This window comes from Streptomyces sp. NPDC020379 (assembly GCF_044387105.1).
GTDB lineage: Bacteria > Actinomycetota > Actinomycetes > Streptomycetales > Streptomycetaceae > Streptomyces.
The window spans coordinates 111,360-342,045 of the sequence record NZ_JBIRVR010000004.1; the positions used below are offsets into that span (position 1 = coordinate 111,360).

Sequence of the window (230,686 nt, forward strand, 5' to 3'; positions counted from 1 at the left end):
GCATCGCGCGGGCCCACTCCTCCCACGTGAGGAGCGCGGGCAGCCGCTGGGCCGTGCCGGGTGCGGCGAAGAGCAGCAGGCGGCCACGCTGGACGGCGACCGGCCCGGACCCGGGGCCGTTCGCCCATAACCGGTCCAGGACCTTGCGGCCGAAGAGAGCCGGGAGCCCGACCACGTCGAACGCCGTGCCGCACGGCAGCACCATGGGGGCGCCCGGATTCTCCGCCCACAGGGCGTGCACATGATGCGGCGCGGCGCCGGCGGAGGCGAGCCAGTCGGCCCCCGCGAGGGTGACGTGGGAGGCGGCGGGGCGGTACGTGGCGTGCGGCGGCGCGGCGCGCCGGGGGCGGGCGGGCGCGGTCCGCCGGAAACGGATGGAGTGCGGGTCGTTCGGCCGGGAGCTCATGTCCTATGGTCTGCGCCACCACCCCGCCCGCTCGCGGTAGTTACGGGAAATCGGGACAGCGGGGCGGACGGTGCGCTATCTTGCGCCCCGCATATGCCAACGGCCCATGGTCGCGGACCACGGGCCGTGCGGGTCAGTCGACGGTGCTGCTGCCCCGCAGCAGGTCACGGCCGAACTCGACCATCTTCTTCGCGTAGTCCTCGCTCCACTCGGCGCGCGCCGCGATCACCGCGGTCGGCAGCCGGTCGAAGCGCCGGGGGTCGGCGAGCTGGGCCGCGGCGACGGCCTGGAACTCGATCGCTCTGTCGGCCGCCGCGCGGAAGGCCAGCGCCAGCTCGGTGGAACGGGCCAGCAGCTCGCGCGGGTCCTCGATCGACTCCAGGTCGAAGAAGTGCTCCGGGTCGGCGAGGGCCTCGGGCGGCTCGAAGAGCAGCTGCGCGGGCTTCAAACGGCGCGGCCCACTGTCGCGCGCGCCGGGAGCCGGCTTCGGCTCGCACATGTACATACCTCCAGGATCGTCTGCACCGCCATCCATTGTCCTGCGCCGCGCAAGGGGGCCCGATGGGCGGGCCGTGCCCCTCTGCGGTGGCGCGTTGCAGTGGCGCGGGTCAAGGGGTTCGGGGGACGCGCGACCAGCCGAACGCGACCCGCGGCCGCGTACCGGGCCGACGAGGCACCCGGTGGGCGCGACCGGGGCCCGGGACGTGACCATTGGCCGCCCCCGGCGGTTGAGCGGCGTGGTGCCTGCCGCCGGGCGGGCGGGGACCGGAGCGCCGGTCACGGCCGCCAGGCCACCCGGTGCTCCAGTAGGTGTGCCCACACCGCGTGGTTCGCCTCCCACCCGTCCGGGAACTTCACCGTCACTCCCAGGCGTACCGGATCCGTCGACGGGTGTTCGTCCAGGAGCTGGTCGACGCCCGCCCGGCCCACCACCACGCACGCGTGCCGGTGGCGTGACGCCAGCACGCACAGGCGGCCCGTCTCCAGGTGGAAGGCGGTCGCGTCCGGGCGGCCGGACAGCGGGTGCAGCACCACCGTGACGTCGAACTCCCGGCCCTGGAGCCGGTTCGCCGTGTCCACGGTCACCCCGCGCACCCCCAGCCCGGCCAGCGCCGCCCGCACGGCGGCCGCCTGGTCGCGGTGCGCGGTGCCCACCGCGATCCGGTCCGCCGTGAGCGGCACCGGGTCGGGGGAGAGCTCGCTCGTGGCCGCGCCGCCGCGGTCCAGCAGCCGCCGGACGACGCGGGCCACCGCGCCCACCGCCTCCGGGTCCGTGCGCGGCGTCCGGCGGGCGGGCAGCTCCAGCAGGCCCCAGCCCGTCTCGGCGGCCTCGTCGAGCACCCGGTCCGGCGCCGAGCCGTCCGAGGGCACCCCGAAGGCCAGCCGCCGGTCGCCGTGCCCGGTGCCGCTGCGGAAGGGGGTGTACGGATAGAAGGCCGCCGAGACCAGCGGCGCGGCCGAGGCGGGCAGCCGCCAGGAGACGGGCAGCCGGTGCTGGGGCAGGCCCGGATTGTGGGCGAGCAGGGTGGACACCGCGCTCGCCGAAGGGTCGTACGACAGCCCGGCCCACTGCGCCGCCCCCTCCGCGCCCACCACGCTGAAGGGGTCCAACTGCCCCGGGTCGCCGACGAACAGCGCCCGCTCGAAGAGCCCGGCCACCGCCAGCAGCGCGTCGGAGCGCATCTGGTACGCCTCGTCGACGATCGCGTGCCCCCAGGGCTCGGCGACCTTGGTGTGCGCCCACTTCGCGGCCGTGGAGACCACCACGTCGAGCCCCGCGAGGTCGGCCGCCCGCGCCGACTTCACCACCGACGGGAGCGCGTCCAGCGCAAGGTCGTACGGCTGGGCCTCGTTGCTGTGCAGCCGGCCGACCGGCAGCTCCGGGTCCTTCGCGGCCAGGCGCAGCACCAGGTCGTCGACCTGGGCGTTGGTCTGCGCGACGATCATCAGCGGGCGGCCCGCGGCCGCCAGTTCCCGCGCCGCCCGCACGACCAGCGTCGACTTGCCCGCGCCCGGCGGGGAGTCGACGACGACGCCGCGGTGCGTGCCGTGCAGGGTGTCGCGCAGGATCGCGTCGGTCGCGGCGCCGGCCGCCGCGGACGGGTCGAATCCGGGGGCGGGGCGGGACCGCGCCGCCGGGACGGCGTGCGCCGCGTCGGTCGGGTTCACAGCCGGTCCTCCGTCACGTTCACAGGTGGTCCTCCGGAGTCACCGGATCGGGGGCTTCCACGGCCTCGCCCGGCGGGCCGCCGTGGGTCCAGGGCGTCCGCTCGGGGCCGGGCAGCTCGGGCCCGCCGCGCGGGGCGTGCTCGAAGAGGGTCCAGCAGACGCGGTCGCCCTTCTCCGGCACCGAACCCGCGTCGGGAACCTTGCCCCGGCCCATGCCACCGGTCAGCCGCACCGTCAGCACGCCGGGCTCGCCCGGCACCGGGCCGACGAACTCCGCCGTCTGCGACGTCGCGCCGTGCGCCCGGTGGACCTTCGCGCCCTCGGCGAGCAGCGGGGTGTCGTCCGTGCGCACCGTCACCAGGGGCCGCGGCCGCGGCACCTTCGCCGTCGAATACTCCATCACCACCTCGATGACCTCGCCCGCGAACGCCTCCCCGGACAGCCGCCGCGCGGCCATCACCAGCGGGTCGTCCAGCGCCTCCTGGGCGTCGAGCTGCGCGAGCGCCGTCTCCCGCGCGGCCAGCTTCCGGGCGGCCGTCACCGCGTCGTCCCGCCGGGGCTGCGGCGGCTCCCCGGCCCGTACGCGATCGCGGTGCGCTGTGTAGGACCACCGGTCCCGCTTCCACCGGTCGGCCACCCGCTCGCCCGCGGGCAGGCCGCGCAGCAGGTCGACGCCCTGCCAGACGGCGTCCCACGTGGGCCGCAGCTGTGACTCCAGCAGCGCGCGGATCTCCCGCTCGGCGCTCTCCAGGGCGGCCGCGGCGGCGCGCTGCCGGGCCCGGGCCATGGCCGCGCCCGCCGGCCCGGCCGCCGCCTCCGCCGCCTCCGCGCGAGCCCGGTCGAAGCGGGCCGTGGCGGGCGCCAGCCGTTTGTTGTCGAACGCCGGGTCCGTCGCGGGACCCGCCGGGGGATGGAGCAGCAGCCCGTCAGCGTCCCGGGCCAGCTCCGCGCGCAGCGCCGCCGCCGCGCCCGTCGAGCCCGGCGGCGGGGCGATCCAGGCGAGCAGCGCGCCCAGGTGCTGGTCCTCCAGATTGCTCTGCCCCGTCGCCCAGTGCCTGCTCAGCAGCTGTGTCATCGGCAGCAGCAGCGACGAGCCGGGCACCCGCGCCCGCTCCCCGAAGTGCGTCAGCCAGCGGCCGAGCAGCGGCACGCGCGGGGGCGCGGGATACGCCGCCTCCGGATCCTGCTCGGCGGTGCGCCGGAACCGCATGGAGCGGCCCAGCAGCCGTACGTACTCCACCGCCGCGGTGGACGGCACCAGCAGCTGCGGAGCCTGTGCGCACAGCTCGACCTCGACCGGCACCTTCCTGCCGGTCTCCGGGTCGGTCTCCTTGCGCTCCTCCGTCTCCACGACGTCGGCGAATCCCTCGACGTAGGGCAGCACCGCGTCGGCCAGCTCGGCGAGGAACGCGAACCGCAGGTCCCTGTCGCGCGGCTGCGGCACCACCAGCAGCCGGGGCGCGTCCCGGTCGGTGCCCACCAGCGCGCCCAGCGGGGCGCCCGCCTCACCGGCCGTGGTGAGGGGCACGAACACGAGCGGCCGCTCCGCGAGATGCCGGTGCCGCACGGTCGCGAGGGGCCGGGCCCTGCCGTCCCGCACGGCCTCCATGCGCGCGAGCGAGGTGATCAGCGACATGCGGGCCCTTTCCGTCCGCCGGCGGGGGAGGAGCGATGGAGAGTCGTCATACGGCGGCCTCCGTGCCCGCGCCCGCCAGGGCCAGCGCCTCGGCGCGGAGGGCGGCCGCGCGGCGCAGGGCGGCGACGGCGGGGTCCTCGGGGTCGCCGGACTCGCCCAGGGCGGCGGACAGCACCGACTCCACCGTGGTCAGCCCGCCGAGCTCCCCGCGCAGGCCGCGCCCCAGGGTCTCCACCGCGCCCGCCCGCCGGGCCCGCGCCCGGCAGTGGAAGGCCAGCTCGCACGCGGCCAGGCACTCCGGGGCGTACGCCGCGTCGACGCACTCGACGGCGTCCAGCAGCTCCTCCGCGGGGCGCGTCGCCGTGCGGCCGTCCTCGGCGAGGCGCAGGTCGAAGGTGGTGCCCTCGGGCAGGTCGGCCGCGATGTCCTCGACGCGGGACAGCCGGCCGAGCTGCCGCCGGGTGGTGGCCAGTTGCTTGCGTACGTCGACGAGCTCGGCGGCCGGGAGGTTGGAGAAGTCCTTGGGACAGACGAGCAGCACGCGCGCGTGCACGCGCGGGGCGGCGGCCAGCCGCGCCGCGACATCCTCCAGGGCGAGGACGTAGACCGCGGCCTGCCGGGCCGCCGCGCCCACCTTCGTGGCGTCCGCCGCGCCGTCGACCATCGCGAAGGACTTGATCTCCACGACGGTCCAGCTCCCGTCGGGGTGGACGACCACGGCGTCCGGCTCCAGATAGGCGGGCGTGCCCGCGACGCCCAGGGCGAGCAGAGGGTGGTCCAGGAGCGCCCAGCGCCCCGCGGCGGTGGCCTCGCGCAGGGCCAGCGCCGTACGCGCGGTGCGGCCCTCGGGACCGGCGGCGGAGAGGCCGGGGGTGTCGACGGCGCCCGGCTCCGGCGCGGGGGTGCCGTCGGCCAGCCGCTCGTGCAGCAGGCGGATCAGGGCGGCCCCGCCGTCGGCCTTGACGCGCTGCTCGAAGGAGTGGCCGCGCACCAGGGCGAACTGCGACTGCCCGAAGGTCGCCGGGGCCCCCAGGGCTCGTGCCAGCGCACCCTTGTCGACCCCCGCGCCGTCCAGCAGCGCCCGGCGCCGGCAGCCGGGGTTGGCCGCCAGGGCCGCCAGGGCGCGGGCGTCCAGCGGGCGGGCAGCGGTGCCCGGCCCGCGCAGCTCAGCGAGCCGCTGCCGCAGCGCCGCCGGCGCGGCTGTCTCCGGCCTCGCCGGTGGCCGGCTGTCGAGGGATCTGGTCACTGGCGTCCGCCTCGCGAAGTCTCTCCGGCGCGCCCCGGGAGCCGTCTCCGGCCGGGGAGCCGGAGGCCGCGCCCCGGGGAAGCGCTGTACCTGCCGAAGTCTCGCATCCGGCACCGACATTCGCGGGCGTACCGGCAGTTTCCTTGCCTGTCGACCGGGAGAAACGGTCCGTGATCCGGTCGACGAACCGCAGCGCGGGCTTGGCCAGCAGGAAGCCCACACCCATGACGGCCGCCCCCGCGACGGCGTCCAGGAAGTAGTGGTTGGCGGTGCCCATCACCACGAAGGCGATCGACAGCGGGTAGACGACACCGGCGATCTTCGCCAACGGGGTGCGGCCGTAGCGGTACATCACGACGCCGCACCACAGGGCCCAGCCGACGTGCAGGCTCGGCATCGCGGCGTACTGATTGGTCATCCCGCCCAGGCCCCGCGGGGCACTGGCGTCGCCGCCCCACCAGCCGTACTCGGCGTACATCCGCATCGTGTCGACGAAGCCCTCGGCCGGGTCCAGCAGCCGGGGCGGGCAGGTGGGCAGCAGGGTGAAGCCGATGAGGCCGATGAGGGTGGAGATCATCAGCCAGCTGCGCAGGAGGCGGTAGTCGGCCGGGCGGCGGCGGAAGGCCCAGACCAGGAGTGCCGGGGTGAGGATGTAGTGCAGGGACGCGTAGGCGAAGTCGGCGGGTATGCCGAGGGCCGGGTGGTCCGTGAGCAGCCGGTTGAGCGGGTGCTCGAAATTTATTCGGAAGGTCTTCTCGAGGTCGAGGATCGACAGCCCGTGGTCGACGGCCGTCTGCACGTCCTGCCTGACCAGCAGGCGGCCCGCGGAGTACAGCGCGTACACCACGGCGATCAGCGGCAGCTCGGTCCACCAGCGCGGCCGCTTCCCCAGTGGTGCGGTGCGGTACATCCGGACGCTCTCCATGTGTTCAGGCGGCCAACAAGCGCGCATGCCACCGTACGGTGTACGCCGCATCGTTCGCACACCGCCCCGCGACTTATCGGAGACGCCCAGTTCGCCCGCCGTTCGGCGAGGGTGGGCGGAGTGCGAGAGGGGAGACGCCGGAAGCCACTGGAGGGTTGCCCGAGGCGGGTGTGAGCGATGATGGAGAACGAGAGGATGGGTTCTGGCAGGGCTTGTAATTATCTGCCGCCATCTGTAGCGAAAATCACCGAAATCTTCTGAAGGGTCCCTCGTCATGGCACCGCGCATCCTGCTGGCCCGGCACGGACAGACGGAGTGGTCGCTGTCCGCCAAGCACACCGGCCGTACGGACATCCCGCTCCTCGACGAGGGCCGACGCGGCGCGAAGCTCCTCGGCGAGCGCCTGCACCGCGCTCCCTGGGACGGACTGCCGGACGTCGAGATCCGTACGAGCCCCCTGGTGCGCGCCAAGGAGACCTGCGAGCTGGCCGGCTTCGGCGACCGGGCCACCGACTGGGACGCGCTGATGGAGTGGGACTACGGCGCGTACGAGGGGATGACCCCCGCCGAGATCAAGGCGCGGCGCCCCGGCTGGCTGATCTGGCGCGACGGCGTGCCGGAGGGCGAGACCCTGGCGGATCTCAGCGCCCGCGCCGACGAGGTCGTCCGGTGGGCGCGCTCGGCCGACCGCGATGTGCTGATCTTCGCGCACGGCCACATCCTGCGGACGATCGGGGCGCGCTGGCTGGGCCTCGACGCGTCCTTCGCGGCGCGCATCCGCCTGGACCCCACGTCGCTGTCGATCCTGGGCTGGGCGTACGACGCGCCGGCGATCGAGCGGTGGAACGACACGGGGCACTTGGCGTGAGCGGCGGGTTCCGCGGGCCGGGCCGAGTCGTTGTCCGCGGGGTGAGCCGTCCCGCACCACCGCTGCGCGGCGGTGTCCTCAAGCGCCGGACGGGCTGGATCGCCTGACTGTGGCCTCTTCGCCTGCGGGTCACGGATTGTGGAGTGCCGTGGGCCGTGGCTCCTTCGCCTGCCGGCCACGGACTGTGGATTGCCACGGGCCGCGGTTCCTTCGCCTGCGGGCGTGGGGTGCGGACTAGGTCCGCGTGATCCGGTCCGCCCGGTGCTGCCGCGCACGGCTAGCCGCCGCTCGCCACCGCGTGCCGGTACCGGCTCAGGAAACCTTCCGCCTCGTGCGGGTGGTGGCGGAGGCGGCGGGCCGTCGTGGCCAGCATGGTTTTGATGCGCGTCGAGTGGACCTCCGCCAGCAGGTCCAGCGCGCGGTCACCCGCGGCGGCCGCCGCGTCCGGCTCGCCGCCGTGGGCCAGGTCGCTCGCGAGCTGGGTGGTGAACAGCGCGATGTTGCGGGCGAAGTGCGGGCTCTGCAGGCCGACCGCGCGCCGCGCGTGGTCCGCCGCGCGCGACCAGTCGCCGAGCGCCGACCAGCACTGCGCCTCCAGCCCCTCCAGCTCCGCCTCGCCGAAGAAGGACATCCACTCCGGATCCGCGTCGGCGGCCCCGCGCTCGAAGAGCGTGCGCGCCCGCGTCAGCGCCTCCTCGCACGCCCCGCGGTCCTCGAGCCCGGCCCAGCCGCCCGCCTCCCGCAGGGCCAGCAGCGACATCAGCCGCGGCGACGCCAGCCGGCGGCCGGCCCGCTGTGCCGCCTGCGCCGCCCGGACCGCCTCCCGCGGGCGCCCCGCGTCGCGCGCGAGGAAGGAGGTGTTGCAGAAGGCGTGTGCCTCCAGCGCGGGGTCCCCGGCGACCCGTGCGGTGGCGAGCGCCTCCGCGTAGTGCGAGCGGGCGTCCGCGAAGCGGCCCGAGTCGTGGGCCAGCCAGCCGACGGAGATGGCCAGTTCGCCCGCCCCCGCGTGCAGCCGGTCCGCGACCGACTGCCGCCGGGTGTCCGCGTCCAGCAGTTCGTACGCCACCCGCAGCGGCCGCGCGGCGCGCCGGTAGAGGCCGTCCGCGCCGTGCCGGTCGTCCAGCAGCCGGATGCGGCGTACGGCCTGTTCGACGGCCACCGCCTCGGGCTCGCCCGCGTGGCGCGGGGAGCGGGGGGCCGGGACGACGGCACCCAGGGAGACCGCCGCCATCGCCGCGGTGCCGCTGGTCATGAACGCGCGACGCAACACGTCGCTCTCCTTGTGGCTGTCGAAGGGGATGCCGGGAGCGGCCGGGGCGCGCTCGGTGAGCGGCTCCCCGGACTCCCGTGGCGACGCCTCGGCGGATCCGCGCGCCCTCTTTCCGCGTACCACGTTCCGCGGCGTGAAACCCATGTCCGCCGGTTCCCTGCCGGGGAACATATGCCGGAACACGCGCTCGTAGGCATAGTTGGGGCAGCGGATCTCGCCGGACTCCACGCGCCCGATGTAGCGCGCGTCGCACGAGACCTGCTCGCCGATCTCCCGGGCCGCGCGCCGTACGGCCGCCGCGAACTCGGCCGGTGAGCGGCCGCCCCGCAGTTGCCGGAACGCCTCGTTCGGGCGGGGTGGAGGTGACGCGTGGGACGACGCCATGGCCGGCCCCTCTTCCTGGCGAGTACCGCCCCGCGGGATGCGAACGGGGGCGTGGGCTGTTGCTGCCCGTCGGGCTGCCGGAGCGGCGGAGCTGCCGTTCGGCGGAGAAGACCGTACCGGCAACGAGAGGGCCACTACCCCGTGTTTGGCTACAAAACGGATATCTCACTTGCGATCCGCCATGAAGTGCCATCCTTTGTGACGGCATGGCACCGTTGCCGTTGACGTGGTTCGCGCGTTGTACCCATGAGCGCGCTCGACGCGGAGTGGCACGGCGGAGGAGGGGTTTCCCTTGGTGGAGGCCGGAGTGGACATCAGCAGCTCGCGTACGACGGCCCTGCATCTGCCGTGTGAGGACCACAGCCCGTCGCCGTCCCCGTGCGCGGCCCAGGCTGCCGTCGACGCCGGGCAGTGCGACCTCGTCACCGTGCCCGCCAGGCAGGGCCTGGAGGCGGTCGACATCCTGCGGCTGCGTGACGGCGTCGGCCCCGTGCTGCACGACGGCGAGTGCGACACCCTCGGCTTCCTGGTGCCGCCCGGCACGGCGGACGCCTGGGACGTCCCGGGCAGCGCCTGCACCCAGCCGCGCGGCCGCGGCTTCCAGACGGACCCGGCGGAGCCGCCGCCGCTCACCGGCACCGGCTGGCTCGTCGCGCCGGAGGCCGCGTTCTCCGAGGCGACGGATCCCGCCGTGCTGCGGGCGGCGCTCGGCGAGGCGGCGCGCACCATCGAGGCCGTCGACCGCTGCCGCTAGGCGGCCCGCCGCCGGTGGCCGGGCGGCCCGGGGGCGGCACGGGCGATAATTGCCCGATGGGCAAGAGCAGGCAGAAGCAAGGGCGTGGGCGGGCGGCGGAGCCGGTCACCGAGCAGGTGGCGGGCGGGACCGCCGCCCTCGTGCCGGACCGGGACCGGCCACGCGGCTTCACCCTGACGATAGACGGGGCGCCGCAGTCCCACGTCGACCTCGACGACCCCACGTATCTCGAATTCGCCTATCAGCGCAGGCTCGGCCACATCGCCGACCTGGTGGCCCCGCCCGGCAAGCCGGTCCAGGCGCTCCACCTGGGCGGCGGCGCCTTCACCCTCGCCCGCTACGTCGCCGCGACCCGGCCCCGCTCCACCCAGCAGATCGTGGAGATCGACGCCCCGCTCGTCCAGCTGGTCCGCCGCGAGCTGCCCCTGGATCCCTCCTGGCGGGTCCGGGTGCGCGGCGGTGACGCCCGCGAGGGCCTGGCCAAGGTGCCGGACGGCTGGGCGGATCTGATCATCGCCGATGTCTTCAGCGGCGCCCGCACCCCCGCGCACCTGACCAGCGCGGAGTTCGCCGCCGAGGTGCGGCGCGCGCTGCGGCCGGGCGGCTTCTACGCCGCGAACCTCGCGGACGGGCCGCCCCTGCCCTACGTCAAGGCGCAGATCGCCACCGTGCGCACGGTCTTCCCCGAGCTGTGCCTGACCGCCGACCCGGCGGTCCTGCGCGGGCGCCGCTTCGGCAACGCCGTGCTGCTGGCCTCCGATCACGAGCTGCCGGTCTCCGAGCTGACCCGGCGCGCCGCCACCGATCCGCACCAGGGCAGGGTCGAACACGGCCGCGCCCTGGCCGACTTCACGGGCGGCGCGGCCCCCGTCACCGACGCGAGCGCCAAGCCGTCACCGGCCCCGCCGCCCTCCGTCTTCGAGTAGCGGCCCGGCAGTTCGCCGGGCTGCGGGCCGACAGCCGTCAGTACGGCGGGAGTTGTCCCGTACGCACCACCTGGGCGTACCAGCGGGCGCTCGACTTGGGGGTGCGCGCCTGGGTCGCGTAGTCGACGTACACCGCGCCGAAGCGCTTGCTGTAGCCGTACGCCCACTCGAAGTTGTCGAGCAGCGACCAGAGGAAGTAGCCGCGCACGTCCGCGCCGTCGGTCAGCGCCCGCCGGACGGCGTCGAGATGGGCGTGCAGATACGCGATGCGCTCCGGGTCGTGCACCACGCCGTCGCCGTCGGGCTTGTCGTCGTACGCGGCGCCGTTCTCGGTGACCATGAGCGGCAGGCCCGGGAACTCGCGGGCGAAGCGCGTCAGCAGCTCGTGCAGGCCCGTGGGGTCGACGGACCAGTCCATCGCCGTCCGCTTGCCGGGCGGCCGGTGGAAGGTGACGCGCTCGGCCCCGGGCCAGGGGGAGTGGTCGGCGGAGCCGTGGCCGCCCTCGCGGGCCGGGGCGTTGTCAGTGGCGGCTGATACCACTGTAGGCGCGTAGTAGTTGATGCCCAGCGAGTCGAGGGGGTGCCGGATGACGTGCGGATCGCCGTCGTGCACGAAGGACCAGTCGGTGAGCCCCGCGGTGTCGGCGAGCAGATCCGCGGGGTATGCGCCGCGGAGCATGGGCTCGGTGAAGATACGGGTGGCGAGCGCGTCGATCCGCCGCTGGGCGTCCCGGTCCTCGGGGGAGTCCGTGCGGGCCCTGACGGCCGCCGGGTTGAGTGTCACGGAGACCTGGGCCCGTGAGGGCAGGGCCGCGCGCAGCGCCTGGGCACCCAGGCCGTGGGCCAGGTTGAGGTGGTGGGCGGCGCGCAGGGCGGCCACGGGGTTCGTGCGGCCCGGGGCGTGCACTCCCGAGCCGTAGCCCAGGAAGGCGCTGCACCAGGGCTCGTTGAGGGTCGTCCACAGCTCCACCCGGTCGCCCAGCGCCTCGGCGACCAGGTGCGCGTAGTCGGCGAAGCGGTGCGCCGTCCCGCGCTCGGGCCAGCCGCCCGCCGACTCCAGCTCCTGCGGCAGGTCCCAGTGGTAGAGGGTCAGCACGGGGCGGATGCCCCGGTCGAGCAGATCGTCGACGAGCGCGCGGTAGAAGTCGAGGCCCGGCTGGGAGGCGTGGCCGCGGCCGGTGGGCTGCACGCGGGGCCAGGAGACGGAGAAGCGATAGGCGCCCAGGCCGAGTTCGGCCATCAGCCGGACGTCCTCCGCGCGGCGGTGGTAGTGGTCGGTGGCCACATCGCCGGTGTCGCCGCCGAGGGTCCTGCCGGGCGTGCGGGAGAAGGTGTCCCAGATGGAGGGGGTGCGGCCGTCCTCCTGTGCCGCGCCCTCGATCTGGTACGCGGCGGTCGCGGCGCCCCAGAGGAAGCCGGGCGGGAAGTTCACGGTCATGGAAGCGCTCCCGGGTGGGGGAAGTCGGAAGGGGGAGGAGATGACGAAGGGGTCAGCCCTTGACGGCGCCCTGCATGATGCCGCCGACGATCTGTCTGCCGAAGAGGGTGAAGGCGAGCAGCAGCGGCAGGGTGCCCAGCAGCGCACCGGCCATCACCACCGCCTGGTCGGGTACGTAACCGCGGCCGAGCCCGGTGAGCGCGACCTGCACGGTGGGGTTCTCCTGCGTGAGCGCGATGATCGGCCAGAAGAAGTCGTTCCACGCCTGCACGAAGGAGAGCATCCCGAGCACGGCCATCGCGGGCCGCGCGACGGGCAGGACGATGTGCCACACCACCCGCAGGCTGTTCGCGCCGTCCACGCGGGCCGCCTCGATCAGCTCGGTGGGCAGCACCTCCACCAGATACTGCCGCATGAAGAAGACCCCGAAGGCGCTGACCAGCGTGGGCAGCACCACCGACTGGAGCTGGTCGGTCCAGCCCAGCTCGGCGACGACCATGAAGAGGGGCACGACGCTCAGCTGCGGCGGGACCATCATCGTCCCGACCGTCAGCAGCAGCAGCGTGTCCCTGAACCGGAAGCGCAGCTTGGCGAAGGCGAAGCCGGCCACGGTGCTGAACAGCACCGTGCCCAGGGCGATCGTGCCCGCCACCAGCGTGGTGTTGAGGAGCGCGAGGCCCATGTGGGCGTCGCCCCACGCCGTGCCGAGGTTCTTCGCCAGCCTGCCGCCGAACCAGAAGGGCGGCGGCGTCCGCGCCAGCCGCGTGTTGTCGCGCGACGCGGCGATCGCCGTCCACACCAGGGGGAAGAGCGAGCCCACGGTGAACAGCGTCAGCACGGCGTAGGTGACCGGCCCGCCGTGCAGCTGCCGTCCGGCGCGCCCGGTCGAAGTGATCGTCACATCAGCCCCTCACCGGGTCTTCCCCAGCCGTCGCGCGATCATGATATTGACCGCGCCGATCAGCAGCAGGATGAGGAACATCGTCCAGGCGACGGCGCAGGCGCGCCCGAGATGGAAGTCGAACCAGCCCTGTTCGTAGAGATAGAGCCCCAGTGTCTGGAACTGGTGCGCGGCGCCGCCCTTCTGCCCGCCCGCCCCGCCGAACAGCAGCGGCTCGCCGAAGAGCTGGGTCGCCCCGATCGTGGAGACGACCACGGTGAAGAGGATCGTCGGCCGCAGCGCGGGCACGGTGACATGGCGGAACGCTTGCGTCCGCGACGCGCCGTCCAGCGCCGCCGACTCGTAGAGCTCGTCCGGCACGGCCTGCATCGCCGCCAGATAGATCAGCGCGTTGTAGCCCGTCCACCGCCAGATCACGATCGAGGCGACCGCCAGCTGGGAGGTCCACCGGCCGCTCTGCCAGTCGACCGGCCCCATCCCGGCCGCGCCCAGCGCCCAGTTGACCATCCCGTAGTCCCGCCCGTAGAGCAGCACGAAAACGAGCGTCGCGGCGGCGACCGAGGTGGCGTACGGGGTCAGCAGCGCGACCCGCCAGAAGGAGGCGGCGCGCAGCCGGAAGTGGAGCAGGTGGGCCAGGCCGAGGGCCATCAGCAGCTGGGGGACCGTGGAGAGGACCCCGATGGTGAAGGTGTTGCGCAGCGCGTTCCAGAAGAAGGCGTCGTCCAGCAGCCGGAGGTAGTTGTGCGCGCCCGCCCACTCCATGTGGTCCGGCGACGCGAGGTCCACCCGGTGCAGCGAGGCCCAGCCGGTGTAGAGGAGGGGGAAGACCCCGAAGGCGGAGAAGAAGAGGAAGAAGGGCGCGACGAAGGCGTACGGGCTGTAGCGCACGTCCCACCGGCAGAGCCGGCTGCGCCAGGGCCGTGGCCCGCTCCGCCCCTTCTCCGTGCCCCCGGGCGGCGGGACGTCCGTGTCCTGGAGGGCCTCGGCCGTCGCCGTCATTCGTCCACCGCGTTGTCGATCTCCTTCTGCGCCGCCTTCCAGGCCGCGCGGGGCGCCCTGCCCTGCTGCTCGACCTGGGGGATCGCCACATCGGTGAAGGCCGTCCCGATCTGCTGCTCCTTGGGGCCGATCACCAGGGTCGGGATGTTCCGGGCGGCCTCCGCGAAGATCCGCCCGGTCGGCGCGCCCCCGAAGTAGGGGTTGCGCGCGTCCCGGACCAGCGGCATGGCGTACGAGGCGGGGGTGGAGGGGATGCTCGCCTGCCGGTCGAAGAGCTTGGCCTGCTGCTCGGGCGCCGTCAGCCAGACCGCGAGCGCGATCGCCGCCGCCCGGTGGCGGGCGCCCTTGGGCACGGTGACGAAGGAGCCGCCCCAGTTGGCGGGCCTCGGGGCGGGGGCCACGTCCCATTTGCCCTTGCCCGCCGCGCCCGCCTTCTCCTTGATGTAGCCGAGCATCCACGGCGGACAGGCCACGGTCGCGAAGCGGCCGTTGGCGAACGCCTGGTCCCAGGGCTTCTCGAACTGCTTGAGCCTGGCCGTCAGCCCGCCGCGCGCCGCCTGCACGGCCAGCCGCCAGGAGGCCCTGACCGCTGGGCTCCGGCGGTAGACCGCCCTGCCGCGCCGGTTGTAGTAGCGCTCGGCGTAGCCGTGGATGGACGCGTTGTAGATCCCGGCCGCGGAGTCGGTGAAGACCGTGCCGGCCGGTGCCTTGCTCCGGTACGCCCGGCCGACGTCGAGGTACTTCCGCCAGTCACCGGCCCATAGCCTGCCGACGCGCTCGCGGTCCGTGGGCAGCCCGGCCTTCTCGAAGAGGTCCTTGCGATAGCAGACGGCGATGGGCCCGATGTCCGTGCCGAGGCCGACCGTCCTGCCGTCGGCGGATGTGGCCTGCGCCCACTTCCAGTCCAGCCAGTCGCCCTTGCGCACGCCCGGGACCCGGGAGAAGTCCTCGAAGCGGTCGGCCTGGGTGGTGGCCACGTCGTGGATGTTGCCCACCTCCACGGCCTGGATGTCGGAGAGGCCGCTGCCCGCCGCGAGGTGCGTCAGCAGCTGGGGGTAGTAGGTGTCGTTCCGCTCGATCACGCTCTCCTTGATCGTGACGTCCGGGTGCAGCCGCTCGTACTCCGCGTAGAGGCCCGCCTGCTTGTAGCCGAAGACCCCGAAGGTGCCGACGGTGACGGTGGTCCGGCCGCCGGCCGGCTTCGCGTCCTCGTCGTCCCTGGCGCAGCTGCCGAGCAGGGCCACGGCGAGCGCGATGGCGGTGGCGAGCGCCACGGGCGCCGGTCCCGGGCGGCGCGGGCCGCCCACCGGGGCGCTCACGGTCGTCCGGGGCGGGACCCCTCGCCGGGCCTGCGGGCTTCCACCGGGTCACGGGCCATCGGTCACGACCTTCCGTCAGATGCCACGGCGCGGCGCCGGCCGCAGCGCGCACTGCGACACCTGAGCCTTCCCCCGGGCGGGCGGTGAACTCTCCCCGCCCGGGCCCCGGCTCACTCCTAGGGGCTACAGGCGCACGCCCCGGGGGAGCAGCCGCCAACGCCGAAGGCCCCGGTCCGCTTTCGCGGACCGGGGCCTTCGATCAGGGTGAGTAACGGGACTTGAACCCGCGACATCCTGGACCACAACCAGGTGCTCTGCCAGCTGAGCTATACCCACCATGTCCGGTGTGTTTCCCACCGGCTGAGAAAAAGTGTACAGGGTCTTCGGGGGTGCTCGCTCCCAGGTGGCGCCGGTTCCGGGAGCGAGCTGCGTCACTCCCCCTGAGCGGGCAGCACGTGCCGGGCCGCGATGGCCTTCGCGGTGTCCGAGTCCGGGCCGGGCTGCGGCACGAAGATCGCCTCGCGGTAGTAGCGGAGCTCGGCGATCGACTCGCGGATGTCCGCGAGCGCCCGGTGGTTGCCGCTCTTCTTCGGACTGCTGAAGTAGGCCCGCGGATACCAGCGGCGGGCCAGCTCCTTCACCGACGACACATCGACGATCCGGTAGTGCAGGTGGTCCTCCAGCGCCGGCATGTCCCGCGCGAGGAAGCCGCGGTCGGTGCCGACCGAGTTTCCGCACAGCGGGGCCTTGCCCGGCTCCGGGCAGTGCTCGCGGATGTACGCGAGGACCTGCCGCTCCGCGTCCTCGAGCGTCGTCCCGTTGTCCAGCTCCGCGAGCAGCCCGGAGGCCGTGTGCATCTGGCGCACCACCTCGGGCATGGTGGTCAGGGCCTCGGCGGGCGGGCGGACGACGATGTCCACGCCGTCGCCGAGGATGTTCAGCTCCGAGTCGGTGACCAGGGCGGCCACCTCGATGAGCGCGTCCTGCGACAGTGAGAGCCCGGTCATCTCACAGTCGATCCACACCATGCGATCGTTCATGCGTCTCACCCTACGGGGCGTTCCCGCTGGCCGGGCAGGCGTGGGGTGTAGAGGTCCGACTCCGGCTTGCCCGGATCCGGACCGCCCCCGCCGCCGAGATGGCCGCCACCGTGTCCACCGTGGGAAGCGGACTGAGTGATATGTCCGCCATGCCCGCTATGTGGTGGTGGAGTGGCCATGATCGGGCCCGCGACGGCATGGGCGCCGGCCAGGGCCGACCGCCGCATCGCCATCACCGCCGGCTCCCCGCTGCGCTGCTCGCCCAGCTCCGCGCGCTCGAACCGGTCGGAGCGCTCCGGCCGGTCCGGCCGCTCGCCCCGTTCGGGCCGGTCGGCCACGCCGCTCTGCGGGCGGCGCGCCCGGTAGGCGGCGCGGTAGGCGGCCGGGGAGGACCCCAGCTGCCTGCGGAAGTGACCCCGCAGGGCCACGGGCGAGCGGAAGCCGCAGCGCCCGGCGACCTCGTCCACGGAATAGTCCGAGGTCTCCAGGAGCCGCTGCGCCTGGAGCACCCGCTGAGTGATCAGCCACTGCAACGGGGCACTCCCGGTGAGCGAGCGGAACCGCCGGTCGAAGGTGCGGCGGCTCATATAGGCGCGGGCCGCCAGCGTCTCCACGTCGAACTGCTCGTGGAGATGCTCCAGCGCCCAGGCGACGACCTCGGCGAGCGGGTCGGCGCCGATCTCCTCCGGTAAAGACCGGTCGAGATAGCGCTCCTGTCCGCCGCTGCGGCGGGGCGGCACGACGAGACGGCGGGCCAGGGCCCCCGCCGCGTCGGCGCCGTGGTCGGTGCGGACGATGTGCAGGCACAGGTCGATGCCTGCCGCGGTGCCCGCGGAAGTCAGTACGTCACCGTCGTCGACGAAGAGCTCCCGCGGGTCCACATGGACCGACGGATAGCGCTTGGCGAGCGTGGGCGCGTACATCCAATGGGTGGTGGCGGGCCTGCCGTCGAGCAGGCCCGCGGCGGCCAGTACAAAGGCACCGGTGCACAGCCCCACGATGCGGGCACCCTCTTCATGGGCGCGGCGCAGTGCGTCGAGTGCGGCGGTGGGCGGCGGCTGAGTGATCGACCGCCAGGCCGGTACGACGACGGTGCCGGCCCGGGAGAGTGCCTCCAGGCCGTACGGTGCGGTCAATTCCAGGCCGCCGGTTGTTCGCAATGGCACATCTTCGCCCGCGCATACCAGCAGTCGGTAGCGGGGTACCCCAGCGTCCTGTCGGTCGATCCCGAACACTGAGAGCGGAATGGAGCTTTCGAAGATGGGGCCGCCGCTGAAAAGCAGCACTGCGACGATCTCCCGGCGGCGGCGTCCGGAGAGCTTGCGCGTGGTCTCCGGTACGGTCGTGGAGTCCTGGCTCATGGCGCTAAGCCCCCCTCGGCGGTCGAGTCCTCTCGGTCCTGCACGTTTCCCCTCGGTCCTGAACGGTTCCCCCGCCGGTCATGGCCAAGATCGAATCTACTGCGTCACACGGAGTCGCGGTGACCAGTTCACCACCCGGCTCTATGTCGACATGACAACTTGGCGCGAAGCGTTCGATCACGAAGCGTTGCACTTGCAGGGCTCGGTGAAAAGTACGCCTCTCGCCCATGCCCAATCCCCGTAGGGTGCAACCGCCCTCCGCGGTCCTTTCCTTGCTGGTCGACCGGCTGTTGGGGGCTGCTCAGGCCAAGGTGAGGGGTTCGGCGTGAAGTTGGCCGAAAACCAACGGGTGCATCCGTACGAAGGTGTCATTCACCGGGCGTACTACCCGGCGTATCCCCCCGGGGCGCGCCCCGCGTGCCGCCCGGCGTGGACGCCCCCGGCCGACTGCTGCCGCGATGGCTGCCGACGCCCGTGCGGCCGTGGCGGCCGCGATGCGGAAGGCTGGATTCCGGTGCCGGCGGCGCCGGGTGGGGCTTGGGCGGCGCCTGCGCGGCGGTGCGTTCGGAGCGGCGCAGCAGCGCGCGGCAGACGCAGGTGAGGGCCACCAGACCGGCCGCGGTGCCGGCGGCCCCGCCGAAGGACTGACCGCACATCAGCAGGACGACAGGGACGAGCACACAGCTGAAGGCCGCCCAGCGGACCACATCGCTCACCGGATCGGGGGACTCCGCCCCGGAGTCGTCGGCGCGGGTGTGATCACGGGTTCCGGGCACGGAGCGGCTCCCTGCTGGCGGCGGCTGACGGTGGTACAACGCCCGGCCGGGCGCCTGGGTCACTGCGCCGCGTGCATCAGGAGTACGGCCGCGTTGCTGCGGGGGCATTGCGCTGCGGGCCGCCCTCGTGCATGCTCCGGGGAACGCCCGGCGTCCTCGTGTCCCCGGGCCCGGGGACGGGGCCGCCGTCCCGGCCGCTCCGGGCCGTCCCGCCGGGCGGCCTCTGGGCAGGCGGCGGGTGTCGCCGTACCCTTGAAGGCAAGTGCTTGAAAAGATGAATCCCGGACGGATTTCTCGTCCATGATCCTGTGGGACGCTCCGGGCCGCGTCTTTCCCGGCGCTTGCTTCTGTTCCTCCTCTGACAACTGCAACCAGTCCACCGCTGATCCCTCCGCACGAGGACATCCTTCGCCGAGACACCGATGGCCGGTCACGAATTCCCCGAACCCGCGGACCGCAAGCGGGTCGCCGATCACGCGGCGCACCCCGAAGCGGCGGAAGAATCACGCCATTCCTGCGATCCGGCGTTCCAGCACGGTGTCGTGGTGGGCTTCGACGGTTCCATGTCGAGCGAGCGAGCGCTTGCGTATGCAATCGGGATGGCCCGGCGCTCCGGCTCGGGCCTGATCATCGTCCATGTGGCCAACCGGCTGCCGACGACCGTGTGGGCGGGCTGTGAGCCGCCGGTCTTCGTGGACGTCCCGGACCACCGCACCGAGGTCCTGGGCCTCGAACTGGCCTGTGCGGACCATCTGTCCGAGGTGCCGTGGATCCTCGTCGAGCGCGGTGGCGACATCTGTCACGAACTGGAGGAGGTCGGCCGGGAGTACGCGGCGGACGCGATCGTCGTCGGCTCCACCCACGGTCTGGTCGGCCGCATCTTCGGCTCGGTCGCGGGGCGGCTGGCGCGGCGCGCGCAGCGGCCGGTCGTCGTCATCCCCTGACCCTGACCCTGGCCACGTCAACTCCCGTCGCCCGTCCGGGGCATGATCCCGTACCGCGCGTTTGACGGCTCATGAATCTACCCGCGCGTAGGGGTGGCTACGGCCCCGGTGGCGGGTAGGAATCGGGGCGGTGACGTGCTGCCGGACGGGAGGTGACGGTTCCCGGAACCGGCGGCGTCCGCCGGCGGGAGAGTGCCGCCGGCAAGGGGAGACAGCCCTCCCCGCGCGGACGGGTGGCACGCGTGGGGAGGGCTGTCCCGGACCCGCCGCAGGACAGGTGCGGCAGGACCGGTCTGAAGGGGCCCGAGGGCCCCGGGGGTCACTACTCGACGGTGACGGACTTCGCCAGGTTGCGCGGCTTGTCGATGTCGCGGCCCATGGCCTTCGCCGTGTAGTAGGCCAGCAGCTGGAGCGGGATGCCCATGAGGATCGGGTCCAGCTCGTCCTCGTTCTTCGGCACCACGATCGTGTGGTCGGCCTTCTCCTGCACCTGGTGCGCGACGGCGAGGATGCGGCCGCTGCGGGCCTTGATCTCCTCCAGCGCGGCGCGGTTCTTCTCCAGCAGCTCGTCGTCCGGCACGATCGCCACGGTCGGCATCGCGGGCTCGATCAGCGCCAGCGGGCCGTGCTTCAGCTCGGAGGCGGGGTACGCCTCGGCGTGGATGTACGAGACCTCCTTGAGCTTCAGCGACGCCTCACGGGCGACGGGGTAGCCGCGCACCCGGCCGATGAACATCATCGACTTGGCGTCCGCGTACTCCCCGGCCAGCTTCTCGATCTCCGCCTCGTTCGCCAGGATCTCGGCGATCTGGGCGGGCAGCTTGCGCAGGCCCTCGATGATCCGCTTGCCGTCGGCGACGGACAGGTCGCGGATGCGGCCCAGGTGCAGGGCGAGCAGCCCGAAGGAGACCACCATGTTGGTGAAGCACTTGGTGGAGACGACGCAGACCTCGGGGCCGGCGTGGACGTAGATGCCGCCGTCGGTCTCGCGGGCGATCGCCGAGCCGACCACGTTCACCAGGCCCAGGACGCGGGCGCCCTTGCGCTTGAGCTCCTGCACGGCGGCGAGGACGTCGTAGGTCTCACCGGACTGGGACACCGCGATGTAGAGGGTGTCGGGGTCCACGACCGGGTTGCGGTAGCGGAACTCCGAGGCGGGCTCGGCGTCGGAGGGGATCCGCGCGAGCTCCTCGATCATCTGGGCGCCGATCTGGCCCGCGTGGTAGGAGGTGCCGCAGCCGAGGATCTTCACCCGGCGCACGGCGCGCGCGTCCCGGGCGTCGAGGTTGAGGCCGCCCAGGTGCACGGTGGAGAAGCGGTCGTCGATGCGGCCGCGCAGCGCGCGGTCCACGGCGTCGGCCTGCTCGTGGATCTCCTTGTGCATGTACGTGTCGTGGCCGCCCATGTCGTACGACTCGGCCTCCCACTCCACGGTGGTCGGCTGGGCCGAGGTGGCCGAGCCCTCGGTGGTGTACGTGCGGTACTCGTCGGCCTTCAGGGTGGCCATCTCGCCGTCGTCGAGGGTGACGACCTGGCGGGTGTGGCTCACCAGTGCGGCGACGTCGGAGGAGACGAACATCTCCTTCTCGCCTATGCCCAGCACGACGGGCGAGCCGTTGCGGGCGACGACGATGCGGTCCGGGAAGTCGGCGTGCAGCACGGCGATGCCGTACGTGCCCTCGATGTGCCGCAGCGCCTCGCGGACCTTCTCCTCCAGCGTCGCGGCCTGGGAGCGGGCGACGAGGTGGGCGAGGACCTCGGTGTCGGTGTCGGAGAGGAAGACGACGCCGTCGGCGGTCAGCCGGGCACGCAGGTCCGAGGCGTTGTCGATGATGCCGTTGTGGACGACGGCGACCTTCTCCTCGGCGTCCACGTGCGGGTGGGCGTTGACGTCGTTCGGGGCGCCGTGGGTGGCCCAGCGGGTGTGGGCGATGCCCGTGCTGCCCGCGAAGCGCTTGGGCAGGCGCGCCTCCAGCTCGCGGACGCGGCCCTTGGCCTTGGCGGTCTTCAGGCCGCCGGCCTTGCCGCCGGCGTGCAGGGCGATGCCGGCGGAGTCGTAACCGCGGTACTCCAGGCGCTGGAGGCCCTCCAGCAGCAGCGGAGCGACATCGCGCTTACCGATATATCCGACGATTCCGCACATAGTGAGCCCTCCCAGGCGAAGTTCGGTGATGCTCGACGACGGCAGGAGCCGCCGTGATCAGCCGTAGACGATGCGGCGCAGCTGCCGCAGCGAGAGTTCGGGTGGCGCCACCGCGCGGTGCGGCAGCTCCGCCGAGATCCGCTCGAAGATCTCCGCGTTGCGCAGCCCGCCGGACTGCAGCTCGCGGTGGCGGCGGCGGACGAACGCCTCGGTCGTCTCGTCGAAGTACGCCAGGACGTCCAGGACCACCCGGGCGGCCTCGCCGCGCTGAAGCGGCGTGCTGCGCACCAGGTGATCCACCAGGTCGTCATGGGAAGTACGGCGTTCGAGCACCCGTCGATACTGCGGGGTGCCGCGACGTTTCGCAAGAATTCTGCCCGATATCGGGCAAGGAGGAGGGTGGAAGCGGCCAAGCGGTGGAAAGCGCTCTTTGGGGACAGATCGGTGATCTTGACAGAGATCCGCCCCGGAGCCGGGCCGCCGGGGGCCGGATCCGGGGCGGAACGGTGTTCCGGTTCTTCTCCGGGGGCCGCTTACAGACCCAGCTCCCGGGCGATCAGCATGCGCTGGACCTCGCTCGTGCCCTCGCCGATCTCCAGGATCTTGGAGTCGCGCCACATGCGGGCCACCGGGTATTCGTTCATGAAGCCGTAGCCGCCGTGGATCTGGGTGGCCTCGCGCGCGTTGGTCACCGCGATCTCCGAGGAGTACAGCTTCGCGAGCGCCGCCTCCTTCTTGAAAGGCTCGCCGTGCACCAGCCGCGACGCCGCGTCCCGCCAGGCGATCCGGGCCGTGTGCGCCCGCATCTCCATATCGGCGATCTTGAACTGGATCGCCTGGTTCGCGCCGATCGGGCGGCCGAACGCCTCGCGCTCCCTGGCGTACTTCACCGACTCGTCCACACAGCCCTGCGCCAGGCCGGTCGCCAGCGCGGAGATCGCGATCCGGCCCTCGTCCAGGATCCGCAGGAACTGGGCGTAGCCGCGCCCCTCCTCGCCCAGCAGGTTCGCCCTCGGCACGCGTACGTCGGAGAACGACAGCTCCCGGGTGTCCGAGGCGTTCCAGCCGACCTTGGAGTACGGGGCGGCGACGGTGAAGCCGGGCGTCCCGGACGGCACGATGATCGAGGAGATCAGCGGCTTGCCGTCGGGCTTGCGGCCGGTGACGGCGGTGACGGTGACCAGGCCGGTGATGTCGGTGCCGGAGTTGGTGATGAAGCACTTGGTGCCGTTGATCACCCACTCGTCCGTGGCCTCGTCCAGCCGCGCGGTGGTGCGGGTGCCGCCCGCGTCCGAGCCGGCGCCCGGCTCCGTCAGCCCGAAGGCGCCCAGCATCTCGCCGGAGCACAGCTTGGGCAGCCACTCCCGCTTCTGCTCCTCCGTGCCGAAGCGGAAGACCGGCATCGCGCCCAGCGACACCCCGGCCTCCAGGGTGATCGCCACCGAGGAGTCGACCCGGGCCAGCTCCTCCAGGACGAGCCCGAGCGCCAGATAGTCACCGCCCATCCCGCCGTACTCCTCGGGGAAGGGCAGTCCGAACAGGCCCATGCGGCCCATCTCCCGCACGATCTCGTACGGGAACTCGTGGCGCTCGTAGAAGTCGCCGATCTTCGGCGCGATGACGTCGTGCGCGAACTCCTCGACGGTGCGGCGGAGTTCCTCGTGCTCGGGGGAGAGGCGGTGGTCCAGCGACATGGCTCAGGGCTCCTGGTGGGAGAGGGCGCGGACGGTGCGGGACGGACTGGGCCGGCCCAGCCGGCCGGCCATCCACACGCTGGTGGCGGTGAGCAGGCCGAGATCGACCCCGGTGTCGACACCGAGGCCGTCGAGCATCCAGACGAGATCCTCGGTGGCGAGATTGCCCGTCGCGCTCTTGGCGTACGGGCAGCCGCCGAGGCCGCCCGCGGAGGCGTCGACCGTGGTCACGCCGTGCCGGAGCGCCGCGAGGGTGTTCGCGAGCGCCTGGCCGTACGTGTCGTGGAAGTGCACGGCGAGCCGGTCGGTCGGCAGCCCGGCGCCGTTCAACGCGGTCAGCAGCGCGGTGACGTGGCCCGGCGTCGCCACGCCGATCGTGTCGCCGAGGCTCAGCTCGTCACAGCCGAGGTCCAGCAGGCGGCGGGCGACCCGCACCACCTGCCCGACGGGGACGGCCCCTTCCCAGGGGTCGCCGAAGCACATGGACAGATAGCCGCGCACCCGCGCGCCCGCCTCGCGGGCCGTGGCGACGACCGGGGCGAACATCTCCAGGGACTCGTCCACCGTGCGGTTGAGATTGGCCTTCGCGAACGACTCGGTGGCGCTGCCGAAGACGGCGATCTCCCGGACGCCCAGGGCGAGCGCGCGGTCCAGGCCGCGCGCGTTGGGCACCAGGACGGGCAGGCGGGCCGGCACGCCGTCCAGCATCGGCACCAGCTGCTCGGAGTCGGCCAGCTGGGGCACCCACTTGGGGTGCACGAAGCTCGTCGCCTCCACGGTGCCGAGCCCGGCCGCGGCGAGGCGGCGGATGAACTCCGCCTTCACCTCGACCGGCACGACCGCCTTCTCGTTCTGCAGGCCGTCGCGCGGGCCCACCTCGTGGATCCGCACGCGCGCCGGGAGACCGGGCTCCGGCACGGTCATCGGCAGTCCCTCGATCATGACTCCTCCGCGGGGGTGACGACGGCCGGGGTGACGACGGCCAGGACCTGGTCCATGGCGACGGTGGCGCCGGCCTGGACGTCCAGCTCGGTGACGGTGCCGTCGTGCGGGGCGGCGATGACGTGCTCCATCTTCATCGCCTCGACGACGAGGAGGCTCTGCCCGGCGGAGACCTCGTCCCCCACGGCGGCCTTCACGACGGTGACGGTGCCGGGCATGGGGGCGGTGAGGGTGTCGGCGCCGGCCGCGCTCGCGCCGCCGCGCGCGTCCACGGGGTCGTGCTTGCGCACGAGCCAGGCGTCGCCGTCGCGCCCGAGCCAGGTGCCCTCCGGGGCGGGGGCGTGGGTGAAGCGGTGGGTCAGGGCGTCCAGTTCGAGCGTGAGGACGGCGTCGCCGAGCCGGACCAGCCGGGCCGGGGTACTCGTACCGCCTTCCGGAGCCGCGCCCTCCAGGGCGATCTCCGTCGCCGTTCCCATGCCGCGGACCCGGGCCGTGACCGGCTCCTGGCCCGGCACCCGGAAGTGGTGGACCGTCCAGGCCGGTTCGCCGCCCAGCCGCCAGCCGGTCGGCAGGGAGAAGGGGTCCGTCCAGGCCCCGGCGGCCGCGTCGCCCGGCTCCAGCGCCGCCTGCCGCAGCAGCGCGCCCGCCGCGTACACCTCCTCGGGCACCGCGGACCGTACGAGCGCCGCCGCGTCCCGGTCGACCAGGCCCGTGTCCAGCGTGCCCGCGACCACCGCCGGGTGCGCCAGCAGCCGCCGCAGGAAGCCCGCGTTGGTGTCGACGCCCAGCACCACCGTCTCCGCCAGGGCCGCGCGCAGCCGTCGCAGCGCCGTCGCCCGGTCGGGGCCGTAGGCGATGACCTTGGCGAGCATCGGGTCGTAGGAGGTGCCGACCTCCGTGCCCTCGGAGAGGCCCGAGTCGACCCGCACGCCCTCGCCCGCGGGCTCGCGCAGCAGCCGCACCGTGCCCGCCGACGGCAGGAAGTCGACGCGGTCACCACTGACCCGCGCGGTCTCCGCGCAGATGCGGGCCTCGACCGCGTGTCCGGTCAGGGTCACGTCCTCCTGGGTGATGCCCAGCCGCTCGCCCGCGGCGACCCGCACCTGCCACTCCACCAGGTCCAGCCCGGTGATCAGCTCGGTGACGGGGTGCTCGACCTGGAGGCGGGTGTTCATCTCCATGAAGTAGTACGAGGCGGGGTCGTCGCCCGGCACGATGAACTCCACCGTGCCCGCGCCCGTATAGCCGCACGAGCGCGCGGCCTGGACGGCCGCCTCGCCCATCGCCGCGCGTGTGGCCGGATCCAGCAGCGGGGACGGCGCCTCCTCGATGATCTTCTGGTGGCGGCGCTGGAGCGAGCACTCGCGCTCCCCGAGGTGGATGACATTGCCGTGGCCGTCAGCGAGCACCTGGATCTCGATGTGCCGGGGGCGGTCGACCCAGCGCTCGACCAGCAGCGTGTCGTCACCGAAGGAGCCGCGCGCCTCGCGCCGCGCGGCGGCGATCTCCTCGCCCAGCAGCGCCGCGTCGCGCACGAGCCGCATGCCCTTGCCGCCGCCGCCCGCGGAGGGCTTCAGCAGGACCGGCATGCCGATCTCGTGTGCCGCGGCGGCCAGTTCGGCATCGCTCAGCCCGCTGCCCGAGGAACCGGGGACGACGGGCACGCCCGCCGCCTCGACCGTCTCCTTCGCGCGGATCTTGTCGCCCATGAGCGAGATCGCCTCGGCGGGCGGGCCGATGAAGGCCAGGCCCGCGTCCGCGCAGGCCCGCGCGAAGGCCGCGTTCTCGGCGAGGAAGCCGTAGCCGGGGTGGACGGCCTGCGCGCCCGTCCTGCGGGCCGCTTCCAGCAGCCGCTCGATCGACAGATAGCTCTCGGCGGCGGCCGCCGGGCCGATCCGCACGGCCGTGTCGGCCTCCCGTACGTGCCGGGCGTCGGCGTCCGCGTCGCTGAAGACGGCGACGGAGCGGATGCCGAGCGCGCGCAGCGTACGGATGACCCGTACGGCGATCTCGCCTCGGTTGGCGACAAGGACAGTGTCGAACATGCTCCGCCTCACATCCGGAAGACGCCGTAGCCGGGCTCACCCAGCGGGGCGTTGGCACAGGCCGTCAGCGCCAGGCCCAGCACCTGACGGGTCTCCAGCGGGTCGATGACGCCGTCGTCCCACAGCCGCGCGGTGGCGTAATAGGCGCTGCCCTGCGTCTCGTACTGCTCGCGGATCGGGGCGCGGAAGGCGTCCTCCTCCTCGGCGCTCCACTCCTCGCCGCGCGCTTCCAGCTGATCGCGCTTGACGGTGGCGAGGACGGACGCGGCCTGCTCGCCGCCCATCACGGAGATCTTGGCGTTGGGCCACATCCACAGGAAGCGCGGCGAATAGGCGCGCCCGCACATCGAGTAGTTGCCCGCGCCGTACGACCCGCCGATGACGACCGTCAGCTTGGGGACACGGGCGCAGGCGACCGCCGTCACCATCTTCGCGCCGTGCTTGGCGATGCCGCCCGCCTCGTACTGCCGGCCGACCATGAAGCCCGAGATGTTCTGGAGGAAGACCAGGGGGATGCCGCGCTGGTCGCACAGCTCGATGAAGTGCGCGCCCTTCTGGGCGGACTCCGAGAAGAGGATGCCGTTGTTGGCGACGATGCCCACCGGGTGGCCGTGGATCCGGGCAAAGCCGGTCACCAGGGTCTGCCCGAACTCGGCCTTGAACTCCGCGAACCGCGAGCCGTCCACCACGCGCGCGATGACCTCCCGCACGTCATAGGGCGTGCGGGAGTCGACCGGGACCGCGCCGTAGAGCCCCGCGGGGTCGGCCTTGGGCTCCTCCACCGGCTCCACCGGCCAGGGCGGCGCCCCACGCTCCGGCAGCGTGGAGACGATCGTCCGCACGATCCGCAGGGCGTGCGCGTCGTCCTCGGCGAGGTGGTCGGTGACGCCGGAGACCTTGGAGTGGACCTCGCCGCCGCCCAGCTCCTCCGCCGTGACGACCTCACCGGTGGCGGCCTTCACCAGCGGCGGACCGCCGAGGAAGATCGTGCCCTGGCCGCGCACGATGACCGCCTCGTCGCTCATCGCGGGCACGTAGGCGCCGCCGGCCGTGCACGAGCCCAGGACCGCGGCGATCTGCGGGATGCCCGCGCCGGACATCCGCGCCTGGTTGTAGAAGATCCGGCCGAAGTGGTCGCGGTCGGGGAAGACCTCGTCCTGCATGGGCAGGAAGGCGCCGCCGGAATCCACCAGATACAGGCACGGCAGCCGGTTCTCCAGGGCGATCTCCTGGGCGCGCAGGTGCTTCTTCACCGTCATCGGGTAATACGTGCCGCCCTTGACGGTGGCGTCGTTGGCGACGATCATCGTCTCGCGCCCGGACACCCGGCCGATCCCCGCGATCACGCCCGCCGCCGGGGCGGCCCCGCCGTACATCCCCTCGGCCGCCAGCGGCGCGAGCTCCAGGAACGGCGACCCCGGGTCCAGCAGGGCGTCGACCCGGTCGCGCGGCAGCAGCTTGCCGCGCGCGGTGTGCCGCGCCCGGGCCTTCTCGCCGCCGCCCAGCCGCGCCGCGGCGAGCCGCTCCCGCAGCCCCGCGGACAGCTCGCGGTGCGCCGCCTCGTTGGTCCGCCAGGAATCGGACGCGGGGTCCGCGGTGCTCCCCAGCACCGGTGCCTGCTGCATGTGCTCGAGCTCCCTTGCTCGGTTAATGAGCGTTAACACACTGTCTCCAGGTTAACGACCACTAACGCCGCTGTCTAGAATCGATTTTGTGAACAACGCACCGACCCGCACCCCGGCCGCCTCCAACCGCCGGGCGCAGATCCTCCAGGAGGCCGCCCGCCTCTTCGCCGAGCGCGGCTTCCACGGCGTCGGCGTCGACGAGATAGGGGCGGCCGTCGGCATCAGCGGGCCCGGTCTCTACCGCCACTTCGCGGGCAAGGACGCGATGCTCGCCGAGCTGCTGGTGGGCATCAGCGAGCGGCTCTTCGCGGGCGGCCGCGAGCGGGTGGCCGAGGCCGTCGCGGCGGGCGCCGGGGCTGCCGCCGTGCTGGACTCGCTCATCGACGGCCACATCGACTTCGCCCTCGACGACCGCGCGCTGATCACCCTCCACGACCGTGAGCTGGGCCAGCTGCGCGACGCCGACCGCAAGCAGGTGCGCTCCCTCCAGCGGCAGTACGTGGAGCTGTGGGTCGACGTCGTCCGCGGGCTGCACCCGCACGCCCAGGAGGCCGAGGCCCGCGCCGCCGTCCACGCCGTCTTCGGCCTGCTCAACTCCACACCCCACCTCGGCCGCCCCGGCGCGCTCCCCGGCCGCGCGGCCACCGCCGCCCTGCTGCGCCGCCTGGCGCTGGGCGCTCTCGCCGCCCTCTCGGAGGGCTCGCCCGCCCGCGAGAACGGGAAGCCGACCCCTGGACAGTCCCGATGACCGCCGGGTAACTTCGCCCCTGAGCAAGCGCTTAGTGACACGCAGACTGGGGGATGGCCATGCGTCGGACCGTGTACGGCGAGGACCACGAGGCGTTCCGGGAGACGATCCGCGACTTCATCGCCGCGGAGGTCGTGCCGTACTACGAGCAGTGGCGTGAAGCCGGTGCGGCGCCGCGCGAGTTCTACAAGAAGCTCGGCGAGCTGGGCGTCTTCGGCATCGAGGTGCCCGAGGAATACGGCGGCGCCGGTGAGCACAGCTTCAAGTTCCACGCCGTCGTCACCGAGGAGTGCGCCCGCGCCGGCGTCAGCTTCGGCGGCAGCAGCGTGCACACCGCGCTGTGCCTGCCCTACATCCTGAAGTACGCGACCGAGGAGCAGAAGCGGCGCTGGCTGCCGTCCTTCGTCTCCGGCGACATGATGACCGCCATCGCCATGACCGAGCCGGGCACCGGCTCCGACCTGGCCGGCATGAAGACCACCGCGAAGCTCTCCGAGGACGGCACGCACTACGTCCTCAACGGCGCGAAGACCTTCATCACCGGCGGCGTGCTCGCCGACCGGGTGCTCGTCTGCGCCCGCACCGCGCCGCCCACCCCCGAGGACCGCCGCGCGGGCATCTCCATCCTCGTCGTCGACACGAACTCCGAGGGCTACGCCGTCGGCCGCAAGCTGGAGAAGCTCGGCCTGCACGCCTCCGACACCGCCGAACTCTCCTTCACCGACGTCAAGGTGCCCGTGGAGGATCTCCTCGGCGAGGAGGGCAAGGCGTTCGGCTACCTCGGCCACAACCTCCCGCAGGAGCGTCTCTACATCGCCGTCGGCGCGTACGCCCAGTCCGCCGCGGCCGTCGGGTTCGCCAAGGCGTACGTGAAGGACCGCACCGTCTTCGGACAGTCCGTCGCGGCCTTCCAGAACACCAAGTTCGTGCTCGCCGACTGCAAGGCCGAGGTCGACGCCATGGAGGCGGTCGTGGACCGCGCCCTGGAGGCCCACGACGCGGGCGAGCTGACCGCCGCCGACGCCGCCTCCGCGAAGCTCTTCACCACCGAGCGCGCCGCCGTCGTCATCGACAAGTGCCTCCAACTGCACGGCGGCTACGGCTACATGATGGAGTACCCCATCGCCCGCCTGTACGCGGACACCCGCGTCAGCCGGATCTACGGCGGTACGAGCGAGGTCATGCGCTCCATCATCGCCAAGTCCATGGGCCTGTAGGGCCGGTAAGCCCCAGACGCCCATGAACGAGCCCCTTACACCCCTGGACGACCTGCTCTCCGTCCTCGACCCCGAGCAGATCGAGCGGGACATCTTCCGCGGCACCAGCCGCCCCTCGCTGGTGCCGCGCGTCTTCGGCGGGCAGGTCGCCGCCCAGGCCCTGGTCGCCGCCGGGCGGACGGTCCCCGGGGACCGGCTCCCGCACTCCCTGCACTCCTACTTCCTGCGCCCCGGCGACCCCGAGGTGCCCATCGTCTACAGCGTCGACCGCATCCGCGACGGGCGGTCCTTCACCACCCGCCGGGTCGTCGCGGTCCAGCACGGCCAGCCGATCTTCCACCTCTCCGCGTCCTTCCAGGCGCACGAGGAGGGGCTGGAGCACCAGGAGCCGATGCCGGCCGCGCCGGACCCGCTCTCCCTGCCCACCGCGGCCGAGATGCTGCCCCGCCACGCGCACCGCTTCGCCGACCCGCGGCTGCTCGACCGGCTGCTGGACGCCCGCGCGGCGGTCGACCTGCGCTACGCGGAGGAGCCGCCGTTCGGCAAGGTGGGGGAGCCCCGCGAACCGAAGTCGCAGGTTTGGTTCCGGACGAACGGCAAACTGGCGGACGATCCGCTGCTGCACATCTGCCTGGCGACCTACGTCTCCGACATGACGCTCCTGGACTCCGTGCTGCTCGCGCACGGGCGCGGCGGCTGGGCCGTCGGAGACGTCGTCGGGGCGAGCCTGGACCACGCGATGTGGTTCCACCGGCCGTTCCGGGCGGACGAGTGGCTGCTCTACGACCAGGAGAGCCCGACCTCCTCCGGCGGGCGCGGCCTGGCGCGCGGCCGCATCTTCACGGAGACCGGCGCGCTGGCGGTGTCGGTGATCCAGGAGGGCCTGGTGCGGGTGCCGCGTCCGCCGCGGGGCGGCGGGGCGGGGCAGGCTTAGCCTCCGCCCGGGGCAGGCCCCGGGCCCCCTGACGCGGCTGCGCCGCGTGTCCTCAAGCGCCGGACGGGCTTGTTCCGGCTGACGCGGGGTGCGCCCGCGGGCTCCGGCCGACGGAGGCTCCGCCGACTTCGGGCTCCGGCCGGCCCCAGGCTCCGGCCGACGGAGGCTTCGACCGGCCTCGGGCTCGGACCGGCCTCAGGCTCCGGGTGACGGAGGCTCCGGCTGGCCCCTGGCCCCTGGCCCCTGGTGACGGAGGCTTCGACCGGCCTCAGGTCCCGGTCGGCGGAAGCTCCGCCGACTTCGGGCTCCGGCCGGCCTCGGGCGGCGGGCGACAGAGGCTGTGGCCGGCCCCCGGCCCCGGGCGGCGGAAGCTCCGAGGCTCCGGCCGGCCTACGCCGGCACCGGCAGCCCCGCCGCGTTCAGCAGATACGCCGTCATCGGCTCGTAGAACCGCGGATCCACCACGTGGTCGTCCATCGGCACGGCCACCCTCAGCGTCCCCTCCGCCTCCGCCAGGAAGAGCGCCGGGTCGTTGCTGTCCGCGTAGCCCACCGCGTCGATGCCGCGCTGCGCCGCGCAGCCCGCCCAGCCGTGGTCGGCGACGACCAGATCGGGCAGCGGGCGGCCCTCCCGGGCGAGGGCGTCGAGGACCGTGGCCATCGGCGCGGGGGAGTGCGTGTGCCACAGCGTCGCGCCGCCCTCGAAGAGGGCGACGTCCGCGAACTGGCAGACCACGCCCTCGTCCGCCCGCAGCCCGCCCGGGATCCGGACGATCTCGCAGCCCGCCGCGCGCAGCGCCTTCGCCGTCGTGTGGTGCACGTCCAGCAGGCCGCCCGGGTGGCCGGTCGCCAGCAGCACCCGCTGCCGCCCCTCGGCCGCCTTGCGCAGCAGCGCCGCCATCCGCTCCAGCCCGTCGACCGTCAGCTCCGGGTCGATCGTGTCCTGGCCCGAGCGGTGGCCGAGGTCGTCGCTGACGCCGCAGCGCTCCGCCATCACGGCCAGCACGTCCTGCTCGTCCGTCCAGCGGTCGCCCAGCTCCAGGCCCAGCCAGTGGCGCCGGTCGCCGGCCGCGAGCTTGCGGTAGTGGTCGAGGTTGTTCTCGCGCGGGGTCGCCACGGAGCCCGCGACGCGCGTACGGACAAGGTGGTCGATCAGTTCGGCACGGCTCGGTATCGGCATACGGCTCATTCTCTCCCCCGACGGCCTCGCGATGGACGTGATGTCCATATGGCGGTGCCGGATCCTTCAGTACGTACATGTGCGGAACCCGCCGCCCTGCCTACCCTCGGGTACGTCCGCAGCCGCCGCCCCGACGTTGGTCCGACCGTGACGCGTCCGTGATTTCGAGAGGCTCCCGTATGAGCACCCCCGCCACCCGTGAACCGCGCGGCCCCGTCGACTCCTCCCGGATCCCGCGCTACGCGGGCCCGGCGACCTTCGCCCGCCTGCCGCGCCTGGACGAGGTCGGCACCGCCGACGTCGCCGTGGTGGGCGTGCCCTTCGACACCGGCGTCTCCTACCGGCCGGGCGCCCGCTTCGGCGGCAACGCCATCCGTGAGGCGTCCCGCCTCCTGCGCCCGTACAACCCGGCCCAGGACGCCTCCCCCTTCGCGCTCGCGCAGGTCGCCGACGCCGGTGACATCGCCGCGAACCCGTTCGACATCAACGAGGCCGTCGAGACCATCGAGGCCGCGGCCGACGACCTGCTCGGCACCGGTGCCCGGATGATGACCCTGGGCGGCGACCACACCATCGCGCTGCCGCTGCTGCGCTCGGTCGCCAAGAAGCACGGCCCGGTGGCGCTGCTGCACTTCGACGCGCATCTGGACACCTGGGACACCTACTTCGGCGCCGAGTACACCCACGGCACGCCGTTCCGCCGCGCCGTCGAGGAGGGCATCCTCGACACCGAGGCGCTGTCCCACGTCGGCACGCGCGGCCCGCTGTACGGCAAGAAGGACCTCACCGACGACGAGAAGATGGGCTTCGGCATCGTCACCTCCGCCGACGTGATGCGCCGCGGGGTCGACGAGATCGCCGACCAGCTGCGCCAGCGCGTCGGCGACCGCCCGCTGTACATCTCCATCGACATCGACGTCCTGGACCCGGCCCACGCCCCCGGCACCGGCACCCCGGAGGCGGGCGGCCTGACCTCCCGCGAGCTGCTGGAGATCATCCGCGGCCTGTCCTCCTGCAACCTCGTCTCCGCGGACCTGGTCGAGGTGGCCCCCGCCTACGACCACGCGGAGATCACCTCCGTGGCGGCGTCCCACACGGCGTACGAGCTGACGACGATCATGTCCCGGCAGATCGCGGCCGCCCGGGGCTGACGCGACGCGCCGGGGGCGGCCGCGTCAAGGCCCCGTCAGGCCCGTGCCCTTCGGCGACAAGGGCCCGTCAGGGCGTCGGCGCGGCCCCCGCCCGGCCGGTTGGGTGAGGTGATCGTTCACCTCACCCGAAGGCCCCTGATGCTGCACCTGGCCCCTCAGCAGGACACCACCCCGCCCACCGTCGTCGGGCAGCGGCGCAGGCACCGGGCCGTCGCGGGCGGTGCCGTCGACCTCAAGCAGCTGATCGCGTCCCTGCCGGACGCCGTCCGGAAGCTGCACCCGCGGGTGATGGTCAGGAACCCCGTGATGTTCGTGGTCGAGGTCGGCTCGGTCCTCACCACGCTCTCCGCCGTGCTTGACCCCTCCGTCTTCACCTGGCTGATCAGCGGCTGGCTCTGGCTCACCGTCGTCTTCGCCAACCTCGCCGAGGCCGTCGCGGAGGGCCGTGGCAAGGCACAGGCGGAGTCGCTGCGCCGGACGCGGTCGACGATCGTGGCCCGCCGGCTGAACAGATGGCACGTGGGCCTGGATCACCGTGACTGGGAGGAGCGGGACGTCCCCGCGACCGACCTGCGCCCGCAGGACGTCGTGGTCGTCGAGGCGGGCGGCACCGTGCCGGGCGACGGCGAGATCGTCGACGGGGTCGCCGCCGTGGACGAGTCGGCGATCACGGGCGAGTCCGCGCCGGTCATCCGGGAGGCGGGCGGCGACCGTTCGGGCGTGACGGGCGGTACGACGGTGCTGTCGGACCGGATCGTCGTACGGATCACCTCCCGCCCCGGCCACACCTTCCTCGACCGCATGATCGCCCTGGTCGAGGGCACCAGCAGGCAGAAGACCCCCAACGAGCTGGCGCTGAACATCCTGCTCGCCTCGCTCACCGTGATCTTCATCCTGGCCGTGGTCTCGCTCCAGCCCATGGCCGACTGGGCGGGCGCCCCGCAGACGATCACCGTGCTGGTCGCGCTGCTGGTGACGCTGATCCCCACCACGATCGGCGCGCTGCTCTCCGCGATCGGCATCGCGGGCATGGACCGGCTGGTGCAGCGCAACGTCCTCGCCCTCTCGGGCCGTGCCGTCGAGGCCGCGGGCGACGTCAACACCCTGCTGCTGGACAAGACGGGCACCATCACCTTCGGCAACCGGCAGGCGACCGCCTTCGTGCCCGTCCAGGGGATGGCGCACGAACTCCTCGCGGACGCGGCCCAGTTGTCCTCGCTCTCCGACGAGACGCCCGAGGGCCGCTCCATCGTCGCGCTCGCCGAGCAGTACGGCATCCACCACCACAGCGGGGACTTCACCCACGGCCGCTTCGTGCCGTTCTCCGCGCAGACCCGGATGAGCGGTGTCGACTTCGCCTTCGAGGGCGACTTCCTGCGTATCCGCAAGGGGGCGGGCAACGCGGTCGTCCAGTGGGTGACCCGCCGTGGCGGCCACGTGCCCGAGGACACCCGCCGGATCGTCGACTCCATCGCGGCGGGCGGCGGCACGCCCCTGCTCGTCGCCGTCGAGGACCGCGACGGCGCCCGCGTCCTGGGCGCCGTCCACCTCAAGGACATCGTCAAGCCCGGCATCGCCGAGCGCTTCGCCGCCCTGCGCAGCATGGGCATCAAGACCGTCATGATCACCGGTGACAACCCGCTGACCGCCAGGGCCATCGCCGCCGAGGCGGGGGTCGACGACTTCCTGGCCGAGGCCACGCCCGAGCAGAAGCTGGCCCGCATCCGGGAGGAACAGGCGGGCGGCAACCTCGTCGCCATGACCGGCGACGGCACCAACGACGCCCCGGCCCTCGCCCAGGCGGACGTCGGCGTCGCCATGAACACCGGCACCTCCGCCGCCAAGGAGGCCGGGAACATGGTCGACCTGGACTCCAGCCCCACCAAGCTGATCGACATCGTCGAGGTGGGCAAGCAGCTGCTCATCACCCGCGGCGCGCTCACCACCTTCTCCATCTGCAACGACGTGGCGAAGTACTTCGCGATCGTCCCGGCGATGTTCGGCGGGGTCGCCGGCTACGAGGGCCTGGAGAAGCTCAACGTCATGGGCCTGCACAGCTCCACCTCGGCCATCGCCTCGGCGATCATCTTCAACGCGCTCGTCATCGTCGCCCTGATCCCGCTCGCCCTGCGCGGCGTCCGCTACGTCCCCTCCACCGCGCACGCGCTGCTGCGGCGCAACCTGAGCGTGTACGGACTGGGCGGCCTCGTCGCGCCGTTCGTCGGCATCAAGCTCATCGACCTGCTGCTGGAGCTCGTCCCCGGGATGTGAACCGGACGTTCACCGCGAGTTCCGGCAACCCGCCTCCCGCCCCGCACCAGGGCCTCTACCGTCGACAGCAGCCGAAGCCTGTTCGAGTCCCAGGAGGCCCGCCCGTGCGCGTCCGACCCGTCTTCGCCGCCGCCACCGCCGTGCTGACGGTGGCCGCCGGCCTGACCGTCGCCGGGCCGGCGCAGGCGCGGTCGCAGGCGGACGGCGCGTCGCGCGCCTGCTCGCCGTACGCCCGGATCGACGGGTTCTCCGACGGACTCGACAAGACGACATTCCAGGGCACGGCAGTGGGCAACCTCTCGGCGCTCGCCGTCGACCGGGACGGCACGGTCGCCGCCCTCTCCGACCGGTCGCGGCTGTTCTCCCTGGACGTACGGAAAGGGCCTACGGCCAAGCCGGTGCGGGTCGTGCCGCTGGCGGACGAGAGGGGCGCCGAGCTCGACTCCGAGGCGCTCGTCGTCGACCGCGACGGCAGCCGCCTGATCACCTCCGAGACCGAACCGTCGGTCCGCCGCTACGCCCCCTCCGGCAAGCTCCTCGGCCGGCTGCCCGTCCCCGGCGCCCTGCGGGTCGCCCCGGCCGGGCGCGGCCGGCCCAACCTCACCTTCGAGGGCCTCGCCCTCCAGCCCGGCGGCCGCACCCTCGTGGCGTCCATGGAGGCCCCGCTCACCGGCGACGGCCCGGACGCCGCCGGCCACCCGCTCGTACGCTTCCAGAGCTGGCAGCGGCACGGTGGCGGGGAATTCCGCCTCTCCCGGCAGTTCGCCTACCCCGTCGACGCGGGACTCGGCGTCTCCGAGGCGACCGCCGCGGGCGACGGCCGCCTGCTCGTTCTGGAACGCGGCTTCACGCCGGGCGCCGGCAATACGGTGCGGCTGTATGTGGCGGATCTCCGGGGCGCGAGCGATGTGAGCGCCGTCCCCGCACTGCCGGGACCGGGCCCGGGTGCGCGGCCGGTGCGCAAGACGCTGGTCGCGGACATCGGGGCGTGCCCTTCGCTGGGCGCCACGGCGAAGCAGCCGCAGCGGAATCCGCTGCTGGACAACATCGAGGGGCTGGCGGTTGTGGGGCGGGCGCCGGGCGGGCGGCTGCGCCTGCTGCTTGTCAGCGACGACAACGAGAATCCGAAGCAGGTCACTCGGCTGTACGGGGTGACGGTGCGGCTGCCGGGGGCGTAGGCGGTTTTCCTTCCCCGGCCCCGCCCCTTCCCGCTGCGTCTGATGTGCGGCTCCGCCGTGTGAGGGGCGCGTGCCCCAGGCCCCCGGCTGCGGGCCGGTTCGCCGCGTCGCGGGGGTCTGGGGGCTTGCCCCCGGTTTCGGGAAGGGGCGGGGCCGGGGAAAAAGCCCGCCGCAGGCGGCAACCGGCGACAACCCCCGCCCCCCGCCCACCCAAATGTTGCCGCGGGATGAAATCCGCAGCCCAGCGCGTTGGGCCCTCCGGAACGAGAAACGTGGGGACAGCGGGAGGTCTCGGGTGGGAACGACGGAAGTGACCGGACAAGGATGGGCCAGGCGCCTGGCAGGACACTGCTGGCGCTACCGCCGCACCGTGCTGCTCGCGCTCGGGTCCTCCCTCGTCGGCATGGCCGTCATGGCCCTCGTCCCCCTCATACCCAAGCTGATCATCGACGACGTCATAGGCGCCCAGGACCGCCCGCTGGCGCCCTGGGCCACGCTGCTGATCGTCGCCGCGGTCGTCGTCTACGGCCTCACCTACCTCCGCCGCTACTACGGCGGGCGCCTCGCCCTCGACGTCCAGCACGACCTGCGGACCGAGATGTACGCGTCGATAGCCCGGCTCGACGGCAGACGCCAGGACGAGCTCTCCACCGGGCAGGTCGTCGGCCGCGGCACCAGTGATCTCCAGCTGGTGCAGAGCCTGCTGTTCATGCTGCCGATGATGATCGGCAACATCCTGCTGTTCCTGATCTCGCTGGCCGTCATGGTCTTCCTCTCGCCGCTGCTCACGGTCATCGCCCTGGCCGTCGCGCCGGCGCTGTGGTTCCTGGCGAAGCGCAGCCGCGTCAAGCTCTTCCCGGCCACCTGGTACGCCCAGGGCCAGGCCGCCGCGGTCGCGGGCGTCGTGGACGGCGCCGTCACCGGCGTACGCGTCGTCAAGGGCTTCGGCCAGGAGGCGCAGGAGGCGGGGAAGCTGCGCGAGGTCAGCCGCAGGCTGTTCGCCGGGCGGCTGCGCACCGTGCGGCTCAACTCCCGCTACACCCCGGCCCTCCAGGCCGTACCGGCCCTCGGGCAGGTCGCCATGCTGGCCGTCGGCGGCTGGATGGCCACGCGCGGCCAGATCACCCTCGGCACCTTCGTGGCCTTCTCGACCTACCTCTCGCAGCTCGTCGGGCCCGTCCGGATGCTCACCATGATGCTGACGGTCGGTCAGCAGGCCCGCGCCGGAGTGGAGCGCGTCTTCGAGCTCATCGACACCGAGCCGGTCGTCGAGGAGCGCCCCGGCGCCCACACGCTGCCCGAGGACGCCCCGGCCACCGTCGAGTTCGACGGCGTCACCTTCGGCTACGACCCCGACCGGCCTGTCCTCGCGGACTTCTCCCTGCGCATCGAGCCCGGCGAGACCGTCGCCGTCGTCGGCGCCTCCGGCAGCGGCAAGTCCACCGTCTCGCTGCTCCTGCCGCGCTTCTACGACGTCACCGCCGGCGCGGTCCGGGTCGGCGGGCACGATGTGCGCGATCTGACGCTGCCCTCGCTCCGGGCGGCCATCGGGCTCGTGCCGGAGGACAGCTTCCTCTTCTCCGCCTCCATCCGCGACAACATCGCCTACGGGCACCCCGACGCCACCGACGAGGAGATACGGGCCGCCGCGCGCGCCGCGCAGGCCGACGGCTTCATATCCGCGCTGCCCGACGGCTACGCCACGGAGGTCGGCGAACAGGGCCTCACCCTCTCCGGCGGCCAGCGTCAGCGCATGGCCCTCGCCCGCGCCATCCTCACCGACCCCCGCCTGCTGCTCCTGGACGACGCGACCTCCGCGGTCGACGCCCGCGTGGAGCACGAGATCCACGAGGCTCTGCGCGGCGTCATGGCGGGCCGTACGACCCTCCTCATCGCCCACCGCGCCTCCACCCTGGCGCTCGCCGACCGCATCGCCGTCCTCGACGGCGGCCGCCTCGCCGACATCGGCACGGCGGAGGAGCTGGAGAGCCGCTGCGCGCTCTACCGCGAGCTGCTCACCGACCCCGAGGAACTGGCGGGCGTGCCGAAGGACCCCGCGGGCCTCGCCCCGGCCGACGGACCCCTGGCCCTCGCGGGCGCCTTCGGCGGGGAGGCGGCGGCCACCGGCCTCGCGGATCCCGTGGCGACCGCGCCCCGTGCCGGGCGCCGGGTCGTCGACGGCGTCACGCCGTCCCTGTGGGTCCGCAAGGACACCGGTGAGAGCCCCGACATCGCCGGGATGCCCGCCACCCCGGAGCTGCTCGCCAAGGTGGCCGCGCTGCCGCCCGCGGACGACACCCCCGACGTCGACGAGGAGCGCGCGGCCCGGCCCGAGGAGTCGTACGGCCTGCGGCAGTTGCTGCGGGGCTTCGGGGCGCCGCTCGCGCTGGGCCTGCTGCTGGTGGTCGTGGACGCGGTGGCGGGCCTGCTGCTGCCCATCCTGATCCGGCACGGCATCGACCAGGGCGTCCAGCGCATGGCCCTCGGCGCCGTCTGGGCCGCCTCCGGTCTCGCGCTGCTCGTCGTGACCGGACAGTGGGCCGCGCAGGTCGCCGAGACCCGGCTGACCGGCCGCACGGGCGAACGCGTGCTCTACGCCCTGCGCGTGAAGATCTTCGCCCAGCTCCAGCGGCTCGGGCTCGACTACTACGAGCGCGAGCTCACCGGCAAGATCATGACCCGGATGACGACGGACGTGGACGCCCTGTCGTCCTTCCTCCAGACCGGCCTGATCACCGCCGTCGTCTCCGTCCTCACCTTCTTCGGCATCCTCGTCGCCCTCCTCGTCCTCGACGTCGAGCTGGCCCTGGTCGTCTTCGCGACCCTGCCGCTGCTGGTCGCCGGCACGGTGATCTTCCGCAGGAAGAGCGTCAAGGCGTACGAGCTCGCCCGCGAGCGCGTGGGCTTCGTCAACGCCGACCTCCAGGAGAGCGTCGCCGGGCTGCGCGTCGTGCAGGCGTTCCGCCGCGAGGAGACCGGCGCCCGGCGGTTCGCCGAGCGCAGCGACGGCTACCGGCAGGCGCGGGTGCGCGGCCAGTGGCTGATCTCGGTCTACTTCCCGTTCGTCCAGCTGCTGTCGTCCGTCGCGTCCGCGGCGGTGCTGATCGTGGGCGCGGGCCGGGTGAGCGACGGCACCCTGACAGCGGGCGCGCTGGTGGCGTACCTGCTCTACATCGACCTGTTCTTCGCGCCCGTGCAGCAGCTGTCGCAGGTCTTCGACGGCTACCAGCAGGCGACGGTCTCCCTCGGCCGCGTGCAGGGGCTGCTGCGCGAGCCCACCACGACCCCGGTGGCCGCCGAGCCGCGCGAGGTGCGGGAGCTGAGCGGCGCGATCGCCTTCGACGGCGTGCACTTCCACTACGGCGACGGGGAACCGGCGCTGACCGGCATCGACCTGACCATCCCCGCCGGGCAGACGGTCGCGTTCGTCGGCGAGACGGGCGCGGGCAAGTCCACGCTCGTCAAGCTGGTGGCGCGGTTCTACGACCCGTCCTCCGGCGCCGTCCGGGTCGACGGCCACGACCTGCGCGAGCTCGACCCCACCGGCTACCGGCACCGCCTCGGCGTCGTCCCCCAGGAGCCCTATCTCTTCCCCGGCACGGTGCGCGACGCCATCGCGTACGGACGCCCCGATGCCAGTGACGCCGAGGTCGAGGCCGCGGCCCGCGCCGTGGGCGCGCACGGGATGATCGCCGGGCTGGAGGACGGCTATCTGCACCGGGTCACCGAGCGCGGCCGCAATCTCTCCGCCGGACAGCGGCAGTTGATCGCCCTGGCCCGCGCGGAGCTGGTCGACCCGGACATCCTGCTCCTGGACGAGGCCACCGCCGCGCTCGACCTGGCGACGGAGGCACTGGTCAACCAGGCCACGGAACGGCTGGCGGGCACGCGCACGACCCTGGTCGTCGCCCACCGCCTGACCACCGCGGCCCGCGCCGACCGCGTGATCGTCCTCTCCCGCGGCCGCGTGGCGGAGGACGGCACGCACGACGAACTCCTCGCGCTGGACGGGCACTACGCCCAGCTGTGGCGCACGTTCACGGGGGCGACGATCGCGGCGTGAACGGCGGCGGCCACGGCGGGCCTGGCGGTCCGCCGTGGCCGCCGCCGTCGGAAGAGGCTGTCGGAAGAGGCTCAAGACAAACACCTGTCCACCCCGGTAAGTTCGCCGCGACCTATGCGAACCCAAGGGGAGGGCGAATGCGCAAGGTACTCAGATGGCTGTTGGCGCTGACGGTGCTCATGAGCACCGTCAGCCTCGGGGCGGCGGCCACGGCCACCGCCGCGAGTCCGGATCCGGACATCAAGCAACGCATCCTCGGCATCCCGGGGATGCACTTCCTGGAGGAGCGGCCTTACCAGGACTACCGCTATCTCGTCCTGAGCTACGACCAGCCGGTCGACCACCGGGACCCGTCGAAGGGCACGTTCCAGCAGCGCTTCACCCTGTTGCACAAGTCCGTCGACCGCCCGACGGTGTTCTTCACCTCCGGCTACAACGTCAGCACCACCCCCGGCCGCAGCGAGCCCACCCGCATTGTCGACGGCAACCAGGTGTCGCTGGAGTACCGGTTCTTCACGCCGTCCCGCCCGCAGCCCGCGGACTGGTCCAAACTCGACATCCGGCAGGCGGCCGAGGACCAGCACCGCCTCTTCGCGGCGCTCAAGCCCGTCTACACCAAGAACTGGCTGGCCACCGGCGGCAGCAAGGGCGGCATGACGGCGACCTACTACCGCCGTTTCTTCCCGCACGACATGGACGGCACCGTCGCCTACGTCGCGCCCAACGACGTCAACAACGACGAGGATTCGGCGTACGACCGCTTCTTCGCGAACGTCGGCGACAAGGCGTGCCGCGCGCAGCTCGGCTCCGTGCAGAAGCAGGCGCTCGTCCGTCGCGACGAGATCGTCGCCCGCTATCAGAAGTGGGCCGACGCCAACGGCAGGACGTTCAAGGTCGTCGGCAGCGCCGACAAGGCGTACGAGAACGTCGTGCTCGACCTGGTGTGGTCGTTCTGGCAGTACCACCTGCAGAGCGACTGCGCGTCCGTGCCCGCGACCGATGCCTCCACGGACGACCTCTACACGTTCGTCGACACCATCTCGGGCTTCGACTCCTACACCGACCAGGGCCTGGAGAAGTTCACGCCGTACTACTACCAGGCGGGCACCGAGCTGGGCTGGCCCACGGTCAAGACCCCGCAGCTCAAGGGCCTGTTGCGGTACCCCGGCGTCAACGTCCCCCGGGCGTACGTCCCGCGGGACATCCCGATGCGCTTCCACCGCGGTGTGATGGCCGACGTCGACCGCTGGGTCCGCAAGGACAGCGAGCGGATGCTCTTCGTCTACGGCCAGAACGACCCGTGGAGCGGTGAGCCCTTCACCCTCGGCAGGAACGCGGCGGAGCGCCACGACTTCCGCTTCTACGCCCCCGGCGGCAACCACGGCTCGAACATCGCCCAACTCGTCGCCGACGAGCGGGCGAAGGCCACGGCCGAGGTCCTCCAGTGGGCGGGCGTCGCGCCCAAGGCCGTCCAGCAGGACCCGTCCCACGCCAGGCCCCTCGCGCCGTACGACGCGAAGCTCGACCGCCCGGTCGTCGACCGGCAGCAGAGCCTGCGCCCGTAGCGGCGCCCCTCAGGGCAGGCGGCGGGCGCACCCGACGGGTGTCCCGCCGCCCACCCGCACATAGAGTTCCGTCGCCGGCGGGCACGCGTCGCGCGTGGTGACCTCGTCGGTCACCCGGTACTCCGGCGCGTGCGCCCCCGAGCCGTCGCACGCGGTCTCCTTCACCACCCCGTCCCGCTGGGCGTAGACGCAGTCGCCGGTCACCGTCAGCGGGCCGCCGCCCTGCCCCGGGTCGCCCGGGTGCGGTGGCCGGAGGCCGCGCATGCAGGCGTAGCCCTCCGGCGAGCTGTCCTCCTCCGAGTCGCCGTGGTCGACCGCCGCGACGCGCAGGACGAAGTCCGTCGCGGCCGGGCAGCGCGGGCCGTTCGCCTGCGGGCCGTTGTAGCGGGCGAGGACCCGTGCGGTCGCGCGCCGGTCCGCGCAGTCGACCTCCGTGAACGACTGCCCGCTCCCGCCCGCGCACGCGTCCTCGGCCAGGAACGCCGGCCTCTCGCCGGAGGAGGACGGCGAGGGCGTGACGACCGCGCCGGTCCGCTGCGGCGCGTGGCAGCCGGACAGCGCCGCCTGCCCCGCGAGTCCCATGAGTGCGAGCAGCGCGCCCGGCAGAGCGCGATGGCGCATGTCGTCCCCCGTCCGTCCTCCTGTGCGCTCCAGCGTGCTCCCCAAAACCGGCGCGCGCCAGCCGCGCGGGGCGCGTACGGAAGGAGGGAACGGAGCGTGTGCGGGGCGCGCTGTACGGGCCGTACGCGGGCGTGTGCGGCCCTCGTCCGCGCTGTCAGGGCCGGTCGTTGGCGCCGCCGGCGCGTTGACAGGGGGGTGCGCCGGCGGCGGTGCTGTCGGGACGCAGGCGGCGGAGAGGGTGAGTCAGCGACGCGGTCTGCGGCGTACGCCGATACCGCACTGCGATGCCCCGACGGCAGCACGCCCCTTGGACGGACCGGGCCTCCGGGCGGTTCCGTACGGGGCGGATGTCAGCCGTGCGCGCGCCGTCTGCCGCCGAGCCGTGTCGGGAGCCGCCGGGTGAGCAGCCGCGCGCGGGGGGCGAGCCGCCGGGCCATCGCGAACACCGACTCCGTGCGCGAGCGGTCGGAGTCGAGCACGGTGAAGAGGTTGACCCCGAGATAGAACGTGATCGCCGCGTTGGCCAGGTCGCGCGGCGGCGTCAGCCGGGCCAGCGGTGTCCCCCCGATGACCCGCTCCAGGGTCTCCTCGACGAAGGAGATCCACGGCTCCGCCCGCACCTTGATCTCGTCCCGCAGCTCCGGCTTGGCGACGGCGGCGGCGACGAGCTCGGAGAAGAGCGTGAGGTGTCCGGCCTCGACGTCGTGCCGGTAGACGCGGGTGCCGGCCTCCACGAGGTCCTCAAGGGTGCGGCAGTCGGTGACGGCGTCGGAGAGGACGTCCATCCGCTCGGCGGAGGACCGGTCGAGCGCGGCGAACAGCAGCGGGTCGACACCGCCGAAGTGATAGAAGATCAGCGCCGAGTTGACCCCGGCCTCCTTGGCGATCGTCCGGGCGCTGGACCTGCCGTAGCCCTGCGTCCTCAGCACGGTGCCCGCCGCGCCGATCAGCCGTTCCTTGGTGTCCTCCACCGCCATGTGCAGCCCTCTCGCCAGGGCTGATCATACGGTTCGGGCGGTGGCCGGGGCCGGGCGCGCCCGGCCTGGGGGCTCATGGCGCGGCGGCGGCCAGCAGGCCCTCCAGATAGGCCCGCCCCGGGCCCATCAGCTGGACGAAGTCCGTGGCCTCCGGGTGCCACCGGCGCTCGTACTCCCAGCACAGCCACCCGTCCCAGCCCGCCCGGCCGAGGACGTCCACGCAGGCGCCCAGCGGCAGCGAGCCCGTGCCCAGGGGCAGCGGGGCGGTGTCGTCGGCCGAGGCTACGTCCTTGAGCTGGACGTAGCCCAGGTGCGGGGCGAGCGCCGGGAAGCTGACGGCCGGGCTCTCGCCGCCCAGCCAGGTGTGGAGGACGTCCCAGAGCGCGCCGACGTTGGGGTGGCCCACGGGGCCCAGGACGCGTGCGGTGTCCTGGGCCCGGCGATGGGAGTCGTGGGTCTCCAGCAGGACGTGGACGCCGAGGTCCGCCGCGAGGGGCGCGACCGCGCCGAGGCGCCGCGCGGCGTCCGCGTCCGCCTCCTCGACGGGACGGTCGCCGCCGCCCGGGAAGACGCGGACGTACCGCGCGCCGACGTCGCCCGCGAGCCGGATCAGCCCGTTCAGGCCGTCGAACACGGCATCGTCCGGCTCCTGGCCGGCCACCCGTACGTAACCGGCGACGCCCAGGATCTCCACCCCCTCGCCGGCGAACAGCGCCGCCGTCGCGGCCCGCTCGCGCGGACCCGTGGCCGGGTGCAGGGGTTCCTCCGGGTGGGCCCGCAGTTCGACACCGTCGTAGCCGTGCGCGCGGGCGAGACCGGCCACCTCCGGGAGGGGCGTTCCGGGCACTCCGAGTGTGGAGAAAGCGAGTTTCATGGGGAGCGGGTTCCCCGGCGGCGTCCGGGAAATGCTTCCCGTACGGCAGAAGGGGGTGACCGGAACGGACACCAGAGCCTTACGGATAGCCATGAACGGTGTCACCGGACGCATGGGACACCACCAGCACCTCGTCCGCTCGATCCTCGCCCTGCGCGAGGAAGGCGGCATCGAGGCGGGCGACGGCACCCGGCTGTGGCCGGAACCCGTCCTCGTCGGCCGCAGCGAACACAAGCTCAGAGCACTCGCCGGGCGCTACGGACTGGACGCGTGGACGACCGATCTCGACACCGTCCTCGGCGACCCGGCGATCGACATCTACTTCGACGCGCAGGCCACCACCGCCCGCGAAGGCGCTGTGCACAAGGCCATCGACGCGGGCAAGCACGTCTACTGCGAGAAGCCGACCGCACTCGACCACAGCGGAGCCCTCGTCCTCCACCACCGGGCCGTCCGGGCGGGCGTCAAGCACGGCGTCGTGCAGGACAAGCTCTTCCTCCCGGGCATCCGCAAGCTGAAGCGGCTGCTCGACAGCGGCTTCTTCGGCCGGGTGCTCTCGGTGCGCGGGGAGTTCGGCTACTGGGTCTTCGAGGGCGACTGGCAGCCCGCCCAGCGCCCCTCCTGGAACTACCGCGACCCGGACGCCGGCATCACCGCCGACATGTTCCCGCACTGGGAGTACGTCCTGCGCGAGCTGTTCGGCCCCATCCGGTCCGTACAGGCGCACATGGCCACGCACATTTCGCGCCGCTGGGACGAGCGGGGCCTGCCGTACGAGGCGGCCGCCGACGACGCGGTCTACGCGATCCTGGAACTGGAGGGCGGGATCGTGGCCCAGCTCAACTCCTCCTGGGCGGTGCGGGTGCACCGCGAGGAGCTGCTGGAGTTCCAGGTCGACGGCACCGAGGGCTCGGCCGTCGCGGGCCTGCGCAACTGCCGCGCGCAGCACCGCTCCGCCACCCCGCGGCCGGTGTGGAACCCCGACCTCCCGGTGACCGAGGACTTCCGCGCGCAGTGGCAGGAGGTCCCGGACAACGGCAACGCGGGCGAGGACACCAACGCCTTCAAGGCGCAGTGGGAGCTCTTCCTGCGCCACGTCGCCCTGGACGAGCCCTGGCACTTCGGGCTCGACGCGGGCGCGCGCGGCGTACGGCTCGGGCTGCTCGCCCGGAGCTCCGCCCGGGACGGCCGCAGGCGGGTGCTCGCGGTGTCCGGTCCCGAGGAGCGGGAGGGGGCGGCCCCGTGATCCGGCTCCCCGACGCGTCCGGCGCGCTGCGCCCGTACGAGCCCCGCAAGCCCCCCGCGCAGCCGGTGGCGCCGGGCGGCCCACCGGTCTCCCGCACGTTCTTCGCCGCCGCCCACGTCGTCGCCGACCCCTGCGGCAACACCACGCCGTACGGCCCCGCCGACCTCGACTGGGACGCCACCCTCGCCTTCCGCCGCCACCTGTGGGCGCACGGGCTGGCCGTCGCCGAGGCGATGGACACCGCGCAGCGGGGCGCGGGCCTGGACTGGCCGCGGGCGGCGGAGCTGATCCGGCGCTCCACGGCCGAGGCGCGGGCCGTGGGCGGCCGGATCGCGTGCGGGGCGGGCACCGACCACCTCACGCCGCCGTACGGCACGCTGGAGGACGTCACGGCGGCCTACGAGGAGCAGCTGGACGTGGTGGAGGCGCACGGCGCCCAGGCCGTCGTCCTGGCCTCCCGGGCGCTCGCGGCCGTCGCCACGGGACCGGACGACTACCGGGAGACGTACGGGCGGCTGCTGAGCCAGACGTCGGGGCCGGTGATACTGCACTGGCTGGGCCCGGTGTTCGATCCCGCCCTGGAGGGTTACTGGGGCAGCGACGACCTCGACGGTGCCGCGCGGACGCTCCTCGACATCGTCTCCGCCCACCGGGAGAAGGTCGAAGGGGTGAAGGTCTCGCTGCTGGACGCGGGCCGCGAACGGGCCCTGCGCAGGCGGCTGCCCGCCGGGGTGCGCTGCTTCACCGGCGACGATCTGCACTATCCCGAGCTGATCGAGGGGGACGCGCACGGCCACAGCGACGCGCTCCTCGGGGTGTTCGACCCGCTGGGGCCGCTCGCCGTGGACGCCGCGCGCAGGCTCGACTCCGGTGACCGGCGGGGCTTCCGGGAGCGGCTGGACCCGGCGCTCGCTCTGTCCCGGCACCTCTTCGAGCCGCCCACGCGCGCGTACAAGACCGGAGTCGTCCTGCTGGCCTGGCTCGCGGGCCACCAGGAGCACTTCACGATGGCCGCCGGCCAGCACGCCGCGCGCTCCCTGCCGCACCTCGCGCGGGCCTACGAACTGGCCGACGGACTCGGCCTGTTCCCCGACCCGGAGCGCGCGGAGGCCCGGATGGCGCGGCTGCTCGCGCTGCACGGGGTGGGCCCGTGACGGGGCGGGCGCGGTGCGGCCTCGAGCGGTTCAGCCTCAACCAGCAGACCGTACGCCAGTGGTCCCTGCCCGAGCTCGCGGCGGGCTGCGCGGCGGCCGGGGTGCGTCAGGTGGGGCTGTGGCGCGGGCCCGTGCGGGAGTACGGCGTGGCGGCGGCCGCCCGGCTGGTGCGGGACGCCGGACTGGCCGTCAGCAGCCTGTGCCGGGGCGGCTTCCTGACCGCCGCCGACCCGGCCGGCCGGACCGCCGCGCTGGCCGACAACAGGGCGGCCGTCGAGGAGGCGGCCGCCCTGGGCACCGGCACGCTCGTGCTGGTGGCGGGCGGCCTGCCGCCCGGGTCCCGGGACCTGCCGGGGGCGCGCGAGCGGGTCGGCGCCGCGCTGGCCGAGCTCGGGCCGTACGCGGCCGGGCTCGGGGTCCGGCTCGCGATCGAGCCGCTGCACCCGATGTTCGCCTCCGACCGGTGCGTCGTGTCGACCCTGCGTCAGGCGCTCGACCTGGCCGAGCGGTTCCCGGCCGGCCAGGTGGGCGTGGTGGTCGACACCTACCACCTGTGGTGGGACGACGCCGTGGCCGGGCAGCTCGCGCGGGCCGGGGAGGGCGGCCGGATCGCGGCCTTCCAGCTGGCCGACTGGGTCACCCCGCTGCCGGAGGGCGCGCTGCTGGGCCGGGGGCAGCTGGGCGACGGCTGCGTGGACCTGCGGTGGTTCCACGAGCGGGTCGGCGCGGCCGGCTACCGGGGGCCGGTGGAGGTGGAGATCTTCCATCGGGGGCTGTGGGCGCGGGACGGCGGGGAGGTCCTGGCGGAGGTGCTGGACCGCTACGAGCGGCACGTGCTGGGGGTACCGACGGTAACGGGCGGCTGATCGTTCCCTGTTCGCGTAACGGAACGATAACTCCTTGAAGCCGGTGCAACCCTTTGGCCGCCGGCGGGGTCGTATCTTGCATCGGGCTTCCTGGGGAGGGATCCGGGGGGATTTCGGAGGAAGCCGGTTGTGGGGGGCGCCCGAGGGGCCCGGTCGTCGGACCGGGCCCCTCGGCTTGTCTCCGCTCGTCCCTTCTCGCTCCCGCGGAGTTATCCACAGCCCCGAACGCCTGTCGCACCCCGGCGGTACCGTCGGGTCATGGTGAACATGGCAGTGGTCGAAGGGGTCCTGGAGCGGATCACCTACGCCAATGAGGAGAGCGGCTATACGGTCGCCCGCGTCGACACCGGCCGCGGCAGCGGCGATCTCCTCACGGTCGTCGGCTCCCTGCTCGGCGCGCAGCCGGGGGAGTCGCTGCGGATGGAGGGCCGCTGGGGCTCCCACCCGCAGTACGGCCGCCAGTTCACCGTCGAGAACTACACCACGCTGCTCCCCGCCACCATCCAGGGCATCCGCCGCTATCTGGGCTCCGGCCTCATCAAGGGCATCGGCCCGCGCATCGCGGACCGCATCACCGAGCACTTCGGCACCGACACCCTGGACGTCATCGAGCAGGACCCCAAGCGGCTGATCGAGGTCCCCGGCCTCGGCCCCAAGCGGACGAAGATGATCGGCGCCGCCTGGGAGGAGCAGAAGGCCATCAAGGAGGTCATGGTCTTCCTCCAGGGCGTCGGCGTCTCCACCTCCATCGCCGTGCGGATCTACAAGAAATACGGCGACGCCTCCATCTCCGTGACCCGCCATCAGCCCTACCGGCTGGCCGCCGACGTCTGGGGCATCGGCTTCCTGACCGCCGACCGCATCGCCCAGGCCGTCGGCATCCCCCACGACAGCCCCGAGCGCGTCAAGGCCGGTCTGCAGTACGCCCTTTCCCAGTCCACCGACCAGGGGCACTGCTATCTCCCCGAGGAGAAGCTGATCGCCGACGCCGTCAAGCTCCTCCAGGTCGACACCGGGCTCGTCATCGACTGCCTCGCCGAGCTCGCCGGCGACGAGGAGGGCGTGGTCCGCGAGCGCGTGCCCGGCCCGGACGGCCGGCCCGTGACCGCCGTCTATCTCATCCCCTTCCACCGCGCCGAGCTCTCCCTCGCCGGCCGGCTGACGCGGCTGCTGCGGGCCGAGGACGACCGGCTGGCGGCCTTCCGCACCGTGGAGTGGGACAAGGCGTTGGCCTGGCTCGCCGACCGCACCGGCGCCGAACTGGCCCCCGAGCAGGAGCAGGCGGTGCGGCTCGCGCTCTCCAGCAAGGTCGCCGTCCTCACCGGCGGCCCCGGCTGCGGCAAGTCCTTCACCGTGCGGTCGGTGGTCGAGCTGGCCCGCGCCAAGAAGGCCAAGGTCGTCCTCGCCGCGCCCACGGGGCGGGCCGCCAAGCGGCTCTCCGAGCTCACCGGCGCCGACGCGTCCACGGTGCACCGGCTGCTGGAGCTCAAGCCCGGCGGTGACGCCGCGTACGACGCCGACCGGCCGCTGGACGCCGATCTGGTGGTGGTCGACGAGGCGTCCATGCTCGACCTGCTGCTGGCCAACAAGCTCGTCAAGGCCGTGGCCCCGGGCGCCCACCTGCTGCTCGTCGGCGACGTCGACCAGTTGCCGTCCGTGGGCGCCGGAGAGGTGCTGCGCGACCTCCTCGCGCCCGGCAGCCCCGTCCCGGCCGTGCGGCTGACCCGCATCTTCCGGCAGGCGCAGCAGTCCGGCGTGGTGACCAACGCCCACCGCATCAACTCCGGCGTGCGGCCCATCACTCAGGGGCTGGCCGACTTCTTCCTCTTTCCCGAGGAGGACACCGAGGAGGCGGGCCGGCTCACCGTGGAGGTGGCGGCGCGCCGCATCCCCGCGAAGTTCGGCCTCGACCCGCGCCGCGACATCCAGGTGCTGGCCCCCATGCACCGCGGCCCGGCCGGCGCGGGCAACCTCAACGCCCTGCTCCAGCAGGCGATCACCCCCGCCCGGCCCGACCTGCCGGAGCGCCGCTTCGGCGGCCGCGTCTTCCGCGTGGGCGACAAGGTCACCCAGATCCGGAACAACTACGAGAAGGGCGAGAACGGCGTCTTCAACGGCACGGTGGGCGTGGTCACCGCCCTGGACACCGTCGAGCAGCGCCTGACGGTGCGCACCGACGAGGACGAGGAGGTCGGCTACGACTTCGACGAGCTCGACGAGCTCGCCCACGCCTACGCGGTGACCATCCATCGGTCGCAGGGCAGCGAGTATCCGGCGGTGGTGATCCCGGTCACCACGGGCGCGTGGATGATGCTCCAGCGCAATCTCCTCTACACCGCCGTGACCCGGGCGAAGCGCCTGGTGGTCCTGGTGGGCTCCCGCAAGGCCCTCGGCCAGGCCGTCCGCACCGTTTCCGCAGGCCGCAGATGTACGGCCCTGGACCACCGGCTCGGCGCCGGCCCCGGCGGACGTGATGCGGACGGCATTCCTTCCCAGACGGTTTACCAACCGGGGCGAACGGGGCAGTATGGCCAGGCTGGGCGGCACTGAGTGCCGTCTTTAGGCCCTATGGCCGACCCCGAGTGCACGTGCATCGTCCAAATGGGGGAAGGTAGGGGTAGTCAGGGCACCTCGAAGAAGAGGCACAACGTCGGTGAGGGATGACGTGAGCGACAACTCTGTAGTACTGCGGTACGGGGACGGCGAATACACCTACCCGGTGGTCGACAGCACCGTCGGCGACAAGGGCTTCGACATCGGCAAGCTCCGCGCCGAGACCGGGCTGGTGACCCTGGACTCCGGTTACGGCAACACCGCCGCGTACAAGTCCGCTATCACCTACCTCGATGGCGAGCAGGGCATCCTCCGCTACCGCGGTTACCCGATCGAGCAGATCGCCGAGCGCAGCACGTTCCTGGAGACGGCGTTCCTGCTGATCAACGGCGAGCTGCCGTCCGCCGACGAGCTCGCCACCTTCAAGGGCGAGATCACTCAGCACACGCTGCTGCACGAGGACGTCAAGCGCTTCTTCGACGGCTTCCCGCGTGACGCCCACCCGATGGCCATGCTGTCGTCCGTGGTCAGCGCGCTGTCCACCTTCTACCAGGACAGCCACAACCCGTTCGACGAGAAGCAGCGCCACCTCTCGACGATCCGTCTGCTGGCCAAGCTGCCGACGATCGCCGCGTACGCCTACAAGAAGTCGATCGGCCACCCGTTCGTCTACCCGCGCAACGACCTCGGCTACGTCGAGAACTTCCTGCGGATGACGTTCTCGGTGCCGGCCCAGGAGTACGACCTCGACCCGGTCGTCGTCGCGGCCCTCGAGAAGCTGCTGATCCTGCACGCGGACCACGAGCAGAACTGCTCGACCTCCACCGTGCGCCTGGTCGGCTCCTCGCAGGCGAACATGTTCGCCTCGATCTCCGCCGGCATCAGCGCCCTGTGGGGCCCGCTGCACGGTGGCGCCAACCAGTCGGTCCTGGAGATGCTGGAAGGCATCCAGGCCAACGGCGGCGACGTGGACTCCTTCATCCGCAAGGTGAAGAACAAGGAGGACGGCGTCCGCCTGATGGGCTTCGGCCACCGCGTCTACAAGAGCTTCGACCCCCGGGCGAAGATCATCAAGGCGGCGGCCCACGATGTCCTCTCGGCGCTCGGCAAGTCCGACGAGCTGCTGGACATCGCGCTCAAGCTGGAGGAGCACGCGCTCTCCGACGAGTACTTCGTCTCGCGCAACCTCTACCCCAACGTGGACTTCTACACCGGTCTCATCTACCGGGCCATGGGCTTCCCGACCGAGATGTTCACCGTGCTCTTCGCGCTCGGCCGCCTCCCCGGCTGGATCGCCCAGTGGCACGAGATGATCAAGGAGCCCGGCTCCCGCATCGGCCGCCCGCGCCAGATCTACACCGGCGTCGTGGAGCGCGAGCTGCCGCTCGACCGCGGCTGATCCGCTCTGCGGCGCAGGCCGCGGAGCAGAGGTGACAGGCAGAGAAAAGCGCCCCGCTACCGATCCCCCCACGGGTCGGAGCGGGGCGCTTTCCATTCCCCGGTACGGATTCCCCCCACGGGATCCGGCCGGGAGCCGCGGTGCGCGGTGCCGACGCGATCTGCCGGGACGCGTACGCACGGGAGGGCCGCTCAAAGCTCCCCGGTGTACGTGCCCCGGCCACGCGTGGCCGGTACCGTCCCCCAAGACGATCCAGCACTGCCTGGTTAGACCCACGACCCCCCGCAATGGTTACGTCGGAATCGCTGTGATCTAGGTCTCCTGCCATAACTGGACGTAAAAGGGCAAGGGGGTGAATGTGTGGGTGTTGTGTCGCTTTTATGGGTTACGTGAATACGGGCCCCGCTCGGCCCGGCACTCAGCGGAAAGAGCGCAGCCGCAGGCTGTTGGTCACGACGAAGACGGAGGAGAAGGCCATCGCCGCTCCGGCGATCATGGGGTTGAGCAGTCCGGCGGCGGCCAGGGGGAGCGCGGCGACGTTGTAGCCGAACGCCCAGCAGAGGTTGCCCTTGATGGTCGCGAGGGTGCGCCGGGCCAGTCGGATCGCGTCCGCCGCGACCCGCAGGTCACCGCGGACGAGCGTGAGGTCGCCCGCCTCGATCGCCGCGTCCGTGCCGGTGCCCATCGCGAGCCCCAGGTCGGCCGTGGCCAGGGCGGCGGCGTCGTTGACCCCGTCACCGACCATCGCGACCGTACGGCCCTCCTCCTGAAGCCGCCGGACGACGTCGGCCTTGTCCTGCGGCATGACCTCGGCGATCACCTCGTCGATGCCGACCTCGGCGGCCACGGCCTCGGCCACGGCGCGGTTGTCGCCGGTCAGCAGCACCGGGCGCAGCCCCAGGGCCTTGAGCTCGGCCACCGCTTGCGCGCTGGTCTCCTTCACCGTGTCGGCGACGGACAGGACGCCCCGCGCCTTACCGCCCCAGGCCACCGCCACGGCGGTGCGGCCCTCGGCCCGCGCCGCTGCCGCCGCGTCCGCGAGGCGGCCGGACAGCTCGATCCCGGCCCCGGTCAGCAGGGACTCCCGGCCCACGAGCACCTCGTGCCCCTCGACCGTGCCCCGCACGCCCAGCCCGGCCACGCTCCCGAAGTGCTCGACGGGCGGCAGCTCACCGGCCCGCTCCGCGGCCCCGGCGGCGACGGCCCGCGCGACCGGGTGCTCGGAGAAGTGCTCCAGCGCTCCGGCCAGCCGCAGCAGTTCGCGCTCGTCCTCGCCCGGCGCGGTGACGACGTCGTGCAGCCCCATCCGGCCGGTGGTCACCGTGCCCGTCTTGTCCAGCACGACCGTGTCCGCCCGCCGGGTCGACTCCAGCACCTCCGGCCCCTTGATCAGGATGCCGAGCTGCGCGCCCCGGCCCGTACCGGCCATCAGCGCGGTCGGCGTCGCCAGGCCCAGGGCGCAGGGGCAGGCGATGATCAGCACGGCGACGGCGGCGGTGAACGCGGCCGTGGTGTCCCCGGTCGCCAGCAGCCGGCCGGCCAGGGTGCCGAGCGCGATCAGCAGCACCACGGGCACGAAGACGCCGGAGACGCGGTCGGCGAGGCGCTGCACCTCGGCCTTGCCGTTCTGGGCGTCCGCCACCAGCCGGGCCATCCGCGCGAGCCGGGTGTCCGCGCCGACCCGCGTGGCCTCGACCACCAGCCGCCCGGCGGCGTTGACGGTCGCGCCCGCCACCGTGTCGCCCACGGCCACGTCCACCGGCAGCGACTCCCCGGTCAGCGTCGACGCATCCACCGCGGACGCGCCCTCGACGACCGTGCCGTCCGTCGCGATCTTCTCCCCGGGCCGTACGACGAAGCGGTCGCCGACCGTCAGCCGGGACACCGGGATCCGCTCCTCGCGCCCGCCCCGCAGCACGGTCACGTCCTTGGCGCCCAGCTCCAGCAGCGCCCGCAGCGCGGCCCCCGCCTTCCGCTTGGACCGCGCCTCCAGCCAGCGCCCGGCCAGGAGGAACGTCGTCACCCCGGCCGCCGCCTCCAGATAGATCGCCGACGACCCGTCCGTACGGGACACGGTCAGCGAGAAGGCGTGCCGCATGTGCGGCATCCCGGCCGTGCCGAGGAACAGCGCCCACAGCGACCAGCCGAACGCGGCCAGCGTGCCGATCGAGACCAGGGTGTCCATGCTCGCCGCGCCGTGCCGGGCGTTGGTCCACGCGGCCCGGTGGAAGGGGAACGCGCCCCAGACCACGACGGGCGCGGCGAGCGTCAGGGACAGCCACTGCCAGTTGTCGAACTGGAGCGACGGGACCATCGACAGCAGCACGACCGGCGCGGACAGCACGGCGGAGACGGTCAGCCGCCGCCGGAGCGCCCCCGCCTCCCCGCCGCCGTCGGCCTCGCCGGCCGCCGCGGGCCCGGGCGCCCGCGGCGGCTCGGCCGTATAGCCCGTCCGCTCCACCATGGCGATGACGTCCGCCACCGCGACCCCTGCGCCGAGGGCGACGCGCGCCTTCTCCGTGGCGAAGTTGACGGAGGCCCGGACGCCGTCCATCCGGTTGAGCTTGCGCTCCACGCGGGCGGCGCACGACGCGCACGTCATCCCGCCGATGGCGAGTTCGACCTCGGCGGGAGCGGGTGCCTTCGGGGCGGGGGCCGTGCTGTTCATCGGGGGCCCTGGTGCTCAGGCGCGGCCGGTGAGCTCGTAGCCGGCCTCGTCGACGGCGGCGCGGACCGCATCGTCGTCCAGCGGCGCGGTGGCGGTCACGGTGACCTGGCCGGTCGCGGCGACGGCCTTCACCGAGGTGACACCGGCGAGTGCGGAGATCTCCTCGGTGACCGCGGACTCGCAGTGGCCGCAGGTCATGCCGGTCACCTGGTAGACGGTGGTGGAGTCGCTCATGGTGGTTCCCCTCGGTGAGGTCGTGCGTCGTCGGACAACAGCGGCAACAGCTTACCCCCTGGGGGTATTCCCAGGGGGGTCTTCCGCCGGTCCCGCGGGGGCGAGCACGGCCAGGGGCCCCGGGCCGGAAATCCGGCCCGGGGCCCCTGTGAGGGCGATTTCCGGTCAGTCCTCGGCCGTGCGCCGGGAACGGTTGCCGGGGCGGGCGGCCACCCAGTCGCGGATGGTGTCCGCGAACCAGTAAGGCTTGCCGCCCTCGACGAGATCCGGCGTGGGCAGCATGCCGTGCTTGCGGTAGGTCCGGACGGTGTCGGTCTGTACGCCGATGTGTGCCGCGATCTCTTTGTAGGACCAGAGTCGACGGTCGGTCATCTCTCGCGCCTCTCCGCTGCGCCGCGGCGACGGAGGGGGGTCCGTCGGGGAAGCCGTGACGCGGCCTTCTTGATCACTGAGCCTGTGCCCGGTGAACGACCCCGAGTGGCGGACGACGAGGGGTTGTTGGCCCTCTGTGACCGAAGCTCTGCGAAAGCGTGACGGTCGTAACGGGAGGATGACGGGCCAATCAGGCACAGGGCCCTGACGGCGGGCGCTCACCGGCCCAGGGGGTCCACCCGCACGGGACGGTTCTCCCGCCGTGAGACCTCGCACGCCTCGGCGACGAGCAGCGCCGCCAGCCCCTCCCGGCCGGAGCAGGGGTTGGCCGCCTCGCCGCGCGCGGCCCGCAGGAAATGAGCCAGTTCGGCGCGGTACGCGATCTCGAACCGCTCCAGGAAGTCCGCCCAGGGCCGCTCGGGCGCCCCGGGCCCGCCGGGCTCGGCCGAGGTCGTGGGCGTACGCTCGCCGAGCCCGGCCACCCACTGGTCGCGCTCGCCGGACAGCTCCATCCGTACGTCGTAGCCGGCGCCGTTGTAACGGGTGGCCGTCGCGGTGACGAGCGTGCCGTCGTCCAGGGTGAGCAGGGCGGCCGCGGTGTCCATGTCGCCCGCCTCCCGGAAGAACGCCGCGCCGCCGGCCGAACCCCGCGCGTAGACCTCCGTCACCTCGCGTCCCGTCAGCCACCGCACGGTGTCGAAGTCGTGGACCAGGCAGTCGCGGATCAGACCCCCCGAGAGCGGCAGGAAGTCCGCGGGCGGGGGAGCGGCGTCGGAGGTGACGGCCCGGATGGTGTGCACCCGCCCCAGCCGCCCCGCCCGCACCGCCTCACGCGCCGCCCGGAACCCGGGGTCGAACCTCCGCTGGAACCCCAGCTGCAACAAGGTGCCCGCCTCCTCGACCGCGCGCAGCGCCTCCCGCGTGCGGCGGGGGCCGAGCGCTACGGGCTTCTCGCAGAAGGCGGGCAGACCGGCTGCCGCGGCGCGTGTGATCAGCTCCGCGTGGGTGGCGGTGGGGGTGGTGATGACGACGGCGTCGGCGGTGCGGAGGAGGGTGTCGAGGGTGGTGGTGCGGGCGCTCAGGCGCGTGGCGAGCCCGGCGGCGCGGGGTGGGTCGGTGTCGGTGATGAGGAGGTCGTCGACGCTGTCGTCGGCGGCGAGGGCGGTGGCGTGGAACGATCCGATGCGGCCTGCGCCGATGAGTCCGATGCGCATGTGGGTGCCCCTTTCTTTTTCCCGGTCCCGCCCCTTCCCGGCTGCGTCTGATGTGCGGCTCCGTCGCGTGGGGGCGCGCCCCGGCCCCCGCGACACGGCTTCGCCGCGCTGTCCTCGAACTCCCCCGGCTACCTCCCCCGGACTCCGTCCGGGGGTGCCCCCCCCAGAGGTGCCCCCACGGGCTGGATTCGGCTGATGTGGGTGCGCGATTTCAGCCCGTCCGGCGATTGAGGACGCGACCGAAGGCCGCTCCCGCCGCAGGCGGCGAACCGGCCCGCACACACCCCCCGGCCGACATCAGGCGTACAGCGCCGGCCGCGGAGCCAAGGAGACCACTTCGCGGGCACCCGACCCCTGTGACCGGGTGCCCGCTTCGCAGGCCGCCGCCGCCGCGTAGCCGTCCCACGCCGACGGGCCCTCCACGCGGCCCGACCGCGTCGCCGTCACCCAGCGCCGCACCTGCTCGTCGTACGCGGAGCGGAAGCGGGTCACGAAGTCCTGGGCGATCTCGCCGCCCCAGCGGCCCGCCGTGTGCACGAGCGGGCCGTACGTCTCGCCGATGCGCGCGCTGCCGCGTTCGCCGACGGCCTCGCACTGGACCTGGTAGCCGAAGCCGCAGTTGACGAAGATCTCGACGTCCGCGAGGGCGCCGCCGGAGGTCTCCAGGAGGACGAGCTGAGGGTCGCTCAGGCCCTCGGGCGCGGCGGCGGAGCGGGCCGGCTTGAGGACGGTGACGGCGGCGATCTCCTGGCCGAGCAGCCAGCGGGTGGCGTCGATCTCGTGGACCACCGAGTCGTTGATCATCATCTCCTCGGTGAAGCCGGGCGGCGTGGTGACGTTGCGGTGCCGGCAGTGCAGCATCAGCGGCCGGCCGATCCCGCCGCCGTCCAGCAGGGCCTTGAGCTGGAGATACTCCGCGTCGTACCGCCGCATGAAGCCCACCTGGACGCGCCGGTGCCCGAGCCGGGCCTCGGCCTCCACCACGCGCAGCGCGGACGCGGCGTCCGGCGTCAGCGGCTTCTCGCAGAGCACCGGCAGGTCGCGCGCGAACGCCGCCAGCAGCGCGGCCTCGTGCGCGGGGCCGGGGGAGGCGATGAGCACGGCGTCCACGCCGGGGTCGGACAGGGCGGCTGCCGTGTCGGTGTGGGCCGCGCAGCCGTCGATGCCCGCGGCGGCCCGTTTCGCGCGGTCGCCGTCGACGTCGACGACCGCCGCGACCCGCGCCCCGCTGATGACCTCGTCGAGCCGCCGGACGTGGTCGGCGCCCATCCGCCCCGTGCCGATGACGGCGACGCCCAGCGTGCCTTGCTGCGTCATGGTGGGTGTCTCCTCGTTTCCGTGCGTTTCCGTGCGTGCGGGGACGCCGTCAGACGCCGCAGCCCCGCAGATAGCGCCGGGTGCGCCGGGCGACGGGCAGCGGGCGGTCGGGCGGGCAGGGGTACATGTCCTGCTCCACGATGGCGAAGAGATCGGCGTCGAGCTTCGCGGCGGCCGCGAGCACGGGCTCCAGCGCCGGTACGCCGAGCGGCGGTTCGCACATCACGCCCTGCCGCACGGCGGGCCCGAACGGCGTGCCCTTCGCGACCACGTCCGCCAGCACCGCCGGGTCGACCTGCTTGAGGTGGAGATAGCCGATCCGCTCGCCGTAGGTCTCGATGAGCTTGACGCTGTCACCGCCGCAGTACGCGTAATGGCCGGTGTCCAGGCACAGGTTGACCAGCGCGGGATCCGTCGCGTCGAGGAAGCGCTCGACGTGCGCCTCGGTGTCGATGTGGGTGTCGGCGTGCGGGTGGACGACGATCTCCAGGCCGAAGCGCTCGCGGACCTCGCGGGCCAGCCGCTCCGTGCCCGTGGTCAGATGGCGCCACTGCCCGGCCGTCAGCTCGGGGCTCTCGATGGCCTCGGCGGTGCGGTCGTCGCGCCAGAAGGCCGGGATGACGACCAGGTGCCGCGCGCCCGTCGCCCGCGCCAGCCCGGCGACGGCGGCCACCTGCTCCCACGTCGCGTCCCAGACGGCGGGGCCGCGGTGGAGGGCGGTGAAGACGGTGCCCGCGGAGACGGAGAGGCCGCGCCGGCCGGTCTCCTCGCGCAGCCGGGCGGGGTCGGTGGGGAGATAGCCGTACGGCCCGAGCTCGATCCAGGAGTAGCCCGCGTCGGCGACCTCGTCCAGAAAGCGCTGCCAGGGGACCTGGGCCGGGTCGTCGGCGAACCACACGCCCCAGGAGTCCGGGGCGGAACCCACCCGGATGCGGGGCGCGGGCGACGGAGCGGGGCTGGGGGGCATCTGCGGCTCTCCTCGGGTCGCCTCGGACGAGGGGCGGGGCTCCTCCGTAGCTTCCCCGCCGCGCGGACGGGGTGTCAAGGTTACGTCCGGACATTCGGACGTCACGTCAAGTCCGGCCCGAGTACGTCAATATGTAAGGACAATTCCTTGACAGGGTCGTGAGGCCCCGGCTAGACCTGACCCCATGAGCGAGACGGGACCGTACGACCTGATCACGATGGGCCGGGTCGGGGTGGACCTCTATCCCCTCCAGCCCGGAGTGCCGTTGGCGGAGGTCGAGACCTTCGGGAAGTTCCTCGGCGGGTCGCCGGCCAATGTCGCGGTCGCCGCCGCCCGGCTCGGCCGCCGCACCGCGCTGATCAGCCGCACCGGCGCGGACCCCTTCGGCGACTACGTCCACCGGGCGCTGCGCGACTTCGGCGTGGACGACCGGTGGGTGACGGCCGTGCCGGCCCACCCCACGCCCCTGACCTTCTGCGAGATCTTCCCGCCGGACGACTTCCCGCTCTACTTCTACCGCCGCCCCAAGGCCCCCGACCTCGACATCCACACCACCGAGCTGGACCTGGACGCCGTGCGCGCCGCCCGGATCTTCTGGGTGACGGGCACGGGGCTGTGCGAGGAGCCGAGCCGCTCCGCGACCCTGGCCGCGCTGGCGGCCCGCGCCAAGCGGGGCACCACGGTCTTCGACCTCGACTGGCGCCCGCTCTTCTGGGGCGGCGAGGGCGGCGCCTCCGGCGACGGCGGGCGTACGGGCGCCGCCGCGATGGCCACCGCCCGGCCGTACTACGCGGCCGCCCTCGCCCACGCCACCGTCGCCGTCGGCAACGCCGACGAGTGCGAGGTCGCCACCGGTGAACGCGAACCCCTCGCCGCGGCCTGGGCGCTCCTCGACGCCGGCGTCGAACTGGCCGTCGTCAAACAGGGCCCCAAAGGCGTGCTCGCCGTCCACCGGGACGGCACGACGGCCGAGGTCCCGCCGGTGGAGATCGAGGTCCTGAACGGCTTGGGCGCGGGCGACGCCTTCGGAGGTGCGCTGTGTGACGGCTTGTTGGCCGGGCGCTCCTTGGAGGCGGCCCTGCGGTACGCGAACGCCGCCGGGGCGATCGTGGCTTCGCGGCTGTCGTGTTCGGCGGCGATGCCGGCGCCTGCGGAGATCGAGGGTCTCCTCGGCGGATCGGGTGGGTAAGGGGTGCGCTTTTATCGCCTGCGGCGCTTTGTTCCCCACCCCGCCCCTTCCCGAAACCGGGGGCAAGCCCCCAGACCCCCGCGACACGCTTCGCGCGTTGTCCTCAAACGCCGGACGGGCTGAATCGGGCACCCACATCAGCCCAATCAGCCCGTCCGGCGTTTGAGGACGCGCCCGAAGGGCGCTCTCCGCCGCAGGCAGCGACGGACCCGCACTCGGGGGTTCTGGGGCACGCGCCCCCACGCGGCGGAGCCGGACATCAAACGCAGCCGGGAAGGGGTGGGACCGGGGAAGGAAACCCGCCGCAGGCGCAAGCGACCGCACCCTCCAAAACCACCCGCCCGAGCCAGAGGCCACCGTGAGAATCGACATCGCCGACCTCGCCAGAACAAGAAGCCGGCACCCCGAAGCCATCGCCGAGGCCGCGCGGCGAAGAGCGCGGCGGCCGCTCGTCGGTGACACCGGCCGGCTGATGATCATCGCCGCCGATCACCCCGCCCGCGGCGCCCTCGCCGTCGGCGGGCGGCCGTTCGCCATGGCGGACAGGGCCGGGCTGCTGGAGCGGCTCTGCCTCGCGCTGTCGCGGCCCGGCGTCGACGGAGTGCTCGGTTCCGCCGACGTACTCGACGACCTGCTGCTGCTCGGCGCGCTGGAGGGCAAGGTCGTCATCGGGTCCATGAACCGCGGCGGGCTGGCGGGCGCCGCGTTCGAGATGGACGACCGGTTCACCGGTCACCGCCCCGAGGACCTGGCCGGGCTCGGCTTCGACGCGGGCAAGCTCCTGCTGCGCATCGACCACGAGGACCCCGGCTCGCTGCGGACGCTGCACTCCGCGGCCCGCGTCATCGACGAGATGGCCGCGCGCCGGCTGCCGGTCTTCGTCGAGCCGTTCCTCTCCCGGCGGGTGGCCGGGCGGGTGCACAACGACCTGAGCGCCGAGGCCGTCACCACCTCCATCGCCGTCGCCTCGGGGCTCGCCGGGACCTCCGCGTACACCTGGCTCAAGGTGCCCGTCACCGACGACCCCGCCGACATGGCCCGGGTGCTGGAGACCACGACGCTCCCCACCGTGCTGCTGGGCGGCGACGTCGCCGACGGCACGTACGAGAAGTGGCGGGCCGCCCTGCGGCTGCCCACCGTGCAGGGGCTCGTCGTCGGCCGCTCCCTGCTCTATCCGGCCGACGGTGACGTGGCCGGTGCCGTCGACACGGCGGTAGGACTGCTGTGACGCTTGAGTCCCCGCACGGCGTCAGGAGAGACGAGAACTCATGACCTTCGCCACCCACCACCTCCCGGCCGGCAGCGCGGCCGACGGCCCGTACGCCCTGGACATCCGGCCCGAGCGGGCCGGGTGGAGCCACTCCTCGCTGCGCGTCCTCGCCCTCTCGCCCGGCTCCACGCACACCTTCACGGCCGGTGACAGCGAGTGGATCGTGCTGCCGCTGGCCGGGGGGTGCACGGTCACGGCCGACGGGCAGGTCTTCGAACTGGGCGGCAGGAAGAGCGTGTTCGAGGGGGTGAGCGACTTCGCGTACGCGCCGAGAGACGCGCGGGTGACGCTTCACTCCGGCGCGGGCGGCCGGTTCGCGCTCGCCGGGGCACGCTGCGAGCGGCGGCTGCCCGCCCGCTACGGCCCCGCCGCCGACGTCCCCGTGGAGCTGCGAGGCACCGGCAACTGCTCGCGGCAGGTCAACAACTTCGCCGCCGCCGGGGCCTTCGCCTGCGACCGGCTCATCGCCGTCGAGGTGCTGACCCCCGGCGGCAACTGGTCCTCCTATCCGCCGCACAAGCACGACGAGCACCACCCCGGCGAGGAGTCCCTGCTGGAGGAGATCTACTACTTCGAGATCGAGGGCGGCACCGGGCTCGGCTATCAGCGGGTCTCGCCCTCGCGGTCCGGCGGCACGGACGTGCTCGCGGAGGTCCGCAGCGGTGACGCCGTGCTGATCCCCGACGGCTGGCACGGCCCGTCCATCGCCGCCCCCGGCCACACGATGTACTACCTCAACGTCATGGCCGGGCCCGCCCCCGAGCGGGAGTGGCTCATCCGCGACCACCCCGGCCACGCCTGGATCCGGTCCACCTGGCCCGGCCTGCCCGTCGACCCCAGGCTGCCGCTGTACACCGCAGGAGAGGACCGATGACCGCACCCACCCGGCGACTGACCGTCGCCCAGGCCCTGGTGGAGTTCCTCGCCCACCAGTACACCGAGCGCGACGGCACCCGGCAGCGGCTGATCACCGCCTGCTGGGGCATCTTCGGCCACGGCAACGTCGCCGGGATCGGCCAGGCGCTGCTGGAGTCCGGGGACGCCATGCCCTACCACCAGGGCCGCAACGAACAGGCCATGGTGCACGCCGCCGTCGGCTACGCCCGGCACCGCGACCGGCTCTCCGCCCACGCCGTCACCACCTCGATCGGCCCCGGCGCCACCAACCTCGTCACCGGCGCCGCCCTCGCCACGATCAACCACATCCCCGTCCTCCTGCTGCCCGGCGACACCTTCGCGACCCGGCCCGCCGACCCCGTGCTCCAGCAGCTCGAACACCCCGGCGCCGGCGACATCTCCGTCAACGACTGCCTGCGGCCCGTCTCGCGCCACTTCGACCGCGTCACCCGCCCCGAGGCGCTGATCCCCGCCGCCCTGGAGGCCGCGCGGGTGCTCGCCGACCCCGTCGAGACCGGTGCCGTCACCCTCGCCCTGCCGCAGGACGTGCAGACCGAGGCATACGACTGGCCGGAGGCGTTCTTCGCCGACCGCGTCTGGCGCGTGCGCCGCCCCGTGCCCGACGCCGAGGCCCTCGCCGAGGCCGCCGAGGCCGTACGGGCGGCACGCCGGCCGCTGCTGATCGCCGGCGGCGGCGTCGCGCACAGCGAGGCGTACGACGCGCTCGCCTCCTTCGCTGACGCCACCGGCATCCCCGTCGCCTGCACCCAGGCGGGCAAGGGCGCGCTCACCCATGGCCACCCGTGCGACGTCGGCGGGCTCGGCCACACCGGCACCGCCGTCGCCGACGGACTCGCCCGCACCGCCGACCTCGTGATCGGCGTCGGCACCCGCTACAGCGACTTCACCACGGCCTCCTCGACCCTCTTCGCCGCGCCCGGGGTGCGCTTCGTCAACCTCAACATCGCCTCCTTCGACGCCCACAAGCTCGCCGGGCTGCCCCTGGTCGGCGACGCGCGGGCCGGGCTGGAGGCGCTGGCCGGGGCGCTGCCGGGCCACCGCGTGCCCGAGGAGTACGCGCGGGAGTACGCCCGTGGGAAGGCCGCCTGGGACGAGGCCACGACCCGCGCCTTCGCCGCCCCCGACGGTGACGCCCGCCCCACCCAGGCCCAGGTGCTCGGCGCGCTCGACCGCGTCGTGACCCCCGCGGACGTGATCGTCAACGCCGCCGGCTCGCTCCCCGGCGACCTCCACAAGCTCTGGCGCGCCCGCGGCCGCCGCGGCTACCACCTCGAATACGGCTACTCCTGCATGGGCTACGAGATCCCCGCCGCGATCGGCGTCCGGATGGCGAGCCCCGACCGCCCGGTGTGGGCGCTCGTCGGCGACGGCACGTATCTGATGATGCCGACCGAGCTGGTCACGGCCGTGCAGGAGGGGATCGCGATCAAGGTGGTGCTGCTCCAGAACCATGGCTACGCCTCCATCGGCGGGCTCTCGGACGCCGTCGGCGCCGAGCGGTTCGGCACGGCCTACCGCTTCCGGGCCCCCGACGGCACGTACACCGGCGACCCGCTGCCCGTCGACCTCGCCGCCAACGCCGCCTCCCTGGGGATGTCCGTGCTGCGCGCCCGGACGGTCCGCGAGCTGGCGGACGCGCTGGCCCGGGCGCGCGCCGCGACCGTCCCCACATGTGTCTATGTGGAGACCGAAATGGCCGACACAGTGCCGGGCGCGCCCCCTGCCCAGGCGTGGTGGGATGTGCCTGTCGCCGAGACCGCGACCCGTCCCGCGGCGGTCAGGGCCCGTCAGGAGTACGAGCGGCGGGCGGCCGCCCGCCGCCGTCATCTCTGAGGCACCGCCGCGCCGTTCCCGGCCGCCACGTCATCGCGGCCGCGTCACCGCAGCAAGTCATCGCAGCCATCCGCCAGAAGGGCTCCCGAAGATGAAGACCGTGCACCACTGGATCGGCGGCAAGGCCGTCGAGGGCGCCTCCGGCACGTTCGGGCCGGTCACCGACCCCGCGACCGGGGAGCGGACGACGCGCGTCGCCTTCGCCTCCGTCGAGGAGGTCGACGCCGCCGTGGCCGCCGCGAAGGAGGCGTTCCTCTCCTGGGCCACCTCCTCGCTCGCCGCCCGCACCACCGTCCTCTTCCGCTACCGCGCGCTCCTGGACAGCCACCGCGAGGAGCTCGCCCGGCTGATCACCGCCGAGCACGGCAAGGTCCACTCCGACGCGCTCGGCGAGGTCGCCCGCGGGCTGGAGATCGTCGAGCTGGCCTGCGGGATCACCACACAGCTCAAGGGCGAGCTGTCGTCCCAGGTGTCCAGCGGCGTCGATGTCGCCTCGATCCGGCAGCCGCTCGGCGTCGTCGCGGGCATCACGCCCTTCAACTTCCCGGCCATGGTGCCGATGTGGATGTTCCCCCTGGCCATCGCCTGCGGGAACACGTTCGTGCTCAAGCCGAGCGAGAAGGACCCGTCGGCGGCCTTCCTGCTCGCGGAGCTGGCCGCGGAGGCGGGCCTGCCCGCCGGTGTCCTCAATGTGGTCAACGGCGACAAGGTGGCCGTCGACCGCCTCCTGGAGCACCCCGACATCGCGGCCGTCTCCTTCGTCGGCTCCACCCCGGTCGCCCGGCACATCCACGCCGTGGCGACCGCCCACGGCAAGCGCGTCCAGGCGCTCGGCGGCGCGAAGAACCACATGCTGGTGCTGCCCGACGCCGACCTCGACGCCGCCGCCGACGCCGCGGTCTCCGCCGCGTACGGCTCCGCGGGCGAGCGCTGCATGGCCATCTCCGCCGTCGTGGCGGTCGGCGCCACCGGCGACGAGCTCGTACAGAAGATCGTCGACCGCGCCGCGAAGATCAAGATCGGCCCGGGCGACGACCCCGCCTCCGAGATGGGCCCCCTCATCACCAAGGCTCACCGCGACAAGGTCGCCTCCTATGTGGAGGGCGCCGCGGGACAGGGCGCGCGGGTCGTGCTGGACGGCACGGGCTTCACCGTCGAGGGCCACGAGAAGGGCCACTGGATCGGCCTGTCCCTCCTCGACCACGTGGGCACGGACATGGACGCCTACCGCGACGAGATCTTCGGCCCGGTGCTGTGCGTGCTGCGCGCCGACACCTACGAGGACGGGCTGGCCCTGATCAACAGCTCGCCCTGGGGCAACGGCACCGCCATCTTCACCCGGGACGGCGGCGCGGCGCGCCGCTTCCAGCTGGAGGTCCACGCGGGGATGGTCGGCGTGAACGTGCCGATCCCGGTGCCGGTGGGCTACCACTCCTTCGGCGGCTGGAAGGACTCCCTCTTCGGGGACCTGCACATCTACGGCAACGACGGCGTGCGGTTCTACACCCGCGGCAAGGTGGTGACGACCCGCTGGCCCGACCCGTCGGAGGGCGGGGTCGACCTGGGCTTCCCGAGCCACAAGTAGCAAGCCCCCGCGCGCCGCGCGCCGGTGACGGCGCGCGGCGCCGCCGGTCCGGGGGCCACCCCCGGTTCGTCCGGGCATGATCGTAAGCTCGGGGTATGACCTGGTCGAGTGCCCTGAGAGAGACCGCACGGGCCGGGCTGACCGTGGAGCGCACCAAGCTCACGCCGCTCGTCGCCGTGCGCGGCGCCGCGGGTGTCGCGATCGTCATCGGGCTGATGCTGTGGCTGGGGAACCCCACCCTCGCCGTGTCCTCCGCGTTCGGGGCGTTCGCCTCGGGCCTGGCGACGTTCCAGCGGAGCTGGCGGCCGCGGCCCGTGCTGGCCCTCGCGGTGGCGGTGGGCCTGGCGGTCAGCACGTTCCTGGGGTACGTCGCGGCCGCCGACCACGTGCTGTTCGCCACGCTGCTGACGGTGTGGACCCTGTGCGCCGGCATGGCCTGGGCGGCCGGGCCGGTGTCCGGGCTGGTCGCGACGCAGACCATCGCGGTCATGCTGGTCACGGTCACCCTGCCCACGTCGCTGCTCGGCGCCCTGGAGCACGCCGGGCTCATCGCCTTCGGCGGTCTGGTGCAGGCCGCGCTGATCGTGCTGCTGCCCATCCGGCCCTGGGGCGAGCAGCGGGACGCGCTCGCGGACGCGCTGGCCGCCGAGGCGGACTACGCGCGCAGACTCCGCCACGACCCCATGGCCCGCTTCGACCCGCAGCCGCTGATGGACGCGCGCGAGGCCGCCGAGCTGACCCCGCGTCAGGCCAGAAACCGGCCGCGCCAGCTCGGCGGGCCGCGCGGTGTGGCCGAGAGCATCCGGCCCGTGCTCGCCTCGCTCGCCGACCCCGTGCTGGGCGCCCCCGCGGAGGGCCCCGAGCGCGACCGGGCCCGCGACCTGCTGGCCGCCGCCGGGGCGGTCCTGGACGCCGTCGCCCGCGCCATCCGCTGGGGCAGGCCGGTGCGGCTGCCGGCCGAGGCGATGGCGGTGCTGGAGGTGCCCGCGTCGGGGCCGATGCTCAAGGGGCCGGCGCGGCGGTCGGCGTACCGCCTGATCTCGCTGCTCGGCGACGCCGTCGACGCCACCGACGAGCCGGTCCGCACGGAGCCCCCGCGGGCGCGGGCCGGGCAGGAGCACCGGCATCTGCCGCGGCCCTCCGTGCCCCGCCTCGCGCCGCTCGTGCTGAGCGCCGTGCGCCGCGAGGCACGCTGGTCGTCGCCGGTCGGCCGGCACGCGGTCCGCACGGCGGTGGTCGTGCTGGCCGGCTATGCGCTGGGCACCGCGCTGCCGCTCGGGCACGGCTACTGGGCGCCGATGACCTCGGTGATGGTGATGCGGCCGGACTTCGGCCAGACCTACTCCCGGGGAGTCGCCCGCTTCGCGGGGACCGTCGTCGGGGTCCTGCTCGCCGGCGCGCTGGTCGCCGTGGCCCACCCGGGGGAGTGGGTGAACGCCGGGCTCGCCGTGCTGTGCATCGGCCTGATGTATCTGCTGATGCGCACCGGCTACAGCGTGGCGTCGGCGTGCATCGCCGCCTACGTCGTCTTCCTCCTGGGCATCGCGGGCGGGAGCTGGTCGCAGACCGTCCAGGCGCGGGTGGCCCTCACCCTGCTCGGCGGGCTGCTCGCGATGGCCGCGTACGCGCTCTTCCCCACCTGGGAGACGCCCCGGCTGCGCGACCGCCTCGCCGACTGGCTGACCGCCAACGGCCGCTACGGCCTGGCCGTGCTCAAGGCGTTCGGCAGCCCGGCCGAGCGCCGCCCGCGCCGGGTGCGCGAGGCGCTGCTGGCCTCGCGCTCGGCCCGTACGGCGTGGGACGAGGCGGCGGCCCGCGCCCTGACCGAGCCCGTGCGGCACCGGGGCCTGTCCCGCACCAAGGAGCGCGCGGCGGACGCGGCGCTCGCCACCATGGGCCGGGCCACCATGCTGATGGAGGCTCACCTCCCGGACCGCGACGCCGAACCCGCCAAGGGCGCCGAAGCCTTCGCCGCCGCCCTCGAGGAGGCCCTCCCCGCCGCCGCCACGGCCGTACGCGAACGCGGCCACCTCGACTGGACGGGCCCCCGCGCCGCCCTCGCGGCCTGGCAGGCGGAGGTCGGCGACGAGGGCGTCGCCGTCCGCGGCGCGGATCTCCTCATGGACGCCCTGGACGATCTCGCGGCAGCCCTCTCCCCGGGCCCGGGCGGCCGCAACAGGGCGGCGCGAAGGCCGTGAGGGGCCTCCCCTTGACGGTCGGTGGCAGCACCACCCCGTCCGCGACGGAGGACACCGTGAGCGCGCGGCCCGACGGTCCGTACGGCCCGCTGATCCCCATGCCGGAGCTCACACCGGATGCCCTGCGGGCAGCAGTGGCCCGGATCGCCCCGAGCAGGATCCCCGACCTGACCCAGCATCTGTTTGAAGCGACGACGAACGCACAACAGACACAGAGCCTCGCCCCGCTCCGGACCTTCGTGCACCACTGGGCCGTGTTCATCGCGATCGAGCGCCACCCCGAGCGCGCGGCGCGTCTGCGCGAACCGGAGAACGCCGCGCGGACCACGGAGAGCAAGGACGCGCTCCGTCCGGTGCTCGCCGAGATCCGCCGGATCCGCCGGACGGCGGAGACGGAGGCGGGGCTGCGCTCCGGGACAGGAGGCCGTCCCTGCCCGCTACCGCGTGAACAGCCGCTCCAGATGCGCGTCGAGCAGCCGCAGCGCCTCTTCCGGGGAACAGACGTCCAGGAGGGTGTGGCTGGTGAGGCCGTCCGCCAGGGCGATCAGGAGCATCGCCTCCGCGTCCGGGTCGCGGTCCGCGGCGATCTCGCCCCGGGCCATGCCCTCGCGCACCTGGCCGGCGAAGAAGGCCCGTAGTGCCGGGATGCCCTCCTTGGCGTGGGCGCGCAGCCGTTCGTCGTGGAGGGCGCGGACGAAGTAGGCGATCTGCACCAGGTTGCCCGTGCGGCTCGCCTCGTCCAGGGGCAGGATCTCCGCGACCGTCTCCCGCAGCACCTCGCGCGGCGCGGGCGCCGCGGGCAGCGCCCGCAGCCGCTCGGTCACCCGCCGCGTCGCGAGCTCGCTGATGTGGCCGAGGGCGAAGACGAGCATCTCGTCCTTGCTCGCGAAGTAGTGCTGCAACTGCCCGAGCGAGATGCCCGCCTCCGCCGCGACGTCGCGCAGGCTCGCACCGTCGAGACCGCGCTCGCACGCGATCCGCCAGAGGGCCTCCGCGATGGTTCCGCGGCGCTCCTCGTGGTCCACGCGCTTGGGCACGGCCGCCACCTCTCATTTTTACGGGTCGGTTGTATTGCTATAGCTTAGCGCTTGCCAGTACAACTGACTTGGAAAGAATCGGGGGACGCAGCGATGACCGCACACCGGCACCATCCACAGGTCAGGCTCCGGCCGCCGCGGCACGGCGTCGACCCGCGGGCCCGGCGCTGGTGGGCCGCGCAGGCGCTGCTCACCGTCAGCGGGCCGCTGCTGCTCGCCGCCCTCGCACTGCTCGTGCTGTCCCTGCTCTTCTTCCCCGGCGCCCTGCCGTGGCTCGCGCCCCTCGTGACCGGCGTGCTCGTGCTGCCCGCCGCCGGCTATCTCCTGGTGATGCCCCGGCTGCGTTACCGCGTCCACGCCTGGGAGCTGGGGGAGCACGCGGTCTACGCCGCCCGCGGCTGGCTGTGGCAGCAGCGGCGGATCGCCCCGCTGTCGCGGGTGCAGACCGTCGACACCGTACGCGGGCCCCTGCAACGGTCGTTCGGGCTCGCCACGGTCACCGTCACCACCGCCTCCACGGCCGGCGATGTGAAGATCGCCGGCCTGTCCGACGCCGACGCCCGGCACCTGGCCGAGCGCATCACGGACGCGGCGCGGCTGATACCGGGGGACGCCGCGTGACCGCCCCCGGCTGGCGCACCCTCGACGCCCGTACGCTCGTCCTGCACTGCACCTGGATGGGCGCGCCGCTCGGCTCGCTCGCCCTCACCGTGCTCGCCACCGGCGGCCGGCCGGGCACCCGCGCGTGGATCACCCTCGCCGTCATCGGCGCCGTCTTCGCCGTGCTCACCACGGCCGGGCTCGTCACTTGGCGGCGCACCCGCTTCCGCGTCACCGCGGACTCCTTCGAGCTGCGGACCGGCCTGTTCACCCAGAGCCTCCGCGCGATACCGCTGAGCCGGATCCGTACGGTCGACGTCACCGCCAGCCTCGCGCAGCGCGCCCTCGGCCTCGCCGTGCTGCGCGCCGGCACCGGCGGCCGAAGCGGGCGGCTGGCCCTGGAGGCGCTCGCCCGCCCGGAGGCCGAGCGGCTGCGCGCCGAGCTCCTCGCCCGCGCCGGGGCGCGCGACGCCGACGACCCCGTGCTCGCCGTCGCCGACCCCCGCTGGCTGCGCTACGCGCCGCTGACGTTCTGGGTGTTCGGCGGGGTCTTCGTCGCGGGTGGCACGGTGTGGCGGGTGCTCGACGGGATCGGCGTCGAGCCCTGGCGCATCGGCTTCGTGCGCCACGCCTTCCAGGAGTTCGGCAACAGCGCCCTGTGGATCACCGTGCCGCTGGCCCTGCTCGCCGTGACCGCGCTCGGCGTCGTGGGCGCGGTGGTGCTGTACGCCGAGAACTGGTGGAAGTACCGCCTGGAATGGGACGGTTCGCGCACCCTCCGGGTCCGGCGCGGCCTCTTCACGACCCGCTCCGTCTCCATCGAACGCGCCCGCCTGCGCGGCGTGACCCTCTGCGAACCCCTGCTGCTGCGGGCCGGCGGCGGGGCGAGCGTGCGGGCCGTGGCGGGCGGCCTCGGCAACCGCGAGGAGAACCGCAAGCGCAGCGTCATCATGCCGCCCGCGCCCCGCGCCGAGGCGCTGCGCGTGTGTGCCGGCCTGCTGGGCGAGGACGAGGCGCCCACCGGCGGCGCGGGGCTCACCCCGCACCCGCGCGCCGCCCTGCGCAGGCGGATCGTGCGCGGCCTCCTCTGGTACGTCCTGCCCCCGGCCGTGGCGCTGGCCGTGCTCGGGTGGCTGCTCACCCCCGTACTGCTCTGCTGCGCGGCCGGCTATGTCCTGCTCGCCGCCCCCGTCGCGTGCGCGCTCGCGCGCAGCGCCTACCGCGGGCTGGGGCACGCCGTGCGCGGGCGCCATCTGGTCGTGCGGTCCGGCACGTTGGGGCGGCAGACGGCGGTGCTCGACCGGCGGGCCGTCCTGGCCTGGACGTTCACGGACAATCCGTTCTCGCGCCGGGCCGGAGTCGTCACGCTCACGGCCGCCGTCGCGGCGGGCGAGGAGGGCTACCGCGTCCGGGACATGGCGGCGGCGGACGCGGCGGGCTTCGCGGAGTCGGCCGCCCCCGGCATCGTGGCCGAGTTCCTCGCGTAGTTCCCCGCCGGTCCCTCGCGTAAAAAATTTCTCTCCCTTTTCTGTTATCCCGTGCGTCGCCCCACGTCTCCTATGTGTCGGACCGAACGGAAAAGCGAGAAGGGGTGGCGCGGCGTGAACAGTGACAGCGTGGCCGTGGTCGAGGCGGCGCGGGCCGGGGACCAGGCGGCACAGGACGAGCTCGTCGCCGCCTGCCTGCCACTCGTCTACAACATCGTCGGACGGGCCCTCAACGGCCACGCCGACGTCGACGACGTGGTCCAGGAGACGATGCTGCGGGTCATCAACGGCCTGGACGAGCTCCGGGACCCCGCCCGCTTCCGCTCCTGGCTCGTGGCCATCACGACCAATCAGATACGCGGCCACTGGCGGGCCCGCCCCGAGGCACCCGTCAGTGGCCTCCAAGAGGTCGCCGAAGTCCCCGACCCGCGCGCCGACTTCGTCGACCTCACCATCGTGCGGCTGGGCCTCGCGGGCCAGCGCCGGGAGGTCGCCGAGGCGACCCGCTGGCTCGACGAGGACGAGCAGACCGTGCTGTCCCTGTGGTGGCTGGAGGCGGCGGGCGAGCTGACCCGCGCCGAGGTCGCCGCCGCGCTGGAGCTCTCACCCGCGCACACCGCCGTCCGCGTCCAGCGCACCAAGGAGCAGCTGGACACGGCCCGCGGTGTCGTACGCGCCCTCGGCGCCGCGCCGCGCTGCCGCGAGCTCGCCGGCCTCGTCGCCCCCTGGGACGGCGCCCCCTCCGCGCTCTGGCGCAAGCGCGTCGCCCGGCACGCGCGCGCCTGCGGGGCCTGCGGAGGATCGTGGTCCGCGCTGGTCCCCGCCGAGCGGCTGCTCGTCGGCCTCGGCCTGGTGCCGGTGGCGGGCGCGCTGCTCGGCTGGTGGAGCGGCGGGGCGGTGCTCCACACGCAGCCGGCCGCGGCAGCGGCCCCGGCCACCGCCTCCGTGCCCGGCGCCTCCCGAGCCGCCCGCCGCCGCGCAGGCGGCAGCCGTACGCACGGCCACCGCGCCGCCTCCCGGCCCCGCACCGCGAAGCGGGCCGCCGCCGGAGCCGCCGCCCTGGCCGTCGTCGCGGGCGGGGTGCTGGGCGGTGTCTATCTCTTCACCGACTCCACGGACCGCCCGGACCGGCAGGTCTCGGCCGGGGACGAGATACCCACCCAGGTGAAGGCGCTCGACGCCTCCACCGGCGCACTGCCCCCGAGCGCCTCGCCGTCGCCCTCCGCGAGCGCCTCACCCAGGGCGAGCGCGTCCGCCTCCGCCTCGGCCTCCGCCCCGGCGAGCACCCCCACCAGCGAATCGCCCGAGCCGCGGAAGGCGGACCCCACCACCGCCCGCCCCGCCCCGAAGGCACCTCCGGCGCCCAAGCCGGCCGGCGGCTCCGGCGGCGGCTCGCTCGGGCAGCAGGTCACCGACCTCGTCAACGCCGAGCGCGCGAAGGCCGGCTGCTCGCCCGTCACCGAGAACGGCACCCTGGACCGGGCCGCGCAGGGCCACTCCGACGACATGGCCGCCCGCGACTTCTTCGACCACACCAACCCCGACGGCGCGGGCCCCGGCGACCGCATCACCGCCGCCGGGTACCACTGGAGCACGTACGGCGAGAACATCGCCTACGGGCAGCAGGACCCCGCCGCCGTCATGGACTCCTGGATGCACAGCGACGGGCACCGGCGGAACATCCTCAACTGCTCCTTCAAGGAGATCGGCGTCGGCGTCAACCACGCGCCGGGCGGGCCGCGGTGGACGCAGGTGTTCGGGGCCCGCTGACGCTGCGGGGGCCGTCGATGCCGGAGCCTGTCCCGATAGGTTCCGGCTATATACGATGCGCGGGTGCAGTTCCAGCAGCTCCGCTACTTCACCACGCTCGCCGAGATCCGCCACTTCACGCGGGCGGCGGACGCGCTGCACGTCGCCCAGCCGTCGCTCTCCCAGCAGATCCGCGCCCTCGAACGCGAGCTGGGGGCCGAGCTCTTCCACCGGGCCCGGGGCAACATCACGCTCACCGACGCGGGCGAGGTGCTGCTGCCGCTGGCCCGGCAGATCCTCGCGGACACCGAGATGGCGCGCCGAGAGGTCCAGGAGGTCGTCCAGCTGCGGCGCGGCCGGGTGCGGCTCGGGGCGCCGCCCAGCCTCTGCGCGAGCCTGGTCCCCGACGTGCTGCACGCCTACCACGCGCGCTACCCCGGCATCGAGCTCGTGGTGGACGAGGGCGGCTCCCAGGACCTCGTCCGCACCCTCGCCGCCGGTGAGCTCGACCTCGCGCTGATCATCACCCCGCTGCCCGTCGGCGGCCCCGCCCTGGCCACCACCGAGCTCCTGCGCGAGGACCTCGTCGTCGTCACCGCCCCCTCGGCGCCCCCGCCGACCCGGCGCCGCGCCATCCGGGTCGCCGAGCTCGCCGACCGGCCCATGGTGATGTTCCGGCGCGGCTACGACCTCCGGGAGATCACCACGGCGGCGTGCCGGGCGGCCGGTTTCGAACCGTCCTTCACCGTCGAGGGCGGTGAGATGGACGCCGTCCTCGGCTTCGTCCGCGCGGGCCTCGGCCTCGCGGTGGTCCCCGGCATGGTCGCCGCCCGCTCGGGCCTGCGGGTCACTCCCTTCGAGGGGACGCGGATGCGGCGGACGATCGCGGTGGCTCACCGCAAGGATGTGGCTCCGCCGCGGGCCGCGCGCGAGCTTCGGGGGGTTTTGCTGGAGCACCTGGGCGGGGCGGCGGGGTAGGAGTGCGGGCCGGTTCGCCGCCTGCGGCGGGAGCGCCCTCAAGCGCCGGACGGGCTGATTGTGCTGGCTACGGTCCGCACCTCCAGCCCGTCCGGCGCTTGAGGACAACGTGCGAAGCGTGTTGCGGGGTCCGGGGCACGCGCCCCGGTTTCGGGAAGGGGCGGGTAGGGGAGAGAGCCCGCCGCAGGCGCCACCGGCACCGTGCGGCGGCCCGTCAACCGCCCAGCCATCCCCCCAACGCCACTCCCGCCCACGCCGCCCCCAGCCCGCACACCACGCTCGCCCCCGCGTTCGCCACCGCGTAGACCGAAGCCCCCTCCTCCGACAGCCGCAGCGTCTCGTAGGAGAACGTCGAGTACGTCGTGAGCGCACCGCACAGCCCCGTGCCGAGCAGGAGCCACAGACGGGCGGGGACCGCCGCGCCGGCCAGGGTGCCGAGGATCAGGCAGCCCACGACGTTGACGGTGAACGTGCCCCAGGGGAAGACCGAGTCGTGGCGGGACTGCACGGCGCGGTCCGTGAGATAGCGCAGGGGGGCGCCGGCCATGGCCCCGGCGACGACGAGCAGCCAGTTCACTCGGCGGCCCCCGGCTCCCCGCCGCGGCCGGTGCGGCGCACGACCTCCACCTCGTCGAGCAACACGAGCCCTCCGCCGATCAGTTCGTCCAGCTCGGGCACGAAGGCCCGTACGCGCTCCTCGGAGTCGACGATCACCACGGACACCGGCAGGTCCTCGCCCAGGGACAGCAGCCGCGACGTGTGGACGACGGAGGACGCGCCGAAGCCCTCGATGCCCCGGAAGACGCTCGCGCCCGCCAGCCCGGCGGCGCGGGCGCGGTGCACGACCTCGGAGTACAGCGGCCGGTGGTGCCAGGTGTCGGACTCACCGATGACGACCGTCAGCCGCAGCGCGTTGCCGTGGAGTCTCATCGGGCCCTCCCGCGCAGGAACATCCGGGTGAGGCCGGCCGCCGCCCACACCGCCGCCATCGCGGCGAGCAGGGTGCCCGCGAGATAGGCGAGGGCGGTCGCCACGTGGCCGCCGGCCACCAGGTCGCGGATGTCCACGGTGTATGTGGAGAACGTGGTGAAGCCGCCCAGCACCCCCGTGCCGAGGAAGGGCCGCAGCAGCCGGTGCGGCGCGGCGAGGTCGGCGATCATCACGAGCAGCACGCCGATCAGGGCGCAGCCGACGATGTTGATCAGGAACGTGGTCCAGGGGAACGCGCCCTGCGCGGTCGGCCACAGCAGCCCCGCGCCGTAGCGGGCGGCCGCGCCGGTGCCGCCGCCCAGCGACACGGCGCAGACGATCGGCCACTGCCCGCGCGCGGCCGGGCGCCCGGGGGACGCGGTGGTCACCGGAGGAGAGTCCGCGACGGCTCGTGACGGGCTCATGATCAGCCTCCTACTCGCAGAGTGCCAGCAAGTAGGGACCGTTGGCGGCGCCTGTGCCGCGGTTGGGGTACGGCGGGCCCCACCGCCGCGTGGCGGCCGGCGGCCGTCACCGGCAACCAGGCTACCGTCACCGCCCGGGCACCGCTCAGGCGTCGGCCACCGGCCGGCCGGTCACCGCAGCGAGATAGGCGTCGGCGCGGTCCGCGTCCAGCAGCCAGTCCTGGAAACCGGCCGGGTCGGCGTAGCCGTTGGCATAGCGGCGGGCGACCTCCGGGTACTCCCGCGCCGCGGCCAGCACCCGGCGCACGTGCGGCGGCGGGGACGGCAGCAGCAGATGGGTGAGGGCCACCGTGTGCCGGGCGTGTTCCCAGAACGCCGCGAACGTCCGCAGCATCCACGTCCGGTCGAAGGGCTTGTCGCCGTGGGCGAGGATCGCCCGGAGGTAGGTGTCGGCGCAGCGGGCCGCGGAGTTGGCGCCCTGGCCGGTCAGGGGATCGTTGACGACGACCGCGTCGGCCATGCCGAGGACGTGACGGTCGTCGCCGACCCGCGCCACCGGGTGCCGGACCACCGGGGTGACGGCGCCGGTGAGCGCGGCGCCCGCGTCCGTCGGCTCCATGGCCGCGCACAGCTCGTACTCCCAGGGCAGGTGGTCCCGCAGCAGGCCGAGCGTCCGCTCGACCACGGCGTCCGGGCCCGGCCGGTCCTGCCAGCGGTCGAAGGGCCCGCCGGGCATGGCCTCCCACAGCAGCATCCCGCACGGCCCGCCCGCCGCCGTGCCCTCCATGGCGAGGAACTCCCCGGCACCCTCCACCGGACTGCATCGCAACTGCGGCCAGGCGGTGTCCGGACCGGTCCGCAGGCCGTGCACATAGACGGCGGCCAGGGTGCGCTGGGGGCGGTCGTACGGGCTGTGCCGCTCGTCCCGGCCGAAGAGCTCCGACAGCGGGCCGCGGCCGGTCGCGACGAGCGTCAGGTCGTGCGCCCCGGCGATCCGCTCCAGCCCCTCCGGCTCCACCGTGCCGTACTCGACCCGGCCGCCCCGCTCCTCGAACAGCTCCAGCCAGCGCGCCGTCTTCACGCGCTGGTCGACGCACTGCGCGGGCTCGTCGAACGGCCCGGTGAGGTCGCCGTCCGCGGTGGTGACGCGCAGCGAGCCCAGCCGCGGGGTCCCCGCCTCCCACAGGTGCAGGCCCGCCGCGCGCTCCAGGGCGAGGGCGGGACCGTACATCAGCTGCGTGGACAGGATCGGGCCGGACCGGACCTCGCCCGCGGTCCGCGCCGCGTACACGGTCACCTCGTGGTCCCGGCCGGAGACCAGCCCGAGGGCCAGGTGCAGCCCTCCCTGGCCCGCGCCGACAATCGCGATCCTGCGCATCGTCGCCTCCCGCTCGCCCGTCCCGGGCTCCCGTTTGTAGCCGCGCCGCGGGCGCGCTGTACAGACGGCCTGTCGGAATCCGGCGCCCGCCGGACGCCCCCGCCGATCCGGGGGCGCTCGCGCAACAGCCCAATATGAGCCATGCGCGCAGACCCTCGTTCGGCCGACCGGCCGTGTGCTCCGGACCCCCGGAGCCCCTGATTCCGCGGCGGACGGCGAGTGCGTGGCTCGATCCGGTATGGCAGGAAACCACCGCTTCCGGCGCGCTGCGCTGGGAAGCCTTCTGGCCGGTCAGGCTCCGCCGGCGCGGCGGAGCACCCGACGGCCCGGCCGGTCGCGGGCCGGAGCCGATCCAGGGAGGCACACGATGACAGCGCAACCAAGGTTGCCGCGCTCGCCGGCGCCCCAGGAGGTGGCCCCCCAACTCCAGCGCGCGGGCATGCTCGACCGCGTGGAGGAGCGCCTGCGCGGCCTCCTCAACGACGAACACCGGCGCTGGCGCACCGCCGACACCCGGGGCGCCGGGCTGATCGAGTCCCTCGCCGAGCTCGTCGCGGTGGGCATCGACCGGGTGCGCCCGGTCATCCTGCTCACCGGCTATCTCGCGGCGGGCGGCGACCCCGAGGGCCCCGACTCCGCCGAGGCGGTCGACGCCGCGGCCGCCCTCGAACTCCTCGACACCTGCACCCTCATCCGCAGCGACGTCCGCGACAACGCCGCTCTGCGCCGTGGCATCCCCACCCTCCACGTCAGCCGCGCCGCCGAGCACGAGCGCAACGGCTGGGCGGGCGACGCCGGGCGCTTCGGCGAGTCCACCGCGAACCTCGCGGGCGACCTCTCCCTCACCCTCGCCGACCGGCTCGCGGCCCGGCTGCCCGTCGCCGCCTGGCGGACCTGGGACGAGCTGCGCCTGGAGCGGGTGGTCGGCACCTATGCCCACGAGGCGATGGCCGCCGAGTATCTCGACGACCCGTGGCCCGGGCGGTGCATATCGGGATGCGACCGGGGCTGCACCGCCGGCTGGTACGCCGTGCGGCACCCGCTGCGCCTGGGCGGTGCCCTGGCCGGCCGCCCCGATCTCGACGTCACCTACGACGCCTACGCCCGGGCCCTGCACGCCGCGTGGCGGCTGCGCGGCTTCCTCGACGGCGGCCCGGAGTACGACTGGGACGCGGAGCTGCTGCGGGAGATCCTCCTGGAGCGCGAGGAGCGCGGCATCGCCGAGCGCCACATCCGCGAACTGGTCGACCGGGCCACCCGTATCGCCACGTCCTCGCGGCTGGCGACGGGCTGGTCCGAGGAGCTCACCGCCTTCGCCGCGCGGATGGCGGCGGAGCAGGGCTGAAGCCCGGTGCCGGTGGCGGGCTCCGGCCGCCACCGGCCCTGTGGGGGACACCGGATCAGCCGTCCGGTCCAATGCCGCAAATGAGCGGTCAGAAGGGGTGAAGTCCCGAATCACCCGTCCGCTCCATGTACGAAACCTTTGTGACTATCAGGCGTTGAGCCACACCCCGGCTGTCACCGGTCGGGTGCCTCCCAGAACGACTGAGCAAAGGTGTCTCCGCATGTCTCGAATCGCCAAAACCGTCGTACTGACCGCCACCGTCGGCGCCGCGCTCGCGGGCTTCACCGGAGGGGCCGTCGCCGACTCCGGGGCCCGTGGTGTCGCCGCCGGCTCGCCGGGCATCGTCTCGGGCAACGTCATCCAGGTGCCGCTGCACGTCCCGATCAACCTGTGCGGCAACAGCATCGACATCATCGGCCTGCTGAACGCGGCGTCCGGCAACACCTGCATCAACAAGTCGTGACTCCGCCCCCCATGGCCTGACCGGGGCCCTCGCCCCGGACCGTGCGTGGCGCCCCTGCCCCGTCCTGGGCGCCACGCCGGCCGCGGCCCCGCCCCCTCGGCCGGAAGCCGTCCATCGGCGCGATCTTCCCGATAGCGTGGGCGGATCGCGACTCCGGGGAGGGCAGACGTGGATCCGTTCACGACGGCGGCGGTGCTTTCGGCCGTGAACACGGCGACGTCGGGCGCGCTGTCGGGCGCCGCGGGAGAAGTGGGCCGGCGCACCACGGAACGCCTCGCCGCACTCGCCCGCCGCATCCGCGGACGGGACACCGATGACGCACACTCGCCGACCGTCCCCACGGACCCGGCCGCCCGCCGCGACCTCGCCGAGCAGCTCTTCGAACAGGCCCGCCGCGAACCGGCCTTCGCCCGCGACCTCCTCGCCTGGCTCCGCGAGACCGACCTGCTGCGCGACACCACGGGGCCCGTCCGCGCCACCGTCGCCCGCCCCCGGCTGCTCCCGCCCGGCACGGCCGCCTTCACCGACCGCGAGCCCGTACGGCAGGCCATCGCCGCCCTCCTCGACGACCCCGCCGCGAGCGGCGCGGGCGCCCCGCGCATCGTCGTCCTCACCGGCCCCGGCGGTGTCGGGAAGACCGCCACCGCCGTGCACTTCGCCCGCGCCTTCGCCGACCGCTTCCCCGACGGCCAGCTCTACGCCGACCTCCGCGGCGCCTCCGCGGCCACCGCCGTCGCCCCCTCGGCGACCCTCGTACGGTTCCTGCACGGCCTCGGCGTGGCGGCCGACCGGGTGCCCGCGGCCGAGCAGGAACAGGCCGACCTCTACCGCGACCGCACCGCGGACCGGCGGCTCGTCGTCCTCCTCGACAACGCCCGCTCGGTCGCCCAGGTCGCCCCGCTGCTCACCGCCGCGCCCGGTTCGCTGACCCTCGTCACCAGCCGCCACGGACTGCCCGGGCTCGTACGCGACCACGGCGCCCGCGTCCTGCGCCTCGGCCCGCTGGCCGGGGACGACGCGGTGCTGCTGCTCACCCGGATCGCCGGCCTGGAACCGGCCGGCGCGCAGCGCGCGCACGCCGAGGCGGTGGCGGCGCGCTGTGGGGGCATGCCGCTGGCGCTGTGCGAGACGGGCGCGCTCGCGGCCGGGCGGGACGAGGTCGACTGGGCGCGTCTGGAACGCGAATTCGCCTCCCTCGGCCCCGGGCCGGCCGTCCCGGCCCCCGCCGACCCCACCCGCCTCGCCACCGACGTCGCCTACCGCGCCCTCGCCCCCGCGGCCGCCCGCCTCTACCGGCTCCTCGGTCCGTGCCCCTGGCCCACCGTCCCCCTCGGCGCGGCGGCCGCCGCCGCGGGCCTCGGCCCCGCCGAGGCGCGCGGCCCGCTCGGCGAGCTCGTCGGCGCCCGTCTCCTGGAGGAGGCCGCCGACGGGCGCTACCGCTTCCACGACGTCGTACGCCGGCACGCCGAGTCGCGGGCCCACGAGGAGGACGGCCGCGCGGCGGCCAGGGACGCGGTCGAGCGCGTGATCCGCTGGTACCTGGACCTCGCGGTGGCCGCCGACTACCGCGTCATACCCGCCCGTTGGCACCTCGGGCCCCGCTATGACAGGCTGCCCCGGCCCGCCGCGTCACCCGGCACCGCCCGCGCCGCCCTGGAGGAGCTCACCCGCGAACGCGAGAACCTCGCCGAGGCCGTACGGGCCGCGGAGGAATACGGATTCGACGAGCTCACCTGGCAGTTGTGCGAGGCGATGTGGGCACTGCACCTGCGCCTCGGCTTCCACGAGCAGTGGGTGGCCACCCATGTGGCAGGTGTGGCCGCCGCCCGGCGCTGTGCGACGCGTGAACCCCGGGCCGAGGGGCGGATGCGCTCCCAACTCGCCTTCGCCTACATGGGACTCGGCCGCCTGGCCGACGCCGAACGCGAACTGAACGCCGCCGCGGCCGCGGACCGCGCGGCCGGGCACCACCGGGGCCACGCCAGCGCCGTGGAGTCCCTGGGCCTGCTCTGCCTGCGGCAGTGGCGGTACGAGGACGCCGAGGAACGCTTCCGCCGGGCGCGGACGATCTGGGACGAGGCCGGCCCGGGCGACGACGGCGAGGAGGACGCCCCACGCGCCCTCGCCCTCCTGGAACACCACCTCGGCCGCGCCCTGACCGGCCAGGGCCGCTTCCCCGAGGCCGCGGACCAGCTGCGCCGTGCGCTCACCTGCTTCCGCGCTCTGGAGCGGCGCGATGCCTACAACGAGGCGCGCGTGCGGATGAGCCTGGGCGAGACGCTGCTCGCCGGCGGCGATGTGGCGGGGGCGCGGGTGTCGCTGGACGAGGCGATCTCGGTGATGACGGCGGAGGGGGCGACGCTTCAGCTGGCGGACGCGCTCGAAGTGCGGGCGGGCTGCGGGGAGGATCCGGCGGGGTTTCTGCGGCGGGCGGGGGAGTTGTACGGAGTGGTGGGCGATGCGGGTGGGGTGGCGCGGGTGGAGGCGCGACTTCGGGGCGTGGGTTGATTTTTCCCCAGCCCCGCCCCTCCCCTCCCCGACGGGGGCTCGTGCCCCAGACCCCCGGCTACCGGTCCGTTGCCGCCTGCGGCGAAGCCGTGTCGCGGAGGTCTGGGGGCTTGCCCCCGGTTTCGGGAAGGGGCGGGCAGGGGAAAATCGCCGCAGGCCAACGCGCGCACCCGGAAGCCGGGTCACCCCGCCACTTCCACGCGCACCGAAACCACCCTCCTCACCCCGCCCGTAACCACCCGCACCCCCGAAGCCGCGGCCTCCGCAAGCGACTTCCCCGCCACCAGCCACGCGTACAACGCGGAGCCGTAAGCCGCCGGATCGCACAGATCAGGCCGCCCGTCAGGCCCCGCCCCCGCCGCCAGCCGCACCGTCTCACCGCTGCGCGGACGCACCGTGCAGGAGTCCACCCCTGTCACGTACACCGCGAGCCCGCACCCCGGATGCCGGGCCAGGACCTCCGCCGTCCATGCCGACGGCGGGCCGACGCGAGGGTCGTCGGCGGAGCCGTACCGCACGATGACGTCCGCGAGGCGCAGGCGTGACGCGTCCCGGGTGTCCTCGTGGACGACGGTGTGGGTGTCCCAGCCGATGCCGTCGTCGTCCTCCGGTTCGTACGGGCCCTCCGTGTGGCGGGTGACGGCGATCTCCGGCGGGGCCGCGCCGAGCAGGCGGGTGAGGGCCCGTACAGGGGCGGTGCGTTCGGCCGGTTCGAAGGCGGGCAGGGGCAGCCGGTCGAGCAGGGCGGGCCGGTCGGCGGGCTCGGGGATGCCGATGAGGTCGTGGAAGACCCGGCGCAGCAGCCGCGCCGACCCGCCCGGGGCCGAGCTCGCCTGGTCGGCGAACTCGCGGTAGCGGCCGGGCTCGTGATGGTCGACGGCCTGGTCGAGCTGGGCGCGCAGCCCCTCGTACGGGCACAGCCTGGGCGCGGTCCGGCCGAGGGCGGCGACCGGCGAGTCCGGGTCCAGGGCCGTGTCCGGGAAGGCGCCCAGCAGCACGGGCGTGCCGATGGCGGCGGCGTAGTAGGTGACGGACCCGTGGTCGCCCAGCACACAGTCGGCGGCGATCAGCGCCTGCCGCCAGCCCTCCAGGGGCGGTACGAGCACCAGCCCCGCCCTGCGCGCCCGGTCCAGCCAGGCGCGCACCTGGCCGGGGCCGTGCCCGTGCCAGATGTTGGGGTGGAGGACGGCGGCCAGGCGGTACTCGTCGGCGGGCAGCTCGGCCGTCAGCCGGGGGAGCAGGGACGGCAGCAGGTCCCCGTCGCCGTCGCCGAAGAGGGAGCCGGGCGACCAGGTCGAGTTGACGACGATCAGCCGTTGCCCGTCCGCCACCCCGAGCGCGCGCCGGAACCTGCCCCGGTGGGGGAGGGCGTCGAGGATGCGGTCGTAGCAGGGATCCCCGGCGAGCACGGCGGTGGCCGCAGCCTCGGGACAGGCGGCACGGAGCCGGTCGAGCTGCTCGGGATGGGAGAGCACGGTGGCGTCGGCTATGGGACGGCCGTCATGGAGCAGCCAGTCGGGATCCATCCCGAAGACAGGGGCGGAGCCCCGGGAAACGGTGGGTACGACGGCAGCGGCGGACGCGTCCCGCGCACGGTGTCCGGTGTCCGGTGTCCGGTGTCCGGTGTCCGGTGTCCGGTGTCCGGTGTCCGGTGTCGCCAATCTCTTATTGTAGCCAACGCCGTGTGACAGTATCGCCAACTTGCCCTGAATGAGCGGGAGTTCGCCGCCATAACTCGCCGAGACCGCCAGGTTCACCGGCGTCGCCTTCGCCTGCTCCCACGGCAGTACGGGCAGGCCCGCCGCCGCCAGCAGTTCCGGCACGCCGGCCAGGAACGGCGACGAGCCCGTGCAGGTCGCCAGCAGTTGCAGGCGCGTGTCGTCGGCGAAGAGCGGCAGCACGTCGAGCAGGCGGGTCGCCGAGGTGACGTTGTGCACCACGAAGAGCACCTTCCGGGCCCGCCCGCGCGTCCTCCACCGCTCCGCGTCCTCGCCGACCGGCACCCTCAGCCAGTCCTCACCCGTCACCCGCACCACACGCGCACCCCCAATAAGGCGAACATAACAGTGCGGTGCGGGCGGTGGATCAGCGCTTTCCGGCCTTGCGGGTGGCGCGCAGCCACTCCTTGTTCATGGCGGCGATGGACGGCAGCGGGATGCCCTTGGGGCAGGCGGTGGCGCACTCGCCGGTGAGGGTGCAGCCGCCGAAGCCCTCGGCGTCCATGGTGGCGACCATGTCGAGCACGCGGGACTCCCGCTCGGGCGCGCCCTGCGGCAGCACATTGAGGTGGTTGATCTTCGCGGAGGTGAAGAGCATCGCGGAGCCGTTGGGGCAGGCCGCCACGCACGCGCCGCAGCCGATGCACTCGGCGTGCTCGAAGGCGTAGTCGGCGTCCGGCTTGGGCACGGGCGTCGCGTGCGCCTCGGGCGCGGAGCCGGTGGGGGCGCTGATGTAGCCGCCCGCCCCGATGATCCGGTCGAACGCCGACCGGTCCACGACCAGGTCCCTGACCACCGGGAAGGCCGTGGCGCGCCACGGCTCGATGTCGATGGTGTCCCCGTCGGAGAAGGACCGCATGTGCAGCTGGCAGGTCGTGGTGCGCTCGGGGCCGTGCGCGTCACCGTTGATGACCAGGCTGCACGCGCCGCAGATGCCCTCGCGGCAGTCGTGGTCGAAGGCGACCGGGTCCTCGCCCTCCAGGATGAGCTTCTCGTTGAGGGTGTCGAGCATCTCCAGGAAGGACATGTCCTTCGAGATGCCGTCGACCTCGTAGGTGGCCATGGCGCCGGGGGCGTCGGCGTTCTTCTGCCGCCAGACGCGCAATGTGAGCCTCATGCGTAGCTCCGCTGAGTGGGGTGGACGTACTCGAAGACGAGGTCTTCCTTGTGCAGGACGGGGGCGTCGCCGGTGGCCGCGAACTCCCAGGCGGCGACGTACGAGAACTCCTCGTCCCTGCGGGCCGCCTCACCGCCCTCGGTCTGCGACTCCTCGCGGAAGTGGCCGCCGCAGGACTCGGACCGGTGCAGCGCGTCGAGGCACATCAGCTCGGCGAGCTCCAGATAGTCGACGACGCGGTTGGCCTTCTCCAGCGACTGGTTGAACTCCTCGCCGGTGCCCGGCACCTTGATCCTGCGCCAGAACTCCTCGCGGATCTGCGGGATCATCTCGAGGGCCTTGCGCAGGCCCTCCTCGGTGCGGGCCATCCCGCAGTACTCCCACATCAGTTCGCCGATCTCCTTGTGGAAGGAGTCGGGCGTGCGGTCGCCGTCGACGGCCAGCAGCCGCTCCAGACGCTGTGTCGTCTCGGCGACCGCGGCGACGGCCGCCGGGTGGGTGGCGTCGACCTCGTCGTGGTGCGGGTGGCGGGCGAGGTAGTCGTTGATGGTCGACGGCAGGACGAAGTAGCCGTCGGCCAGGCCCTGCATCAGCGCGGAGGCGCCGAGCCGGTTGGCGCCGTGGTCGGAGAAGTTGGCCTCACCGATCGCGAACAGGCCCGGGACCGTCGTCTGGAGGTCGTAGTCGACCCACAGCCCGCCCATCGTGTAGTGGATCGCGGGGTAGATGCGCATCGGCACCTCGTACGGGTTCTCCGCGGTGATGCGCTCGTACATGTCGAAGAGGTTGCCGTACTTCGCCTCGACGGCCGCGCGGCCCATCCGCTGGATGGCGTCGGCGAAGTCGAGGTAGACGCCCTGCCCGCCGGGGCCCACGCCGCGGCCCTCGTCGCAGACGTTCTTCGCGGCGCGGGAGGCGATGTCACGCGGCACGAGGTTGCCGAAGGAGGGGTAGATCCGCTCCAGGTAGTAGTCGCGCTCGTCCTCGGGGATCCGGCCCGGCGGCCGGTCGTCGCCCTTCGCCTTGGGCACCCAGATGCGGCCGTCGTTGCGCAGCGACTCGCTCATCAGCGTCAGCTTCGACTGGTGGTCGCCGGAGCGCGGGATGCAGGTGGGGTGGATCTGGGTGAAGCAGGGGTTGGCGAAGTACGCGCCGCGCCGGTGGGCCCGCCAGGCGGCGGTGGCGTTGGAGTTCTTCGCGTTGGTGGAGAGGTAGAAGACGTTGCCGTAGCCGCCGGAGGCCAGCACCACCGCGTCGGCGAAGTACGTGTCGATGCGGCCGGTGATCAGATCGCGGGCGACGATGCCGCGGGCCCTGCCGTCGACGACGATCAGGTCGAGCATCTCGGTGCGCGGGTGGAGTTCGACGTTTCCCGCGGCGACCTGGCGGCTGAGCGCCTGGTAGGCGCCGAGCAGCAGCTGCTGGCCCGTCTGGCCGCGGGCGTAGAAGGTGCGGGAGACCTGCACGCCGCCGAAGGAGCGGGTGTCGAGGAGGCCGCCGTACTCCCGGGCGAACGGCACGCCCTGTGCCACGCACTGGTCGATGATCTCGACCGAGACCTGGGCGAGGCGGTGGACGTTGGACTCGCGCGCCCGGAAGTCGCCGCCCTTGACGGTGTCGTAGAAGAGACGGTGGATCGAGTCGCCGTCGTTGCGGTAGTTCTTGGCGGCGTTGATGCCGCCCTGCGCGGCGATCGAGTGGGCGCGGCGCGGTGAGTCCTGGTAGCAGAACTGCACGACGCGGTAGCCCTGTTCGGCCAGCGTCGCGCCGGCCGCGCCGCCCGCGAGCCCGGTGCCCACGACGATCACGGTCTGCTTGCGCCGGTTGGCGGGGTTGACCAGCTTCGCCTCGAAGCGGCGGCGGTCCCAGCGCTCGGCTATGGGGCCTTCCGGCGCCTTGGCGTCGACGAGCGGTTCGCCGGTCGTGTAGTCGGTGTAGGTCATGTCAGCTCACCACTCCGGTCATGACGCCCACGGGGACGGAGATGAAGGCCGCGGTCAGCAGCACCGCCAGCACGTTGGCCACGGCCTTGAGGATCCGGTCGCGCGTCGCGTTGCCCACGCCCAGCGTCTGGGCCGCGCTCCAGAAGCCGTGCCGGATGTGCAGGCCCAGGGCGAGCATCGCGACGATGTAGATGACGTTGCCGTACCAGGTGGAGAAGGTGTCCACCACGTTCTGGTACGGGTGCCCCTCCTGGAAGCCGGGGTGCACGGTGCCCGTCGTCAGGTCGAGGATGTGCCAGACGATGAACAGCGCGAGGATGATCCCGCCCCACCGCATCGTGCGCGTGGCATAGCTCGCGCGCTGCCGCTTGTGCACATAGCGCGTGGTGCGGGCCTTGATGTCACGGCGGCTCAGCTGGTACGCGGAGACCCCGTGCAGGATCACGGACGCCGACAGCACCACGCGGGCGATCCACAGCCCCCACTCGCGGTGCAGGACCGGGGCGCCCATGACGCGCAGCCAGTGGCCGTAGTCGTTGAAGTCGCCGGCGCCGAAGTAGATCTTGGCGTTGCCCAACGCGTGGACGGCCAGATACGCGACCATGATCAGTCCGGTCGCGGCCATCACGGTCTTCTTGCCGACGGTCGATCCCCAGAAGGTGCGCGCGATGGACGGCCGTCGGTCCGTCCGCGTTGCCAATGCCATGAACACGACCTTAGGTCGCTGTCACCCGAGAGGGCCAAGACATAGTCCGACTCATATCGATAGGCATCGGCTATGAATCCAGGCGCACCTGTGATGATCCCGACGACGGCTCCGACCGGGGGGTGACGCGGGCCGCGCGGGGTACGAGCCGGGGGCGGGGGCGCGCGTAAGCTGACGCACGCCACTCCGCCGACCTCCTTGTGCAACCGGACCCTGGGCGTGAAACGTGCTGAAAATCCTCGACGCGAAGACCATCGACAGCCTGCTGTCCGTACCCGAACTCGCGGCGGGGATCGGCGCGGCCTTCACCTCGGGCGGCGGCGCGGCCCCCGCGTTCGCCCGGACGTCCGTGCCCGTCGGTGACGGTGAGCTCCTCCTCATGCCCGCGGCCCACGCGACGACACTGTCGGTCAAGCTGCTCACCCTCTTCGACGCGTCCCCCCAACTGCCCGCCGTCCAGGGGCTCGTGCCCCTCTTCGACGCCGTCACCGGCCGCCCGCTCGCTGTCCTGGACGCCACCGCCGTGACCCGCCTGCGCACGGCCGCGGTCAGCGCCCTCGCCACCGACCTGCTCGCGCCCCGGGACGCGCGGGTGCTGACCGTCATCGGCGCCGGCGTGCAGGGCAGAGGCCACCTCGAAGGACTCGCCGGGCTGCGGCCCTGGTCCTCCGTCCGGCTGCACAGCCGCGACCCGCGCACGGCCCGCGGCCTCGCGGAGTGGGCACGCGGGCAAGGCATCGACGCCGAGGTCCACGAGGACATCACCACCGCCGTCCGCGACGCGGACGTGATCTGCACCGCCACCTCCGCGTCCCGCCCTCTCTTCGAGGACTCCGCGCTGCCGCGCGAGGGCCTGCACGTCAACGCCGTGGGGGCGTACGGCCCGACGCGCCGCGAGCTGCCCACCGAACTGGTCACCCGCGCCCGGCTGTTCGTGGAATCGGAGGAAGCGGTGCTGCGCGAGGCGGGTGACGTCCTGATCCCTGTCTCCGAGGGTGCGCTGCCGGAGCGGCCGGTGATGACGGAGCTGGGGGATGTGCTTTCCGGCCGGCGTCCGGGGCGTCGCTCCGAGACGGAGGTGACGGTGTTCGAGTCGGTGGGGGTGCCGGTGGAGGACGCGGTGGCGTGTGACGTGCTCTACCAGTGCGCCGTGGCGCGGGGGGCGGGGGTGGATGTGGGGTTCGATTGAGGGCGCGGTCGCTTGCGCCTGCGGCGGGAGCGGCCCGCGGCCGCGTCCTCAGTCGCCGGACGGGCTGACTTGGCTGATCCGAGATGCGCAATCCAGCCAGTCCGGCGATTGAGGACAACACGGCGAAGCCGTGTCGCGGGGTCCGGGGCGCAGCCCCAGTTTCGGGAAGGGGCGGGGCTGGGGAAAAAGCCCGCCGCAGGCGCGACCGAGCCGTACCGACTACGCGTGGCAGTCCGGGATCCCGCCGTGGAACTCGATCATCTCCCCGAACAGCGCCGTCATATCGACATGACTACCCGGCAGAGCCCCCCGCTCCTCCGCCACAGCCCGATGCAGATTAGGCACGAGCCGCTCCGAGTCGAGCCACTCGCCGAACGGACCCAGATCCGTCGCCCGGGCGATCTCTACCGGGGAGAGACCCGCCGCCATCCCCTCGCGGGCGAGCGCGCGGACGTACAAGAGGTAGCGCTCGGCGTCGTCCAGGAGCCCCGGCCCCGACACCGGCCCGTGCCCCGGCACGATGACGCGGGGGTCCAGTTCGCGGAGGGAGGCGAGGGCGGCGAGCGAGCCGCTGACCGAGCCCATGGGGACGAAGGGGGTGGCGCCGTTCATCACGAGGTCGCCCGCGAAGAGCACGCGCTGTTCCGGCAGCCAGACGACGGTGTCGTTGCTGGTGTGGGCGGGTCCCAGGTGCAGGAGTTCGGCGCGGACGTCGCCCACGTGCAGCGTCAGCCGGTCGGTGAAGGTGAGGGCGGGCGGCACCAGTTCGATGTCGCCCCAGCAGACGTCGGGCCACAGCCCGGTCAGGTGCAGCCCGGCGGAGAGCATCTCCGTACGGGCCCGCTCGTGGCCGACGACGAGGGCCTCGGGGAAGACGAAGTTGCCGAAGGCGTGGTCCCCGTGGAAGTGCGTGTTGACCAGCGTCCGCGGGGCGGCCGGGGCGACCGCGAGGACGGCGGCGCGCAGCGCTCGCGCGCGGGCCTCCGTCGCGGCGGTGTCCACGAGCACGGCCTGCCCGTCGCCGCCGACGATCAGCCCGGCGTTGTTCAGGCACCAGCCGCCGTCGGGCTGGACATAGCCGAACACCCCGTCGGCGACCTCCTCCAGCCGCCCTTCCGTCCCCTGTACCGCACCACTCATTCGGGCCTCCTCCAGCACGTCGTCGATCCGGCCCATCGTCGGACGGGCGGATGGAGGCGTGCTGGAGTCACCCCCGCGGCGGCCCCCGGCGCGCGGCGCCGGGTATCCGCAGGGAGATGGGAACAGCACACCGCCACCGCCGGAAGCCGCCGGCACACGGAAAAGCCCCCGTCGACGGGGGCTTCACCTTTCCCGTGTCGTCTTCCCATGTCGTCAGCCGACGACGATGGCGACCTTTCCGCGCACATGACGGGTCTCGACTTCACGGTGCGCGTCGGCGGCGCGTTCCAGCGGAAACGTCCGGGCGACCTCGATGCGCAACTCGCCTCGCACATAGCGGTCGACGAGGTCCCGCAGCCTCTTCGTGGAGCGCTGGGAGAAGATGCCGAGCACCCCGAGCTCCTCCAGCCGGTCGAACCCGACCAGCGTGCCGATCCGGTCCCTGTCCTTCAGCAGACCGACCGAGACGTCGAGCGCCTCGCCGCCCGCCCCGTCGAGAACAGCCGTGATCCCGCCGGGTGCCAGTGCGCGGACCCGGTCGGCCAGCCCGTCGCCGTAGGCCACCGGAACGGCGCCCAGGGAGCGCAGGTAGTCGTGGTTGCGGGGGCTGGCGGTCCCGATGACCTTCGCGCCGTACGCCGTGGCGAGCTGGACGGCCACGGTCCCCACACCGCCGGCCGCGGCGTGGATCAGCAGGGTGTCCCCGGCCCCGACCTTCAGCTTCTCCAGTGCGGTATGGGCGGTCTGCCCGGAGGCGGAGAGCACCCCGGCCACCTCCCAGGGCATGGAGGCGGGCTTCTCCACGATCTGGTCGGCGGACACCACCAGGTATTCGGCGTGGCAGGCGAGCACGCACCAGCCGAGCACCTCACTGCCGGCCGGGAATCCCTCGACACCCTCACCGACCTGGTCGACCACCCCGGCGAACTCGTTGCCGATCTTCTGCGGGAAGGACAGGGTCTGCCCGGGGGGTGTCCAGCCGCCCCGCACCGCGCAGTCGGCGGCCTGGATGCCGGCGGCCTTGACCTTGACCCGGACCTGTCCCGGCCCCGCTGTGGGGGTCTCGACATCGAGCAGCTCGACGACCTCCGGCCCGCCGAACGCATTGACAGCTGCTGCCTTCATGAATCGCCTTTCTCCGGGAGCGGAGGCACGGAGGTGTACCGCGTCCAGTGCCTGGATGCGTTCATGCTGAAAGATCAACTGCACTTGAGGTCAAGCCGGCGCCCGCGTCAAGCGGTCCTCAGCGGCGACCTGCCGCTCGCGGGGCGGGCGGAGGGTGCCGCGGCCCGCCCGCTCTCCACGGGCTGAGCCACCGCCACACTCAGCAGATACGGTTCCGGGAGGGCGGATCGCACCAGGCGGGTGGCGAATGACCACTGCCGGTACGGGTCCGGCTCTCCCTCGCCCTCGTCCAGGAGCACGGGCCCACGCGCGCCGGGCGCGAAGCCGAAGCCGCGCGGGGAGCGCCGCAGGCCCACGCCCAGGGCCTTGGTGTACGCCTCCTTCAGCGTCCACAGCCGCAGCAGCTCCGCCGCGCGCTCGTCGTCCCTGAGCCCCGCCAGCCGCTCCGCCTCCTCGGCGGTGCAGACATGCGCGGGGGACAAGGACGTCCCCCGCCCCGCCCGCTCGGTGTCCACCCCGACCGGCCCGTGCCCGCTCACGGCCGCGGCCAGCACCGGCCCGCTGTGGCTGAGGCTGACCCGCAGCCCCGGCAGGCCCCGGACGTACGGGCGGCCCGTCGTCGTACGCGCCGGGCGCACTCCCCGCCAGCCCGTACCCGTCACCGCGCCCACCAGGCTGCGCAGCAGGAAGCGCGAGGCGAGGAACCGGGTCCGCAGCCCCTCGCCGCGCAGCCCCGCCCAGCGGCAGGGCTCGTCCGCCGCGAGCCGCTCCGCCGCGGCATCGGACGGCGGCGCCCAGTCGGCGACCACGCCGTAGGCGAGCACCGTGCCCTCGCGCGCCCAGTCGTCCGCCACCGCCTCCCAGGGCCCGGACGGGGTGAGGAGCCGCACGGGCAGCAGCACGGCCGGCGAAGGAACGGACACGGGAACCCCCTCGGTCAGGAGCCGCCACCGTGCCGCACCCGGCTGGAACGCCGGTCGAGCCGCGCATCGTCCACGCACCCTCCAGTGCAGCTCAAGGCGGCCTCGCGACGCTCACGGCGGATCGGCCGCACTCTCGACAACGGAGGTCACATGTCCACCACCCCTGCCCCCGTCGCCCTGGTCACAGGAGCGACCAGCGGCATCGGCCTGGAGATCACCAGGCGGCTGGCCGGGCTCGGCGCCCGCACCTTCATCTGCGCCCGTGACAAGGCCCGGCTGGAGGGTGTGCTCAAGGAGCTCCGGGACGAGGGCCTGGACGTCGACGGCACCGTGTGCGACGTCGCCGACGCGGGCCGGATCCGCTCCTGCGTGCGCTCCGCCGTCGAGCGCTACGGCCCCATCGGCATCCTGGTCAACAACGCGGGCCGCAGCGGCGGCGGTGTCACCGCCGAGATCCCCGACGAGCTGTGGCTCGACGTCATCAACACCAACCTCACCAGCGTCTTCCTGATGACCAAGGAGGTGCTGAACACCGGCCGGATGCGGGAGCGGGGCCGCGGCCGCATCATCAACATCGCCTCCACCGGCGGCAAGCAGGGCGTCGTGCACGCCGTCCCGTACTCCGCCTCCAAGCACGGCGTCGTCGGCCTGACCAAGGCCCTCGGCCTGGAACTGGCCCGCACGGGCATCACGGTCAACGCCGTCTGCCCCGGATTCGTCGAGACCCCCATGGCGGAGAAGGTCCGTGAGCACTACGCGGGCATCTGGGGCGTGAGCGAGGAGGAGACCTTCGACCGCATCACGAACCGCGTCCCGATGGGCCGTTACGTGGAGACGCGCGAGGTGGCGGCGATGGTGGAGTACCTGGTGAGTGACGACGCCGCCGCGGTGACGGCGCAGGCGCTGAATGTCTGTGGTGGCCTGGGCAATTACTGATCGACCCGGGTCGCGAGCGCCGGCCGGGCCGGACGGCACCCTCCGTGCCGCCGCCCGCGCCCTGGTCGTCCGGACGCGGTCCGGTGAGCGGCCCGGGGCCCGGCCCGGCCGCGTCGCACACGACGTGATCGCGGCCGGTGAAGAGACCGTCCTCCTCGAGTCCCGTCATGTGTCCTACGACTGACCTTCCTCACCAAGGAGTTCACCACCATGCACAGCACCGCAGGAACCACCCCGTGACCCGGCGCGTGGTGATCACCGGGATCGGGGTCCGCGCACCGGGCGGGTCCGGGACGAAGGAGTTCTGGAGCCTCCTCAGCGAGGGCCGCACGGCCACCCGGGAGATCAGCTTCTTCGACGCCGCGCCGTTCCGCTCCCGCGTCGCCGGCGAGGTCGACTTCGACCCACGGGCCGAGGGCCTCGGTCCGCGGCAGATCCGCCGGATGGACCGGGCCACCCAGTTCGCCGTGGCCTGCACCCGGGAGGCGCTGGCCGACAGCGGCCTGGAGACCGGCGGCCTCGACCCGCACCGGATCGGCGTCACCCTGGGCAGCGCGGTCGCCTCCGCGACCAGCCTGGAGAACGAGTACCTGGTGATGTCCGACTCCGGCCGGGACTGGCTCGTCGACCCCGCCCACCTCTCGCCGTACATGTTCGACTACCTCTCGCCCGGCGTCATGCCCGCCGAAGTGGCCTGGGAGGTCGGCGCCGAGGGCCCGGTGGCCATGGTCTCCGACGGCTGCACCTCCGGCCTGGACGCGGTCGGGCATGCCGTCGCGCTGATTCGCGAGGGCTCCGCCGACGTGGTCCTCGCCGGCGCCACCGACACCCCCATCTCGCCGATCGTCGTGGCCTGTTTCGACGCGATCAAGGCGACGACCTCGTACAACGATGATCCGGCGCATGCTTCCCGCCCGTTCGACGGCAGCCGCAACGGCTTTGTCCTGGCGGAGGGGGCGGCGATGTTCGTGCTGGAGGAGTACGAGGCCGCCAAGGCCCGTGGGGCGCACATCTACGCGGAGATCGGCGGTTACGCGACGCGCTGCAACGCGTACCACATGACCGGTCTGAAGAAGGACGGCCGTGAGATGGCCGAGGCCATCCGGGTCGCGCTCGGCGAGGCCCGCCTGGACCGTACGGCGATCGACTATGTCAACGCGCACGGTTCCGGCACCAAGCAGAACGACCGGCACGAGACGGCCGCCTTCAAGCGCAGCCTCGGGCAGCACGCCTATGAGGTGCCGGTCAGCTCGATCAAGTCGATGGTGGGTCACTCGCTGGGTGCGATCGGTTCCGTCGAGATCGCGGCGTCCTTGCTGGCGATCGAGCACGGGGTCATCCCGCCCACGGCCAACCTGCACACTCCCGATCCCGAATGCGACCTGGACTACGTGCCGTTGACCGCGCGCGAGCAGCGCGTGGACACCGTCCTGACGGTGGGCAGCGGCTTCGGCGGTTTCCAGAGCGCGATGGTCCTGCACCGCCCGGAGGCAGCGGCATGAGCGCCCCCGTCCGCACCGTCGTCACCGGCATCGGCGTCGCCGCCCCCAACGGCCTGGGCCGCGAGGAGTTCTGGAAGGCCCTGCTCGCGGACGAGAGCGGCATCGGCGCGGTCACCCGCTTCGACACCTCCCGCTATCCGTCCCGCCTCGCCGGGCAGATCAAGGGCTTCGAGCCCAAGGAGCACCTGCCGTCCCGGCTGCTGCCGCAGACCGACGTCTCCACCCGCTACGCCCTGGCCGCCGCCGACTGGGCCCTCGCGGACGCGGGCCTGGGCCCCGGCTCCCCGCTCGCCGACTACGACGTGGGCGTCGTCACCTCCACCGCGCAGGGCGGCTTCGACTTCACCCACCGCGAGTTCCACAAGCTCTGGAGCAAGGGCCCGGAGTTCGTCAGCGTCTATGAGTCGTTCGCCTGGTTCTACGCGGTGAACACCGGCCAGATCTCCATCCGCAACGGCCTGCGCGGACCCAGCGCCGCCCTGGTCACCGAGCAGGCCGGCGGCCTCGACGCCATCGGTCACGCCCGGCGCACCGTACGGGCCGGCACCCGGGCCGTGCTCACCGGAGGCGTCGACTCCGCGCTCGACCCCTGGGGCTTCGCCTCCCAGCTCGCGGGCGGCCTGGTCAGCACCTCGGCCGACCCGGAGCGCGCGTACCTCCCCTTCGACGCCCGGGCGGGCGGCCATGTGCCCGGCGAGGGCGGCGCGATCCTCATCGCCGAGGACGCCGCCTCCGCCCGGGAACGCGGCGCCGGGCGCGTCTACGGCGAGATCGCGGGCTACGCGGCCACCTTCGACCCGGCCCCCGGCGGCGACCGCCCCTGTGGCCTGGGCCGCGCCGCCGGACTCGCCCTGGCCGACGCGGGCCTGGAGGCCGCGGACATCGACGTGGTCTTCGCCGACGGCGCCGGACGGCCGGACGCCGACCGGGCGGAGGCGGAGGCGCTCCGCGGGATCTTCGGGCCGCGCGGCGTCCCCGTCACCGCGCCCAAGTCCCTCACGGGCCGGCTCGCGGCCGGCGGCGGCGCCGCCGACGTGGCCGCCGCCCTGCTCGCCCTGCGCGACGGGCTCGTCCCGCACACCGCGCACACCGGCTCCGTACCGAAGGAGTACGGCCTCGACCTCGTCGTCGGCCGGCCCCGGGAAGCGGAACTGCGGTCCGCGCTCGTCCTCGCGCGCGGCCGCCACGGATTCAACTCGGCGGTCGTGGTGACCGCGGCAGACCACCGTTCATGAGGGGGAACTTCCATGGCACAGCTGACACTTGACGACCTCCGGCGCGTCCTCGTTGCCTGCGCGGGCGAGAACGACGACGTCGACCTGAGCGGCGACATCCTCGACGTGCCCTTCGAGGAGCTCGGCTACGACTCGCTCGCCCTGATGGAGAGCGCCGCCGCCATCGAGCGCGAGGCGGGCATCTCCGTGTCCGACGACGCGGTCTCCGACGCCAGGACCCCGCGCGCGCTGCTCGAACTGATCAACGGGGCGGTGCGGGCGTTGTGAGGCGGGCACGCTCCGGGCGCCGGACGGCCGTCCGGCGCCCGGAGCGTCAGGACTCAGGTGAACGTCTGGACGTTGGTATGGGCCACCGCCCGCCGCAGGCACTTCGCGAGCTCGACGGCGTCGCCCACGCCCCAGACGTGCGCGAAGAACAGCCGGGGTTCGTCCCGCAGGCTGTGATTGTGGAGATCGACGACCTCGATCCCGTCCCGGCTCAGGGTCCGCAGCACCTTCTGGACCTCGTCGGCCACCATCACGACATCACCGTTGACCGCGGCCCTGCCGCCGCCCAGGGACTGGAAGTTGAAGGCGGAGATCGCACCGAGCCCCGGCGGCAGGACGTGCCCGCCGTCCACGATCGTCTCGCGGCGGGCGAAGACGCATTTGTAGACCCCGTCGTAGTGGGATCCCTTGGCGGACATCGCGGCGTCGATGCCCTCGGTGTCCAGGCCGGTCGCCCGCGGCGGCTGGTGCTGCCGCGGCGGCGGGGTGCCGGTGCGGTCCATCGCGGCGCGCACGCCGCGGGCCAGCGCCACGGGGTCGTCGCCGTGGCCGTGCACATGGGTCCACCACACGTCGGGACGCTGCGCGAGCAGGTGCTTGTGGATCGCGGTCTGCTCCAGCCCGTGCCGCTGCAGGGCCTTGGTCACGTGCTGGAGCTCCGCCTCGGCGACGGCGAGGTCGCCCATCACCATCGTGCTGCCGTCGGCGTATCGGACGAAGGCCACGTGCGAGCCGAGGGCGAGGCCCGAGGAGACGGTGATGCCCCGGGAGACCACGTGCAGGTCCTCGCGCGGATAGTCGGTGTGATAGACCGTGCCGCGCGCCATGTTGCCCTTGCGGCCCAGGACGTCCGCGATGTCCGTCCAGTCCGCCGCGGTGGTGGGCATGGGCCTGACGGGTGTGACGAGGCCGCTGCCTCCCTCGTCCGCCGGCCGGACCCCGGCCGCGGACGCCGTGCCCGCCAGGGCCGGCACGGACGCGAGCGCGCCCGCGGCCAGCAGCGAGCGTCTTGACACGGGCTGCCGGGCCCTGCCGTGTGACTGCGGTTCCGGACCGACCGGTTGCGGGTCTCCACTGACCATATGAGCACCTCCGTGATCAGATCGAATCACGAGTGCGCGAAGGCGTCGTGACCGCCGGGGCGGACGGGTGACGGGTCCGGTTCCGACCCGATAGCGCGTTCCGTACCCCCATCACCTGTTCGGGCTAATTGGGCTACTTCGGTACATGCGTTTGGGGGACCATGGGCATGAACGCCCTCACTGGCCCGCCGCATGGCCGGGCACCTGGCGCAAGCACCCGTCTGGAGTACCTGCGATGGAACCCGACGTTCGCACATGCCCTTTCGACTTCGCCCAGGCCCTCGAATTCGACCCCGTGCTCGAGCGGCTGCTGACGGAGGAGCCCGTCGCCCGCATCCGCATGCCCTATGGAGAGGGTGAGGCATGGCTCGTCACCCGCTATGAGGACGTGCGCACCGTCACCACCGACCGCCGCTTCAGCCGCAGCGCGGTGGTCGGCCGTGACTATCCCCGGATGACACCCGAGCCGATCATCCAGCCCGAGGCCATCAATGTGATGGACCCGCCGGCCAGCAGCAGACTCCGCAGCCTGATCGCCAAGGGCTTCGCGCCCCGCCATGTGGACCGGATGCGGGTCCGCACCCAGCACGTCGTGGACGACCTGCTGGACCGGATGGAGCGGCACGGCCCGCCGGCCGACCTCGTCGAGCACGTGGCCTCGCCCCTGCCCATGACCACGATCTGCGAGGTCCTCGACATCCCCGAGGCCGAGCGCACCCAACTGCGGCGCAACGCCTGGACGATGATGGGCGTCGGCGCGAGCGGCCGGGAAGCGGCCGTCAAGGCCAAGGCCGAGCTCCGCGCCTATTTCGACACCCTGACCGCCCAGCGGCGCGCGAACCCCGGCGACGACCTGATCAGCACCCTGGCCCTGGCCCGCGACGGAGACGAGATCCTGAACGACGAGGAGCTGTCCGTCATGGCCATGGTGCTGCTCATCACCGGCCAGGACACCACGTCGTACGAGATCGGCAACATCTCCTACACCCTGCTCACCCGGCCCGAGGTGGCCGCCGTCCTGCGCGACAGGCCCGAGCGGCTGCCGCAGGTGATGGAGGAGCTGCTGCGGTTCATCCCCTTCCGCAAGGGCGTCGGCATCCCGCGCGTCGCCATGGAGGACGTGACGCTGAGCGGCGTCACGATCAAGGCCGGCGACATGGTGCACGTCTCGTATCTGACGGCCAACCGCGACGAGCGGAAGTTCGAGCGCTCCGGCGAGCTGGACATCGACCGCAAGTCGCCACCCCACATGACCTTCGGCTGGGGCTCCCACCACTGCCTCGGCGCCCCCCTGGCGGCCATGGAGCTCCAGGTGGCCCTGGGCACCCTCCTCCAGCGCTTCCCGGGCCTGGCCCTCGCGGTCCCCAAGGAGGAGGTCCCCTGGAACACGACCTCGATCTGGCGCTATCCGACCTCACTGCCCGTGAAGTGGTGAGGCCGGCACGGGCGGGGCACTCCCGTCGCTCACCGGTCGGCGGTGAGCTTCCCGCCCGTGCCCCAGCTGTCGGTGGGCACCTCATGGATCCAGACCTGCACGGCCTCGGCCGGGATCCCGTACGTGTCCACGAACGAGTCGGTGATCTGCTTGACCAGCTCCCGCTTGAGCTCGACGCTGCGCGGACCCTGGTGAACGGTGACGATCGGCATGACCGGGCTCCTGTCTCCCCGGCGGCGCCCCGGCCGTTCCGGGCCGCTCACCGGCGGAACCCAGTCCACCGCCTGCGGCCCGGCCGGCCAAGAAGCACTTTCCGCCGACAGTGATCACGAATCGAGATCACTGCCTCCGGCCTGCCGCCGATCTGCCCTCGACCTGCCTATGACCAGCGATGACTCAGTGCCCAGCCGGCGTGGACCGCCCCGACGGAACGGGGTGCTCCAAGGTCCGCGGGTCCGGCTTCGGCGCGTCCCAGGCGGGCCCTACGGAGAGATAGCTGGTCCGCGTGAGGAGGTCCCCGGCCCGGAGCTTCTGCGTCCCCCACTTCATGCCGTCGTCCCGCGCCGTGTCCACGGCCTCCAGCACGTGCAGTGTCCCGGTGTCGATGATCAGCCGCCGCCGCCAGGTACCGGCGTCCAGGTCGACGGCCGTGCCCGCGCGCCCGGTGCTGTCCTTGACCCGCTCCGTCACCCGCGCCCCGGGAATCCCGGTGAGGACCTCGAACAGCGCGGCCCGCAGCCGCGGTCCGGCGGGTGACCGGGCGAGCAGATCCTCGATGCCGTTGAAGAGCCCCTCCTCGGTCTCCTCCCCGCCTGCCTTCCCCACGAGCCGGGCCCGCAGCGCCGCCGGGCCGGTGGGCAGATCCTTGAGCTCGTCCCACCGGACCTCTTTGTCGCCGATCCTGTAGGCCGTCCCCGCGATATCCAGGGAGAAGAGCTGGACCGGACCGTCACCGGACCGCCCGCGTGTGTCGCTCCGGCTCAGCCATTCGGTCTTGTCCGCCCCGTCCGGCCGCTGGGTTCCCTCGCTGCTCCGGCTCCACTCGGAGGTCCGCACCTTCCAGTACGGTGCCGTCCCCGTCTGCTCCCGCGGCGTCGTCGACGCCGCGGGCGAGCCGCCGCGCGTGTCCCCGGAGTCCTGCCAGGGCTGGAGCGCGACACCCAGCACGACCGCCGCGACCGCCGCCGCCGAGGCGAGCACGGGAAGGCGCCGCCGCCACGTCCGCACCGGGACGACCGCGGCCGCCGGCTCCCAGTCGAGCTCGACGGCGGCCCCCTCCGCCTTCTCCTCCCGGCCGGCCGCCGACCGCACCGCGGCCAGTGCCGCGGCGACGGCGGCCGCCGAGGGCGGCGCGACCTTGCCCGCGGCCTTCAGCCGCCGGGCGCCGGGGAAGTCGAGGAGGTCCCTGGCGTTCATGTCCTGCTGCCCGGTCATGCGAGGTCTCCTGTCAGGGGAAGCGGGGCGGAGGGTCCGAGCGCCGCGCGCAGCCGGGTGCGCGCCCGGTGCAGCCGCGATCTGGCCGTACCCGCGGGGACGCCGACGACGGCCGCGGCCTCGGTGGGGCTGAGCTGCTCCCACGCGATCAGGAGCAGCAGCTCCCGCTCCACGGCGGGCAGTTCGGCCAGGGTCCGGCGCATCAGCGGCGCGACCGCCGCGGCGTCCAGCCGCCGGTCGACCGCGTGCCACGGATCGCTGCTCGCCTCGCCGGCGAACGTGGCGGCGGCCGCGGGCCGTTCCCGCCCGCGCCAGTGCGCGGCCAGCACATTGCGGGCCACGCCGAAGAGCCACGCACGGACCGGTCCGCGGGCCGCGTCGTAGGTGCCGCGCCCCGCGTAGGCCCGCAGCCACGCCTCCGCCAGCAGATCGTCCGCCGCGCCGGGCGCCCGGCGCGCGAAGTAGCCGTGCAGTGCCCTCGAATGGCGCTCCACGAGCGGTTCGAAGGCCGACGCGTCGGTTCCCGAGCGCGCCAGCAGTTCCTCGTCCGTCGCCACGGACCTCCCCTTCCACGGGCCACGCCTTCCGCGGCCCCCTCCCTTCCTTGTCCCCGCCCCACGAAAGCGTTCGCGCCCCGCCGCCTACGCCCCGACGGCACGCCCGCCAGCCGGCCCCGGTCGGCGAAAACGCCCCCTCCCGGCCCGGAGGGGGCGTGCGGCGCACAGGGAACACCCCCGGCAGGACGTATAACCTACGGCCGAGCGCTCGGAAGGCGCCTGACAGGGCGGTCCACGCAAGCTCATGACCTCCATGGGTCCTGGAAGCCGTCGGTTCGTCGGCCGGGCGGGGGCATCGGCAGCGGCTTCGGCCGCCTGACCGAGCGGTGCGGCGGCCGCGTCAGCCGTGTTTCTCCTCTTCGGCCTCCATGAGCCGGATGCCTTGGTGTGTCAGCGTGACCATGGCGGGCGTATTGCCCGCGGCCCAGTCGACCGTGATGAGGCCCTCTCCCACCAGGTAGGTACACGCCGCGGCCAGGTCTTCCCCGGGGACGCCGAGCTCGTCGCGCAGCTTCGCCCCGGTGACGCCGAGCAGACGGTTGCCTTCGGTGGTCTCGTACAGGGCCCGCATGACCTTCTCGCGGTAGGCCCTTCGTTCGTGCAGCGTTGCCATGACTGCCGCCCTCTCGTATGCGGCTGGTGCTCCGCGGCGCGACTCGCCGTGGCCTGGTGCCTCAGGCATCGTCGTCCCGCGAGCGGTCGCCCGGTGAGGTCCGGCCGGCTGCCGGCCAGGAACGCGCGGGCTCGGCTGGGTGGGCGGTGTCCACGGTGAGCTGGAGCCGGGTGCCGCCTTCATGACCGGCCGGGTAGCCGCGTTGCTCGGTGGAGTCGAAGCAGTTCCGGAGAACTTCCGCGACGCGTCGGGCGGCCTGGGGGACGCGGCGACGATGCGGACATCGGCGTGCCCCGCCGAAGGGGCCGGCCTCGCGGGTTCCATGACGGCCTCGTTCTCGGATGAGGTGTGGTGGCGGGTCCGGTGGAGCGCGTCGGTGTCGGACCCGTCGCCCTCTGCCGGGGAGAGCCCGCGCCGTACGCGGTCCTCGTGACCGTGCTCCAGGGCGGCCCGGGCGATGAGAGGCCCGGCGGGGTCGATCGCCGACCGCGGGCGGTTCCGGCTTCTGCTGTCGCGCCAGGGCAGGACGCCGCTGTAGTGGAAGCCCGCGATCCTTTCGTCGTGCTCGGTATTGAGCCGGTGGATCAGGAGGACACCCACAGCGATCATGGCGAGGATCACGGCAAGCGTGACAGCGATCTCCACGGTCCTCACACCCCTTCGACGGAGTGGTCGGCGTTCCCGGCAGCCGGGCTGGTTTCCGGCGGGATGACCGGCAGGTCCCGGCGGCCGGTCGGAAAGGAGAGCAGGGACAGCCTGTGCGGGTCCCGCTCCTCCGCGAACCGTCCCACGCGCACCGTGTGCCCGGCGACGGCCACCTCGTGGGGGACCACCGGCCAGAGGGCCGGGTGCACCGTGACGCGCGTCCACTGTACTCCGGGCCGTGGCCCGTGGGACCCGCACGACCAGGCATTTCCCCGGGGCGCGGGCCCGCGACCGGTGGTGCGGCCCACAGGCCCGCGGAGTACGGTGGGGGGTGGCTGCGAGCGCTTCGCCCGGGTGGCCGATGCGGTCCGGACGATGTGCGACGCGCCGTCCCGGAGGCAGGTGAGCACACCGTGACCGATTCCGACACCCCACACCTCCCCAGGCTTCTGCCGGACGCGATTCACCACGCCGTGAAACCCGGGACAGCGCTCGTGCGGCTGGAGACGACGCATGAGCGCGGGGGGATTCTGGACGGCGCGTGGTGGCCGCGGTCCCGCGACATCGGTGCCGAGCTTCCCGGCCTGATCACCGCGCTGACCGAGCACCTGGGTCCCATCGCACGCGTCGGCCTGGACGACAGCGCCTGGGAAGATCTTCCGACACGGCTGACTGTCGGCGACCGGATCGTGCACATCGACGCCTTCCCCGTCGGTGACGACACCGTCCTCATCACCCGTGGCGACAATGACCACTTCGCCCTGCTGGTGGTCCCACCCGACGCGGCTCCCGACACGGCGCGCACCGCGATGGCCGAGGCCGTACGGGCCGACAACACCGCCCAGGCCGAACAGATCCTCATCGACACCGGTGCCGTCCGGCAGCCCTGAACCCCGTGGGACGGGGCCCGGAGGATTCAGGCGCGACGGGCGGCGGCGATGCGGGCGGGGGTGGGCCAGCGCACCTCGCGTACCCAGCCCAGGTGTTCGAAGAGACGGATCGCGGCGGCGGAGGGGTCGAGCCGGCCACGGCCGACGCCGTGACGGGCGCTGGTGGGGTCGGCGTGGTGGAGGTTGTGCCGGCTCTCGCCGAGGGAGAGCAGGGCCGGCGGCCAGAGGTTGGTGGCCCTGTCGTGGCACCGGGTGTGCGAAACGGCCGTGCGCCGACCAGCTGGCAGGGGGAGTTGACGCTCCACGTCACATGGTGGAGCAGGGCTATGCGGACAAATCCCGTCCAGAGCAGGGCCGTTACAGGGTGCCTCCAGGTTCCGCCGGGAGCCCAGCCCGCGGCGAACGGCAGGGCCAGGGTGAGAGCGCACAGGGCGGGGAAGGCCCGGCTGACCGCGCGGATGTCGCGGTCGGCCAGGAGGTCGCGGAGTTGCAGTGCCAGGGGGTGGGCCATCATGGTGTCCGAGGCGTCCCCGAGCGCCGCGGCGGCGAGCGACTCGCCCTCGGCGTTGATGATCTCGGCGCGCTTCTCCCGCTCGGCCTGCCGGGCCATCGCGCGCTTCATGCTGTCGGGCGGCTGGATGTCCTTGAGCTCGACCAGGGTGATCTCCACGCCCCACTCCGCGGTGGCGACGTCGAGGGTCGCGCGGATGTCGAGGTTGATGCGGTCGGTCTCCGACAGCGTCTCGTCCGGCGTGTGCCGGCCGACGACCTTGCGCGGCGGCCGTCAACGGGCGGCCGCGGGTGCGCCGGTGTGCGGCGGGACCACCAGGAGGTCCCGGCGGCCGGGGCTGGGGAGCGGGATCTTGTGCGGGTCCAGCTCCGCCGTGCGCCAGCCGGGGGCGCCGCGGTCCGTTGTCCTGGTTGGACGCCGGCCGGGACGGCTCCGATCGCCAGGTCCGGCTGTCCTTCCTCGGCCGAACCGTCCTGTTCGGTCCTGTTCGCGGTGTACGGGCGGGGCTAGGCTGTGTGCTGAAGCCCCGGTCCCCGGCAGCGTCGAGGTCTGCTCCGCTCCGAGGAGGCACGTGATGCCCGTAGATCCCGGAATCGCTCTCATCCCCACCCCCCGGCGGCTCGTTCCCGCCGGCACGCGGCAAGGCCACGTGGTCACGGTCCGCGGGAAGCTGGACCTCGCCGGGGTGCCGGGGCTGCGCGAGCGCCTTCTGCGCGTATCCCACACCCCCGGAAGCCGGTTGATCCTCGACCTGTCCGGCGTCACCTCCTGCGACGCCCTGGGCCTCGGACTGCTCGTCGCCACCGCCCGCCGGGCCCGCCGCGCCGGGGGCGACCTGTGCCTTGTCGCACCGCGTCCCGCTGTCGTCCGGGCACTGGGGGCCAGCGGGCTGAGCAGGCTCCTCCCGACCCTTCCCGGCGCCGGGACGACGGTCCGCTCCGCGGGTGCTGCCATGGCAGGACCGCGGAACGGGAACGCCGCTTAGGAGACCCGGCGGATCCGCCGGTGCTGACTGTTCCGGGCGCGGCCGCGCTGTCCTGGACGGGACGACGGAAACCGGGCGGGCCGCGCCCCGGCGGTCCCGGTACCGGCTGGACTCCGACGATGGGGACGGAGCCTTACCGGTCGTCCTGCCGCGCCGGACTGCCACTGCCACTGCCCCGACCAGGGGCCACTCCGCCGCTTACGCCCCCACTACGGCACGCCCGCTAGCGTGCGCCTGAACAGCGAAAACGCCCCTCCCGGTCGGGAGGGGCGTGCGGCACAAACGGAGCGCCCCCGGCAGGACTCGAACCTGCGGCCAAGCGCTTAGAAGGCGCCTGCTCTATCCACTGAGCTACGGGGGCCGGTGTACGGCGGTCGCGGACGGGTGAAGCCCCAGGCTCGGTGGTGCCGTGACCTTGCCGGGGACAAGGATAGGGCTCCGCTCGCCCCGTCCCGGTTGCTTCACCTCCGTGCCACGATGTGCAGGTTTGGTGAAGCGGTCCTGATAATCGCAGGCAGGTACGAATCTTGCACCGTTTTTCACGCCCCAGGCGTCGGGTGTTGTGTACTCGTTATGCCTGAGTCCCATTCGCCACGCCTCGCGCGCCAGGGGCTATACGCTTCAAAATCACACCAGAATTGGGCATTCTGCACGTGTGGCGACCTTGGACGTACGGCCCCGGATGCTCGACGCGCTGTCCGCACTGCGTGACCGTGTCGACGCCGCACGCTTCCCGCTCCCCCTCCCCGGCGCCGCCCGCGCCCGTCGAAACCGTGCCGAACTCCTGGCGCAACTCGATGACTACTTGGTGCCCCGGCTGTGCGCCCCCGAAGCGCCGCTGCTGGCGGTCGTCGGCGGATCCACCGGAGCCGGCAAGTCCACCCTCGTCAACTCCCTGGTGGGCCGCCGGGTCACTGCGGCCGGGGTCCTACGGCCGACGACCCGCACGCCAGTGCTGGTCTGCCATCCGGACGACCACCACTGGTTCGCGGGCCGACGGGTGCTGCCGGAGCTGCGCAGGATGTGGGTCCCGGCCCAGGAGATCACCGAGTACGAACCCTGCGACCTGCGGCAGATGCGGGAGCTGATGGGGACCCACGAACTGCTCGACCCGCGTGAGCTGCTGGAGCCGCACGCCGGGCGCAAGCCGCACGCCCAGGGCGGGTGCGGCGCGGCCGGCGGAGAGGAGGACGGCCGGGGCGACGACCCCGAGGAGCTCCCCGCGCTGCGCATCGAGACGGACCGGAGCCTTCCGCTCGGACTCGCCCTGCTCGACGCCCCCGACATCGACTCCCTCGTCGCCCGCAACCGCGACCTCGCCGCCGAGCTGATCTGCGCGGCCGACATCTGGGTACTCGTCACCACCGCGACCAGGTACGCCGATGCGGTGCCGTGGCACCTGCTGCGCACGGCGAAGGAGTTCGACGTCACGCTCGTCACCGTGCTCGACCGGGTGCCGCACCAGGTCGCCGCCGAGGTGTCCCGCCACTACGGCGCGCTGCTGGCGGCGGCGGGCCTCGGCGACGTGCCACGGTTCACGATCCCGGAACTCCCGGAGTCCGCCGGCGGCGGCAACGGGCTGCTGCCCGCCACGGCCGTCGCGGGGCTGCGGGCCTGGCTCGACCAGCGGGCGCAGGACCCGGCGGCGCACACCGTCGCGTCCGCCCGCACGGTCGCCGGGCTGCTGGCCTCGCTGGGATCCCGGCTGCCCGGTCTCGCGGGGGCCGCCGCGATGCAGCACGCCGCGGCCGTACGGCTGCTCCAGCGGGTGGAGGACGCGTACGGGCGGGCGAGTGAGCGGGTGCGGCAGGAGGTCGCCGCGGGCGAGGTGCTCGCCGGTGACGCGCTCACGCACTGGCGCGGACACCCCCAGGACAGCACCGCGGACGAGCTGCTCACCGCGCTCACCAGCTCGCTGGCGGCGGTGCTGAGCTGCGCCGTCGCGGCCGCCGACGAGGAGATCGCCGCGGCGTGCGCGGGCGACCCGGCGGCCGCCACCGTGCTCGCGCCGCGCGACCCGGACGGGGCGATCGGCCGGATCGGTGTGGCCGTACGCCGCTGGCGCCGCTGTCTGGAGGAGGTCGCGGAGGAGGCGGTGCGGACGGCCGAGCGCGGCACGGGCCTCGACCCGGACCGGGCCGGTGCCCTGCTCGCGGTGTCGCTGCTGGGCGGCCGCAGGTCCCGTACGGCGGGGGAGATCCTCGCCGGGACGCTCGGCCGGCAGGGCGTGCTGCGGCTGCGCGACCGAGGCGCGCAGCTGCTGGCCGACTGCCTTGAACGGGTGCTCGAAGGAGAGCGTGACCGCCGGACCGCGCCGCTCGAAGCGCTCGACATCACCCCCGACCACCAGGTCGAACTCATCGCCGCGCTGTCCGTACTGCAGAGGGAGAGGTGACCGCCGTGTCCACGTCCGACAGTCGTGAGGAAGTCGCCGAGAAGCCTGTCCCCGAGGCCGCGCGCGGCACGTGGGACGACGGGCTGATCGCGCGTCGTGCGCGCCCGGAGCGCGCGCCCCGTCCGTACGCCGTCCAGGAGATCCCGAGCGCTGAGCGCGCGGTCCGCACCGAGGACAGCGCGCCACAGGAGCGTGCGAACACCTCCGAGCGCTCCCTGTACGCGCCTGACCCCACTCCCACGCTCCCGGTCGGAGCCGTCCTCAGGCCCCGCCTGGACGCCCTGCGCGAGCTCGTGGGGCTGTCGCGGGCGCGGCTGGACCGGCGGACGCTCGCGGAGGCGGGGCGGGTGCTGGAGGAAGCGGCGGCCCGGCAGCGGCACTCGCTGGACCTGACCGTCGTGGCGATCGCCGGGGCGACGGGCAGCGGCAAGTCGACCCTCTTCAACGCCCTCGCCCGGACGCAGCTTTCGGAGGCCGGGGTGCGCAGGCCGACGACGGCCGTGCCGATCGCGTGCGCGTGGACGGACCGGGCGGACGGCGCGGACGGGCTGCTGGACCGGCTCGGCATCCCGCTGCGCGCGCGCCGGCAGCCGGTCCGCCCTTACGACCCGGGCATGCACGGTCTCGTTCTGCTGGACCTGCCCGACCACGACTCCGCGACACCCGGCCACCGCGAGCAAGTGGACCGGCTGCTGCGGCTGGTGGACGCGGTGATCTGGGTGGTGGACCCGGAGAAATACGCGGACGCGGTGCTGCACGAGCGCTATCTGCGGCCGCTGGCGGGCTACGCCGAGGTCACCTTCGTGGTGCTCAACCAGGTGGACCGGCTCTCGGAGGACGCCGCCGACCAGGTGCTCGACGACCTGCGACGACTGCTGGACGAGGACGGGCTGGCCCTGGGCGAACACGGCGAGCCGGGCGCCGTCGTGCTGGCACTCTCGGCGCTCACGGGGGCGGGGGTCGGCGAACTCCGCGAGACCCTCACCCAGTTCACGGCCGGGCGTAACGTGGCCGAGCGGCGGCTGGTGGCCGATGTGGACGGCGTCTCCGCGCGGCTGCGGCCCGCCTACGTGGCCCAGGGCCGGCCAGGGCTGACGGAGGCGGCGCGGCAGGAGTTCGAGGACCGGCTGGCGGAGGCCGTGGGCGCCCAGGCCGCCGGCCTCGCGGCGGAGCGCGCGTGGCTGCGCGACGCGGACCGCGCCTGCGGGACGTCCTGGACGCTGGCCCACCACTGGTTCGGACGGAAGCGGGGGGCGCGGAAGGCGGCACGCGTGAAGGAGAGCGCACAGCGGATCGCACTCGGGCGTACGAGCGAGCGCGCGAGCGGGAGCGCGCTCGGCGCCCCTGCGCCCCCCACGGCCACCGACGCCGTCGGAGCCCTCGCCGAGCTCGCGTCCTCGCCGTGCCGCACGGTGTCCCGGCCCCTGGTGGAACAGGCGGTACGGGCCCTGGCGTACGAGGCGTCCGCCGGGCTGCCCGACCCCTGGGCCCAGGCGGTACGGGAGGCGGCGGCCCGTGGCGCGGAGGGCCTGGCGGACGCCCTCGACACCGCGGCCTCGGAGGCGGCGGCCATGGCGAACCGCTGGACGGGACGGACCGGGGTGGGCCTGCGCGCACGCGGGCCGCGCACGGGAGCGGGAGGCCGCCACGCCAAGGGCGGCGGACCCCGCACGGAGGCGCGGGGCGTGACGACGTCCGGCGTGCTAGTCAGCGGAAGCGGCGGGTGGCGAGGTCCGGGGGAGGCGGGCGGACCCGCCCAGGCCCCCGCGCTCGTGGCCCAGGAACCCGCTACCTCCGAGCTGGTGCCCGCCGGGCTTGGGGAAACGGGCGGTGCGGGTGCCGGTGGCCGGAGCGGGGCGGTCGGCGCGGCCGGCGGTGCCGGCCGGTGCTCCGCCCCCCGGGACGCTTCCGCCAAGCGGGCCCGCTTCCCCCTTCCGCGTCTCGCGGCTGCCTCCAGACCCGTGAAGCGTTCCGGAAGCAAGGGCTCCGGGGAGCCGGGCAGCTCGCGTACGCGCTCGGGGCGGGTGAGCACCTGGCGCACACGCGGGGGTGCGCGCCCGGCGCGCCCCGGCTGGTGGGCTGTGGCCGGGGTGATGCAGGGCGCGCTCCTCGGGCTGCAACTGGCGGGGACGGTGTGGCTGATGGGCCTGGCGACGGAGGTGGTCGGGGGCGAGTGGTGGGCTCCCGGGCTGCTGCTGACGGGCGGGGGCGTGGGCGGCCCGGTGCTCACCTGGTGCTGCCGGATGCTGGCGCGGGGCCCGGCGCGGCGATACGGCCTGGAGACGGAGCGGCGCCTGCGCAGCGCGGCTGCCGGGTGCGGCCGGGAGCGCGTGCTGGAGCCGGTGGCGGCGGAGCTGCTGCGGTACCGGGAGGTGCGGGCGCAGTTCGTGATCGCGGCGGGCGGCTCGTAGGCGCCTGCGGCTGCGTTGAGCGGCCTGTGCGGGCCGCCGCCTGTCGGGCTTTTCACCTGCCGCGCCATGACCTGTTGGCCTGTCAGGTGTCGAGCCGTCACTCGCTGGGCCGGCACCTGCCGGAGCATCGCCCGTGCGCGCGGTCCTGCCGGCGGTGAGTGCCTGAGCGAGCTCGGACTCGGAGGCATCGCCCGTGCGTGCGGTCCTGCCGGATCCGTCAAGCCCGTCCGGTGTCCGTGAAGCTGCCCCGGTCGGCCCCCCACGGGTGACGGACATATCCACAAAGTGCTCGTCGTCCACAGCCCTCAGCGGGTTCGTGCGAGCGAGGGCAGCATGGGTCTCGTTGCAGGCCCAACGCGGTGGGGGAGGCGGCTCGGATGAACGAGACATTGGTGACGGTCGTGGGGAATGTCGCGACGCAGCCGGACTACAGAGAGGTGGCGAACGGCTCGGCGGTCTCACGGTTCCGGATCGCGGCGACGGTGCGCCGCTGGGACCGCGGCCGGGATGAGTGGGTCGACGCGTACACGAGCTTCTACACCGTGCGCGCCTGGCGCACGCTGGCCGCGAACGTGGTGGCCTCGGTCACGATCGGCGAACCACTCATCGTGCAGGGAAAGTTGCGGATCCAGGATCAGGAGCGGGACGGAAAACGGTGGCTCTCGGCGGAGATTGACGCCGTGTCGATCGGCCACGACCTCACTCGCGGCACCTCGGCCTTCCGCAGGGTCTCACCGGCCAGACCGCTGCCGGTCGAGCCGGTGTGGATGGCGGGAGCGAGAGCGGAGGCGATGGCTCCGCCGGGGGTGCGAAGGCCCGCTCCGGACGGTCCGCCGACGGGTCCGGGAGCTGTGGGGGCGGGGGCGGTGAGTGCGGGATTCGCCGGAGCCGGCGAGGTCGCGGCCGGGGCAACACCCTTGTGAAATGGGTGGTTTATCCCGCCGATTTATCGATAATGCCAGGTCAGGCGGCCTTCTCCGATAACGATTCCGATTCGGATCGGTTGGGCGGAGCCCTCGGTGGGGAAGCCGTCGCGCCCGCTCCTTAAGATCACGTTCGCAGCACGTGGCAACGGGGGCTTCTGAGTTTTGAGTTCGCTGGCGAGGCGTGTCGACTGGTTCTGCGCGCGCCCGGAAGGAAATCGATGACTTCTGTCAAGAGGCGGGGAGCAGCCCGCCTTGCCGCAGTGGCCTTGGTGTCGGGTCTGGCTGCGGTAGGCACGATAGTCGTGGCGGGCCCCGCCGCCGCGGAGGACGCGCCGAGGAATTCGGGCGGCGTCAGTGCCACCCTCGGCAGGATCACGGCCGGGTCGGGAGCCGTCGTCCACGACCGGCGCAAGACCGGCGACATGCAGGCGGGCCTGTTCGAGATGAAGGTCGAGGGCGGTGGCTCGCTCCAGACTTACTGCGTCGACATACTCACCAGCACCGTGGACGGCGCGAAGTACAAAGAGGTCGGCTGGGGCGAGTCGCCCCTCCACGGCAACAAGGACGCGGGCCGGATCCGCTGGATCCTCCAGCACTCGTATCCCCAGGTGAACGACCTCGCCGCGCTCGCCAAGGACGCCGACTCGGGCCCGCTCGACGCGAACACCGCCGCCGCGGGCACCCAGGTCGCGATCTGGCGCTATTCGGACGGCGTCCAGGTCGACGCCAAGGACGGCGCGGCCGAGAAGCTCGCCGACTATCTCTACAAGAACGCGCAGGACGTCGAGGAGCCCCCCGCGTCCCTGACGCTGACCCCGTCGGCGGTCTCCGGGAAGTCCGGCCACCGGCTCGGCCCGGTCACCGTCCGCACCAGCGCGAGCAGCGTCACCGTCACCCCGGCCGGGGACGCCGAGGCGAAGGGTGTGAAGATCGTCGACAAGGAGGGCAAGCCGGTCACCTCCACCGGCGACGGGGGCGAGCTCTATTTCGACGTGCGGCCCGGCGCCCGTGACGGCTCGCTGTCCCTGAAGGCCGCCGCCGTCACCAAGGCCCCGGTCGGCCGGGTCTTCATCGGCGACCACACCACCACGCAGAGCCAGATCCTGGCCGGCTCCAGCGAGAGCACCGTCTCCGCCACGGCCACCGCGACGTGGGCGGAGAAGGGCGCCATACCGGCCCTGTCCGCCAGGAAGAACTGCGCCAAGGGCGGCGTGGACATCACCGCCGACAACAAGGGCGACGCCCCATTTGCCTTCGATCTCGACGGGACCAGGCACTCCGTCCCCGCGGGCCGGTCGGAGACGACCTTCGTGAAGGTGGGCGAGGACCAGGCGTACCGCTTCACGGTCAAGGGTCCCAACGGCTTCACCAGGACGTTCTCCGGGATATTGGACTGCATGACCGCGGAGAGCGGCGCGGCCGCCGCCACCGACGGCGGCACGGCGGCGGGTACGGGCACCAAGGCGGAGCGCGCGTCCCGGATGCGCCCGGCCTCGGCCGGCGGCACGGGGAAGGGCGTGGTCAACGCCTCCGCCGAGGGTGACCTCGCCGAGACGGGCGGCAACCACACCGACCCCACGTTCACGGGCGTGGCGATCGCCCTGATCGTGGTCGGCAGTGGGGCGGTCTACCTCCTGCGCCGGCAGAAAGCGGCCTCCGGAGAGTGATCCCGGGCCCCGGCCGTGGTGCCCGGGCGGGCCGCACCCGCCCGCGCCCCTGGGGGCCGGACGTGGCTGCCGCCCGACCGTGCGCTCCGGGGCCGGGCGGCAGCCACTCGACCGCGCCGCCATGGGAGCGGCCGGCTGCGGACCGACCGCGCCCCACGGGGTCGGGCGGCTGCCGAACGACCGCGCGCCACCGGACCGGATGGCCGCAGTCTGACCGTGTGCCCCCGGGGGCGGACGGCGGCCGCTTCCGGCCCGCGCGGCGCTCGACCGCGTACGGCTGTGACCAACCCGTTTCCGCCCGGGGCTACCAGTCCGGCATGATGGGGTGTATCTGCCCTCACGCGGCGGAGCCGCACATTGGCCCTTCTCGATTGCCGGACGGTTTCTCTTGGCTGAGTACATCTACACCATGCGCAAGACGCGCAAGGCGCACGGCGACAAGGTCATCCTCGATGACGTGACGCTGAGCTTCCTGCCCGGTGCGAAGATCGGTGTGGTCGGCCCCAACGGTGCCGGTAAGTCCACCGTGCTCAAGATCATGGCGGGTCTGGAGCAGCCGTCCAACGGCGACGCCTTCCTGTCGCCGGGCTACAGCGTCGGCATCCTCATGCAGGAGCCGAAGCTGGACGAGGCCAAGACGGTCCTGGAGAACGTCGAGGACGGCGTCGCGGAGATCAAGGGGAAGCTCAACCGCTTCAACGAGATCGCCGAGCTGATGGCGACGGACTACTCCGACGCGCTGCTGGAGGAGATGGGCAAGCTCCAGGAGGACCTGGACCACGCCAACGCCTGGGACCTCGACGCCCAGCTGGAGCAGGCCATGGACGCGCTGGGCTGCCCGCCCGGCGACTGGCCGGTCGTCAACCTCTCCGGTGGTGAGAAGCGCCGCGTCGCTCTCTGCAAGCTGCTGCTCGAGGCCCCCGACCTGCTGCTCCTCGACGAGCCCACCAACCACCTCGACGCCGAGTCGGTGAACTGGCTGGAGCAGCACCTCGCCAAGTACGCCGGCACCGTCGTGGCGATCACCCACGACCGGTACTTCCTGGACAACGTCGCCGAGTGGATCCTGGAGCTCGACCGCGGCCGCGCCATCCCCTACGAGGGCAACTACTCCACCTACCTGGAGAACAAGGCCGCCCGTCTGAAGGTCGAGGGCCAGAAGGACGCGAAGCGCGCCAAGCGCCTCAAGGAAGAGCTGGAGTGGGTCCGCTCCAACGCCAAGGGCCGCCAGGCCAAGTCCAAGGCACGTCTCGCTCGCTACGAGGAGATGGCCGCCGAGGCCGACAAGATGCGGAAGCTGGACTTCGAGGAGATCCAGATCCCGCCGGGCCCGCGCCTGGGCTCCGTCGTGGTCGAGGTCAACAACCTCTCCAAGGCGTTCGGCGAGAAGGTCCTCATCGACGACCTGTCCTTCACGCTGCCGCGCAACGGCATCGTGGGCGTCATCGGCCCGAACGGCGCGGGCAAGACCACGCTGTTCAAGATGATCCAGGGCCTGGAGACGCCGGACTCCGGTTCGATCAAGGTCGGCGACACCGTCAAGATCTCCTACGTCGACCAGAGCCGCGCCAACATCGACCCCAAGAAGACGCTGTGGGCCGTCGTCTCCGACGAGCTGGACTACATCAACGTCGGCCAGGTCGAGATGCCGTCCCGCGCCTATGTCTCGGCGTTCGGCTTCAAGGGCCCGGACCAGCAGAAGCCGGCCGGTGTGCTCTCCGGTGGTGAGCGCAACCGCCTGAACCTGGCGCTGACCCTCAAGCAGGGCGGCAACCTGCTGCTCCTCGACGAGCCGACGAACGACCTCGACGTCGAGACCCTCTCCTCGCTGGAGAACGCCCTGCTCGACTTCCCGGGCGCCGCGGTGGTCGTCTCCCACGACCGCTGGTTCCTGGACCGGGTCGCGACGCACATCCTGGCGTACGAGGGCGACTCCAAGTGGTTCTGGTTCGAGGGCAACTTCGAGTCGTACGAGAAGAACAAGATCGAGCGCCTCGGCCCGGACGCGGCCCGTCCGCACCGCGCCACCTACAAGAAGCTCACCCGGGGCTGACCGTGGCGCGTCACGTGTACTCGTGCCCCATGCGCTGGTCGGACATGGACGCGTTCGGCCATGTGAACAACGTGGTCTTCATCCGCTATCTCGAAGAGGCGCGGATCGACTTCATGTTCCGGCTGGCGCCGGGGGAGGGGAGCGCGTCCTTCACGGGCGGCTCCGTCGTGGCCCGGCACGAGATCGACTACCTGCGCCCCCTGGTGCACCGGCATGCTCCGGTGACCGTCGAGACGTGGGTGACGAAGCTGGGTGCGGCGTCCCTGACCGTCGCCTATGAGGTCAAGGACGAGGACCGGGTGTACGTGAGGGCCACCACCGTCGTCGTGCCGTTCGACTTCGAGGCGGGCCGCCCGCGGCGGATCACCGCCGAGGAGCGGGCCTTCCTGGAGGAATACCGGGACGACGACGGGGATCCGGACGGCCGCCCCGCCGCGAAGGGGGCCGTCGCCGCATGACGGAGCGATCCGTTCCGTACGGGCAGCGGCTGTGCTTCGCCGATGCCGGGGAGGCGGCCGACCTGGCCGCCTTCCTGGCCCGGCTGATCCACTACGACCGGGCCGCCGCGGTCCGGATCCAGGCGAGCGGCGGGGTGCTGGGCGTCTTCGGCCGCCCGCCGTCCTTCGAGGTCCTCGCCATCCGCACCGCGCGGCTCGCCGAGCCCCCGGCGGGCGGGGAGCGGACCGTGCTGGACACCACCGTCTCCGCCGGCCAGCTCGCCGACGCCCTGGACGCGGCGGAGGCGGCTCCCGGCGCCGGGCCGGTCGTCATCGTCCCCGAGGCCGTCACGGGCCCGCCGTGGGCCGGGGTGCTGCCCCCGCGCAGCGGCTGGCAGCGCGTCGAGGGCCTGCCCGACGTGGAGGCCGTGCGGGGCGCCGTGGCCGCCGCCGTCGCCGAGTTCCGCACCCGGGACGGGGCCCTGCCCGATCAGCGGCGCACGCGCACCGAGCGGGACCGCATCGGCCGGGAGATCTGGTCCCGCACCCTGGGCGGGACGGCGCTGCCGCTGCGCGCGGTGCACGCCGCCCAGTCGCTGGGCTTCCTGCGGCCCGTACGGACCGCGGCGGCCGCCGGGCCCGCCGTGGGCCGGGCCGGTGCCGCGCTCGCCTTCGGCCCCGAGCCGCTGACGCTCTTCGCCGCGGGCGGCTGGCTGCGCCTGCGCACCCCGTACGGCTCGGTCGCCGTGCGCACGGGCGGCCTGCAGGGTCTGACGGTCACGCCCGCCTGAGGCGCGCCGTGACCACGGGCAGGGGCGCCCGGAGCGGCGCCCCTGCCCGGGCTCAGCCCTCGGTGTTGATCATCGAGGCGGCGGCGTAGGTCAGGTACTTCCACAGCTGCTCGGCGTGCGCCGGGGAGAGCTCCAGCTCGTCGACCGCGACCCGCATGTGCCGCAGCCACGCGTCGTGCGCGGCGCGGTCCACCGCGAAGGGCGCGTGCCGCATCCGCAGCCGCGGGTGGCCGCGATTGTCGCTGTACGTACGGGGGCCGCCCCAGTACTGGATCAGGAAGAGGAGCAGGCGCTCCTCGGCGGGGCCGAGGTCCTCCTCCGGGTACATCGGCCGCAGCAGCGGGTCCTCGGCGACGCCCTGGTAGAAGCGGTGGACCAGGCGCCGGAAGGTCTCCTCGCCGCCCACCTGCTCGTAAAACGTCTGCTCCTGCAGTGTGCCGCGCGGAATCTCAATCACCCCTCCATGGTCTCAGACCACACGGCCGACGACCGGAGAAGTAGGACCATCGCCCTTTCCGGGGCCGCCCGCGCGCCCGGCAGCCTTCGCACCCCGCCCGGCGGCGGCGCACCCTGGACACATGGCCGATGACGCCTACGACCGAGAGCTCGCGGCCGCCCTGCGCGCCGGGCTCGTACGGGAGCTGACCGCCCGCGGCGAGCTGGCCGACCCCCGGTGGCGGCCCGCCTTCGAGCAGGTCCCGCGCGAGCTGTTCGTGCCGTACTACTACGTGGGCGCGCCCGGTGGATACCGGCGGCACTCCCGTGCCGACCCGGACCCCCGGGCCCGCGAAGCCTGGCTGACGGGGGTCTACGCGGACGAGCCGCTGGCCACGTACGTCCGGGACGGCGAGCTGATCTCCTCCAGCAGCCAGCCGTCCCTGATGGCCGGGATGCTCGCGGTCCTGGACCCCCGGGAGGGCCACGCCGTCCTGGAGATCGGCGCGGGCACCGGCTACAACGCCGCCCTGCTCGCGCACCGCCTGGGGGACGCCGCCGTCACGACCGTCGATCTCGACCCCGAGATCACGGAAGCCGCCCGCGCGCACCTCGCGGAGGCCGGTTTCCACCCCACGGTCGTCACCGGCGACGGGGCGCTCGGCTGCCCGTCACGCGCCCCCTTCGACCGGATCATGGCCACCTGTGCCCTGCCCTCCGTGCCGCCCGCCTGGATCGCGCAGAGCAGGCCGGGCGCGCTGGTCCTCGCCCCGCTCGCCACCGGGCTGATCGCCCTGCGGGTCACGGACGCGGCACACGCGGAGGGGCGGTTCCTGCACACACCGGCCTACTTCGTGCCGCTGCGTGGTGCCGCCGTGCCACCGGTGCCCGACCGGAGCGGCATCCCCTGCCGCCTGCTGCGAAACGATCAGTTCCAGTTCCTGCTGGCGGTGAGCCGGATGGCACCGGCGGACGCCCTCGCCCTGTGGCACGACGAAGGCCGCCCGCCGCGCGAACGCTACGGCCTGACCGTGGCCGGGGACCGCCAGTGGACCTGGCTGGACACCCCGGACGGCCCCTGGCGGTGGCCCCTGGACCGGGAGATCAGCCCCGGCGGAGTGTGATCGTGGTCCAGGCGCCCACGTGCACCCGGTCGCCGTCGTGGAGCGGCACCGGCACGTACGGCTGGATGGGCTCCTCCGAGCCGTTGATCGTCGTGCCGTTGGTGGAGTCCTGGTCGACGACCGCCCAACTGCCGTCCGGCTGCTGCACCAGCATGGCGTGCTGGTGCGAGACGCCCGGATCCTCCGGCGGCCGGGACAGGTCGATGTCCGGGGACTCCCCGGTGCTGTGCCGGCGGCGGCCGATCGTCACCTGCGGGCCGCTCAGCGGGAGCTGGAGCTCGGGGGAGTAGGCGGGCAGGTTCAGCCCGGCCGCCTCCGGCCCGCTGCGGTTCATCATCGCCAGGAAGTAGTCGCGGTCCGGTGCCACCACAGCCGTCCAGCCCGCGGCCGCGGCGGGCGGCCCCGCCTGCGGCGGCACGCCCTGCGGCGCCCCCTCGGCCGCGGGCTCCTGATACTCCTGATACGGCGACGCGTGCTCCGCGTACGGATACGCCGACGCCGGCGCGGAGTTCGGGGGCGAGAGCATCCAGTCGCCGTCGTCGCCGTACGACGGAGTCGCCGGGTGGGTCTCCGGAGTGAGCGGCTCGGCCGGGCGGTTGATCCGGGACGGACGCGAACCGTAGTACTCGTACGACTGCGGCGGCTGCGTGTGCTGCGGGGCAGGCGGCGGCGCCGACTGGAGGTCCCGCGCCTGCGGCACCGGCGGCGGCCCGAACGAAGCCCCCGTGTGCGTCAGGAAGTTGTGCCGGCACTCCTCGCAGAACGGCGCCTGCGCCTCACGCGGCGTACGGCACCGCGGGCACAGCTCCGCCTGGACGGTCGTCTCCCCGTAATAGCCACCGCCCGGGCCGGACAGGGGCGGTGCGGAGGGCGGTGGTGGCGGGGGCACGGCACCCGCGGGGGCGGCCGCCGACATCCGGTGGCCGCACACCTCGCACCAGTCGTCGGCCGCCGACTGGTGGCCGTTCGGGCAGGTCGGCATGTCGGTTGATCCCCCTTGTGTGCCGTTTCGTCGCCGGTCTGTGCACCGGTCGCTCGCACCGGATCGTCTCACCGGGCCGCGCACCGGTGACCGCCGGGCCGCCACCGGACCGGGGCGGACCCGGCCCGGACCGAGGCGCGACGCCCGGCCGGTCTGCCGCCGGGAGGCTCCACCGCGGCCCTGGCGGCCGCCGCGCGCCCCCGCGCGGTTCCTCGCTACCTCTTCACTCGTACGGTCTTGGTCGAGCGCGTTTCGAGCGTCATCCGGGCCTCGGCCGTGACCTTCGCCTTCAGCCGCACAGTACCCGTCGCGGCGTCCACGACGTCCACCACTTTCGCCAGGAGTTTCGCGGTGTCCTCATTGCCGGACCGGTTCGCCAGCTGCACGGCGCGGCCGAGCTTGGCCGTGGCCCCGTCGACGTCACCCGACTTCCGCAGGTCCAGGCCCTGTTGGATGACCTCGGCCAGCTCGGCCTGGCCGGTGTAGTGGGCCACCTGGGGGTTGATGGACGTCGACGCCGCCGGGTCGTCCGTCCAGATGGCCCGGACCAGCCCCTGCGCGAGCACCTCCGGCGGGGAGCCGTCCGGCGACGGCAGCACGAGCGAGACCCGCGCGGCCAGCATCTCCTCGCCCACCGCGGCACTCGGCACCCGTACGCCCACGTGGTAGTCGCGCGACTCGTCGCCCCACGAGCCCGTCGGATAGTCGCCCGTGCGCGGCCCCGACTCCGCGCGCCTGCCCGTCAGGTCCCCCATCGACGGCGCGACCTGCTTGACGAACCGCACCTCCGCGCCCTGCGGGGTCCACAGCCGCAGCGCGATGTCCGCGACCTCCTTGCCCATGGTGGCCTGCATCATGCGCGTGAAGTCCGTGGCCAGCCCGGCCGGATCGGCGACGATGTCGGCCGTGCCCAGCAGCGCCGAGGCGATGCCGGTGACCTCCTTGACCTCCCAGTCCGTCCCCACGCCCCGCGCGTCACAGGTGAACCGGCCCGCGCACACGTCCAGCGTGGCCCGCAGCGCCTCCGGCTCCTCGTGCTCGTTGCGGCCGTCGGTCAGCAGGATGCCGTGGCGTATCGCGGCACCGGAGGCGTCCAGCAGCCGGTCGGCCAGGCGCAGCCAGGTGCCGATCGCGGTGCCGCCGCCCGGAGTGAGCTTGCGCAGCGCCTCCTTGGCCTGCTGCCGGGTGACGGGACCGGCCACCGCGAGCCGGCCGCCGCCCGGATACGCCTCCTTCGCCTGGTGCGTTCCGGCCACCACGGCGAAGGCCACGCCGTCGCGCAGGGTGTCGATGGCGGCAGCGGTGGCATCGCGGGCGTTGCGCATCTTGGTGGGCGGATAGTCCATCGAGCCCGAGCAGTCGACCATGATGACGACGGCGGCGTCCGGGGCCTGCGCCCGGGGCGCGTGCCCCGCCGGGGAGAGCTGGGCGGGGATGGGCGTCTCTCCCGTCGCGCTGCCACCGGTCGAGGTGCCGGTCGAGGTGACCGTGACGATCGCGTCGACATCGCGGCCGCCCTCGGGCAGATGGGCGTTCTGATACACCTCGACCGCGAACCGGGGCACACCCGGCTTGGAGAAAGTGGCCATCTGATCCGCTCCTCGGTACTCGGCAAAGCAACAAGTGGGCGGGGACGGCCGCGCGCCCGGCACCGCGGCGTGCATCCCCCGTGGACACGCGCGTCAGGCCGATCCTGCCCCTTCGAGCGGCAGCGGGAACGGCAGGACCGCCACCGTTACGTTGTCGTGGCCCCCTCCGTCGAGCGCGTGGGCCAGCAGCTGCCGCGCGCACTCCAGCGGCCGCTGACGGGCGTCCGCCGGGGTGATCGCGGCCATGTGCTCGGCGGATTCGGCGTAGTTCCACAGCCCGTCGGTGCACACGATGACGACGCCCTCCCGGTCCGGGTGGAACGACGCGGTATGCGGCTCGACCTCGTACGCGTCGGCGCCCAGCCAGCCGGTGATCGCGTGGGCGCGCTCGTCCGCGTACGCCTCGGCCTCCGTGAGCAGGCCCGCCGCGACCATCTGGGCGGCCCACGAGTCGTCCTCGGTGAGCCGGGCGGGCTGGGTGGCGCGGTCCTCCGGCACCCAGTAGGCGCGGCTGTCGCCGATCCAGCCCACCGTCAGGAGGTCGCCGGTGATGACGGCGCTGACGATGGTGCAGGCGGGGGCGTTCTCATGGCGGTACCCCTCGTGCCGCCGGGCCTCTTCCGCGGGCGGTGCCGAGGCCAGCGCGGTGACCGCCTCGGCGGCCTGGACGATCGCGTCGTGGGTGGCCTGCCGGGGGTCCGTACCCGCCGGCAGGGCCGCCACGAGCCGCTCGCGCGCCGCGGCGCACGCGGCCGCCGATGCCTCGTCGGGCCGGGTGGCGGACGACACGCCGTCACTGACGACGGCGACGGTGGCGGGGCCGCCGTCCGCGAGTGCCACGGTGGACACGGCGTACGCGTCCTCGTTCCGGTGGTGGCGCAGGCCGCGGTCGCTGACCGCCGCGACGCCTGGCAACTGGTGCTCCATGTGATCCCGTTCGCGCGGCTGTGCATGACCGCAGTGTTCGCAGTACCCGTCCTTGTCGATCATGCCGGATCGGCAGGACCCGCAGATCCTGCCGGTGCCGTCCGCGCCGGGGTGCGCGTGGCCCGGCTCCGGCGGCGCGCCGAAGGCACCGTGCGCCGCCTGCGCGGGCACACCCCCGAACGCGCGCGTCTCACGCGGGTCCGGGCCGGTCCCGGGCGCCGCGGAGGCATCACCGCCGGGCGGCGGCCCCGGGACGGTCCGGCCGGCCGCCCGCGCGGCCGCGTGCCCCTCCGGCGCCGGGCGCGGAGCCGCGGGAGACCCGGCCGGCGGCAGCGGCGGCGCCGAGAGATCGGCACCGCAGCCGCCGCAGAAATTGTCGGCCGGCTCCAGCGGCTCGTGGCAGGAGGGACATACCGTCAGCTGTGGGGGGCGCGGCAGTTGCGACATCGATCACACCCATGTCCTGGGGCGGAGACGGTTGGCCCGCTCCACCAGTTCGATCCGTTCCTCACCGCGCTGGGCGAGGCGCGCGAGCACGCGGTACGAGCGCTCCAGCCCGAACCGCAGCCCGCGCTCGTCCAGGCCGCAGCCGAGCAGCGTGGCGGTGCGCCCGGGGAGCACGGCCGCGCCCGGCGGGGCCGACAGCACCCGGTCCAGGGCGGTGCCGAGCACCTCCGTGCACAGCCGCTCCCGCCGCACGGCGTCCAGCCCGAAGTCCGCGAGCCGCTCCACCTGGCCGGCCGCGGCCAGCAGGTCGTCCAGCCGCACGTCCTGGGGGAGGCGTCCGCGCAGCCGGGCCCGTACCGCCGCGACCCGTGCCGCCGTGCAGTGGACGGACGCCTCCGGTATGGACTCCAGCGCGGCCACGGCACCCGCCCGGTCACCGGCGGACAGCCGCACCCGGGCCAGCCCGAACGCGGCGCCGACGAAGCTCTGGTCCGTCTCCCACACCAGGCGGTAGTACTCGGCGGCGTTGTCGAGCTGCCCCAGCACCTCCGCGCACACCCCCAGCGCCAGCTTCGGCGCGGGCTCGCCCGGGAAGGCGTCGTAGACGGCGTCGAAGGACAGCGCGGCCGTCTCGCGGTCACCGGTGGCCAGCGCGTGCAGCCCGCGGTACCAGACGACCCGCCAGTCCTCGGGGTGCGCGGCTTCCAGCGCCTCGATCGCCTTCGTCGCGAGCTCCTCCTCGCCGAGCTCCAGCTGGGCCCGCACGCGCCGCAGCCGCAGCTCCGGCGAGGGCGTGGGCGCCGCCTGGAGCGCGGCGTGGAGCTCGGCGGGCTGCGAGGCCAGCAGGCCCGCCAGGAAGCCCGCGTTGGGGTCGTTCGGGTCGACCAGCGGAACCGGCAGGGCCAGCGCCGCGGCCCGGGTGTCCAGCGGGGTGACGGCCGCCGCCCGGCCGGTGCCCGGGCCCGCGGGCTGCCGCTGCGCGGGCACCGCGGCGGCCGCGGTCTTACGGCCGCGGCCCGTCACCCGGGCGCCCAGCACCGAGGTCTCGCAGACCGCCTCCTCGAACAGCCGGGTGTCCACCACCCGCAGCTCGGGCCCGAACAGCGTCGACAGCGCGGGCCGCGGCCGCCCCGTCTCGAGCGCGACGACCTCCCGCAGCACGCCCGTCAGCTGGTCCGCCATCTCCTGCGCGGACCCGAACCGCCGCCCCGGATCGGGGTCGGTCGCCCGGACGAGCAGCCGGTAGAAGGACTCGTAGCGGGTGAAGACCTCGATGTGGTCGGGGTCCGGGAGGCTGTCGGCGAAGACGTTGGTGTAGCCCTGGAAGTCGAAGGTGAGCACCGCCAGCGTGCGGGCCACCGTGTAGAGGTCGGAGGCGACGGACGGACCCACCTCCGCGACCTCCGGCGCCTGGTAGCCCACGGTGCCGTAGATCGCGCTGTCGTGGTCGTCCATCCGCCGGACCGCGCCCATGTCGATCAGCTTGAGCTGGTCCTGCTGCTGGATGGCGTTGTCGACCTTGAAGTCGCAGTAGAGCAGGTTGCGGCTGTGCAGATGGCCCAGCGCCTCCAGGGCCTCGATGCCGTACGCGCACGCCTGCCCGACCGGCAGCGGGTCGCGCCGCCCGTCCGGCTGCCGCCGCCCGTTGGCGATCTCCTTGAGCGACTTGCCGCCCACGTACTCCATGACGATGTAGCCGTCGAGGCTGCCGGTCCGCTGGTCGAGGTGCTCGACGAAGTTGTAGATCCGGACGATGTTGGCGTGCTCGATCTCCGCGAGGAAGCGCCGCTCGGAGACGGCCACCGCCAGCGCGTCCTCGTCACCCGTGTCCAGCAGGCCCTTGAGGACTACCCAGCGGTCGGAGACGGCGCGGTCCACGGCGAGATAGATCCAGCCCAGCCCGCCGTGCGCGAGGCAGCCCGCGACCTCGTACTGCCCGTGCACCACGTCGCCCGCCCGCAGCTTCGGCACGAAGGAGTACGGGTGCCCGCACTTGGTGCAGAAGCCCTCCGTGCGCCCCGGCAGGTCCCCGCGCGAACGGCCCACCTGCGCACCGCAGTCGCCCTTGCTGCAGAACCGCTTCCGCTCGGGCACCTGAGGGTTCTCCAGCACCGCCGCGCGCGGATCCGGGCGCGGCACCTCCGGCACACTCACCAGCCCGGCGCCCAGCTTGCCGCGCCCGGAGGCCGGGGCCGCCGAGGAGTGCGAGCTGCGCACCGACACCGACCGGGTGCCCGCCGTGCCCCCGGACCCCTGGGAGCCGCCGGACGGCGAGCGCGACAGCCTGCCGGACACCGACCGGCGGGAGGACGAGGACCGGGACGATCCCGACGACGAGCCGGACGCGGACCGCCCCGAAGGGCCGCTCGGGCCCGAGCCCAGGCCCCCGGCCGTCATCCCGGTGGCCGGGGACGCCAGCATGCCGTGCGGCGAGACCACCGGGGTCAGCCCGCAGGTGTCGCAGTACAGCTCACCGCCGCCCACGTCCTCGTACGCCCCGGCGCAGCCCGGGCGCTGGCAGGCAACGCTCAAGATTCCCCCCTACGGTCCACGGGCTCCGGGGCCCCGGTCGGTGGCGGCGCCAGCGCGTCGGCGAGCGCCTGCTGATAACGCAGAACGGCCATTTCGGCGGCCACCAGATCACATGGCGCGCTCCACAGCATGCGGCGCGCCGCGTCGTGCCGCTCGATCAGGAAGGAGTCCTCCGTCAGGCCGTGCCTGCCCGCCTTCGCGCGGTACGCGTCCAGCCGCCCGCGCAGCTCGGCCCGCACGGCCAGCGGGGCGGTCACCGCGGCCAGCGACTCGCGGGCCCGCAGCAGTTCGTCCTCGGCCCGCTGCTCCAGGCCCTCCAGCAGCGGCGACAGGCGGTGCCACCGCGCGTGCCTGCGGTGGTCGGCCGCCGCCGCCAGCTGCTCGTACAGCGCGGTCGGCGGGCCCGACACGGCGGGCACCTCGAACGCGGCGATCTTGGACAGGACCTCGGCGCGCGCCTGCCGCGCCTCCGTCAGCGTGCGGTCGGCCCGCGAGAGGACGTCCCGCACCTGGAGCAGCCGCTGCTCGGCGTCCTGCCGGACGTCCAGGACGGCCTCGACCTCGCGGCGTACGTCCTCCAGGGCGCGGGCCGCGCGGTCGTAGCGCCCGGTGTCGGGGCGGCCGCCGCCCGGCGCGGAGCTCGGCGACGCGCCCGCCCAGAAGGCCAGCGGATCGGCTATCACCTCGGACCGCAGCGCGGCCAGCTCCAGGGTGATCTCCTCCAGGTCGTCGCCGGAGGGGTGCTCGCCGGGCCGCACGCCGACCGAGTGGGCCAGGGAGCGGACGCGCTGCAACTCCGCGGTCAGCAGGTCGATCCGCGCGGGCAGCGCCGACCAGACCGCGTCGGCGGTGACCACCACGTCGAGCGCCTGGGCGTACCAGCCGTTCATCCGCTCCAGGAGCTCCTGGAGGCTCAGCCGCTCGCTCAGGCGGGCGGCGGTGCCCTCGGCGGCGAGGGTGAGCGTGGCGTCGCCGGGCAGGGTGACGCCGCTGCCGCGCAGCAGCTCGGTGAGCTCGGACAGCTCGGCCTGGCTGGGCCAGCGGCGCCGCGCGCGCAGCTCGCGGGCGGCCGTCAGGGCCGCCGTATAGGCGTCGAAGCACACCCACAGCCGGCTGATGAGCAGCTCGGCCGCCGCCCACCGGCTCTTGGTGGTGCCGGTGAGCTCCGCCCCCTCCAGGAGGCGGCGCCCCGCGTGGTCCTGGAGGGCGAGCAGCGAGGTCTCGACGGCCTCGTGCTCGGCGCCGAGCCTCGCCAGCGCACGGTCCACCTCCTCGCGGCTCAAGGCCGGCCCGGTGGGCCCCGCGACCGCCATCGGTCCCCTCTCCTGTCCGCGGCCCTGCCGCCGACCTCTCCTCAACGGTGGTGCCCGTCGCTCCTCGCGCGTGCCCGCTGTCAGTCCCGGTACTCGGGTGCCGGCGGGGCGTCGGCCTCACCGAGGCCGGAGGCGAGCCAGTGCTGGTACGCCTTCATCCATGGGCTGTTGGCGCCACCGCTGCGGTAGTCCTCCAGCACCTTGTTGACCCGGCGTACCAGGTCCACGTCCTTGAGGTTCATCGCCACGCCGTACGGTTCGGTGGTGAACGGCTTTCCGACCAGCTGCACGGAGGGGTCCTGGGCGGCCTGACCGGCAGCCAGGGCGTTGTCGTTGACCACCGCGTCGACCTGGCCCAGCTGGAGCCGCACCAGGCAGTCGAGGTGGTTGGGGACGGTCACCAGGGTCGAACCGTGCGGCTCTTCCCGCACCTTGGCCTCCGCCGTGGATCCCTCGGCCGTACAGACCTTCTTCCCCTTCAGCGAGTCGTCGAACGCCTTCACCGGCGACCCCTTGGGGACCAGCACCTGCTGCCCCGCCTCGAAGTAGGCCGTGGAGAAGGCGACTTGGCCGATCCGGGTGCAGTTGACGGTCATGGTGCGCGCGACGATGTCCACCTTGCCCGACTGCACGGCGGGGATGCGGCGGTTGGTGGGGATCGTGAGGAAGACGACCTTGTCCGGGTCGCCCAGGATGTCCTTGGCGATGGCGCGCACCAGGTCGATGTCGAAGCCGCTCAGCTCGTTGGTGGCGGGATCGCGGTAGCCCCAGCGGTAGCTGTTCTGGTCGACGCCCGCGATCAGCTTGCCGCGGGCCTTGATGCGCCGGACGGCCGGGCCGTCCAGATCGCCCGTCGGCCGCAGACTCGCCTCCGGGTCGGTGCACTTCGGCGCCGCGGCGTCGCGCGCCGGCCCGGCGGCCGCGGCCGGGGGCCGCTCCGGGCGCTCCGCGGCGGCGCCGCCCTGGACGGGCAGCAGCACGGCGGCCGTCGTCGCCAGCGCGCAGCCCGCCGCCGTCACGGCCGTGAGCAGTGGCCTGGAGCGCACTCGTGTGCCGAGCGCCCGCAGTGGTGCGTTCACGCCCTCGCCTCCCCCCGTCACCGGTACTCCGACAGTCTGCGCCCGATGCCGAGGACGGCGCCCGCCGCCCCCAGGACGGCGAGCACGGCGGCGCCGGCCGCCAGGCCCGAGAGCGCGCCGCGCCCGTCGTCCGCCGCCTGCCGGAACTCGTTCTGCTCGTGGTCCAGGGCCTGCCGCAGCTCGTCGTCGACGCGGTCGAAGGACTCGCCCGTGCTGCCCTTGTCGCCGATGACCTCCGAGACGGCCTTGTCGTAGAACCCGCCGTCGTCGGCCGCGCGGGCGTCGCCGTGCCGGCGCTGCCACTCCCGTACGTCCGCGATCGCCGCGTCCACGGGGTCGCGCCCGGCGCGGTCGTCGGCGAGGCCGCGGGCGCGGTCCAGGAGGGAGCCGGCGGCGGGGCCGCCGTGGCCGCCGCCGATGAGCTTGTCCATGCCCTCGCGGTAGCTCGTCTCGTACGCGTCGTCGCCGCTCTTGGTGAGGACGGCGCCGCGCGCGACCAGGGTGAGGTTCTCGTCGCCGCGGGCCTGGAGGGAGCCGATCCGGGCCTCGTTGAGGACCTGGAGGGACTCGGCGCCGTGGGAGGAGGAGCGCTCCAGGCCGGAGCGGGCCACCGCGTGGCCGACGGCCAGCCAGAGCAGCGCCACCGTGGCGGCGCCGGTCGCGGCCAGCAGGCCGTGGTTGAAGACGCGGTTGGTGCGCAGGAAGGAGCGCCGCTGGGCCCAGCCGAGCGCGGCGAGGGCCAGTACGCCGGTGCCCAGGGCGGCCCAGGGCCAGGACTCGGCGTCGGTGTAGTCGGAGCCGAGGCGGGCGGTCTCCGATTCGTAGAGCCCGCGGGCGGCGGGCAGCAGCCGGTCGCGCATCCGGTCGCCCGCGTAGCGCAGATAGGCGCCGCCGAGGGGGAGGCCCTGCCGGTTGTTGGCGCGGGCGGCCTCCACCAGGCCGGTGTACTGCGGGAGCTCGGCGTTGAGCTCGGCGATCCGGCCGCGGGAGGCGTCCGGGCCGCTGCTGTCGGTGGCGGCCTTGACCAGCAGCTCGGAGGCGCGCGCGATGTCCTTCTCGTAGCGCTCGCGGACCGCGCGCGGCTCCTGCGCGCCCGCGAGGAAGCCGCTCGCGGCGGTGGTGTCGGCGTCGGCGAGGGAGCGGTAGATGTCGGCGGCGTCGGCGCTCAGCGGCTGGCTGCGGTCCACGACGGCGTCGGCCGCGGAGGCCCGGGATGACACCTGCCAGGCGGTGACCGTGCCGAAGGCGACCAGCAGCACGGCCAGGACGGCGCCGATGATCCGCAGCCGCCCGGGCTCGGTCGTCGCCGCGGCCCGCAGCCGGTCGAGCGCCTCGCGCCAGGCCGGTGACCGCTCGGGCGGGCCCGGTGGCACGGGCGAGGCGGGCGGAGGCGCGGGCGTCGCCGGCGCGACGGCTCCGGCCGGCTGCGGATAGGACACGAGACCTCCCCCTCGGTCGCTGAGGGCGGCCCGTCATCCGGTGCGGTGGAGGACAGGTGCCCGGCCAGTCAGTATGGCCGCAGGGACTGACAAACACACCGGCCTCCGGCCGATCTTGTTCGGATCGGGATCTTCGCCGGGGCCCGCGTCGGCCTCTGTACCCCACCACGTACGGCGGGCCCGTTCGGTTCCCGGGCCCGGCCGGACGACCGTCAGCGGTCGTAGGTGTAGAACTTCGTGTGGTCGAGCATGTCGGCCGGAGTGACGTTGTTCCAGGGGCGCATGGTGTCGTTGAGGTCCACGACGTTCGGGGTGTTGCCGGCGGGCAGATAGCCCGAAGTGGGGTGCATGCGCTGCCAGTCGGACCACAGCTTGTCGATGAAGCAGTGGTGCAGCCAGAAGACCGGGTCGTTGGGGGAGGTACCGGTGGCCATGTGGCCGCCGATCCACACGTGCACGCTGTTGTGGATCCGGCCCGGACCGCGCCAGCCCTCCAGGAGGTTGCGGAAGCCGCTCTCCGACTGGCCGTTCCAGGGCGCCACGTCGTAGACGGGCACGGCGAGCACGGCGTCCACCTGCGCCCGCGTGGGCAGCTGGCCGCCGGCGCCCAGCTCGCGCTGGAGGTAAGGGCGGTTGTCGACGCTGACGTTGATGTTCCACTTGCCCGTGGAGTACGCGAACGGGCCGGTGGTCACCTGGGCGTCACGGCTGCGGCCGTTGCCGCCGAGGAAGTCGGCGCCCCAGATGGAGGCGTTGGTCCCGCGGTCGGCGGTCCAGTCCCAGTAGGGGAGCGAGACCGAGGAATCTATCTTCTGGAGCTCCTGCTCGAACTGGATCAGGAAGCGGCGGTGCCACGGCAGGAAGGACGGCGCGTGGTGGCCCACGCGGTCGCTGTCGTCGCGGTCGCTCATGATGAACTGGTCGTGCGTCCGGACGAAGTCGTCGTAGCCGCCCTTGCGCTTCAGCTCCAGCACGGCGTTGACGAAGTTCCGCTTCTCGGTAGCGGTGAGGTTCGCCTGGTTCTTGCGCACTGCCATGGGGTGTCGTGTCCTTTCGGGTCGGGTTCGTGGGAGGGCAGTGACGCGTCAGTGGGCCATCGTCATCGGGACGAGCGTGGCGCCCCGGAGCTTCTCGACGGCGGCACGGGCGAGCGCGCGCGGGTCGTCGAGGGGGAGGTAGTGATTCACGACGCTGATCCAGGTCCCGTCGCCGAGCCGCATGATGTGCAGCTCACGGTCGTCTATGAAGACCGCGAAGGTGCCGCCGTGGTGGGCGCTCATGCTGCCGGGCTCGGCGGCCTTACCGACGATGTGCCGGCCCTGGTAGATCTCGTCGAACGGCTGGGGAGCGGTGTGTCCGGTGTGGCCGGAGTGGTCCATGGTGCCTGCCATGGCGCTCCGGGTGGCGGCCATCGCGGTCGGAGCGGCCAGTGCGGCACCGGCCACGGCCACGGCGGTCCCTCTGAGTACAAGACGTCGGGTGACGTTGGACGACATGGGTCGAACCCCCCTCGAAAGGTGATCAGGTGCAGGGTTGTCACGAATGCACCCGCAAATCCCTTTTGATGGCGGTTGCTTGTTGTATTTCGTGATCAATCCATGCGGACCGGATGTTTGCACGGGTGCCGGGAGGGTGAGGAATGGTTGGCCGCTTTATGGACATTCGGTGCGTGAAAGGTCAACTATCGTCAAGGGAGAAGTTTCTGGCGTATGGCGTTATTGACGCCGTGTCAGGAGATTCTTCAGCCGAAAATGATCTTGAGTGGCATTTCTTCGGAACGCACCCGTCCGCAGTGACGGTTCTCACGGCGCGAGGATGACGCGAACAGGCGCTTGGCCGGGGAATGCGAGAGGCCGGACTGGTGTTTCCAGCCCGGCCGGTGATCGGGATCGAGCCCTAGGCGAAGTGCCCCCGCAGCCGGGCGTACGCGGAGGCCGGAGCCTGCGCCCGGTCCAGGGAGAGGAGCGCCGCGCCGAGCACCGGCGGGGCCGTCACCACCACCGGCACGGCCTTGGGCGCGCGCGCCGCCAGCAGCTCCACGACCCGGTCGTGCAGCAGCGGATGGCGTGCCGCCAGGACCCCGCCGCCCAGCACCACCCGCACCGGCTCCGCCAGCAGCCCCAGCCGGCCCAGCGCCACCGCCGCCATGGCCACGACCTCCTCCGCCTGCCGGGCCACGAGCGACTCCGCCACCGCGTCCCCCGCGGCCGCCACCGCGAACAGCAGGGGTGTGAGCTCGTGCCGCCGCTCCTCCTCCACCGTGCCCAGGTGCAGCGCCTCGATCAGCGCGGGCATGTCCGCCAGCCCGAAGTGCGCGGGCAGGGCGCGGGCCAGCTCGGTCGCCTCGCCGCGCCCGTCGTCCGCGCGCGCCGCCCACCACAGGGCCTCGGCCGCCAGGTGCCCGCCGCCACCCCAGTCGCCCGAGAGGTGGCCGATCGCGGGGAAGCGGGCGGTGCGGCCGCCCGGCGCCAGCCCCGCGCAGTTGATGCCGGCCCCGCACACCACGGCCACGCCCGTGGGCTCGTCCCCGTCGGGCAGCCCCGCCCGCAGCAGGGCGAAGGTGTCGTTGGCGACCGTGACCGTACGGCCCCAGCCGTGCGCCTCGACCGCCGCCGTGAGCCGCTTCTCCTCCACCGGGAGATCGGCGTTGGCCAGGCACGCCTGGATGTGGCCCACCCGGACCGGGCCGCGGTGCCCGGCCCGCGCCGCCGCCTCGGCCAGCAGCGGCCCCAGGGCCGCGACCGCCTCCCCGGCCCCGGTCCGCTGCGGCTGGAAGCCTCCGCCCCGGGCCCGCCCGAGCACGGTCCCGTCCGCGGCCACCAGAGCCACGTCGGTCTTGCTGTTGCCGGCGTCGATCGCCAACGCCGAGTCGCTCAGGCCCACGCGAGGTGCTCCCGGTTGTGTGCGATCAGCTCGTCGGCCAGCCGGTCCGCGTAGGCGGCCTGGCCGATCAGCGGATGTGCGAGCAGGGCCTCGAACACCCGGTCGCGGCCGCCCTTGAGGGCGGCCTCCAGCGCCAGGTGCTCGTAGGCGGTGACGCCCGCGACCAGCCCGGCGAACAGCGGCTCCAGGGGGCGTACGGGCGCCGGGTGCGCGCCCCGGGCGTCCACCGCCGCGGGCACCTCGATGACCGCGTCGTCCGGCAGGAACGGCAGCGTGCCGTTGTTGAAGGCGTTGACGACCTGCACGTCGCCGGTGTCACGCAGCAGCGAGGAGGTCAGCGCGACCGCGGCCTCCGAATAGAACGCGCCACCCCGCTTGCCCAGCAGCTCCGGCTTCTCGTCCAGCGCCGGATCCCCGTACAGCGCCAGCAGCTGCCGCTCCATCGCGGCCACCTCGGCGGCGCGCGAGGGCTTGCTCAGCAGCTCCTTGACGACCTCGTCGTGCTGGTAGAAGTAGCGCAGGTAGTACGAGGGCACCACGCCGAGCCGGTCCAGCAGCCCGCGCGGCATGCGCAGGTCGGCGGCGATGGCCTCGCCGTGCTCGGCGAGCAGCCGCGGCAGCACGTCACGGCCGCCGACGGTCACCGACCGCTCCCACGTGAGGTGGTTGAGCCCCACGTGCTCCAGCGCGACCGCCTCCGGCGCGACGCCCAGGTGCCCGGCGAACTTCCGCTGGAAGCCGATGGCCACGTTGCACAGCCCGACCGCCCGGTGCCCGGCGGTCAGCAGCGCCCGCGTCACGATCCCCACCGGATTGGTGAAGTCCACGATCCACGCGCCAGGGTTGCGCCGCCGTACGCGCTCCGCGATGTCCAGCACCACGGGCACCGTGCGCAGCGCCTTGGCGAGGCCGCCCGCGCCCGTCGTCTCCTGGCCGACGCAGCCGCACTCCAGCGGCCACGTCTCGTCCTGCTCGCGGGCCGCCTGGCCGCCCACGCGCAGTTGGAGCAGCACGGCGTCGGCGCCGTCCACGCCCGCGTCCAGGTCCGCCGTCCAGGTGATCCGCCCGGGGTGGCCCTGACGGGCGAAGATCCGCCGGGCGAGCGGGCCGATGAGCTCCAGCCGGTCCGCGGCCGGGTCGATCAGGACGAGTTCCGTCAGCGGCAGCGTGTCGCGCAAGCGGGCGAAGCCGTCGATGAGTTCGGGGGTGTAGGTCGATCCTCCGCCGACCACTGCGAGCTTCATGTGCGCATCATGGGAATCAGCCCTTTACTCCGGTGAGAGTGACGCTTTCGACGAAGGCTTTCTGTGCGAAGAAGAAAACGACGATGACCGGCGCCATGACGAGCAGCGTCGCCGCCATGGTCAGATTCCAGTTGACGCTGTGCGCGCTCTTGAAGGACTCCAGACCATAACTGAGTGTCCAGGCACCCGGGTTCTGCGCCGCGTAGATCTGCGGGCCGAAGTAGTCGTTCCAGCAGTAGAAGAACTGGAAGAGCGCGACCGCCGCGATGCCCGGCTTCGCCATCGGCACCACGATGCCCAGCAGCGTGCGCAGTTCACCGCAGCCGTCGACCTTCGCCGATTCCAGGTATTCCCTGGGGATCGTCAGCAGGAACTGCCGGAGCAGGAAGATCGAGTACGCGTCCCCGAACGCCAACGGAATGATCAGCGGCCAGAGGGAGCCCGACAGGTGCAGCTGCTGCGACCACACCAGATACATCGGAATGACGACGACCTGAGGCGGCAGCATCATCGTGGAGATGACGAGTACGAGTGCCGTCCGGCGGCCGCGGAAGCGGAATTTGGCGAGCGCGTAGGCCACCGGGACCGACGAGCACACGGTGAGCAGGGTGCCGAGCCCCGCGTAGAGCAGGGAATTGCGCCACCAGTCGAGGAAGCCCGGGGTGTCGAACACCTCCGCGTAGTTCGACCAGTTCCACTCGTGCGGCCACAGCTCGCCGCTCATCGCCTGGTCGTCGCTCATGACCGAGGTCAGGAAGACGAAGACGAACGGCAGGACGAAGAAGAGCGCGGCGGCGACGGCGGTGGTGTGGACCGCTATCCAGTGCAGAGCGCGGCGACGTGTCTTCACGCTCAGTCCTCCGCCGTCAGCAGGCCGGTCCGCTTGCGCATGAGCAGCGAGGTCGCGGCCATGGCGATGGCGAAGAGCACGAGCGAGAGCACGCACGCGGCGCCGGTGTTGAAATTCTGGAAGCCCAGCGAATAGACGAGCTGCGGCACGGTGAGCGTGGAGTGGTCGGGATAGCCGGGCTGGATGACCGTGCCGGGCCCGACGCTGACCCCGGAGGCGAGTTTTCCGGCGACCAGGGCCTGGGTGTAGTACTGCATGGTCTGCACGACGCCGGTCACCACCGCGAACATCACGATCGGCAGAATGGCGGGCCAGGTGACGTAGCGGAATGTCGCGAACGGGCCCGCGCCGTCCAGTTCGGCCGCCTCGTACTGCTCCTTGGGCACGTCCAGCAGGGCGGCCATGAAGATGACCATCAGGTCGCCGATGCCCCACAGGGAGAGCAGCACCAGCGAGGGCTTGGCCCAGTCCGGGTCGTTGAACCAGTTGGGCGCGGACACCCCCACCGCCGAGAGCGCCTCGTTGACCGGCCCGGTGCCGGGGTTGAGCAGGAAGACGAAGGCGACCGTCGCGGCCACGGGCGGTGCCAGATACGGCAGATAGAAGGCCGTACGGAAGAACCCGGCACCCGTCTTGACCTTGGTGACGAGCAGGCCGACGCCGAGCCCGAAGGCGACGCGGAGGGCGACCATGACGACCACGAGCCAGAGGGTGTTCCACAGCGCCGGCCCGAAGAGGGGCATCTGCTCCAGCACATAGCGCCAGTTCCGCAGGCCGACGAAGACCGGGGCCTGGATCTGGTTGTAGTGCATGAAGGAGAAATAGACGGTGGCGAGGAGCGGATAGCCGAAGAAGACGGTGAAGCCGACCAGCCACGGGGAGAGGAAGCCGAGTGTCCGCAGCCGTTCTCGGGTGCGTCTGCGGCGCAGTTCGGGTGCTGGGGATATGGCCATGGCGGGCTCCGTCAGTTGCGGGACTGGAGGTTGTCGTCGTCTATCTGCCGGTCGAGCCGGCGCAGGCCCTTCTCGAGGTCGTGGACCCGTCCCGCCTCGACGTCGAAGGAGAAGTCGCGGAGCGAGACGATGTACTGCCCGCCGTTGACGGACGGCGGCATTCCGACGCTGCGGGGATTCGCCGCGATGCCGAGGAAGGTCCGGAGAGTGGCGTCGCGGTCCAGTTCCGGTGAGGCGAGCGCGGCGTTGGTGGACGGGAGATTGTGGATGGCATTGGCGAACGCGACCACCTGACCGGTGTCCGCCGTCAGGAATCTCAGCAGTTCCCACGCCGCGTTCTGGTGCTTGCTGCTGTGCGCGATGCCCGCGACCGTGCCGGTGAGATAGCCGCGGCCGTAGGTCTCCGGGCGGTCGTCGGGCACCGGCATGGGGGCCGTGGCCCAGCGGAAGGAGGGCCTGGCCTCGTCCAGCATCCGCCCGCGCCATTCGCCGTCCATGTGCATGGCCACCTTCCCGGTCAGAAAGGCGTTCTGCGAGGACATCTCGTCACCGAAGGTGGTGCGGAACGTCTCCAGCGGGCCGTAGCCGCCCTGCGCGCTGATCAGCTCCCGCTGGACGCGGAAGAATTCCGCGGTGTCGGGGGAATCGGCGAGCCGGGCCTTTCCCTTGTCGTCGAAGTAGCGCGGCCCCCACTGGGCGAGGAGCCGGTCCGGGCTGTTCTGGTAGAAGCGGAAGTCCGGCATATAGCCCAGCTGCCGGTACGAGCCGCCGGAGGTCCGCCGGGTGAGCTTCGCCGCGTCCTCGCGGAATTCGGACATCGTGCGCGGGGGACGGGAGATGCCCGCCTTCTCGAAGGCGTCCTTGTTGTAGTAGAGGCCGTAGGCGTCCGCGAGCAGGGGCAGGGCGCACTGCTTGCCCTCGTAGGAGGTGTAGCTCAGCAGGGTCTTCGGGAAGACCTTCTCCTTGTCGAGGCCCGATTTCCGCATGAAGGGGTCGAGATCGGCCCACATGCCGGAGGAGCAGTACTGCCCGACGTTGTCGGTGGTGAAGGAGGACACCACGTCGGGCGCGTCGCTCCCGCCCGCGCGCAGTGCCTGGCCGGCGGTCGCGTCGCTGACGTTCCCGGTGGCCTTCACCCGGATGTTGGGGTGCAGCTTCCTGAACCGGGCGATCGACGCGTCGATCGCCCTGACCTCGTCCTTCTCCGACCAGCCGTGCCAGAACCGCAGGGTCACCGGCCGGGTGGGGTCGTCGTCGGCGCTGCCCCGGGCCGGGTTCGCGCAGGCCGCCAGCAGGCCCACGCAGAGCAGCAGGGGGACGAGGAGGGCCGGCGCGCGGCGGTGCGTTCGCGGCATGGCTGGACTTCCTTTGCGGCAGGGGGCGGGGAAGTGGCGCGCGGGAACGTGGGGGAGCGGCGGGCCGGCCGGTCAGGCGGTGTCGAAGACGGTGTCGCGGGCGGCGGCGAGCGCGACCCGCAGCGCCCCGGTGAGGATCGGCGAGCCCTGGACGGCGCTGAGCCGCAGCAGCGGCCGGGGCAGGGACAGCCCCGTGAGCTCGGCCTCGACCATCGAGCGCAGCCGCTCGCCGCCCGCCTGGCAGACCTCGCCGGAGAGCACCACCAGCTCCGGGTCGACCACGGCGACGACGGCCGCGAGCCCGACGGCGAGCCGCCGCCCGAGCTCGGCGAGCAGGTCGTCACCACCACCCGGGGTGGCGGCGGCCAGCGTCAGCGCCTCCCGTGCGGTGGTGGCGTCGATGCCGTGGGTGGCGGCGAGCGCGAGCACGGCGGGCGAGGCGACGAGCATCTGGAAGCCCCCGCCGCCGTCCGGGCCCGCGGTCGCGTCCTCGCCGCCGCGCGCGAGCGGCGCGCCGGGCAGCGGCATATAGCCGATCTCGCCCGCGCCCCCGGTGGCGCCGCGCAGCAGATTGCCGCCGAGGACGACGGCGGCGCCGACGCCCTCGGCCGCCCAGACGAGCACGAAGTCGTCGAAGTCCTGGGCGGTGCCGTCGTGCTGCTCGGCGACCGCGGCGAGGTTGACGTCGTTCTCGATGACGACGGGCGTCCTGAGCGCCGCGGCGAGCTCGTCGGGGAGGGCGCGGGACTGCCAGCCGGGCAGGTGGGGCGCGTAGCGGAGGGTGCCGCTGCGCGGGTCGAGGGCGCCCGGGGTGCCGATGACCGTGCGGTGCAGGGCCTCGCGGCCGAGGCCGGCCGTGGTGAGTGCCCCCTCGACGGCCTCGGTGACCAGGGCGGCGGTGTGCGTCCGTACGGACTCGGCGCTCGCCTCCGCCTCGACGCGGTGTTCGCCGACGACGCGCCCGGTGATGTCCGCGACGGCGGCGGTGATGCCCTCGGGGTCCACGGCGAGGGCGGCGACGTGGGCGACGCCGGGGTTCACCTCGTAGAGCTGGGCGCTGGGGCCGGGCCGGCCGGTGACGTTGCCGGTCGGGCGGACCAGCCCGGCGGCCTCCAGCCGGGTGAGCAGCTGGGAGGCGGTGGGCTTGGAGAGGCCGGTGAGCTCGCCGAGGCGGGTGCGGGTGAGGGGGCCGTGGGCGATGAGGAGGTCCAGGGCGGCCCGGTCGTTCATGGCCCGCAGCACACGTGGGGTCCCCGGGGCACCGGCCATGGTCTCCGCCTCATCTGTCAGGAACTCAGCTGTCAGGAAAGCAGCCGCCGACGACGCGGCCGCACAGCTGTTAGGAAACTTTCCTATCAATGAGACAGGACGTTAAAGCCGCAGCAGGGCGACGTCAATGGGTGCGGCGGGGTTCTTTCCCGGCCCCGTCGCGACGGATCACTTCCCGAGCGTGGGGCCCGGCGGTATCGGCACGGTGGCCTGGGACTGCGGGGAGGCGGGGTTCGCCAGGGCGGAGGGGGCGGCCACCGCGGCCGCCGGGTCGGCGGCCGCGGTCTCCAGGTCCGCGTCCAGCGGGCGCCCGACGATGCGGATGCCCTCCGCGTCCAGCGCCTGCTTGATCCGCCAGCGCAGCTCCCGCTCCACGCCCAGCGCCACGCCGGGCATCGTCTTCGCGGACACCCGGATGACGACGGAGTCCAGATAGACCGCGTCCAGGCCGAGCACCTCGACCGGCTCCCACAGCCGCTCGTTCCACGGCTCGTCCTTCTGCATCTCCTCGCCGGCGCGGGTGATGATCCCGCGCACCCGGTCCAGGTCCTCGTCCGAGCGGACCTGGATGTCGACGCCCGCCGTGGCCCAGCCCTGGCTGAGGTTGCCGATGCGCTTGACCTCGCCGTTGCGCACGTACCAGATGGCGCCGTTGGAGCCGCGCAGCTTGGTCACGCGCAGGCCCACCTCGATGACGGTGCCGGTGGCGACGCCGGCGTCCACCTCGTCACCGACGCCGTACTGGTCCTCCAGGATCATGAAGACGCCGGAGAGGAAGTCCGTGACGAGGTTGCGGGCGCCGAAGCCGATGGCCACGCCCGCCACACCGGCGCTCGCGAGCAGCGGGGCCAGGTTGATCTTGAGTACGGACAGCACGGTCAGCGCGGCCGTGCCCATGATGAGGAACGAGGTGACGCTGCGCAGCACCGACCCGATGGCCTCGGAGCGCTGCCGCCGCCGCTCGGCGTTGACCAGCAGGCCGCCGAGCGCGGTGCCGTCGAGATGTTCGGTGGTGCGGTTCATGCGGGCTATGAGCTTGGTGATGGCCCGCCGGATCAGCGACCGCATGACGACCGCGATCACCACGATCAGGATCATGCGCAGGCCGTTGCTGAGCCAGATGGACCAGTTCTCCTCCACCCAGCCCGCGGCGTCGTTGGCCGTCCGTTGAGCCTCGTCCAGGGACACGGGACGGGGCGTCGAGTCGGCGGCCGGGGCAGCGGACCAGATCACAGCGGTAACCCTCCGTATGAGCCATGCCCGCGCGCGAAGGGCGGCGCGGGCAGCACACCACACTAACGGGGCAGCCGCGTTCCTCCGTTGCTCTGTTCGAGATGGAGCAGGTCTTGAGCGGGGGATGAACACACTGTGTTCCAAAACACCCGTGGCCCGTTACCTGGCGATGGTGGCGCTCCGGCCGGGGGCCGGGGGACACTTGCAGGAGATCGTCCCGGCGCGAGCCACGCGCCGCCGGCGTACAAGGAGGCACCCGTGCCGCATGTCCTGGTCCTCAACGCGTCGTACGAGCCGCTCGGCGTCGTACCGCTCCGCCGCGCGCTCATACTCGTCCTCAACGAAAAGGCCGTCAGCCTTGAGGATTCCGGCGCCTTCATGCACAGCGCGACCTGCACCATCCCCGCACCGAGCGTCGTGAGGCTCAAGCGCTTCGTGCGGGTGCCCTTTCGGGGGCCCGTTCCGCTCACCCGCCGCGCCCTCTTCGCCCGTGACGGCGGCCGATGCGCGTACTGCGGTGGCGTCGCAACCAGCGTCGATCACGTCGTCCCGCGCAGCCGTGGTGGCCAGCACGCCTGGGAGAACGTGGTGGCCGCGTGCCGCCGCTGCAACCACGTCAAGGCCGACCGGCACGTCGCCGAGCTGGGGTGGAGGCTGCGGCACCAGCCGGCGCCGCCGTCCGGGCTGGCATGGCGCATCATCGGCACGGGACATAGGGATCCGCGCTGGCTGCCTTATCTGGAGGCATTCGGCGCGGAGGACGCGATGGCCCGGATCGACGGCATTTCCGCCTGAGTCGACCGGGCCATCGTCATAGGTGCGCGCGGTCGCCCGCGCGCGGGCGGTGGCCCGGTCTCAGGGCCTGCCCTGCTGATCGACCACGGCGTACGCCTGCACCTCGGTCAGGGCGTACGAGTCCCCCGTCGCCCGCTTCCCGCCCTGGACCCGCACGAACCGGGCCCCGGGCGCGTCCATGCGCACCGTCTCCGTGCCGCCCTCGCCGTGGCCGACGACGGCCGCGTCGCGCCAGGTCCGGCCGTCCGGCGAGACCTGGACGCGGTAGCGCGAGGGGTGGCCGTCCTGCCAGTGCAGCACGAGGCTGCCCAGGTGGGCCGGGCGCGCCAGCTCCAGCTGCCACCAGGCGCCGTCCACCGGCTCGGCGGTCCACCGCGTCGCCGGGTCGCCGTCGACCGCCGCCGACGCGGGGGAGTCGGCCGAGGCGTCGCCCGAGGACGCCGCCTTCGCGCCGCGCGCCAGATCCGGGCCGCCGGACCGCGGGTACGCCCGTACGGTCAGGGTCCGCTCCACGTCGCCCAGTCTGACCGGCACGGTGAAGGTGCGGGCCGCTGACCCGGCGGGCACGGACAGCTCGATCCGGGCCGTGGCCACGCCGCCACGCGCCACCTCCACCTCGGCGGGCGCCTTGACCGTGACGCCGGAGGGCGCGCGCACGGTGAGCTTCTCGCGGACCGTCTCCGGCCGCCGGTTGATCATCCGGGCCTCGGCGACGGCGGGCTGCCCGCCGTTCTCCGCGGCCACGTCGGAGTCGGTGAGCTCGAAGTCGGCCGAGGGGGTGTCCCCGAACCACGGCGCGATCTCGTGCACGGCCGGCCGGTCGCCGCCGTCCGCCCAGACCAGCCGCAGCGCGTCGGCCCGTACGTCCTTGCCCGGCACCTGGGTCCAGCCGCTGTCGGACACCGCGCCGAGCCGCTGCCAGCCCTTGGCCGGGTCGTGGGCCCAGGCCGTGCCCCGCACGCCCTTGCCCGGCGCCGTGAGCACGGTGACGGCCGTGAGCGGGTGCTGCCCCGTCAGCCGTACGGTCAGCGGCTCGCCCGCGGGCGGGGTGACCGCCGTCGCCGGGTCGCCGTCGGTGGCCGCGCCCGCCGTGCGCACCGGCCGGTCCACGCCCGTCCAGCCGTCGGCGCGGGCCAGCGCCTGGTCGAGGAAGGGCGCCAGCACCCCCTTGCCGACCGTCACCGGGCTGTCGTCGATCTTCTCCCGCAGCTCCTGCACGTCGAGCTGGGCCCGCCAGGCCGCCGCACCGTCGCCGCGCGCCTGGGCGGTCAGCATGTCCACGGCCCTGATGCCCGCCCGGCCGTGCCGCGCCAGCTGGTCCAGCCACGGCCGCACCTCGTCGCCGAAGCCGTCGGGCTCCCGGGCCAGCCGGTCCGGGGCGTCCCGCATCGTGCCGAAGGCCGACCGCAGCCGGTCCGCCGCGTCGGTCAGCCGGCCCTGGTCCGTTCCCGACAGCGCCTCCCAGAAGGCGTCCAGCAGCGGCCGCAGATACGCCGACTCCTCGCCGCCGAGCACGGACGACGCGTCGTTGCCCGCCAGCGCCCGCAGTGCTTCGCGGGTCGGCCCGTCGGTGCCCGCGAGGTCGTCGACGGCCGCCTGCCACGACTCGTCGGGGCGATAGCCCTGGGGGTTCCAGGCGTAGTCGGCGGCGGTGAACAGCGGGATGCGCGAAGCGGTGGGCTGCGCGGCCGCGTTGGCGAGCAGCGCGGCGGAGCCGGTCGCGACGGCCGGCTCGCGGCCGGTGTACGGCCCGAGGAAGACGCGGTCCTCGGCGAAGTCGTTCACCGGATAGTTGTCCATGGTGACCAGCGGGTGCCCGAACGCCGCGCGGGCGTCGGAGAGTTCGCCGCCGGTGATGGTCCTGGGCACCACCCCGACACCCGTCCACGCCACCTCCACCCGCGGGTCCAGCTGGTCCGCGAGCGCCCGGCGGAACTCGGTCCGGCCGTCCTGGTAGTACTCGGTCGGCAGCAGCGACAGCGGCGCGGCCTCGGCGCCCTTGGCCGCCAGGTGCCGGGCGATCGCGCCCGCGACCTTCGCCTGCGCCTTCGCCGCCGCCTTCGGCCCGGAGCCGAACGCCCGCGAGTCCGCGTCGCAGTGCCACTCGCTGTAGCTCACGTCCTGGAACTGCAACTGGAAGGCGCGCACGCCCAGCGCCCACATCCCGTCGATCTTCCGCTCCAGGGCCCGCAGGTCGCCCGCGGAGGAGAAGCACATCGACTGCCCCGGGGCGACCGCCCAGCCGAGCGTCACGTGGTTGCGGCGGGCCCGCTCGGCCAGCGCGCGGAAGTCGGCACGCTGCTCGGCGGGGTACGGGGCGCGCCAGCGGGCCTGGCGGTAGGGGTCGTCACCGGGCGCGTAGAGATAGCGGTTCTGCTTCGTGCGCCCCATGAAGTCCAGCTGCACCAGCCGCTGTTCACGCGACCACGGCCGGCCGTAGAAACCCTCGGTCAGCCCGCGCACCGCCGTGCCCGGCCAGTCACGGATCACCGCGCCCGCGAAGGCGTGCCCGCCGTCGCGCGCCACCGCCAACTGCCGCAGCGTCTGCGCCGCGTGGAAGAGCCCGTCCGGCCCGTTGCCGGAGAGCGCGGCCGTGGGCCTGCCGTCGACCTGGCCGGTCGCGAGGCGGTAGCCGCCCGTGGGCAGGTCCCCGGCGGCGGGCGCGCCCAGCGACGTGAGGGCGTCCTCGGCGGCCTGCCCGCCCGCGAGGACGATCAGCCCGCTCGGCGGCGGGGTGCCGCCGGGCGCCGCGTCCACGACCGTGCGGGCACCGGCCGCGCGCAGGATCTCGCGCAGCGCGTCGAGGGCGTACGGGTCGGTGCCGCTGTCGGCCATCAGGGTGACCAGGTCGCCGACCGGTACGGACGCGCCCAGCGCGCGCGAACTCTGCGGGCGCGGCCACACCGGCGGCAGGCCCGAATCGCTCTCCCGGTCGGGCGCGGAGGCCGCGGTGCCGTCGGGGCGGGGCGTGGCGAGGGCCTCGGCCGACCCGCCGAGGAGAGCGCCGAGGAGCGCGGCGGCCAGAACGGTGGCCCCGGCGCGGCGAGGGTGGGAGAAGGCGGAGTCACTGCCCCGGAAATGCACGGTCCGTTTCCCCTTTTCCCACGTTCCCCGTGTTTCCCCGTGTCGGTGAGGGTCGAGCCCATCACCAGCGGGTGAAGGTGTCAACGGACGTGACCGAAGTGCGGTTATTGCCCTGCGGAGTCTTTGGTTGCTGTCCGTGTCCGGGCGCGGGTTCGTCGCCGCCTTGCGGCGGGCGTCCTCGGGCGCCGGACGGGCTGGGGGTGGCCGGGGTGGGAGCCCACGTGCGGGTTCGTCGCTCCCCCGGCTGCCTCCCCGGACTCCGTCCGGGGACGCCCCCCAGAGGTGCCCCCAGCGGCGGGCGTCCTCAAGCGCCGGACGGGCTGGATTTGGCTGGGATGGGTGTGACGTGCGGGTTTGTTGGTGCCTGTGGCGGGGGTGTCCTTGGGGTTCCCCGGGCGGAGTCCGGGGGAGCGTCCTCAGGTGCCGGGCGGGCCGGGTGTGGCCGGGACAGGTGTCATGTGCGGGTTTCCGGCGTCTGCGGCCCGTGTCCTCAAGCGCCGGAGGGGCTCATTTCGCAGCGGCGAAGGTGCCCGGGCAGCGGCGCGGAACCCCCCCGCGTCACGGTCGGGCGAGGGGTGATCCGCCAAAGACATGCGTCTGCCGTCGCCATCCGTGGGTAGGCCATGACGTGACCCGCCCCCGTCACCCACAGGAGGCCCCCGTGGCCGCGTCCGCTCTTCTGCTGCTCTCCGGGCTCACCAGCTGCACCGAGCCGCCGCTGACCAGCGAGCCGCCCCTCGCCGACACCACGCCTCTCACCAGCGAGCCCCCGCTCACCCCCGAGCCCCCGCTGACCAGTGAACCCACCGCCCGTAATCCCTGCGGCACGGACAGCCCGGAGATCTGAGGCGGTGGGGATGGGCAGAGCGCGGCTCGCCGCCCTGCACGGCGTCGCCACCTCCTACGCTCCCGCCCCCGGCCGGAGCGTCGCGGTGTCCGAGGACACCGTCGTCGCGGTCCTCGCCGCCCTCGGCGTCGACGCGTCCACCCCCCGCTCCGTCGGGGAGGCCCTGGAGGCCCGGGAGCAGGCGGACGCCCTGCGGCTGCTGCCCGCCACGGTGGTGCTGCGCCCCTCGCGGCCCGGACTGCCCGCGCTGCCGGAAGGCACGCTGCTGCGGGTCGAGACCGAGGACGGGCGGAGTGTGGCGTGGCAGGGGCCCACATGGGATCCGGCAGGCGCGCGGAATGCCGTGCGCGCCGGTCGCGTGCCGGACGCCTCCGATTTCTCCGGCGGCCTGCCGTACGGCAGGCACCTCCTGCGGGCCCAGGCCCCCGACGGCCGGAGCGCCGGAGCGTCCCTGATCGTCTCTCCCGAGCGGCTGCCCGAGCCGCCGGAGCGCTCCCACGGCTTCCTCGTCCAGCTGTACTCCCTGCTGTCGGCCCGCTCCTGGGGCATGGGCGACCTCGGTGACCTGGCGGAGCTCGCGGCCTGGTCCGGGCGTACCTACGGCTCGGACTTCGTGCAGGTCAACCCGCTGCACGCGGCCGTGCCCGGCACCCACGGCGCCCCCACCGACCCCTCGCCCTACCGCCCGTCCTCCCGCCGCTTCCCCGACCCCGTGCACCTGCGCGTCGAGGACGTCGCGGAGTACGCCCACCTGGCCGGCCCCGCGCGCGAGCGGGCCGAGGCACTGCTGACCCGGGCGGCCGCGCTGCGGGAGGGCGTGCTGCGCGGCGGCGAGCTCATCGACCGGGACGCCGTCTGGGCGCTCAAGCGGCGCGCGCTGGAGCTCGTGCGCGCCGTGCCGCTCGGCCCCGGGCGCCGGGCCGCCCACGACGCCTTCCTCGCCGGGCAGGGCCCGGCGCTGGAGGACCACGCCACTTGGTGCGCGCTCGCCGAGGTCCACGGCACCGACTGGCGGGGCTGGCCCGGCGGCCTGAGCGATCCCCGCTCCGCCGCCACGGCCCGCGCCCGCGAGGAGCTCCACGACCGCGTCGGCTTCCACCGCTGGCTGGCCTGGCTGACCGACGAGCAGCTGGCCGCGGCGCAGCGGGCGGCGCGCGACGCGGGCATGCGCGTGGGGCTCGTCCACGACCTGGCCGTCGGCGTCCACCCCTCGGGCGCCGACGCCTGGGCGCAGCAGGACGCCTTCGCCGCGGGCATGTCCATCGGCGCGCCCCCCGACGCCTTCAACGCCCGCGGCCAGGACTGGGGTCTGCCGCCCTGGCGGCCCGACGCCCTGGAGGCCGGCGGTTACGGACCGTACCGCGATCTGCTGCGCGGCCTGCTGCGGCACGCGGGCGCGCTGCGGATCGACCATGTGATGGGCCTGTTCCGCCTGTGGTGGGTCCCGGAGGGCCGGGAACCGACGCTGGGCACGTACGTCCGCTACGACCCGGAGGCCATGCTCGGGGTCCTCGCCCTGGAGGCGCACCGCGCGAACGCCGCCGTCATAGGGGAGGACCTCGGCACGGTCGAGCCGGGCGTGCGGGACGCGCTCGCCGAGCGGGGCGTGCTGGGCACCTCGGTGCTGTGGTTCGAGCGGGACTGGGCGCGCGAGCCCGCCGAGCCCCTGGAGCCCGCCCGGTGGCGCACGTCCTGCCTGGCCACCGCGACCACCCACGACCTGCCGAGCACCGCTTCCCGCCTGACCGGCGACCACGTCGGGCTGCGCCACCGGCTGGGGCTGCTCGCCCGCCCGCTCGCCGACGAGCAGCGGGAGGACGCGCGCGAGGTCGCCGAGTGGCTGGCGCTCTTCCGGCGGCTGGGCCTGCTGCCGGAAGGGGCCGACGAGGAGGCCGCCGTCCGGGCCGTGCACCGCTATCTGCTGCTCACCCCGGCGCGCATGATCGGCGTCTGGCTGCCGGACACGGTCGGGGACCGGCGGCCGCAGAACCTGCCGGGCACGTGGGACCAGTACCCCAACTGGCGGCTGCCCGTCGCCGACGCGGAGGGCAGGCCCCTCTCCCTGGAGGAGCTGGTGGCCTCGCCCCGGCTGCACGCGCTGATGGAGGAGGTCAGGGCGGTGAGGTCCCCGTAGGGCCACCCCGGACGCGCGGGCCGGGCAGGTGTCCTATACGTTGAGCGCGTGAGCAATAAGGTCAACAAGAACGCCGTGCGTGCCGGTGCCATCGCCACCGGCACAATGCTGATGCTGCTGATGTCGTCCCCCGCGTTCGCGCTCACCCGCGACGACGGTGACGACCCGGGTCCGGGCCTGAGCGTGCTCGACACGCTCGGCCTCTATGTCGCCGCGCCGATCGTCCTCTTCCTGGTGATCGCCGGCATCGTGATGGTCGCCTCGCGCCACGGTGACAACCCGCACACCCGCGACACCCACCACGCGCGCACGCGCTGACCCTTCCTCTCTTCCGCCGCCCGGCGTCCACGGTCCTTCAAGGGCCGAGGACGCCGGGCGGTTCTGTTGTGTGCCCGCGCCGTCCTTGTCCGCGCCCGCCGAGAAAGTGAGAGATCAAATTCCGGTCACCCTTGCCGTTTACGGCGGTCTTAACCTACGGTGTCGTAACCTACGGATCCGTAAGTAAGATCATCCCCCCTGCCTGGAGCTGTCTGTGACCATCGCCCCCCTCCGCCACCATGCCCGGGCCGTGTGGAGCGACAGCCGACTGCTGTACGCGCTCGAAGAGGTCGTGGAAGCCGAGCTCAACCGGCATCTGACGGTCGCCAAGGAGTGGATGCCGCACGAGTACGTGCCGTGGAGCGACGGGCGGAACTTCGACGGCGTGCTGGGCGGCGAGGCATGGGCGCCCGAGCAGTCCAAGGTCACCGACATCGGGCGCACCGCCCTGATCGTCAACCTGCTGACCGAGGACAACCTCCCCAGCTACCACCACGAGATCGCCTCGCTCTTCGGCCGGGACGGCGCCTGGGGCACCTGGGTGCACCGCTGGACCGCGGAGGAGGGCCGGCACGGCATCGTCATGCGCGACTACCTGCTGACCTCGCGGGCCGTCGACCCGGTCGCGCTGGAGCGGTTCCGGATGCGGCACATGTCGGAGGGCTTCGAGTCCGACAACCGGCACAGCATGCTGCACTCCGTCGCGTACGTCGCCTTCCAGGAGCTGGCCACCCGCATCTCGCACCGCAACACCGGCCACCACTCCGGCGACCCGGTCTGCGACCGCATGCTCGCCCGCATCGCCACGGACGAGAACCTGCACATGGTCTTCTACCGCAACCTCCTCGGCAAGGCGTTCGAGCTGGCCCCCGACCAGACCATGGCCGCCGTCCGCGACGTCGTCGTGGGCTTCCGGATGCCGGGCCACGGCATTCCCGGCTTCGAGCGGGCCGCCGCCCAGATGGCCATCGGCGGGATCTACAACCTCCGCATCCACCACGACGACGTGCTCCAGCCGGTGCTGCGCTTCCTGAAGGTCCTGGAGATCACCGGCCTCGGCCCGGACGGCCTGCGCGCCCAGGAGGAGCTCGGCCTCTACATGGGCGGCCTGAACGCGGAGGCCACGAAGTTCGACGAGCGCCGCGAGGCGCTGCTCGCCCGCCGCAAGGCCCGCGCGGAAAGGGCCTGAGCCGGCGCGGAGGCGCTCGGCCGGCTGTCCGTTCCTCGGCTGTCCGTCCCTTGAACAGCGGATTGGACTTTTGGGCCACCCAGCACCACATGATGGAGTCGCACATACAGGCGTACAGGAGTAGGGAGTGCCCGTGAGGATCGGAATCGTCGGAGCCACCGGCCAGGTCGGCGGAGTCATGCGCAAGATCCTCGCCGAGCGGGTCACGACCGGCCCCATCGGTGAGGTCACCGAGCTGCGCCTGTTCGCCTCCGCGCGGTCCGCCGGATCCACGCTCCCGTGGCAGGGCTCCGAGATCACCGTCGAGGACGCCGCCACCGCGGACTACTCCGGCCTCGACATCGTGCTCTTCTCCGCCGGCGGCGCCACCTCGCGCGCCCTCGCGGAGAAGGTCGCGGCCCAGGGCCCGGTCGTGATCGACAACTCCTCCGCCTGGCGCATGGACCCCGAGGTCCCGCTCGTCGTCTCCGAGGTCAACCCGGACGCGATCGCGAACCGCCCCAAGGGCATCATCGCCAACCCGAACTGCACCACCATGGCCGCCATGCCCGTGCTGCGCCCGCTGCACGACGAGGCCGGCCTGACCGCGCTGATCGCCACCACCTACCAGGCCGTCTCCGGCTCGGGCCTCGCCGGTGTGGCGGAGCTGGACAGCCAGGTGCGCGCCGTCGGTGACCGGGCGCCCGAGCTGACGCACGACGGCGAGGCCGTCGCCTTCCCCGAGCCCGCGGTCTACAAGCGCCCCATCGCCTTCAACGTGCTGCCCCTGGCCGGCAGCATCGTCGACGACGGCCGCTTCGAGACGGACGAGGAGCAGAAGCTCCGCAACGAGTCCCGCAAGATCCTCGGCATCCCGGAGCTCAAGGTCTCCGGCACCTGCGTGCGCGTCCCGGTCTTCTCCGGCCACTCCCTCCAGGTCAACGCCCGCTTCGCGCGCCCGCTGACCGTCGAGCGCGCCTACGAGCTGCTCAAGGGCGCCCCCGGCGTCGAGCTGTCCGAGATCCCCACGCCGCTCCAGGCCGCGGGCAAGGACGCCTCCTACGTGGGCCGCATCCGCGCGGACGAGACCGCCGAGAACGGCCTCGCGCTCTTCCTCTCCAACGACAACCTCCGCAAGGGCGCGGCGCTCAACGCCGTCCAGATCGCGGAGCTGGTCGCCGCGGAGCTGCGCGGCTGAGCCGCGTGTGACATGAAGGGCCGGACGCGACCGCGTCCGGCCCTTCGCGCTGTCCGCACCCCGGCCCCCGCCCGGCCCGGGGGCGGCATGGAAGGATGGCGCGAACGTCGCAATGCAGAAGGAGATGCCCAGGTGCCTGGAACGAATCTGACCCGCGAAGAGGCGCAGCGGCGCGCGCGGCTGCTCACTGTCGACTCGTACGAGATCGAGCTCGACCTCTCCGGTGCGCAGGAGGGCGGCACGTACCGCTCCGAGACCCTGGTGCGGTTCGACGCGGCCGAGGCGGGCGCGGAGTCGTTCATCGACCTGGTGGCGCCGGCCGTGCGCGAGGTCGTGCTGAACGGCGCCGCGCTGGACCCGGCCGCGGTGTTCGCGGACAGCCGTATCGCGCTGCCCGGCCTGCTCGCCGGGCGCAACGAGCTGAAGGTCGTGGCGGACTGCGCCTACACCAACACCGGTGAGGGGCTGCACCGGTTCGTCGACCCGGTCGACGAGCAGGCTTATCTCTACACGCAGTTCGAGGTGCCGGACGCGCGCCGTGTCTTCGCCTCCTTCGAACAGCCCGACCTGAAGGCGACGTTCCGGTTCACCGTGAAGGCCCCCGAGGGCTGGACCGTGATCTCCAACTCGCCGACGCCCGAGCGCCCCGCCGACAACGTCTGGCGCTTCGAGCCGACCCCGCGGATCTCCACGTACATCACCGCGCTGATCGCCGGCCCGTACCACAGCGTGCACAGCTCCTACGAGAAGGACGGCCGCAGCATCCCGCTGGGCATCTACTGCCGTCCTTCGCTGGCGGAGTTCCTCGACGCGGACGCCGTCTTCGCGGTCACGCGCCAGGGCTTCGAGTGGTTCGAGGAGAAGTTCGCCTACGACTACCCCTTCGCGAAGTACGACCAGCTGTTCGTGCCGGAGTTCAACGCGGGCGCGATGGAGAACGCGGGCGCGGTCACCATCCGCGACCAGTACGTCTTCCGCTCCAAGGTGACGGACGCGGCGTACGAGGCGCGGGCCGAGACGATCCTGCACGAGCTGGCCCACATGTGGTTCGGCGACCTGGTCACCATGGAGTGGTGGAACGACCTGTGGCTGAACGAGTCGTTCGCCACCTACACCTCCATCGCCTGCCAGGCGTACGCGCCGGGCTCGAAGTGGCCGCAGGCGTGGACGACCTTCGCCAACTCCATGAAGACGTGGGCCTACCGGCAGGACCAGCTGCCCTCCACCCACCCGATCATGGCCGAGATCCGCGACCTGGACGACGTGCTCGTCAACTTCGACGGCATCACCTACGCCAAGGGCGCTTCCGTGCTCAAGCAGCTCGTGGCGTACGTGGGCCAGGACGAGTTCTTCAAGGGCGTGCAGGCGTACTTCAAGGCGCACGCTTATCGCAACACCCGCCTGTCCGACCTGCTGGGCGCGCTGGAGGAGACCTCCGGCCGCGACCTGAAGACCTGGTCGAAGGCGTGGCTGGAGACGGCCGGCATCAACATCCTGCGGCCCGAGATCGAGGTCGCCGAGGACGGCACCATCACCTCCTTCGCCGTCCGCCAGGAGGCCCCCGCCCTGCCCGCCGGCGCCAAGGGCGAGCCGACCCTCCGCCCGCACCGCATCGCGATCGGCCTGTACGAGCTCCAGGGCGGCAAGCTCGTGCGCACCGACCGCATCGAGCTGGACGTCGACGGCGAGCTGACGCCCGTCGAGGCCCTCGTCGGCACCAAGCGCCCCGCCGTCGTGCTCCTCAACGACGACGACCTGTCGTACGCGAAGGTGCGCCTGGACGAGGAGTCCCTGCGGGTCGTCACCGCTCACCTGGGCGACTTCGCCGAGTCCCTGCCGCGGGCGCTGTGCTGGGCCTCCGCCTGGGACATGACGCGCGACGGCGAGCTCGCCACCCGCGACTACCTCTCGCTGGTGCTCTCGGGCATCACCAAGGAGTCGGACATCGGCGTCGTCCAGTCGCTCCAGCGGCAGACGAAGCTGGCCCTGGACCTCTACGCGGCCCCCGACTGGCGCGAGAAGGGCCTGGCCACCTGGACCGAGGCGGCGCTGGAGCAATTGCGCGCGGCCGAGCCGGGCAGCGACCACCAGCTGTCGTGGGCGCGCACCTTCGCGGCCACCGCCCGCACGCCCGAGCAGCTCGGCCTGCTCCAGGCGCTGCTGGACGGCACGGAGAGCATCGAGGGCCTCGCCGTCGACACCGACCTGCGCTGGACGCTGCTGGAGCGGCTCGCCGCGACCGGCCGCGCCGACGAGCAGGCGATCGCCGCGGAGCTGGAGCGCGACAAGACGTCGGCGGGCGAGCGGCACGCCGCCGCGGCCCGCGCCGCCCGGCCGACGGCCGAGGCCAAGGCGGAGACGTGGGCGCGGGTCGTCGAGTCCGACAAGCTGCCCAACGCGGTGCAGGAAGCGGTCATCGGCGGCTTCGTCCAGACCGACCAGCGCGAGCTGCTCGCCCCCTACAGCGAGAAGTACTTCGCGGTGGTCAAGAGCATCTGGGAGAGCCGCAGCCACGAGATCGCCCAGCAGATCGTGGTCGGCCTCTACCCCGCCCTGCTGGTCTCGCGGGACACGCTGGACGCCACCGACGCGTGGCTGGCCTCCGCCGAGCCCAACGCGGCCCTGCGGCGCCTGGTCACCGAGTCGCGCGCCGGTGTGGAGCGCGCCCTGAAGGCACAGGCCGCGGACGCGGCCGCTGCCTGAGCGTGACAGCGAGCGCCGGGCGGGCCTCTTCCAGGCCCGCCCGGCGCTCGCCGGTTTCACGGGTCAGCTCGCGCCGAGGCCCTGGGCGGTGACCGTCAGGGTGTACGGGTTCGCCGGCAGCGGTGACGTGCGGCGGGACTCCACCTCGAACTCCCAGACGCCGGGGACCGGATTCGTGTAGCTCCGGCCCTCGGGGCGGCAGGTGTTCGCCGGGTTCGGGTAGTTCGGATAGCAGTTGACCGTGGAGGTCGGGTCGGCCGGTACGCCGTAGGGGTCGATCGCGATGAAGCGGGTCTGGCTGCCCGCCGCGAGCCCGCCGAGGGCGGCGTCCAGCGACTTCGCGCCCTTCGGCACGGTCACGAAGTACGAGGTCGTGGCGTTGCGCGCGGCCTTGCCCGACTTCGTGAGCGCGTGGGAGGGGGTGGCGAGCGGCTCGGCGGCGATCACGGTGGTCATGATCTGCTGGTCGATGCCCTCGGTGCGGTCGTCGTCCACGGTGAGGATCGCGCTGTGCAGCCCGGCGGTCCTGGCCTTGGCCCTGACCTTGACGGTCACCGGCTTGTTCAGCGGCAGCTGCACCTCGTCCGGGCTCGCGAGCCTGAAGGTGCCGTCGTTGTTGCGCCACTTCAGCTCGTGCCACACGGCCTTGGCGGGGCCCGAGGTGCGGGTGACGGTCACGTCGTACGTCCGCGTCTCACCCGGCTTCAGTCCGCCCTCGCGGTCGTAGATCCCCGTGCCGGAGCCGGGGGTCCTGAGCTTGCCGGAGAGGGCGGTGGAGACGGGCGCCCGCACCGTGTAGGTGTGCGCGGTCGCGTGGTCGCGCAGCGCGTCCCAGGCGTCCTCGACATCGATCAGGCCCGCGCCCTGCTCGTACGCCTGCACGCCCTTGATCTGCTTGGCGGTGCTGGTCAGCGCGGTGCGAAGGTCGGCGGGGGTGAGCTTCATCCGCCTCTGCTTGGCGGCCGAGATCAGCAGCGCGGAGGCGCCGGTGGCCTGCGGGGAGGCCATCGAGGTGCCCTGGAGCATGCCGTAGCCGGGTGGCAGGTCGTAGCCCGCCTCCTTGACGGGGGCGCCTGGCTCCCAGGTGGGCGTGGTGTTGACGGACGCGCCGGGTGCGGTGAGCGTGGGGGTGAAGCCGCCGTCCTCGCGCGGGCCGCGTGAGGAGAACGGCATCATCGCGTACTTCGTGGTGACCTCGGAGCCGTAGTTCGCGGCCCAGGTCTCCTTCGACACGGACGCGCCGACGCTGATGACCTTGTCGGCCAGGCCGGGGTCGCCGATGGTGTTGGCGCCGGGGCCGCTGTTGCCCGCGGATATCACCAGCTGCACGCCGTAGGTGTCGATGAGGCGGGTGTAGAGCTCGGCGCGGGCGTTGTTGCCGTCGTTGAGCGCGGGGAGGCCGCCGATCGACATGTTGACGATGTCGACACCGCGGTTCACGACCAGGTCGATCATGCCCTCGGTGAGCGCCACATTGGTGCAGCCGCCGCTCCAGGTGCAGGCGCGCGAGGAGACCAGCCGGGCGCCGGGCGCCGCGCCGTTCATCCGCCCGCCGAACAGCCCGTTCGCCGCCGTGATGCCCGCGACGTGTGTGCCGTGCTCGGACTCGATGACGCCGATGTTGACGAAGTCGGCCTTCTTGCCGATCCAGTCGCCGCCCTTGGGGTCCATCGGCACGTCCTTGCGGATCTGCACGACGAAGGGGATGCGCTCGGCGACCGGGGTGGCGGGGTCGTCCTTGCCGAAGTATCCGACCTGGAAGCCGTCCTTGTAGGGCTTCATCTCCGTGTCGTCCGAGAAGTCGCCGTTGTCGTTCAGATCGACGCGGACGGTGCCCTTGGCCTTGTCGTAGAGCACCGCCCAGGAGTCGGTCGTGTCGCCGTCCCGGTTGAGGTCGCCCTTCATGTCGCCGCCGGTGGTGGCGCTCTCGCGGAAGAGCGCGACCTCGTAGGCGCCGTTGCCCGGCGCGGTGTACGTGCGGCCGCCGAAGGCGAAGCTGGGGCCGGTGACCTCGGAGGTCATCGGCAGCCAGGTGTCGTCCTTGTCGGCCAGCGGGTCGGTGGCCGTGACCCAGTCGACGATCTTGCGCTCGCCGGTGGTCGTCCGCTGGAGCGCCGGATGCCCGAGGTCGACGCCGGAGTCGAGGATGCCGATGGTCACCCCGCGGCCGTCGGCCTCGGGATGGTCCTCGACGAAGTCGACGGCGCCCGTCTCGAAGGCCGGCTGGTAGGGGTTCTTCGCCGGGGTGCCCTTGCCCGGACCGGGGTAGGAGCCCGTCTTCCCCTTGGCGCCCTGGACGGCGTCGGCGCGCGGCGCGGGGTCGGGGAGCCTGATCTCCTGCTTGAGGTCGATGCCGTGCACGGAGCCCAGCCGCTGCGCCTCGGCGATCGCGGCGTCGGCCTTCGGGGTCGGCACGGTGGCCCGGACGTAGCCGAGCTTGTCGTAGGTCTGCCCGACCGAGGCGCCCTTGATGGCGCCGAGCTTCCCGGCGACCTGGGCGGTCTGCCCGGGAGCGGTCGCGATCATCATGGTGACGGTCGCGTCGCCGTCGGCCTTGGCGCCGGCGAGCAGGGCGGCGCCCAGCGAACCGAGCTTGGCGGGCGCCGAGTTGGACCCCGGCGCGGGGGAGGGGTCCGCGGCGAGCGCGGGGGCGGCGCCCGCCGCGGTGAGCGCGGCCACCAAGGCGGCCGCGGTGGCTATTCGGGTCAGGCGGTACGGCGTGCGTCTCGCGCCGCGGAGGGGCGCGGAGAGGTCTGCGGGGGTCATGAACATCCCTGGCTGGGTTGACGGCAAGAGCGGGCTGTACAGCGGGCGTCCGGAAATCGGAGCCGAGTGACCGATCACTTTTATGCAAGTGACAGGGGTTTGGGGAGAGTTGCCAGTGAGGGAAAGAAAGAGTGGCGTAAACCCGCCATGCGCCACGGGGGAGGAAGTGTGCCGAAGGCCGTGAACCGGTCAGGGGGGTCGCGGGGTCCGGCGGGTGCGGGCCAAACGGGCGACATCGTGCGGCCCAATGCCGCCCGGGAGTTCCCCACGCGGGTGAACGCTGAGTGAGCGTCAGCTCGCCAGGGGACGAGTGGTGTATGTCGATTCGCAATCGCCATGATCGATGTGAGGTGATCGGCGGCGGCCGTTGCGGCCGCGTTCACGCCCACGCCACCCCCACTGCCAACCATCCTCAGTGAAGGAGCCAGGACCGCACGGACCGCATCGCAGGACCGCCGTCAAGCCCAGCATTCGCGATCGCACTCGGGGAGACCGCATATGTACCGCAGATCTGACGGGCCCGCAGCCGCCGGCCTCGACCGCCGTACGTTCCTCGCCGCGGCCGGTGCCGTGACCACCGCCACCGGCATCGGCATGGCCCTGGGATCGGACGACCGCGCGGCGGCGACCGGGCCGGACGACGCCGCGGCCGCCTCGGCCAGGCAGGCGGGGGCCGCCGCCGCGGGCGCCCCCACGGGTGCGGGCACCACCCTCGTCTCCGTCGCGGCGCCCCGCGGCAGCGGCGGCTACCGGCGGCTCGGCGACGGCCCCGGCTGGCCCCGGGTCACGCGCTCCGAGCTGGCCACGGGGAAGAGCGGCCGGGAGGACCGGCGCTCGACGCTGGCCTGCTTCGTCCAGTTCACCGACCTCCACCTGACGGACGTCCAGCACCCGCTGCGCTACGAGTTCTTCCGCGCCGGGGAGCCCGGCGCCTGGCGCCCGCACGAGGCGCTCACGCTGCCCGGGGTGGTCTCCCTCGTCGAGCGCGTGAACAAGGTCCGCCGCGGCCCGGCCACCGGCACGCCGCTGAGCTTCGTCATCACCACCGGCGACAACGGCGACGAGAACGCGAAGATCGAGGTGGAGTGGTTCCTCACCGCCCTCAGCGGTGGCCGGATGAACCCCAACACCGGCGACCCGCGGCACTACGAAGGCGTGCAGAACAGCGGGCTCAAGCTCTTCTGGCACCCCGAGAGCGCCCTGCGCGACCAGGACAAGCAGCTGGGCTACCCGCGCATCGACGGCTATCTCGCCGCCGCCACCCGCGGTGTCAACAGCCCCGGCCTCAACATCCCGTGGTACTCCACCTTCGGCAACCACGACCTGCTGTCCGGCGGCTGCTACCCCGCCGCGGGCTCCTTCATCCAGGACGCCGCCGTCGGCGACAAGAAGCTCCAGATCATCTCCGCCGCCGACGCCAAGTGGCTCATGGACGGCGAGTCCAAGGGCGCCGACCCCAAGGGCGAGCGCATCCGCGAACTGCTGCGCGTCCACAAGAAGGAGATGCGCACCGTCACCCCCGACCCGCGCCGGGTCCCGCTCACCGCCCAGCAGTACGTCTCCGCCCACCTCGACCGCAAATACGCCGGCCACGGGCCCGTGGGCCACGGCTACAGCCGCGACAACCTCGAATCCGGCGAGCTCTACTACTCCTTCAAGGTCTCCGACGACGTCGTCGGCATCAGCCTCGACTCGACCGACCCCGGCGGCCACTACCAGGGCTCACTGGGCACCTCCCAACTCCTGTGGCTGGACCGGACGCTGAGGAGGTTCCGCGACAAGTACGCGCTCGTCTTCAGCCACCACCCCAGTTGGAGCATGGACAACCTCACGCCGGACCCCCGCCGCCCCGACGAGGAGCGGCACGACGGCAACGAGCTGATCCAGCTCCTGCAGAGCCACAACAACGTCCTGGCCTGGATCAACGGGCACAGCCACCGCAACCGCATCCGGCCGCGCGGCACCTTCTGGGAGATCGCCACCGCCTCCCACGTCGACTACCCCCAGCTGGCGCGGATCATCGAGGTCACGGACAACCACGACGGCACGGTCTCCCTCTTCACCACGCTCATCGAGTCCGCGGCCCCCTACCGCACCGACTTCCACGACCTCTCCCAGACCGGCCTCGCCTCCCTCTACCGCGAGCTCGCCTTCAACGCCCCCGGCTCGGACACCTCCCTCGGTGGCGCGGCCGACGACCGCAACACCGAGCTGCTGCTCCCCAGGCGCTGACCCCCGCGGGCCCCGCCGCGGCTCAGCGCGGCAGGACCACGAGATACGCGGCGGGATCGCGGTCGGCCGACGCCATCAGGGCGGTCCGGACCACCGCGGCCTGCTGCTCGGGGGTGTCCCGCAGCTTCTTCGGCGTCAGGTGCACCACCGTGATGCCGAGCCGCTCCAGGTGCTCGCGCTTGCGGTACTGCTCCGACCACAGCGTCTCGTCGTCCTGGCGCGGGGTCCGCGAATCGATCTCCAGCGCGACGCTGTGCTCGGGCCAGAACGCGTCCACCCCGCCCAGGGACGGCCCGCCGGGCAGCCGGAGGTGGACGTTCCACAGCGGCATGGGCAGCCGGTACGTGCTCACCAGGTCGTAGAGCCTGCCCTCCGCGACGGCCCGGCTCTCGGCGAGCAGCGTGTCCACGGCGTCCACCACGTGCGGCCGGCCCAGCAGCCGGGCGCGCGACAACTCCCGTACGACGGCCTGGGCTTCGCAGTGCCCGCCGCGCACGGCCTCCGTCAGCACCCGGCGCACCGTGGACGTCTCCGTGAGCTCGGCGACGGCGTCGGCCACGGCGCGTGCGACGGGCGCGACGGGGATGCCCGTCAGCTGCTGCGGGTGCGGCAGGGCATGGGCCCGTACGAGCCGGACGAACCCGGTGCTCCGCAGCCGGCGGGTGCGCGGCACGAGCACGTCGAGGCGGTCGAGGGAGAGCAGCGGGGGGACGGACGTGAAGCGGTGCAGGGCGAGCGCCGCCATTCCGGTGATCATGGCTTCGCCGTACGAGTCCGCCGCGGCCCGGCGGGCGGCGGCGGTCGCCGTGCCGGGGCCGGGCTGGGCGGGCAGGCTCTGGGCGCGCGGCAGGGTGTACATCAGGGCGGCGTGCAGCCGCTCCTCGCTGGTGGCGGGCCCCGTGCGGAGCAGGAACACGCCGGGCAGCAGTTGCTGCCAGGGTCCGCCGGGGCGGCAGCGTTCGGTCACGAGGGCCCCCGGCACACCGTGCTCGCGGAGCTGACGCGCCGTCATGACACGGTGGCGCACGTCCGACAGGTGGTGCAGGGGGCGGGGCGAGAGCGGGGTTCCGTGATTCATGCTCTGCCAGTGCCGCTGTTCCCGACGGCTCTAACCTGGTGTTACAGGCCCGTAGGCAAACCCGGACAACTCTGTCCTAAAGTACGGGCGTTCGAGGGCCGAGGAGGGGTTCCCCGGACCGGACGCCCGTGCGATCGCGGCGCGGCCGGAGCTGTGCGGGCCCCGGCCGCGCCGCGGTCAGGCTGCCCCGGCGGCGGCCGTGTCACACTCCTGGGCCCGCAGGGCCCGCGCCAGGTCGTCGCGGGCCTCCAGCACCAGGCGGCGCAGCGCGGGCGCCGCGTCCTCGTGCGCGGACAGCCACTCGTCCGTCAGGTCCAGCGTCCGCCGGTCCCCCTGGAGCAGCGGGAAGGTGCCGCGCACGACGGCCATCGCGATCTCGATCGACCGCTCCCGCCAGACCCGCTCGATCTCCTTGAAGTACCGCTCCGCGTAAGGGGCCAGCAGGGGGCGCTGCCCCGGCTGGTTCCAGCCCGCGATGGTCGCCTCGGCGAGCGCGTTGGAGAGCGTGTCGGACTCCACGACGGCGGCCCACGCCTCCGCCTTGACCTCGGCGGACGGCCGGGCCGCCAGGCAGCGCACCTGGTGCCGCCTGCCGGAGGCGGTGTTGTCCCGGGCCAGCTCGGCCGCCAGCGCGGACTCGTCGGCCGCGCCCCGCGCGGCGAGCGTGCCGAGGAACGCCCAGCGCAGCTCCTGGTCGACCTCCAGCCCGTCGATCTTCCCGGCCCCGTCCAGCAGTTCGCGCAGCAGCTGGAGGTCGGACTCCGCGGTGGCGAGCTGCGCGAAGAAGCGCACCCACGCCAGCTGGTGGCCGCTGCCGGGCTCGGCGAGCCGCAGCTCGCGCAGCGCGCTCCCGGCGAGGGTCCGCGCGCCCTGGTCGCGCGACCCGGGCGCGGTGTAGTGCACCAGGGCCGACTGCGCCCAGCTCTGCACCATCTGGAGCACGCCGATCTCGGTCTCGGCCCCGGCGAAGCGCTCGACGAGGGCGGTGAAGTCGCGGGCGGGCATCAGCCCGTCGCGCGTGAGGTTCCACAGCGCGGACCAGCACAGGGCGCGCGCGAGCGGGTCGGTGAGCTCGCCCAGGTGCCCTCGGAGGGTGTCCAGCGAGACCTCGTCGAAGCGGATCTTGCAGAAGGTGAGGTCGTCGTCGTTGACCAGCACGAGCTCGGGCCGCTCGGCCCCGGCGAGCTCGGTCACGACCGTGCGGGGGCCGGCGACGTCCACCTCGGCGCGGGCGTAGCGCACGAGGGCGCCGTCGGCCTCGTGGCGCCGGTAGAGGCCCACGGCCACCCGGTGCGGGCGGAGTGTGGGGTGCGCCTCCGGCGCCTCCTGGAGGACCGCCAGCTCGGTGATCCGGCCGGCGGCGTCACAGGTGACCAGCGGCGTCAGGGAGTTGACGCCCGCGGTCTGGAGCCAGGAGCGCGACCAGCCGGCCATGTCCCGGCCCGAGGTCTCCTCCAGCACGGCCAGCAGGTCCGCGAGGCGCGTGTTGCCGTAGGCGTGGCGCTTGAAATAGCGGCGCGCGCCCTCGAAGAAGGCGTCCCGGCCCACATAGGCGACGAGCTGCTTGAGGACCGAGGCGCCCTTGGAGTAGGTGATGCCGTCGAAGTTGAGCTTGGCGTCCTCCAGGTCACGGATGTCGGCCGTGACCGGGTGGGTGGAGGGCAGCTGGTCGGCGCGGTACGCCCAGGACTTGCGCTGGTTGGCGAAGGTGATCCAGGCGTTGTCGTAGCGCGTCGCCTCGACCTGCGAGAACGAGCCCATGAAGTCGGCGAAGGACTCCTTGAGCCACAGGTCGTCCCACCACTCCATGGTCACCAGGTCGCCGAACCACATGTGCGCCATCTCGTGCAGGATGACGTTGGCCCGCCGCTCGTACGAGGACGTGGTCACCTTGCCGCGGAAGACGAACTCCTCGCGGAAGGTCACGCACCCCGGGTTCTCCATGGCGCCGATGTTGTACTCCGGCACGAACGCCTGGTCGTACTTCCCGAAGGGGTACGGGTAGTCGAAGTTGTCGTGGAAGAAGTCCAGGCCCTGCTTGGTGACGGTGAAGATCTCGTCGGCGTCGAAGTGCCGCGCGAGGCCCTTGCGGCAGAGCGCGCCGAGCGGGATCTCCAGGACCGTGCCGTCCTCGAACGTGCGGCTGTAGTGGTCACGGACCACGTGGTACGGACCGGCGACGACGGCCGTGATGTACGTCGAGATCGGCCGCGTCGGCACGAAGTGCCAGGTGGCGGCGTCAGAGCCGATGGACCTGGGCTCGCCCGTCGCCTCGCCGTTGCTCAGCACCGTCCAGCCCGCGGGCGCGGTCACCGAGAAGGTGAACGGGGCCTTCAGGTCGGGCTGCTCGAAGTTGGCGAAGACACGGCGGGCGTCGGCCGGCTCGTACTGCGTGTAGAGATAGACCTCGCCGTCCTCGGGGTCCACGAAGCGGTGCAGACCCTCACCGGTCCTGCTGTACGCGCACTGGGCGTCCACGACCAGGACGTTCTCGGCGGCGAGCGAGGGCAGCGCCACGCGCGTCCCGTCGAAGACCGCCGCGGGGTCCAGGGGCTCGCCGTTGAGGGTCACGGCGGTGACCGACGGTGCCACGAGGTCGGCGAAGCTCGCGGCTCCCGGCTCGGAGCAGCGGAAGCGCAGGGTGGTCACCGAGCGGAACGTGCGGTTCTCCGGGCCCGCGCCCACCGCGGACCGCAGGTCGAGCGCCACCTCATAGGCGTCCACCGCCAGCAGCCGGGCCCGGTCGCGGGCCTCCTCACGGGTCAGATTCTCACCGGGCACAAGGGCTCCCCGTCTTCGTGTCGGATCTTGGACAACGCAGGAATGATGGCACGGGGCCTGTTGTTGAATCTGCTACTGACCAGCTCGGATGAGCTCTCATGAGGAGATTCACGTGACCGCTTCGGAGAAGACCGTCGCAGACTTCTGGTTCGACCCTCTGTGCCCGTGGGCGTGGCTGACCTCGCGCTGGATGCTGGAGGTCGAGAAGGTACGGCCCGTCGAGGTTCGGTGGCACGTCATGAGCCTGGCCGTTCTCAACGAGAACAAACTGGATGAGCTCCCCGAGCAGTACCGCGCGAACATGGTCCCCGGCGGCCCGGCGTGGGCGCCGGTGCGCGTCTGCGTCGCGGCCGCGCACAAGCACGGCCCGGAGGTCCTCGGCGCGCTCTACACCGCGCTCGGCACCCGTTTCCACGTGCAGGGCCAGCCGCGCGACCGCGCGACGATCGAGGCCGCGCTGGTGGACGCCGGTCTGCCGGCGGAGCTGGCGGAGGCCGGTGACACCGAAGCCTTCGACGAGCAGCTGCGCGCCTCCCACAACGAGGGCATCGAGAAGGTCGGCCAGGAGGTCGGCACCCCGGTCATCGCGGTGCCCGGCGCGGACGGCGAGCAGGTCGCCTTCTTCGGCCCGGTCGTCACCCCGGCGCCCAAGGGCGAGGCCGCGGCCCGGCTGTGGGACGGCACCCTGCTGGTCGCCTCGACCCCCGGCTTCTTCGAGCTGAAGCGCACGCGCACCCAGAGCCCCGTCTTCGACTGACCGCCCCGCTCGACGGGCGGCTCCCGATCAGGTCCCTTAATGTCCCGGTATGGGCAAGACGGACCTCTCCCGGCCGCTCGGCCGCACGGGCGGCCGGGCGGACACGGAGCCGCCGGGCGGCACCGCCGCCCGCTTCGCCGACCGGCCCGCCGGTCCGTACGACCTGATGACGCGCGCCGTCTGCCGCACCCTGCCGCCCCTCTGGGCCGCGCTGGGCCTGCGCCAGACGGCCGCCACCCTGCGGCACTATCTGCGCGGCACGGGCACGCCCTACCGGGTGGACGCCGCGCTGCTCCTCGCCCTCCCGGAGGTCCGCTCCGCCGCCGAGGAACAGCTCGCCCGCTGGCGTGCCGAAGCGCTTGCCCGCTGGCGCGGCGCCCCTGCCGCGTACCCCGCCGACAGCGGGTGGCGCGCCGTTTCGCTCGCGCGGCGTGGCCGCTGCGACTGGTGGTTCGCGCTGCGCGCGGTCGACTTCCGCCTGACGGGGACGGTGCGGGTGTCTTCGGACGGCGATGCCGTGATCGACTACCGCTTCGCGGTGAACAAGTGCTGGGCTTTCTTCGGCCGCCTCCACGAGGCGGGCCTCGCCCGCGACTTCCTGATCACGGGCGAGGCGTTCGGTCACGCGTGATCGCCGCGTCGCGCCTCAAACGCCGGACGGGCTGAATGTGCCGGCTACGGTCCGCACATTCAGCCCGTCCGGCGTTTGAGGACGCTCCCCCGGACTTCGTCCGGGGGACCCCAAGGGCGCTCCCGCCGCAGGCGGCAACGGCGGGTCAGCCGGGGGTCTGGGGCACGCGCCCCAGTTCGGGAAGGGGCGGGGCTGGGGAAAGAGCCCGCCGCAGGCGCAGTGGCGCGCAGCCCGGAAAAGAAAAAGCCCCCACGCGAACCACTCACGTGGGGGCTTCGCCTGCCGCGTGAAGGGTGAGAAGACGATCACGAAGCAGGACGCGAAATAACGCGAGGAGCTACGGCGCCAGCAGCAGCGCGTTCCCCCGCTCCTTCGCCGCCGCGTACCGCGCCGCGACATCCTGCCAGTTGACGACCTGCCACATGGCCTCGATGAAGTCCACCTTCTGGTTCTTGTACTGAAGGTAGAACGCGTGCTCCCAGGCGTCGAAGACCAGGATCGGCACCGACCCCTGGCCGACGTTGCCCTGGTGGTCGTAGACCTGCTCGACGATAAGGCGGCCGCTGACCGGCTCGTAGGCGAGGACGCCCCAGCCGGAGCCCTGCGTGGTCGCCGACGCCTTGGTGAGCTGCGCCTTGAACTTCGCGAAGGAGCCGAACGACTCGGCGATGGCGTCCGCCAGCTCGCCCACGCCGTCCTTGTCGAGCGGCTCGCCGCCGCCGTCACCGGTCATGTTCTGCCAGTAGATGCTGTGCAGGATGTGGCCGGAGAGGTGGAAGGCCAGGTTCTTCTCCAGGCCGTTGACGGCGCCCCACTGGTCCTTGTCACGGGCCTCGGCGAGCTGCTCCAGGGTGTCGTTCGCACCCTTGACGTACGCGGCGTGGTGCTTGTCGTGGTGCAGCTCGATGATCTTCGCGTCGATGACCGGCTGGAGTGCCGCGTAATCGTAAGGGAGTTCAGGAAGTGTGTAGATGGCCATGCCGAGCCCTCCGACTGCTTATTGCAATTAACTTGCAGGTAGACGCTATCAGTAAGTGCCTCCGAAAAGCGGTTCCGGGGGTGGGCTTGGGACCAAAGACGGAGGCGGTGCGGGTCCTGAAGAGCAGGACCCGCACCGCCTCGCGTGGGGGGCTGGTGTCGGAGCGTCAGATTCCGGTGGACGCGGCGCGGCGCGCCAGCATCCGCTGCCGGAGGTAGCCGAAGAGGGCGAGCGCCACGGTGAGCCCGGCCGTCGCCCACAGCTGGACGCGGGTGTCGTGCTCGCGCAGCATCAGCGCCAGGGTGCCGAGGATCCCGGCCAGGGCCAGGAAGGTCACGTACGGGAAGAGCCACATCCGCACGACCAGCTTGTCCGGCGCCTCGCGCTCCAGCCGGCGGCGCATCAGCAGCTGGGTGACGGCGATGAACGCCCACACCACGAGCACGGCCGCGCCGGTCATGTAGAGCAGCCACTTGAAGACCGTGTCGGGCCACCAGTAGCTCAGCAGCACCGCGAAGAAGCCGAAGGCCGAGGAGGCCAGCACGGTCATCCGGGGCACACCGCCGGTGACCTTGCCGAGGAAGCGCGGGCCCTCGCCGCGCTGGACCAGCGAGTACGACATCCGGGAGGCGCCGTAGATGTTGGCGTTCATCGCGGAGAGCAGGGCGATCAGCACGATCACGTTCATGATCTGGCCTGCGGCGGGGATGTCGAGGTGGTCGAGGACGGCGACGTACGGGCCGGTCTCGGTGATCGACTTGTCGGTCCAGGGGATCAGCGTCACGACGACCAGCATCGAGCCGACGTAGAACAGGGCTATTCGCCACATCGCCGTGCGCACGGCCTTGGCGACGCCCTTGACGGGCTGCTCGGACTCCGCCGCCGCGATCGTCACCGTCTCCAGGCCGCCGTAGGCGAAGACCGAGGCCAGCAGGCCGGCGGCGAGGCCGTCGGTGCCGCCGGGCAGGAAGCCGCCGTGGCCGGTGAGGTTGTCGGCACCCGGCGCCGAGGTGCCCGGCAGCAGGCCGAGGATGGCCAGCACGCCCAGCACCAGGAAGAGGCCGATCGCGCCGACCTTCAGCGCGGCGAACCAGAACTCGAACTCGCCGAAGTTGCTGACCGCCGCCAGGTTGGTGCCGCAGAAGACGGCCATGAAGATCAGGACCCACATCCAGGAGGGTGTGGAGGGGAACCACGAGACCATGATGTGGGCCGCGCCGATCGCCTCCACGGCGATGCCCACGCACAGCTCCACCCAGAACATCCACCCCACCGTGAACCCCGCCCACGGGCCCATGGCCCGCTCGGCGTGCACGGAGAAGGTGCCGGAGGCGGGGTTGGCCGCCGCCATCTCGCCCAGCATCCGCATCACGAGCATCACCAGCAGCCCGGAAGCGGCGTAGGCGAGCACGATGCCCGGACCGGCCGCGGCGATGCCCGCGCCCGAACCGACGAAGAGACCGGCGCCGATCACACCGCCGAGGGCGATCATCGACAGATGGCGCTGCTTGAGGCCGTGCGACAGATCCGTGCCGCCCGGCGCCTGATCGGTGACCTCGCCGCGCGGTGGCGCGGAAGAGGCCGCAGGTGTCCGAGTCATGATCGTGTGATTCCCGTGGGGTGAGAGCGGAAAAGTTGCCTCAGTGTGGAGGTCATGTTCGCTCAGGACAACAGTTGTGACATTGCTGTCCGATATCTAGACAGCAATGTCACTGACTGTGCACGACACATATCTCCGGAAGCAACCGGTTTGCCGCCGAAACGGACGAAACAACTCCGGTAACGACCGGTAACGGACAGTGGACCGGCGCCCGTTCGGCGACTCAGCGTCGCCGGAGCCGGAGCTCGCGCAGCCCCGCGACCACGAGCACCGCCGCCGTCGCGCCCGCGGACCACAGCAACTGCGGCCGCGCGCCGTCGTCCGTGAGCATCAGGATCAGCACGCCGCCCATCGCGGCCAGCGCCACCCACGTGAGATAGGGGAACGCCCACATCCGCAGCGTCAGCCGCTCCGGCATCTCGCGCTCGATGCGCGGCCGCAGCCGCAGCTGGGAGGCGGCGATCAGACCCCAGACGAAGAGCAGGACGGCGCCCACCGCGTTCAGCAGATAACGGAAGATCGAGTCGGGCCACTCCAGATTCAATATGACCGAGGCGAACCCGAAGACGACCGAGGCGAGCACGGCTCGGCGCGGCACCCCGCCGCCCGACACCTTCAGCAGCGAACGCGGCGCCTCGCCCCGCTCGGCCAGTGAGAAGACCATCCGGGAGGACCCGTAGAGATTGGCGTTCAGCGCGGACAGCAGCGCCACGAAGACCACGACGTTCATGATCTGGCCGGCCCCGGGCACCCCGATGTGGTCGAGGACCGCCACGTACGGGCTCTTGCCGGGCACGATCGACGACCACGGCAGAAGCGTGACGATGACGAGCATCGAGCCGACGTAGAAGAAGAGGATCCGCCACACCGCGCTGCGCACCGCCCGGCCCACCGCGCGGGCGGGGTCGTCGGACTCCGCGGCGGCGATGGTGACGACCTCCAGGCCGCCGAAGGCGAAGACGACGGCGAGGACGCCGGAGACGACACCGCTCCAGCCGTTGGGCAGGAAGCCGCCCTTGCCGGTGAGGTTGGACAGCCCCACCGCCTCCGTGTCCGGCAGCACGCCGAAGACGGCCAGCAGGCTCAGCACGAGGAAGAGGACGATCGCGCCGACCTTCAGCGTCGCGAACCAGAACTCGAACTCACCGAAGTTCTTCACCGCGGCGAGGTTGGCGCTCGTGAAGACCACCATGAAGAGCAGCACCCACGCCCACTGCGGCACCGACGGCAGCCAGCCGTTGGCGATCTGCGCGGCGCCCGTGGCCTCCACGGCGAGCACGACCACCAGCAGGAACCAGTAGAGCCAGCCCACCGTGAACCCGGCCCAGCGCCCCAGCGCGCGCTCCGCGTGCACCGAGAAGGCGCCCGAGGCGGGCATCGCCGACGACATCTCGCCGAGCATCCGCATCACCAGCATCGCGAGCGCGCCCGCGATCAGATACGAGACGATGATCCCGGGCCCGGCCACGGCGATCCCGCCGCCCGAGCCGACGAACAGCCCCGCCCCGATCACGCCGCCCAGGCCCAGCATCGTCAGATGGCGCTGCTTGAGCCCCGCCGACAGGGGTTCCTTCTCGCCGCTCAGCGGTTCGGCGGCAGGCGGTGCGTCATGCATGGCGCTCGTGACTCTCGGATCTGTGCGATGGGCGCAAAAAGGCTGCGAAGGTACTCCACACTCTCCCGAGCGGGTGTCCGGCGCCAAGCTTCGCCGGTCCGTCGTGACGAGCATCACGCATGCCGGGGGAACGGGGCGGGAAAGGCGCGCCCTTATCAGCGCCGACCTGCGGCGGCGCCGTTCGGAACTCTCCAAAGCGGGGCGGGCCGGCTTGTCACGGTCACCCGGTGTCCGCGCCGGACCCCTCGATTAACGTCACGGTGTCCCAGACCTTCCTCGATCTGACGCGGAGTACCGATGGCCACCGCTGCCCCAGTAACCCGGACCGGTACGGTCCTCGCCGACGCGCTCTTCCCCACCCGGTCCAGGGCCCGCGTCGGTGACGCCGCCCTGGTCCTCGGCGGCGCGGTGCTGACCGGCGTCACCGCCCAGATCGCGGTCCCCGTCCCGGGCTCGCCGGTGCCCGTCAGCGGCCAGACCTTCGCCGCGCTTCTCGTCGGCACCACGCTCGGCGCCCGCCGCGGCTTCCTCTCCCTCGCGCTCTACGCGCTGGCCGGCCTGGCGGGTGTGCCGTGGTTCGCCGAGGGCCGCTCGGGCGCGGGCTTCGCCTCCTTCGGCTACGTCCTCGGCATGATGCTCGCCGCCACGGTGGCGGGCGCCCTGGCCCGCCGCGGCGGCGACCGCTCCACGCTGCGCACGGCGGGCACGATGGCGCTCGGCTCCGCGATCATCTACGCGGTGGGCGTCCCCTATCTCGCGCTGTACGCCCACCTCTCCCTGACCGACGCGATCGCGGCGGGCCTCACGCCGTTCCTGATCGGCGACGCGCTCAAGGCGGCCCTGGCGATGGGCGCGCTGCCGACGGCATGGAAGTGGCTGGGCCGGCGGGGCTGAGCCTCTTCCCCCGCGATGTCCCTCGCGTCCCCCGCGATGTCCCTCGCGACGGATACGGGCCGGGCCCGCACCCCTGATCCGGTCAGGGTGCGGGCCCGGCCCGTATCGCGTACTCCCGGTGACTACTGCCCGGACGAAGCCTTCACCGCGCGCCGGCGGCGCTGGTCCAGGGAGAGTCCGAGGCCCACCACGATCACGCCGAGCAGCGTCGAAAGCAGCACCTGGTCCCGGTTGTCGCCGCCGTCGTAGACCATGTAGCCGAGCACGAACATGATCATCCCGATCGTGGCCCACGTGAGATACGGGAAGAGCCACATCCGCACCACGAGCTTCTCCGGCATCTCCCGCAGGATGATGCCGCGCATCTTCAGCTGGGTGACACAGATGACCAGCCAGACGAAGAGGGCGATGGCGCCCGAGGAGTTCAGCAGGAACTTGAAGACCGTGTCGGGCCACACGTAGTTGAAGATCACCGACACGAAGCCGAAGACGACCGAGCCCAGGATCGCGATCCGCGGGACGCCGTTGCCGCTGACGCGGGCGAAGGCCCGCGGCGCGTCGCCGCGCTGACCGAGCGAGAAGGCCATGCGGGAAGCTGTGTAGAGCCCGGAGTTGAGACAGGAGAGCACGGCCGTCAGGACGATGACGTTCATGATCTGGCCGGCGTGCGGGATGCCGATGGAGTCGAGGGCGGCGACGTAGCTGCCCTTGTCGGCGATCTCCTTGGAGTCCCACGGCAGCAGGGAGACGACCACGAAGATCGAGCCCAGGTAGAAGACGCCGATGCGCCAGATGACGCTGTTGGTGGCCTTGGTCACCGCGCGGCGCGGGTCCTCGGACTCACCGGCGGCGAGGGTGACGATCTCACTGCCCATGAAGGAGAAGACGACCATCAGGACACCGGTGAGGATCGCTCCCGGTCCGTTCGGCAGGAATCCTCCGTGCGAGGTGAGGTTCGAAATCCCCGCGGTGTCGCTGTGCGCGCCCGGCAGCACGCCGAACACGGCCAGCAGGCCGATGATGACGAAGGCGCCGATCGCGACGACCTTGATCCCGGCGAACCAGAACTCGAACTCGCCGTATGAGCTGACCGACCCCAGGTTGGTCACGGTGAGCAGCACCATGACGATCAGCGCCCAGGCCCACTGCGGCACGGCCGGGATCCAGCCCTCCAGGATCTTGGCACCGGCGGTCGCCTCGACCGCGAGCACCACGACCCAGAAGAACCAGTACAGCCAGCCGATGGAGAAGCCCGCCCAGCGGCCGAGCGCCCGGTCCGCGTAGGCGGAGAAGGAGCCGGAGGTCGGATTGGCGGCGGCCATCTCGCCGAGCATCCGCATCACGAAGACGACCATCACGCCGACGAGCGCGTAGGAGATGAGGATGCCGGGGCCCGCGGCGGCGATGCCGGAGGCGGAGCCGACGAAGAGACCGGCACCGATCACGCCGCCGATGGCGATCATCGACAGGTGGCGGTTCTTGAGTCCGGCCTTCAGGCCGTCCTGGGACGCCTGCCCGGGTTCGCCGGAGTTCGACGCCTTTGTCAGGGTCGGCGGTGTGGCCATGAGCACGTTCCTTACGGTTCTCGGGTTACGAGTTCCCGCATTAGAACTTTTCGAAGGTGTGATCGGGAAGAGTCGAATCCGTATCGTTGTGATCGGAGCCGGCGACCGGCGCGGACGGCGAGCCCTGAGGCGGAGACCGGACCGCATTCGTGCCACACTCGGTCGCATGCGCGTGTATCTCGGCTCCGACCATGCCGGCTACGAACTCAAGAACCACCTCGTCGAGTGGCTCAAGGCCCAGGGCCATGACCCCGTCGACTGCGGCCCGCACATCTACGACGCCCAGGACGACTACCCCCCGTTCTGCCTCCGCGCCGCGGAGCGGACCGCGGCTGACGCCGACAGCCTCGGCATCGTGATCGGCGGCTCCGGCAACGGCGAGCAGATCGCCGCGAACAAGGTCAAGGGCGTACGGGCCGCCCTGGCCTGGAGCGAGCAGACGGCCGCCCTGGGGCGTGAGCACAACGACGCCAACGTGATCAGCATCGGCGGGCGGATGCACACCCAGGAGGAGGCGACGAAGTTCGTCGAGATCTTCCTGGCCACGCCGTACTCGGGTGAGGAGCGCCACACCCGCCGCATCGAGATGCTCGCCCGCTACGAGCAGACCGGCGAACTCCCCGAGATCCCCGCCCACCACCCGCAGCAGGGCTGACGCCTGACCCCGCCTCCCTTCCGGCCGCGCTGACGCGCGGTGTCCTCAACCGCCGCACGGGCTGATTCTCACGCATCGTGGCTCGTCATCTGCGGGTCGCGGGCTACGGACTACGGTCCGTGATTCCAGCCCGTCCGGCGGTCGAGGACGCTCCCCGGACTTGGTCCGGAGGACCCCCAAGGGCCGCTCCCGCCGCAGCCGGCGAACCGGCCCGCACTCCGGGGGTCCGGGGTGCGAGCGCCCCCACGCGGCGGAGCCGCACATCGGATGCGGCCGGGAAGGGGCGGGGCCGGGGAACAGAAATCGCATCAGACACCCGCAGGAGAGCCACCTTGCCCGAAGGGCACACCATCCACCGGCTGGCCCAGGACCACGCCGAACGGTTCCGCGGCCAGAAAATCCGCGTCACCAGCCCCCAAGGCAAATTCTCCGACAGCGCCGCCCTCCTCGACGGCCACGGCCTCACCACCGCGGAAGCCCACGGCAAGCACCTTTTCCTCGGCTTCGCCGAACACGGCTGGATCCACATCCACCTCGGCCTCTTCGGGAAGTACACCTTCGGCGGAGCCCCCGTGCCCCCGCCCACCGACACCGTGCGGCTGCGGCTCGCGACCGCCACCGCGTACGCCGACCTGCGCGGCCCCACGACCTGCGCCCTGGTCACCGACGGGGAGAAGCAGGCGATACACGACCGGCTCGGCCCGGACCCGCTCCGCGCGGAGGACGACGGCGAGGCCGCCTGGGCCCGCGTCAGCCGCAGCCGTACGACGGTCGCCGCCCTCCTCATGGACCAGAAGGTCATCGCGGGCGTCGGCAACGTCTACCGCGCCGAGGTCCTCTTCCGGCACGGGATCGACCCTTACCGCCTGGGCCGCGACCTCACCCGCTCCGAATGGGACGCGATCTGGTCGGATCTCGTTGATCTGATGCGCGAGGGCGTACGCAACAACAGGATCGACACCGTGCGCCCCGAGCACACCCCCGAGGCCATGGGCCGCCCGCCGCGCGTGGACGACCACGGCGGTGAGGTGTACGTCTACCGCCGGGCCCGGCAGGCGTGCCACATCTGCGGCGGCGAGATCCGCACCGCCGATCTCGCCGCCCGCAACCTCTTCTGGTGCCCCGGCTGCCAACAGCGCTGAGGCACTGTCAGAAGCCATGCGGCAGCCACGGAGCGACCGGGCTGCCGAACGCCACCGAAGCCTCGCCCAGCGCCCCCTCCCGCAGCTCCCTGACCCGCCCCGCGCCGGCCAGCGAGAGCAGGGACACCCCGCCGAGATACGCGGAGCCCAGCTCCCGCACGGACAGCGCCAGATCGGCGGGGTCCGCCGTGCGCGCGCAGGCCGCCCCCTTGGCGTCGCCGGTCAGCCGCCAGCGCCCCGCGTTCCAGGGGCAGAAGGCGTCGTCGACCTCGAACACCACGTCCACCGGCGCCTGATACGTACGGGCCGCCAGCGCCGCCCCCACCTCGACCAGCCGCACGTACAGCGAGTCCTCCGTGGCCAGGTGGCAGCGCCGGACGTCGTCGACCAGGTGCCACAGCGGGTCGTCGGACGGCCGGTCGCGCGCCACGATCTCCACCGTCAGGTCCAGGTCGAACAGGAAACGCCACAACGCGGCGTACGCGGCGGGGGTCAGCGCCTCCACGTCGCGCAGCAGCACCGTGCCGTACGGCCCGTCGTCCGGCCGGGGCCGGACGAAGTAGCGGGCGTAGCCCACCGTCCGGCCGTCCACCTCGGCCAGTACGCACTGCAAGGACGAGCCGTCACCACGGCGGCTCGGCGCATCCAGCAGCGGCAGCGCGTCCCAGCCCGGACGGCGCTCCAGCATCCCGGGACGGGCCGTCACCCGGCGCGCGTACACCGCCTCGCACGCCTCGCGCGCCTGCTCGGGCTTCGACAAGCGGAGCCGCACGCCGTCCGCGCCCTCCGGCATGATCAGCCGCACCCGGTCCGTGTCGACGCGGGCCCGCGTCGACTGCGTCGCCGCGCCGTAGCCGAACCGTCCGTAGATGTCCGGCTCGGAAGCCGTCAGCACGGCCAGCGGCACGCCCCAGCTCCGTACGTCGTCCAACTGGCGCCGCATCATTCCCCGCAGCACCCCGCGCCGCCGGTGTGTCGGCCGCACGCCCACCATCGTCACTCCGGCCGCGGGGACCACGGCACCGCCCGGCACGGTCATCCGGAAGTCGAACGCCCCCGTCGTGCCCACGACTTCATCGCCGTCCCACGTGCCCAGCCACCGGTCGAACAGGGTGAGCTCCCGCCACAGCGCGCGCTCCTCGGCGGGCTCGGGCATGCCGCCGAACGCCAACTCAAGTGACTCGTACCACTGCTCCCACTCGACAGGACGCAGTACACGCAACTCTGTTGTCATGACGCCATGACTAGCAGCGGATTCCCGCGCGGGCGAACGAATTTCGCATAAGGTGCCCATCCGTGCGACATGGTGCGGTCCCACGGCTTCTCCCAGCTCGTCGCGGGTCCGCCGCGGTCGGCCGCGTCGGCGCGGCGTGAGTCGACGCACCGCCGAATGGGTGGATAAGGTCACGATGCAATGACTGGCGGTGCGGAGACTCCGACGGCCCGGATGCGCAAAGCCATGCACCGGGCCCGCACGGCCATGCGCAAAGCCGGGGTGGACTACTTCCGCGGCGACGGCTCCGACTGGATTGCCCTGGCCGCCCTCCTCCTCGCCGTCCCCGCGCTCGCCGGCGGCACCATCGCGCTGCCCGAGTGGTGCGCCCCCTCCGCGCTCGTCCTGCCCATCGTGGCGGGCGGCCTCCTGCTGCGCCCGGCCAGCCTGCTGGCCCTCTACGCGGCGTCCGCCGTCGCGCTGATCGTGGAGTCCTACGCCCTGGACCGGGGCGTGCACAGCGGGGGCGGCCGGGTCACCCCGGGCACGATCCTCGTCGTCGCCGCGGTGGGCTTCCTCGGGCTGCTCATCGCGCAGTTCCGCAGCCGCGTCGGCGTGCCCTGGCGGCGCGGGGGCACCATGCTGTTCGACCTCCGCGAGCGCATCCGCGTCCAGAGCAAGCTCCCCAAGCTGCCGCGCGGCTGGCACCGGGAGATGGCCCTGCGCCCCGCGGGCGGCCAGTCCTTCTCCGGCGACTTCGTGGTCGCCGCCCGCACCAACGGCGGCCGCACGCTGGAGATCGTGCTGACCGACGTCTCCGGCAAGGGCATGGACGCCGCCTCGCGCGCCCTCCTGCTCTCCGGCGCCTTCGGCGGGCTGCTGGGCTCGCTGCCGCCGCACGCCTTCCTGCCCGCCGCCAACGGCTATCTGCTGCGGCAGGACTGGGACGAGGGCTTCGCCACCTCCGTCCATCTCGTCCTGGACCTGGACAGCGGGGACTACGAGATGTTCTCCGCCGGACACCTGCCGGGCCTCCAGCTCAGCGCGGGCACCGGCCGCTGGGAGGAGAAGGCCGCGGAGGGGCCGCTCCTCGGGGTCTACGACGGCGCCCAGTTCGACCCGATAAAGGGCACACTGTCCCCCGGGGACGTGCTGATGCTCTTCACCGACGGCCTGGTCGAGACCGCCGACCGCGACCTGACCGAGGGCATGGACCGCCTCACGGGCGAGGCGGACCGCTATGTGTCCGCGGGCTTCCAGGGCGCCGCCTGGCACTTGATCGAAGCGGTGGCGAAGGACGTCAACGACGACCGCGCGCTGCTGCTGATCTGCCGCACGTGAGGGCGGCGGAGGGCGCGGAGGGCGCTCCGGTGAGGGGCGCGGGGAACCGCGCGACCGCGGTGCGAGGACAGCCCACCCACACGACTCACGGAGACGACATGCCCCCCATGCCCCTGGACGCCGTCGAGGCTTGCGCCCGGCACGCCCACGCCACCCGGACCGACAAGGCGGGCCGCCCGTACGCCGAGCACCTGGCCGCCGTCGCGGAAGGCGTACGGAACCGCGGCGGCGATGACGAACAGATCGCCGCCGCCTGGCTGCACGACGCAGTCGAGGACGGGGCCGTCACCGAGGAGTGGCTGGCGGCGGCCGACCTGTCGCAGCGGACCAAGGACATCGTGCTGGCGGTGACCAAGCGGGCCGGTGAGACACCGGAGGCGTACGCGGCCCGCGTCCTGGCGACACCTGGCGCGCTGCTGGTCAAGGAGGCGGACCTGGCCCACAACTCCGACCCCGGGCGGGCCGCGGCGCTCGACGCCGTCACCCGCGAGCGGCTCCGGGTGAAGTACGCCCGGATGCGCGCCCTCCTCGGCCTGGACGCGCCCACCGGGTGACTCACCGCTGCTTGCGGAAGGCCCACTCCATCCTCGGCTCCATCGCGAAGCGGAACACCCGCCGCACCGGCGGGGTGCACAGCGCCGTCATCACCACGATCGCGATCAGGGTCACCACGACCTCGCCGACGGGCCGGCGCACCCAGGCGTAGGCGTCGTACCACTCCTGCCAGCGGGACAGCTTGATCAGGAAGCCGTGCAGCAGATAGCCGTACAGCGTCCCCGCGCCCAGCGCCGTGAACCACACCGTGCGGCTCGGGACCCAGGCGAGGAAGCAGGCGGTCAGCACCGCCGCGCAGCCGGACATCGCCAGCGTCATCGCGGGCGCGGACCACAGCGGCGCGTGCAGGTCCTGGACGGCGGCGTTGTGGTAGAACCATGTGCTGTTCATCCGCGGCGCCGCCCAGTACGCGAAGGCGATCGCACCCGCGAACACTGGGATCGCCGCGATCCGCACCCAGCGACGCCGCACCAGCTGGAAGTGCTCGGCCTTCATGTGCAGCCCGATCACGAAGAACGGCAGGAACTGCAACACGCGCTGAAGATCGAAGTCACTGCCGATCTCGGGGGAGAGCGCGGCCAGCGTCGCGATCGTGAACGCCACAGGGACCGGCCGGCGGATCAGCTTCCAGATCGGCGTGGTCAGCCGCCAGATGAAGAGCGCGGCCAGGAACCAGTTGAGGTACCACGGGTTCAGCAGCGAGAGGGGATCCGGCGGGGAGCCGTGGTCCATCCAGTGCTGGAAGTAGACGTAGGCGACCTGGAAGATCACATACGGCACGGCCACGCCGGTTATCAGCCGCTTGATCTTCGCCGGACTCATGTCGAAGCCACGCGAGAAATAGCCGGATATGACGATGAAGGCCGGCATGTGAAAGGCGTAGACGGTCAGATACAGCGCCATCGCGGCGCGCCCACCGTGGGTGAGCGGCTCCCACGCGTGGCCCAGGGCGACCAGGACGATCGCCAGGTACTTCGCATTGTCGAAGAAAGGGTCGCGCTGCGCCGGAACGGGCGCCACCGGCGCGGACTGCGGGGCACTCGACGGGATCGAGGCCGCCGAGGGGGACGGCGGAGTGACGGCGGGGGACATCCGAGGCACCCTAGCGGCGCAATCGGGACCGGTAAAACCCCGTTCCATCTATTGAGCTATTCACCCCGAACCGGCACGCTGTCCGGCAAGTCGGCCGATATCCTCTCCACGCAGCTTTCTGGACGATCCACCGATGAAACGTCACTGGCCCCCAACAGCAGGCCAGTTGATGGCACGATGGTGGTCGTGAGGGGTCTGCGAGGACTTCCGGGCAGGCCGGGTGATTCCGACCGAGGGTGTGATCAGCTATGACCACCATTTCGCTGTCAGGCGTGCTGCTACTGGCGATCGTGCTGGTGGTGATGATGCGCGCGGGGCATATCAAGGGCGGCCCGGCGATCATCGCGATCCTCTTCGGCTTCTTCCTCGCCTCCACCGGCATGGCGCCGTCCATCCAGCGCTTCCTGGACTCGCTGGCCCAGACCATAAACGGCATCAAGTTCTGACCGCCGCCCATGGCCGGATCCGCTCGGTCCCGCGCATGGGGACGCCCCGCACAGGAACGCCAGGAACGCGCAGGGGGTACGCACGAAAAACGCCTCCGGCCGGAGCCGGAGGCGTATCGGAGCGGGCGACGGGAATCGAACCCGCGTAGCCAGTTTGGAAGACTGGGGCTCTACCATTGAGCTACGCCCGCGCGCGCCGCGATTCCCACGGAGGGCCGCGCGGCACGTTGTGCATCGTAGCGGGTCCGGACGCCCGGCCGCACACCCCGGGGTGCCGTCGGCCCCCCGCCTCTTCTTCCGCCTGTTAATCGGCAGCCGGAACCCCCGCGGGCATGTACCCTACGTGTCGCACCGACGGGGTGTGGCGCAGCTTGGTAGCGCGTCCGCTTTGGGAGCGGAAGGTCGTCGGTTCGAATCCGGCCACCCCGACCAATCAAGATCACATTGTGGGGCCCGTACTGCTTGCGGTTACTATGCAAGCTGCGTGCCCGTGTGTCTCTGTACCGGGCGCGATCCGCTGGACATCAGCAGAATCCAAGAAGTCAGCCCCAAGGAGACCGAACCGTGAAGAGCGCCGTGGAGACCCTGAACCCGACTCGGGTTCGGCTCACTGTTGAGGTGCCCTTCGAGGAGCTCAAGGCCAGCCTCGACGCGGCGTACAAGAAGATCAACCAGCAGGTCACGGTGAAGGGCTTCCGTCAGGGCAAGATCCCCGCCCGTGTCATCGACCAGCGGTTCGGCCGCGGTGCGGTGCTGGAGGAGGCCGTCAACGACGCGCTTCCGAAGTTCTACACCGAGGCGGTCAACGAGGCCGACCTCAACCCGCTGGGCCAGCCCGAGGTCGACATCAAGGAGCTGAAGGACGGCGAGCTGCTCTCCTTCACCGCCGAGGTCGACGTCCGCCCGACCCTGGAGATCCCGGACTACTCCGGCATCGAGGTCACCGTCGACGCCGTCGAGGTTTCCGACGAGGACGTCGAGAAGTCGGTCGAGCAGCTGCGCGACCGCTTCGCCACCACCTCCCCGGTCGAGCGCGCCGCCGCCGAGGGTGACATCGTCACCGTCGACCTGGAGGCCAAGGTCGACGGCGAGGTGCTGGAGGACGGTGTCGCCGAGGGCATCGACTACACCATCGGCTCCGGCCAGCTGCTCGACGGCATCGACGAGGCCGTGACCGGTCTCGAGGCCGGCGGCACCGCCACCTTCACCTCCGAGCTCAAGGGCGGTTCCGCCGAGGGCAAGGAGGCCGAGGTCAAGGTCGTCGTCACCGCCGTCAAGGCCCGCGAACTGCCCGCGCTGGACGACGAGTTCGCCCAGCTGGCGAGCGAGTTCGACACGCTGGAGGAGCTGCGCGCCGACAGCACCAAGCGCCTGGCCCGGATGAAGAAGTTCGACCAGGCCACGCAGGCCCAGGAGAAGGTCCTCGACGAGCTGATCAAGCTGGTCGAGGTCCCGATGCCGGAGAAGCTGCTCGAGGACGAGGTCAACACCCGTAAGCACAACCTCGAGCACCACCAGCTCGGCCAGATGGGCCTGGACCTGGCGAAGTACCTGGAGATCCAGGGCAAGTCCGCCGAGGAGTTCGACGCCGAGCTCAAGGAGCAGGCCGAGAAGGGCATCAAGACCCAGTTCATCCTGGACGAGATCGTCAACAAGGAGAAGCTGTCGGTCGGCCAGGAGGAGCTCACCGAGCACCTCATGCGCCGTGCCCAGTCCTCCGGCATGAGCCCCGACCAGTTCGCCCAGGCCGTCGTCGAGGGTGGCCAGGTGCCGATGCTCGTCGGCGAGGTCGCCCGCGGCAAGGCCCTCGCGGCCGTCGTCGAGGCCGCCACGGTCAAGGACAGCAACGGCGAGGTCGTCGACCTGGACGACGAGGACGAGACCGCCGAGACGGTCGAGGCCGCCACCGAGGTCGTCGAGGGCACCGAGGCCTGAGCCTCGCCCCCCTCGTAGCGATACGGAGCACGGGCCCGGCCCCGGCACCCTCCCTGGGTGCCGGGGCCGGGCCCGCCGCGCTCCTGTGGACCCCGGGGAACCTGCGCTCAGAGCGAACAGTTCCTGATGCGGGATGGCCACCGCCTACCAGCGCGTTAGGGTCCGTAGATACGGGGGCAGGGGAGTCCCGGAAGCGCGACGCGGAAGCCCGGATGGCGCGCCCGACCTCACCCCTTGAAGAAGACGCTGAGACGGCTCGCGGGGCCGTCGAACAAACGAGCAGGTGGATACGTGACGAATCTGATGCCTTCCGCCGCCGCCGGCGAGCCGAGCTTCGGTGGCCTCGGCGACCAGGTCTACAACCGACTGCTCGGGGAACGAATCATCTTCCTCGGCCAGCCGGTCGACGATGACATCGCCAACAAGATCACGGCGCAGCTGCTCCTCCTTGCCGCGGACCCGGACAAGGACATCTACCTCTACATCAACAGCCCCGGCGGCTCGATCACGGCCGGCATGGCGATCTACGACACCATGCAGTACATCAAGAACGACGTGGTCACCATCGCCATGGGCCTCGCCGCCTCGATGGGGCAGTTCCTGCTGAGCGCCGGCACCCCGGGCAAGCGCTTCGCGCTGCCCAACGCCGAGATCCTGATCCACCAGCCCTCCGCGGGCCTGGCGGGCTCCGCCACGGACATCAAGATCCACGCCGAGCGGCTGCTCTACACCAAGAAGCGGATGGCAGAGCTCACCGCTCACCACACCGGTCAGTCCGTCGAGCAGATCACTCACGACTCCGACCGCGACCGCTGGTTCTCCGCCGACGAGGCCAAGGAGTACGGCCTCATCGACGAGGTCATGGGATCCGCCGCGGGCGTTCCGGGCGGGGGCGGCACCGGGGCCTGATCCCGGCGCGTCCACGCAGCAGAACCCCTCGCCCTCAGAACGCCACCAGGATGGTGAACACGCAGATGAACAACAACGCCGGCAGCGGCCTCTACACTGGCCCCCAGGCCGACTCCCGTTACATCGTCCCGCGCTTCGTCGAGCGCACCTCGCAGGGCGTGCGCGAGTACGACCCGTACGCGAAGCTCTTCGAGGAGCGTGTGATCTTCCTCGGCGTGCAGATCGACGACGCCTCGGCCAACGACGTCATGGCGCAGCTGCTGTGCCTGGAGTCGATGGACCCGGACCGCGACATCTCGATCTACATCAACTCGCCGGGCGGCTCCTTCACGGCGCTGACCGCGATCTACGACACGATGCAGTTCGTGAAGCCGGACATCCAGACGGTCTGCATGGGCCAGGCGGCCTCCGCCGCCGCCGTGCTGCTCGCCGCCGGCACGCCGGGCAAGCGCATGGCGCTGCCGAACGCCCGCGTCCTGATCCACCAGCCGTACAGCGAGACCGGCCGCGGTCAGGTCTCCGACCTGGAGATCGCCGCCAACGAGATCCTCCGGATGCGGGCGCAGCTGGAGGACATGCTGGCCAAGCACTCCACCACGCCGATCGAGAAGATCCGCGAGGACATCGAGCGCGACAAGATCCTCACCGCCGACGAGCTGCTCGCGTACGGCCTGGTGGACCAGATCGTCTCGACGCGCAAGACGTCCGTTTCGGCCTGACCGTTTTCGGTCCGGCCACATGTGCCGCCGGCAACCCCCTTGGACCGAGTAGGGCCAAGGGGGGCCCGCACGGGGGGCCCGGCAAGGTACCGTCGATAGGCAAGCACCCGGGTTCGCAGAGCAAGGCGGATCCCAGGCGAAGGGGAAGCACCTCGTGGCACGCATCGGTGACGGCGGCGATCTGCTCAAGTGCTCGTTCTGCGGGAAGAGCCAGAAGCAGGTGAAGAAGCTCATCGCGGGGCCTGGTGTGTACATCTGCGACGAGTGCATCGACCTCTGCAACGAGATCATCGAGGAAGAGCTGGCGGAGACCTCCGAGGTGCGGTGGGAGGAGCTCCCCAAGCCCCGCGAGATCTATGAGTTCCTCGAGGGCTATGTGGTGGGCCAGGAGGCGGCCAAGAAGGCCCTCTCCGTCGCGGTCTACAACCACTACAAGCGCGTGCAGGCCGGTGAGAGCGGCGGCCACGGCCGCGACGACGGCATCGAGCTCGCGAAGTCCAACATCCTGCTCCTGGGCCCCACGGGCTCGGGCAAGACCCTCCTCGCGCAGACGCTCGCCCGCATGCTGAACGTCCCCTTCGCGATCGCCGACGCCACGGCGCTGACGGAGGCCGGTTACGTCGGTGAGGACGTCGAGAACATCCTGCTGAAGCTGATCCAGGCCGCGGACTACGACGTCAAGAAGGCCGAGACCGGCATCATCTACATCGACGAGATCGACAAGGTCGCCCGGAAGAGTGAAAATCCGTCGATCACACGGGATGTGTCGGGCGAGGGCGTCCAGCAGGCCCTGCTGAAGATCCTGGAAGGCACCACGGCCTCCGTCCCCCCGCAGGGCGGCCGCAAGCACCCGCACCAGGAATTCATCCAGATCGACACGACGAACGTCCTCTTCATCGTGGGCGGCGCCTTCTCCGGCCTGGAGAAGATCATCGAGTCGCGAGCGGGCGCCAAGGGCATCGGCTTCGGGGCGACGATCCGCTCCAAGCGGGAGATCGAGGCGAGCGACCAGTTCCAGGAGGTCATGCCCGAGGACCTGGTGAAGTTCGGCATGATCCCCGAATTCATCGGCCGCCTCCCCGTGATCACCAGCGTCCACAACCTCGACCGCGAGGCGCTCCTCCAGATCCTGGTCGAGCCGCGCAACGCCCTGGTGAAGCAGTATCAACGGCTCTTTGAACTCGACGGTGTGGAGCTGGAGTTCGACCGCCCCGCCCTGGAGGCGATCGCCGACCAGGCGATCCTGCGCGGTACCGGCGCGCGCGGTCTGCGGGCCATCATGGAAGAGGTCCTGATGTCCGTGATGTACGAGGTCCCGTCCCGCAAGGACGTGGCCCGCGTCGTCATCACCGAGGACGTCGTCCACTCCAACGTCAACCCGACCCTGGTCCCGCGCGAGCCGCGGATCGTCGGCAAGGACGAACGGCACGAGAAGAGCGCGTAGTTCTCGGCTGAAGACTGACGAAGGGGGGCACCCGGCTTACCGGCCGGGTGCCCCCCTTCGTCGTGCGCGGACCCGCTACTTCTTGATCTCCACGCGGATCTCCGTGCGCAGCTTGGCCGTGATCCCGGCGGCCTCGTCGAACGGGAGCTTGGCGCCTGGGCCGGAACGCTTCCTGTCGCCCACATAGACCACGCCGGCCGTGCTGTGGTCCGCCCAGATGCACAGGGGGACGACGATGCTGCTGTCGCCGGGGTGCGTGTACTGGCACTTCATCGCGCCGTCGAAGCCGGGCGGCGTGACGGCCTGCGGGGTTCCCTCCACCTTGGTGGCGGTCACGGACTTCGCCATGCTCCTGAACATGGCGTCCACGAAGTTCTCGGGCTTCTTGATGCCGCCCCAGATGCCGATGAACCGCAGCAACTTCCGCTCGGAGACATTCCCGGCCCTGTACTCGGCCGAATTGGACTCCGGATTCCTCACGCCCATGATGCGGAGATCGCGCCGTGCCTCCGGGGTGTCGAAGAAGCCCTGGTCACGGAAATCGGGGTCCTTTTTGTACTCGGTGAGGACCGTGTCCGGTGCCGTCAGCTTGTAGCGCTTGCCGTCGTCCGCGACGGAGGAGCCGCTGTGGTCCTTCATCAGCACGGTGATCCCGCCGATGATGGCCCCGACCACGACGAGCGCGGCGACCGCGATCCCGATGACCTTGCCCTTGCCGCCACGCTGCGGGGGTATCGGCGGCGGGTACGGCGCGGGCATCCCGGGGTAGGGCTGCTGCCCGTAGGGCCCCGGCCGGCCGTACGGGCCGGGCTGTCCGTACGGAGGCTGCTGCTGCCCGTACGGCGCCTGCTGCGGATAGCCGTAGCCCGGCTGCGGAGCGCCCTGGCCGTACGGAGTGGGCGGCTGCTGGGGCGGCGGGCCGCCGTACGGGCCGGGCTGGGCGTGGCTCATCTAGGTTCCCCCTCAGGAATGCGCTCAGGCGGCCGGACACGCCCTGGGAGAGGGAACCCCGGGCGGGCCCCTCGCGGGCCACGCCGGCGGAGCGTTCAGGATCCCATAGGGGACCGGGGGGATCGAAGCCGTTTCGACCGCTGGGCCGCCCGTACGGCCCCCGCTGGACGTACGGGCTCGGCTGCGGCGCTCGCCCCGGGGTGCTACTTGTTCTTGCGGACCTCGTTGCGGATCTTGACCACCGCTTCGGACAGCTCCTGTGCCGACATCGCGTTGCCCGTGGCGGAGGTGGTGGCGCCGCCGGTGATGCCGCCGGTGGTCTTGGCGACCGAGTGCGAGACGGCTGTCACCGCGCTGGAGTCACCCCAGACGCACGTCGAGCCTTCGGCGCTGGACGTGAGGGACCCCATGGTCACGGTGGCCTTCTTCGACTCGCACTTGATCACCGCGCCGTCGAAGCCGCTCGGGTGGAACTCGGTGACGGGCGTGACGACCTCGATCTTGGCTCCGGCCGTTGTGGACTTCTGGTCCAGCTTGGCGAAGATCGCGTCCACCGCCTTGCCGGGGTCGGACACGTCGCCGTAGACGCCCTTCACGGCCAGGCCCTGCTGCTGGGCGTTCTTGTAGGACGCGCCGACACCGGTGCCGTTCGTGATGCCCATCGCCTTGAGCTCGCTGTCGTTGGCAAGGTCTTTAGTAGCGGCACTGGTCGAGGACTGCTGCTTGTTGAACTTCCCGTCCAGCAGCGAATCCGGCATCACCAGGGTGTAGGGCGCCACCTTCCCGCCGCCCCCGCCGCCGTTCTTGAAGAAGAGGACGCCGCCCACGATCGCGCCGACCACGACCAGCGCGCCGATCGTGATGCCGATCGCCTTGCCCTTGCCGCCACCGCTCTGCGGCGGGACCGGCGGGGGGTACTGGCCCGGCATGCCGGGCTGCGGCTGCCCGCCGTACGGGCCCGGCTGGGGCTGGCCCCAACCGCCCTGCTGCGGCGCGCCGTACGGCGGGGCGGCCGGCGGCTGCTGGCCGTAGGGGCCTGGCTGTGGGGGCTGGCCGTAGGCCGGGGCGGGGGGCTGCTGCGGGTAACCGTAACCGGGCTGGCCCGCGGCTCCGCCCGGGCCGTACGGCCCTGGCTGCTGGGGCTGCTGGGGAGCGCCGTAGGGGCCCGGCTGGTTGTAGCTCATCGTGTCTCGTTTCGATCCGTGGCTCGTGACAGGCCCGCCATCCTCCCCGACGACTTACGCGAGCTTTACCGCGGGGCGGCAACAGTTCGGGAACAGTCGCCCCGTCAGCTCTGCGCCGGTACCCGCACGCGCTCGCGGAACGTCGCGACCCGGCCGGCCGCCGAGTCGAGGCTGAGCTCCTGGCCCCGCACCATCAGCGAGGTGTCCAGGGCGAACACCGTGCCGACGGTGGAGCTGTCGGCCCAGACGCACAGCGGCATCCTGAGGCTCCTGGTGGTCGTCGGACCGAGACTCTGCTTGGTCATCTGGCACTTCATCACGGCGTCGTCGCCGAGCCCGTCCGGAGTCATCCGCCGTGGGCTGCCCTCGAATTCGATCTTCGAGTCGGGGTCGGTCTCCTTCGCGGCCCCGTCCCGCGCGCTCTTGAACAGGCCGTCCACCAGTGCCTCGGGGCCGCGCACGGAGGTGCCCCAGGCGCCGGCGAAGCGCAGGATCTTCTGCGCGCGCTTGTCCGTACCGGACGTGTAGTTGCCGTTGACGCTCTGCGGGTCGGCCATGCCGAAGTCCTTGAGCTCGCCGAGGGCCTTGGCGTCGAAGCCGGTCCCGGGGTCGCTGGTGTCCTTCTTGTAATCGTCCGCGAGCGTGTCGGGCGCGGTGAGCTTGTAGCGCGCCCGCGCCGTCGCGGTGGCGCTCGGCGAGGCGCTGGTCTCCGGGGTGCCGGGCGAGGCACTGGCACCGGCCTTGGCGCCGCTGCCGCCGCTCTTGCCGTTCCCGGTGAAAAGGACGATGCCGCCCACGATCGCGCCGACCACGACCAGCGCGCCGATCGCGATGCCGATCGCCTTGCCCCTGCCGCCGCCCTGCGGGGGCACCGGCGGCGGGTACTGGCCGGGCGGCGGCCCCCAGCCGCCCGGCTGCTGTGGCGGCGCCCCGTACGGGGCCCCGTACGGCGCGGCGGGCGGTGCGGTCGGCGGCGCGACCGGCGGTGGCGGCGGGAAGCCGGGGGCGCCGCCCTGGGCGTAGGGGTTCGGTTGCTGCGGCGGCATCCCGTACGGACCGGGCCGGTGCTCGCTCATCGTCGCCTTTGCGTGTCGCGGAAGATCGGTTCCACGCCATCCTTTCCGACGGTGCCGCCTGGCCCGGCTCCGGGGCCCTGAATGGATTCGTAACCCCCGCACACGCCCCCGTAGACTCCTCCCGTGACCGAGAACACTCAGCGCCCCGACAGCGGGCCGAACGACAGCACCCCCGAACTGCCGACCCAGTACGCGCCGGCCGACGTAGAGGGGCCGCTGTACGAGCGCTGGGTAGAGCGGGGCTACTTCGAGGCGGACGCGAAGAGCGACAAAGAGCCGTACACGATCGTCATCCCGCCGCCGAACGTCACCGGTTCGCTCCACCTGGGCCACGCCTTCGAGCACACGCTGATCGACGCCCTGACCCGCCGTAAGCGGATGCAGGGCTACGAGGTGCTGTGGCAGCCCGGCATGGACCACGCCGGCATCGCCACGCAGAACGTCGTCGAGCGCGAGCTGGCCAAGGAGGGCAAGTCCCGCCACGACCTCGGCCGTGAGGCGTTCGTCGAGCGCGTCTGGCAGTGGAAGGCCGAGTCCGGCGGGCAGATCTCCGGCCAGATGCGCCGTCTGGGTGACGGCGTGGCCTGGTCCCGCGAGCGCTTCACCATGGACGAGGGCCTCTCCAAGGCCGTCCAGACGATCTTCAAGAAGCTCTACGACGACGAGCTGATCTACCGCGCCGAGCGCATCATCAACTGGTGCCCGCGCTGCCTCACCGCGATCTCCGACATCGAGGTCGAGTACCAGAACGACGAGGGCGAGCTCGTCTCGATCCGCTACGGCTCCGGGGACGCGGAGATCGTGGTCGCCACGACCCGCGCCGAGACGATGCTCGGTGACACCGCCGTGGCCGTCCACCCCGAGGACGAGCGCTACAAGCACCTGATCGGCACCGAGATCGAGCTGCCGCTGACCGGCCGCAGCATCCCGGTCGTCGCCGACGAGCACGTCGACCCGGAGTTCGGCACCGGCGCCGTCAAGGTGACCCCGGCCCACGACCCGAACGACTTCGAGATCGGCCGCCGGCACGACCTGCCGACGCTCACCGTCATGGACGAGCGCGCGGTCATCACCGTGCCCGGCCCCTTCCAGGGCCTGGACCGCCTGGAGGCCCGCAGCGCCATCGTCGGCGCCCTGCGCGCCGAGGGCCGCGTCGTCGCCGAGAAGCGGCCGTACGAGCACTCCGTCGGCCACTGCTCGCGCTGCAAGACCACGATCGAGCCGCGGCTGTCCATGCAGTGGTGGGTCAAGGTCGGCCCGCTGGCCGAGGCCGCCAGCAAGGCCGTCCGCGACGGCGACGTCGCCATCCACCCCAAGGAGATGGAGTCCCGCTACTTCGGCTGGGTCGACAATCTCCACGACTGGTGCATCTCGCGCCAGCTGTGGTGGGGCCACCGCATCCCCGTCTGGTACGGCCCGGACGGCGAGATGGTCTGCGTCGGCCCGGACGACGAGGCGCCCACCGGCGAGGGCTGGCACCAGGAGACCGACGTCCTGGACACCTGGTTCTCCTCCGGCCTGTGGCCCTTCTCCACGCTCGGCTGGCCCGAGCAGACCGACAGCGTCCGGAAGTTCTACCCGAACTCCGTCCTGGTCACCGGCTACGACATCCTCTTCTTCTGGGTCGTCCGGATGATGATGTTCGGTCTCTACGCGATGGACGGCACCCCGCCGTTCCACACCATCGCCCTGCACGGCATGGTCCGCGACCAGTTCGGCAAGAAGATGTCGAAGTCCTTCGGCAACGCGGTCAACCCGCTGGACTGGATGGACAAGTACGGCTCCGACGCCGTCCGCTTCACCCTGGCCCGCGGCGCCAACCCCGGTGTCGACGTGCCGATCGGTGAGGACTGGGTCCAGGGCTCGCGCAACTTCGCGAACAAGATCTGGAACGCCACCCGCTTCGCGATGATGAACGGCGCGACGGTGGAGGGCGACCTGCCGCCCGTCGAGCAGCTGTCGGCGACGGACCGCTGGATCCTCTCGCGCCTCAACGCCACGGTCGCCGAGGTCGACGCGTACTACGACGACTACCAGTTCGCCAAGCTGTCGGACGCCCTCTTCCACTTCGCGTGGGACGAGGTCTTCGACTGGTACGTCGAGCTGTCCAAGACCACCTTCATGGGCGGTGGCGAGCAGGCCAAGGTCTCGGCCCGCGTCCTCGGCGAGGTGCTGGACGTCACCCTGCGGCTGCTGCACCCGGTGGTCCCGTTCGTCACCGAGACGCTGTGGACCACGCTCACGGGCAAGGAGTCGGTCGTCATCGCCGACTGGCCGGCCGACAGCGGCTTCCGCGACGCGGGCGCCGAGCGGGAGATCGAGAACCTCCAGCAGGTCATCACCGAGGTCCGCCGCTTCCGCTCCGACCAGGGCCTCCAGCCCGGTCAGCGGGTCCCGGCGAAGCTCGGCCTGAGCGGCACCGCCCTGGCCGCGCACGAGGCCGCGATCCGTCAGCTGCTGCGCCTCCAGCCCGCCGAGGACGGCTTCCAGGCCACGGCGACGCTGCCGGTCGCGGGGGCCACGGTCGCCCTCGACCTGTCCGGGGTCATCGACTTCGAGGCGGAGCGCAAGCGCCTGACGAAGGACTTGGCGGCGGCGGAGAAGGAGAAGGCCCAGGCCAACGCCAAGCTCGGGAACGAGGCGTTCCTGGCCAAGGCGCCGGACAACGTCGTGGACAAGATCCGCACGCGCCTGGCCAAGGCCGACGAGGACATCGCCCGGATCACCAGCCAGCTGGCCGGTCTGCCGCAGGGCTGACGCCCGCGAGCAACGACGAGAGCCGCCGCTGTCACTCCGACAGCGGCGGCTCTCGTCTCGCGTTCCGACTGCCGGCCGGCGAGGGCCGGTCGCGCGGTGCCCCGCGCCCCTTACGGGGCGCTTCTCCCGGCGTCCCACGGCGACGGCGGGACCGTCCTCGCCTCCCACGGCCGGGACCGGCCCGGGTCCCACATGGGCCCCCACGGGCCTTCCACCGGCTCCTCGTCCACCCGGTTGAGCGGCCGGTGGCTGCCGCGGTTGCGCTGGGGCCAGAACAGGACGTAGACGGTCGACACCGCCACGAAGAGCAGCCGGATCAGGCCGCGTGCCGAGTCGTCGTGGACGACGAAGACGCTGCCGTAGAGCACGATCAGGGCGATCCAGCTCCACCAGGGCACCAGGCGCCGCTGCCCGCAGACGTCCCACAGCAGGGTGCCGAGCAGCACGGAGGCCGTGTAGTAGGTGTAGACGCTGGGGTCGAGGAGGATACGGGCGTTGGCGCCCAGCAGCACCACGCCCGCCCAGCGGCCGCGCCACACGGCGACCGCGCCGAGCGTGAGGCCGAGCGCGGCCTGGGCGGGCCGGGCCCAGTTGGGGGTCTCGGGGGTGTTGCCACCGAGCCAGCGCAGCGCGGACGCCGGGTTGTTGGGGATCGTGAACTTCGCGGCGGCGAAGGAGTGCGGGTCCACCAGGAAGAACGGCAGCCAGGCGACGGCCACCAGGCCCACGCACCACAGCACCGCGCGCGTCCAGCGGTCCCTGGGCAGGGCGAGGATCAGCGGCAGGAAGGCCAGCGCGGTCGGCTTGGAGTCCAGGGCCAGGGCGAGGCAGATGCCGACGGCGGCGGGGTTGCAGCGCGTCAGGAACCAGACGGCCAGCGCGGTGAAGAACAGCGCGAGCACGTCGTCGAGGTGCCCGAAGCGGACCGAGACCTCGATCCACATGGGGATGAACGCGGCGCCCGCGATGAGGACGCGCCGGCGCAGGCGCTGGTGGTTGGTGCCGGTGCCCAGGAAGTGCATGGCGGCGCTGCGGCCCGCGAGCACCACGATGACCAGTCCCAGGGCGGACATGAACGCCGCCGCGAGGAACTGGCCCGCGTGCTCCGAGAAGGGGTTGAACAGGCCCGCCACCAGGAAGCTGATCGGGCCCATCTGGAGCTCGGGGTGGTGGGCGTAGAGGTTGAGCCCACCGGTCCCGTTGCCGCCGTCGTATATGAGCTCGCCGCCCGTGCGCAGATAGTGCCAGGAGAACCCGCCGCTCGGCTCCACCAGGGCGAACCACAGCACGGTCCACGCTGTGAGCAGCAGCAAGTGCATCCGAGTGCTGACTTCCGGTACCCGCACGACGCTCCTGTTCCGCCACCCGGAACCGCTCCGGGCGATGTGGGCAATGTTTTCCCCGGCGGTCAGATGGCGGAAGAGGGGCGGAGGTTGTCTCGCGGGCCTCAAGTGTGGCCCATTTCATGGTTTGTTCAGTTGGTGAGCGCAGACTGTCAGAGGTTCGCGTCAGCTCTCGACGGCGATGGGGCCGGAGGTGACGACCTCCGCGTTGCGCCGCGTCTTGGCCCAGCCGTTGCGACCGCGCAGCATCCGTATGAAGCCACGGGCGGAGGCCGGGAAGAGGTGGTACGCGTACAGCCACAGTGCCAGCCCCCACAGCAGGGAGACGAGCAGCGAGCGGCCCGGCGCGCGGTCCCGGCGGTAGACCGGGCCCCACAGGACGAACGGCAGCACGGAGACGACGGCCAGACCGAGCACGAGCGGCCACAGGGCGAGCATGCCGCCGAACGCCTCGCCGGCGCCCTCGTCGGCGGCGGTGAGGCCGAGCAGGGCGAACATGACCAGGCAGAGCGCGAGCGTCACCAGGTGGGCGACCGGCTGGAGGAAGGTGTAGAGGGTCTCCAGGACGCCCTTGCCGCTGTAGTGGCGCGAGGAGACGATGCGCGGCGCGTAGCGGACGCACTGGAGGTTGCCCTGGGCCCAGCGGGTGCGCTGGGTGAGGAAGCGGCGACCGTGGGGGAGGCCCTCCTGGGAGACCCAGGTGTCGGCTATGTGGGCTATTCGGTCGCCGTTGAGGATCATGTGCAGGCCGAGCTCGTAGTCCTCCAGGAGCGCGCCGCGCTGCCAGGGGCGGCGCTCGGCCGCCGCGATGCGGTCCAGGGAGGCGAGCCGGGTGAACTGGCCGTTGCCGCCGAGGCCCACGGAGCCGGTGCGGCCGCGCAGCAGCTGCATGCCGGCGTTGGAGACGGAGAACTCCATGTCCTGCATCCGCACGAGCAGGCGGGCGAAGGCGTTGCGGATCCGGCCGCGGCCGGCGAGCGGGCGCGGGTCGTCGGCGTTGCGCATGTGCACGCTGACCTGCACGCCGCCGGTCTCCGGGTCGCCGAAGCCGAGGGGGCCGCTGACGCGGTCCAGGGCGCGCGGGTCCAGCTGGCCGTCGGCGTCGATGACACAGACGACGACGTGCTCGCGGTCGGCGTCCTCGGGCAGGTATTCGTTCAGCTCGTCGTACGCGGCGTTGAGCGCGGCACCCTTGCCCAGGCGGGCGTCGGGGCGGTGGCGGCGCACGAGGTGGACGCGGCGGTCCGTCTCGCCGAGCTCGGCCACGATCGCGCCGGTGCGGTCGTCGCTGTCGTCGTCGATGACCCACACGTGGGCGCTCGGGTGGTCCTTGCGCAGCCGGTCGACGGTCGTCCCGATCACGGCTTCCTCGTCACGGCACGGCACGAAGAAGTGCCAGTCGAACGCGGCGGCGTTCCCCTCCTCGACGGCGGGCCGCCGCAGGTAGGAGGTGCGTGCCCCGGCCCAGTAGAGCAGGAAGCAGAGCAGCAGGAAGAAGGGGAAGACGAACAGCAGGGGACTGTCGAACATGAGGGTGGGAACTCCGGGGTGGGGGTCGGGTCGCGGGAGCGTCGGGCCGGGCGTCACGCCGCGGCGGCGAGCTGCTCCGGTGCCGTGACAGCGGCGAGCAGGGCGACGATCCGCTCGGAGGCGAGGCCGTCCCCGAAGGGGCTGGGGAGCGCGGCCAGCCGGGCCAGCCCGGCGGGGCCCTCCGCGAGCCGGCGGCGGGCGGCGGCGCCGATCTGCGGGCCGGGCTCGACCAGGTCCGCGAAGTCGGCCATGGCCTCGGGGCGTTCGGTGGAGCGGCGGACGACGACCAGCGGGCGGCCCAGCACGGTGCACTCCTCCTGGATGCCGCCGGAGTCGGAGACCAGGAGCGCCGCGTGGCGGGCCAGCGCGAGGAACTCGCCGTAGCCCAGCGGGCGGCACACGGTCAGGCCGGTGAGCAGGTCCTCCAGACCGGCGGCCGCGATCCGCGCCCGGGTGCGGGGGTGCAGCGGCACGACGACGGGGACGGACTCCGCGAGCGCGGACAGCTCGGTGAAGATCGCCCGGAGGGCGTCCACGGAGTCGGTGTTCTCGGGCCGGTGGACGGTGGCCAGGACGTACGCGTCGGCCGTCAGCCCGTGCCGCTCGACGAGCTCCGCGCGGGCGGCGGCGTCCGGCAGCTGGCCGTGCACGGCCTCCACGACGGTGTTGCCGGTGACGGCGACGCGGGCGTCGTCGATGCCCTCGGCGAGGAGGTTGGCGCGGTTGTCCTCGGTGGCCGCGCACAGCACGTCGGCGATGCGGTCGATGAGGACGCGGTTGTGCTCCTCGGGCATGTTGCGGTCGTGGCTGCGCAGCCCGGCCTCCACGTGCAGCAGCGGGATGCCGCGGGCGTTCGCGGCGAGCGCGCCGGCGAGGGCGGCGTTGGTGTCGCCCTGCACGACCACGGCGAGCGGCGGCTCGGCGGTGAACAGCTCGTCGAGCTGGGCGAGCGCGGCGGAGATCTGCACGGCGCGCGGCTGCCCGCCGATACCGCTCAGAAAGGTCGGCTCCGGAAGCCCGAGCTCGGTCAGGAAGCGGCCGGACAGCTCCTCGTCGTAGTGCTGACCCGTGTGCACCAGGTGGGCGGCGGGGCCCAGCAGGCGGACGAGGTCGGTGAGCTTGACGAGCTCGGGGCGGGTGCCGAGGACGACAGCGACGCTACGGGTGGGGAGGTGCGACACGGTGTGACTCCTGGAGCTGTGCGACGAGGACGGCTCCGAGAGTGCGGTGGGTCGGTTGCGGGTCTGGATGGGGCTTGGTTGTCGGATGGTTGCGATTGCCGCGGGCGCGACTTTCAGGACTTTGGTCCCGAGGGGCCGGGCCGTTTCCCCCAGGCCCGCTCCTTCCCGAAACCGGGGGAGCCCCCCGGACCCCCAAAGCGGCTGCGCCGCTTGTCCTCAGTCGCCGGACGGGCTGGAGATCCAGCCCGTCCGGCGACTGAGGACACCGCACGGAGCGCGGTCCGGAGGCCGGGGGAGCCCCGGGGAGCTACTCGCCCGCGCGGTAGCGGTAGCCCAGGCCGCGGACCGCTTCCAGCGGATCCGCCGCCTCATCCCCCGCCGCCTGCCGAAGCTTGCGCCGCAACCGGAGCACCGCGAACTTCACCCGCTCCCGCCCCGTCCCCTCCGGGTCGTCCCAGACGCGGTCGAGCAGCTGGTCGGTGGTGAGCACCCGGCCCCGGTTGCGGACGAGCACCTGGAGCAGCCGGTACTCGATGTCGCTGAGCCGCGCCTCGTGGCCCTGCCAGACCGCCGAGCGCCGCTCGGGGACCAGCCGGAGCCCGTCGTCGAAGGAGTCGCCGGCCCAGCGGGTGGGCGCGGTGCGGCGCAGGAGGGCCTCGACGCGGGCGAGGAGCTCGTCGTTGCCGAAGGGCTTGGGGAGGTAGTCGTCGGCTCCGGCGCGCAGCCCGCGCACCCGGTCGGTCTCGGCGCCGCGGGCGGTGAGCAGCAGGACGGGCAGGTCGCTGAGGTCCCGGGTGCGTTCCAGCACCTCCCAGCCGTTGAGCTGGGGCAGGCCGATGTCGAGGAGCATCAGCGCGGGCCGTTCGGAGAAGAGCAGCCGCAGTCCGTCGCGGCCGTTGTCGGCGTGGATCACGTCGTAGCCGGCGCGGTCGAGGAGGGTGCGCAGGGCGAGGGCGAGGTCGGGGTCGTCCTCGACGACCAGGACGCGGCTCACGGCGCGCCCTGGCCGGTGGGCGCGGTGTCGGGGCCGGGGCCGGTGACGGGCAGCCGGATCAGGAAGGTCGCGCCCTCGCCCTCGGCGCTGTCCGCGGTGAGGGTGCCGCCGTGCAGCTGGACGACCGTACGGCTGATGGCGAGCCCCAGACCGGTGCCGGGATATCCGCCGCCGGTGGCATTCGGTGCGCGGACAAAGCCGGTGAAGATTTCCTCATGGAATTCATGCGGGATGCCGATTCCCGTATCGGTTACTTCGATCTCCCAGAAATGCCCGCGGGGAGCGGCCGTGACGGTGATCCGGCCGTCCGGCGGGGTGAATTTCGCGGCGTTCTCCAGAAGGTTGGCCAGGACCTGCTGAAGGCGGTGCCGGTCGCCCCTGAGAGCTGGTCCGCGCGCGCAGTCCAGCACGGTGAAGACGGCCGATCCCTGCGGCGTGGCCAGCCGGTCCAGGACGGCGTCCTGGACCATCGCGGGCACGTCCACCGCGTCGAACTCCAGCTCAAGGCCGGAGGCCCGCATCCGGGTGGTCAGCAGCAGGTCGGCGATCACCCGCTGCATGCGGTCGGCGTTGCGGCGGATGGCGTCGAGGAAGGCCAGCTGGTCGGCGCCCAGGGCGCTGCCCGCGTCCGGGTCGGCCAGCAGCTCGCAGAAGCTGATGATCGACGTGAGCGGGGTCCGCAGCTCATGGGAGGCGGCCGCCGTGAAGGTGTTGCGCTGCCGCGCGAGCTCCGTGAGCGCGAGGTTGTCGCGCTCCAGGTCGCGCTCCCGGCGCTTGCGGTCGGTGATGTCCTGGAAGGTCCACAGTGCCCCGAGGTGGTGACCCGCGCGGCGCAGCGGCTCGACCTCGCGCCGGATGGTGCGCCCGTCCGTGAGCGGGATCTCGGCCGTCCGGTGGACGTGCCGGCCCGCCAGGATCTCGCCGGGGCTGCCGGGGCCGGAGAAGCCGGGGGCGAAGAGGGCCCGTACGAGGGGGACGACCGGGCGCAGCGGAGCGCCGGGGGAGAGGTCGGCACGGCCCTCCAGATCGAACATGCGGACGAAGCGCTGGTTCGTCGCCAGCACCTCGTCCGCCGGGCCCTGCACGAGTGCGCCCGCCGGCAGCGCTTCCAGGACCGCCAGGAGCCGGTCCCGGTCCTCGGACGGCATCTTTCTCAGCCAGCTCTCATGGAGTCGGGGAACACTAACTCCGCTTAACGGAGTTTTCGGGAAAACCGTATGTCAAGGAGAGGGAGCGCGCCCCCCAATGAACAAGCCCGTCCGGCACGTCGCCGTCTTCTCCCTGCTGCTCGTCCTCGCCGTGCTCGTACGGGCCACCTGGGTGCAGGCCGCCCAGGCGGGCAGCCTGGACGACAACCCCCACAACCCGCGACAGGCGATAGCCGCGTACTCCCGGCCGCTCGGCGACATCCTCGCCGGGGGCAAGCTCCTCACCGGCTCCACGGCGACCGCCGGCGACCTGAAGTACAAGCGCACCTACACCGACGGCGAGCTCTACGCGCCGGTCACCGGCTTCTCCTCGCAGATCTACGGCGACACCCAGCTGGAGAGCCTCTACAAGTCCGTCCTCACCGGTGAGGACGACCGGCTGCGCAGCCCCTCCGACGCCATCACGAACAAGCGGCCCGACCCCGGCGACGTCATCACCACCATCGACCCCGCCGTGCAGAAGGCCGCCTTCGCGGGCCTCGGCGGCAAGACCGGCGCCGCCATCGCCCTCGACCCCGCCACCGGGGCGATCCTCGGCATGGCCAGCACCCCCTCGTACGACCCCGGACGCTTCGCCGGTTCCGCCGCCGCCGACCAGAAGGCGTGGGAGGCGCTGGAGAAGGACAAGCGGCAGCCGACCCTCAACCGCGCGCTGCGCCAGACCTATCCGCCGGGCTCGACCTTCAAGCTCGTCGTCGCGGCGGCCGCCCTGGAGAACGGCCTCTACTCCTCCGTCGACCAGGCCACCGACAGCCCCGACCCGTACCTCCTGCCGGGCACCCGCACCTACCTGACCAACGAGAACACCAGCGCCCCCTGCAAGAACGCCAGCATCCGCACGGCGCTCCAGTACTCCTGCAACAACGTCTTCGGGCACCTCGCCGAGCGGCTCGGCGCGCAGAAGGTCGCGCGGCAGGCGGAGAAGTTCGGGTTCAACGACGGCAGGATCGACACGCCCGTGCGCGCCGCCAAGAGCCTCTACCCGACCGACATGAACGCCTCGCAGACCGCCCTGTCCGGCATCGGCCAGTTCAACGACCAGGCCACCCCGCTCCAGATGGCCATGGTCTCCTCGGCCATCGCGGGCGACGGCAAGCTGATGACGCCCCGCCTCGTCGACCGCGTCACCGACGGCAGCTCCGGCGTCCTGGAGAAGAGCGACCCGAAGCAGTACGGCCAGGTGATGTCCGCCGACACCGCGCGGCAGCTGAAATCCGCCATGCGGACCGTCGTCGAGCAGGGCACCGGCAGCAACGCCCAGATCGACGGCCTGACCGTCGGCGGCAAGACGGGCACCGCGCAGCACGGCGTCGACAACAGCGGCACACCGTACGCGTGGTTCGTCTCCTACGCGCAGAACAGCCAGGGCAAGCAGGTCGCCGTCGCCGTGGTGATCGCCGACAGTGACGCCGCCCGCGCGGACGTCAGCGGCAACGGCCTCGCCGCCCCGGTGGCCAAGGCCATGATGAGCGCGGCGCTGGCCTCCGGTGCCTGATGGCCGCGCTGTCAGTGCGGCTCCGTAGACTGGACCGCGTGAGCGAGCGCCCCCTGAACGACGAGAACGACGACACCGGCCCCGGCGAGGACGACCGGTTCGCCGGGATCGCCGATGCCGAGACCGACCTCCCCCAAGCTCTCGACTCCGCTCGAGCAGGGGGGACCCCCACCCCTGATCTCGCCGTGATCGAGGCCGGGAGCCGCACCCTGCGCACCCAGGGCGGCCCGCCGCAGGGTGACGGCGTGCCGTCCCGCCCCGCCGACCCCGAGGTCGACCGGGAGCTGCGCGAGGTGGAGGCCGAGCTGGCGGGCCGCTGGCCCGAGACCAAGCTCGACCCGTCCCTGCGCCGCGTCGAGGCGCTGATGGACATCCTGGGCCAGCCGCAGCGCGCGTATCCCGCCATCCACATCACCGGCACCAACGGCAAGACCAGCACCGCCCGCATGATCGAGGCGCTGCTGGGCTCCTTCGACCTGCGCACCGGCCGCTACACGAGCCCGCACATCCGGTCCGTCACCGAGCGGATCAGCCTGGACGGCGCTCCCATCGAGGCCGAGCGCTTCATCGAGACGTACCGCGACATCCAGCCGTATGTGCGGATGGTCGACGACAGCGAAGAGCACCGGCTGTCCTTCTTCGAGGTGATCACCGCCATGGCCTACGCGGCCTTCGCGGACGCCCCCGTCGACGTGGCGGTCGTCGAGGTCGGCATGGGCGGCACCTGGGACGCCACCAATGTCGTCGACGGCACGGTCGCCGTCGTCACCCCCATCTCGCTGGACCACACCGACCGGCTCGGCACCACCACCGGTGACATCGCCGGGGAGAAGGCCGGGATCGTCAAGCAGGGCGCCACCGTCGTCCTCGCCCAGCAGCCCGTCGACGCCGCGCAGGTCCTCCTCAAGCGCTCGGTCGAGGCCGACGCGACGGTCGCCCGCGAGGGCATGGAGTTCGGCGTCGTCTCCCGCGAGGTCGCCGTCGGCGGCCAGCTGCTGACGCTGCGCGGCCTGGGCGGCGAGTATCCGGACGTCTTCCTGCCGCTGTACGGCGCCCACCAGGCGCACAACGCCGCGGTCGCCCTCGCCGCCGTGGAGGCGTTCTTCGGCATCGGCTCGGAGCACGCCCGCACGCTCGACATCGACACCGTCCGCCGCGCCTTCGCCGCCGTCACCTCGCCGGGCCGGCTGGAGGTCGTGCGCCGCAGCCCCACCGTGGTGCTGGACGCCGCGCACAACCCCGGGGGCGCGGCCGCCGCGGCCGGGGCCGTCACCGAGGCGTTCGGATTCAGCCGTCTCATCGGTGTGGTCGCCGCCAGTGCCGACAAGGACGTCCGGGGGCTCCTGGAAGCCTTCGAACCGATCTTCGCCGAGGTCGTGGTGACCCGGAACTCCACCCCGCGCTCCATGGACCCCGATGAGCTGGCCGGCATCGCGGTCGAGATCTTCGGTGCCGAGCGCGTGCAGGTCGAGCCCCGGCTCGACGACGCCCTGGAGGCGGCGATCACCCTCGCGGAGGAAGAGGGCGAGTTCTCCGGCGCGGGCGTCCTGGTGACCGGCTCCGTGATGACGGTCGGCGAGGCCCGGCTGCTCCTGGGGAGGGACTGACCATGCGCATGCTCTGTTCCAGCACTCTGATCGGTGAATTCTTCGTCATCGGGTTCGCCGGCCTGGTCGCCATGCAGACCTCCGACGTCTCCACCGGCACGGTGTGGGCCGTCAGCGGTACGGCGATGGTGCTGAGTGTCCTGCTGTGCGGGATGCTCGGGCGGCCCGGTGGCGTCCAGCTCGGCTGGCTGCTGCAAGGCGCGCTGTTCCTCAGCGGCTTCGTCGTCCCGATGATGTTCATCCTGGGCGTCGTCTTCGGCGTGCTGTGGTGGGCGTCGGTCCACTTCGGCGGCAAGATCGACGAGGCGAAGGCGCGCTTCGCGCGGGAGGCGGCGGAGCAGGCGGCGGCCGATCCGGCCTAGCCCGGCCCGGCCCGCGGGCCTCCGGGGCCCGGCCCCGGAGGCCGCCCGCGATCTCGGGACCCCATGATCCGCGATACCCTCGCGGCACTGTTGTCCCGCCCGCAAGGAGCCGCAATATGAGCCAGCGCACCCTCGTCCTCCTCAAGCCCGACGCCGTGCGGCGCGGCCTGACCGGCGAGATCATCGGCCGGATCGAGCGCAAGGCGAACTGGACGATCAGCGCGCTGGAGCTGCGCACCCTGGACCGGGGCACGCTGGAGCAGCACTACGCCGAGCACGTCGGCCGCGACTTCTACGAGCCCCTGATGCGGTTCATGTCCTCCGGGCCCGTCGTGGCCCTGGTGGTCGAGGGGGAGCGTGTGATCGAGGGCGTGCGCGCGCTGGCCGGCCCGACCGACCCCATCTCGGCAGCCCCGGGCTCCATCCGTGGTGACTTCGGCACCATCACGCGCGAGAACCTCATCCACGCCTCGGACTCCGAGGAGTCCGCACAGCGGGAAATCAAGATTTTCTTTCCGGGTCTCGCCTGATAGCCCGTCAGTGACACACCCATTCTGATCAGGGGCGGTCGATTTCTTTTCGGCCGCCCTCTGGCATATGCGTGGCGAACGAGGGAACCTCTCACTCCGACACGACGTCACCATTACTGGGGCGGGCTCGCGTTCCGCCGACAATGGCGGAGGAACCCTCGCGCCGCGTACGACCGGTCGAGACTACGATGAAGCCTCCGCGCCCCGCAGCGCACCGCACACCCTGCCGACCTCAAGTAAGCATTCGCTCCAGCTGGGAAGGCCAGACGTATCCTCATGGGGAACAACATGTCGTTCATCGGCCGTGACATGGCTGTCGACCTCGGGACCGCCAACACGCTGGTGTACGTCAGAGGCCGCGGAATCGTCCTCAACGAGCCGTCCGTCGTAGCCATCAACACCAACACCGGCGGCATCCTCGCGGTGGGTGCCGAGGCGAAGAAGATGATCGGCCGGACCCCGGGCAACATCGTCGCCGTGCGTCCGCTCAAGGACGGGGTGATCGCGGACTTCGAGATCACGGAGCGGATGCTCCGTTATTTCATCCTCAAGATCCACAAGCGGCGCTGGATGGCCCGCCCGCGCGTCGTGGTCTGTGTGCCCTCCGGCATCACCGGGGTCGAGCGCCGCGCCGTGATCGAGGCGTCCACCCAGGCCGGCGCCCGTCAGGTGCACATCATCGAGGAGCCGATGGCCGCCGCGATCGGCTCCGGCCTCCCCGTGCACGAGGCCACCGGCAACATGGTCGTCGACATCGGCGGCGGCACCACCGAGGTCGCGGTGATCTCCCTCGGCGGAATCGTCACGGCACAGTCCATCCGGGTCGCGGGCGACGAGCTGGACAACGCGATCATCCAGCACATCAAGAAGGAGTACAGCCTCCTCCTCGGCGAGCGCACCGCCGAACAGATCAAGATCACCATCGGTTCGGCCTACGACCTCGAGCAGGACGAGCACACCGAGATCCGCGGCCGCGACCTCGTCAGCGGGCTGCCCAAGACAGTGGTCATCTCGGCCGCCGAGGTCCGCAAGGCCATCGAGGAGCCCGTCAACTCCATCGTCGACGCCGTCAAGACCACCCTCGACAAGTGCCCGCCCGAGCTGTCGGGTGACGTGATGGACCGCGGGATCGTTCTCACGGGCGGCGGCGCTCTCCTGCGCGGCCTCGACGAGCGGCTGCGCCGGGAGACCGGGATGCCGATCCACATCGCCGAGGACCCGCTGGATTCCGTCGCCCTGGGCTCCGGCAAGTGTGTCGAGGAGTTCGAGGCGCTCCAGCAGGTGCTGGACGCCCAGCCCCGCCGGTGACGGGTGACCGGCCGGGCTGAGATCCATCGGTCCGGCCGGTTCTCGCGGCCGCCCGTGTCAGGGCGGCGCGAGGGCGCGCCCGGCTGTACCCGCTGCCGGTAAACAACCTGATATACAGGCAGAACGCTCCCGATGACCGGCCCGGACCCGCAGCCGACCGGTCCGACGAGAAGGGCACGCCGCCGCACGTGAGGGACACACGAGAGAGCCGGCTGCTACTGGTGCTGCTGGTCGCCGTCGCGTTCGCACTGATCACGGTGGACATTCGCGGTGGCGAACAGTCCCCGCTCGACGGTGTCCGGCACGCCGCCGCCTCGGCCTTCGGGCCGGTGGAGGCCGGGGTGGCCGACGCCGTGGACCCGGTCGGCAACGCCATCGCCGCCGTACGGGACTCGGGCGGCCGCCACAGCCGCATCGCCCAGCTGGAGCGGGAGAACGCCACCCTCAAGCAGCGCCTCGGCAGCGACGACCGCAACCGCGGCCGGGCCCGCGAGCTCGACGCGATGCTCAAGACCGCGGGCCGCGGGCAGTACGGCATCAAGGGTGCCCAGGTCATCGCCATAGGAGCGGCCCAGGGCTTCTCCTGGACGGTCACCATCGACGCGGGCAGCAACGACGGCATCCACCGCGACATGACCGTGCTCAACGGCGACGGCCTCGTCGGCCGGGTCACCACCGTCTCCCGGTCCACCGCCACCGTCCTGCTCGCGACCGACCCCAAGTTCACCGTCGGCACCCGGATGGAGAAGTCCGGCGAGCTCGGCTTCGCCACCGGCCAGGGCGACCGCTCCCTGCGCGTCGAACTCCTCAACGGCAAGGCCGTCGTCCACGAGGGCGACCGCCTCGTCACCTTCGGCTCCAGCAGGAACAAGCCGTTCGTGCCCGGCGTCCCCGTCGGCGAGGTCACCCGCGTCGAGCCCGCGGGCGGCAGCCTGACCCGCACCGTCCAGGTCCGGCCCTTCGTCGGCTACAGCAGGCTCGACATCGTCGGCGTCGTCGTCGAGGAGCCCCGCACCGACCCGCGTGACACGGTCCTGCCGCCGAAACCCGAGGCTCCCAAGCCGACGCCCACGGTGACCGTGACGGCCACCCCCTCCGCGAGCGCCAAACCCCAGGACTGAACCGATGCGCATCAACCGGATCCTGCTCTCGTCGGCGCTCGTCGTGATCGCCCTCGTCGTCCAGGTGACCGTTCTCGCCCGGCTCCACCTCCCCGGCGCCGTCCCCGACCTGATGCTCCTCGTCGTCGTCGGCCTCACGCTCGTCTACGGGCACACCAGCGGCGCCCTCATCGGCTTCGGGGCCGGTCTCCTCGCCGACCTCGCGCCGCCCGCCGACCACGCCACCGGGCGGTACGCCCTGGTGCTGTGCGTGGTCGGCTATGTCGTCGGCCTGGTCAAGCCGGAGAGCGGCAGAGTGCGCTCGGCCACCGTCCCCATGCTCGTCGTCGTCGCCGCGGCCATCGGCTCCACGCTGCTCTACGCGGGCGTGGGCGCGCTCGTCGGCGACACCGCGGCCCGCCACGTCGGGCTGAGCGGCCTGGTCCTCACCGCGACGCTCTACGACCTGCTGCTGGCGCCCTTCACCGTGCCGCTGATCATGGCGCTCGCCCGCCGCACCGAGAACGACCCGCTCGCGGGCGAGGGGGGCCCGGCGACGCTGGCCGGCGGCGAGGGCGCCTTCTCCCGCCTCGGCGGCCAGCGCGGCGGTCTCTTCGGCAGGCCGGCCCGCCGGCAGGGCCGCCTGAAGGGGGTCCGGCGGCTGTGACACGGCACTCTTCCGGCAAGCCCGGCGAGGCGGTCGAGGGGGCATGCGAGGGGGCGGCCGCCGAGGTGGCCGACGGTGATTCCGGAGCGACGAACGAGGGGGCGTCATGAGCAACATTTCCGAGAGCGGGCGCTCTTCGCGCGTCACCATCCGCCTCATCACCATCCAGATCCTCGTCGTCTCCCTCCTGCTCACCCTCGGCGGCCGCCTCTGGTACCTCCAGATCCGCAACGGCGACCAGTACACCGCCGAGGCCGCCGACAACCACATCCAGCAGGTCGTCGCCCCCGCCACCCGCGGCTCGATACTGGACGCCCGCGGCGTGCCGCTGGCCGACAACGAGACCCGGCTCGTGGTCTCCGCCAACCGCACCGACCTGCTGAAGATGCCCGACCGCGGCAAGGCCGTACTCGCCCGGCTCGCCGGTGTCCTCGGCCTCAGGCCCGAGGACGTCGCCGCCAAGGTGCGGCTGTGCGACGCCAAGACCCCCAAGCCCTGCTGGGCCGGCTCGCCCTACCAGCCCATCCCCATCACCGACCAGGCCACCACCCAGCAGGCCCTGCAGATCCGTGAGCGCGCCGAGGACTTCCCCGGTGTCACCGCCGAGCCCACGGCCGTACGCCGCTACGCCGGGCCCGGCGGCTCCAACACCGCCCAGGTGCTCGGTTATCTCTCGCCCGTCACCGACGACGAGATCAGCAAGACCAAGTCCGGCCCCGCCCCGCTGCTCCGCTCCGACCAGGTCGGCCGCTCCGGGCTCGAGCGGCAGTACGACACCCAGCTGCGCGGCAAGGCGGGCGTCACCCGCTACGAGGTCGACAACCTCGGCCGCGTCATCGGCAAGGCCAAGAGCGACAAGGCCGTGCCCGGCGCCAACATCGTCACCAGCATCGACGCCCGCGTGCAGGCCATAGCGGAACGCGAGCTGAACCAGGCGATGAAGGACGCCCGCAAGGAGCTCGACCGCAACACCGGCGTCAACTACAAGGCCGACGCGGGCGCCGTCGTGGTGATGGAGTCCAAGACCGGCCGGGTCGTGGCCATGGCCTCCAACCCCACCTACGACCCCAACGCCTGGGTCGGCGGCATCTCCGCCAAGGACTACAAACAGCTCACCGGCAAGGACTCGGACTACCCCCTGCTCAACCGGGCCATCCAGGGCCAGGCGGCACCCGGCTCGATCTTCAAGGTCATCTCCGCCACCGCGGCGGTCAAGGCCGGATACGACTTCAACGGCAACTACAACTGCTCCAGCTCGTACAGCATCGGCAACCAGGTCTTCAAGAACTTCGAGTCCAAGGGCTACGGCCCGATCAACCTCGGCCGGGCGCTGGAGGTCTCCTGCGACACCGTCTTCTACGACCTGGCCTACCGCCAGTGGCAGAAGGACGGCGGCAACAACCCCAAGCACCCGGCGGACTGGTTCTACCGCACCGCCCACGACTTCGGCCTCGGCAAGGAGACCGGCATCGACCTCCCCAACGAGGTCAAGGGCCGCGTCCCGGACCGCGAGTGGAAGAAGAACTACTGGGAGGCCAACAAGGACACCTGGTGCAAGCAGGGCGGCAACAGCGACGACTACGCCGCGAAGATCGCCAAGGAGAACTGCGAGTCCGGCATGCGGATGCGCGCCGGTGACTCCGTCAACTACTCCATCGGCCAGGGCGACACCCTCGTCACGCCCATCCAGATGGCCACCATCTACGCGGGCATCAGCAACGGCGGCACGCTCTACAACCCCACCATCGGCAAGGCGATCGTCAGCGCCGACGGCAAGCACGTCCAGGAGATCGCGCCCACGGCCCACGGCAGGCTGCCGTTCGACAGGAAGACCCGCGACCAGCTCGACGCCGCGCTCGCCGGCGTCGCCACCCAGGGCAGCGCCGCCTGGCGCTTCGAGGGCTGGCCGCAGAAGGACATCCCGATGCACGCCAAGACCGGCACCGCCGAGGTCTACGGCAAGCAGACCACCTCGTGGTTCGCGACGTACACGCAGGACTACACCGTCGTCATGACGATCTCTCAGGGCGGCACCGGCTCCGGTGCCTCCGGTCCCGCCGTGCGCAACATCTACAACGCCCTCTACGGCGTCGACGAGAAGGGCAAGATCGACCCGGGCAAGGCCCTGCTGCCGCACCCCGAGAGCGGACTCCCCAGGATCGAGAAGGACGGCACGATCGAGGCCCAGAAGATCGACGTGCCCTCCCCGCCCGCCCGGAAGGAGGACCAGCAGCAATGACCACCACCGGCGGCTACAGGATCCGCCGCTACACCCCCGAGCGCGGCATCTGGGGCACGCTCACCGCCCGCGACTCCGTCGTGCGCCGCCTCGACTGGGTCATGCTGCTCGCCGCGCTCGCCCTCTCGGGCATCAGCACGCTGCTGGTCTACTCCGCCACCCGCGGCCGCAAGGAACTCACCCACGGCGACCCGTATTACTTCCTGTTCCGCAACATCCTCAACACCGGTATCGGACTCGCCCTCGCCGTCGGCGCGGTCTGGGTCGGCCACCGCGCCCTGCGCGGCGCCGTGCCCATCCTCTACGGCGTCTCCGTGCTGCTCACCGCCGCCGTGCTCACCCCGCTGGGCGCGACCATCAACGGCGCCCGCTCCTGGATCCAGCTGGGCGGCGGCTTCTCCCTCCAGCCCTCCGAGTTCACCAAGATCACCATCACGCTCGGCATGGCGATGCTGCTGGCCGCGAAGGTCGACGGGGGTGAGAAGTCGCACCCCGACCACCGCACCGTCCTGCAGGCGCTCGGCCTCGCCGCCCTGCCGGTCCTGATCATCCTCTTGATGCCCGACCTCGGCTCCGTGATGGTGCTGGTGGTGATCGTGCTCGCCGTGCTGCTCGCCTCCGGCGCCTCCAACCGCTGGATCGCCGGTCTGCTCGGCGCGGGCGTCCTCGGCTGCGTCCTCATCTGGCAGCTCGGCGTGCTGGACGAGTACCAGATCAACCGCTTCGCCGCCTTCGCCAACCCCGCTCTCGACCCCTCCGGCGTCGGCTACAACACCAACCAGGCCCGCATCGCGATCGGCTCCGGCGGCCTCACCGGCTCCGGGCTCTTCCACGGCTCCCAGACCACCGGCCAGTTCGTGCCCGAGCAGCAGACCGACTTCATCTTCACCGTCGCCGGTGAGGAGCTGGGCTTCGTCGGCGCGGGCGCGATCATCTTCCTCGTCGGTGTCGTGCTCTGGCGCGCCTGCCGGATCGCCCGCGAGACCACGGAGCTCTACGGCGCGATCGTCGCGGCCGGGATAATCGCCTGGTTCGCCTTCCAGGCGTTCGAGAACATCGGGATGACCCTCGGGATCATGCCGGTGACGGGACTGCCGCTGCCCTTCGTCTCGTACGGCGGATCGTCGATGTTCGCCGCGTGGATCGCCATCGGCCTGCTTCAGTCGATCAAGGTCGAGAGACCTGTGTCCGCGTAGGGCACGGCCGTCGCGGGCGTTCGAATCCGGTCGGACTCCTTTCGTGCCCTGCACATCGGGCCGGACGCGGACTAGATTCGCCCTATGGCGGACACCGTGCGAGAGATCGAGCGGAAGTACGAAGGCCAGGGCGCGAAGCCGGCCCGGCTGCCCGACCTGAGCCGTGTCGCGGCGACCGTCACCCACCAGGGGACGCAGCGGCTCGACGCCGTCTACTACGACACCAAGGACCGGCGCCTCACCGACGCGCACATCACCCTCCGCCGCCGCACCGGTGGGAACGACGCGGGCTGGCACCTCAAACTCCCCGTCGGCCCCGGGGAGCGCGACGAGATCCGCGCGCCCCTGACCCCGGCCGTCCCACGGGAACTCACCGACCTCGTGCGCGCCAGGATCCGCCACGCCGAGCTCGCCCCGATCGTGCGCATCGTCTCCCGCCGCACGGTCCACCACCTCCTCGACGACGACGGCACCCTCCTCGCCGAGGCGAGCGAGGACGCGGTCACCGCCGACCGGCTCACCCGGGACGGCCGCTCCGCCCGCTGGACGGAGGTCGAGGTGGAGCTCGGCGAGGGGGCCGACCCCGCCTTCCTCGACACCGTCGAGCGGCGCCTGCGCAAGGCCGGGCTGCGCCCCTCGAAGGCCCCCTCCAAGCTGGTCAGGGCCCTGGCCGAGACCGACCCCGCGCCGCGCGGGGCGAAGGACGGCAAGGCGAAGGACGGCAAGGCGAAGAAGCCCACCGCGCCCACCGCCGGCGACCACGTGCTCGCCTACGTCCGCGAACAGACCGACGCCCTCCTCGCCCTCGACCCGGCCGTCCGCGGCCGCGCCGAGGACTCCGTCCACCAGATGCGGGTCGCCACCAGGCGGCTCCGCAGCGCCTTCCGGACGTACGGCAAGGTCCTCGACCGGAAGGCCACCGACCCCGTCGGCGCCGAACTGAAGTGGCTCGCCACCGAACTCGGCGTCGACCGCGACCGCGAAGTGCTCGCCGAACGCCTCGTGGACCGGCTCGCCGAGGTGGACGGCACGCTCGTCCTCGGGCCCGTCGCCGCCCGGCTCCGTGTGGCCGCGGCGGGCCGCCGCAAGGGCTCCCGCAAGCGCCTCGCCGCCCTCCTCGACAGCGACCGCTATCTCACCCTGCTCGACACCCTCGACGCCCTGCTCGCCGACCCGCCCCTGCGCCCCGCTGCCGCCCGCCCGCCCCGCGAGGTGCTGGCCCGGGCCGTCCTGCGCGACTACGGACGCCTCGCCTCCCGCGTCGAGCACGCCCTGGCCACCGGGCCGGGCCCGGAGCGCGACGCCGTCCTGCACGACGCCCGCAAGGCCGCCAAGCGCGCCCGCTACGCCGCGGAGGCGGCGCGGCCCGCGCTCGGGAAGCCGGCGAAACGGTTCGCGGCACGCATGAAGTCCGTACAGACCCTGCTCGGCGACCACCAGGACAGCGTCATGGCCCGCGCCGCCCTGCGCACCCTGGCGGCCCAGGCCCACGCGGCGGGGGAGAGCACCTTCACCCTCGGACTCCTGTACGGCCGGGAGGAGCGGCGGGCGGCCGACGACGAGCGGGAGCTGCCGGAGCTCTGGCGGAAGGCGTCCCGTAAGCGCCACCGCGAGGCACTGCTGCGCTGACGCCCGGCTCGGACCGCGGAATTCCGCCGTGCGAGGGCGTGACCTCGGCTGCGTTAGCCTTGAGGGTCACCCCTGTCAGCTCACGAAGGTCTCGGGTATGTCTGCCGAATCGGTCTTCCCGCAGCTCGAAGCTCTGCTCCCGCATGTGCAGAAGCCGATCCAGTACGTCGGTGGAGAGCTCAATTCCACGGTCAAGCCCTGGGAGTCCACGGACGTCCGCTGGGCGCTCATGTACCCCGACGCCTACGAGGTCGGGCTGCCCAACCAGGGCGTCATGATCCTTTATGAGGTCCTCAACGAGCGCGAGGGCGTCCTCGCCGAGCGCACGTACAGCGTGTGGCCGGACCTCGAGGCGCTGATGCGCGAGCACAAGGTCCCGCAGTTCACCGTGGACAGCCACCGGCCCGTCGGCGCGTTCGACGTCTTCGGCCTGAGCTTCTCCACCGAGCTCGGCTACACCAACATGCTCACCGCCCTCGACCTCGCCGGCATCCCGCTCGACGCGGCCGACCGCACCGTCGACCACCCGATCGTCCTCGCCGGCGGCCACGCGGCCTTCAACCCCGAGCCGATCGCGGAGTTCATCGACTGCGCGGTGATCGGCGACGGCGAGCAGGCCGTGCTGGAGATCACCGACATCATCCGGGCGTGGAAGGCCGAGGGCCGCCCCGGCGGCCGCGACGAGGTGCTGCTGCGCCTGGCCAGGACCGGCGGCGTCTACGTCCCGCGCTTCTACGACGTGGAGTATCTGGCCGACGGCCGGATCGCCCGTGTCGTGCCCAACCACTCCGGCGTGCCGTGGCGCGTGTCCAAGCACACCGTGATGGACCTCGACGAGTGGCCCTACCCCAAGCAGCCGCTCGTCCCGCTCGCCGAGACCGTGCACGAGCGCATGTCCGTGGAGATCTTCCGCGGCTGCACCCGCGGCTGCCGCTTCTGCCAGGCCGGCATGATCACGCGCCCCGTGCGGGAGCGGAGCATCACCGGCATCGGCGAGATGGTCGACAAGGGCCTGAAGGCGACCGGCTTCGAGGAGGTCGGCCTGCTGTCGCTGTCCTCCGCGGACCACACCGAGATCGGTGACATCGCCAAGGGGCTCGCCGACCGCTACACCGAGGACAAGATCGGTCTCTCCCTGCCGTCGACCCGCGTGGACGCCTTCAACGTCGACCTCGCGAACGAGCTCACCCGCAACGGCCGCCGGTCCGGCCTCACCTTCGCCCCCGAGGGCGGCTCCGAGCGCATGCGCAAGGTCATCAACAAGATGGTCTCGGAGGAGGACCTGATCCGCACGGTCTCCACCGCGTACGGCAACGGCTGGCGCCAGGTGAAGCTGTATTTCATGTGCGGCCTGCCCACCGAGACCGACGAGGACGTCCTCCAGATCGGTGACATGGCGGTCAACGTCATCGCCGAGGGCCGCAAGGTCTCCGGCCAGAACGACATCCGCTGCACCGTCTCCATCGGCGGCTTCGTGCCCAAGCCGCACACGCCGTTCCAGTGGGCGCCGCAGCTCTCCGCCGAGGAGACCGACGCCCGGCTGGAGAAGCTGCGCGACAAGATCCGCGGCGACAAGAAGTACGGCCGCTCGATCGGCTTCCGCTACCACGACGGCAAGCCCGGCATCATCGAGGGCCTGCTCTCCCGCGGTGACCGCCGCGTCGGCGCCGTCATCCGCGCGGTCTACGAATCGGGCGGCCGCTTCGACGGCTGGCGCGAGCACTTCTCGTACGACCGCTGGATCAAGTGCGCCGAGCAGACGCTGCCGCCGCAGGGCGTCGACGTCGCCTGGTACACCACGCGCGAGCGTACCTACGAGGAGGTCCTGCCCTGGGACCACCTGGACTCCGGTCTCGACAAGGACTGGCTCTGGGAGGACTGGCAGGACGCCCTCGACGAGACCGAGGTCGAGGACTGCCGCTGGACCCCGTGCTTCGACTGCGGCGTCTGCCCGCAGATGGACACGAGCATCCAGATCGGCCCGACGGGCAAGAAGCTGCTGCCGCTGACGGTGGTCAAGTAATAACGTGAGCCGCGCGGGAGAGCCCATGCTCTCCCGCGCGGCCGCATGTGAAGGGGAGGCGACGTGACGCCGACGTACCAGGTTCACTTCACGGAGCAGGCCGCCTTCCGCCGTGACCGGCTGGACGATCAGCAGCGTGCCGCGTTCGACAAGGGCATCGCGCTGCTGGCCCGTGACCCCTTCACCGAGCTCTCCCGTCCCATGAGCGCCACCGGTGACGACCGCACCATCCGGCTGACGCAGAACGTCCTCGTCGAGTACACCGTGAGCCTGGGCCGGCTGCTGATCTTCATCGTCGAGGTCTTCAACGACAAGGACATCCTCGTCACCGACGAGTCCTGACCCGCCAGGACGCGTCCTTCCTCGAGACACGTACTCTAGGTAGCAGTACGACCGCACTCACGAAGGACAGAACACTGGGCAAGCGACAGCCCGAAGGCCCGCCGCCCGCACCCGTGGTGCAGCGCATTCGTCTGCGCTACACCAAGCGCGGCCGCCTCCGGTTCACCAGCCACCGCGATTTCCAGCGCGCCTTCGAGCGGGCCCTGCGCCGCGCCGAGGTCCCCATGGCGTATTCGGCCGGTTTCACCCCGCACCCCAAGGTGTCGTACGCCAATGCCGCACCCACCGGCACGGGCAGTGAGGCCGAGTTCCTGGAGATCCAGCTCGCCGAGGCCCGCGACCCGCAGGAGCTGCGCAAGCTGCTCGACGAGTCGCTGCCGGACGGGCTCGACATCACGGACGCGGTGGAGGCGCACACCTCCTCCTTCGCCGACCGGCTCGAGGCATCCGTATGGGAGCTGCGGCTGGACGGCGTGGAGGTCGCGGAGGTCCGGCGGGCCGTGGCGGCCTTCCTCGCGGCGGAGACCGTCGAGGTCCAGCGCCGCACGAAAAATGGGTTGCGCACCTTCGACGCCCGCGCCGCGGTCGTCCGGCTCGAGGCCCTCGACGCTCCGGCCGATAGGCCCGGCGACGGTCCCTGTGCGATACTGCGGCTGGTTGTTCGGCATTTGACACCTGCCGTTCGACCCGACGACGTCCTGTCCGGTCTCCGCGCTACGGCCGACCTGGCGCCGCCGGTCCCCGCTGCGGTGACCAGGCTGGCGCAGGGGCTGCTCGATGAGGAGTCCGGCACGGTGACCGACCCGCTCGCGCCCGACCGCGACGCTTCCCCGGCCGCAGTAACCACAGCCGCCGGACAGAGCGCCGGTGCCGCGCAGGTGCCGGAAGGTTCTGTGTAAGGACGGCCGTCGCCGTGCCGCCGGTCCACCAGGGAGCCACCCGGGTCCGGCAGGCGCACTGACCAGGAGACTTTCGCCGGTCCCGACGTTTCGGACCCGGCGAGCGAGACGACAGCTCCCGTGCGGCGACCGCGCCCCGGACGGCGGTACGCGCACATCACGCGGACCGCCGGGACGGACCAAGGCGCGGCGCCCGGGAGCGTGACGGGAGAACCGCCCGCATGCTCGACGAACCCATTGAGCCCGCCAACCACTCCGACAGCGGTCCTGGAGACACGCTGCCGCCGCGACGCCGCCGCCGTGCGGCGTCCCGCCCCGCCGGCCCGCCGTCGGCCGGGGACACGACCGCACAGCCCGTGACGGTCCCCGCCGCCGAGGCGCGGCCGGAGACCCCGGCGCCCGCCGCCGAGGCCCCGGCCGCCGCCGAGGCGCCGGCCACCCCCGCCCGCCCCCGCCGCCGTGCCACGCGCAAGGCGACGGCCCCCGCGGGTGCCCCCCGGACGGCCGAGCCGGTCGCTGAGGAGACCCCCGAGGCCCCCGCCGCCGTGGCCGCCGAGCCCGAGGCCGCCGAGGCCGCCAAGCCGGCCCGTACGCGCCGTCGCGCCACCCGCAAGGCCAGCGCGCCCGCCGGTGCCCCGCAGCAGGCCGAGACGGCCGCCGAGGCGCCCGTGACGGCCGAGCCCGCCGAGACCCAGGCTGAGGCCGCCGAGCCCGAGCCCGAGGCGCCCGCCGCCGAGGCCGCGCCGCCGGCCCGTACGCGCCGCCGTGCCACCCGTAAGGCCACCGCCCCGGCCGGTTCCCCGCAGGCCGCGGAGACCGTGGTCGAGCCGGCCGCGCCCGTCGCCCCCGCCGCCGAGGCCGAGACCGAGGACGAGGAGGAGCTGGAGGCCGTCGAGGAGACCCCGGCCCCCGCTCCCCGTACGCGTCGCCGTGCCACCCGCAAGGCCACCGCCCCGGCCGGTTCCCCGCAGGCCGCCGAGGCGCCCGTGGAGGAGGCTCCGGCCGAGGAGGAGGCGCCGGTCGCCGAGACCCGTGGCCGCCGCACCCGTCGCCGTGCCGCCGGTACCGAGGAGGCCGCCGAGGCCGCCGAGGCCCGTACGCGTGGCCGCCGCCAGGTCGCCACCGGTGACGCCGAGGCCGCCGCCGCCGCGCTGGAGGCCGCCAAGGCCGAGAGCCGTGCGCGGGAAGCCGCCACCGAGACCCCGGCGGAGCCCGCCGAGGCTCCCGCGCGTGGCCGTCGCCGCGCCGTGCGCCCGCCGAGCGCCGTCTTCCAGGCGCCGGTCTTCACCGAGCCGATGTTCCAGACGCCGGAGACCGCCGCGGCGGCCGCCGCCGTCGCCGTGCCGGCGGAGGAGCCCGAGGCGGAGCAGGCCGAGCGTGCCGCCGAGGCCGCCCCGGCCGGCCGCCGCCGTCGCCGCCGTCGTGGCGAGCCCGCCGAGGCCGAGCAGGCCGTGGTGGAGGAGACGGTGTCCACCGTCGCCGAGGAGCCCGAGGCCGAGGACGCCGAGGAGCCCGAGGCCGCCCACGACGAGGAGGAGTCGGACCGCCCCTCGCGCCGTCGCCGGCGGGGTGGCCGTCGCCGCCGCCGCGGTGAGGCCGGCGAGCCCGAGGCCGAGTCCGCCGACGAGGAATCCGCCGAGGCCGAGCAGGAGGCCGAGGCCGCCGAGGAGGAGCAGGAGGAGGCGTACGGCGAGGAGCCGGGCGCCGGTTCCGCGGGCAGCCGCCGTCGCCGCCGTCGCCGTCGCCGCAGTGGCGACGCCGCCGAGGCCGAGGCGGTCGAGGGCGACCCGGAGCGTACGGTCGTGAAGGTCCGCGAGCCCCGCAAGCGCGAGGAGCGCGAGCTCGGCACCGGCTTCGACGAGGTGCAGTCCATCAAGGGCTCCACCCGCATGGAGGCGAAGAAGCAGCGCCGCCGTGAGGGCCGTGAGCAGGGCCGCCGCCGCGTGCCGATCATCACCGAGGCCGAGTTCCTGGCCCGCCGTGAGGCCGTCGAGCGGGTGATGGTCGTGCGCCAGAGCGGTGAGCGCACCCAGATCGGCGTGCTGGAGGACAACGTCCTCGTCGAGCACTACGTCAACAAGGAGCAGGCCACCAGCTACGTCGGCAACGTCTACCTGGGCAAGGTCCAGAACGTCCTGCCGTCCATGGAGGCCGCCTTCGTCGACATCGGCAAGGGCCGCAACGCCGTGCTCTACGCCGGTGAGGTCAACTTCGAGGCGCTCGGCATGGGCAGCGGCCCGCGCCGCATCGAGACCGCGCTGAAGTCCGGCCAGTCCGTGCTCGTGCAGGTCACCAAGGACCCGATCGGCCACAAGGGCGCCCGCCTGACCAGCCAGGTCTCGCTGCCGGGCCGCTACCTCGTGTACGTGCCCGAGGGCTCGATGACCGGCATCAGCCGCAAGCTGCCCGACACCGAGCGCGCGCGCCTGAAGCAGATCCTCAAGAAGATCGTCCCCGAGGACGCGGGCGTCATCGTCCGTACGGCCGCCGAGGGCGCGAGCGAGGACGAGCTGGCGCGTGACGTGCAGCGCCTCCAGGCCCAGTGGGAAGAGATCCAGAAGAAGGCGAAGAGCGGCAACGCCCCGACCCTGCTCTACGGCGAGCCGGACATGACCGTCCGCGTCGTGCGCGACATCTTCAACGAGGACTTCTCCAAGGTCATCGTCAGCGGCGAGGGCGCCTGGGAGACCATCCACGGCTACGTCTCGCACGTCGCCCCGGACCTCACCGACCGGCTGCAGAAGTGGACGTCGGACGTCGACGTCTTCGCCACGTACCGGATCGACGAGCAGCTGATGAAGGCGCTGGACCGCAAGGTCTGGCTGCCGAGCGGCGGTTCGCTCGTGATCGACCGGACCGAGGCGATGGTCGTGGTCGACGTCAACACCGGGAAGTTCACCGGTCAGGGCGGCAACCTCGAGGAGACGGTCACCAAGAACAACCTCGAGGCGGCCGAGGAGATCGTGCGCCAGCTGCGGCTGCGCGACCTCGGCGGCATCGTGGTGATCGACTTCATCGACATGGTGCTGGAGGCCAACCGCGACCTCGTGCTGCGGCGCCTGCTGGAGTGCCTGGGCCGCGACCGCACCAAGCACCAGGTCGCCGAGGTGACCTCGCTCGGTCTGGTGCAGATGACCCGCAAGCGGGTCGGCCAGGGCCTGCTGGAGTCGTTCTCCGAGCCCTGCGTGCACTGCAACGGCCGCGGCGTGATCGTCCACATGGACCAGCCCACGTCCGTCGGCGGTGGCGGTGGCGGCAAGCGCGCCAAGAAGAAGGGCAAGGGCCAGCCGCACGAGCACGAGCACGTGCAGGCGGAGGCCGCCGAGCCGGTCGAGGCCGAGGCGGAGGCCGTCCACGAGGAGCCCGAGCTGGAGCCCGTCACGGTGACCGAGGCGGAACTCCAGCCGTCGGTCGGCGGGGACGAGGAGTGGTTCGGCAGCCCGGCCGAGGCGCGTGCCGCCGCCGGTCCGCGCGGTGGCCGTACGCGCCGCCGGGCGACCCGCAAGGCGACCGCCCCGGCGGGTTCGCCGAAGGCCGCCGAGCCGGAGATCGTCGTGGAGACCGCGCCGGCCCCCGAGCCGGTCGCGCCGGCGGTGGCCGAGCCGGTCGCCGAGGCCGAACCCGTGGCGGAGCCCGCGCCCGAGGCCCCGGTGGAGGCGGCTCCGGCCGCTCCCGCCCGGCCGCGCCGCCGGGTCACCCGCAGGGCGTCCGCCCCGGCGGGCTCGCCCACGGCGGCCGAGGAAGCGGCCGTGGTCGTCGTGACCGCGCCCGCCGCCCTGGCGGCCGAGCCGGAGCCCGAGCCGGCGCCGGTGGAGCCGGAGGCCGTCGTCGAGCCGGCCGCGGAGACCGGGGCCGCGCGGTCCGAGGCCGTGGAAACCGAGGCCGTGGAAACCGGGGCCGAGGCCCCGGCCCCGGCCAAGAAGACGGCCCGTAAGACGGCCGCCAAGAAGGCCCCGGCGAAGAAGGCCACCGCCACCAAGAAGGCGGCGGCCAAGAAGACGACGACCGCCAAGAAGACCACGGCCAAGAAGACGGCCACCAAGACAGCGGCGAAGAAGGCCCCGGCGAAGAAGACGGCCAAGAAGGCCGCCACGGCCCCGGCCGCGGCTTCCGCCGAGGAATAGGCCGGTGGGTCTTTCCCGGGTGCCTGGCGGCCGGAATCCGGCCGCCAGGCACCCGGGGACCCGGCCCGGTGTTCCGCCCGGACGGCCGCTCCATCGAGCGGCGGCCCGGGGCCGGAGCCCGGTTTGACCCCTTGGGCAGGGCCCCGTAACCTTGCCTTCGGCGTCTGTACGCCAACCCCTGAGCAAATCCCTCCCGGTGAATTCCGGGAGAGGCCGCTCGTCCCTTCGGATATGCGCGGGCTTCGTGCCCACGCGAGCGGCTGGCATCAGAGGTCCCGATTACCAGCGAGAGAGTGAGATCCGCGTGTACGCAATCGTGCGTAGCGGTGGTCGCCAGCACAAGGTTGCTGTCGGCGACATCGTCGAGGTTGACAAGATTTCCGACGGCAAGGTGGGCGACTCCGTCGAGCTCTCCACGCTGCTCGTGGTCGACGGCGAGTCCGTCACCAGCGACCCGTGGGTGCTGGCCGGGATCAAGGTCCAGGCCGAGATTGTGGACCACCACAAGGGTGCCAAGATCGACATCCTGAAGTACAAGAACAAGACCGGCTACCGCAAGCGCATTGGTCACCGCCAGCAGTACACGGCGATCAAGGTCACCGGCATCCCCACGGCTGCGAAGTAAGGGACTGAGAACACATGGCACACAAGAAGGGCGCATCGTCCACTCGGAACGGTCGCGACTCCAACGCTCAGCGGCTCGGCGTCAAGCGCTTCGGCGGCCAGGCCGTCAACGCCGGTGAGATCCTGGTCCGCCAGCGCGGCACCCACTTCCACCCGGGTGCGGGCGTCGGTCGCGGTGGCGACGACACCCTGTTCGCGCTGGCCGCCGGTGCGGTGCAGTTCGGCACCCACCGTGGTCGCAAGGTCGTGAACATCGTCCCGATCGCTGAGTAATCAGCCTTTCGGCGCGACACAAAGCACCTTTCCGAGGGCGGGCCGCTTTTCCTGACGGGGAAGCCGGTCCGCCCTCGGCGTGTTAGTACAGAGACATCCCCGTACTCCCCCGGCCTCCGGCCGGGGGCACCCCCAGGAGGCAACCGCAATGACCACCTTCGTGGACCGCGTCGAGCTGCATGTCGCCGCGGGTAACGGAGGCCACGGCTGCGCCTCCGTTCACCGTGAGAAGTTCAAGCCGCTCGGCGGCCCGGACGGCGGCAACGGCGGCCGTGGCGGCGACGTGATCCTGGTCGTGGACCAGTCGGTCACCACGCTCCTCGACTACCACCACAGCCCCCACCGCAAGGCCACCAACGGCCAGCCGGGCGCCGGCGACAACCGCTCCGGCAAGGACGGCCAGGACCTCGTCCTGCCCGTGCCGGACGGCACCGTCGTCCTGGACAAGGACGGCAACGTCCTCGCCGACCTGGTCGGCCAGGGCACCACCTTCATCGCCGGCCAGGGCGGCCGTGGCGGCCTGGGCAACGCGGCGCTGGCCTCCGCCCGCCGCAAGGCCCCCGGCTTCGCGCTGCTCGGCGAGCCCGGCGAGTCCCGTGACATCGTCATGGAGCTCAAGACCGTCGCCGACGTGGCGCTGGTCGGCTACCCGAGCGCGGGCAAGTCCTCGCTGATCTCGGTGCTCTCCGCCGCCAAGCCGAAGATCGCGGACTACCCCTTCACGACGCTGGTCCCGAACCTGGGCGTGGTCACGGCCGGTTCGACCGTCTACACCATCGCCGACGTCCCGGGTCTGATCCCGGGCGCCAGCCAGGGCAAGGGCCTCGGCCTCGAATTCCTGCGGCACGTCGAGCGCTGCTCGGTCCTCGTGCACGTGCTGGACACCGCGACCCTGGAGTCCGACCGCGACCCGGTCTCCGACCTGGACGTCATCGAGGCGGAGCTGGCGCAGTACGGCGGTCTCGACGACCGGCCGCGCATCGTCGTCCTCAACAAGATCGACATCCCGGACGGTCAGGACCTGGCCGACATGATCCGCCCCGACCTGGAGGCCCGCGGCTACCAGGTCTTCGAGGTCTCCGCCGTGGCCCGTACGGGCCTGAAGGAGCTCTCCTTCGCGCTGGCCGGCATCATCTCCGCGGCGCGCGCCGCGAAGCCGAAGGAGGAGGCGACCCGCATCGTCATCCGCCCGAAGGCCGTGGACGACGCGGGCTTCACGGTCACGCTGGAGGACGACGGCATCTACCGCGTGCGCGGCGAGAAGCCGGAGCGCTGGGTGCGCCAGACCGACTTCAACAACGACGAGGCCGTCGGCTATCTGGCGGACCGCCTCAACCGCCTCGGTGTCGAGGACGAGTTGCTGAAGGCCGGCGCGCGCGCGGGCGACGGCGTGGCCATCGGTGCCGAGGACAACGCGGTCGTCTTCGACTGGGAGCCGACGATGATGGCGGGCGCCGAGATGCTCGGCCGCCGTGGCGAGGACCACCGCCTGGAGGCCCCGCGACCGGCCGCCACGCGCCGTCGCGAGCGGGAGGCCGAGCGGGACGAGGCGCAGCGGGAGTTCGACGGCTTCAACCCGTTCTGACCTGACGCGTCATCAACTCACCGCCCGGTGACGGGTGCACCTTCTGGGTGTGCCCGCTCGCCGGGCGGTTTTTTGTTCCCCAGCCCCGCCCCTTCCCGAACCGGGGCTTCGCCCCAGACCCCGAAGCACGCTTCGCGCGCTGTCCTCAATCGCCGGACGGGCTGAAATCAGCCCCGGTTTCCGGAAGGGCGGGGGAACAAAAAACCGCCGGGCGAGCTGGAGGGAAAACCAGCTCGCCCGGCGACTGAGGGCGGGGTCAGACGGACGCCGTCTCGTCCGCGCGCTGCGGGGGGATCTCGGAGGCGCGAGCCTCCATGCGCTCGCGTCGCGCGTCGGCCTCCGCCGCGAGGGAGAGCGCCGCGGCGTTGAAGCGGACCAGCGACGGCGGGTCGGACGGGCCCAGCAGCTGGACCTTGAGCTCCGCGCGCGCCGCGGCGAAGCCGTCCAGGCCGGGGTCGCGGACCGCGGCGAGCAGCCCCGGCACCTCGGTCGCCTCCGGGGTGAGGATCGTCGCCGCGCTCACCGTCGGGAACGCGGCCCGGAACTCCTCCTCGGCCATCCCGCTGGTGTTCGCCACGGCGTACGGCTTCTCACTGATCAGGTAGTCCGAGACCACGCTGGAGACATCGCTGATCAGCAGGTCGGACTGGTTGAAGCAGGTGTAGAGCGCCGGGCGCGGGCCGGTGATGATCTGGTGCTCCCAGACCGGCAGCGAGGCCCAGTACGCGGCCTCCCAGGCGGCCGTCGCGGCCTCCACGGTCGCGGCGCGCCCCTTCTCGGGCGTGCCCTGGAGCATCATGCGCTCGACCTCGTCGGCGCTGTCCCGGAAGGTGCTGGTGGTGAGCCGGTCCAGCTCGGCCGTGCGGCGCGCCAGCTCGGCGGCCGCCTCGGGGCCGGGCCGGTCCCCGCCGCGCTTCGCGTTGGCCTCGCGGATCATGGCCTGGATGCGCTCGTCGGCGCGCCCGGCGCGCGGGTCGACGGAGCCGGTCATCGGGTGCGGCTTGTAGAGCAGCCGCACCGCGGGGTCGGCCAGCAGCGCGCGGACGATGTTCTCGCCGGCGAGCATGACCGAGGTGTTGCCCGGCTGGCCGTCCCAGCCCTCCCAGGTGGGGGCGTAGAGCACGGTGGTGTACGGCGTGGCGGGCGCCCCGGCGTACGGCTGGATGGGCGCCAGCTGGGGACGGCCGACCTCGACCACGTCGCGGTCGTCGACACCGATGTCGGCGAGCTGGTAGCGCTCGCGGGCGGCGGGCCCGGCGACCCAGATCTCGTCGTACGCCTTGGAGTACGGGTTGCAGCTGGAGAGCTTGTCGCTCTCGCCGTGGTTGGTGAAGGCGTGCTTGATGGACGGCATGCGCAGCACCTGCGAGGTCTTACCGGAGTTCGCCGGGTGCAGCATCATCTTCAGCGACGACTTCTCCAGGGCCATCAGATGGACGACCTTGGGGATGCACACGATCGGCACGTCGGTGGCGTCGATCTTCTGCACCATGAAGCGCTCGCGGAGCACGATGACCGGGTTGCCGTCCAGCGCGGCGAGCGTGGAGAGCCACATGTTGGCCTGGTAGGCGGAGCTCGTGCCGCCGGAGAAGTACATGCCGACGGTGGGCTTGTAGTCGGCGAACCAGCGGTCCAGCCACTCCAGCGCCTGCTGGTCGTTGGCGATGCGCTTCTTCGGGCGCAGCCAGGTGGCCAGCCAGGCGGTGCCGCCCAGGGCCAGCAGGAGGGCGACGCCGACGCCGGTCTCGCCCCACAGGGGCTTCTCGGTGGCGGCGGTCACCAGCAGGCCCGCGGTGGCGGGGACGGCGAAGCGCAGCAGCCGGCGGCCGTGCTGGCGGGCCAGCAGGCGCGGCGGGGCGGCGGACAGGCGCAGGCCCGTCGTGTCGATGTTCCGGGTCAGGAACGGCAGCGTGCGGCTGCGGCGGACCAGCAGCGCGGTGGCCTGGCAGGCGAGGTGCGCGGCGTAGAAGAGCACCAGGCCGACGAAGACCGGGGCATAGTCGCGCAGCGAGCCGTCGCCGTGCAGCCGCAGCAGTCCGATCAGCACCATCATGTCGCGCAGCAGCTGCCGCACCATGACGTCGAAGCGGATCTTGCCGAGGACGGCGACCAGACCGGGGTCGCGGTGCTGGAGGTAGAGGTCGAGCGCGAGGCCCGCCGCCGAGGCGGCGATCAGGAGCGGCACGAGGGGCAGCAGCGCCCCGACGAGCTGGGCGGCGAAGAACACCAGCATCGCGAGCAGCGCCACGAGCTGTAGGGCTCGGCGCGAGGCGGTTCCGGCAGAAGGCACTGGGCGGGCTCCTGGCAGGCGGGCGGGGAGGGACGGGGAATGCGGGGGACCGCGGGGCTCCTCCGGGCGGTCGGCCAGGGGAGAAGGACAGCGGTCGACCACCGACCGTATGACGGTCGCTGGTCCAGGGGCAATCTTCGCCGATGGCAATCATCGCAAAACAGGGCCGAACGACCACAATCCTCAGACGGTAGATTTGCGGGCCGGAGCAGTCATCACAGGACCGGCGATCACTAGAGGTGTGCGGACGTGACAGGGGCAGGGGCGAGTACGGGGGCAGCGGCGGCGGCACGGGCGGAGGTGACCGGCGCCCGCAGGATCGTGGTCAAGGTGGGATCCTCGTCACTCACCACCGCGGGCGGGGGGCTCGACGCCGACCGCGTTGACGCACTCGTCGACACGCTGGCGAAGGCCGGCGTGGAGAAGGAGATAGTGCTGGTCTCCTCCGGCGCCATCGCCGCCGGGCTCGCACCCCTGGGGCTCGACCGGCGCCCGCGCGACCTGGCCCGCCAGCAGGCGGCCGCCAGCGTCGGCCAGGGCCTCCTCGTGGCCCGTTACACGGCGTCCTTCGCGCGCTACGGCCGCCGCGTCGGCCAGGTGCTGCTCACCACGGACGACACCAGCCGCCGCGCGCACTACCGCAACGCCTACCGCACACTCGACCAGCTGCTGGCGATGGGCGCGGTGCCGGTCGTCAACGAGAACGACACCGTGGCCACGGACGAGATCCGCTTCGGCGACAACGACCGGCTGGCCGCCCTCGTCGCCCACCTCGTACGGGCCGACCTGCTGATCCTGCTGTCGGACGTCGACGGGCTGTACGACGGCGACCCCAGCATCCCGGGCACCTCCCGGATCGCGGAGGTCAGCGGCCCCGCGGACCTCGAAGGCGTCTCGATCGGCAGCGCGGGCAAGGCGGGCGTCGGCACCGGCGGCATGGTCACCAAGGTCGAGGCGGCCCGGATCGCGGCCGCGGCCGGCGTGCCCGTGGTGCTCACCTCAGCCAGCCAGGCCGCCGACGCCCTCGCCGGGCGGCCGACCGGCACCCTCTTCCACCGCACCGGCCGCCGCTCCACCGACCGCCTGCTGTGGCTCGCGCACGCCTCCGCGCCGTGCGGGGCGCTCACCCTCGACGACGGCGCCGTGCGGGCCGTGATCGAGGGCGGCGCGTCCCTGCTGCCCGCCGGCATCGCGGCCGTCGAGGGTGAATTCAGCGCGGGCGACCCGGTCGAGCTCCGGGACGCCGCGGGCCGGGCCGTGGCCCGCGGGCTCGTCGCCTTCGACGCGGCGGAGATCCCGCAGCTGCTGGGCCGCTCCACCCGTGACCTGGCCAAGGAGCTGGGTCCCGGGTACGAGCGGGAGGTCGTGCACCGGGACGACCTCGTCGTGCTGCGCCGCTGACGGGCGTCATACAGGGACGAGAAGTCACGATCGGTCCAGCCTTTCCATGGGGACCTTCGGGAAAACCGCCACGCGGCCGCCCGGAGGCTGGTCAACTTTGTTGCGGGGACCGTCACGGGCAGGCGGCTCCCGGCATCGAACACAGGGCGCAGCGAGAGCAGCACGACACGGCTCCGCCGTATGCGCGCGGAGCAGCGAACAACAGGAGGCCGCCGGTGAGACGAGGGCGCCCAGGGGCCATGCCCCGAGGGACGGCGGAGCGCACCCTGACCAGCGTCGGCACGGGGGACGCCGTGGAGGGGCCACGCGGGAGCGCGGAGGGCGAACAGCGGGAGGGCGGGGCCCTGGCCGCGGAGCGTGAGGGCGAGGTGTCACGGCTGTGGCACATCACCCTGAGCGTCTCGGGAGCCGAGGCGCCGCTCGCCGAGGTCCGCCGGGGCCTCGAACAGCTCGCGCACGACCACCCGTTCCTGCTGACCAGCCGCTACGCCAACGACCACGCCGAGATCCGCTACTGGGAGGAGGCGCGCGACCTGCACGACGCGGCGGCCGTCGCGCTGCGGCTGTGGGGCGAGCACCGCTCGTCCGCCCGGCTCCCGCCGTGGGAGATCGTCGGCCTGGAGGTCATCGACCGGGGGACGTACCACCAGCGCATCGCGGAGGGCTACGGCCCGCTGCCGGCCACCCCGGTGGGCGTGCACCCCTTCTGAAGCGCCTCCTGAAGCGCCGCGTTCCGGACGCCGTGGAGCCCGCGTGCTGTCCGCAGTCCGGAACGCATGGTGGCCCGGGCGCGCGACGCGGCTAGGCTGCGAGCCATGAGCAGCGTTTTCCCCTCCCCCCTCGCCGACCCCATGCCGCAGTCCCCGGTGCTGCGCGCGGCCTACCGTGCCCGCGCCGCGGCCGCCGACCTGGCGCCACTGCCGCGCTCGGTGAAGGACGAGGCGCTGCTGGCGATCGCCGACGCGCTGGAGGTGCGCACCAAGGAGATCGTCGAGGCCAACGCCGAGGACGTCGAGAAGGCCCGCGCCGCCGGCACCAGCGAGACCGTGATCGACCGGCTGACCCTCACCCCCGAGCGGGTGCGGGCCATCGCCAAGGACGTGCGGGACGTCGTGGCGCTCCCCGACCCCGTCGGCGAGGTCGTGCGCGGTTCCACCCTCCCCAACGGCATCGACCTGCGCCAGGTGCGTGTCCCGCTGGGTGTCGTCGGCATCATCTACGAGGCCCGGCCCAACGTCACCGTGGACGCCGCCGCCCTCTGCCTGAAGTCCGGCAACGCCGTGCTGCTGCGCGGCTCTTCCTCCGCCTACGCCTCCAACACCGCCCTCGTGCGCGTCCTGCGGGACGCCGTGGGCGGCGCCGGGCTGCCGGCCGACGCCGTGCAGCTGGTCCCGGGCGAGAGCCGGGAGTCCGTACGGGAGCTGATGCGCGCCCGGGGCATGGTCGACGTGCTGATCCCGCGCGGCGGCGCCTCGTTGATCCGTACGGTCGTGGAGGAGTCCACCGTCCCGGTCATCGAGACGGGCACCGGCAACTGCCATGTGTACGTGGACGCCGACGCCGACATCGACATGGCCGTGGACATCCTCGTCAACTCCAAGGCGCAGCGCCCCAGTGTGTGCAACGCGGCCGAGACACTGCTCGTCCACCAGGACATCGCGGCGGAGTTCATGCCGCGCGCCCTCGCCGCGCTCGCCGAGGCGGGCGTGACCGTCCACGGCTGCGAGCGGGTGCTCGCGCTGGCGGAGGGCAGCCCGGCGACCGTCGTGCCCGCGACCGTCGAGGACTGGGAGACGGAGTATCTGTCGTACGACATCGCGGCCGCGGTGATGGACGACCTGGACGCGGCCGTACGGCACATCCGGCTGTGGACCTCCGGACACACCGAGGCGATCGTCACCACGTCACAGGCGGCCGCCCGCCGCTTCACCCAGCTGGTGGACGCGACGACGGTCGCGGTCAACGCCTCGACGCGGTTCACCGACGGCAGTCAGTTCGGCTTCGGAGCCGAGATCGGCATCTCCACGCAGAAGTTGCACGCCCGCGGGCCGATGGGGCTCCCCGAGCTCACCTCGACGAAGTACATCGTCACGGGCGACGGGCACATTCGCGGCGGAGCCCGTCCGGGAAGCTGAATTCCCGTACCGGCTGCACGGATTGAGCTTTCCGGGGCTACGCTGGACGGGTGCCGGACGACGTGGGGGGCCAGCCGTTCCCGGACGGCGAGGAGCCCGACAGCCACCGCCACGGAGACGCGGACGACGCGTTCGCCTCCGTGGTCTTCGACGAGGAGTTCGTGCGGTCCGCCGCGATCCACGAACCGACCGCGGCCGAGCGGATGCTCGCCGCCGCCCAGGCCCGCGCGGAGGCGGAAGCCTCCCGGGCCCGGGCGGGCGGCGGGCCCGCCGACGACGACGCGCTGGATTTCGAGGAGCCCTACGAGGGCGGGTTCGTCGCGGGCCCCACAGGCCACCACAGCGGCCGTGCGAGCGGCTGGTACACCCTCGCCCACGAGCTGGACCCGGACGACGCCTACGGCCCGTACGGGCGCTACGGCGGCGCGCGTGGGCCCTATCGGGGGCACGCCCGGTGGCAGCGCCCCGTGGCGTGGCTGCTCGCCGTGGTGATGGGCATCGGCGTGGTGGCCCTCGCCTTCGCCGCCGTCTACCGCAGCACGTCCTCCGGCAACCGGCCCGGCTCCGATCCGCCGCCCGCGACCACCGGAGTGGACGCCCCGGCGGGCGGGCGGCCGGGCCCGCTGCCGTCGGTGTCGGTCGACTCGGAGCCCCCGGTGGCCTCCGCGGCACCCCGCCGCTGACCAGGTCGGGCGGGGGTTGACATGCGTGCACCCGGCACCCGGAATTTTCCTCACAACTTGTCGTGTACCAGCGCGTTTACCGAGGCCCCGACGGACCTACTCTTGAGGTATGGACGGGCCTGGAGACCCACCTGAGGGGACGCCCGAGGGTGTCCCCGGGGGCGGGGAGGACGAGTACCGATCCGTCGTCTTCGACGAATCGTTCATCCGCGCTGCCCGCCTTCAGGAGTTCTCCGCGCGCGAGCGGATGGGTGACCACGCGCTCGCCGTGCGCAACCGCCATGTGTGGGCCCGTGTCAGCACCTCGCGACAGGTGCTCGTCCTGGTGATACTGATCGCCCTGGCCTTCGGCACGGCTGTCTACATGGGCCTGCGCCATCCCTACAAGGAAGCGGTGGTGCCCGTCGCGGAGCCGATGCGCTCCACGGTCATACCCCTCGCCCCGCGCGACCCCGTGCCCGGCGGTCCGGCGGCGCAGCTCTTCGACCACAGCCCGGCCGCGCAGTTCCGGCTGGGCGAGGAGGGCGTCACCCTGCCTCCCGCGCGCAGCACGCAGCACTTCTCCGAGAGCCAGGTGATGGCCGCGCTGGCCGCCGCCAAGGAGTACGTGGTGAAGTCCGCGACCGACCCGGCCGTCCTGGTCGGCGGGGCGCAGCGCACGCTGCGGGTGCTGCTCGACCCGGCGCAGCTCGATCAGTTCGACCGCAGCTTCGACCACCCCTCCGGCGACGGGCGGCACGCCGCCACCGGCTGGCTGATCCGCTTCGACCCCGGCCAGGTGGCCCTGGTGAACACGCCCGTGCGGACCCAGGGCGTCTTCTCCGTCTCGGAGACGGCCCCCGGCACGCTGGAGGTCTCGGGCGACCACACGTTCGTCTACGCGCTGCGGCCCGCGAAGGCGGGCGCCGACCTCGGTGCCGAGACGGACGGCGCCTCGCTGTTCACCGTGCGCCGCACGATGCGCTTCCGCTTCGACCGGGACGGCCTCCAGGACCACCACCTGACCGTGGTGCAGAGCAGTCTCCAGGCGGGCCCGGAGTCCTGCTCGGCGGACGACGCGGGCTTCCTCCGCCCCCTGCTGGCGGGCGAGCGCGCGAGCGGGGACGGCCCGGCGGTCACCAACCCCTACACGACGGGCCAGGACGGGACGGCGCTCTGCGGCTCGCTGGCGGCGAGCGCGCAGCCGGCCCGTTAGCGGGGGCCTCGGCCCCGGCGGGGGCCAGGCCGGCGGAGCCCCTCAGCGGCCGTCTAAGGCCGCGGCGTCCCGCCGCCCGGCTTCCTGTCCTCCGGACCGTCCCCGGGCCTCTCGGGCCCCTCCGAGGCGCTCTGCTCGCCCTTGGAGGAGGACGGCCCCGAAGAGCTCCGCCCGGTGAATGTGTCGCGCAGGCGCCCACCGAGGTCACTGGCCCCGCCCGCGAGGTCCCGCACCAGGCCCATCAGCGGGTCCTTGCTGGCCCGCACGGAGTCCGCGTAATGGCTCGCCGACTCCCGGAAGGAGTCCGACACCGAGGTGTTGCCGTCCTCCGAGCGCCGCGGGTAGTGGCCGTCCATGATCCGCTGGTGGTCGCGGCTCCCGGCCCACTTCTTGAGCTCCGCCGCCCGCACGGTCGTGAAGGGGTGCGTGCGCGGCAGCACGTTCATGATCTTCAGTACGGAGTCGCGCAGGTCGCCGCCCGCCTCGTACTCCTCGGCCTGCGCGAGGAACGCGTCCACGTTCATCTCGTGCAGGTGGTTGCCGCCCGCGATCTTCATCAGGCCGCGCATCGACGCCTCGAGGTCCTGGCCCACCAGCAGGCCCGCCCGGTCCGCCGACAGCTCCGACTTGCGGAACCACTCGCGCAGCGCCGTCACGATGGCCATCACCGCGAGATTGCCCAGCGGGATCCAGGCGATCTTGAGCGCGAAGTTGGTGAGGAACAGCAGTATCGTCCGGTAGACCGCGTGGCCCGAGAGCGCGTGGCCGGCCTCGTGGCCGACGACCGCCCGCATCTCCTCCTCGTCCAGCAGCTCGACGAGGCCCGTGCTGACCACGATGATCGGCTCGTCCAGGCCGATGCACATGGCGTTGGGCTGCGGGTCCTGGGTGACGTACATCGGCGGGACCTTCGGCAGGTCCAGGATGTAACAGGCGTCCAGCAGCATCGTGTGCAGGTGCTGGAACTGCTGGTCGCTCACCCGCACCGAGTCGGAGAGATACAGCAGCCGCAGGCTGCGCTCCGGCAGCAGCCCGCTCAGCGCCTTGAAGACGGTGTCGAAGCCGCTCAGCTTGCGCAGCGCCACCAGGGCCGAGCGGTCCGCGGGGTGCTCATAGGCGCGCGAGGAGATCCCGGGGAACCGCTTCCGCTGCCGGCCGGGCGCCCGCTCGTGCCCCTCGCCGGCCGTGCCGGGAGCGTTCTCGCCCTTGGCGCCGTCGTCGGTGTCACTCATCAAGACCCCCTCCATGCGCTGATCATGGCCCGGCGGCCGTCACCCGCCCGGCTGCCCAACCCCACAGTAGGCGCTGCCCCGGACATGGCTACCGTTGGAGGCATGCCCGACATCCACGCTTTCACCGCGAACCCCGGCTTCACCGAACTGCTCGCCGTCTCCAAGGGCGACCAGGGCCCCGGCGACCTCATCCGCACGGTCCTCGTCGTCGGCGTCGTCGGCATCGCCTTCCTCGCCTGGTTCCTGCTCCGCGGGTACGGCAAGAAGGACTGACCTGTGGAGTCGGCGTGAGCCCGCGCACGCCCCCCGCATACGATGTGGCAGAAGTCTCTGCCCGACTACCGTCCCGGATAGGTCCTGCCGACGATGAGCGCTTTCGCCTCAGCCCACACAGCCCTGGCCACTCTCGCCTCCGAGGGCGAGCACGTGGACAACCACCCGAGCCTCAGCCCGTACATGACCGGCGGGGCCGCCCTGGTCATCCTGGTGCTCCTCCTGTGGATCACGACCCGCTTCAACCGCGACCGCTGAGCACACCCGGTCCCTGCGGGTTCGGCGTCCCGCCGCGCCCAGTAGGGTCTGCACGCATGGGAGAGCAGACAGGGCCCGTGAAGCGGCGGCTCGGAGTGATGGGCGGGACGTTCGACCCGGTCCACCACGGCCACCTGGTCGCCGCCAGCGAGGTGGCCGCGCGGTTCCACCTCGACGAGGTCGTTTTCGTACCCACGGGTCAGCCGTGGCAGAAGAGCCACCGGACGGTGTCACCGGCCGAGGACCGCTATCTGATGACGGTGATCGCCACCGCGTCCAACCCGCAGTTCTCGGTCAGCCGTATCGACATCGACCGCGGCGGGCCGACGTACACCACCGACACCCTCCGCGACCTGCGCGCCCTCAACGACGACGCCGACCTGTTCTTCATCACCGGCGCCGACGCGCTGGCCCAGATCCTCACCTGGCGGGACACCGAGGAGCTCTTCTCGCTGGCCCACTTCATCGGTGTGACCAGGCCGGGCCACATACTGGCCAACCCCGGTCTGCCCGAGGGCGGCGTCTCGCTCGTCGAGGTGCCCGCGCTCGCGATCTCCTCCTCCGACTGCCGCACGCGCGTGGCGAAGGGCGACCCGGTCTGGTATCTGGTGCCCGACGGTGTGGTGCGCTACATCGACAAGCGCGACCTGTACCGGCACTGAAGGCACGTGAGGGGCACCGGTGAACGACCGACAGGACCCGTACGCGCAGGACCCGTACGGCCGTCAGCCGCAGGTCCACGGCTATGACGCCTATGGACAGCCGGTCTACCGGCCGGACGCCCCGGAGCGGGTGTACGACGAGTACGGGCAGCCGGTGCGGCCCGTACAGCAACAGCCCCAGCAGGGCTACGGCTACGAGGGCCAGGGCTATGACCCGTACGCGCAGCCCCAGCAGCTGAACGAGCAGCAGCACCAGTTCTACGAGCCGCAGCAGCAGCCCGCGCAGCCCGTACAGCCCGCGCAGCAGACGCAGCAGCAGGAGTGGATCCCCCGGCAGGCCGGTGCCCCCGCGCACGAGGCGGGCGAGGCGCCGCGGGAGGAGCGGCAGGAGCCGTCCCCCAGGGTGCCCGGCCAGGCGCCCGCGCCGGACTACCGCACCGAGCAGTTCTCCTTCATCGAGGAGCCGGACGAGGACTCCGAGGACGTCATCGACTGGCTCAAGTTCAGCGAGAGCCGCACCGAACGGCGCGACGAGCGCAAGCGCAAGGGACGCAATCGCGTCATCGCCCTCGTCGTGGTGCTCGTGCTCGCCCTGGGCGGCGCGGCCGCCTACATGTGGTGGGCCGGTTCCGGTGACACGAAGGGCACGGCCGCGGCGCACGGGGCGCAGAAGCGCGACGTGATCGTCGTCCACCTGCGGCAGACGCAGGGGGGCGGCAGCTCCACCGCGCTGCTGGTCGACAACGAGACCACCAAGAAGGGCACGACGGTCCTGCTGCCGAACACGCTGGCCGTCGCCAAGGACAGCGGCGGTTCCACCACCCTCGGCAAGTCCGTCCAGGACGACGGCACCGGCGCGACCCGCGACGCCCTGAACACCCTGCTGGGCGCGGACATCAAGGGCAGCTGGCGGCTGGACACCCCGTATCTGGAGAACCTCGTCGAGCTCGTCGGCGGGATCGCCCTGGACACCGACACCGACGTCCCCGGCGCGAAGCCCGGCGACAGCCCTGTGGTGCGCAAGGGCGCCGCGCAGAACCTGGGCGGCCAGATGGCCGTGGCGTACGCCACCTACCGGGCCTCCGGCGAGGACCCCGGCAAGCAGCTGGCCCGCTTCGGACAGGTCATGCAGGCGGTGCTGAAGAAGCTGTCCGGCGACCCCGCGGCCGCCACCCGCACGATGGAGTCCCTCGCGCAGATCCCGGACCCGTCCCTGTCCGTCGAACAGCTCGGCGCCTCCCTGGCCCGGCTCGCCACGCTCGCCAAGGCGGGCGCGTACGACACCACGGCGCTGCCCGTGCAGACCGACGGGACGCTCGGCGACCAGGCGACCGGCAAGGTGGTCAAGGACATCCTCGGCGGCACGGTGAAGGACACCGGCGGCAGGAACGCGACGCCCCGGGTCAGCGTGAAGAACGCCACAGGGGCCAAGAGCGCGTCCGGGACCGCCCAGGTCACGCTCGTCAACGGCGGCTACACCGTCGTCGACGCGGGCACGGCGGGCACGGCCGAGGCGGCGTCCGCGGTGACCTACGCGGACGACCGGCGGGAGGCCGACGCCAAGGAGGTCGCCAAGACGCTGGGCCTGCCCGCGGGCGCCGTGAAGAAGGGCACCGGAGCCGCCAACGCCGACGTCACCGTGGTGCTGGGCAAGGACTACAAGAGCTGACGGCCGGACCGGCCGGGCGAGGGCCCGGCCGGCCGTGGCGAAAAGGCCAGGAGTGCTGTCGGCGGGTCGTGAGACCCTTGAGGCGTACTGACCCTCTTTATCGAAAGCATGGCTTGTGACCGCCACGGACCGCTCCATCGAGCTCATCAAGGCCGCCGCACAGGCGGCCGCAGACAAGCTCGCGCACGACATCATCGCGTACGACGTCAGCGACGTACTGTCGATCACCGACGCCTTCCTGCTGGCCTCGGCCCCCAACGACCGCCAGGTCAAGTCGATCGTCGACGAGATCGAGGAGCAGCTGAGCAAGCAGCTCGGCGCCAAGCCGGTGCGCCGCGAGGGCGACCGCGAGGCCCGCTGGGTGCTGCTCGACTACGTCGACATCGTCGTCCACGTGCAGCACAGCGAGGAGCGTGTCTTCTACGCCCTGGAGCGGCTGTGGAAGGACTGCCCCGAGATCGACCTCCCGGCCGACGCCGTCGCGACCCGCGGCAAGGCCGAGGAGCACGCCAAGACGCAGGCCGGTGGGGCCGACCTGGACGGTGAGCTGAGCTGAACGGCAGCGCGGGCGGTACGGGAGCGGGCGCCGCGGCCACCAGGGGCCGGCGCATCGTCCTCTGGCGGCACGGCCAGACCGCATGGAATCTGGAGCGCCGCTTCCAGGGCTCCACGGACATCGAGCTGACCGGCACCGGCGTCGCGCAGGCGCGCCGGGCCGCCCGGCTGCTGGCCGCCCTGCGGCCGGACGCCATCGTCGCCTCCGACCTCAAGCGCGCCGCGGCGACCGCCGCGGAGCTGGCGGCCGTCACCGGCCTGCCGGTCGCCCACGACGCCGCCCTGCGCGAGACGTACGCGGGCGAGTGGCAGGGCCTCACGCACGACGAGATCATCGGGCGGTACGGCGAGCAGTACGCGGCGTGGAAGCGCGGCGAGCCCGTGCGGCGCGGCGGCGGTGAGCTGGAGACCGAGGTCGCCGACCGGGCCGCCCCGGTCGTCCTCGCCCAGGCCGACAAGCTGCCCGAGGGCGGCACGCTCGTCGTGGTCAGCCACGGCGGCACCATCCGTACGACGATCGGCCGCCTGCTCGGCCTGGAGTCCTCGTCCTGGGAGGCGCTCGGCGGCCTCACCAACTGCTGCTGGTCGGTGCTCGGTGAGGGCGCGCGTGGCTGGCGGCTGCTGGAGCACAACGCGGGGACGCTGCCCGAGCCGGTGCTCGGCGACGACGACTGAGCGGCCCGCCCGGCGCCGCCCACGGCCCGATTTCACATCTGGCCAGGTCACAGGCTAAAGTTCTTCTTGTTCGCGGGGAACGCGGAGGGAAACCTCCGGGGGAAGCCGAGAACAGCGGGGCTATAGCTCAGTTGGTAGAGCGCCTGCATGGCATGCAGGAGGTCAGGAGTTCAATTCTCCTTAGCTCCACAATCCGGACGATCCCGTCTCTCCGTCAAGGAGAGGCGGGATTGTTGCTGTTCCGACAGGGTCTCGTGGCAGAATCGGACGGCCGGTAGCGGACGGGACCAAAGGGGAGGGAACGGCTGACCCATGGGTGCACACAGCCGGAAGTGCGACTGGTGCGGCAGCGGGACGCCGATCGTCCGCGACATGGAGCCGCTCAACCCCTCCTACCAATACTGGTGCGTGGAGTGCGCGCGGGCGCTGATCATAAAAGGCGACCCGATCGAGACCTACCGCGAGCTCGAGGGCGAGCCCATCTACGGCCGACTGCTCGACGAACACTGCACGTTGAAGCGTTTCTACTCCTTCGCCACCGCCTGAGAGCCCGCCCCCGCGGGCCCTTCCGCCCGATTTTTCACGCCACTTCGGGCAACCGCCCTTGTGCGCGGGCGCGTCCTGGGGGTCGAGAGCTGCCGCCGGAAACGGCCGGCGGCGCGGGGGAAGCCGACGGAGGTCACCACGTGACCGAAACAGCGATCGACCCTGCGGCGAAGCAGGAAGCCGCAGCCGAGCTCATGCCCTTCCTGGACCGCCTGCGCGTACCACCGGTGCTGCGGCCCGGCCGCACGGAGGCGCTGGAGGGCATCGAGATCGAACTGACCGCCACCTGGGTCCGGCTGCACTCGCAGCTGCCGCCCACCCGGGTGTGGACGTACGGGGGCCACTTCCCGGGGCCGACGGTGGAGGTCCGCCGGGGCCACCGGCTGCGGGTCGCCTGGACCAACCGCATCAGCGGTGACTATCCCGTGACGGCCGTCGAGGCCGCGCCCGTGCCGGGCTCGCCGCCGCCGGGCGACGTGCCCGGCCGCAGCGGGGCCACGCCGCTCCCGGAGGTCGCCGCGCTGCCACCGTGGACGGTGACGCACCTGCACGGCGCCCGCACCGGGGGCGGCAACGACGGCTGGACGGAGAACGCCGTCTCGCCCGGCGACAGCCAGCTGTCCGAATACCCCAACGACCACCGCGCGGTGGCCTGGTGGTACCACGACCACGCCATGGACATCACCCGGTGGAACGTCTTCACCGGCCTCGCCGGGATGTACCTCGTCCGGGACGAGGAGGAGGACGCCCTCCGGCTCCCGCACGGCGAGCACGAGATCCCGCTGATCGTCCAGGACCGCAACCTCGACCAGGACGACGACGGGCGGCTCACCGGGCGGCTCCTGCACAAGACCGAGATCGTCGGCCGGGACGCGCGGGGCAAGAACGTCACCAAGGCGTTCAGCGGCCCGTACACGCTCGTCAACGGCGTCATCTGGCCGCACCTGGACGTCGAGGCGCGCTGGTACCGCTTCCGGCTGCTCAACGCCGCCAACGCGCGGATCTTCCAGTTCCGTCTGATCGACGAGGACACCGGCGAGCCGGTGCGCGGCGCCGTCTGGCAGATCGGCACGGACGGCGGGCTGCTGCCACGCCCGGTGCCGCTGGACGGCCCGCTGTCCGTGGCGCCCGCCGAGCGGATGGACCTCCTCGTCGACTTCGGCGGGCTGCGCGGGCGCCGGCTGCGACTGGTCAACGCGGCGCCCGGGGTGCGCTTTCCGCAGGTGATGCAGTTCCGGGTCGGACGGGATCCGGTGCGCGAGTCGTTCGTGCTGCCGGAGGTCATCTCCAGCTCGTTCCGCCGCATCACCCATGAGACCGCGCCCAAGCACGGTCACCGGCTGATCGCCCTCACCCCGCCGGGCACCGCGGGCGACGGCCACCCGCAACTGTGGGAGATGCGTCAGGTCGAACCCGGCCAGGTGCGGGTCCCCGGCGAGGGCGTGATCCAGGTCAAGGCGGCGGACGGCACGGTCCGTACGTACCTCAGGGGCGCTCGCGCCTTCGACGACGCGCTCGGCTTCATGGTCGGGCACGACTCCTGGGAGCAGTGGAGCTTCCTCAACCTCGGCGGTCCCACGCACCCGATGCACATCCACCTGATCGACTTTCAGGTGCTCGGCCGCGACCTCTACCCGTCACCCGCGGGCGCCGGCTTCGACCAGACGCTGGGCGGCACCCGCACCCCGCTGGAGCGCACCGGGCAGGCACCGGTGTCGGACGGCGACGCGGGCTGGAAGGACGTGATCCAGGTGCCCGCCGGGCAGATGGCCAATGTGATCGGCCGCTTCCACGGCGCGAAGGGCCGCTTCATGTACCACTGCCACCTGCTGGAGCACGAGGACATGGGGATGATGCGCCCCTTCGTGGTGATGCCGGACGAGGTAATGGCGTTCCACCACGGGGGCGGCTCCGGTCAGCACGGTGGTCACTGAGCTCGTCCGGCCCGGGGCGCGGTGTCCTGACGGCGGCCAGCAGCAGGAAGGCCGCTCCGGCCGCCGGATAGCCGGCCGAGAGCAGCATCTGGCCGCCGCTCTGGTGGAGTTCGAGCCGCGCCGCTGAGGTGTGGGGCACCCGCCACAGCGCGTACGAGCAGAAGAGCGCTCCGGCCGCCGCGGCCGCCGCCCACCAGGCGGCGCGGCGGCGGCCGGTGGCCGTGGCGGCCTCCGAGACGAGCAGCAGCACCATGGGCACGCACCACACCCAGTGGTGCGACCAGGAGACGGGGCTGACGAGCAGGGCCGTCGCCGCGCAGCAGAGCACGCCCCAGGCGTGCGCGGTGGGCTCCGGCCCGTACAGCCGCGCCCGGACCGCGACGGCGAGCCCCAGCGCGGCCACCACGGCCGCCGTGGCGGCCCACCAGGGCCCGGGGTCGCCGGTGTGCAGGAGCCGGGCCAGGACGCCGCGCAGGGACTGGTCGGCGGCGTCCTCGGCGTGCCCGACGCGGTCGGCCGCGAACAGCATGGCGGTCCAGTAGCGCCAGGAGTCGTACGGCAGGGCGAGCGCGCCCACGGCCGCCGTGCCGGTGAAGGCGGCGCAGGCGAGGGCGGCCTGTCGCAGTTCGCCTCCGGACGCCTCTCCGGGTCGGCGGGTGAACCCGGTGGCGGCCAGGAAGACGGCGAACAGCGCCGGGGTGAGCTTGATGCCCGCCGCGAGGCCGATGCCCACGCCCGCCCAGCGTCCGCCCCGCCCGGCGGCCCGGGTCAGGTCCCACAGCACCAGGACGGCGAGGAGGAGGTTGACCTGTCCGTAGCGCAGGGTCGTCCACACCGGTTCGCACCAGACGCACAGCGCGGCAGCGACGAGCGTCACGGCGGCGCGAGGCGGCCGTCCGGTCAGCCGGAGTGACAGGTGGGTGAGGGCGAGCAGCAGAGCGAGGTTGGCGGCGGTGGCCAGGGCGCGCAGCGGGGCGGTGGCGAGCAGGGTCAGCGGGGTGAACAGCAACGCCGCGAAGGGCGGGTAGGTGGTGGGCAGGTGCGCGTGGGTGGCCCGCATCGCGTAGAGGTCGCCGCCGGTGCGCACGGTCCAGCCCTCGGCGCGGTAGACGAGCAGGTCGATCGTCGAGACGTGGGCCGCGCGCTGGGCGAGCCAGAAGCAGACGAAGGACGCCAGGCACACCGATGCGGCGATCGGTGCGGCACGGCGGGCTGTCACGGGGCGCGACTCCGGGTCCATAAGCGACAAATAGGGCACAGGGGGCCGACGCTACCCCGTTCCCGGTCGTTCCAAGCGCTGCCGGGCAAGCGATTTGGCAGATGGGGGGGAGGTCCGTGTAATGTAATCCGTGTCGCCAGGGAAACCGGGCGGAAAACAGAACAAGGGGCTATAGCTCAGTTGGTAGAGCGCCTGCATGGCATGCAGGAGGTCAGGAGTTCAATTCTCCTTAGCTCCACAGTGAATGAGCGGGTCGTCCGGAAACGGACGGCCCGCTCTTCTTTTGTTTCGCGCCTACGGTCAGAGCCCGTCGGCTCCCTTGTCGAGATGCAGTGCCAGCGCCGGGCAGCGGCGTACCGCCCGCAGCGCGCGCCCGCGCAGGTGCGTCGGCACCCCGGCGTCCGCGAGCGCCGGATAGCCGTCCGGGCCCAGCCGTACGAGTTCGGGCAGCAGCCCCGCGCACAGCCCGTGGCCCTCGCACAGCGTCCAGTCCACCGCGAGCCGCTCGGCGCTCTCCGGGTTCGCGGCGCTCGCCCCGGCGGGCAGGGGGAGCGGCAGCGCCCCGGCCGTGCCGCGACCGCAGCCGCCGCCCAGCACGTGCGCGGCCAGGTCGTCGGTGAACGCGGACAGCGCGCTCAGCGTGAAGCGCGCCGCCCCGTCCGGATGCCCGCAGGCACCGCGCCCGCGCACCCCGCCCGCGGCCTCCCGCACGGCCTCCAGGGCGCCCCGCCCGCCCCCGGCCAGCACGTCCGCCAGTGCTCCGGCCACCGACGGCAGTCCGAGCCGGCACGGGCCGCACTGCCCCGCGGACTCGGCGGCCAGCCAGTGCGCCACCCGGAGGGTCTCGCCCAGCGGGCAGGTGTCCACGGGCAGCGGCACCACCGCGCCCGCGCCCAGCGCCCCGCCGCAGGCCGCGAGGGACGCGTGGGAGACCGTGGCGCCGTACGCGGTCGTCGCGTCCAGCCACGCGCCGTGGTAGCCGCCGGTCAGCACCCCCTGGAGCGCCGGGCCGGCGCCGCACGCCCGCAGCGCGTACGCCAGCGGCACGCCGCTCGGCACCTCGACGACCCGGGGCTCGGGCACCGCGCCGGACACCGTGAGCAGCAGCGTGCCGGGCGCGTCCGCCGTGCCCGTCGAGGCGTAGCGGCCGGCGCCCAGGCGTGCGGCGACGGCGAGTTGGGCGTAGGTCTCGGTGTTGGACAGCAGCGTCGGCGCACCGCCGAGCCCCTCCTCGGAGGCGCGGGTGTGGCGGCCGGGCGGCAGCGGGAGCCCGCCGTCGGCGGCCCGCAGCAGGGCGGAGGACTCGCCGGAGACCAGCCGCTCGGGGAGGCGCACCACCCGGGCGCGCAGGGCCCGGCCGCGCCGGTCGGCGAGTCCGCGCTCGGCCAGCGCCTCGCGTACGGATGCCTCGGTCGCCGCCCGGGTCACGCCGACGACGAGCGTGCCCGCCCCGAGCGCCTCGGCGGCGAGCAGGGCGCCGTCGAGCACCAGGTGCGGGGCGCGCGCGAGCAGGACGGCGTCCTTGCGGCAGGCGGGCTCGCCCTCGCACCCGTTGACCACCACCGCCGGACGCAGCCCCCGCCGCCGCGCCGCCCGGCCCACGGCCCGCAGCTTCCGCGCGAAGGGGAAGCCCGCGCCGCCCCGGCCGCGCAGCGCGACGGTCTCGGCCAGCTCGGCCGCCTGGGCCTCCGTGAGCCGGGGCGCCGAACCGTGCACGGCGAGGTGGGCCCTGCGGTCGAGCCGCAGGGCCGTGTCGAAACCGGCCGTCAGCCGCGGCAGCCCGAGTGCGAGCACCTCGGGCACGTCGGGAAGCGGGCCGCTCACCGGGCCTGCCCCGGGGCGCGGTGCGCGCCGGTCTCCGGTGTGCCGGCCTCGGCGGTGAGGGCGGCGGGCACACGCCCGGCGAGGGCGTGCGCGCCGGGCGTGTGGACAACGGCGGTGCGCGGGCCGGGAACGCGGGCGCGGGCCCGGTGCGAGGTGACCGTACGCACCGCAGCCGCCGCCATCGTGTGCCTGCCGGGCGGGGGTGCGGCGGGCGCCGGGGGTTCCGATCCGGCGGGGTGCGCGCGGCGGGCGCGTACGAGCCGGAGGGCCAGTGCCGCCGCCACCGCGATGAGGCACAGCCCGTAGCTCGTCGCCACCCAACCCGCCGGTGCGCGGCCCGATTTGAGGCCGTGCAGCACGGCGGCGCACCACGCCGGATACGCGCAGGCGTGCAGGGCGCGCCAGCGGCGGGCGCGCCCCTTGCTCGCGAAGGCGCTCCGCAGGGCTCCGGTCGCTCCGGCGAGCACCATCAGATATGCCGCGAGGGCGCCCAGTCCGAGCAGGCCGCCCGCGCCCCGCACGCCGGAGGAGAACGGCACCAGGGCGGCGAGGAGCGACGCGTGGGCCTCCGTGACCTTGACGCAGACGTGCACCAGGAGGAAGCCGAGGGCGCCGGCGGCGGTCGCCCGGTGGACGGCTTGCGAGAGCAGCCGGGCGCGCGGGGTGAGCAGCAGCCGGTCGGTGGCGATGAGCCCCCACACGACGGTCGCGGTGAGCGAGACCAGGGTGAGGACTCCACCGGTGTGGTCGAGGAAGCGGTTCATACGGCAGCACGCTAGGCAGGCCGGCGGGGGCGTCGGGTCCGCTTGGCACAACCCCGGTGCGGCGGCCCGTACCACTGCTAACGTCTGTTCGTTCGGCGGCACTTCGCACGCATGCCGCCCACCGCCGAGGCCCCGTCGGGATGTCGGCCGACTCGTGGGTTTACTTGTGCCCCCCTGACTGACTGCTGACTCTTCCTTGGTCGCATCTTGGCGAACACATGCCCCCTGGATGAACAGTTCATCGAAAGAGTGGCGCGACGTATGTGCGTGTCCGTGCCATGTCAGCGCGGACGGCCTTACGCGACCATTCGCATCCAGGGGGTTCCATGAGTTCTACCCGCTCCAGAGGACGCGCCGGACTGGCCTTGGTGGCATCGCTGCCGCTGGTCGCCGGGGCGCTCGCGCTCGGTGTTCCCACCGCCCAGGCCGACTCCGGCCCGCACGGCCGGCAGTCGCTCCAGGGAACGAAGCCGCTGTGGGCCACGCCGTCGGCCGACCGCGGCACCGTCGCCGAGTCCAACAAGGTCACCGCCAGGGTCTACCTGGCCGGCCAGGACGCCAAGGGCCTCGCCGACTACGCCCGCGCGGTGTCCGACCCGAAGTCGCCCTCGTACGGCAAATACCTGTCCGCCAAGCAGGCGCAGGAACGGTTCGGCGCCACCAGGGCCCAGATAGCCAAGGTCACCGGCTGGCTGACCGACTCGGGCCTGAAGGTGACCGGCACCAACAAGCACTACATCACCGTCACCGGTGACGCCGCCGCGGCCAAGAAGGCGTTCGGCACGGAGCTGCACAACTACACCAAGGACGGCCGCACCTACCACGCGCCGTCCAGCAACGCCTCCGTCCCCGCCTCGGTGAACGGCGCCGTCCTCACCGTCGTGGGCCTGAACAACGCCCCGCGCCTCGCCCGGCACGACGAGACCCTGCCCGGGCCGAGCGCCGCGTTCGTCAACGCCGGCCCCTTCTCGTCGTACTACGGCTCGAAGACGAACGACAGCCTCCCGTCGGCCTACGGCTCGCACGCGCCGTACGCCATCAAGGGCTACACCGGCAAGCAGCTGCGGTCCGTCTACGGCGCGAAGAACTACACCGGCAAGAACGTCACCGTCGCCATCACCGACGCGTACGCCTCGCCGACCATCGCCAAGGACGCCGCCGAGTACGCCAAGCGCAACGGCGACAAGGGCTACCGCAAGGGCCAGTTCACCCAGGTGCTGCCCGCCGACTACACCCACACCGGCACCGGTGAGGGCGGCTGCGACGCGGCCGGCTGGTACGGCGAGGAGACCCTCGACATCGAGGCCGTGCACGCGGTCGCCCCGGACTCCGACATCGTCTATGTCGCGGGTGCCTCCTGCCAGGACGACGACCTGATCGACTCCCTGCACAAGGTCGTCGACGGGCGCCTCGCGGACATCGTCTCCAACTCCTGGGGCGACGTCGAGGCCAATGAGACCCCCGACGTGGCCGCGGCCTACGACCAGGTCTTCCAGACCGGCGCCGTCGAGGGCATCGGCTTCTACTTCTCCTCCGGTGACGACGGCGACAACACCGCCAAGCACGGCAGCAAGATGGTCGACACCCCGTCGAACTCCCAGTGGGTCACCTCCGTCGGCGGCACCTCGCTCGCCGTCGGCAAGGGCGACACGTACCAGTGGGAGACCGGCTGGGGCACCCACAAGGCCGTGCTGTCGAAGGACGGCAACACCTGGGAGGGCTTCCCCGGCACCTTCACCGGCGGCGCCGG

The 230,686-nt window shown here is 72.7% G+C and carries 184 protein-coding genes, 6 tRNA genes and 3 pseudogenes (2 of these 193 only partly in view); 101 read left to right on the top strand and 92 right to left on the bottom strand.

Annotated elements, in window-relative coordinates; all coding sequences use genetic code 11:
- From ACH427_RS07120 to ACH427_RS07145, 6 genes are all read right to left on the bottom strand, one after another.
- A protein-coding gene (locus ACH427_RS07120; RefSeq protein ID WP_398868399.1) for a bifunctional DNA primase/polymerase crosses the window boundary here: on the bottom strand, positions 1-406 show its 5' portion. The gene continues 269 nt to the left of window position 1, outside the view; only the first 406 of its 675 coding nucleotides appear in the window; the start codon lies at positions 404-406; the stop codon falls past the left edge of the window.
- A gap of 133 nt (positions 407-539) precedes the next feature.
- Positions 540-905: a hypothetical protein gene (locus ACH427_RS07125; protein ID WP_398868400.1), complete on the bottom strand. Its 366-nt coding sequence runs from the start codon at positions 903-905 to the stop codon at positions 540-542.
- Between the two features lie 278 nt (positions 906-1,183).
- Complete coding sequence (locus ACH427_RS07130) at positions 1,184-2,575, bottom strand: AAA domain-containing protein (RefSeq protein ID WP_398868401.1); 1,392 nt, start codon at positions 2,573-2,575, stop codon at positions 1,184-1,186.
- A 19-nt stretch (positions 2,576-2,594) separates the two neighbouring features.
- Positions 2,595-4,211, bottom strand: a complete 1,617-nt coding sequence (locus tag ACH427_RS07135; protein ID WP_398868402.1) for a hypothetical protein — start codon at positions 4,209-4,211, stop codon at positions 2,595-2,597.
- Between the two features lie 46 nt (positions 4,212-4,257).
- Positions 4,258-5,457, bottom strand: a complete 1,200-nt coding sequence (locus ACH427_RS07140) for a hypothetical protein (RefSeq protein ID WP_398868403.1) — start codon at positions 5,455-5,457, stop codon at positions 4,258-4,260.
- Positions 5,378-6,367 (bottom strand): phosphatase PAP2 family protein, encoded by a 990-nt coding sequence (locus tag ACH427_RS07145; RefSeq protein ID WP_398868404.1) that lies wholly within the window; start codon positions 6,365-6,367, stop codon positions 5,378-5,380. The genes ACH427_RS07140 and ACH427_RS07145 overlap by 80 nt, the downstream gene beginning before the upstream one ends.
- Positions 6,368-6,656: 289 nt before the next feature.
- On the opposite strand from ACH427_RS07145, the gene ACH427_RS07150 reads away from it, so the two are divergent.
- Positions 6,657-7,250: a histidine phosphatase family protein gene (locus tag ACH427_RS07150; protein WP_398868405.1), complete on the top strand. Its 594-nt coding sequence runs from the start codon at positions 6,657-6,659 to the stop codon at positions 7,248-7,250.
- A 277-nt stretch (positions 7,251-7,527) separates the two neighbouring features.
- Here the strand turns inward: ACH427_RS07150 and ACH427_RS07155 are convergent, their stop codons facing one another.
- A complete protein-coding gene (locus tag ACH427_RS07155; RefSeq protein WP_398868406.1) occupies positions 7,528-8,904 on the bottom strand; it encodes a tetratricopeptide repeat protein in 1,377 nt (458 codons plus the stop codon).
- 307 nt (positions 8,905-9,211) lie between these two features.
- Between ACH427_RS07155 and ACH427_RS07160 the strand changes: the two genes are divergently transcribed.
- The gene (locus tag ACH427_RS07160) at positions 9,212-9,658 is read left to right on the top strand and encodes a hypothetical protein (RefSeq protein WP_398868407.1); all 447 of its coding nucleotides are present in this window, start codon (positions 9,212-9,214) and stop codon (positions 9,656-9,658) included.
- Positions 9,659-9,714: 56 nt separating this feature from the next.
- Positions 9,715-10,584: a spermidine synthase gene (locus tag ACH427_RS07165; RefSeq protein ID WP_398868408.1), complete on the top strand. Its 870-nt coding sequence runs from the start codon at positions 9,715-9,717 to the stop codon at positions 10,582-10,584.
- A gap of 37 nt (positions 10,585-10,621) precedes the next feature.
- Here the strand turns inward: ACH427_RS07165 and ACH427_RS07170 are convergent, their stop codons facing one another.
- The 8 genes from ACH427_RS07170 to ACH427_RS07205 all read right to left on the bottom strand — a co-directional run bounded on the left by ACH427_RS07170 (position 10,622) and on the right by ACH427_RS07205 (position 18,418).
- On the bottom strand, positions 10,622-12,022 hold the full coding sequence (locus ACH427_RS07170) for a GH1 family beta-glucosidase (protein WP_398868409.1): 1,401 nt from the start codon (positions 12,020-12,022) through the stop codon (positions 10,622-10,624).
- A gap of 52 nt (positions 12,023-12,074) precedes the next feature.
- A complete protein-coding gene (locus ACH427_RS07175; RefSeq protein WP_398868410.1) occupies positions 12,075-12,923 on the bottom strand; it encodes a carbohydrate ABC transporter permease in 849 nt (282 codons plus the stop codon).
- A gap of 9 nt (positions 12,924-12,932) precedes the next feature.
- Positions 12,933-13,922 carry a carbohydrate ABC transporter permease gene (locus ACH427_RS07180; RefSeq protein WP_398868411.1) on the bottom strand — a complete coding sequence of 330 codons (990 nt, stop codon included), beginning with the start codon at positions 13,920-13,922 and terminating at the stop codon, positions 12,933-12,935.
- The gene (locus ACH427_RS07185; RefSeq protein WP_398868412.1) at positions 13,919-15,196 is read right to left on the bottom strand and encodes an extracellular solute-binding protein; all 1,278 of its coding nucleotides are present in this window, start codon (positions 15,194-15,196) and stop codon (positions 13,919-13,921) included. Before ACH427_RS07185 ends, ACH427_RS07180 begins: the two co-directional genes overlap by 4 nt.
- A 308-nt stretch (positions 15,197-15,504) precedes the next feature.
- Positions 15,505-15,577 (bottom strand) — tRNA-His (locus ACH427_RS07190).
- Positions 15,578-15,672: 95 nt separating this feature from the next.
- Positions 15,673-16,281: an oligoribonuclease gene (gene orn / locus ACH427_RS07195; RefSeq protein ID WP_398868413.1), complete on the bottom strand. Its 609-nt coding sequence runs from the start codon at positions 16,279-16,281 to the stop codon at positions 15,673-15,675.
- A 5-nt stretch (positions 16,282-16,286) separates the two neighbouring features.
- On the bottom strand, positions 16,287-17,642 hold the full coding sequence (locus ACH427_RS07200; RefSeq protein WP_398868414.1) for a helix-turn-helix domain-containing protein: 1,356 nt from the start codon (positions 17,640-17,642) through the stop codon (positions 16,287-16,289).
- 368 nt (positions 17,643-18,010) lie between these two features.
- On the bottom strand, positions 18,011-18,418 hold the full coding sequence (locus tag ACH427_RS07205; protein WP_398868415.1) for a hypothetical protein: 408 nt from the start codon (positions 18,416-18,418) through the stop codon (positions 18,011-18,013).
- A 422-nt stretch (positions 18,419-18,840) separates the two neighbouring features.
- Here ACH427_RS07205 and ACH427_RS07210 point away from each other — a divergent pair, with 422 nt between their 5' ends.
- Positions 18,841-19,362: a universal stress protein gene (locus ACH427_RS07210; RefSeq protein WP_366003486.1), complete on the top strand. Its 522-nt coding sequence runs from the start codon at positions 18,841-18,843 to the stop codon at positions 19,360-19,362.
- A gap of 322 nt (positions 19,363-19,684) precedes the next feature.
- Here ACH427_RS07210 and glmS read toward each other — a convergent pair whose 3' ends face one another.
- The 6 genes from glmS to ACH427_RS07240 all read right to left on the bottom strand — a co-directional run bounded on the left by glmS (position 19,685) and on the right by ACH427_RS07240 (position 27,811).
- Positions 19,685-21,505, bottom strand: a complete 1,821-nt coding sequence (gene glmS / locus ACH427_RS07215; RefSeq protein ID WP_398868416.1) for a glutamine--fructose-6-phosphate transaminase (isomerizing) — start codon at positions 21,503-21,505, stop codon at positions 19,685-19,687.
- A gap of 57 nt (positions 21,506-21,562) precedes the next feature.
- Entirely contained in the window at positions 21,563-21,838 is a 276-nt protein-coding gene (locus ACH427_RS07220; protein WP_398868417.1) for a hypothetical protein, read from the bottom strand.
- Positions 21,839-22,038: 200 nt separating this feature from the next.
- Positions 22,039-23,193: an acyl-CoA dehydrogenase family protein gene (locus ACH427_RS07225; RefSeq protein WP_398868589.1), complete on the bottom strand. Its 1,155-nt coding sequence runs from the start codon at positions 23,191-23,193 to the stop codon at positions 22,039-22,041.
- A 9-nt stretch (positions 23,194-23,202) separates the two neighbouring features.
- Complete coding sequence (locus ACH427_RS07230; RefSeq protein WP_398868418.1) at positions 23,203-24,141, bottom strand: hydroxymethylglutaryl-CoA lyase; 939 nt, start codon at positions 24,139-24,141, stop codon at positions 23,203-23,205.
- Complete coding sequence (locus tag ACH427_RS07235; RefSeq protein ID WP_398868419.1) at positions 24,138-26,186, bottom strand: acetyl/propionyl/methylcrotonyl-CoA carboxylase subunit alpha; 2,049 nt, start codon at positions 26,184-26,186, stop codon at positions 24,138-24,140. The genes ACH427_RS07230 and ACH427_RS07235 overlap by 4 nt, the downstream gene beginning before the upstream one ends.
- Positions 26,187-26,194: 8 nt before the next feature.
- Positions 26,195-27,811, bottom strand: a complete 1,617-nt coding sequence (locus ACH427_RS07240; RefSeq protein ID WP_398868420.1) for a carboxyl transferase domain-containing protein — start codon at positions 27,809-27,811, stop codon at positions 26,195-26,197.
- An 88-nt stretch (positions 27,812-27,899) separates the two neighbouring features.
- Between ACH427_RS07240 and ACH427_RS07245 the strand changes: the two genes are divergently transcribed.
- Genes ACH427_RS07245 through ACH427_RS07255 form a run of 3 tightly spaced genes read left to right on the top strand, consistent with a single transcriptional unit; the run spans position 27,900 to position 30,710 of the window.
- Positions 27,900-28,559 carry a TetR/AcrR family transcriptional regulator gene (locus ACH427_RS07245; RefSeq protein ID WP_398868421.1) on the top strand — a complete coding sequence of 220 codons (660 nt, stop codon included), beginning with the start codon at positions 27,900-27,902 and terminating at the stop codon, positions 28,557-28,559.
- A 59-nt stretch (positions 28,560-28,618) separates the two neighbouring features.
- The gene (locus tag ACH427_RS07250) at positions 28,619-29,776 is read left to right on the top strand and encodes an acyl-CoA dehydrogenase family protein (protein ID WP_398868422.1); all 1,158 of its coding nucleotides are present in this window, start codon (positions 28,619-28,621) and stop codon (positions 29,774-29,776) included.
- 22 nt (positions 29,777-29,798) lie between these two features.
- Entirely contained in the window at positions 29,799-30,710 is a 912-nt protein-coding gene (locus ACH427_RS07255; RefSeq protein ID WP_398868424.1) for an acyl-CoA thioesterase, read from the top strand.
- A 390-nt stretch (positions 30,711-31,100) separates the two neighbouring features.
- Here ACH427_RS07255 and ACH427_RS07260 read toward each other — a convergent pair whose 3' ends face one another.
- The gene (locus tag ACH427_RS07260) at positions 31,101-31,889 is read right to left on the bottom strand and encodes a phosphatase (protein ID WP_398868425.1); all 789 of its coding nucleotides are present in this window, start codon (positions 31,887-31,889) and stop codon (positions 31,101-31,103) included.
- Positions 31,890-32,068: 179 nt separating this feature from the next.
- Here ACH427_RS07260 and speB point away from each other — a divergent pair, with 179 nt between their 5' ends.
- From speB to ACH427_RS07285, 5 genes are all read left to right on the top strand, one after another.
- A complete protein-coding gene (gene speB, locus ACH427_RS07265) occupies positions 32,069-33,040 on the top strand; it encodes an agmatinase (protein ID WP_398868426.1) in 972 nt (323 codons plus the stop codon).
- Positions 33,041-33,178: 138 nt separating this feature from the next.
- The gene (kdpB, locus tag ACH427_RS07270; RefSeq protein ID WP_398868427.1) at positions 33,179-35,311 is read left to right on the top strand and encodes a potassium-transporting ATPase subunit KdpB; all 2,133 of its coding nucleotides are present in this window, start codon (positions 33,179-33,181) and stop codon (positions 35,309-35,311) included.
- 104 nt (positions 35,312-35,415) lie between these two features.
- Positions 35,416-36,489, top strand: coding sequence for an esterase-like activity of phytase family protein (locus ACH427_RS07275; RefSeq protein ID WP_398868428.1), 1,074 nt, complete (start codon positions 35,416-35,418; stop codon positions 36,487-36,489).
- A gap of 295 nt (positions 36,490-36,784) precedes the next feature.
- The gene (locus ACH427_RS07280; RefSeq protein ID WP_398868429.1) at positions 36,785-40,552 is read left to right on the top strand and encodes an ABC transporter ATP-binding protein; all 3,768 of its coding nucleotides are present in this window, start codon (positions 36,785-36,787) and stop codon (positions 40,550-40,552) included.
- Positions 40,553-40,689: 137 nt separating this feature from the next.
- The gene (locus ACH427_RS07285) at positions 40,690-42,117 is read left to right on the top strand and encodes a S28 family serine protease (RefSeq protein ID WP_398868430.1); all 1,428 of its coding nucleotides are present in this window, start codon (positions 40,690-40,692) and stop codon (positions 42,115-42,117) included.
- Positions 42,118-42,126: 9 nt separating this feature from the next.
- Here the strand turns inward: ACH427_RS07285 and ACH427_RS07290 are convergent, their stop codons facing one another.
- The 3 genes from ACH427_RS07290 to ACH427_RS07300 form a co-directional block, all read right to left on the bottom strand.
- Positions 42,127-42,738 (bottom strand): hypothetical protein, encoded by a 612-nt coding sequence (locus tag ACH427_RS07290; RefSeq protein WP_398868431.1) that lies wholly within the window; start codon positions 42,736-42,738, stop codon positions 42,127-42,129.
- A 350-nt stretch (positions 42,739-43,088) separates the two neighbouring features.
- On the bottom strand, positions 43,089-43,715 hold the full coding sequence (locus ACH427_RS07295) for a TetR/AcrR family transcriptional regulator (RefSeq protein WP_398868432.1): 627 nt from the start codon (positions 43,713-43,715) through the stop codon (positions 43,089-43,091).
- A 73-nt stretch (positions 43,716-43,788) separates the two neighbouring features.
- Complete coding sequence (locus tag ACH427_RS07300) at positions 43,789-44,589, bottom strand: sugar phosphate isomerase/epimerase family protein (RefSeq protein WP_398868433.1); 801 nt, start codon at positions 44,587-44,589, stop codon at positions 43,789-43,791.
- 91 nt (positions 44,590-44,680) lie between these two features.
- Between ACH427_RS07300 and ACH427_RS07305 the strand changes: the two genes are divergently transcribed.
- The 5 genes from ACH427_RS07305 (at position 44,681) to ACH427_RS07325 (ending at position 51,807) form a co-directional block, all read left to right on the top strand.
- A complete protein-coding gene (locus ACH427_RS07305) occupies positions 44,681-45,835 on the top strand; it encodes a Gfo/Idh/MocA family protein (protein WP_398868434.1) in 1,155 nt (384 codons plus the stop codon).
- Positions 45,832-46,989, top strand: a complete 1,158-nt coding sequence (locus tag ACH427_RS07310) for a dihydrodipicolinate synthase family protein (protein ID WP_398868435.1) — start codon at positions 45,832-45,834, stop codon at positions 46,987-46,989. Before ACH427_RS07305 ends, ACH427_RS07310 begins: the two co-directional genes overlap by 4 nt.
- On the top strand, positions 46,986-47,855 hold the full coding sequence (locus tag ACH427_RS07315; protein ID WP_398868436.1) for a sugar phosphate isomerase/epimerase family protein: 870 nt from the start codon (positions 46,986-46,988) through the stop codon (positions 47,853-47,855). The genes ACH427_RS07310 and ACH427_RS07315 overlap by 4 nt, the downstream gene beginning before the upstream one ends.
- Positions 47,856-48,113: 258 nt before the next feature.
- Positions 48,114-50,405: an ATP-dependent RecD-like DNA helicase gene (locus ACH427_RS07320; protein ID WP_398868437.1), complete on the top strand. Its 2,292-nt coding sequence runs from the start codon at positions 48,114-48,116 to the stop codon at positions 50,403-50,405.
- 115 nt (positions 50,406-50,520) lie between these two features.
- Positions 50,521-51,807, top strand: a complete 1,287-nt coding sequence (locus ACH427_RS07325; protein WP_398868438.1) for a citrate synthase — start codon at positions 50,521-50,523, stop codon at positions 51,805-51,807.
- 418 nt (positions 51,808-52,225) lie between these two features.
- On the opposite strand, the gene ACH427_RS07330 is transcribed toward ACH427_RS07325, so the two are convergent.
- From ACH427_RS07330 to ACH427_RS07355, 6 genes and pseudogenes are all read right to left on the bottom strand, one after another.
- Complete coding sequence (locus ACH427_RS07330) at positions 52,226-54,475, bottom strand: heavy metal translocating P-type ATPase (protein WP_398868439.1); 2,250 nt, start codon at positions 54,473-54,475, stop codon at positions 52,226-52,228.
- A gap of 15 nt (positions 54,476-54,490) precedes the next feature.
- A pseudogene (locus tag ACH427_RS07335) lies at positions 54,491-54,697 on the bottom strand (heavy-metal-associated domain-containing protein); the annotation flags it as partial.
- A 177-nt stretch (positions 54,698-54,874) separates the two neighbouring features.
- Entirely contained in the window at positions 54,875-55,081 is a 207-nt protein-coding gene (locus ACH427_RS07340) for a helix-turn-helix transcriptional regulator (RefSeq protein ID WP_398868440.1), read from the bottom strand.
- Positions 55,082-55,299: 218 nt separating this feature from the next.
- Positions 55,300-56,577 carry a Gfo/Idh/MocA family oxidoreductase gene (locus tag ACH427_RS07345; RefSeq protein WP_398868441.1) on the bottom strand — a complete coding sequence of 426 codons (1,278 nt, stop codon included), beginning with the start codon at positions 56,575-56,577 and terminating at the stop codon, positions 55,300-55,302.
- A 15-nt stretch (positions 56,578-56,592) separates the two neighbouring features.
- Positions 56,593-57,612, bottom strand: coding sequence for a Gfo/Idh/MocA family protein (locus tag ACH427_RS07350; RefSeq protein WP_398868442.1), 1,020 nt, complete (start codon positions 57,610-57,612; stop codon positions 56,593-56,595).
- A 49-nt stretch (positions 57,613-57,661) separates the two neighbouring features.
- Positions 57,662-58,579, bottom strand: a complete 918-nt coding sequence (locus ACH427_RS07355; RefSeq protein WP_398868443.1) for a sugar phosphate isomerase/epimerase family protein — start codon at positions 58,577-58,579, stop codon at positions 57,662-57,664.
- A gap of 184 nt (positions 58,580-58,763) precedes the next feature.
- Here ACH427_RS07355 and iolC point away from each other — a divergent pair, with 184 nt between their 5' ends.
- The 6 genes from iolC to ACH427_RS07385 all read left to right on the top strand — a co-directional run bounded on the left by iolC (position 58,764) and on the right by ACH427_RS07385 (position 67,572).
- On the top strand, positions 58,764-59,768 hold the full coding sequence (gene iolC / locus ACH427_RS07360; protein WP_398868444.1) for a 5-dehydro-2-deoxygluconokinase: 1,005 nt from the start codon (positions 58,764-58,766) through the stop codon (positions 59,766-59,768).
- A 358-nt stretch (positions 59,769-60,126) separates the two neighbouring features.
- Positions 60,127-60,996, top strand: a complete 870-nt coding sequence (locus ACH427_RS07365) for a deoxyribose-phosphate aldolase (RefSeq protein WP_398868445.1) — start codon at positions 60,127-60,129, stop codon at positions 60,994-60,996.
- A 40-nt stretch (positions 60,997-61,036) separates the two neighbouring features.
- On the top strand, positions 61,037-61,912 hold the full coding sequence (gene iolB / locus ACH427_RS07370; RefSeq protein ID WP_398868446.1) for a 5-deoxy-glucuronate isomerase: 876 nt from the start codon (positions 61,037-61,039) through the stop codon (positions 61,910-61,912).
- The gene (gene iolD / locus ACH427_RS07375; RefSeq protein WP_398868447.1) at positions 61,909-63,789 is read left to right on the top strand and encodes a 3D-(3,5/4)-trihydroxycyclohexane-1,2-dione acylhydrolase (decyclizing); all 1,881 of its coding nucleotides are present in this window, start codon (positions 61,909-61,911) and stop codon (positions 63,787-63,789) included. The genes iolB and iolD overlap by 4 nt, the downstream gene beginning before the upstream one ends.
- Positions 63,790-63,880: 91 nt before the next feature.
- Positions 63,881-65,374 (top strand): CoA-acylating methylmalonate-semialdehyde dehydrogenase, encoded by a 1,494-nt coding sequence (locus ACH427_RS07380; RefSeq protein WP_398868448.1) that lies wholly within the window; start codon positions 63,881-63,883, stop codon positions 65,372-65,374.
- A gap of 95 nt (positions 65,375-65,469) precedes the next feature.
- Positions 65,470-67,572, top strand: a complete 2,103-nt coding sequence (locus ACH427_RS07385; protein WP_398868449.1) for an FUSC family protein — start codon at positions 65,470-65,472, stop codon at positions 67,570-67,572.
- A 437-nt stretch (positions 67,573-68,009) separates the two neighbouring features.
- Here ACH427_RS07385 and ACH427_RS07390 read toward each other — a convergent pair whose 3' ends face one another.
- Positions 68,010-68,609: a TetR/AcrR family transcriptional regulator gene (locus ACH427_RS07390; RefSeq protein ID WP_398868450.1), complete on the bottom strand. Its 600-nt coding sequence runs from the start codon at positions 68,607-68,609 to the stop codon at positions 68,010-68,012.
- Between the two features lie 93 nt (positions 68,610-68,702).
- Here ACH427_RS07390 and ACH427_RS07395 point away from each other — a divergent pair, with 93 nt between their 5' ends.
- From ACH427_RS07395 to ACH427_RS07410, 4 genes are all read left to right on the top strand, one after another.
- Positions 68,703-69,230, top strand: a complete 528-nt coding sequence (locus ACH427_RS07395; protein WP_398868451.1) for a PH domain-containing protein — start codon at positions 68,703-68,705, stop codon at positions 69,228-69,230.
- A complete protein-coding gene (locus ACH427_RS07400) occupies positions 69,227-70,696 on the top strand; it encodes a PH domain-containing protein (RefSeq protein WP_398868452.1) in 1,470 nt (489 codons plus the stop codon). The genes ACH427_RS07395 and ACH427_RS07400 overlap by 4 nt, the downstream gene beginning before the upstream one ends.
- Before the next feature lie 72 nt (positions 70,697-70,768).
- Positions 70,769-72,466: a sigma-70 family RNA polymerase sigma factor gene (locus ACH427_RS07405; protein WP_398868453.1), complete on the top strand. Its 1,698-nt coding sequence runs from the start codon at positions 70,769-70,771 to the stop codon at positions 72,464-72,466.
- A 63-nt stretch (positions 72,467-72,529) separates the two neighbouring features.
- Entirely contained in the window at positions 72,530-73,423 is an 894-nt protein-coding gene (locus tag ACH427_RS07410; protein WP_398868454.1) for a LysR family transcriptional regulator, read from the top strand.
- A gap of 214 nt (positions 73,424-73,637) precedes the next feature.
- Here ACH427_RS07410 and crcB (ACH427_RS07415) read toward each other — a convergent pair whose 3' ends face one another.
- The 4 genes from crcB (ACH427_RS07415) to ACH427_RS07430 all read right to left on the bottom strand — a co-directional run bounded on the left by crcB (ACH427_RS07415) (position 73,638) and on the right by ACH427_RS07430 (position 76,195).
- Positions 73,638-74,000, bottom strand: coding sequence for a fluoride efflux transporter CrcB (gene crcB, locus ACH427_RS07415; protein ID WP_398868455.1), 363 nt, complete (start codon positions 73,998-74,000; stop codon positions 73,638-73,640).
- On the bottom strand, positions 73,997-74,353 hold the full coding sequence (locus tag ACH427_RS07420) for a DUF190 domain-containing protein (protein ID WP_398868456.1): 357 nt from the start codon (positions 74,351-74,353) through the stop codon (positions 73,997-73,999). The genes crcB (ACH427_RS07415) and ACH427_RS07420 overlap by 4 nt, the downstream gene beginning before the upstream one ends.
- The gene (gene crcB, locus ACH427_RS07425) at positions 74,350-74,817 is read right to left on the bottom strand and encodes a fluoride efflux transporter CrcB (RefSeq protein WP_398868457.1); all 468 of its coding nucleotides are present in this window, start codon (positions 74,815-74,817) and stop codon (positions 74,350-74,352) included. Before crcB (ACH427_RS07425) ends, ACH427_RS07420 begins: the two co-directional genes overlap by 4 nt.
- 145 nt (positions 74,818-74,962) lie before the next feature.
- Positions 74,963-76,195 (bottom strand): styrene monooxygenase/indole monooxygenase family protein, encoded by a 1,233-nt coding sequence (locus tag ACH427_RS07430; protein ID WP_398868458.1) that lies wholly within the window; start codon positions 76,193-76,195, stop codon positions 74,963-74,965.
- Positions 76,196-76,562: 367 nt separating this feature from the next.
- On the opposite strand from ACH427_RS07430, the gene ACH427_RS07435 reads away from it, so the two are divergent.
- From ACH427_RS07435 to ACH427_RS07445, 3 genes are all read left to right on the top strand, one after another.
- Entirely contained in the window at positions 76,563-77,540 is a 978-nt protein-coding gene (locus ACH427_RS07435; RefSeq protein ID WP_398868459.1) for a polyprenyl synthetase family protein, read from the top strand.
- 220 nt (positions 77,541-77,760) lie between these two features.
- Positions 77,761-78,003, top strand: a complete 243-nt coding sequence (locus tag ACH427_RS07440; RefSeq protein WP_361533614.1) for a chaplin — start codon at positions 77,761-77,763, stop codon at positions 78,001-78,003.
- A 168-nt stretch (positions 78,004-78,171) separates the two neighbouring features.
- Complete coding sequence (locus ACH427_RS07445) at positions 78,172-80,511, top strand: ATP-binding protein (protein ID WP_398868460.1); 2,340 nt, start codon at positions 78,172-78,174, stop codon at positions 80,509-80,511.
- A gap of 182 nt (positions 80,512-80,693) precedes the next feature.
- Here the strand turns inward: ACH427_RS07445 and ACH427_RS07450 are convergent, their stop codons facing one another.
- Genes ACH427_RS07450 through ACH427_RS07465 form a run of 4 tightly spaced genes read right to left on the bottom strand, consistent with a single transcriptional unit; the run spans position 80,694 to position 85,995 of the window.
- On the bottom strand, positions 80,694-82,538 hold the full coding sequence (locus ACH427_RS07450; protein WP_398868590.1) for a hypothetical protein: 1,845 nt from the start codon (positions 82,536-82,538) through the stop codon (positions 80,694-80,696).
- A gap of 58 nt (positions 82,539-82,596) precedes the next feature.
- Positions 82,597-83,346 carry a succinate dehydrogenase/fumarate reductase iron-sulfur subunit gene (locus ACH427_RS07455; protein WP_398868461.1) on the bottom strand — a complete coding sequence of 250 codons (750 nt, stop codon included), beginning with the start codon at positions 83,344-83,346 and terminating at the stop codon, positions 82,597-82,599.
- Complete coding sequence (locus ACH427_RS07460) at positions 83,343-85,289, bottom strand: fumarate reductase/succinate dehydrogenase flavoprotein subunit (RefSeq protein WP_398868462.1); 1,947 nt, start codon at positions 85,287-85,289, stop codon at positions 83,343-83,345. The genes ACH427_RS07455 and ACH427_RS07460 overlap by 4 nt, the downstream gene beginning before the upstream one ends.
- Position 85,290: 1 nt before the next feature.
- Entirely contained in the window at positions 85,291-85,995 is a 705-nt protein-coding gene (locus ACH427_RS07465) for a succinate dehydrogenase cytochrome b subunit (RefSeq protein ID WP_398868463.1), read from the bottom strand.
- Positions 85,996-86,221: 226 nt separating this feature from the next.
- Between ACH427_RS07465 and ACH427_RS07470 the strand changes: the two genes are divergently transcribed.
- Positions 86,222-87,184 (top strand): ornithine cyclodeaminase family protein, encoded by a 963-nt coding sequence (locus ACH427_RS07470; RefSeq protein WP_398868464.1) that lies wholly within the window; start codon positions 86,222-86,224, stop codon positions 87,182-87,184.
- A 219-nt stretch (positions 87,185-87,403) separates the two neighbouring features.
- On the opposite strand, the gene ACH427_RS07475 is transcribed toward ACH427_RS07470, so the two are convergent.
- The 3 genes from ACH427_RS07475 to ACH427_RS07485 all read right to left on the bottom strand — a co-directional run bounded on the left by ACH427_RS07475 (position 87,404) and on the right by ACH427_RS07485 (position 90,372).
- Positions 87,404-88,324 (bottom strand): MBL fold metallo-hydrolase, encoded by a 921-nt coding sequence (locus ACH427_RS07475; protein WP_398868465.1) that lies wholly within the window; start codon positions 88,322-88,324, stop codon positions 87,404-87,406.
- A 213-nt stretch (positions 88,325-88,537) separates the two neighbouring features.
- Positions 88,538-89,449: an NADP-dependent oxidoreductase gene (locus tag ACH427_RS07480; RefSeq protein ID WP_398868466.1), complete on the bottom strand. Its 912-nt coding sequence runs from the start codon at positions 89,447-89,449 to the stop codon at positions 88,538-88,540.
- Positions 89,450-89,556: 107 nt separating this feature from the next.
- Positions 89,557-90,372, bottom strand: coding sequence for a 4'-phosphopantetheinyl transferase family protein (locus ACH427_RS07485; protein WP_398868467.1), 816 nt, complete (start codon positions 90,370-90,372; stop codon positions 89,557-89,559).
- Positions 90,373-90,522: 150 nt separating this feature from the next.
- Between ACH427_RS07485 and ACH427_RS07490 the strand changes: the two genes are divergently transcribed.
- The 4 genes from ACH427_RS07490 (at position 90,523) to ACH427_RS07505 (ending at position 94,312) form a co-directional block, all read left to right on the top strand.
- Complete coding sequence (locus ACH427_RS07490; RefSeq protein WP_398868468.1) at positions 90,523-91,308, top strand: SDR family NAD(P)-dependent oxidoreductase; 786 nt, start codon at positions 90,523-90,525, stop codon at positions 91,306-91,308.
- A gap of 236 nt (positions 91,309-91,544) precedes the next feature.
- Entirely contained in the window at positions 91,545-92,810 is a 1,266-nt protein-coding gene (locus ACH427_RS07495; protein ID WP_398868469.1) for a beta-ketoacyl-[acyl-carrier-protein] synthase family protein, read from the top strand.
- A complete protein-coding gene (locus ACH427_RS07500) occupies positions 92,807-94,045 on the top strand; it encodes a ketosynthase chain-length factor (protein WP_398868470.1) in 1,239 nt (412 codons plus the stop codon). Before ACH427_RS07495 ends, ACH427_RS07500 begins: the two co-directional genes overlap by 4 nt.
- A gap of 12 nt (positions 94,046-94,057) precedes the next feature.
- Complete coding sequence (locus tag ACH427_RS07505; protein ID WP_398868471.1) at positions 94,058-94,312, top strand: acyl carrier protein; 255 nt, start codon at positions 94,058-94,060, stop codon at positions 94,310-94,312.
- Positions 94,313-94,365: 53 nt separating this feature from the next.
- Here the strand turns inward: ACH427_RS07505 and ACH427_RS07510 are convergent, their stop codons facing one another.
- Positions 94,366-95,328 (bottom strand): DUF1259 domain-containing protein, encoded by a 963-nt coding sequence (locus tag ACH427_RS07510; protein WP_398868472.1) that lies wholly within the window; start codon positions 95,326-95,328, stop codon positions 94,366-94,368.
- Positions 95,329-95,629: 301 nt separating this feature from the next.
- Here ACH427_RS07510 and ACH427_RS07515 point away from each other — a divergent pair, with 301 nt between their 5' ends.
- A complete protein-coding gene (locus ACH427_RS07515; RefSeq protein ID WP_398868473.1) occupies positions 95,630-96,829 on the top strand; it encodes a cytochrome P450 in 1,200 nt (399 codons plus the stop codon).
- Positions 96,830-96,858: 29 nt separating this feature from the next.
- Here ACH427_RS07515 and dmpI read toward each other — a convergent pair whose 3' ends face one another.
- From dmpI to ACH427_RS07540, 5 genes are all read right to left on the bottom strand, one after another.
- Positions 96,859-97,092, bottom strand: a complete 234-nt coding sequence (dmpI, locus tag ACH427_RS07520) for a 4-oxalocrotonate tautomerase DmpI (protein WP_398868474.1) — start codon at positions 97,090-97,092, stop codon at positions 96,859-96,861.
- 133 nt (positions 97,093-97,225) lie between these two features.
- A complete protein-coding gene (locus ACH427_RS07525) occupies positions 97,226-98,263 on the bottom strand; it encodes a hypothetical protein (protein WP_398868475.1) in 1,038 nt (345 codons plus the stop codon).
- Complete coding sequence (locus ACH427_RS07530; RefSeq protein ID WP_398868476.1) at positions 98,260-98,820, bottom strand: RNA polymerase sigma factor; 561 nt, start codon at positions 98,818-98,820, stop codon at positions 98,260-98,262. The genes ACH427_RS07525 and ACH427_RS07530 overlap by 4 nt, the downstream gene beginning before the upstream one ends.
- Before the next feature lie 340 nt (positions 98,821-99,160).
- Positions 99,161-99,433: a hypothetical protein gene (locus ACH427_RS07535; protein ID WP_398868477.1), complete on the bottom strand. Its 273-nt coding sequence runs from the start codon at positions 99,431-99,433 to the stop codon at positions 99,161-99,163.
- Positions 99,434-100,083: 650 nt separating this feature from the next.
- Positions 100,084-100,593: a DUF5994 family protein gene (locus ACH427_RS07540; protein WP_398868478.1), complete on the bottom strand. Its 510-nt coding sequence runs from the start codon at positions 100,591-100,593 to the stop codon at positions 100,084-100,086.
- Here ACH427_RS07540 and ACH427_RS07545 point away from each other — a divergent pair.
- The gene (locus ACH427_RS07545; RefSeq protein ID WP_398868479.1) at positions 100,492-100,968 is read left to right on the top strand and encodes a DUF5994 family protein; all 477 of its coding nucleotides are present in this window, start codon (positions 100,492-100,494) and stop codon (positions 100,966-100,968) included. The genes ACH427_RS07540 and ACH427_RS07545 overlap by 102 nt on opposite strands.
- A gap of 26 nt (positions 100,969-100,994) precedes the next feature.
- Here the strand turns inward: ACH427_RS07545 and ACH427_RS07550 are convergent.
- Positions 100,995-101,743 (bottom strand): annotated as a pseudogene (locus ACH427_RS07550) (SPFH domain-containing protein); the annotation flags it as partial.
- A 310-nt stretch (positions 101,744-102,053) separates the two neighbouring features.
- Between ACH427_RS07550 and ACH427_RS07555 the strand changes: the two are divergent.
- Complete coding sequence (locus ACH427_RS07555) at positions 102,054-102,464, top strand: STAS domain-containing protein (RefSeq protein ID WP_398868480.1); 411 nt, start codon at positions 102,054-102,056, stop codon at positions 102,462-102,464.
- A 288-nt stretch (positions 102,465-102,752) separates the two neighbouring features.
- Here the strand turns inward: ACH427_RS07555 and ACH427_RS07560 are convergent.
- Positions 102,753-102,825: transfer RNA gene (locus ACH427_RS07560), tRNA-Arg, on the bottom strand.
- A gap of 303 nt (positions 102,826-103,128) precedes the next feature.
- Here ACH427_RS07560 and ACH427_RS07565 point away from each other — a divergent pair.
- From ACH427_RS07565 to ACH427_RS07595, 7 genes are all read left to right on the top strand, one after another.
- Entirely contained in the window at positions 103,129-104,859 is a 1,731-nt protein-coding gene (locus ACH427_RS07565) for a dynamin family protein (protein WP_398868591.1), read from the top strand.
- The gene (locus ACH427_RS07570; protein WP_398868481.1) at positions 104,856-107,270 is read left to right on the top strand and encodes a GTPase; all 2,415 of its coding nucleotides are present in this window, start codon (positions 104,856-104,858) and stop codon (positions 107,268-107,270) included. Before ACH427_RS07565 ends, ACH427_RS07570 begins: the two co-directional genes overlap by 4 nt.
- 377 nt (positions 107,271-107,647) lie before the next feature.
- Positions 107,648-108,193 carry a single-stranded DNA-binding protein gene (locus ACH427_RS07575; RefSeq protein ID WP_398868482.1) on the top strand — a complete coding sequence of 182 codons (546 nt, stop codon included), beginning with the start codon at positions 107,648-107,650 and terminating at the stop codon, positions 108,191-108,193.
- A 221-nt stretch (positions 108,194-108,414) separates the two neighbouring features.
- Positions 108,415-109,863: a Cys-Gln thioester bond-forming surface protein gene (locus tag ACH427_RS07580; protein WP_398868483.1), complete on the top strand. Its 1,449-nt coding sequence runs from the start codon at positions 108,415-108,417 to the stop codon at positions 109,861-109,863.
- Positions 109,864-110,251: 388 nt separating this feature from the next.
- The gene (ettA, locus tag ACH427_RS07585; protein WP_398868484.1) at positions 110,252-111,916 is read left to right on the top strand and encodes an energy-dependent translational throttle protein EttA; all 1,665 of its coding nucleotides are present in this window, start codon (positions 110,252-110,254) and stop codon (positions 111,914-111,916) included.
- 2 nt (positions 111,917-111,918) lie between these two features.
- The gene (locus ACH427_RS07590) at positions 111,919-112,374 is read left to right on the top strand and encodes an acyl-CoA thioesterase (protein ID WP_398868485.1); all 456 of its coding nucleotides are present in this window, start codon (positions 111,919-111,921) and stop codon (positions 112,372-112,374) included.
- The gene (locus tag ACH427_RS07595; RefSeq protein WP_398868486.1) at positions 112,371-113,144 is read left to right on the top strand and encodes a hypothetical protein; all 774 of its coding nucleotides are present in this window, start codon (positions 112,371-112,373) and stop codon (positions 113,142-113,144) included. Before ACH427_RS07590 ends, ACH427_RS07595 begins: the two co-directional genes overlap by 4 nt.
- 52 nt (positions 113,145-113,196) lie before the next feature.
- Here ACH427_RS07595 and ACH427_RS07600 read toward each other — a convergent pair whose 3' ends face one another.
- Positions 113,197-113,601, bottom strand: a complete 405-nt coding sequence (locus ACH427_RS07600; protein ID WP_398868487.1) for a globin — start codon at positions 113,599-113,601, stop codon at positions 113,197-113,199.
- Positions 113,602-113,722: 121 nt separating this feature from the next.
- Here ACH427_RS07600 and ACH427_RS07605 point away from each other — a divergent pair, with 121 nt between their 5' ends.
- Entirely contained in the window at positions 113,723-114,703 is a 981-nt protein-coding gene (locus ACH427_RS07605; protein ID WP_398868488.1) for a methyltransferase domain-containing protein, read from the top strand.
- On the opposite strand, the gene ACH427_RS07610 is transcribed toward ACH427_RS07605, so the two are convergent.
- The 16 genes from ACH427_RS07610 to ACH427_RS07685 all read right to left on the bottom strand — a co-directional run bounded on the left by ACH427_RS07610 (position 114,684) and on the right by ACH427_RS07685 (position 134,798).
- The gene (locus ACH427_RS07610; RefSeq protein WP_398868489.1) at positions 114,684-115,685 is read right to left on the bottom strand and encodes an FHA domain-containing protein; all 1,002 of its coding nucleotides are present in this window, start codon (positions 115,683-115,685) and stop codon (positions 114,684-114,686) included. The genes ACH427_RS07605 and ACH427_RS07610 overlap by 20 nt on opposite strands.
- 215 nt (positions 115,686-115,900) lie before the next feature.
- Positions 115,901-117,274, bottom strand: a complete 1,374-nt coding sequence (locus ACH427_RS07615) for a VWA domain-containing protein (protein ID WP_398868490.1) — start codon at positions 117,272-117,274, stop codon at positions 115,901-115,903.
- A gap of 93 nt (positions 117,275-117,367) precedes the next feature.
- Complete coding sequence (locus tag ACH427_RS07620) at positions 117,368-118,648, bottom strand: protein phosphatase 2C domain-containing protein (RefSeq protein WP_398868491.1); 1,281 nt, start codon at positions 118,646-118,648, stop codon at positions 117,368-117,370.
- A 3-nt stretch (positions 118,649-118,651) separates the two neighbouring features.
- Positions 118,652-121,180: a tetratricopeptide repeat protein gene (locus tag ACH427_RS07625; RefSeq protein WP_398868492.1), complete on the bottom strand. Its 2,529-nt coding sequence runs from the start codon at positions 121,178-121,180 to the stop codon at positions 118,652-118,654.
- Positions 121,177-122,493, bottom strand: coding sequence for a hypothetical protein (locus ACH427_RS07630; RefSeq protein WP_398868493.1), 1,317 nt, complete (start codon positions 122,491-122,493; stop codon positions 121,177-121,179). The genes ACH427_RS07625 and ACH427_RS07630 overlap by 4 nt, the downstream gene beginning before the upstream one ends.
- An 80-nt stretch (positions 122,494-122,573) precedes the next feature.
- Complete coding sequence (locus tag ACH427_RS07635; protein WP_398868494.1) at positions 122,574-123,572, bottom strand: glutamate ABC transporter substrate-binding protein; 999 nt, start codon at positions 123,570-123,572, stop codon at positions 122,574-122,576.
- Between the two features lie 17 nt (positions 123,573-123,589).
- Positions 123,590-125,011 carry a hypothetical protein gene (locus tag ACH427_RS07640; protein WP_398868495.1) on the bottom strand — a complete coding sequence of 474 codons (1,422 nt, stop codon included), beginning with the start codon at positions 125,009-125,011 and terminating at the stop codon, positions 123,590-123,592.
- A gap of 212 nt (positions 125,012-125,223) precedes the next feature.
- The gene (locus tag ACH427_RS07645) at positions 125,224-126,048 is read right to left on the bottom strand and encodes a tyrosinase family protein (RefSeq protein ID WP_398868496.1); all 825 of its coding nucleotides are present in this window, start codon (positions 126,046-126,048) and stop codon (positions 125,224-125,226) included.
- Positions 126,049-126,096: 48 nt separating this feature from the next.
- Positions 126,097-126,456, bottom strand: a complete 360-nt coding sequence (locus ACH427_RS07650; RefSeq protein WP_398868497.1) for a tyrosinase cofactor — start codon at positions 126,454-126,456, stop codon at positions 126,097-126,099.
- Between the two features lie 451 nt (positions 126,457-126,907).
- A complete protein-coding gene (locus ACH427_RS07655; protein ID WP_398868498.1) occupies positions 126,908-127,894 on the bottom strand; it encodes an N-acetylglucosamine kinase in 987 nt (328 codons plus the stop codon).
- Complete coding sequence (locus ACH427_RS07660; RefSeq protein WP_398868499.1) at positions 127,885-129,138, bottom strand: 6-phospho-beta-glucosidase; 1,254 nt, start codon at positions 129,136-129,138, stop codon at positions 127,885-127,887. The genes ACH427_RS07655 and ACH427_RS07660 overlap by 10 nt, the downstream gene beginning before the upstream one ends.
- A 16-nt stretch (positions 129,139-129,154) precedes the next feature.
- Positions 129,155-129,994 carry a carbohydrate ABC transporter permease gene (locus ACH427_RS07665; RefSeq protein ID WP_398868592.1) on the bottom strand — a complete coding sequence of 280 codons (840 nt, stop codon included), beginning with the start codon at positions 129,992-129,994 and terminating at the stop codon, positions 129,155-129,157.
- Positions 129,991-130,941, bottom strand: a complete 951-nt coding sequence (locus ACH427_RS07670; protein WP_398868500.1) for a carbohydrate ABC transporter permease — start codon at positions 130,939-130,941, stop codon at positions 129,991-129,993. Before ACH427_RS07670 ends, ACH427_RS07665 begins: the two co-directional genes overlap by 4 nt.
- A gap of 11 nt (positions 130,942-130,952) precedes the next feature.
- On the bottom strand, positions 130,953-132,296 hold the full coding sequence (locus tag ACH427_RS07675; RefSeq protein WP_398868501.1) for an ABC transporter substrate-binding protein: 1,344 nt from the start codon (positions 132,294-132,296) through the stop codon (positions 130,953-130,955).
- A gap of 72 nt (positions 132,297-132,368) precedes the next feature.
- Positions 132,369-133,526, bottom strand: a complete 1,158-nt coding sequence (locus ACH427_RS07680) for an ROK family protein (RefSeq protein ID WP_398868502.1) — start codon at positions 133,524-133,526, stop codon at positions 132,369-132,371.
- A gap of 207 nt (positions 133,527-133,733) precedes the next feature.
- Complete coding sequence (locus tag ACH427_RS07685) at positions 133,734-134,798, bottom strand: mechanosensitive ion channel family protein (protein ID WP_398868503.1); 1,065 nt, start codon at positions 134,796-134,798, stop codon at positions 133,734-133,736.
- A 258-nt stretch (positions 134,799-135,056) separates the two neighbouring features.
- Here ACH427_RS07685 and ACH427_RS07690 point away from each other — a divergent pair, with 258 nt between their 5' ends.
- Entirely contained in the window at positions 135,057-135,593 is a 537-nt protein-coding gene (locus tag ACH427_RS07690; protein WP_121798258.1) for an HNH endonuclease, read from the top strand.
- Positions 135,594-135,653: 60 nt separating this feature from the next.
- On the opposite strand, the gene ACH427_RS07695 is transcribed toward ACH427_RS07690, so the two are convergent.
- Positions 135,654-138,677: a beta-N-acetylglucosaminidase domain-containing protein gene (locus ACH427_RS07695; protein ID WP_398868504.1), complete on the bottom strand. Its 3,024-nt coding sequence runs from the start codon at positions 138,675-138,677 to the stop codon at positions 135,654-135,656.
- A gap of 661 nt (positions 138,678-139,338) precedes the next feature.
- On the opposite strand from ACH427_RS07695, the gene ACH427_RS07700 reads away from it, so the two are divergent.
- From ACH427_RS07700 to pepN (ACH427_RS07725), 6 genes are all read left to right on the top strand, one after another.
- Positions 139,339-139,524 carry a hypothetical protein gene (locus tag ACH427_RS07700; RefSeq protein ID WP_398868505.1) on the top strand — a complete coding sequence of 62 codons (186 nt, stop codon included), beginning with the start codon at positions 139,339-139,341 and terminating at the stop codon, positions 139,522-139,524.
- 10 nt (positions 139,525-139,534) lie between these two features.
- Entirely contained in the window at positions 139,535-141,658 is a 2,124-nt protein-coding gene (malQ, locus tag ACH427_RS07705) for a 4-alpha-glucanotransferase (protein ID WP_398868506.1), read from the top strand.
- A 48-nt stretch (positions 141,659-141,706) separates the two neighbouring features.
- The gene (locus ACH427_RS07710; RefSeq protein WP_361527963.1) at positions 141,707-141,976 is read left to right on the top strand and encodes a hypothetical protein; all 270 of its coding nucleotides are present in this window, start codon (positions 141,707-141,709) and stop codon (positions 141,974-141,976) included.
- Between the two features lie 214 nt (positions 141,977-142,190).
- Positions 142,191-143,165 (top strand): acyl-ACP desaturase, encoded by a 975-nt coding sequence (locus tag ACH427_RS07715; RefSeq protein WP_398868507.1) that lies wholly within the window; start codon positions 142,191-142,193, stop codon positions 143,163-143,165.
- A 133-nt stretch (positions 143,166-143,298) separates the two neighbouring features.
- Positions 143,299-144,342, top strand: coding sequence for an aspartate-semialdehyde dehydrogenase (locus tag ACH427_RS07720; RefSeq protein WP_398868508.1), 1,044 nt, complete (start codon positions 143,299-143,301; stop codon positions 144,340-144,342).
- A 132-nt stretch (positions 144,343-144,474) separates the two neighbouring features.
- Positions 144,475-147,045 carry an aminopeptidase N gene (pepN, locus tag ACH427_RS07725; protein ID WP_398868509.1) on the top strand — a complete coding sequence of 857 codons (2,571 nt, stop codon included), beginning with the start codon at positions 144,475-144,477 and terminating at the stop codon, positions 147,043-147,045.
- A 63-nt stretch (positions 147,046-147,108) separates the two neighbouring features.
- Here the strand turns inward: pepN (ACH427_RS07725) and ACH427_RS07730 are convergent, their stop codons facing one another.
- Positions 147,109-149,811, bottom strand: a complete 2,703-nt coding sequence (locus ACH427_RS07730; protein ID WP_398868510.1) for a S8 family serine peptidase — start codon at positions 149,809-149,811, stop codon at positions 147,109-147,111.
- A gap of 498 nt (positions 149,812-150,309) precedes the next feature.
- Between ACH427_RS07730 and ACH427_RS07735 the strand changes: the two genes are divergently transcribed.
- Positions 150,310-152,043: a TIGR03767 family metallophosphoesterase gene (locus tag ACH427_RS07735; protein WP_398868511.1), complete on the top strand. Its 1,734-nt coding sequence runs from the start codon at positions 150,310-150,312 to the stop codon at positions 152,041-152,043.
- A gap of 22 nt (positions 152,044-152,065) precedes the next feature.
- Here ACH427_RS07735 and ACH427_RS07740 read toward each other — a convergent pair whose 3' ends face one another.
- Positions 152,066-153,121: a hypothetical protein gene (locus ACH427_RS07740; protein ID WP_398868512.1), complete on the bottom strand. Its 1,056-nt coding sequence runs from the start codon at positions 153,119-153,121 to the stop codon at positions 152,066-152,068.
- A gap of 177 nt (positions 153,122-153,298) precedes the next feature.
- Positions 153,299-155,902 carry an aminopeptidase N gene (gene pepN, locus ACH427_RS07745; RefSeq protein WP_398868513.1) on the bottom strand — a complete coding sequence of 868 codons (2,604 nt, stop codon included), beginning with the start codon at positions 155,900-155,902 and terminating at the stop codon, positions 153,299-153,301.
- An 88-nt stretch (positions 155,903-155,990) separates the two neighbouring features.
- Here pepN (ACH427_RS07745) and ACH427_RS07750 point away from each other — a divergent pair, with 88 nt between their 5' ends.
- On the top strand, positions 155,991-156,659 hold the full coding sequence (locus tag ACH427_RS07750; RefSeq protein WP_398868514.1) for a DsbA family protein: 669 nt from the start codon (positions 155,991-155,993) through the stop codon (positions 156,657-156,659).
- Between the two features lie 49 nt (positions 156,660-156,708).
- Positions 156,709-157,290, top strand: a complete 582-nt coding sequence (locus ACH427_RS07755) for a hypothetical protein (protein WP_398868515.1) — start codon at positions 156,709-156,711, stop codon at positions 157,288-157,290.
- A gap of 337 nt (positions 157,291-157,627) precedes the next feature.
- Here the strand turns inward: ACH427_RS07755 and ACH427_RS07760 are convergent, their stop codons facing one another.
- The 3 genes from ACH427_RS07760 to ACH427_RS07770 form a co-directional block, all read right to left on the bottom strand.
- Positions 157,628-158,269: a superoxide dismutase gene (locus tag ACH427_RS07760; protein WP_398868516.1), complete on the bottom strand. Its 642-nt coding sequence runs from the start codon at positions 158,267-158,269 to the stop codon at positions 157,628-157,630.
- 166 nt (positions 158,270-158,435) lie between these two features.
- A complete protein-coding gene (locus ACH427_RS07765; RefSeq protein ID WP_398868517.1) occupies positions 158,436-159,869 on the bottom strand; it encodes an amino acid permease in 1,434 nt (477 codons plus the stop codon).
- A gap of 223 nt (positions 159,870-160,092) precedes the next feature.
- Positions 160,093-161,484 carry an amino acid permease gene (locus ACH427_RS07770; RefSeq protein WP_398868518.1) on the bottom strand — a complete coding sequence of 464 codons (1,392 nt, stop codon included), beginning with the start codon at positions 161,482-161,484 and terminating at the stop codon, positions 160,093-160,095.
- A 297-nt stretch (positions 161,485-161,781) separates the two neighbouring features.
- Here ACH427_RS07770 and ACH427_RS07775 point away from each other — a divergent pair, with 297 nt between their 5' ends.
- Positions 161,782-162,378, top strand: coding sequence for a biotin transporter BioY (locus ACH427_RS07775; protein WP_398868519.1), 597 nt, complete (start codon positions 161,782-161,784; stop codon positions 162,376-162,378).
- A 122-nt stretch (positions 162,379-162,500) separates the two neighbouring features.
- Here ACH427_RS07775 and ACH427_RS07780 read toward each other — a convergent pair whose 3' ends face one another.
- Positions 162,501-163,943: an amino acid permease gene (locus ACH427_RS07780; RefSeq protein ID WP_398868520.1), complete on the bottom strand. Its 1,443-nt coding sequence runs from the start codon at positions 163,941-163,943 to the stop codon at positions 162,501-162,503.
- Positions 163,944-164,109: 166 nt separating this feature from the next.
- On the opposite strand from ACH427_RS07780, the gene ACH427_RS07785 reads away from it, so the two are divergent.
- The gene (locus ACH427_RS07785; RefSeq protein WP_398868521.1) at positions 164,110-164,598 is read left to right on the top strand and encodes a ribose-5-phosphate isomerase; all 489 of its coding nucleotides are present in this window, start codon (positions 164,110-164,112) and stop codon (positions 164,596-164,598) included.
- 332 nt (positions 164,599-164,930) lie between these two features.
- Complete coding sequence (locus ACH427_RS07790; RefSeq protein WP_398868522.1) at positions 164,931-165,740, top strand: Fpg/Nei family DNA glycosylase; 810 nt, start codon at positions 164,931-164,933, stop codon at positions 165,738-165,740.
- 7 nt (positions 165,741-165,747) lie between these two features.
- Here ACH427_RS07790 and ACH427_RS07795 read toward each other — a convergent pair whose 3' ends face one another.
- The gene (locus tag ACH427_RS07795; RefSeq protein WP_398868523.1) at positions 165,748-166,974 is read right to left on the bottom strand and encodes a GNAT family N-acetyltransferase; all 1,227 of its coding nucleotides are present in this window, start codon (positions 166,972-166,974) and stop codon (positions 165,748-165,750) included.
- A 180-nt stretch (positions 166,975-167,154) separates the two neighbouring features.
- Between ACH427_RS07795 and ACH427_RS07800 the strand changes: the two genes are divergently transcribed.
- Positions 167,155-168,294 (top strand): PP2C family protein-serine/threonine phosphatase, encoded by a 1,140-nt coding sequence (locus ACH427_RS07800; protein WP_398868524.1) that lies wholly within the window; start codon positions 167,155-167,157, stop codon positions 168,292-168,294.
- Between the two features lie 107 nt (positions 168,295-168,401).
- Positions 168,402-168,848 carry an HD domain-containing protein gene (locus tag ACH427_RS07805; RefSeq protein ID WP_398868593.1) on the top strand — a complete coding sequence of 149 codons (447 nt, stop codon included), beginning with the start codon at positions 168,402-168,404 and terminating at the stop codon, positions 168,846-168,848.
- Between the two features lies 1 nt (position 168,849).
- On the opposite strand, the gene ACH427_RS07810 is transcribed toward ACH427_RS07805, so the two are convergent.
- A complete protein-coding gene (locus ACH427_RS07810) occupies positions 168,850-169,941 on the bottom strand; it encodes an acyltransferase family protein (RefSeq protein WP_398868525.1) in 1,092 nt (363 codons plus the stop codon).
- Positions 169,942-170,189: 248 nt separating this feature from the next.
- On the opposite strand from ACH427_RS07810, the gene ACH427_RS07815 reads away from it, so the two are divergent.
- Complete coding sequence (locus ACH427_RS07815; RefSeq protein ID WP_361529572.1) at positions 170,190-170,387, top strand: hypothetical protein; 198 nt, start codon at positions 170,190-170,192, stop codon at positions 170,385-170,387.
- 120 nt (positions 170,388-170,507) lie between these two features.
- Here the strand turns inward: ACH427_RS07815 and ACH427_RS07820 are convergent.
- Positions 170,508-170,578 (bottom strand) — tRNA-Gly (locus ACH427_RS07820).
- Between the two features lie 164 nt (positions 170,579-170,742).
- Between ACH427_RS07820 and ACH427_RS07825 the strand changes: the two genes are divergently transcribed.
- The 5 genes from ACH427_RS07825 (at position 170,743) to clpX (ending at position 175,394) form a co-directional block, all read left to right on the top strand.
- Positions 170,743-170,819, top strand: a tRNA-Pro gene (locus ACH427_RS07825).
- A gap of 132 nt (positions 170,820-170,951) precedes the next feature.
- Complete coding sequence (tig, locus tag ACH427_RS07830; RefSeq protein WP_398868526.1) at positions 170,952-172,322, top strand: trigger factor; 1,371 nt, start codon at positions 170,952-170,954, stop codon at positions 172,320-172,322.
- A 291-nt stretch (positions 172,323-172,613) separates the two neighbouring features.
- On the top strand, positions 172,614-173,231 hold the full coding sequence (locus ACH427_RS07835; protein ID WP_361533554.1) for an ATP-dependent Clp protease proteolytic subunit: 618 nt from the start codon (positions 172,614-172,616) through the stop codon (positions 173,229-173,231).
- Between the two features lie 50 nt (positions 173,232-173,281).
- Positions 173,282-173,950, top strand: coding sequence for an ATP-dependent Clp protease proteolytic subunit (locus tag ACH427_RS07840; RefSeq protein ID WP_116211811.1), 669 nt, complete (start codon positions 173,282-173,284; stop codon positions 173,948-173,950).
- 154 nt (positions 173,951-174,104) lie between these two features.
- Complete coding sequence (gene clpX, locus ACH427_RS07845; protein ID WP_398868527.1) at positions 174,105-175,394, top strand: ATP-dependent Clp protease ATP-binding subunit ClpX; 1,290 nt, start codon at positions 174,105-174,107, stop codon at positions 175,392-175,394.
- Positions 175,395-175,469: 75 nt separating this feature from the next.
- Here clpX and ACH427_RS07850 read toward each other — a convergent pair whose 3' ends face one another.
- From ACH427_RS07850 to ACH427_RS07860, 3 genes are all read right to left on the bottom strand, one after another.
- The gene (locus ACH427_RS07850; protein ID WP_398868528.1) at positions 175,470-176,345 is read right to left on the bottom strand and encodes a hypothetical protein; all 876 of its coding nucleotides are present in this window, start codon (positions 176,343-176,345) and stop codon (positions 175,470-175,472) included.
- 203 nt (positions 176,346-176,548) lie between these two features.
- Positions 176,549-177,529 (bottom strand): hypothetical protein, encoded by a 981-nt coding sequence (locus ACH427_RS07855; protein WP_398868529.1) that lies wholly within the window; start codon positions 177,527-177,529, stop codon positions 176,549-176,551.
- Between the two features lie 104 nt (positions 177,530-177,633).
- Positions 177,634-178,605: a hypothetical protein gene (locus ACH427_RS07860; RefSeq protein ID WP_398868530.1), complete on the bottom strand. Its 972-nt coding sequence runs from the start codon at positions 178,603-178,605 to the stop codon at positions 177,634-177,636.
- 123 nt (positions 178,606-178,728) lie between these two features.
- On the opposite strand from ACH427_RS07860, the gene ACH427_RS07865 reads away from it, so the two are divergent.
- Positions 178,729-181,362, top strand: a complete 2,634-nt coding sequence (locus ACH427_RS07865; RefSeq protein ID WP_398868531.1) for a valine--tRNA ligase — start codon at positions 178,729-178,731, stop codon at positions 181,360-181,362.
- 110 nt (positions 181,363-181,472) lie between these two features.
- Here ACH427_RS07865 and ACH427_RS07870 read toward each other — a convergent pair whose 3' ends face one another.
- The 5 genes from ACH427_RS07870 to ACH427_RS07890 form a co-directional block, all read right to left on the bottom strand.
- The gene (locus tag ACH427_RS07870; protein WP_398868594.1) at positions 181,473-182,681 is read right to left on the bottom strand and encodes a hypothetical protein; all 1,209 of its coding nucleotides are present in this window, start codon (positions 182,679-182,681) and stop codon (positions 181,473-181,475) included.
- A 189-nt stretch (positions 182,682-182,870) separates the two neighbouring features.
- A complete protein-coding gene (locus ACH427_RS07875; RefSeq protein WP_398868532.1) occupies positions 182,871-184,235 on the bottom strand; it encodes a glycosyltransferase in 1,365 nt (454 codons plus the stop codon).
- Between the two features lie 53 nt (positions 184,236-184,288).
- Positions 184,289-185,416: a non-hydrolyzing UDP-N-acetylglucosamine 2-epimerase gene (gene wecB, locus ACH427_RS07880; RefSeq protein ID WP_398868533.1), complete on the bottom strand. Its 1,128-nt coding sequence runs from the start codon at positions 185,414-185,416 to the stop codon at positions 184,289-184,291.
- A gap of 307 nt (positions 185,417-185,723) precedes the next feature.
- Complete coding sequence (locus tag ACH427_RS07885) at positions 185,724-186,410, bottom strand: response regulator transcription factor (protein ID WP_398868534.1); 687 nt, start codon at positions 186,408-186,410, stop codon at positions 185,724-185,726.
- Positions 186,407-187,558 (bottom strand): ATP-binding protein, encoded by a 1,152-nt coding sequence (locus tag ACH427_RS07890; RefSeq protein WP_398868535.1) that lies wholly within the window; start codon positions 187,556-187,558, stop codon positions 186,407-186,409. The genes ACH427_RS07885 and ACH427_RS07890 overlap by 4 nt, the downstream gene beginning before the upstream one ends.
- Before the next feature lie 97 nt (positions 187,559-187,655).
- Here ACH427_RS07890 and ACH427_RS07895 point away from each other — a divergent pair, with 97 nt between their 5' ends.
- From ACH427_RS07895 to obgE, 17 genes are all read left to right on the top strand, one after another.
- Positions 187,656-189,113, top strand: coding sequence for a peptidoglycan D,D-transpeptidase FtsI family protein (locus tag ACH427_RS07895; protein ID WP_398868536.1), 1,458 nt, complete (start codon positions 187,656-187,658; stop codon positions 189,111-189,113).
- A gap of 38 nt (positions 189,114-189,151) precedes the next feature.
- Positions 189,152-190,720, top strand: a complete 1,569-nt coding sequence (locus tag ACH427_RS07900) for a bifunctional folylpolyglutamate synthase/dihydrofolate synthase (protein ID WP_398868537.1) — start codon at positions 189,152-189,154, stop codon at positions 190,718-190,720.
- Positions 190,721-190,722: 2 nt separating this feature from the next.
- Complete coding sequence (locus tag ACH427_RS07905; RefSeq protein ID WP_398868538.1) at positions 190,723-191,082, top strand: DUF4233 domain-containing protein; 360 nt, start codon at positions 190,723-190,725, stop codon at positions 191,080-191,082.
- A 116-nt stretch (positions 191,083-191,198) separates the two neighbouring features.
- Positions 191,199-191,612: a nucleoside-diphosphate kinase gene (gene ndk / locus ACH427_RS07910; RefSeq protein WP_398868539.1), complete on the top strand. Its 414-nt coding sequence runs from the start codon at positions 191,199-191,201 to the stop codon at positions 191,610-191,612.
- A 288-nt stretch (positions 191,613-191,900) separates the two neighbouring features.
- A complete protein-coding gene (locus ACH427_RS07915) occupies positions 191,901-192,920 on the top strand; it encodes a rod shape-determining protein (RefSeq protein WP_004950903.1) in 1,020 nt (339 codons plus the stop codon).
- 188 nt (positions 192,921-193,108) lie between these two features.
- On the top strand, positions 193,109-194,041 hold the full coding sequence (gene mreC / locus ACH427_RS07920; RefSeq protein ID WP_398868540.1) for a rod shape-determining protein MreC: 933 nt from the start codon (positions 193,109-193,111) through the stop codon (positions 194,039-194,041).
- Positions 194,042-194,045: 4 nt separating this feature from the next.
- Positions 194,046-194,687 (top strand): rod shape-determining protein MreD, encoded by a 642-nt coding sequence (mreD, locus tag ACH427_RS07925; protein WP_398868541.1) that lies wholly within the window; start codon positions 194,046-194,048, stop codon positions 194,685-194,687.
- Positions 194,688-194,793: 106 nt separating this feature from the next.
- Positions 194,794-196,926 carry a penicillin-binding protein 2 gene (gene mrdA / locus ACH427_RS07930; RefSeq protein WP_398868542.1) on the top strand — a complete coding sequence of 711 codons (2,133 nt, stop codon included), beginning with the start codon at positions 194,794-194,796 and terminating at the stop codon, positions 196,924-196,926.
- Positions 196,923-198,122 carry a rod shape-determining protein RodA gene (gene rodA, locus ACH427_RS07935; protein ID WP_398868543.1) on the top strand — a complete coding sequence of 400 codons (1,200 nt, stop codon included), beginning with the start codon at positions 196,923-196,925 and terminating at the stop codon, positions 198,120-198,122. Before mrdA ends, rodA begins: the two co-directional genes overlap by 4 nt.
- A gap of 84 nt (positions 198,123-198,206) precedes the next feature.
- Complete coding sequence (locus ACH427_RS07940) at positions 198,207-199,751, top strand: CHAD domain-containing protein (RefSeq protein WP_398868544.1); 1,545 nt, start codon at positions 198,207-198,209, stop codon at positions 199,749-199,751.
- Between the two features lie 97 nt (positions 199,752-199,848).
- Positions 199,849-201,774 carry a TIGR03960 family B12-binding radical SAM protein gene (locus tag ACH427_RS07945; protein ID WP_398868545.1) on the top strand — a complete coding sequence of 642 codons (1,926 nt, stop codon included), beginning with the start codon at positions 199,849-199,851 and terminating at the stop codon, positions 201,772-201,774.
- A gap of 63 nt (positions 201,775-201,837) precedes the next feature.
- Positions 201,838-202,116, top strand: a complete 279-nt coding sequence (locus ACH427_RS07950) for a type II toxin-antitoxin system RelE/ParE family toxin (protein WP_398868546.1) — start codon at positions 201,838-201,840, stop codon at positions 202,114-202,116.
- A gap of 116 nt (positions 202,117-202,232) precedes the next feature.
- The gene (locus ACH427_RS07955; RefSeq protein WP_398868547.1) at positions 202,233-203,015 is read left to right on the top strand and encodes a TIGR03936 family radical SAM-associated protein; all 783 of its coding nucleotides are present in this window, start codon (positions 202,233-202,235) and stop codon (positions 203,013-203,015) included.
- A gap of 221 nt (positions 203,016-203,236) precedes the next feature.
- The gene (locus ACH427_RS07960) at positions 203,237-207,139 is read left to right on the top strand and encodes a ribonuclease E/G (protein ID WP_398868548.1); all 3,903 of its coding nucleotides are present in this window, start codon (positions 203,237-203,239) and stop codon (positions 207,137-207,139) included.
- 304 nt (positions 207,140-207,443) lie between these two features.
- A complete protein-coding gene (gene rplU / locus ACH427_RS07965) occupies positions 207,444-207,764 on the top strand; it encodes a 50S ribosomal protein L21 (RefSeq protein WP_087928145.1) in 321 nt (106 codons plus the stop codon).
- A gap of 14 nt (positions 207,765-207,778) precedes the next feature.
- Positions 207,779-208,036, top strand: coding sequence for a 50S ribosomal protein L27 (gene rpmA / locus ACH427_RS07970; RefSeq protein ID WP_361535646.1), 258 nt, complete (start codon positions 207,779-207,781; stop codon positions 208,034-208,036).
- Positions 208,037-208,184: 148 nt separating this feature from the next.
- Positions 208,185-209,621 carry a GTPase ObgE gene (gene obgE / locus ACH427_RS07975; RefSeq protein WP_398868549.1) on the top strand — a complete coding sequence of 479 codons (1,437 nt, stop codon included), beginning with the start codon at positions 208,185-208,187 and terminating at the stop codon, positions 209,619-209,621.
- 256 nt (positions 209,622-209,877) lie between these two features.
- On the opposite strand, the gene ACH427_RS07980 is transcribed toward obgE, so the two are convergent.
- A complete protein-coding gene (locus tag ACH427_RS07980; RefSeq protein WP_398868550.1) occupies positions 209,878-211,911 on the bottom strand; it encodes a hypothetical protein in 2,034 nt (677 codons plus the stop codon).
- Positions 211,912-212,211: 300 nt separating this feature from the next.
- Here ACH427_RS07980 and proB point away from each other — a divergent pair, with 300 nt between their 5' ends.
- From proB to ACH427_RS08005, 5 genes are all read left to right on the top strand, one after another.
- Complete coding sequence (gene proB / locus ACH427_RS07985; protein WP_398868596.1) at positions 212,212-213,312, top strand: glutamate 5-kinase; 1,101 nt, start codon at positions 212,212-212,214, stop codon at positions 213,310-213,312.
- 215 nt (positions 213,313-213,527) lie between these two features.
- Positions 213,528-214,022 (top strand): hypothetical protein, encoded by a 495-nt coding sequence (locus ACH427_RS07990; RefSeq protein WP_398868551.1) that lies wholly within the window; start codon positions 213,528-213,530, stop codon positions 214,020-214,022.
- A 105-nt stretch (positions 214,023-214,127) separates the two neighbouring features.
- The gene (locus ACH427_RS07995; RefSeq protein WP_398868552.1) at positions 214,128-215,447 is read left to right on the top strand and encodes a glutamate-5-semialdehyde dehydrogenase; all 1,320 of its coding nucleotides are present in this window, start codon (positions 214,128-214,130) and stop codon (positions 215,445-215,447) included.
- Positions 215,448-215,497: 50 nt separating this feature from the next.
- A complete protein-coding gene (locus ACH427_RS08000; protein WP_398868553.1) occupies positions 215,498-216,130 on the top strand; it encodes a hypothetical protein in 633 nt (210 codons plus the stop codon).
- A 109-nt stretch (positions 216,131-216,239) separates the two neighbouring features.
- The gene (locus ACH427_RS08005) at positions 216,240-217,325 is read left to right on the top strand and encodes a hypothetical protein (protein WP_398868554.1); all 1,086 of its coding nucleotides are present in this window, start codon (positions 216,240-216,242) and stop codon (positions 217,323-217,325) included.
- A gap of 53 nt (positions 217,326-217,378) precedes the next feature.
- On the opposite strand, the gene ACH427_RS08010 is transcribed toward ACH427_RS08005, so the two are convergent.
- Positions 217,379-218,557: a M48 family metallopeptidase gene (locus ACH427_RS08010; RefSeq protein ID WP_398868556.1), complete on the bottom strand. Its 1,179-nt coding sequence runs from the start codon at positions 218,555-218,557 to the stop codon at positions 217,379-217,381.
- A 102-nt stretch (positions 218,558-218,659) separates the two neighbouring features.
- On the opposite strand from ACH427_RS08010, the gene ACH427_RS08015 reads away from it, so the two are divergent.
- From ACH427_RS08015 to phsA, 9 genes and pseudogenes are all read left to right on the top strand, one after another.
- Complete coding sequence (locus ACH427_RS08015) at positions 218,660-218,830, top strand: hypothetical protein (protein ID WP_398868557.1); 171 nt, start codon at positions 218,660-218,662, stop codon at positions 218,828-218,830.
- A 93-nt stretch (positions 218,831-218,923) separates the two neighbouring features.
- A complete protein-coding gene (locus tag ACH427_RS08020) occupies positions 218,924-219,088 on the top strand; it encodes a hypothetical protein (RefSeq protein ID WP_398868558.1) in 165 nt (54 codons plus the stop codon).
- Positions 219,089-219,144: 56 nt separating this feature from the next.
- A complete protein-coding gene (gene nadD / locus ACH427_RS08025; protein ID WP_398868559.1) occupies positions 219,145-219,750 on the top strand; it encodes a nicotinate-nucleotide adenylyltransferase in 606 nt (201 codons plus the stop codon).
- A 19-nt stretch (positions 219,751-219,769) separates the two neighbouring features.
- Positions 219,770-221,419: an LCP family protein gene (locus ACH427_RS08030; protein ID WP_398868561.1), complete on the top strand. Its 1,650-nt coding sequence runs from the start codon at positions 219,770-219,772 to the stop codon at positions 221,417-221,419.
- Positions 221,420-221,534: 115 nt separating this feature from the next.
- Positions 221,535-221,975, top strand: coding sequence for a ribosome silencing factor (gene rsfS, locus ACH427_RS08035; protein WP_398868562.1), 441 nt, complete (start codon positions 221,535-221,537; stop codon positions 221,973-221,975).
- Entirely contained in the window at positions 221,972-222,649 is a 678-nt protein-coding gene (locus tag ACH427_RS08040) for a histidine phosphatase family protein (protein WP_398868597.1), read from the top strand. The genes rsfS and ACH427_RS08040 overlap by 4 nt, the downstream gene beginning before the upstream one ends.
- Before the next feature lie 116 nt (positions 222,650-222,765).
- Positions 222,766-222,838: transfer RNA gene (locus ACH427_RS08045), tRNA-Ala, on the top strand.
- A 123-nt stretch (positions 222,839-222,961) separates the two neighbouring features.
- Positions 222,962-223,195, top strand: a complete 234-nt coding sequence (locus ACH427_RS08050; protein WP_361530883.1) for a hypothetical protein — start codon at positions 222,962-222,964, stop codon at positions 223,193-223,195.
- 194 nt (positions 223,196-223,389) lie between these two features.
- A pseudogene (gene phsA / locus ACH427_RS08055) lies at positions 223,390-225,039 on the top strand (O-aminophenol oxidase PhsA); the annotation flags it as partial.
- Here phsA and ACH427_RS08060 read toward each other — a convergent pair.
- Positions 225,005-226,369, bottom strand: a complete 1,365-nt coding sequence (locus tag ACH427_RS08060) for a glycosyltransferase 87 family protein (protein WP_398868598.1) — start codon at positions 226,367-226,369, stop codon at positions 225,005-225,007. The pseudogene phsA and the gene ACH427_RS08060 sit on opposite strands and share 35 nt — an antisense overlap.
- A gap of 144 nt (positions 226,370-226,513) precedes the next feature.
- On the opposite strand from ACH427_RS08060, the gene ACH427_RS08065 reads away from it, so the two are divergent.
- Positions 226,514-226,586: transfer RNA gene (locus ACH427_RS08065), tRNA-Ala, on the top strand.
- Positions 226,587-226,648: 62 nt separating this feature from the next.
- Here ACH427_RS08065 and ACH427_RS08070 read toward each other — a convergent pair.
- Entirely contained in the window at positions 226,649-228,172 is a 1,524-nt protein-coding gene (locus ACH427_RS08070; protein ID WP_398868563.1) for an NADH-ubiquinone oxidoreductase-F iron-sulfur binding region domain-containing protein, read from the bottom strand.
- Positions 228,169-228,936 (bottom strand): hypothetical protein, encoded by a 768-nt coding sequence (locus tag ACH427_RS08075; RefSeq protein WP_398868564.1) that lies wholly within the window; start codon positions 228,934-228,936, stop codon positions 228,169-228,171. The genes ACH427_RS08070 and ACH427_RS08075 overlap by 4 nt, the downstream gene beginning before the upstream one ends.
- Positions 228,937-229,262: 326 nt before the next feature.
- On the opposite strand from ACH427_RS08075, the gene ACH427_RS08080 reads away from it, so the two are divergent.
- Positions 229,263-230,686, top strand: partial view of a protease pro-enzyme activation domain-containing protein gene (locus ACH427_RS08080; protein WP_398868565.1) — the 5' portion only. Its footprint extends 547 nt past the window's final position; only the first 1,424 of its 1,971 coding nucleotides appear in the window; the start codon lies at positions 229,263-229,265; its stop codon lies beyond the right edge, outside the window.

Excerpts from the sequence above, each read along its gene's own strand:
- ACH427_RS07580 (WP_398868483.1), top strand. The coding sequence starts at position 108,415 with ATGACTTCTGTCAAGAGGCGGGGAGCAGCCCGCCTTGCCGCAGTGGCC.
- ACH427_RS07805 (WP_398868593.1), top strand. The coding sequence starts at position 168,402 with ATGCCCCTGGACGCCGTCGAGGCTTGCGCCCGGCACGCCCACGCCACC.
- ACH427_RS07660 (WP_398868499.1), bottom strand. The coding sequence starts at position 129,138 with ATGAAGCTCGCAGTGGTCGGCGGAGGATCGACCTACACCCCCGAACTC.
- ACH427_RS07135 (WP_398868402.1), bottom strand. The coding sequence starts at position 4,211 with ATGTCGCTGATCACCTCGCTCGCGCGCATGGAGGCCGTGCGGGACGGC.
- ACH427_RS07465 (WP_398868463.1), bottom strand. The coding sequence starts at position 85,995 with ATGGCATTGGCAACGCGGACGGACCGACGGCCGTCCATCGCGCGCACC.
- ACH427_RS07145 (WP_398868404.1), bottom strand. The coding sequence starts at position 6,367 with ATGTACCGCACCGCACCACTGGGGAAGCGGCCGCGCTGGTGGACCGAG.
- ACH427_RS07170 (WP_398868409.1), bottom strand. The coding sequence starts at position 12,022 with ATGACCGTGAACTTCCCGCCCGGCTTCCTCTGGGGCGCCGCGACCGCC.
- ACH427_RS08015 (WP_398868557.1), top strand. The coding sequence starts at position 218,660 with ATGCCCGACATCCACGCTTTCACCGCGAACCCCGGCTTCACCGAACTG.
- kdpB (WP_398868427.1), top strand. The coding sequence starts at position 33,179 with ATGCTGCACCTGGCCCCTCAGCAGGACACCACCCCGCCCACCGTCGTC.
- mrdA (WP_398868542.1), top strand. The coding sequence starts at position 194,794 with ATGAGCAACATTTCCGAGAGCGGGCGCTCTTCGCGCGTCACCATCCGC.
- ACH427_RS07615 (WP_398868490.1), bottom strand. The coding sequence starts at position 117,274 with ATGGCCACTTTCTCCAAGCCGGGTGTGCCCCGGTTCGCGGTCGAGGTG.
- ACH427_RS07380 (WP_398868448.1), top strand. The coding sequence starts at position 63,881 with ATGAAGACCGTGCACCACTGGATCGGCGGCAAGGCCGTCGAGGGCGCC.
- ACH427_RS07870 (WP_398868594.1), bottom strand. The coding sequence starts at position 182,681 with ATGCACTTGCTGCTGCTCACAGCGTGGACCGTGCTGTGGTTCGCCCTG.
- ACH427_RS07610 (WP_398868489.1), bottom strand. The coding sequence starts at position 115,685 with ATGCCGACCTGCCCGAACGGCCACCAGTCGGCGGCCGACGACTGGTGC.
- ACH427_RS07780 (WP_398868520.1), bottom strand. The coding sequence starts at position 163,943 with ATGGCCACACCGCCGACCCTGACAAAGGCGTCGAACTCCGGCGAACCC.
- rodA (WP_398868543.1), top strand. The coding sequence starts at position 196,923 with ATGACCACCACCGGCGGCTACAGGATCCGCCGCTACACCCCCGAGCGC.
- ACH427_RS07555 (WP_398868480.1), top strand. The coding sequence starts at position 102,054 with ATGCCCGTAGATCCCGGAATCGCTCTCATCCCCACCCCCCGGCGGCTC.
- mreD (WP_398868541.1), top strand. The coding sequence starts at position 194,046 with ATGCGCATCAACCGGATCCTGCTCTCGTCGGCGCTCGTCGTGATCGCC.
- ACH427_RS07355 (WP_398868443.1), bottom strand. The coding sequence starts at position 58,579 with ATGCCCCCCAGCCCCGCTCCGTCGCCCGCGCCCCGCATCCGGGTGGGT.
- ACH427_RS07915 (WP_004950903.1), top strand. The coding sequence starts at position 191,901 with ATGTCGTTCATCGGCCGTGACATGGCTGTCGACCTCGGGACCGCCAAC.
- ACH427_RS07535 (WP_398868477.1), bottom strand. The coding sequence starts at position 99,433 with ATGGCAACGCTGCACGAACGAAGGGCCTACCGCGAGAAGGTCATGCGG.
- ACH427_RS07260 (WP_398868425.1), bottom strand. The coding sequence starts at position 31,889 with ATGCCGATACCGAGCCGTGCCGAACTGATCGACCACCTTGTCCGTACG.
- nadD (WP_398868559.1), top strand. The coding sequence starts at position 219,145 with ATGGGAGAGCAGACAGGGCCCGTGAAGCGGCGGCTCGGAGTGATGGGC.
- ACH427_RS07755 (WP_398868515.1), top strand. The coding sequence starts at position 156,709 with ATGGGCAAGACGGACCTCTCCCGGCCGCTCGGCCGCACGGGCGGCCGG.
- orn (WP_398868413.1), bottom strand. The coding sequence starts at position 16,281 with ATGAACGATCGCATGGTGTGGATCGACTGTGAGATGACCGGGCTCTCA.
- ACH427_RS07440 (WP_361533614.1), top strand. The coding sequence starts at position 77,761 with ATGTCTCGAATCGCCAAAACCGTCGTACTGACCGCCACCGTCGGCGCC.
- ACH427_RS07795 (WP_398868523.1), bottom strand. The coding sequence starts at position 166,974 with ATGACAACAGAGTTGCGTGTACTGCGTCCTGTCGAGTGGGAGCAGTGG.
- ACH427_RS07770 (WP_398868518.1), bottom strand. The coding sequence starts at position 161,484 with ATGCATGACGCACCGCCTGCCGCCGAACCGCTGAGCGGCGAGAAGGAA.
- glmS (WP_398868416.1), bottom strand. The coding sequence starts at position 21,505 with ATGTGCGGAATCGTCGGATATATCGGTAAGCGCGATGTCGCTCCGCTG.
- crcB (WP_398868457.1), bottom strand. The coding sequence starts at position 74,817 with ATGAGCCCGTCACGAGCCGTCGCGGACTCTCCTCCGGTGACCACCGCG.
- ACH427_RS07290 (WP_398868431.1), bottom strand. The coding sequence starts at position 42,738 with ATGCGCCATCGCGCTCTGCCGGGCGCGCTGCTCGCACTCATGGGACTC.
- ACH427_RS07775 (WP_398868519.1), top strand. The coding sequence starts at position 161,782 with ATGGCCACCGCTGCCCCAGTAACCCGGACCGGTACGGTCCTCGCCGAC.
- ACH427_RS07895 (WP_398868536.1), top strand. The coding sequence starts at position 187,656 with ATGAACAAGCCCGTCCGGCACGTCGCCGTCTTCTCCCTGCTGCTCGTC.
- ACH427_RS07800 (WP_398868524.1), top strand. The coding sequence starts at position 167,155 with ATGACTGGCGGTGCGGAGACTCCGACGGCCCGGATGCGCAAAGCCATG.
- ACH427_RS07350 (WP_398868442.1), bottom strand. The coding sequence starts at position 57,612 with ATGACGCAGCAAGGCACGCTGGGCGTCGCCGTCATCGGCACGGGGCGG.
- ACH427_RS07850 (WP_398868528.1), bottom strand. The coding sequence starts at position 176,345 with ATGAGCCACGCCCAGCCCGGCCCGTACGGCGGCCCGCCGCCCCAGCAG.
- malQ (WP_398868506.1), top strand. The coding sequence starts at position 139,535 with ATGGGCAGAGCGCGGCTCGCCGCCCTGCACGGCGTCGCCACCTCCTAC.
- ACH427_RS08060 (WP_398868598.1), bottom strand. The coding sequence starts at position 226,369 with ATGGACCCGGAGTCGCGCCCCGTGACAGCCCGCCGTGCCGCACCGATC.
- ACH427_RS07330 (WP_398868439.1), bottom strand. The coding sequence starts at position 54,475 with ATGAACAGCACGGCCCCCGCCCCGAAGGCACCCGCTCCCGCCGAGGTC.
- iolD (WP_398868447.1), top strand. The coding sequence starts at position 61,909 with ATGACCGCACCCACCCGGCGACTGACCGTCGCCCAGGCCCTGGTGGAG.
- ACH427_RS08050 (WP_361530883.1), top strand. The coding sequence starts at position 222,962 with ATGGGTGCACACAGCCGGAAGTGCGACTGGTGCGGCAGCGGGACGCCG.
- ACH427_RS07500 (WP_398868470.1), top strand. The coding sequence starts at position 92,807 with ATGAGCGCCCCCGTCCGCACCGTCGTCACCGGCATCGGCGTCGCCGCC.
- obgE (WP_398868549.1), top strand. The coding sequence starts at position 208,185 with ATGACCACCTTCGTGGACCGCGTCGAGCTGCATGTCGCCGCGGGTAAC.
- ACH427_RS07385 (WP_398868449.1), top strand. The coding sequence starts at position 65,470 with ATGACCTGGTCGAGTGCCCTGAGAGAGACCGCACGGGCCGGGCTGACC.
- ACH427_RS07740 (WP_398868512.1), bottom strand. The coding sequence starts at position 153,121 with ATGAATCACGGAACCCCGCTCTCGCCCCGCCCCCTGCACCACCTGTCG.
- ACH427_RS07765 (WP_398868517.1), bottom strand. The coding sequence starts at position 159,869 with ATGACTCGGACACCTGCGGCCTCTTCCGCGCCACCGCGCGGCGAGGTC.
- ACH427_RS07235 (WP_398868419.1), bottom strand. The coding sequence starts at position 26,186 with ATGTTCGACACTGTCCTTGTCGCCAACCGAGGCGAGATCGCCGTACGG.
- iolB (WP_398868446.1), top strand. The coding sequence starts at position 61,037 with ATGACCTTCGCCACCCACCACCTCCCGGCCGGCAGCGCGGCCGACGGC.
- ACH427_RS07860 (WP_398868530.1), bottom strand. The coding sequence starts at position 178,605 with ATGAGCGAGCACCGGCCCGGTCCGTACGGGATGCCGCCGCAGCAACCG.
- ACH427_RS07155 (WP_398868406.1), bottom strand. The coding sequence starts at position 8,904 with ATGGCGTCGTCCCACGCGTCACCTCCACCCCGCCCGAACGAGGCGTTC.
- ACH427_RS07735 (WP_398868511.1), top strand. The coding sequence starts at position 150,310 with ATGTACCGCAGATCTGACGGGCCCGCAGCCGCCGGCCTCGACCGCCGT.
- ACH427_RS07460 (WP_398868462.1), bottom strand. The coding sequence starts at position 85,289 with ATGACCTACACCGACTACACGACCGGCGAACCGCTCGTCGACGCCAAG.
- ACH427_RS08005 (WP_398868554.1), top strand. The coding sequence starts at position 216,240 with ATGGACGGGCCTGGAGACCCACCTGAGGGGACGCCCGAGGGTGTCCCC.
- ACH427_RS07855 (WP_398868529.1), bottom strand. The coding sequence starts at position 177,529 with ATGAGCTACAACCAGCCGGGCCCCTACGGCGCTCCCCAGCAGCCCCAG.
- ACH427_RS07815 (WP_361529572.1), top strand. The coding sequence starts at position 170,190 with ATGACCACCATTTCGCTGTCAGGCGTGCTGCTACTGGCGATCGTGCTG.
- ndk (WP_398868539.1), top strand. The coding sequence starts at position 191,199 with ATGAGCCAGCGCACCCTCGTCCTCCTCAAGCCCGACGCCGTGCGGCGC.
- ACH427_RS07730 (WP_398868510.1), bottom strand. The coding sequence starts at position 149,811 with ATGACCCCCGCAGACCTCTCCGCGCCCCTCCGCGGCGCGAGACGCACG.
- ACH427_RS08010 (WP_398868556.1), bottom strand. The coding sequence starts at position 218,557 with ATGAGTGACACCGACGACGGCGCCAAGGGCGAGAACGCTCCCGGCACG.
- ACH427_RS07255 (WP_398868424.1), top strand. The coding sequence starts at position 29,799 with ATGAACGAGCCCCTTACACCCCTGGACGACCTGCTCTCCGTCCTCGAC.
- ACH427_RS07785 (WP_398868521.1), top strand. The coding sequence starts at position 164,110 with ATGCGCGTGTATCTCGGCTCCGACCATGCCGGCTACGAACTCAAGAAC.
- ACH427_RS07595 (WP_398868486.1), top strand. The coding sequence starts at position 112,371 with ATGACGGAGCGATCCGTTCCGTACGGGCAGCGGCTGTGCTTCGCCGAT.
- ACH427_RS08020 (WP_398868558.1), top strand. The coding sequence starts at position 218,924 with ATGAGCGCTTTCGCCTCAGCCCACACAGCCCTGGCCACTCTCGCCTCC.
- ACH427_RS07890 (WP_398868535.1), bottom strand. The coding sequence starts at position 187,558 with ATGCCGTCCGAGGACCGGGACCGGCTCCTGGCGGTCCTGGAAGCGCTG.
- ACH427_RS07125 (WP_398868400.1), bottom strand. The coding sequence starts at position 905 with ATGTGCGAGCCGAAGCCGGCTCCCGGCGCGCGCGACAGTGGGCCGCGC.
- ACH427_RS07480 (WP_398868466.1), bottom strand. The coding sequence starts at position 89,449 with ATGAAGGCAGCAGCTGTCAATGCGTTCGGCGGGCCGGAGGTCGTCGAG.
- ACH427_RS07645 (WP_398868496.1), bottom strand. The coding sequence starts at position 126,048 with ATGGCAGTGCGCAAGAACCAGGCGAACCTCACCGCTACCGAGAAGCGG.
- ACH427_RS07165 (WP_398868408.1), top strand. The coding sequence starts at position 9,715 with ATGGGCAAGAGCAGGCAGAAGCAAGGGCGTGGGCGGGCGGCGGAGCCG.
- ACH427_RS07525 (WP_398868475.1), bottom strand. The coding sequence starts at position 98,263 with ATGACCGGGCAGCAGGACATGAACGCCAGGGACCTCCTCGACTTCCCC.
- ACH427_RS07620 (WP_398868491.1), bottom strand. The coding sequence starts at position 118,648 with ATGTCGCAACTGCCGCGCCCCCCACAGCTGACGGTATGTCCCTCCTGC.
- ACH427_RS07905 (WP_398868538.1), top strand. The coding sequence starts at position 190,723 with ATGCGCATGCTCTGTTCCAGCACTCTGATCGGTGAATTCTTCGTCATC.
- ACH427_RS07210 (WP_366003486.1), top strand. The coding sequence starts at position 18,841 with ATGGCCGGTCACGAATTCCCCGAACCCGCGGACCGCAAGCGGGTCGCC.
- speB (WP_398868426.1), top strand. The coding sequence starts at position 32,069 with ATGAGCACCCCCGCCACCCGTGAACCGCGCGGCCCCGTCGACTCCTCC.
- ACH427_RS07240 (WP_398868420.1), bottom strand. The coding sequence starts at position 27,811 with ATGCAGCAGGCACCGGTGCTGGGGAGCACCGCGGACCCCGCGTCCGAT.
- ACH427_RS07940 (WP_398868544.1), top strand. The coding sequence starts at position 198,207 with ATGGCGGACACCGTGCGAGAGATCGAGCGGAAGTACGAAGGCCAGGGC.
- ACH427_RS07680 (WP_398868502.1), bottom strand. The coding sequence starts at position 133,526 with ATGAACGACCGGGCCGCCCTGGACCTCCTCATCGCCCACGGCCCCCTC.
- ACH427_RS07475 (WP_398868465.1), bottom strand. The coding sequence starts at position 88,324 with ATGAGTGGTGCGGTACAGGGGACGGAAGGGCGGCTGGAGGAGGTCGCC.
- ACH427_RS07575 (WP_398868482.1), top strand. The coding sequence starts at position 107,648 with ATGAACGAGACATTGGTGACGGTCGTGGGGAATGTCGCGACGCAGCCG.
- ACH427_RS07630 (WP_398868493.1), bottom strand. The coding sequence starts at position 122,493 with ATGGCGGTCGCGGGGCCCACCGGGCCGGCCTTGAGCCGCGAGGAGGTG.
- ACH427_RS07960 (WP_398868548.1), top strand. The coding sequence starts at position 203,237 with ATGCTCGACGAACCCATTGAGCCCGCCAACCACTCCGACAGCGGTCCT.
- ACH427_RS07995 (WP_398868552.1), top strand. The coding sequence starts at position 214,128 with ATGAGCAGCGTTTTCCCCTCCCCCCTCGCCGACCCCATGCCGCAGTCC.
- rpmA (WP_361535646.1), top strand. The coding sequence starts at position 207,779 with ATGGCACACAAGAAGGGCGCATCGTCCACTCGGAACGGTCGCGACTCC.
- ACH427_RS07250 (WP_398868422.1), top strand. The coding sequence starts at position 28,619 with ATGCGTCGGACCGTGTACGGCGAGGACCACGAGGCGTTCCGGGAGACG.
- ACH427_RS07675 (WP_398868501.1), bottom strand. The coding sequence starts at position 132,296 with ATGCCGCGAACGCACCGCCGCGCGCCGGCCCTCCTCGTCCCCCTGCTG.
- ACH427_RS07395 (WP_398868451.1), top strand. The coding sequence starts at position 68,703 with ATGACCGCACACCGGCACCATCCACAGGTCAGGCTCCGGCCGCCGCGG.
- ACH427_RS07670 (WP_398868500.1), bottom strand. The coding sequence starts at position 130,941 with ATGGCCATATCCCCAGCACCCGAACTGCGCCGCAGACGCACCCGAGAA.
- ACH427_RS07305 (WP_398868434.1), top strand. The coding sequence starts at position 44,681 with ATGAACGGTGTCACCGGACGCATGGGACACCACCAGCACCTCGTCCGC.
- ACH427_RS07300 (WP_398868433.1), bottom strand. The coding sequence starts at position 44,589 with ATGAAACTCGCTTTCTCCACACTCGGAGTGCCCGGAACGCCCCTCCCG.
- ACH427_RS07515 (WP_398868473.1), top strand. The coding sequence starts at position 95,630 with ATGGAACCCGACGTTCGCACATGCCCTTTCGACTTCGCCCAGGCCCTC.
- ACH427_RS07295 (WP_398868432.1), bottom strand. The coding sequence starts at position 43,715 with ATGGCGGTGGAGGACACCAAGGAACGGCTGATCGGCGCGGCGGGCACC.
- ACH427_RS07490 (WP_398868468.1), top strand. The coding sequence starts at position 90,523 with ATGTCCACCACCCCTGCCCCCGTCGCCCTGGTCACAGGAGCGACCAGC.
- ACH427_RS07430 (WP_398868458.1), bottom strand. The coding sequence starts at position 76,195 with ATGCGCAGGATCGCGATTGTCGGCGCGGGCCAGGGAGGGCTGCACCTG.
- ACH427_RS07320 (WP_398868437.1), top strand. The coding sequence starts at position 48,114 with ATGGTGAACATGGCAGTGGTCGAAGGGGTCCTGGAGCGGATCACCTAC.
- ACH427_RS07405 (WP_398868453.1), top strand. The coding sequence starts at position 70,769 with ATGTGTCGGACCGAACGGAAAAGCGAGAAGGGGTGGCGCGGCGTGAAC.
- ACH427_RS07420 (WP_398868456.1), bottom strand. The coding sequence starts at position 74,353 with ATGAGACTCCACGGCAACGCGCTGCGGCTGACGGTCGTCATCGGTGAG.
- ACH427_RS07605 (WP_398868488.1), top strand. The coding sequence starts at position 113,723 with ATGGCCGATGACGCCTACGACCGAGAGCTCGCGGCCGCCCTGCGCGCC.
- ACH427_RS07180 (WP_398868411.1), bottom strand. The coding sequence starts at position 13,922 with ATGACGGCGACGGCCGAGGCCCTCCAGGACACGGACGTCCCGCCGCCC.
- ACH427_RS07840 (WP_116211811.1), top strand. The coding sequence starts at position 173,282 with ATGGTGAACACGCAGATGAACAACAACGCCGGCAGCGGCCTCTACACT.
- ACH427_RS07200 (WP_398868414.1), bottom strand. The coding sequence starts at position 17,642 with ATGAGCCAGGACTCCACGACCGTACCGGAGACCACGCGCAAGCTCTCC.
- iolC (WP_398868444.1), top strand. The coding sequence starts at position 58,764 with ATGAGCGAGACGGGACCGTACGACCTGATCACGATGGGCCGGGTCGGG.
- ACH427_RS07540 (WP_398868478.1), bottom strand. The coding sequence starts at position 100,593 with ATGCGTCGTCTCCAGCCGCACGAGCGCTGTCCCGGGTTTCACGGCGTG.
- ACH427_RS07150 (WP_398868405.1), top strand. The coding sequence starts at position 6,657 with ATGGCACCGCGCATCCTGCTGGCCCGGCACGGACAGACGGAGTGGTCG.
- ACH427_RS07945 (WP_398868545.1), top strand. The coding sequence starts at position 199,849 with ATGTCTGCCGAATCGGTCTTCCCGCAGCTCGAAGCTCTGCTCCCGCAT.
- ACH427_RS07810 (WP_398868525.1), bottom strand. The coding sequence starts at position 169,941 with ATGTCCCCCGCCGTCACTCCGCCGTCCCCCTCGGCGGCCTCGATCCCG.
- ACH427_RS07230 (WP_398868418.1), bottom strand. The coding sequence starts at position 24,141 with ATGATCGAGGGACTGCCGATGACCGTGCCGGAGCCCGGTCTCCCGGCG.
- ACH427_RS07285 (WP_398868430.1), top strand. The coding sequence starts at position 40,690 with ATGCGCAAGGTACTCAGATGGCTGTTGGCGCTGACGGTGCTCATGAGC.
- ACH427_RS07750 (WP_398868514.1), top strand. The coding sequence starts at position 155,991 with ATGAGCTCTCATGAGGAGATTCACGTGACCGCTTCGGAGAAGACCGTC.
- ACH427_RS07505 (WP_398868471.1), top strand. The coding sequence starts at position 94,058 with ATGGCACAGCTGACACTTGACGACCTCCGGCGCGTCCTCGTTGCCTGC.
- ACH427_RS07455 (WP_398868461.1), bottom strand. The coding sequence starts at position 83,346 with ATGAGGCTCACATTGCGCGTCTGGCGGCAGAAGAACGCCGACGCCCCC.
- ACH427_RS07435 (WP_398868459.1), top strand. The coding sequence starts at position 76,563 with ATGACAGCGCAACCAAGGTTGCCGCGCTCGCCGGCGCCCCAGGAGGTG.
- ACH427_RS08075 (WP_398868564.1), bottom strand. The coding sequence starts at position 228,936 with ATGAACCGCTTCCTCGACCACACCGGTGGAGTCCTCACCCTGGTCTCG.
- ACH427_RS07340 (WP_398868440.1), bottom strand. The coding sequence starts at position 55,081 with ATGACCGACCGTCGACTCTGGTCCTACAAAGAGATCGCGGCACACATC.
- ACH427_RS07760 (WP_398868516.1), bottom strand. The coding sequence starts at position 158,269 with ATGGCCATCTACACACTTCCTGAACTCCCTTACGATTACGCGGCACTC.
- ACH427_RS07875 (WP_398868532.1), bottom strand. The coding sequence starts at position 184,235 with ATGTTCGACAGTCCCCTGCTGTTCGTCTTCCCCTTCTTCCTGCTGCTC.